This window comes from Paraburkholderia sp. CI3, assembly GCF_050436505.1.
Taxonomy (GTDB): domain Bacteria; phylum Pseudomonadota; class Gammaproteobacteria; order Burkholderiales; family Burkholderiaceae; genus Paraburkholderia; species Paraburkholderia tuberum.
Map to the genome: position 1 here is coordinate 921,079 of NZ_JBNDMI010000004.1, position 230,686 is coordinate 1,151,764.

190 protein-coding genes and 6 pseudogenes (2 of these 196 running past the window's edge) are annotated in these 230,686 nt (G+C 64.9%); 77 read left to right on the plus strand and 119 right to left on the minus strand.

The genetic code is table 11. The features are described 5' to 3' along the window. The 3 genes in view from OKW29_RS25705 to OKW29_RS25715 are tightly spaced (each overlapping or abutting the next) and all read left to right on the plus strand, a layout consistent with a single transcriptional unit that may run on beyond the window. Positions 1–543: the 3' portion of an AraC family transcriptional regulator gene (locus tag OKW29_RS25705; protein WP_429293086.1), read on the plus strand. 63 nt of this gene lie to the left of the window's left edge; only the last 543 of its 606 coding nucleotides appear in the window; its start codon lies beyond the left edge, outside the window; it ends in the stop codon at positions 541–543. After that, positions 543–842, plus strand: a complete 300-nt coding sequence (locus OKW29_RS25710) for an ArsR/SmtB family transcription factor (RefSeq protein WP_184067597.1) — start codon at positions 543–545, stop codon at positions 840–842. The genes OKW29_RS25705 and OKW29_RS25710 overlap by 1 nt, the downstream gene beginning before the upstream one ends. Continuing rightward, the gene (locus tag OKW29_RS25715) at positions 842–1,771 is read left to right on the plus strand and encodes a LysR family transcriptional regulator (RefSeq protein WP_429293087.1); all 930 of its coding nucleotides are present in this window, start codon (positions 842–844) and stop codon (positions 1,769–1,771) included. Before OKW29_RS25710 ends, OKW29_RS25715 begins: the two co-directional genes overlap by 1 nt. Positions 1,772–1,831: 60 nt before the next feature. Here the strand turns inward: OKW29_RS25715 and OKW29_RS25720 are convergent, their stop codons facing one another. From OKW29_RS25720 to OKW29_RS25740, 5 genes are all read right to left on the minus strand, one after another. Further along, a complete protein-coding gene (locus OKW29_RS25720) occupies positions 1,832–3,148 on the minus strand; it encodes an HlyD family efflux transporter periplasmic adaptor subunit (protein WP_429293088.1) in 1,317 nt (438 codons plus the stop codon). 34 nt (positions 3,149–3,182) lie between these two features. Further along, positions 3,183–4,703, minus strand: a complete 1,521-nt coding sequence (locus OKW29_RS25725; protein ID WP_429293089.1) for an efflux transporter outer membrane subunit — start codon at positions 4,701–4,703, stop codon at positions 3,183–3,185. 54 nt (positions 4,704–4,757) lie between these two features. After that, the gene (locus OKW29_RS25730) at positions 4,758–5,195 is read right to left on the minus strand and encodes a MarR family winged helix-turn-helix transcriptional regulator (RefSeq protein ID WP_429294934.1); all 438 of its coding nucleotides are present in this window, start codon (positions 5,193–5,195) and stop codon (positions 4,758–4,760) included. 106 nt (positions 5,196–5,301) lie between these two features. After that, positions 5,302–6,864, minus strand: a complete 1,563-nt coding sequence (locus OKW29_RS25735) for a DHA2 family efflux MFS transporter permease subunit (RefSeq protein WP_429293090.1) — start codon at positions 6,862–6,864, stop codon at positions 5,302–5,304. Between the two features lie 84 nt (positions 6,865–6,948). Beyond that, a complete protein-coding gene (locus OKW29_RS25740; RefSeq protein WP_429293091.1) occupies positions 6,949–7,386 on the minus strand; it encodes a MarR family winged helix-turn-helix transcriptional regulator in 438 nt (145 codons plus the stop codon). Positions 7,387–7,580: 194 nt separating this feature from the next. Here OKW29_RS25740 and OKW29_RS25745 point away from each other — a divergent pair, with 194 nt between their 5' ends. Together OKW29_RS25745 and OKW29_RS25750 are read left to right on the plus strand one after the other, a co-directional pair. Then, on the plus strand, positions 7,581–8,003 hold the full coding sequence (locus tag OKW29_RS25745) for a VOC family protein (protein WP_429293092.1): 423 nt from the start codon (positions 7,581–7,583) through the stop codon (positions 8,001–8,003). A 200-nt stretch (positions 8,004–8,203) separates the two neighbouring features. Further along, on the plus strand, positions 8,204–8,914 hold the full coding sequence (locus tag OKW29_RS25750) for an SDR family NAD(P)-dependent oxidoreductase (protein ID WP_090805134.1): 711 nt from the start codon (positions 8,204–8,206) through the stop codon (positions 8,912–8,914). 31 nt (positions 8,915–8,945) lie between these two features. Here OKW29_RS25750 and OKW29_RS25755 read toward each other — a convergent pair whose 3' ends face one another. From OKW29_RS25755 to OKW29_RS25800, 10 genes are all read right to left on the minus strand, one after another. After that, complete coding sequence (locus OKW29_RS25755) at positions 8,946–9,890, minus strand: LysR family transcriptional regulator (RefSeq protein ID WP_429293093.1); 945 nt, start codon at positions 9,888–9,890, stop codon at positions 8,946–8,948. 166 nt (positions 9,891–10,056) lie between these two features. Continuing rightward, a complete protein-coding gene (locus OKW29_RS25760; protein ID WP_429293094.1) occupies positions 10,057–11,157 on the minus strand; it encodes an NAD(P)H-dependent flavin oxidoreductase in 1,101 nt (366 codons plus the stop codon). A 58-nt stretch (positions 11,158–11,215) separates the two neighbouring features. Next, positions 11,216–12,475 (minus strand): MFS transporter, encoded by a 1,260-nt coding sequence (locus tag OKW29_RS25765; RefSeq protein ID WP_429293095.1) that lies wholly within the window; start codon positions 12,473–12,475, stop codon positions 11,216–11,218. Beyond that, positions 12,472–13,680, minus strand: coding sequence for a YbfB/YjiJ family MFS transporter (locus OKW29_RS25770; protein WP_429293096.1), 1,209 nt, complete (start codon positions 13,678–13,680; stop codon positions 12,472–12,474). The genes OKW29_RS25765 and OKW29_RS25770 overlap by 4 nt, the downstream gene beginning before the upstream one ends. A gap of 120 nt (positions 13,681–13,800) precedes the next feature. Beyond that, positions 13,801–14,733 (minus strand): LysR family transcriptional regulator, encoded by a 933-nt coding sequence (locus OKW29_RS25775; RefSeq protein ID WP_184065807.1) that lies wholly within the window; start codon positions 14,731–14,733, stop codon positions 13,801–13,803. 114 nt (positions 14,734–14,847) lie between these two features. After that, positions 14,848–16,089 (minus strand): chromate efflux transporter, encoded by a 1,242-nt coding sequence (gene chrA, locus OKW29_RS25780; RefSeq protein WP_429293097.1) that lies wholly within the window; start codon positions 16,087–16,089, stop codon positions 14,848–14,850. A gap of 201 nt (positions 16,090–16,290) precedes the next feature. Beyond that, positions 16,291–16,602 (minus strand): hypothetical protein, encoded by a 312-nt coding sequence (locus OKW29_RS25785; protein WP_429293098.1) that lies wholly within the window; start codon positions 16,600–16,602, stop codon positions 16,291–16,293. Between the two features lie 43 nt (positions 16,603–16,645). Beyond that, positions 16,646–16,915: a transposase domain-containing protein gene (locus tag OKW29_RS25790; RefSeq protein WP_429294935.1), complete on the minus strand. Its 270-nt coding sequence runs from the start codon at positions 16,913–16,915 to the stop codon at positions 16,646–16,648. Positions 16,916–16,942: 27 nt separating this feature from the next. Further along, positions 16,943–17,824, minus strand: a complete 882-nt coding sequence (locus OKW29_RS25795) for a helix-turn-helix domain-containing protein (protein ID WP_429293099.1) — start codon at positions 17,822–17,824, stop codon at positions 16,943–16,945. Positions 17,825–17,861: 37 nt separating this feature from the next. Beyond that, a complete protein-coding gene (locus OKW29_RS25800) occupies positions 17,862–18,419 on the minus strand; it encodes a carboxymuconolactone decarboxylase family protein (RefSeq protein ID WP_429293100.1) in 558 nt (185 codons plus the stop codon). Between the two features lie 205 nt (positions 18,420–18,624). Between OKW29_RS25800 and OKW29_RS25805 the strand changes: the two genes are divergently transcribed. Then, a complete protein-coding gene (locus OKW29_RS25805; protein WP_184022783.1) occupies positions 18,625–19,641 on the plus strand; it encodes an alcohol dehydrogenase in 1,017 nt (338 codons plus the stop codon). Positions 19,642–19,856: 215 nt separating this feature from the next. Here OKW29_RS25805 and katG read toward each other — a convergent pair whose 3' ends face one another. Continuing rightward, complete coding sequence (gene katG / locus OKW29_RS25810; RefSeq protein WP_429293101.1) at positions 19,857–22,115, minus strand: catalase/peroxidase HPI; 2,259 nt, start codon at positions 22,113–22,115, stop codon at positions 19,857–19,859. 545 nt (positions 22,116–22,660) lie between these two features. On the opposite strand from katG, the gene OKW29_RS25815 reads away from it, so the two are divergent. The 5 genes from OKW29_RS25815 (at position 22,661) to OKW29_RS25835 (ending at position 30,378) form a co-directional block, all read left to right on the plus strand. Further along, on the plus strand, positions 22,661–23,905 hold the full coding sequence (locus OKW29_RS25815) for a tyrosine-type recombinase/integrase (protein ID WP_429293102.1): 1,245 nt from the start codon (positions 22,661–22,663) through the stop codon (positions 23,903–23,905). Positions 23,906–24,119: 214 nt separating this feature from the next. Beyond that, positions 24,120–24,716 carry a hypothetical protein gene (locus OKW29_RS25820; RefSeq protein ID WP_429293103.1) on the plus strand — a complete coding sequence of 199 codons (597 nt, stop codon included), beginning with the start codon at positions 24,120–24,122 and terminating at the stop codon, positions 24,714–24,716. Positions 24,717–25,049: 333 nt separating this feature from the next. Beyond that, entirely contained in the window at positions 25,050–25,661 is a 612-nt protein-coding gene (locus OKW29_RS25825; RefSeq protein ID WP_184065833.1) for a DUF2760 domain-containing protein, read from the plus strand. Then, positions 25,658–27,505 (plus strand): Hsp70 family protein, encoded by a 1,848-nt coding sequence (locus OKW29_RS25830; RefSeq protein ID WP_429293104.1) that lies wholly within the window; start codon positions 25,658–25,660, stop codon positions 27,503–27,505. Before OKW29_RS25825 ends, OKW29_RS25830 begins: the two co-directional genes overlap by 4 nt. Before the next feature lie 5 nt (positions 27,506–27,510). Then, positions 27,511–30,378: an Hsp70 family protein gene (locus OKW29_RS25835; RefSeq protein WP_429293105.1), complete on the plus strand. Its 2,868-nt coding sequence runs from the start codon at positions 27,511–27,513 to the stop codon at positions 30,376–30,378. A 109-nt stretch (positions 30,379–30,487) separates the two neighbouring features. Here the strand turns inward: OKW29_RS25835 and OKW29_RS25840 are convergent, their stop codons facing one another. The 5 genes from OKW29_RS25840 to argG form a co-directional block, all read right to left on the minus strand. Continuing rightward, on the minus strand, positions 30,488–32,614 hold the full coding sequence (locus OKW29_RS25840; RefSeq protein ID WP_429293106.1) for a D-(-)-3-hydroxybutyrate oligomer hydrolase: 2,127 nt from the start codon (positions 32,612–32,614) through the stop codon (positions 30,488–30,490). Between the two features lie 201 nt (positions 32,615–32,815). Continuing rightward, complete coding sequence (locus OKW29_RS25845) at positions 32,816–34,642, minus strand: FAD-dependent oxidoreductase (RefSeq protein WP_429293107.1); 1,827 nt, start codon at positions 34,640–34,642, stop codon at positions 32,816–32,818. 37 nt (positions 34,643–34,679) lie between these two features. Beyond that, positions 34,680–36,215: a transglycosylase SLT domain-containing protein gene (locus OKW29_RS25850; protein ID WP_429293108.1), complete on the minus strand. Its 1,536-nt coding sequence runs from the start codon at positions 36,213–36,215 to the stop codon at positions 34,680–34,682. A gap of 157 nt (positions 36,216–36,372) precedes the next feature. Further along, positions 36,373–37,404 carry a diguanylate cyclase domain-containing protein gene (locus OKW29_RS25855; RefSeq protein WP_429293109.1) on the minus strand — a complete coding sequence of 344 codons (1,032 nt, stop codon included), beginning with the start codon at positions 37,402–37,404 and terminating at the stop codon, positions 36,373–36,375. A gap of 179 nt (positions 37,405–37,583) precedes the next feature. After that, a complete protein-coding gene (gene argG / locus OKW29_RS25860; protein WP_429293110.1) occupies positions 37,584–38,918 on the minus strand; it encodes an argininosuccinate synthase in 1,335 nt (444 codons plus the stop codon). Between the two features lie 302 nt (positions 38,919–39,220). On the opposite strand from argG, the pseudogene OKW29_RS25865 reads away from it, so the two are divergent. Together OKW29_RS25865 and OKW29_RS25870 are read left to right on the plus strand one after the other, a co-directional pair. Next, a pseudogene (locus OKW29_RS25865) lies at positions 39,221–39,541 on the plus strand (cytosine deaminase); the annotation flags it as partial. Between the two features lie 44 nt (positions 39,542–39,585). Then, complete coding sequence (locus OKW29_RS25870) at positions 39,586–40,515, plus strand: LysR substrate-binding domain-containing protein (protein ID WP_429293111.1); 930 nt, start codon at positions 39,586–39,588, stop codon at positions 40,513–40,515. A gap of 4 nt (positions 40,516–40,519) precedes the next feature. On the opposite strand, the gene phnX is transcribed toward OKW29_RS25870, so the two are convergent. Continuing rightward, positions 40,520–41,323, minus strand: coding sequence for a phosphonoacetaldehyde hydrolase (phnX, locus tag OKW29_RS25875; RefSeq protein ID WP_429293112.1), 804 nt, complete (start codon positions 41,321–41,323; stop codon positions 40,520–40,522). Positions 41,324–41,371: 48 nt separating this feature from the next. Further along, on the minus strand, positions 41,372–42,622 hold the full coding sequence (locus OKW29_RS25880) for a 2-aminoethylphosphonate--pyruvate transaminase (RefSeq protein WP_429293113.1): 1,251 nt from the start codon (positions 42,620–42,622) through the stop codon (positions 41,372–41,374). Positions 42,623–42,740: 118 nt separating this feature from the next. Here OKW29_RS25880 and OKW29_RS25885 point away from each other — a divergent pair, with 118 nt between their 5' ends. Next, the gene (locus OKW29_RS25885) at positions 42,741–43,640 is read left to right on the plus strand and encodes a LysR substrate-binding domain-containing protein (RefSeq protein ID WP_187630911.1); all 900 of its coding nucleotides are present in this window, start codon (positions 42,741–42,743) and stop codon (positions 43,638–43,640) included. 115 nt (positions 43,641–43,755) lie between these two features. Here the strand turns inward: OKW29_RS25885 and OKW29_RS25890 are convergent, their stop codons facing one another. Next, positions 43,756–44,502, minus strand: a complete 747-nt coding sequence (locus OKW29_RS25890; RefSeq protein WP_429293114.1) for a glucose 1-dehydrogenase — start codon at positions 44,500–44,502, stop codon at positions 43,756–43,758. Between the two features lie 376 nt (positions 44,503–44,878). Then, positions 44,879–45,253, minus strand: coding sequence for a hypothetical protein (locus tag OKW29_RS25895; protein ID WP_429293115.1), 375 nt, complete (start codon positions 45,251–45,253; stop codon positions 44,879–44,881). Between the two features lie 196 nt (positions 45,254–45,449). Here OKW29_RS25895 and OKW29_RS25900 point away from each other — a divergent pair, with 196 nt between their 5' ends. Both OKW29_RS25900 and OKW29_RS25905 read left to right on the plus strand, forming a co-directional pair. Further along, positions 45,450–46,337: a LysR family transcriptional regulator gene (locus OKW29_RS25900; protein WP_429293116.1), complete on the plus strand. Its 888-nt coding sequence runs from the start codon at positions 45,450–45,452 to the stop codon at positions 46,335–46,337. A 123-nt stretch (positions 46,338–46,460) separates the two neighbouring features. Continuing rightward, entirely contained in the window at positions 46,461–47,810 is a 1,350-nt protein-coding gene (locus OKW29_RS25905) for a TAXI family TRAP transporter solute-binding subunit (RefSeq protein WP_429293117.1), read from the plus strand. 27 nt (positions 47,811–47,837) lie between these two features. Here OKW29_RS25905 and OKW29_RS25910 read toward each other — a convergent pair whose 3' ends face one another. The 3 genes from OKW29_RS25910 to OKW29_RS25920 form a co-directional block, all read right to left on the minus strand. Next, complete coding sequence (locus tag OKW29_RS25910) at positions 47,838–48,740, minus strand: ProQ/FINO family protein (RefSeq protein WP_429293118.1); 903 nt, start codon at positions 48,738–48,740, stop codon at positions 47,838–47,840. Between the two features lie 90 nt (positions 48,741–48,830). Beyond that, positions 48,831–50,195 (minus strand): ATP-binding protein, encoded by a 1,365-nt coding sequence (locus tag OKW29_RS25915; protein ID WP_429293119.1) that lies wholly within the window; start codon positions 50,193–50,195, stop codon positions 48,831–48,833. After that, entirely contained in the window at positions 50,192–50,854 is a 663-nt protein-coding gene (locus OKW29_RS25920) for a response regulator (RefSeq protein ID WP_018417800.1), read from the minus strand. Before OKW29_RS25920 ends, OKW29_RS25915 begins: the two co-directional genes overlap by 4 nt. Positions 50,855–51,073: 219 nt before the next feature. On the opposite strand from OKW29_RS25920, the gene OKW29_RS25925 reads away from it, so the two are divergent. From OKW29_RS25925 to OKW29_RS25935, 3 genes are read left to right on the plus strand one after another with little or no spacing between them, the layout of a single operon-like run. Next, complete coding sequence (locus tag OKW29_RS25925) at positions 51,074–52,486, plus strand: TolC family protein (protein WP_429293120.1); 1,413 nt, start codon at positions 51,074–51,076, stop codon at positions 52,484–52,486. Further along, positions 52,476–53,600 carry an efflux RND transporter periplasmic adaptor subunit gene (locus OKW29_RS25930; protein WP_429293121.1) on the plus strand — a complete coding sequence of 375 codons (1,125 nt, stop codon included), beginning with the start codon at positions 52,476–52,478 and terminating at the stop codon, positions 53,598–53,600. Before OKW29_RS25925 ends, OKW29_RS25930 begins: the two co-directional genes overlap by 11 nt. Beyond that, a complete protein-coding gene (locus OKW29_RS25935) occupies positions 53,597–56,656 on the plus strand; it encodes an efflux RND transporter permease subunit (protein WP_429293122.1) in 3,060 nt (1,019 codons plus the stop codon). The genes OKW29_RS25930 and OKW29_RS25935 overlap by 4 nt, the downstream gene beginning before the upstream one ends. A 40-nt stretch (positions 56,657–56,696) precedes the next feature. Here OKW29_RS25935 and hpnK read toward each other — a convergent pair whose 3' ends face one another. Genes hpnK through OKW29_RS25950 form a run of 3 tightly spaced genes read right to left on the minus strand, consistent with a single transcriptional unit; the run spans position 56,697 to position 59,162 of the window. Further along, the gene (gene hpnK / locus OKW29_RS25940) at positions 56,697–57,527 is read right to left on the minus strand and encodes a hopanoid biosynthesis-associated protein HpnK (protein WP_429293123.1); all 831 of its coding nucleotides are present in this window, start codon (positions 57,525–57,527) and stop codon (positions 56,697–56,699) included. Then, positions 57,527–58,792 carry a bacteriohopanetetrol glucosamine biosynthesis glycosyltransferase HpnI gene (gene hpnI, locus OKW29_RS25945; RefSeq protein ID WP_184065887.1) on the minus strand — a complete coding sequence of 422 codons (1,266 nt, stop codon included), beginning with the start codon at positions 58,790–58,792 and terminating at the stop codon, positions 57,527–57,529. The genes hpnK and hpnI (OKW29_RS25945) overlap by 1 nt, the downstream gene beginning before the upstream one ends. A 19-nt stretch (positions 58,793–58,811) precedes the next feature. Continuing rightward, positions 58,812–59,162, minus strand: a complete 351-nt coding sequence (locus OKW29_RS25950; protein WP_429293124.1) for a hypothetical protein — start codon at positions 59,160–59,162, stop codon at positions 58,812–58,814. Between the two features lie 383 nt (positions 59,163–59,545). Between OKW29_RS25950 and OKW29_RS25955 the strand changes: the two genes are divergently transcribed. Then, positions 59,546–60,205, plus strand: coding sequence for a response regulator (locus OKW29_RS25955; protein ID WP_090805227.1), 660 nt, complete (start codon positions 59,546–59,548; stop codon positions 60,203–60,205). Then, positions 60,202–61,605: an ATP-binding protein gene (locus OKW29_RS25960; RefSeq protein ID WP_429293125.1), complete on the plus strand. Its 1,404-nt coding sequence runs from the start codon at positions 60,202–60,204 to the stop codon at positions 61,603–61,605. The genes OKW29_RS25955 and OKW29_RS25960 overlap by 4 nt, the downstream gene beginning before the upstream one ends. Before the next feature lie 17 nt (positions 61,606–61,622). Here the strand turns inward: OKW29_RS25960 and OKW29_RS25965 are convergent, their stop codons facing one another. The 5 genes from OKW29_RS25965 to OKW29_RS25985 form a co-directional block, all read right to left on the minus strand. Beyond that, the gene (locus tag OKW29_RS25965) at positions 61,623–62,684 is read right to left on the minus strand and encodes a lysylphosphatidylglycerol synthase domain-containing protein (RefSeq protein WP_429293126.1); all 1,062 of its coding nucleotides are present in this window, start codon (positions 62,682–62,684) and stop codon (positions 61,623–61,625) included. 145 nt (positions 62,685–62,829) lie between these two features. Next, on the minus strand, positions 62,830–63,990 hold the full coding sequence (gene hpnI / locus OKW29_RS25970; RefSeq protein ID WP_429293127.1) for a bacteriohopanetetrol glucosamine biosynthesis glycosyltransferase HpnI: 1,161 nt from the start codon (positions 63,988–63,990) through the stop codon (positions 62,830–62,832). Then, positions 63,987–65,408 carry a hopanoid biosynthesis associated radical SAM protein HpnJ gene (hpnJ, locus tag OKW29_RS25975; protein WP_184043334.1) on the minus strand — a complete coding sequence of 474 codons (1,422 nt, stop codon included), beginning with the start codon at positions 65,406–65,408 and terminating at the stop codon, positions 63,987–63,989. Before hpnJ ends, hpnI (OKW29_RS25970) begins: the two co-directional genes overlap by 4 nt. 381 nt (positions 65,409–65,789) lie before the next feature. Beyond that, complete coding sequence (locus OKW29_RS25980) at positions 65,790–66,200, minus strand: hypothetical protein (protein ID WP_429293128.1); 411 nt, start codon at positions 66,198–66,200, stop codon at positions 65,790–65,792. 36 nt (positions 66,201–66,236) lie between these two features. Continuing rightward, the gene (locus tag OKW29_RS25985) at positions 66,237–66,440 is read right to left on the minus strand and encodes a cold-shock protein (protein ID WP_007181784.1); all 204 of its coding nucleotides are present in this window, start codon (positions 66,438–66,440) and stop codon (positions 66,237–66,239) included. Between the two features lie 293 nt (positions 66,441–66,733). Between OKW29_RS25985 and OKW29_RS25990 the strand changes: the two genes are divergently transcribed. Together OKW29_RS25990 and OKW29_RS25995 are read left to right on the plus strand one after the other, a co-directional pair. Beyond that, positions 66,734–68,179, plus strand: a complete 1,446-nt coding sequence (locus tag OKW29_RS25990; RefSeq protein WP_184065898.1) for an NAD-dependent succinate-semialdehyde dehydrogenase — start codon at positions 66,734–66,736, stop codon at positions 68,177–68,179. A 121-nt stretch (positions 68,180–68,300) separates the two neighbouring features. Further along, complete coding sequence (locus tag OKW29_RS25995; protein ID WP_429293129.1) at positions 68,301–68,921, plus strand: GNAT family N-acetyltransferase; 621 nt, start codon at positions 68,301–68,303, stop codon at positions 68,919–68,921. Between the two features lie 31 nt (positions 68,922–68,952). On the opposite strand, the gene kdgT is transcribed toward OKW29_RS25995, so the two are convergent. Further along, positions 68,953–69,975 (minus strand): 2-keto-3-deoxygluconate transporter, encoded by a 1,023-nt coding sequence (gene kdgT, locus OKW29_RS26000; RefSeq protein ID WP_429293130.1) that lies wholly within the window; start codon positions 69,973–69,975, stop codon positions 68,953–68,955. 289 nt (positions 69,976–70,264) lie between these two features. Between kdgT and kduI the strand changes: the two genes are divergently transcribed. The 5 genes from kduI to OKW29_RS26025 all read left to right on the plus strand — a co-directional run bounded on the left by kduI (position 70,265) and on the right by OKW29_RS26025 (position 74,326). After that, positions 70,265–71,101, plus strand: coding sequence for a 5-dehydro-4-deoxy-D-glucuronate isomerase (gene kduI, locus OKW29_RS26005; protein ID WP_429293131.1), 837 nt, complete (start codon positions 70,265–70,267; stop codon positions 71,099–71,101). Between the two features lie 6 nt (positions 71,102–71,107). Then, entirely contained in the window at positions 71,108–71,878 is a 771-nt protein-coding gene (gene kduD, locus OKW29_RS26010; RefSeq protein ID WP_429293132.1) for a 2-dehydro-3-deoxy-D-gluconate 5-dehydrogenase KduD, read from the plus strand. Between the two features lie 195 nt (positions 71,879–72,073). Further along, entirely contained in the window at positions 72,074–72,928 is an 855-nt protein-coding gene (gene kdgR, locus OKW29_RS26015; protein WP_429293133.1) for a DNA-binding transcriptional regulator KdgR, read from the plus strand. Between the two features lie 693 nt (positions 72,929–73,621). Further along, positions 73,622–74,002: a hypothetical protein gene (locus OKW29_RS26020; protein ID WP_429293134.1), complete on the plus strand. Its 381-nt coding sequence runs from the start codon at positions 73,622–73,624 to the stop codon at positions 74,000–74,002. A gap of 75 nt (positions 74,003–74,077) precedes the next feature. Further along, on the plus strand, positions 74,078–74,326 hold the full coding sequence (locus OKW29_RS26025) for a hypothetical protein (RefSeq protein ID WP_026225344.1): 249 nt from the start codon (positions 74,078–74,080) through the stop codon (positions 74,324–74,326). Between the two features lie 45 nt (positions 74,327–74,371). Here the strand turns inward: OKW29_RS26025 and OKW29_RS26030 are convergent, their stop codons facing one another. The 4 genes from OKW29_RS26030 to OKW29_RS26045 all read right to left on the minus strand — a co-directional run bounded on the left by OKW29_RS26030 (position 74,372) and on the right by OKW29_RS26045 (position 78,931). Next, positions 74,372–75,754, minus strand: coding sequence for an MFS transporter (locus tag OKW29_RS26030; RefSeq protein WP_429293135.1), 1,383 nt, complete (start codon positions 75,752–75,754; stop codon positions 74,372–74,374). A 171-nt stretch (positions 75,755–75,925) separates the two neighbouring features. Continuing rightward, positions 75,926–76,264: an NIPSNAP family protein gene (locus tag OKW29_RS26035; protein ID WP_018417780.1), complete on the minus strand. Its 339-nt coding sequence runs from the start codon at positions 76,262–76,264 to the stop codon at positions 75,926–75,928. Further along, positions 76,261–78,039 carry an FAD-dependent oxidoreductase gene (locus OKW29_RS26040; RefSeq protein ID WP_429293136.1) on the minus strand — a complete coding sequence of 593 codons (1,779 nt, stop codon included), beginning with the start codon at positions 78,037–78,039 and terminating at the stop codon, positions 76,261–76,263. Before OKW29_RS26040 ends, OKW29_RS26035 begins: the two co-directional genes overlap by 4 nt. Positions 78,040–78,049: 10 nt before the next feature. Then, positions 78,050–78,931 carry an SDR family NAD(P)-dependent oxidoreductase gene (locus tag OKW29_RS26045; protein WP_429293137.1) on the minus strand — a complete coding sequence of 294 codons (882 nt, stop codon included), beginning with the start codon at positions 78,929–78,931 and terminating at the stop codon, positions 78,050–78,052. 178 nt (positions 78,932–79,109) lie between these two features. Between OKW29_RS26045 and OKW29_RS26050 the strand changes: the two genes are divergently transcribed. Further along, on the plus strand, positions 79,110–80,000 hold the full coding sequence (locus tag OKW29_RS26050; RefSeq protein WP_429293138.1) for a helix-turn-helix domain-containing protein: 891 nt from the start codon (positions 79,110–79,112) through the stop codon (positions 79,998–80,000). A gap of 35 nt (positions 80,001–80,035) precedes the next feature. Here the strand turns inward: OKW29_RS26050 and OKW29_RS26055 are convergent, their stop codons facing one another. The 5 genes from OKW29_RS26055 to OKW29_RS26075 form a co-directional block, all read right to left on the minus strand. After that, positions 80,036–81,226, minus strand: coding sequence for a 4-hydroxybenzoate 3-monooxygenase (locus OKW29_RS26055; protein WP_429293139.1), 1,191 nt, complete (start codon positions 81,224–81,226; stop codon positions 80,036–80,038). A 237-nt stretch (positions 81,227–81,463) separates the two neighbouring features. After that, positions 81,464–83,050, minus strand: a complete 1,587-nt coding sequence (ilvA, locus tag OKW29_RS26060; RefSeq protein ID WP_429293140.1) for a threonine ammonia-lyase, biosynthetic — start codon at positions 83,048–83,050, stop codon at positions 81,464–81,466. Between the two features lie 353 nt (positions 83,051–83,403). After that, entirely contained in the window at positions 83,404–84,669 is a 1,266-nt protein-coding gene (locus tag OKW29_RS26065; protein ID WP_429293141.1) for a virulence factor family protein, read from the minus strand. Beyond that, positions 84,666–87,257, minus strand: a complete 2,592-nt coding sequence (gene mprF / locus OKW29_RS26070) for a bifunctional lysylphosphatidylglycerol flippase/synthetase MprF (RefSeq protein WP_429293142.1) — start codon at positions 87,255–87,257, stop codon at positions 84,666–84,668. The genes OKW29_RS26065 and mprF overlap by 4 nt, the downstream gene beginning before the upstream one ends. Before the next feature lie 447 nt (positions 87,258–87,704). Further along, positions 87,705–87,848 carry a hypothetical protein gene (locus OKW29_RS26075; protein ID WP_018417771.1) on the minus strand — a complete coding sequence of 48 codons (144 nt, stop codon included), beginning with the start codon at positions 87,846–87,848 and terminating at the stop codon, positions 87,705–87,707. Between the two features lie 230 nt (positions 87,849–88,078). On the opposite strand from OKW29_RS26075, the gene OKW29_RS26080 reads away from it, so the two are divergent. Further along, the gene (locus OKW29_RS26080) at positions 88,079–89,482 is read left to right on the plus strand and encodes an MFS transporter (protein ID WP_429293143.1); all 1,404 of its coding nucleotides are present in this window, start codon (positions 88,079–88,081) and stop codon (positions 89,480–89,482) included. A 52-nt stretch (positions 89,483–89,534) separates the two neighbouring features. Here the strand turns inward: OKW29_RS26080 and OKW29_RS26085 are convergent, their stop codons facing one another. The 6 genes from OKW29_RS26085 to OKW29_RS26110 all read right to left on the minus strand — a co-directional run bounded on the left by OKW29_RS26085 (position 89,535) and on the right by OKW29_RS26110 (position 96,270). Further along, entirely contained in the window at positions 89,535–90,029 is a 495-nt protein-coding gene (locus OKW29_RS26085) for a DUF421 domain-containing protein (RefSeq protein ID WP_429293144.1), read from the minus strand. Between the two features lie 89 nt (positions 90,030–90,118). After that, the gene (locus OKW29_RS26090; protein WP_429293145.1) at positions 90,119–90,784 is read right to left on the minus strand and encodes a glycosyltransferase; all 666 of its coding nucleotides are present in this window, start codon (positions 90,782–90,784) and stop codon (positions 90,119–90,121) included. Continuing rightward, positions 90,781–91,386, minus strand: a complete 606-nt coding sequence (locus OKW29_RS26095) for an SAM-dependent methyltransferase (RefSeq protein ID WP_429293146.1) — start codon at positions 91,384–91,386, stop codon at positions 90,781–90,783. Before OKW29_RS26095 ends, OKW29_RS26090 begins: the two co-directional genes overlap by 4 nt. Before the next feature lie 32 nt (positions 91,387–91,418). Beyond that, positions 91,419–92,615, minus strand: coding sequence for an acyl-CoA dehydrogenase (locus tag OKW29_RS26100; protein WP_429293147.1), 1,197 nt, complete (start codon positions 92,613–92,615; stop codon positions 91,419–91,421). Positions 92,616–92,735: 120 nt separating this feature from the next. Then, complete coding sequence (locus OKW29_RS26105; RefSeq protein ID WP_429293148.1) at positions 92,736–94,709, minus strand: hybrid sensor histidine kinase/response regulator; 1,974 nt, start codon at positions 94,707–94,709, stop codon at positions 92,736–92,738. Between the two features lie 502 nt (positions 94,710–95,211). After that, positions 95,212–96,270, minus strand: a complete 1,059-nt coding sequence (locus tag OKW29_RS26110) for an NAD(P)/FAD-dependent oxidoreductase (RefSeq protein ID WP_429293149.1) — start codon at positions 96,268–96,270, stop codon at positions 95,212–95,214. A 142-nt stretch (positions 96,271–96,412) separates the two neighbouring features. Here OKW29_RS26110 and OKW29_RS26115 point away from each other — a divergent pair, with 142 nt between their 5' ends. After that, complete coding sequence (locus OKW29_RS26115) at positions 96,413–96,769, plus strand: carboxymuconolactone decarboxylase family protein (RefSeq protein WP_429294936.1); 357 nt, start codon at positions 96,413–96,415, stop codon at positions 96,767–96,769. Between the two features lie 41 nt (positions 96,770–96,810). Here OKW29_RS26115 and OKW29_RS26120 read toward each other — a convergent pair whose 3' ends face one another. Further along, positions 96,811–97,671: a LysR family transcriptional regulator gene (locus tag OKW29_RS26120; RefSeq protein WP_184065957.1), complete on the minus strand. Its 861-nt coding sequence runs from the start codon at positions 97,669–97,671 to the stop codon at positions 96,811–96,813. 151 nt (positions 97,672–97,822) lie between these two features. Here OKW29_RS26120 and OKW29_RS26125 point away from each other — a divergent pair, with 151 nt between their 5' ends. From OKW29_RS26125 to OKW29_RS26145, 5 genes are all read left to right on the plus strand, one after another. After that, positions 97,823–99,220, plus strand: coding sequence for a DHA2 family efflux MFS transporter permease subunit (locus OKW29_RS26125; RefSeq protein ID WP_429294937.1), 1,398 nt, complete (start codon positions 97,823–97,825; stop codon positions 99,218–99,220). A 94-nt stretch (positions 99,221–99,314) separates the two neighbouring features. Beyond that, positions 99,315–100,244, plus strand: a complete 930-nt coding sequence (locus tag OKW29_RS26130) for a LysR family transcriptional regulator (protein WP_187610541.1) — start codon at positions 99,315–99,317, stop codon at positions 100,242–100,244. A 77-nt stretch (positions 100,245–100,321) separates the two neighbouring features. After that, a complete protein-coding gene (locus OKW29_RS26135) occupies positions 100,322–100,549 on the plus strand; it encodes a hypothetical protein (protein ID WP_429293150.1) in 228 nt (75 codons plus the stop codon). Positions 100,550–100,775: 226 nt separating this feature from the next. After that, positions 100,776–101,891, plus strand: a complete 1,116-nt coding sequence (locus tag OKW29_RS26140; protein ID WP_429293151.1) for a glycosyltransferase family 2 protein — start codon at positions 100,776–100,778, stop codon at positions 101,889–101,891. A 154-nt stretch (positions 101,892–102,045) separates the two neighbouring features. Next, on the plus strand, positions 102,046–102,279 hold the full coding sequence (locus tag OKW29_RS26145) for a hypothetical protein (protein WP_429293152.1): 234 nt from the start codon (positions 102,046–102,048) through the stop codon (positions 102,277–102,279). 121 nt (positions 102,280–102,400) lie between these two features. Here the strand turns inward: OKW29_RS26145 and OKW29_RS26150 are convergent, their stop codons facing one another. The 13 genes from OKW29_RS26150 to OKW29_RS26210 all read right to left on the minus strand — a co-directional run bounded on the left by OKW29_RS26150 (position 102,401) and on the right by OKW29_RS26210 (position 121,167). After that, positions 102,401–103,708, minus strand: coding sequence for an MFS family transporter (locus OKW29_RS26150; protein ID WP_429293153.1), 1,308 nt, complete (start codon positions 103,706–103,708; stop codon positions 102,401–102,403). 267 nt (positions 103,709–103,975) lie between these two features. Continuing rightward, complete coding sequence (locus OKW29_RS26155) at positions 103,976–105,499, minus strand: SpoVR family protein (RefSeq protein WP_429293154.1); 1,524 nt, start codon at positions 105,497–105,499, stop codon at positions 103,976–103,978. Positions 105,500–105,732: 233 nt separating this feature from the next. Continuing rightward, on the minus strand, positions 105,733–107,001 hold the full coding sequence (locus tag OKW29_RS26160; RefSeq protein ID WP_429293155.1) for a YeaH/YhbH family protein: 1,269 nt from the start codon (positions 106,999–107,001) through the stop codon (positions 105,733–105,735). A gap of 162 nt (positions 107,002–107,163) precedes the next feature. After that, positions 107,164–109,086: a PrkA family serine protein kinase gene (locus tag OKW29_RS26165; protein WP_429293156.1), complete on the minus strand. Its 1,923-nt coding sequence runs from the start codon at positions 109,084–109,086 to the stop codon at positions 107,164–107,166. A gap of 591 nt (positions 109,087–109,677) precedes the next feature. Beyond that, a complete protein-coding gene (locus OKW29_RS26170) occupies positions 109,678–110,439 on the minus strand; it encodes a 2-keto-4-pentenoate hydratase (protein ID WP_429293157.1) in 762 nt (253 codons plus the stop codon). A gap of 369 nt (positions 110,440–110,808) precedes the next feature. Next, positions 110,809–112,599 carry a methyl-accepting chemotaxis protein gene (locus OKW29_RS26175; RefSeq protein ID WP_429293158.1) on the minus strand — a complete coding sequence of 597 codons (1,791 nt, stop codon included), beginning with the start codon at positions 112,597–112,599 and terminating at the stop codon, positions 110,809–110,811. 356 nt (positions 112,600–112,955) lie between these two features. Continuing rightward, positions 112,956–113,885: a ribokinase gene (gene rbsK, locus OKW29_RS26180; RefSeq protein WP_429293159.1), complete on the minus strand. Its 930-nt coding sequence runs from the start codon at positions 113,883–113,885 to the stop codon at positions 112,956–112,958. Positions 113,886–113,971: 86 nt separating this feature from the next. After that, positions 113,972–115,015 (minus strand): LacI family DNA-binding transcriptional regulator, encoded by a 1,044-nt coding sequence (locus OKW29_RS26185; protein WP_429293160.1) that lies wholly within the window; start codon positions 115,013–115,015, stop codon positions 113,972–113,974. 278 nt (positions 115,016–115,293) lie between these two features. Next, entirely contained in the window at positions 115,294–116,385 is a 1,092-nt protein-coding gene (locus tag OKW29_RS26190; RefSeq protein ID WP_429293161.1) for an ABC transporter permease, read from the minus strand. Next, a complete protein-coding gene (locus OKW29_RS26195) occupies positions 116,385–117,977 on the minus strand; it encodes a sugar ABC transporter ATP-binding protein (protein WP_429293162.1) in 1,593 nt (530 codons plus the stop codon). Before OKW29_RS26195 ends, OKW29_RS26190 begins: the two co-directional genes overlap by 1 nt. A 291-nt stretch (positions 117,978–118,268) precedes the next feature. Continuing rightward, positions 118,269–119,243, minus strand: coding sequence for a sugar ABC transporter substrate-binding protein (locus OKW29_RS26200; protein ID WP_429293163.1), 975 nt, complete (start codon positions 119,241–119,243; stop codon positions 118,269–118,271). 327 nt (positions 119,244–119,570) lie between these two features. Further along, positions 119,571–120,548: a magnesium/cobalt transporter CorA gene (gene corA / locus OKW29_RS26205; protein ID WP_429293164.1), complete on the minus strand. Its 978-nt coding sequence runs from the start codon at positions 120,546–120,548 to the stop codon at positions 119,571–119,573. A 178-nt stretch (positions 120,549–120,726) separates the two neighbouring features. Continuing rightward, a complete protein-coding gene (locus OKW29_RS26210) occupies positions 120,727–121,167 on the minus strand; it encodes a hypothetical protein (RefSeq protein WP_429293165.1) in 441 nt (146 codons plus the stop codon). Positions 121,168–121,506: 339 nt separating this feature from the next. Here OKW29_RS26210 and cydX point away from each other — a divergent pair, with 339 nt between their 5' ends. Further along, positions 121,507–121,653 (plus strand): cytochrome bd-I oxidase subunit CydX, encoded by a 147-nt coding sequence (gene cydX / locus OKW29_RS26215; RefSeq protein WP_184056699.1) that lies wholly within the window; start codon positions 121,507–121,509, stop codon positions 121,651–121,653. Continuing rightward, positions 121,650–122,231, plus strand: coding sequence for an AAA family ATPase (locus OKW29_RS26220; protein WP_429293166.1), 582 nt, complete (start codon positions 121,650–121,652; stop codon positions 122,229–122,231). The genes cydX and OKW29_RS26220 overlap by 4 nt, the downstream gene beginning before the upstream one ends. A 116-nt stretch (positions 122,232–122,347) precedes the next feature. Here the strand turns inward: OKW29_RS26220 and OKW29_RS26225 are convergent, their stop codons facing one another. Together OKW29_RS26225 and OKW29_RS26230 are read right to left on the minus strand one after the other, a co-directional pair. Further along, positions 122,348–123,445 (minus strand): saccharopine dehydrogenase family protein, encoded by a 1,098-nt coding sequence (locus OKW29_RS26225; RefSeq protein ID WP_184022712.1) that lies wholly within the window; start codon positions 123,443–123,445, stop codon positions 122,348–122,350. 257 nt (positions 123,446–123,702) lie between these two features. Then, positions 123,703–124,161 carry an Lrp/AsnC family transcriptional regulator gene (locus tag OKW29_RS26230; RefSeq protein WP_090805298.1) on the minus strand — a complete coding sequence of 153 codons (459 nt, stop codon included), beginning with the start codon at positions 124,159–124,161 and terminating at the stop codon, positions 123,703–123,705. Between the two features lie 339 nt (positions 124,162–124,500). Here OKW29_RS26230 and OKW29_RS26235 point away from each other — a divergent pair, with 339 nt between their 5' ends. Beyond that, positions 124,501–125,019, plus strand: coding sequence for a Spy/CpxP family protein refolding chaperone (locus tag OKW29_RS26235; protein WP_184003867.1), 519 nt, complete (start codon positions 124,501–124,503; stop codon positions 125,017–125,019). A 265-nt stretch (positions 125,020–125,284) separates the two neighbouring features. Continuing rightward, positions 125,285–125,722 carry a PGDYG domain-containing protein gene (locus OKW29_RS26240; protein WP_429293167.1) on the plus strand — a complete coding sequence of 146 codons (438 nt, stop codon included), beginning with the start codon at positions 125,285–125,287 and terminating at the stop codon, positions 125,720–125,722. Between the two features lie 51 nt (positions 125,723–125,773). Here OKW29_RS26240 and OKW29_RS26245 read toward each other — a convergent pair whose 3' ends face one another. From OKW29_RS26245 to OKW29_RS26280, 8 genes are all read right to left on the minus strand, one after another. After that, positions 125,774–126,139, minus strand: a complete 366-nt coding sequence (locus OKW29_RS26245) for a DUF3022 domain-containing protein (protein ID WP_429293168.1) — start codon at positions 126,137–126,139, stop codon at positions 125,774–125,776. A 96-nt stretch (positions 126,140–126,235) separates the two neighbouring features. After that, positions 126,236–127,135, minus strand: a complete 900-nt coding sequence (locus OKW29_RS26250) for a YhfC family intramembrane metalloprotease (RefSeq protein WP_429293169.1) — start codon at positions 127,133–127,135, stop codon at positions 126,236–126,238. 83 nt (positions 127,136–127,218) lie between these two features. Further along, entirely contained in the window at positions 127,219–128,313 is a 1,095-nt protein-coding gene (locus OKW29_RS26255) for a LacI family DNA-binding transcriptional regulator (protein ID WP_429293170.1), read from the minus strand. A gap of 54 nt (positions 128,314–128,367) precedes the next feature. Next, complete coding sequence (locus tag OKW29_RS26260) at positions 128,368–129,333, minus strand: 2-hydroxyacid dehydrogenase (RefSeq protein ID WP_184066014.1); 966 nt, start codon at positions 129,331–129,333, stop codon at positions 128,368–128,370. After that, entirely contained in the window at positions 129,333–130,622 is a 1,290-nt protein-coding gene (locus OKW29_RS26265; RefSeq protein ID WP_429293171.1) for an MFS transporter, read from the minus strand. Before OKW29_RS26265 ends, OKW29_RS26260 begins: the two co-directional genes overlap by 1 nt. A 123-nt stretch (positions 130,623–130,745) precedes the next feature. Next, positions 130,746–131,729, minus strand: a complete 984-nt coding sequence (locus OKW29_RS26270) for a sugar kinase (protein ID WP_429293172.1) — start codon at positions 131,727–131,729, stop codon at positions 130,746–130,748. A 153-nt stretch (positions 131,730–131,882) separates the two neighbouring features. Beyond that, positions 131,883–132,677, minus strand: coding sequence for a sugar phosphate isomerase/epimerase family protein (locus tag OKW29_RS26275; protein WP_429294938.1), 795 nt, complete (start codon positions 132,675–132,677; stop codon positions 131,883–131,885). Positions 132,678–132,913: 236 nt separating this feature from the next. After that, on the minus strand, positions 132,914–133,807 hold the full coding sequence (locus OKW29_RS26280) for a LysR family transcriptional regulator (protein ID WP_429293173.1): 894 nt from the start codon (positions 133,805–133,807) through the stop codon (positions 132,914–132,916). Positions 133,808–133,939: 132 nt separating this feature from the next. On the opposite strand from OKW29_RS26280, the gene OKW29_RS26285 reads away from it, so the two are divergent. The 6 genes from OKW29_RS26285 (at position 133,940) to OKW29_RS26310 (ending at position 140,178) form a co-directional block, all read left to right on the plus strand. After that, the gene (locus OKW29_RS26285) at positions 133,940–135,019 is read left to right on the plus strand and encodes a YeiH family protein (RefSeq protein ID WP_429293174.1); all 1,080 of its coding nucleotides are present in this window, start codon (positions 133,940–133,942) and stop codon (positions 135,017–135,019) included. Positions 135,020–135,220: 201 nt separating this feature from the next. Further along, on the plus strand, positions 135,221–135,958 hold the full coding sequence (locus OKW29_RS26290; protein WP_429293175.1) for a glutathione S-transferase: 738 nt from the start codon (positions 135,221–135,223) through the stop codon (positions 135,956–135,958). Between the two features lie 112 nt (positions 135,959–136,070). After that, positions 136,071–137,804, plus strand: a complete 1,734-nt coding sequence (locus OKW29_RS26295; protein ID WP_184066030.1) for a ClcB-like voltage-gated chloride channel protein — start codon at positions 136,071–136,073, stop codon at positions 137,802–137,804. A gap of 142 nt (positions 137,805–137,946) precedes the next feature. Continuing rightward, positions 137,947–139,284 carry a C45 family autoproteolytic acyltransferase/hydolase gene (locus tag OKW29_RS26300; RefSeq protein WP_429293176.1) on the plus strand — a complete coding sequence of 446 codons (1,338 nt, stop codon included), beginning with the start codon at positions 137,947–137,949 and terminating at the stop codon, positions 139,282–139,284. Positions 139,285–139,500: 216 nt separating this feature from the next. Beyond that, the gene (locus OKW29_RS26305) at positions 139,501–139,755 is read left to right on the plus strand and encodes a hypothetical protein (RefSeq protein ID WP_184003891.1); all 255 of its coding nucleotides are present in this window, start codon (positions 139,501–139,503) and stop codon (positions 139,753–139,755) included. 192 nt (positions 139,756–139,947) lie between these two features. Next, on the plus strand, positions 139,948–140,178 hold the full coding sequence (locus OKW29_RS26310) for a DUF2795 domain-containing protein (RefSeq protein WP_184022698.1): 231 nt from the start codon (positions 139,948–139,950) through the stop codon (positions 140,176–140,178). Positions 140,179–140,214: 36 nt separating this feature from the next. Here OKW29_RS26310 and OKW29_RS26315 read toward each other — a convergent pair whose 3' ends face one another. Further along, on the minus strand, positions 140,215–141,279 hold the full coding sequence (locus OKW29_RS26315; RefSeq protein ID WP_429293177.1) for a LysR family transcriptional regulator: 1,065 nt from the start codon (positions 141,277–141,279) through the stop codon (positions 140,215–140,217). A gap of 270 nt (positions 141,280–141,549) precedes the next feature. On the opposite strand from OKW29_RS26315, the gene OKW29_RS26320 reads away from it, so the two are divergent. Continuing rightward, positions 141,550–141,762: a hypothetical protein gene (locus OKW29_RS26320; RefSeq protein ID WP_187618438.1), complete on the plus strand. Its 213-nt coding sequence runs from the start codon at positions 141,550–141,552 to the stop codon at positions 141,760–141,762. An 85-nt stretch (positions 141,763–141,847) separates the two neighbouring features. Here the strand turns inward: OKW29_RS26320 and OKW29_RS26325 are convergent, their stop codons facing one another. After that, on the minus strand, positions 141,848–142,465 hold the full coding sequence (locus tag OKW29_RS26325; RefSeq protein WP_187630409.1) for a TetR/AcrR family transcriptional regulator: 618 nt from the start codon (positions 142,463–142,465) through the stop codon (positions 141,848–141,850). Between the two features lie 218 nt (positions 142,466–142,683). Here OKW29_RS26325 and OKW29_RS26330 point away from each other — a divergent pair, with 218 nt between their 5' ends. The 3 genes from OKW29_RS26330 to OKW29_RS26340 are packed head-to-tail and all read left to right on the plus strand — an operon-like array spanning position 142,684 to position 148,537. Continuing rightward, positions 142,684–143,832, plus strand: a complete 1,149-nt coding sequence (locus tag OKW29_RS26330) for an efflux RND transporter periplasmic adaptor subunit (RefSeq protein WP_429293178.1) — start codon at positions 142,684–142,686, stop codon at positions 143,830–143,832. After that, positions 143,829–146,957, plus strand: a complete 3,129-nt coding sequence (locus OKW29_RS26335) for an efflux RND transporter permease subunit (protein WP_429293179.1) — start codon at positions 143,829–143,831, stop codon at positions 146,955–146,957. Before OKW29_RS26330 ends, OKW29_RS26335 begins: the two co-directional genes overlap by 4 nt. A 2-nt stretch (positions 146,958–146,959) precedes the next feature. Beyond that, on the plus strand, positions 146,960–148,537 hold the full coding sequence (locus OKW29_RS26340; protein WP_429293180.1) for an efflux transporter outer membrane subunit: 1,578 nt from the start codon (positions 146,960–146,962) through the stop codon (positions 148,535–148,537). A gap of 205 nt (positions 148,538–148,742) precedes the next feature. Here the strand turns inward: OKW29_RS26340 and OKW29_RS26345 are convergent, their stop codons facing one another. Continuing rightward, the gene (locus OKW29_RS26345) at positions 148,743–151,244 is read right to left on the minus strand and encodes a penicillin-binding protein 1A (RefSeq protein ID WP_429293181.1); all 2,502 of its coding nucleotides are present in this window, start codon (positions 151,242–151,244) and stop codon (positions 148,743–148,745) included. Between OKW29_RS26345 and OKW29_RS26350 the strand changes: the two genes are divergently transcribed. The 4 genes from OKW29_RS26350 to OKW29_RS26365 all read left to right on the plus strand — a co-directional run bounded on the left by OKW29_RS26350 (position 151,243) and on the right by OKW29_RS26365 (position 154,995). Beyond that, positions 151,243–151,398 carry a hypothetical protein gene (locus tag OKW29_RS26350; RefSeq protein ID WP_429293182.1) on the plus strand — a complete coding sequence of 52 codons (156 nt, stop codon included), beginning with the start codon at positions 151,243–151,245 and terminating at the stop codon, positions 151,396–151,398. The two genes, OKW29_RS26345 and OKW29_RS26350, sit on opposite strands and share 2 nt — an antisense overlap. Before the next feature lie 405 nt (positions 151,399–151,803). Further along, positions 151,804–152,490, plus strand: a complete 687-nt coding sequence (locus OKW29_RS26355) for a hypothetical protein (RefSeq protein ID WP_429293183.1) — start codon at positions 151,804–151,806, stop codon at positions 152,488–152,490. A gap of 478 nt (positions 152,491–152,968) precedes the next feature. Beyond that, entirely contained in the window at positions 152,969–153,649 is a 681-nt protein-coding gene (locus tag OKW29_RS26360; RefSeq protein ID WP_429293184.1) for a PspA/IM30 family protein, read from the plus strand. Positions 153,650–153,810: 161 nt separating this feature from the next. Next, on the plus strand, positions 153,811–154,995 hold the full coding sequence (locus OKW29_RS26365; RefSeq protein ID WP_429293185.1) for a tetratricopeptide repeat protein: 1,185 nt from the start codon (positions 153,811–153,813) through the stop codon (positions 154,993–154,995). Positions 154,996–155,088: 93 nt separating this feature from the next. On the opposite strand, the gene OKW29_RS26370 is transcribed toward OKW29_RS26365, so the two are convergent. Beyond that, entirely contained in the window at positions 155,089–155,757 is a 669-nt protein-coding gene (locus OKW29_RS26370) for a TetR family transcriptional regulator (RefSeq protein ID WP_429293186.1), read from the minus strand. Positions 155,758–155,887: 130 nt separating this feature from the next. On the opposite strand from OKW29_RS26370, the gene OKW29_RS26375 reads away from it, so the two are divergent. Next, the gene (locus OKW29_RS26375; protein WP_429294939.1) at positions 155,888–157,375 is read left to right on the plus strand and encodes a flavin-containing monooxygenase; all 1,488 of its coding nucleotides are present in this window, start codon (positions 155,888–155,890) and stop codon (positions 157,373–157,375) included. Between the two features lie 247 nt (positions 157,376–157,622). Here OKW29_RS26375 and OKW29_RS26380 read toward each other — a convergent pair whose 3' ends face one another. From OKW29_RS26380 to OKW29_RS26395, 4 genes are all read right to left on the minus strand, one after another. Then, a complete protein-coding gene (locus tag OKW29_RS26380; RefSeq protein ID WP_429293187.1) occupies positions 157,623–158,441 on the minus strand; it encodes an ABC transporter permease subunit in 819 nt (272 codons plus the stop codon). Continuing rightward, positions 158,438–159,370, minus strand: a complete 933-nt coding sequence (locus tag OKW29_RS26385) for an ABC transporter permease subunit (RefSeq protein WP_184056787.1) — start codon at positions 159,368–159,370, stop codon at positions 158,438–158,440. Before OKW29_RS26385 ends, OKW29_RS26380 begins: the two co-directional genes overlap by 4 nt. After that, positions 159,367–160,533 (minus strand): ABC transporter ATP-binding protein, encoded by a 1,167-nt coding sequence (locus OKW29_RS26390; RefSeq protein ID WP_184022680.1) that lies wholly within the window; start codon positions 160,531–160,533, stop codon positions 159,367–159,369. Before OKW29_RS26390 ends, OKW29_RS26385 begins: the two co-directional genes overlap by 4 nt. A gap of 90 nt (positions 160,534–160,623) precedes the next feature. After that, positions 160,624–161,724, minus strand: a complete 1,101-nt coding sequence (locus OKW29_RS26395) for a polyamine ABC transporter substrate-binding protein (RefSeq protein WP_184056793.1) — start codon at positions 161,722–161,724, stop codon at positions 160,624–160,626. A gap of 529 nt (positions 161,725–162,253) precedes the next feature. Here OKW29_RS26395 and OKW29_RS26400 point away from each other — a divergent pair. Together OKW29_RS26400 and OKW29_RS26405 are read left to right on the plus strand one after the other, a co-directional pair. Then, entirely contained in the window at positions 162,254–163,555 is a 1,302-nt protein-coding gene (locus OKW29_RS26400) for an Nramp family divalent metal transporter (protein WP_429293188.1), read from the plus strand. Between the two features lie 123 nt (positions 163,556–163,678). Further along, positions 163,679–163,882 (plus strand): DUF1289 domain-containing protein, encoded by a 204-nt coding sequence (locus tag OKW29_RS26405; RefSeq protein WP_429293189.1) that lies wholly within the window; start codon positions 163,679–163,681, stop codon positions 163,880–163,882. Between the two features lie 107 nt (positions 163,883–163,989). Here the strand turns inward: OKW29_RS26405 and OKW29_RS26410 are convergent, their stop codons facing one another. The 3 genes and pseudogenes from OKW29_RS26410 to OKW29_RS26420 form a co-directional block, all read right to left on the minus strand. After that, positions 163,990–165,582 (minus strand): ABC-F family ATPase, encoded by a 1,593-nt coding sequence (locus tag OKW29_RS26410; RefSeq protein WP_090800503.1) that lies wholly within the window; start codon positions 165,580–165,582, stop codon positions 163,990–163,992. 93 nt (positions 165,583–165,675) lie between these two features. Continuing rightward, positions 165,676–165,822, minus strand: a pseudogene (locus tag OKW29_RS26415) (NAD(P)-dependent oxidoreductase); the annotation flags it as partial. A gap of 27 nt (positions 165,823–165,849) precedes the next feature. Then, a pseudogene (locus tag OKW29_RS26420) lies at positions 165,850–165,956 on the minus strand (NAD(P)-binding domain-containing protein); the annotation flags it as partial. A gap of 268 nt (positions 165,957–166,224) precedes the next feature. On the opposite strand from OKW29_RS26420, the gene OKW29_RS26425 reads away from it, so the two are divergent. Next, positions 166,225–166,434 carry a dodecin gene (locus OKW29_RS26425; RefSeq protein WP_018435559.1) on the plus strand — a complete coding sequence of 70 codons (210 nt, stop codon included), beginning with the start codon at positions 166,225–166,227 and terminating at the stop codon, positions 166,432–166,434. A gap of 109 nt (positions 166,435–166,543) precedes the next feature. On the opposite strand, the gene OKW29_RS26430 is transcribed toward OKW29_RS26425, so the two are convergent. The 4 genes from OKW29_RS26430 to OKW29_RS26445 form a co-directional block, all read right to left on the minus strand. Beyond that, entirely contained in the window at positions 166,544–167,638 is a 1,095-nt protein-coding gene (locus OKW29_RS26430; RefSeq protein ID WP_429293190.1) for a BMP family ABC transporter substrate-binding protein, read from the minus strand. A gap of 61 nt (positions 167,639–167,699) precedes the next feature. Next, entirely contained in the window at positions 167,700–168,629 is a 930-nt protein-coding gene (locus OKW29_RS26435) for an ABC transporter permease (RefSeq protein WP_090800507.1), read from the minus strand. A 39-nt stretch (positions 168,630–168,668) separates the two neighbouring features. After that, positions 168,669–169,775 (minus strand): ABC transporter permease, encoded by a 1,107-nt coding sequence (locus tag OKW29_RS26440; protein ID WP_429294940.1) that lies wholly within the window; start codon positions 169,773–169,775, stop codon positions 168,669–168,671. A gap of 93 nt (positions 169,776–169,868) precedes the next feature. Continuing rightward, positions 169,869–171,467, minus strand: coding sequence for an ABC transporter ATP-binding protein (locus OKW29_RS26445; RefSeq protein WP_184066071.1), 1,599 nt, complete (start codon positions 171,465–171,467; stop codon positions 169,869–169,871). A 281-nt stretch (positions 171,468–171,748) separates the two neighbouring features. Here OKW29_RS26445 and OKW29_RS26450 point away from each other — a divergent pair, with 281 nt between their 5' ends. Further along, complete coding sequence (locus OKW29_RS26450; RefSeq protein ID WP_184022674.1) at positions 171,749–172,681, plus strand: LysR substrate-binding domain-containing protein; 933 nt, start codon at positions 171,749–171,751, stop codon at positions 172,679–172,681. A gap of 100 nt (positions 172,682–172,781) precedes the next feature. Here the strand turns inward: OKW29_RS26450 and OKW29_RS26455 are convergent, their stop codons facing one another. Then, positions 172,782–174,170 carry an 8-oxoguanine deaminase gene (locus tag OKW29_RS26455; RefSeq protein ID WP_429293191.1) on the minus strand — a complete coding sequence of 463 codons (1,389 nt, stop codon included), beginning with the start codon at positions 174,168–174,170 and terminating at the stop codon, positions 172,782–172,784. Positions 174,171–174,631: 461 nt separating this feature from the next. Here OKW29_RS26455 and uraH point away from each other — a divergent pair, with 461 nt between their 5' ends. The 4 genes from uraH to OKW29_RS26475 all read left to right on the plus strand — a co-directional run bounded on the left by uraH (position 174,632) and on the right by OKW29_RS26475 (position 178,227). Next, positions 174,632–174,985, plus strand: coding sequence for a hydroxyisourate hydrolase (gene uraH / locus OKW29_RS26460; RefSeq protein ID WP_187618421.1), 354 nt, complete (start codon positions 174,632–174,634; stop codon positions 174,983–174,985). A 169-nt stretch (positions 174,986–175,154) separates the two neighbouring features. Then, positions 175,155–176,348 (plus strand): urate hydroxylase PuuD, encoded by a 1,194-nt coding sequence (locus OKW29_RS26465; RefSeq protein WP_429293192.1) that lies wholly within the window; start codon positions 175,155–175,157, stop codon positions 176,346–176,348. 269 nt (positions 176,349–176,617) lie between these two features. Further along, positions 176,618–176,884 carry a helix-turn-helix domain-containing protein gene (locus OKW29_RS26470; protein ID WP_184056811.1) on the plus strand — a complete coding sequence of 89 codons (267 nt, stop codon included), beginning with the start codon at positions 176,618–176,620 and terminating at the stop codon, positions 176,882–176,884. Then, positions 176,881–178,227 (plus strand): type II toxin-antitoxin system HipA family toxin, encoded by a 1,347-nt coding sequence (locus OKW29_RS26475; protein WP_429293193.1) that lies wholly within the window; start codon positions 176,881–176,883, stop codon positions 178,225–178,227. The genes OKW29_RS26470 and OKW29_RS26475 overlap by 4 nt, the downstream gene beginning before the upstream one ends. Positions 178,228–178,322: 95 nt before the next feature. Here the strand turns inward: OKW29_RS26475 and OKW29_RS26480 are convergent, their stop codons facing one another. The 12 genes from OKW29_RS26480 to OKW29_RS26535 all read right to left on the minus strand — a co-directional run bounded on the left by OKW29_RS26480 (position 178,323) and on the right by OKW29_RS26535 (position 189,440). Continuing rightward, complete coding sequence (locus OKW29_RS26480) at positions 178,323–178,835, minus strand: ureidoglycolate lyase (RefSeq protein ID WP_184066077.1); 513 nt, start codon at positions 178,833–178,835, stop codon at positions 178,323–178,325. Next, a complete protein-coding gene (gene alc, locus OKW29_RS26485) occupies positions 178,832–179,842 on the minus strand; it encodes an allantoicase (protein WP_184056821.1) in 1,011 nt (336 codons plus the stop codon). The genes OKW29_RS26480 and alc overlap by 4 nt, the downstream gene beginning before the upstream one ends. A 67-nt stretch (positions 179,843–179,909) precedes the next feature. Next, the gene (uraD, locus tag OKW29_RS26490; RefSeq protein ID WP_429293194.1) at positions 179,910–180,431 is read right to left on the minus strand and encodes a 2-oxo-4-hydroxy-4-carboxy-5-ureidoimidazoline decarboxylase; all 522 of its coding nucleotides are present in this window, start codon (positions 180,429–180,431) and stop codon (positions 179,910–179,912) included. Further along, positions 180,428–181,378: an allantoinase PuuE gene (gene puuE, locus OKW29_RS26495; RefSeq protein ID WP_429293195.1), complete on the minus strand. Its 951-nt coding sequence runs from the start codon at positions 181,376–181,378 to the stop codon at positions 180,428–180,430. The genes uraD and puuE overlap by 4 nt, the downstream gene beginning before the upstream one ends. Before the next feature lie 194 nt (positions 181,379–181,572). Then, entirely contained in the window at positions 181,573–182,355 is a 783-nt protein-coding gene (locus tag OKW29_RS26500; protein ID WP_429293196.1) for an aspartate/glutamate racemase family protein, read from the minus strand. Positions 182,356–182,403: 48 nt separating this feature from the next. Continuing rightward, positions 182,404–183,885 carry an NCS1 family nucleobase:cation symporter-1 gene (locus tag OKW29_RS26505; protein ID WP_429293197.1) on the minus strand — a complete coding sequence of 494 codons (1,482 nt, stop codon included), beginning with the start codon at positions 183,883–183,885 and terminating at the stop codon, positions 182,404–182,406. 367 nt (positions 183,886–184,252) lie between these two features. Next, positions 184,253–184,966 (minus strand): GntR family transcriptional regulator, encoded by a 714-nt coding sequence (locus OKW29_RS26510; RefSeq protein WP_429293198.1) that lies wholly within the window; start codon positions 184,964–184,966, stop codon positions 184,253–184,255. Between the two features lie 320 nt (positions 184,967–185,286). Continuing rightward, positions 185,287–186,213, minus strand: coding sequence for a muramoyltetrapeptide carboxypeptidase (gene ldcA, locus OKW29_RS26515; protein WP_187630390.1), 927 nt, complete (start codon positions 186,211–186,213; stop codon positions 185,287–185,289). A gap of 26 nt (positions 186,214–186,239) precedes the next feature. Then, complete coding sequence (tadA, locus tag OKW29_RS26520; RefSeq protein WP_429293199.1) at positions 186,240–186,959, minus strand: tRNA adenosine(34) deaminase TadA; 720 nt, start codon at positions 186,957–186,959, stop codon at positions 186,240–186,242. After that, positions 186,956–187,357: a DnaJ family domain-containing protein gene (locus OKW29_RS26525; protein ID WP_429293200.1), complete on the minus strand. Its 402-nt coding sequence runs from the start codon at positions 187,355–187,357 to the stop codon at positions 186,956–186,958. Before OKW29_RS26525 ends, tadA begins: the two co-directional genes overlap by 4 nt. Before the next feature lie 460 nt (positions 187,358–187,817). After that, entirely contained in the window at positions 187,818–188,417 is a 600-nt protein-coding gene (locus OKW29_RS26530) for a 2'-5' RNA ligase family protein (RefSeq protein WP_184022659.1), read from the minus strand. A 120-nt stretch (positions 188,418–188,537) separates the two neighbouring features. Next, positions 188,538–189,440, minus strand: coding sequence for a LysR family transcriptional regulator (locus OKW29_RS26535; protein ID WP_184066088.1), 903 nt, complete (start codon positions 189,438–189,440; stop codon positions 188,538–188,540). Positions 189,441–189,565: 125 nt separating this feature from the next. Here OKW29_RS26535 and OKW29_RS26540 point away from each other — a divergent pair, with 125 nt between their 5' ends. Together OKW29_RS26540 and OKW29_RS26545 are read left to right on the plus strand one after the other, a co-directional pair. Further along, positions 189,566–190,849, plus strand: coding sequence for an MFS transporter (locus tag OKW29_RS26540; protein WP_429293201.1), 1,284 nt, complete (start codon positions 189,566–189,568; stop codon positions 190,847–190,849). Between the two features lie 51 nt (positions 190,850–190,900). Further along, positions 190,901–191,881 (plus strand): amidohydrolase family protein, encoded by a 981-nt coding sequence (locus tag OKW29_RS26545; RefSeq protein WP_429293202.1) that lies wholly within the window; start codon positions 190,901–190,903, stop codon positions 191,879–191,881. Between the two features lie 159 nt (positions 191,882–192,040). On the opposite strand, the gene OKW29_RS26550 is transcribed toward OKW29_RS26545, so the two are convergent. Then, positions 192,041–192,301, minus strand: a complete 261-nt coding sequence (locus OKW29_RS26550; protein WP_429293203.1) for a DUF2827 family protein — start codon at positions 192,299–192,301, stop codon at positions 192,041–192,043. Between the two features lie 257 nt (positions 192,302–192,558). Between OKW29_RS26550 and OKW29_RS26555 the strand changes: the two genes are divergently transcribed. The 4 genes from OKW29_RS26555 to OKW29_RS26570 are packed head-to-tail and all read left to right on the plus strand — an operon-like array spanning position 192,559 to position 199,223. Beyond that, the gene (locus tag OKW29_RS26555; RefSeq protein WP_429293204.1) at positions 192,559–194,019 is read left to right on the plus strand and encodes a DUF3375 domain-containing protein; all 1,461 of its coding nucleotides are present in this window, start codon (positions 192,559–192,561) and stop codon (positions 194,017–194,019) included. Positions 194,020–194,021: 2 nt separating this feature from the next. Beyond that, positions 194,022–194,678 (plus strand): DUF4194 domain-containing protein, encoded by a 657-nt coding sequence (locus OKW29_RS26560; protein WP_429293205.1) that lies wholly within the window; start codon positions 194,022–194,024, stop codon positions 194,676–194,678. Then, positions 194,671–198,042, plus strand: coding sequence for an ATP-binding protein (locus OKW29_RS26565; RefSeq protein WP_429293206.1), 3,372 nt, complete (start codon positions 194,671–194,673; stop codon positions 198,040–198,042). Before OKW29_RS26560 ends, OKW29_RS26565 begins: the two co-directional genes overlap by 8 nt. After that, positions 198,039–199,223, plus strand: coding sequence for a Wadjet anti-phage system protein JetD domain-containing protein (locus OKW29_RS26570; protein ID WP_090800543.1), 1,185 nt, complete (start codon positions 198,039–198,041; stop codon positions 199,221–199,223). Before OKW29_RS26565 ends, OKW29_RS26570 begins: the two co-directional genes overlap by 4 nt. Before the next feature lie 92 nt (positions 199,224–199,315). On the opposite strand, the gene OKW29_RS26575 is transcribed toward OKW29_RS26570, so the two are convergent. Both OKW29_RS26575 and OKW29_RS26580 read right to left on the minus strand, forming a co-directional pair. Then, positions 199,316–201,484: a DEAD/DEAH box helicase gene (locus OKW29_RS26575; protein ID WP_429294941.1), complete on the minus strand. Its 2,169-nt coding sequence runs from the start codon at positions 201,482–201,484 to the stop codon at positions 199,316–199,318. Positions 201,485–202,077: 593 nt separating this feature from the next. Next, positions 202,078–202,212 (minus strand): annotated as a pseudogene (locus OKW29_RS26580) (tyrosine-type recombinase/integrase); the annotation flags it as partial. A 104-nt stretch (positions 202,213–202,316) separates the two neighbouring features. On the opposite strand from OKW29_RS26580, the gene OKW29_RS26585 reads away from it, so the two are divergent. Then, positions 202,317–202,577, plus strand: a complete 261-nt coding sequence (locus OKW29_RS26585) for a DUF1778 domain-containing protein (RefSeq protein WP_429293207.1) — start codon at positions 202,317–202,319, stop codon at positions 202,575–202,577. A 9-nt stretch (positions 202,578–202,586) separates the two neighbouring features. Next, a pseudogene (locus OKW29_RS26590) lies at positions 202,587–202,871 on the plus strand (GNAT family N-acetyltransferase); the annotation flags it as partial. Between the two features lie 27 nt (positions 202,872–202,898). Here OKW29_RS26590 and OKW29_RS26595 read toward each other — a convergent pair. Beyond that, positions 202,899–203,387, minus strand: a pseudogene (locus OKW29_RS26595) (transposase); the annotation flags it as partial. 2,240 nt (positions 203,388–205,627) lie between these two features. On the opposite strand from OKW29_RS26595, the gene OKW29_RS26600 reads away from it, so the two are divergent. Beyond that, entirely contained in the window at positions 205,628–211,135 is a 5,508-nt protein-coding gene (locus tag OKW29_RS26600; RefSeq protein WP_429293208.1) for a trifunctional serine/threonine-protein kinase/ATP-binding protein/sensor histidine kinase, read from the plus strand. A gap of 558 nt (positions 211,136–211,693) precedes the next feature. Here the strand turns inward: OKW29_RS26600 and OKW29_RS26605 are convergent. Further along, positions 211,694–212,467: an SDR family oxidoreductase gene (locus tag OKW29_RS26605; protein WP_429293209.1), complete on the minus strand. Its 774-nt coding sequence runs from the start codon at positions 212,465–212,467 to the stop codon at positions 211,694–211,696. 92 nt (positions 212,468–212,559) lie between these two features. Here OKW29_RS26605 and OKW29_RS26610 point away from each other — a divergent pair, with 92 nt between their 5' ends. From OKW29_RS26610 to OKW29_RS26625, 4 genes are all read left to right on the plus strand, one after another. After that, positions 212,560–213,195: a TetR/AcrR family transcriptional regulator gene (locus OKW29_RS26610; RefSeq protein WP_429293210.1), complete on the plus strand. Its 636-nt coding sequence runs from the start codon at positions 212,560–212,562 to the stop codon at positions 213,193–213,195. A gap of 805 nt (positions 213,196–214,000) precedes the next feature. Then, positions 214,001–214,834: a DUF932 domain-containing protein gene (locus OKW29_RS26615; RefSeq protein WP_429293211.1), complete on the plus strand. Its 834-nt coding sequence runs from the start codon at positions 214,001–214,003 to the stop codon at positions 214,832–214,834. Between the two features lie 134 nt (positions 214,835–214,968). After that, a complete protein-coding gene (locus tag OKW29_RS26620) occupies positions 214,969–217,209 on the plus strand; it encodes a ParB/RepB/Spo0J family partition protein (RefSeq protein WP_429293212.1) in 2,241 nt (746 codons plus the stop codon). 85 nt (positions 217,210–217,294) lie between these two features. Further along, a complete protein-coding gene (locus OKW29_RS26625; RefSeq protein WP_429293213.1) occupies positions 217,295–217,540 on the plus strand; it encodes a hypothetical protein in 246 nt (81 codons plus the stop codon). On the opposite strand, the gene OKW29_RS26630 is transcribed toward OKW29_RS26625, so the two are convergent. The 10 genes from OKW29_RS26630 to OKW29_RS26675 form a co-directional block, all read right to left on the minus strand. Beyond that, positions 217,441–218,214, minus strand: coding sequence for a hypothetical protein (locus OKW29_RS26630; RefSeq protein WP_429293214.1), 774 nt, complete (start codon positions 218,212–218,214; stop codon positions 217,441–217,443). The two genes, OKW29_RS26625 and OKW29_RS26630, sit on opposite strands and share 100 nt — an antisense overlap. Beyond that, positions 218,207–218,899, minus strand: coding sequence for a protein mobD (locus OKW29_RS26635; protein WP_429293215.1), 693 nt, complete (start codon positions 218,897–218,899; stop codon positions 218,207–218,209). Before OKW29_RS26635 ends, OKW29_RS26630 begins: the two co-directional genes overlap by 8 nt. Positions 218,900–218,908: 9 nt before the next feature. After that, positions 218,909–219,373, minus strand: a complete 465-nt coding sequence (locus OKW29_RS26640) for a hypothetical protein (RefSeq protein ID WP_429293216.1) — start codon at positions 219,371–219,373, stop codon at positions 218,909–218,911. Positions 219,374–220,643: 1,270 nt separating this feature from the next. Further along, positions 220,644–220,853, minus strand: coding sequence for an acyl-CoA dehydrogenase N-terminal domain-containing protein (locus OKW29_RS26645; RefSeq protein ID WP_429293217.1), 210 nt, complete (start codon positions 220,851–220,853; stop codon positions 220,644–220,646). Between the two features lie 13 nt (positions 220,854–220,866). Beyond that, positions 220,867–221,814, minus strand: a complete 948-nt coding sequence (locus OKW29_RS26650; protein WP_429293218.1) for an electron transfer flavoprotein subunit alpha/FixB family protein — start codon at positions 221,812–221,814, stop codon at positions 220,867–220,869. Positions 221,815–221,829: 15 nt separating this feature from the next. Continuing rightward, complete coding sequence (locus OKW29_RS26655) at positions 221,830–222,576, minus strand: electron transfer flavoprotein subunit beta/FixA family protein (protein ID WP_429293219.1); 747 nt, start codon at positions 222,574–222,576, stop codon at positions 221,830–221,832. Positions 222,577–222,705: 129 nt separating this feature from the next. Then, on the minus strand, positions 222,706–224,310 hold the full coding sequence (locus OKW29_RS26660) for an AMP-binding protein (protein WP_429293220.1): 1,605 nt from the start codon (positions 224,308–224,310) through the stop codon (positions 222,706–222,708). Positions 224,311–224,370: 60 nt separating this feature from the next. Continuing rightward, positions 224,371–225,612: a thiolase family protein gene (locus OKW29_RS26665; protein WP_429293221.1), complete on the minus strand. Its 1,242-nt coding sequence runs from the start codon at positions 225,610–225,612 to the stop codon at positions 224,371–224,373. Between the two features lie 58 nt (positions 225,613–225,670). Beyond that, entirely contained in the window at positions 225,671–226,786 is a 1,116-nt protein-coding gene (locus tag OKW29_RS26670; protein WP_429293222.1) for a saccharopine dehydrogenase family protein, read from the minus strand. Between the two features lie 50 nt (positions 226,787–226,836). Continuing rightward, positions 226,837–228,093: an acyl-CoA dehydrogenase family protein gene (locus tag OKW29_RS26675; protein WP_429293223.1), complete on the minus strand. Its 1,257-nt coding sequence runs from the start codon at positions 228,091–228,093 to the stop codon at positions 226,837–226,839. A 243-nt stretch (positions 228,094–228,336) separates the two neighbouring features. On the opposite strand from OKW29_RS26675, the gene OKW29_RS26680 reads away from it, so the two are divergent. Next, on the plus strand, positions 228,337–230,686 hold the 5' portion of the coding sequence (locus OKW29_RS26680) for a LuxR C-terminal-related transcriptional regulator (protein ID WP_429293224.1). It continues 389 nt past the right edge of the window; 2,350 of the gene's 2,739 nt are visible here — the first part of the coding sequence; it begins with the start codon at positions 228,337–228,339; its stop codon lies off the right edge, out of view.

The following is a 230,686-nucleotide window of genomic DNA, read 5'->3' on the forward strand; positions in this document are numbered from 1 at the left end:
GTGTTTCATCAGGCCAACCGCCTGTATGGCGGCGTCCTCTATGAGGCGCATCTGATCGGGCCGTCGCCGGGGCCGGTGTTTTCGTCGAACGGGACGGCCGTGGGTACGACCGAGTGCCTGTTCGATACGCGCCCGCCCTTCGATATCGTCGTGGTGCCTGGCTCCCCGGTGGTCGGTTCTGCCCGTGAGCATCGCAAACTCGTGGACTGGTTGAGCGATGCGGGGCCAAGGTCCCACAGGCTCGCCTGCATTTCGAACGGCGCGTTTCTGCTTGCAAGAGCCGGTCTCGCCGATCGCCGTTGGCTGACCACGCATTGGCGCGACGCTGATCGCCTCGCGGCCGAATATCCGCTGGTCCATGTGATGTCGAATCCTGGCTGCCTGAAGGATGGCAACCTGTACTCGTCGGGCGGCGCGAGTGCGGGCATCCATCTCGCCCTGTCGCTGGTGCGGGAAGACCTCGGCGAACATGCCGCGGGAACGATCGCCACGGCGTTGCTGACGCCGCCGGCACGAAGCGCCGGGCACACACGGAGTAATTGATGATCGACACGAACCTGATTCACAAGGCTCTCGCGAATCCGCTGCGGCGCGACATCCTCGCGTGGTTGAGAGCCCCCGCCGAGACCTTTCCGAACGGCTATCTCAACCATGGCCGCGGCGTACCCGTGCACGTCATCCAGGCGCGCAGCGGTCTGGCCCAGTCGACGGTATCAATGCATATCGCCGTGCTCGTCGAAGCGGGACTTCTGGTTCCGAAGCGAGTCGGCCAATGGATTTTCCTGTCGCGCAATGAAGAAGCGATACGGACATTTACGGAACAGGTTCGCGTGCATTTGTAATGGACAAGCTCAACATGATGCGGATATTCGTCCGCATCACCGAAGAAGGAAGCTTCACGGCAGCGGCCTCGCGCCTGAACATTCCGACAGCCAACGCGTCGCGGGCGGTCGCGCAACTCGAGACGCATTTGCGCACACGTCTGCTGCACCGAAGTACCCGGCGCCTCGCGCTGACCGAGGCGGGCGAGCGATATCTGGACCGCTGCCAACAGATACTCACCTCTGTCGACGAGGCCGAAGCCGAGGCAGCCAATGCGCAAGTCAGACCCTCGGGGCGGCTGCGCGTGCATGCGTCGCCAGGCTTTGGCACGACCTATCTGGTGCCGGCAGCGGTCCGGTATCAGGAGCGCTATCCTGCCGTGTCGGTCGAGCTGACGTTATCGTCAGGCACGCCGGATCTTCTCGACGATGGCTACGACCTGATGCTTCGATTGAGTGCGACGCAGCTGCCCGACTCGGGGCTCGTTTCGCATCGGCTCGGAGAGGTCCACAGCGTGCTCTGTGCAGCGCCCGCTTATCTGCACGCGCGCGGTACGCCGCACACGGTACAGGACATTCGGGGTCACACTTGCCTACAGCTCGTTATGTCGATTTTCCCGCGCGATCGCTGGCATCTGGACGGACCCAACGGCCGTGAAACGGTCGAGCTTCCGAAGGCGGCGGTCGAAATCAACCTTCCTGACGCGCTCGGTGTCGCGCTGCGCGAAGGGGTGGGTATCGGAGCGCTGCCGATGTCGAGCGCCCTGCCCTTGCTCGACAGCGGCGCACTGGTGCGCGTGCTGCCGCAGTATCGGCTGCAGAAACTGACGGCCTTCACGGTCCATGCGTCGCGCCAGTATCTGGACGCCAAAATCAGGACTTTCGTGGATTTCCTGCGCGAGGCCGTACCGACGGCATTGGCCGAGGACGAGGCGGCGCTCGGCCGTTGAGCCCCGCCTCGGTGACCTGCCGCTTCACGCTGTGTCGCGACAGGCTGCGCTCGACGCGCTTCAACCCGCATTTGCCTTGTGTTCGTGCGACGCCACGCGTTGCGATTGCGATTGCGATTGCGGTTGGGGTTGCGCGGCCATCGCGCGAGAGACCATTTCGTTTTGCTTGATGATCTTGTCGATCTCGGCGTCGGCCTGCGCATCGTAGTGCGCGAAAACATCGGTGCGATAGCGCGTGTTCTGCGCCGCGCCTAACTGCGAACCGGATTCGTCGCGCGTGTCGGCGTCGACCGCCATCGACAGGCCGATACGCAGCGGATGCGCGGCCAGCTCGGCCGGGTCGAGCGCGATGCGAACCGGCAGCCGCTGCACGATCTTGATCCAGTTGCCGGTGGCGTTCTGTGCCGGCAGTGTCGCGAACGCGCTGCCGGTGCCGGCCGAAAAGCCCTCGATACGCCCGTGATATCGCGCGCCGCTACCGTAGACGTCCGATGTCAGCGTGACCCGCTGGCCGATCCGCATGTGCTTGAGCTGCACTTCCTTGAAGTTCGCGTCGACCCATACGCCGTCGAGCGGCACGATCGCCATCAGCGGCGTGCCGGGCGCGACGCGCTGGCCGACCTGAACCCGGCGCTGCGCGACGTAGCCGGTCACCGGCGCCGGCAACGTATCGCGCGCATAGGCGAGCCACGCGGTCCGCACTTTCGCGGCGGCGGCCTGCACGTCCGGATGCTGTTCGACCGTGGTGCGGTCGGTCAGCGCGTGGTTGGCTTCGCCCTGCTGGCGCGCGGCGTCGAGCGCTGCCCGCGCGACGCTGACCGCGTCGCGGGCGTGCGCGATGTCTTCGGCGGACACGGCGCCCGTGTCCGCGACGGCCTCGCGACGATGCAGGTCGTCGCGGGCGCGGCCCAGATCCGCTTCGCGCTGAGCGACGTTCGCCGCGTAGAAGTCGTTGTTGACATACAGGCCGCTCACGCGTCGCACGGTCTGGCCGAGCTGCGCTTCGGCATCGGCGAGCGCAAGTTTCGCATCGGCCGGATCGAGCGTGACGACGGGGTCGCCCTGCTTCACGATCTGCGTGTCGTCGGTGTTGACGGCGATCACCGTGCCGGTGACCTGCGGCGTCAGTTGCACGAGATTACCGCTGACGTACGCGTCGTCGGTCTCCTGGTGATAACGGCCCTCGGTGAAGTAGTACGCGCCGTAAGCCGCGCTCATGACCACGACCGTGGCGCCGAGCAGCGCGATCAGGCGCTTGCGGCGTGCCGGGGGCGTGGCCTTGTTGTCGCCTTGGGGCGTGGCGGACGCTTGCGCGCCGCTCTTCTGTTCGTCTTCCTGATCCGCCAGTTCGCGGTCGGTCGTGATCGAATCGCTCATTGCAGTTCTCCTGATAGGGTTCGCGACGTGCCGTTCAACGTGCGGCAACCGCGGGATTGGCTTGACTGGTGGGGACGGCGGCGACGTCGGCGTGATGGACGGTGCTCGCCGACGTATCGACATAGCCGCCGCCCAACACCGACGCGAGCTCGATCTGCTGGTCGCGGCGGTCCATCTTCAGATTGGCGATCGCTTCGTCGGCGTTCAGCGCGGTGACGTCGGCATTGAGTACGGTCAGCTGGTTGGTGAGGCCGGCCTTGTATTGCGTGGTCGCCAGTCGATCGGCATCGCTCGCGGCCTGCTGCGCGGCCTGCGCATCGCCGAGCTGCGCGTCGCTCGAGCGGATCTGCGCGATCTGCGTGGCCACGCCGCTCAGCGCGCCGATCAGCGTCTGGTTGTAGGTCGCCACCGCATAGTCGAACTCGGCGTAGCGGCCCTTCAACTGCGCGCGCAACTCACCCCCATCGAAGATCGGCAGATGGATCGCCGAGCCCACCGAGGCCGTGCGACTCGCGGCGCTCAAAAGGCGGCCGAAGCCGAACGCGTCGAAACCGATCGCGGCGCTCAGGTTGATGTCGGGATAGAACTCGGCCTTCGCTTCCTTCACCTCGTGCGTGATCGCATCGACGCGCCAGCGCGCCGCGACGATGTCGGGCCGGCGGCCCAGCAGATCGGCCGGCAGGTTGTCCGGCAGCCGCACGTCGTCGCCGACGCCTAGCGTCGGCCGCGTGATCGCGAGTCCGCGGTCGGGTCCCTTGCCAAGCAGCGCCGCCAGTTGATACCGGGTGGTCAGGATGCTGCCGTCGAGCGCGCTGACGCGGGCACGGCTCGTGGACAGATTCGCCTCGGCCGTCTTGCGCTCCACTTCGGTATCGAGGCCGGTTGCGATGCGGCCCGCGGTGATGCGGTCGATCTGCTCGCGCCGCGCGACTTCCTGCTGCGCGATGTCGCGCAATGCGTAGAGCCGCGCCAGTTCGTTGTAAGTGCGGGCGATCGAAGTGTCGAGCGTGAGCCTGACGACTTCCACGTCGGCCTCGCTCGCGGACGCCTCCGAGACAGCCGCGCGCAGCGCCTCGCGGTTCTTGCCCCACAGGTCGAGATCGTAGGAAGCGGTGAGCAGACCCTTGTTCTCCGTCTGCCAGGAACCGGCATAGGGCGGCGGAATCAGTGCGGTGCTGCTGTACTGCTGGCGTGTCAGCGTGTACGAGGCATCGACGCGCGGCAGCGTGTTCGCCTTCGCCGTTTCGCTATAGGCTTGCGCCTGCTCGACTCGCGCGCGCGCCTGGCCGAGCGTCGGGCTGCCTTGCAGCGCCTCGGCGATCAACGCTTTCAGTTGCGCGTCGCCGAACTGGTCGACCCAGTCGGCGGATGGCCAGTGCCCCTGCTCCTGCGGAAGGCTCTGCGCCGTTTCCAGCTGTTGTGGTTGATCGATCTGCTTGTCGCTGTGGATGCCCGCATAGTTTGCACATGCTGCCAGCACTGCGAAGGAGATCACCGAAACACCGAGCTTCAGCGAACGGGCGACGGTGTTTGCCCTGGAAGTCTGCGTTTTCATTTTCTGACAAATCAGATTAATGGGTGAAAAAAGCGCGGCACACGGCCGCGCCGTTCAATCGCCTGTGAACTTGCGAAGCAGGCGGTCCAGCTCGGCAAACTCGGCTTTCGTGAATTTGCGCAAGCGGGCGTTCAACACATGCGGTGCGACTTCCGGAATCCGTGCGGCGGTTTTCTGCCCCTCGGCGGTCAACGTCAGATTGACCACGCGGCGATCTTGCGGGTCGCGCGATCGTACCAGCAGCCCCTTCGATTCCAGCTTGTCCAGCATCCGCGTCATCAGGCCGGTGTCGATTCCGAGCAGCTTCGACAGCTCGAAAGGCGTGGTTGCCACACCCTGCTTCAGCGAAAGCAGGATGCCCATCTGCTGGCCGTTGATGTCGAGGTCCTTGAGCGCCGCGTCCATTTCCGCGACGACGACGTTACGGGCCTTGACGAGCCTGAAGCCGATACTGTTCGTAAGCATGAAGTTCTTCGTCGTGTAATGGTCCATGGCGGTGTCCTCCTCGTTGATTTGAACAATATCTGCATTATCAGATAATGCCAAGAAGAGGATGGTCTGTTTCATTTTCCGTCCGAACCAGGTTGCCAAATTGGATTCAATGTCCGCCGGCGGCTGCCGCGCCCGCGGCACCACCCTTGGCCGGCTTCGTCACCCAGATCAGCGGGATGATGACGACAAAGATCACCGCCGAGATCCAGAAGATGTCGTTCAGGCCGAGCATCGTCGCCTGCGCGTTGAGCGAGGCTTCGTAAAAGGCCGTGGCCTTGGGAACGCCCGCGTCCAGCGCCGCCTGCAGGTGCGCGATCGCGCCGGTAAAGCCAGGATCGTCCACGCTCGTTTGTTCGGCAAGTCGCGCATGGTGCAGAATCATGCGGTCGTTCCACGCGGTGCTCATCAGTGACGTGCCCACCGCGCCGGCAAAAATCCGCGCGAAGTTGGACAGACCCGCCGCCGCCGGAATCTCCTCCGGCTTCAGACCCGACAGGATGATCGCGGTGAGCGGCGTGAAGAACAGCGCGGTCGGAATGCCCTGCAGCAAGGTGGGCAGCACGAGCGTCCAGGCGTCGACGCCGGTCGTGTAGTTCGAGCGCATGAAGAACACGCCGGCGAATCCGACGAACGCAAGCGTGGCAAGCACGCGCATGTCCGAACGAGGCATGATCTTGCCCATCACCGGGGCGAGGATCACGGCAAAGATGCCGAGCGGCGCGGTCACGAGCCCCGCGTCCACCGCCCGGTAGCCGAGGAAGCCCTGAATCCACTGCGGCAGGATCACGAGGTTGGCGAAGAAGATCGCGTAGGCGACCGAAATCGCAATCGTGCCGCCGAGGAAGTTGCGTCTGGCGAAAAGCCGCAGGTTGACGATCGGCTTTTCCTCCGTCAATTCCCAGATCAGGAAGAACAGGAAGCTCACCACGGCGACGATCGTCAGCGCCCAGATCACCGGCGAGCTGAACCAGTCGAGGTCGCGGCCCTTGTCGAGCATGATCTGCAGCGGTGCGACCCATGCGATCAGCGAGATCAGGCCGACCTTGTCGATCGGGAGCTTGCGGGCCGGCGTCTCGCGGTCGCGGTAGATCGCCCAGATCGCGCCCGCGGCGAACAGGCCGACCGGCACGTTGATGTAGAAGATCCACGACCAGCTGTAGCTGTCGGTGATCCAGCCGCCGAGCGCCGGGCCCGCAATCGGCCCGACCGTCGCCGTCATCGCCCACAGCGCGAGCGCGCTCGAGCTTTTTTCCTTCGGAAACGAGCCGAGCAGCAAAGCCTGAGAAAGCGGCACCAGCGGCCCCGCCACGGCGCCCTGCACGACGCGGGCGGCGAGCAGCACCATCAGGTTCGGAGCGAGACCGCACGCCGCCGATGACAGCACGAACAGCAGGATTGCCCAGACGAACAGCTTGACCTGGCCGACGCGCTGCGTGAGCCACCCCGTCAACGGAATCGACACCGCGTTGGCCGCGGCAAACAGCGTGATGACCCATGTGCCTTCGTCGATCGACACTCCGAGGTTGCCGGACAGCGTCGGAATCGCCACGTTGGCGATCGACGAATCCAGCACGTTCATGAAGGTGGCAAGCGCCACGGCAAACGTGCCGAGTGCAAACTTTGCGCCGGTCAGCTGAGCCGGCGCGGCTGGGTTGCTCGATGGATTCATGTTGCGTCCTCGTCTCGGTTCGAAGCGCCCGTCAGTGGCGCGTTATTATCTGCAATGTCAGATAAATGATTAAAAAAAGCCGCCTCAGCGGTCGAGCAGTCTTGAAAGAAGCAGGCACAACGCGTCGAAATCGGACTTCGAGAAATGCGAAAGCCGCTCGCTCCATGCTCCCTGGACAACCTGTGTGTTCCTGGCGGCGACGATCTGCCCTTCCCGCGTCAACGACACATCCACGAGGCGACGATCCCTGCCGTTGCGGGCGCGCTCGATCAATCCGCTGTTTTCGAGCTTGTCCAGCACGCGGGTCATCCGGGCCGGGTGGACACCCGCCAATTTCGACAGTGCGGCCGGTGTTTTCACGCTGCCGCGCGCCAGCGTGAGCAGAACGCCGCGCTCCTGCAGATTCAACCCTGCATCCGCGAGCCCCGCCCTGAGTTCGCTTGCAATCAGCTGACGCGCCTGACCCAGCACGGACGCCAGCTTCTGCGTGCGCTCAAAGTCTTCGTTGATCGAATCATCCATCGATCGCCTCCTCGATATCTGACTTCAATATATTTGACTATGCAGATTTATGCAAGCGGATTTCCTCGCCGTATGCGCTACATGGTGTAAAAACTGAATTGAACCGCCGGCGAATATCGCCGCGATTCCTTGGGGCTAAATTCTTTCCGGCACGGATTCGGGCCGTGCTCGCTCTCCTTCAGGAGGACGGAACGATGACTGACAAACCGCTTACGCTGGGTATCGATCACGTCGGACTCACCGTCCGCGATCTGAACCTCACATGCGACTTCTTCGTGAAGTGTCTGGGCTGGCAGCAGGTGGGAGAAAGGCCTGCCTATCCGGCTGCGTTCGTGTCGGACGGACACGTCGTGGTGACGCTCTGGCAGGTCACCGATTCGAGCCGCCTCGTCGAATTCGATCGCAAGGTCCATGTCGGACTGCATCATCTTGCGCTGCGCGTGGGCAGCGAGGAAGCACTGCAGGACATCTTCGCGCGCGTGTCCGCCTGGCCGGGCGTCAAAGTCGAATTCGCGCCCGAAGACCTCGGTGGCGGGCCCAAACGCCACACGATGGTGTACGAGCCGGGCGGCATCAGACTCGAGTTCGATCACGACCCACGAACGCAGACATCGTGAACGCGGATGCGCGCGACAGACCGACCGGCACCGACAGGACCACTGCCGCTACGCGCCATCACTCACCGCTTGTTCCTGCGGCTCACAACTGTTAGTCCGCGCCTTGTGTGCAAAAGCGGAGCACGACCGCATAAATTGGTAGCCATCGGAGCCATCAGTCCGATCACAGATTGCTGATCCAACCTACTTCGAGGTTCACTATGAGTCAGTCTCCCAAAGTCATCGTGGTCACCGGTGCATCGCAAGGCATCGGCGCCGAAACCGTCAAGGCATTTCGCAAGCTCGGCCATAACGTGGTCGCGACATCGCGCGGCATCAAGCCGTCTGACGATCCCAACCTAGTCACCGTGGCCGGTGACATCGCCGATCCGGCCACGGCTCGACGGGTGATCGAGACGGCCGTGGCGCGCTTCGGTCGTGTCGATACGCTCGTCAACAATGCGGGCATTTTCGTGGCCAAGCCGTTCACCCAATACACCGCGGAAGATTACGCGACGATCACCGGCATCAATCTCGCGGGCTTCTTCCACATCACCCAGCTCGCGATCGCCGAGATGGAGAAGCATGAGCGCGGGCACGTGGTCAGCATCACGACGAGCCTCGTGGATCACGCGATTGACGGCGTACCGTCCGTGCTGACCTCACTGACCAAGGGGGGCCTCGCCGCCGCGACCCGCTCGCTCGCGATCGAGTATGCGAAGCGCGGAATTCGCGCCAACGCGGTTTCGCCCGGCATCATCAAGTCACCGATGCACGCGCCCGAAACGCATGCGGCGCTTGGCGCATTGCATCCAGTGGGTCATATGGGCGAGATGAGCGACATCGTGAATGCGATCCTCTATCTCGACTCGGCGCCGTTCGTGACCGGCGAGATCCTGCATGTGGACGGCGGCCAGAGCGCCGGCCACTGAGCGGGCCATGCGATGAAGCGGCGCGCGCCGCTCAATGCGCGCGCGTGCTCGGGGCGAGCGTCGCGGGTTTGGCCAACTGCTCGACGAGAAATTCGACGAAAGCCCGCACGCGCGAGGTCAGGTAGCGCGCGTGCGGATAAAGCAGGATGAATGGCCGCGTGCGTCCGCCCGCTTCGCGCAACACTTCCACGAGCCGACCTTCGCGCAGGTCGTCCTCCACGACGAAGCGATACGTCTGAAACAGGCCCGCGCCGGCACGCGCGAGCGTCACGCCGGCGAGCGCGTCGCCCGAGGTTCCATAGCTGCCCTGCGTCAGCACGTCGCCATCTTCAGGCGAACCCTCGAAGGTCCAGGCGAGATGGCGCCCGCTGCTGGGCAGTTCGAACTGGATGCACTCGTGCGCCCGCAGGTCCTCGACGGTTTTCGGCACGCCCGCGCGCTTCAGATAGGCGGGCGCCGCCACCACGACCATTTCCGCGTCTTCGAGCTTGCGCGCGACGAGGTTTGAATCGGCCGGCGCGCGTCCGCGTATCGCGAGATCGAAATCTTGTTCCGCAAAGTCGATGTTGCGATTGCTCAGGTGCGTCTCGACCTGGACTTGCGGATAGCGCTCGCGAAACGCCGGCAGTAGCGGCAACACGCGATAGTGTCCATACGGCGTCGGCATGCTGATGCGCAGCACGCCGGCCGGCGTGGTCTGCTCGCCCGTCACTTCGCGCTCGGCGTCCATCAGTTGCGACAGGGCTTGCCGGCACTGCTCGAAGTAGCGCCGCCCCGCGTCGGTCAGACGGATCTGGCGTGTAGTGCGCACGAACAGGCGCACGCCGAGCCGTTCCTCGAGCCGCGCCACCGAGCGGCTCACCGCCGCCGGTGTGACACTCGCGGCGTTGGCCGCCAGCGTGAAGCTACCCAGCTCCGCCGCGAGGCAGAAGAGCTCGATGCTGCCCAGCAGGAGATCGTCGAATTTGCGTTGCATGCCTGTCCGCCTTTGTTTTGTTGGCTTGAGAACCCGTCGATCGCGGCCGCGCTGGACCGAATGCATGGGTGCGGAACTGAGGCTGGAAGCTAATCGGACATCGGCCCGCGCATGCCCCACGCGTGCCGATGTGTTCCATCTGTGCGATGGTATTGAAGCTGGACTGCTAGTTCCACACCGATTGCAGCCGCTCGATACTTTCTCGCGTTTCGCGTTCCAGTTGCGCCATCAGTTCGCCGGCCGGCAACGAACGCGCAAGCGGCGCGGCCTGGCCCGCCCAATGCGCGCCGTAGCCGAATTCACCCTTGGCCTTGGCGGCTGCATTGAGCGCCTTGCCCGCGTCATAGGTGATCGGATAGGACGGCGTACGCGGGGCTTGCGGGTCCTCGCCGAGCGTGGTGAAGCGATTGACGATGCTGCGCGCGAGCCGCCCCGAAATGGCCGACGTGAACGTCGTCGAGCGCGCCGCATCGCCGAGCAACGCGCGGCGATAGCCGTCGTCGATCGAGGTTTCCGGGCACGCGACGAACGCCGTGCCCAATTGCGCAGCCTGCGCGCCCAGCGCGAGCGCGGCCGCGATGCCGGCGCCGTCCATGATGCCGCCCGCCGCGATCACGGGCAGGTCGAACTGGCTCGCGAGCAGGCGTGTCAGCGCGAACGTGCCGAGGCGTTCGTCGCGCCCGGTCGTGTCGAACACGCCGCGATGACCGCCCGCTTCGATGCCCTGCGCGACGATCGCATCGACACCCGCCTCGACGGCCGCCGCCGCTTCGTCGAGATTGGTCGCGCTCGCCAGCAAACGGATGCCCGCGTGCTTCAGTTGCGCGATCACCGCATCGGGCGGCAAGCCGAAATGGAAGCTCACGACGGCCGGCTTTTCCGCGAGCAGCATCGCCTGCATCGCGGTGTCGACGACGAAGCTCGTGAAGATCTCGGAGAGCGCTTGCGGCGGCGTAGCGCCGTATTGCCGGAACACCGGTTCGAGCCACTCGAGCCATGCACGCTCGACGGCCGCATCGGGTGTCGCCGGGCGATGGCAGAACACGTTGATGTTGAAAGGCTTCGTCGTTAGCTCGCGAGTCTGATGGATCGCGCGGCGCGCGTTCTCCGCGTTCATCGCGGCAACGCCGAGCGAGCCGAGGCCGCCCGCGTTCGACACCGCGGCGGCCAGCGCCGGCGTGGTGACGCCGGCCATGGGCGCCTGAATGATCGGCTTGTGGATGCCGAGCGTGCGCAGTAACGCGCGATTGTCCGCTTGAATGCTCATGTTCCCTTCCCACCGGATGCGTTAAAAGATTCGATGTGCCTGCCGGCTTGCCTGCCTGTCAGGCCCCAGCGCGGCGGTGCGCCCAGCGCGCGAGGCCGCCGCAAGCGATCAACAGCGCGCCGGTCATGAAGAACACCGAGTGCAGCCCAAGATGAACGCCGATCACACCGCCGATCACGGGGCCCGCCACCTGGCCGCTGAATTGCGCCGATTGCAGATAACCGAGCATGCGGCCGGTCCTGCTTTCATCCACCGATTGCCGCGCCAGCTTGCCGATCGAGGGCAACAGGCCCGCGAGCGTCATCCCCATCAGCACGCGCAAAGCCGCGAGCTGCCACCAGTGCGTGACGAAGGCTTGCGGCACCATCGCCAGCCCCGTGAGCACGAGGCAGGCAACGATCACGCGCCAGCTCCCGAACCGGTCGGCCAGCGCGCCGAGGCGCGCGGCCGTCAGCATGCTCCCGAGCGCCGAGCATGCCATAACCACGCCGGCCACGCGCGCAAGATGCGTGGCATCCACGCCAAGGCCGCCGATATACACGGTGATGATCGGCTCGATCGACATGTTGGCGAGCAGCACCATCATCGCGGTCACGAGCAGCGCGGCTACCACCGCGTAATTGGCGCGTCGGGCGGGCGCGCCGGCGGTGCCGCGCGCGTGAGCTTTCGCGTCGCTGTCCGGGTGAAACTCTTCCTTCACCACGAAGATGGTGAGCAGCGCCGCCGCCGCGATCATCGCGCCGCCCGCGAAGAACGTGCCGCGAATGCCGATCCAGTCTGGCAGCACGCCGCCGACGAGCGGCCCGACCAGATTGCCCGCGAGCGCGCCCGTCGAAAGTATGCCGAGCGCCCAACCCGCGCGCTCGCGCGGCGCCTGGGTGCCCACCATCACCGTGGAAGCCGATGCATAGCCGCCCACCAGACCAGCGATCAGACGCAGCGCGACCAGTTGGTAGACATTGTGCGCCACGCCGATCAACGACATCACCAGGGCCATACCGATCGCCGCGCGAACGAGCATCGGCTTGCGGCCGAAGCGGTCGGCCAGACGCCCCCACAGTGGCGCGGTAAGAGCGGTGCCGAGGAAGGTCGCGCCGAAGGCGATGCCCGACCACTGGATCACCGCGGACGGCGAACCGACACCGAGTTGCCGCACATAGAGCGGCAGGAACGGCAGCAGCATGCTCAGGCTCACGAGCGTCGTGAACGAGCCGAACACGCAGACGACGAGATTGCGTCGCCAGTACTGGACGTTGCGCTCCGCATAGCCGCGCGGCCGCGCGAGCGCCGCCGGTGCAGAAGAAACCGTGGTATTCATTTCGCGCTCCGCGCGGAAAACAGCTCGACGGCGAGTGCGAGCAGAAGCGCCACCGCGCCAATCGCGTAGAGCGCGCGATAATTGCCGCCGCTCGAAGCGAACACGAACGAAAGACCGTAGGCCGCCAGCGCCTGCATCACGGCGAAGCTCGTCGTCGCGCGGCTCCATGCGTCCTTGACGGCGGACGGATGGTGCGCGAGCAGCTCGTTCACGCGACCGAGCGCCAGCGGCACGATGCCCGGCGTGAACGCGCCCACGACAAAGGCGGAGACCATCAGCCCCGTCGGCCCGAATAAGCCCGCGGCCGGGATCGCGACCGCAGCGGCCTGCACCAGATACGCGACGCGCAGCGCGCGGCCGAAACCCGCGCGATCGGCGAGATGCCCTGCCGCGAGCGGCCCGACGATCGCGCCCAAGCCGTACAGCACCCAGAACTCGGCGCCCGCATCGACGCCGCGGCCCAGCCCGCGCGCCACGAAATCGACGAGGAACAGCATGTGCGGCACGAGCCCCACTGCGTTCAGGCCATATTCGACATAGAGCGCGCGCAGGCCGGCGCGGGGATACGCAGGCGCTGTTTCGAAGCGCGAATGAGCACCGGCGTGCGCGGGCGCCGCGTGCTCGGGCCAGCCGTTCCACGCCACGGCGGTCAACACGAGCGAAACGGCCGCGAGCCCGAGCCACGTCCACGTGAGCCCCTGACGCAACAGAATCGGCACGATCGTGCCCGAGGCCGCGATGCCGAGCCCGATCCCCGTGAAGATGCCACCGCTCGCGAAGCCCCGGCGCGCCGCCGGCACGTGCGCGAGGATCGTGGGTGCGGCGAGCACCATCAACGCGCCGCCCGAGAGCCCCGAGGCGAAGCGCCAGATGAAAAACCACAGGAACGACACGGGCGCCGCGCAGGCCACGAAAGCGATGGTCGCGAGCAGCATCATCGCGCGCAGCACGGTGGCGGGTTTCGCCACGCGTACCATCGCGCCCGCCAGCAGTGCGCCGGCCAGATAGCCGCCGAGGTTCGCCGCGCCGAGATAGGCCGCGCTCGAGGCGGGAAACCAGTGCGCGCCGATGATAGCCGGCAAAAGCGGCGTATAGGCAAAACGCGCGAGACCGATGCCGATCAGGCTCGCGCAGGCCCCGGCGAGCGTGCCCCGCCAGACGTTATAGCCAGCCGGAGCGGCCGGATTCGAGATGGCTTGCTGCATGACGACTCCCATGGACCGGTGCTGTTAAGCGCCCGATGAATATGGGAGCCAGTCTAGAACGACTCGCATCTCGGGAGAATCACCACGCTGCGTAAGTGATTCTTCCGCGCGGCGATCGAATCAGCGTCGATCGGCGTCGGTGATTTGCTGAGCCCGCTCGAAATACTCGCGCAGCAGCGGCGCGGCGAAATCGACGAAACCGCGCACCTTCGGCACCGCAAGGCGCCCGCGCGGCGTCACCAGATTGACGGGCAACGGCGCATGCTCGCTGTCGCGCAGCACGATTTTCAGCGCACCGGCCTTGACCTGCTCGGCCACGTGATAGGAGAACAGCCGCGTGACGCCATGCCCGGCCACGGCCGAAGACAGCGCAGCGCGAATCGTATTGACGATGAAGCGCGGCGTGAACCGCACGACCTGCGGCAGCGCCGTTTGACGGGCCGCCGGAAAGCTCCACGAATCGAGTCCGAAATGCGTCATCGAGATGATCGGGTGGCTGGCGAGATCGGCGGGCACATCGATGGCCGGATGCGTGGCGAGATAGTCGGGCGAAGCGACCACCACCCGCCTCACCTCGCCCACCGGAATGGCGACGAGCGTGGAGTCCTGCAGATGCGCGATGCGCAGCGCCACGTCGATGCCCTCGTCGACGAGGCTCACGGGCCGGTCGAGCAGGTGCAGGCGGATCGACGCCTGGGGATGGCGATCGAGAAACGAATCGACAATCGGGCGCAGCACCTCCTCGCCCACCGCCACCGCCGCCGTCACGCCTAGCAGTCCGCGCGGCGCGGAGCGCTCGTCGGCTGCGAGCAGGTCCGCCTCCTCCAGATCCGCGAGAATGCGCCGGCACGCCAGCGCATAGCGCTCGCCCGCCTCGCTGAGCCGGATCGTGCGCGTGGTGCGGTGTAGCAGCGGCGTGCCCGTATGCGTCTCCAGAAACGCGATGGCCCGGCTCACCGCCGCGGGCGAGCGGCCCAGCCGACGGCCTGCGCCCGCCAGGCTGCCCTCGTCGAGCGTGGCGACGAATACCTTCATGGCGTCGATACGGTCCATTGCGTGTTTGGTCTTGAGATCGGGCCTTGGTGGCGCCGCGGTCTTTCAGGGCGGTGAATTCCGGCACGATCTTAGCGGAATCAGTGCTTGTGCAAGGCGTGCGCGATCAGCCTGTCAGAACGGGTGCAGCACCGTTTGCGCGACGCCGGCCGCCACACACAGCACCACGACCGCAAGCGGGGGCACCTTCCAGCGCAGCAACAGCAAAAAGCCGATGCACGCCACGGCGAAATCCGTCGCCGACAGGACCGCGCTCGTCCACACCGGCGAATAAAGCGCTGCGGCCAGCAGGCCGACCACCGCGGCATTGACGCCGGCAAGCGCCGCCGCCATCGCCGCACGCGCGCGCAGCGCCTGCCACCACGGCAAAGCGGCGAGAACGAGCAGCAGACCCGGCAGAAAGATGCCCGCTGTCGCCAGCAGTGCGCCGCTCCAGTGTCTGGGTGGCAGCCCCATCATCCAGCCGAGAAACGCCGCGAACGTGAACAGCGGTCCGGGTACGGCCTGGGCCGCGCCATAGCCGGCCAGGAAGTCGTTGGGCGCGACCCATCCGGTCGCGACGGTTGCCCGCTGCAACAACGGCAGCACCACGTGGCCGCCTCCGAACACGAGCGCGCCGGAGCGATAGAACGCATCGAATACGCGGATGCCTTGCGAGGTCCCGCTTGCCGCCCATAGCGGCAACGCGAACAGCAATGCGCAAAAGACCACTAGCGCGACGATGCCTGCCGCGCGCGACACCTGAAAATCGCCGGCCCGCAGAGGAATGGCGCGTGGCGCTTGCACCGCCGTGGTCCGGCACAGCGCGACACCGAGCACGGCGCCGGCGCCGATCACGATCAGTTGGGCGTAGACGGTGCCAGGCACGCTGAGCAATCCGAGCGATGCGAGCGCGATCGCCGCGCGGCGGCGATCCGGACACAGACGCCGCGCCATGTCCCAGACAGCCTGCGCGACGACGGCCACCGCGACGAGCTTCAGGCCGTGAATCACGCCCATGCCGAGCGCGCCGCCCAGGTCCGGCGCGATCGAGGCAAAGGCCAGCATCACGAGTACCGACGGCAGCGTGAAGCCGCACCAGGCCGCTAGCCCCCCACCCCACCCGGCCCGCAGCAACCCGATCGAAAATCCCGCCTGGCTGCTCGCGGGTCCCGGCAGAAATTGGCACAGGCCGATCAGGTCGGTGAAGGCTTCATCGTCGAACCAGCGGCGCCGCTCGACGAACTCGCGCCGGAAGTAGCCGATGTGAGCGATCGGACCGCCGAAACTGGTCAGCCCGAGTTTCAGAAAGACGATGAAAACCTCGATCACGCGCGCGAGCCGTGAGCGGCGCGGCGACGACAAATCAGTATCCATGGATGTGCGGGTTCGAGCGCTGCCGATTTCGAGAGCCGGCGGGCAAGGCGCCGTCGACGGGCTTCGTGTTTGACGACGCACAGTATAGAGGCCTACGGCGCGACCACGCGCCGCACCCGCGATTGATCGTATGCGATCCATCATTGGCGTCTCTCAGAGGGCATTCATTTGAGAAGCGCCGTGCTCGAACGACAGAGGATTCTAATCGTGCTTGTGTTTGCTAAACGAGCAAGGATGAACCAGCACAAGGTTCCCGGCTGACGGTAAGATCGCGACCGGAGTTGTTCGGCGTTTTACTTCATCGAGATCGGCGTCTGTCTGAACGACCGGCACGCGACGCCCACCCCATACTTGCGCGCAAACTGGCCGGGGGTCGTCAGGATTCGGTGTGTCCCAAGCGATCTCCAGGGATTCGCCGGACGGGAATTCGAGAATGAGTGAATCCGCAGCAAGAGGCAGCAACTGACCTGACGCATCCTGGATATACGCTTTGATCTGCTTCGGTTCGGTCATATTTTCCTCCGGTAGGTGTGGTGACGATAAAGATCAGCGATGCTCATCGGGCCTCTTCCATGGGTAGCAACGCGTCGTAGTCGTCGACGCTTTTCGCCGAAGGCAGACGCTGAAATAGCCAGGTGAGATAGCGATAGCGATCGATGCCGTTGGCCTTGCAGGATGATGGCCGCGTGCGAACTGGGCGCGCGCCGGAACCAGAGTGGCTCGTCGGCTGCTTCGACGTGAAGCGCCGCGACCGGAAACAGTAGAAGCCCGTTGTCCGTGGAGAGTGAGTGGCGTCGGATTGCTCGACCTGATCGGCTCGGATGATCGCCCAAAAACCGAAGACATCGCTATATCACGGCATACGGTTTGCCGATATTGGAATTGGAGGTTGCGGGGACGCATGCGCCGCGAGCAGCTGCTGATGACGTGCTTCGGTGGCGTCGTCGGCGGGGAACATGCATTCGATGCGCAACTCCTGCGCGGCCACGTTTTGCGGTGTGCCCACGGTCGTGACCATCGAGAAATAGCGCAGCACCACGCCCTCGCTGATGAAGCCGAGCGGAACCATCGGCAGCGTCGCGGGTGTCGTGGACGAGCCATGATGCGTCTTCCAGTCGCGCGGCACGTCGGGATACGCAAGCAGTTCATCGAGTAGACGCTTCGTGTTGGCGCCGATTACATGACCGACCGACTCGCGATACACGCGTTGCAGCAGACTTCGCGCGACCTCCTGCCAATCGGCGACGAACGGACGCATGCCGCGCGGATCGAAAATCAGATGCAGCATGTTGCGCGGGCCTTCGCGCGCGGTCATGTCGATGAAGCAGTTGAAGAAGCGCGGGGCCGCGTCGTTGGTCATCAGCACGTTCCAGTCGCGGTCCATCACGAGCGCCGGAAACGGCTCATGCTGACGCACGACCCGTTCGAGCGCGCGAACCACGCCGTGCATTTCCTGCGCATTCCACGGTGCTTCCGAATAGATCGGTGCATAACCCGCGGCAAGCAGCAGCGCATTGCGCTCGCGCAGCGGCACGTCGAGGGTCTGCGCAAGCGTCAGCAGCGTGTTGCGGCCCGGCACGCTGCGCCCGCTTTCGATGAAGCTGATCTGCCGCTGCGAGATGCCGGCCTCGAGCGACAGATCGAGCTGACTCACGCCACGCACGTCACGCCAATAGCGCAACAGACCGCCCAGATCGCCCGGCTGCACTTTCGGATCGTGACTCGTGACGTTCATGGTGTTGCCCTCCTGTTGACGCCTGAACGGGATCGCTTCAGCGCGCGGGCGCGTGCCACGCGAATTCGGCGAACTGCGTTTCGAGCGGCGGCTCGGTCACGCTGCCGGTGTAGTTCGTGATCGTCGACGCGGCGACCACCGCGACCACCTCGAGAATCTGCTCCGCGCTGAAACCTGCCGCGCAAAAGCGTTGCCGGTCCTCGTCGGCGAGGCGGCCGCGTTTTTCGATCAGCGTGCGCGCGAGCGTCGACAGCGCCGCGAGCCTCGTGTCGTCGGGCACGCCGCCGTGGCGGATCGCCTCGACCTCGGCGCGGCGCAGGCCCGCGTTCAAGCCGAGCGCGGTATGAAACGCAACCGCCCATTCGCTCGCGTTCGTCACGGCGTTGGTGAGCAGCAGCGTCTGGATCTCCGGTTCGGTCAGACTGCTCGCATGCACGCGCTCGAACAGGCCGATGAAGCCGTTGATCAGCACCGGTGAAGCCGCCATCTTGGCCGCGATGTTCGGAATCAGGCCGAACGCCTGCTGCAGTTTCCGGAGCACGGGTTTCGATTGCTCGGGAGCGGACTCGATCGTGTGAACGGGATAGCTGGACATGGTATCTCCTTGACGTGTGCGCCATCGGAGCGACGGCGCGGTAGTCGAAGAGTAGAGGCAGCCGCGCGGCTCGCCAATTACATCGGATGTCATCGCCATCAGCCATGCGGCGGCGGCTTCTTTCTGGCGAGCCGCCTGGACGCGGCCTATCATGTTGGAGTTTGTTCCCCTCTTGTCCCGTTCGTCACTGGAAAGGAAGAACATGATGCCCACGATGAAAGCAGTCGAAGTGAAGCAGGCCGGCGGCCCGCTCGAACTGGTCGAACGCGAAGTGCCCGAGGCGGGCGCGGGTCACGTGCGTATCAGGATTCAGGCTTGCGGCATCTGCCATAGCGATGCGATGACCAAGGAAGGCCTGTGGCCGGGCCTGGCCTATCCGCGTGTGCCCGGTCACGAGATCGCGGGCGTGATCGATTCGGTCGGTGCGGGTGTCGAGGGCTGGCAGGTCGGGCAGCGTGTCGGGGTCGGCTGGCACGGCGGGCATTGCGGCAAATGCGAACACTGCCGTCAGGGCGACTTCGTGCTGTGCAAGTTCGCCCTCATCCCCGGCATCAGCTACGACGGCGGCTACGCCGAATACATGGTGGCCCCGGTCGAAGCCCTGGCGCGCATTCCCGACGATCTGTCCGACGTCGATGCCGCGCCGCTGCTCTGCGCGGGCATCACGACGTTCAACGCGATACGCAATAGCGGCGCGCGCGCCGGTGACGTGGTCGCGATTCTCGGGATCGGCGGCCTCGGTCATCTCGGCGTGCAGTTCGCGCGCAAGATGGGCTTTCGCACGGTGGCGATCGCGCGCGGTCAGGACAAGGCCCCGCTCGCGCAGCAACTGGGCGCGCATCACTACATCGACAGCAAAACGGAAAACGTCGCCGAGAAGCTGCAGGCACTGGGCGGCGCGAAGCTGATACTCGCCACGGTGACGAGCGGCAAGGCGATGACCGCGACGCTCGGCGGTCTCGGCCTGAACGGCAAGCTCGTGATGGTCGGCGTTTCCGAAGAGCCGGTCGAAGTGCCGATCGTGCAGTTCATCATGGGACGCAACTCGGTGCAAGGCTGGCCCTCCGGCACCTCGGCCGATTCGCAGGACACGCTCGCGTTCAGCGCGCTCACCGGTGTCAAGCCGATGATCGAAGAGTATCCGCTCGCCGAGGCAGCGCAGGCCTTCGACCGGATGATGAGCGGTCACGCGCGTTTCAGGGTGGTGTTGAAGATGGTCTGAGTGGCAGCCTCCGGAGGGGCGATGGAAATTGCATCACCATTCTGGTTACGGGCAGCACGGGTGTCATCGGCACCCGGTGCTCGAACATCTGAAAGGCGGCGGCGAAGAAAAAGCGCGCTTGCCGGCATCCCGGCAAGCGCGCTCGATGACTTCGCAAATCCACCTTCAAAAACTGCGGCGACGTGGCAAAGAACCACTCGCCAGCACTGGCCGGATCAAGCCAGATCGAAACGATCCAGATTCATCACCTTGACCCACGCGGCAACGAAGTCGCGCACGAATTTCTCCTTGCCGTCCTCGCTCGCGTAGACCTCGCTCAATGCGCGCAGCACCGAGTTCGAGCCGAACACCAGATCGACGCGCGTACCGGTCCACTTGACCTCGCCGCTCTTCGTGTCGGCACCTTCGAACGTTTCCGCGGCCTCCGACACCGGCGTCCATTCCGTGCCCATGTCGAGCAGATTGCGGAAGAAGTCGTTGGACAGCGTTTCCGGCTTGTTCGTCAGCACACCTTCTTTGCCAGCGCCCACCTTCAGCACGCGCAGGCCGCCGATCAGCACCGTCATCTCTGGCGCCGTCAACGTCAGCAGTTGCGCCTTGTCGATCAGCAGCTTCTCCGCCGCCACCGGGAACTTGCCGCCCAGATAGTTGCGGAAGCCGTCGTGGACCGGCTCCAGCACCGCGATCGCTTCGACGTCGGTCTGCTCCTGCAACGCATCCATGCGACCCGGCGAGAACGGCACCGTCACCTGCTGCCCGGCGTTCTTCGCGGCCTGCTCGATACCGGCGCCACCCGCCAGCACGATCAGGTCGGCAAGCGAAATCTTCTTGCCGCCGGACTGCGCACCGTTGAACTCGCTCTGGATGCCTTCGAGCACCTTCAGCACCTTCGCGAGCTCAGCGGGCTGGTTGACGGCCCAGTCCTTCTGCGGTGAGAGCCGGATGCGCGCGCCGTTGGCGCCGCCGCGCTTGTCCGAGCCGCGGAACGTCGAGGCCGAGGCCCACGCGGTCGTGACCAGCTGCGACACCGACAGCCCCGACGCGAGGATCTTCTGCTTCAGCGCCGCGACGTCCTTGTCGTCGACGAGCGGGTGATCGACGGCCGGAATCGGGTCCTGCCACAGCAGTTGCTCCGACGGCACTTCCGGGCCAAGATAGCGGGCGCGCGGACCCATGTCGCGGTGCGTCAGCTTGAACCACGCGCGCGCGAACGCGTCGGCGAACTCGTCGGGGTTGGCCATGAAGCGCCGCGAGATCTTTTCGTAGATCGGGTCGAGGCGCAGCGACAGGTCGGTCGTCAGCATCGTCGGCAGCACTTTCTTCGATGGGTCGTGCGCGTGCGGATACGTGGCCTGCGCGTCCTTCGCGACCCACTGGTTCGCACCCGCCGGGCTCTTCGTCAGCTCCCACTCGTGGCCAAACAGGCTCTGGAAGTAGCTCATGTCCCATTGCGTCGGCGTCGCGGTCCACGTGACTTCGATTCCGCTCGTGATCGTGTCGCCGCCCCGGCCGGTGCCGAAGCTGTTGCGCCAGCCGAGCCCCTGGGCCTCGAGACCGGCACTTTCCGGTTCCGGACCGACGTTATCGGCCGGCGCCGCGCCGTGCGTCTTGCCGAACGTGTGGCCGCCGGCGATCAGCGCGACCGTTTCCTCGTCGTTCATCGCCATGCGGCCGAACGTTTCGCGGATGTCGACTGCCGCGGCGAGCGGATCGGGATTGCCGTCCGGGCCTTCCGGATTCACGTAGATCAGGCCCATCTGCACCGCGCCGAGCGGGTTTTCGAGGTTGCGGCCGGGCGGATCGGTACGGCTCTTTTCGGTGCCGTGCAGCTCCTCGTCGGCGACCAGCACGCCTTCGTCGTCTTCCCTGCCGGCCGCTCCCTTGCCGTAGCGCACGTCGCCGCCGAGCCAGGTTTTTTCATTGCCCCAGTAGACGTCCTGGTCCGGTTCCCACGTGTCCTCGCGGCCGCCGCCGAAACCAAAAGTCTTGAAGCCCATCGTTTCGAGCGCGACGTTGCCGGTCAGGATCAACAGGTCGGCCCACGAAATGTTCTGGCCGTATTTCTGCTTGATCGGCCATAGCAGCCGACGAGCCTTGTCGAGGCTCACGTTGTCCGGCCAGCTATTGAGCGGCGCGAAACGCTGCTGGCCGCGCCCTGCGCCGCCGCGGCCGTCGCCGATGCGGTACGTGCCGGCGGCATGCCATGCCATACGGATAAACAGCGGGCCGTAGTGGCCGAAGTCCGCGGGCCACCAGGGCTGCGAATCGGTCATCAGCGCGGCGAGGTCTTTCTTGACCGCGGCGTAGTCGAGGCTCTTGAATGCCTCGGCATAGTTGAAGTCCTGGTCTAGCGGATTGGAGCGGTTCGAATGCTGGTTGAGCAGGTCGAGGCGCAATTGCTTCGGCCACCAGTCCCGATTGGTCGTCCCGCCGCCGGCGGTATGGATGAACGGGCACTTTGCTTCGTTTGACATGCGTTCTCTCCTTTGGAGGATGTCTCCGTTGTCGATCGGAGTCGGTGCCTGGGTACTTTCTCCAATCCCATGCAAGGTACTTGTTATGCGTTTGTCATCGTGTCAGGCTTGCGTGGCAATTTGACGACCCGAAAACCCGACAGTCAGCCGAATGGCTCGCAGTGCACTCATGAAATCCAGGGTCGAGGGCAACGCAGCCGATGTCCGTAACGGCTGACTCCGGTCGGCGCTCCACTCCTATTCGAATATAGGCGAGGACAAAGTTCAATAGAATTCGAATACGGCAATGCCACTAATAGACGGCGACTATAGCGGGCGGAAAACGAGCGGCGCCCTGCATCACTATATGCCGATCGATCGTCACCGCGTCGAAGCTTGAGCGCACCCGGCTGTTTCGCGCCAGGCGCAGCCGACTGTGTGATAGGGTTTCGCGTTTCGTCCGCAACAGAGTGGGCACTGCTTTCTTTTCAGGCAAGCGCTTCTGACAGCACCTGAGCGGAGCAGAATGACGCCAACCGGCGTGCGCCCGAGGAGTGTCCCGAACCGTGTCCAAAGCCGTGCCGAAAGCTGCCCCGAACGCTGAGCTCGCCACCGTCCAGCCCGTCGAATCGCTCGTCGTGCCGGAACTGCTCGATGGCCGCGACGGCACCAATCGCGGCGCGGCGGAAAACTCGCAGCTATCGGCGCGCAACGACCTCGACGCCGTGCGCGCCTGGCTGTCCAATTACGCGGACACCAAGACCACCTTCGACAACTACCGCAAGGAAGCGGAGCGGCTGCTGCTGTGGGCCGTCGTGCAGCTCGGCAAGCCGCTGTCGTCGCTGACGCACGAGGATCTGCTGCTGTTCAAGGCGTTCATCGCCGACCCGCAGCCGGCCACGCGCTGGGTGTCGGCGAACGGCGGCAAGTACGCGCGCGGCGACGCGCGCTGGCGGCCGTTCAATGGGCCGCTGTCGCCCGCCAGCCAGCGCCAGGCGCTGATCATCCTGAACGCGATGTTCACGTGGCTCGTCAACGCCGGCTATCTGCGCGGCAATCCGATGGCGCTCCTGCGACAACGCGCGAAGCGCTCGGCGCCGCGCGTGACGCGCTATCTGTCGACGTCGCTGTGGGACGAAGTGAAGCTGTTCGTCGAGCAGCTGCCGCAAGATACCGATGCGCAACGCGCGTACTACGCGCGTTGCCGCTGGCTGACCACGCTGTTCTATTTGCAGGGCATGCGCATTTCCGAGGTGGCCGGCGGGCAGATGGGCCAGTTCTTCAGAAGGCTCGGCGCCGATGGTCAGGACCAGTGGTGGCTCGAGACGCTCGGCAAGGGCGACAAGGAGCGGATCGTGCCGGTGTCGGCCGAACTGGTTCAGGAGCTGCGCAGCTACCGCACGCTCAATGGCCTCGCCGCCCTGCCGACCCGCGCCGAGGAAACGCCGCTCGTGCTGCCGTTCAAGGGCCGCAACCGCTGCCTGTCGCGCTCGGCGATTCACGACGCGATCAAGGGCATCTTCGCGGGCGCGGCCATGTGGCTGCGTGCGCGCGGTCCCGAATTCGCCGATCGCGCCGACGAGCTCGAGCGCGCGTCGGCGCACTGGCTGCGGCATACGGCCGGTTCGCATCAGGCGGACGGCGGCGTCGATCTGCGCACGATCCGCGACAACCTCGGCCACGTTTCGCTGAATACGACCAGTCTTTACCTCCACACCGAGGACGACGCGCGGCATACCGAGACCGTTAATCGACACCGGATGAACTGGGACGACGCGAAGTCTGAAGACGGCAATGCGGGCGGCAATTAAGCGCGGATCGGGCGGCTGAAACGCGCCGGAATTTTTGCGTTATTTCTTTCTGTTTCCCAGTTGGATCAATTCATCAGGCGATGCGCGCCGGGCATGCGTTTGCGCCTGCGCGTTTACCCGCTCATTTCCCTGGTCGTCGATTCATATCTCAAGAATGCAAAACGCCGACCGTTAAACGGGCGTCGCTCGACAAATAACCAATACAAACCGGGGAATGAACTTGAAAACCATCACCAACGCGCTGTTGGCGTCGGCTGCGTGCGCTACCTTTCTCGCGGGCTGCGTGACCAGTGGACAAGGCCGGCTCGTCAGCGCCCCGAACCGGGTCAACGAAGTGACCGTGACCGCGTATCAGCCGTTGCCGACCGATGTGTACGTCGCCAATGTGGTCGATCGCGATGTGGTGATCGTCGGCGGCGATACGTATATCTGGGTCGTCGGCCGGGACGGCGTCCGGCATCGCCAGTTCTATGCTCATGGCGATCATCGCGCCGAGGTTTTCCATCGCCGTGAGGAACTGCATCGCGTAATGGCGAGCCATGACGGTCATCTGCCGGAGCATCCGGGCGGCGGCGAGCATCCGGGCGGCGCGCATCCGCCGCTCGGGCACCCGGGCGGCCCCGCGCCGGCGATGGCCGCGCACGGACAGCCGCCGCGAGCCGACAGGCACGCCGCCAGACCGGTCAGGTCTGCACCCGCGACGGCCGCGCACGGACAATCGCGCCGCGCCGTCACGCACGTCGCCGGGCCGGTCAGGCCCGCGCCCGCACCATCGGCAAAGCGGGTGTCGAAGGATCCGAAGAAGTCGTAAAGTCGCTGATAGGCGCGCTGCCAAAGCGCCTTCCTGCATCGCCCGCTTCCCCCAACTCCCCGCCAATCCCACCCCATTGCCCGCTAGAATTGCCGGCTTTGCCCGCGCCGGGCGCGCCGCAAGGCAAAATACGGGTTTTGCGCGCGCCGCACGCGCGGCCGACCCGGTCGCGAAGCGTCCCCAAGCCGTTTCGGGCCCGGCAGTTGCATCGTCGCCCCGGGCCGCGCGCCGACCCGCAACATCACAGCCCCGCCCGGCCCGTCAGCTTCGCTGCCCGGCGCACGCGGCGCGGCGAGGACCGCTCGTCCCCAACAGAGCAGATCAGGAGCCTTTATGAGCGATTCGAATCCATCCTTCCTCGGCCGCATTTCGCTGGCCGTCGGCACGTTTTTCAGCATTCTCGGCAATGGCGACTTCGCCGCCGACGTCCTGCGCCTGCGCAACGGCGAAAAGATCGGCGCGGCCCCGGCAGCCGCCCCCGCCGCCACGCCAACCCCGGCCCCCGCCGCCGGTCCGGAACCGAAGCCGCAACCGAAGCCGCAACCCGCGCCGGTGCTGAAGGAGGCCTCCCCCGACGCCGCGCTGCAACTGCTCGGCCTGCTGCAGCGCGACGCGCGCTTCATCGATTTCGTCGAGGAAGACATCAAGGCCTATAGCGACGCCGACATCGGCGCGGCCGCGCGCCTCGTGCACGAAGGCTGCCGCGCGACGCTGCGCGAGCACTTCACGATCCGCCCGGTGCGCGACGAAGCCGAAGGCAGCCGCGTGACGCTGCCCGCAGGCTTCGACGCGAGCTCGGTCCGTTTGACCGGCAACGTGGTCGGCAGTGCGCCGTTCAACGGTAGCATCAGCCATCGCGGCTGGCGCGTCGAGGATGTGCGTCTGCCGAAGCTGGCGGACGGTCATAACGCAAAAGTCATCGCACCGGCGGAGGTGGAGCTATGAGCGACGCACGCTATTCGATCGGCATCGATCTCGGCACCACGCACTGCGCGTTGTCCTACGTGGACACGCACGCGAGCGACGGCGAGCAAACCACCCAGGACGTGCTGCCGATCGCCCAGCTCACGGGCCCCGGCGCAATCGATAATCTGCCGCTGCTGCCCTCGTTCCTGTACCTGCCGCATCCCGACGAACTGGCCTCCGGCGACCTCCACCTGCCGTGGACCGGCCAGCGCGAATTCGCGGTCGGCGAATTCGCGCGCAGCCGCGGCGCCGGCACGCCGATCCGGCTCGTGTCGAGCGCGAAAAGCTGGCTGTGCCATCCGGGCGTCGACCGGCGCGCGGGCATTCTGCCGAACGATGCGCCGCCCGAAATCGCGCGCGTGTCGCCGCTAGAAAGCTCGGTGCGCTATCTGACGCACCTGCGCGAAGCATGGGACCACGCGCAACCGGACGCGCCGTTCGGCGAGCAGGACGTCACCGTGACGATCCCCGCGTCGTTCGACCCCGCGGCGCGCGAGCTGACGGCGGAGGCCGCCGAGGCCGCCGGCTTCACGCGCATGACGCTGCTCGAAGAGCCGCAGGCGGCGCTCTACAGCTGGATCCAGAAGAGCGGCGGGCAGTGGCGCAAGCAGGTCAAGATCGGCGACATCATTCTCGTCGTCGACGTCGGCGGCGGCACGACCGACCTGTCGCTGATCGCGGTGATCGAGCGCGACGGCAATCTCGAACTGCATCGCGTCGCGGTCGGCGATCACATCCTGCTCGGCGGCGACAACATGGACCTCGCGCTCGCGCACGTGGTCGCGCGCAAGCTCGCCGCGCAGGGCACCCAGGCCGACGCGTGGCAACTGCGCGCGCTCACCTACGCGTGCCGCGCGGCGAAGGAAACGCTGCTCAGCGACCCCGCCACCGACACCGTGCCGCTCGTCGTGCCGAGCCGCGGCTCGAAGCTGATCGGCGGCTCGATCCGCACCGAGCTGACGCGCGCCGAACTGACACAGACGATCCTCGACGGCTTCTTCCCGCAGATCGACAGCGCCGCGCGTCCGGTGAGCCGCGCGCGGGTCGGTCTGACGCAGCTCGGCCTGCCGTATGCGCAGGACGCGGGCATCACGCGGCATCTGGCGGCTTTCCTCGGGCGTCAGGTCGGCGCGCTGGCGGAACTCGAAGGCCTGCGCGAGCATGTCGCGCCCAACGCGAGCTTCCTGCATCCGACCGCGGTGCTGTTCAACGGCGGCGTGTTCAAGTCGGCGCTGCTGGTCGAACGGATCATGGGCACGCTGAACGGCTGGCTCGCGACCGAAGGCGCGGCGCCGGCCCGTCTGCTCGAAGGCGCGGACCTCGATCTGGCGGTCGCGCGCGGCGCGGCCTACTACGGCTACGTGCGGCGCGGCCGCGGCGTGCGGATTCGCGGCGGCACCGCGCGCGCGTACTACATCGCGATCGAATCGGCGATGCCGGCCGTGCCCGGGCTCGAGCCGCCGGTGCAGGCGCTGTGCGTCGCGCCGTTCGGCATGGAAGAAGGCACCGACGCCGAGCTGCCCGCGCAGGAGTTCGGGCTGGTCGTCGGCGAGCCCGTGCATTTCCGCTTCTTCGGCTCGTCGGTGCGTCGTCAGGATCAGGTCGGCACGCTGCTCGATTACTGGGGCCCCGAGGAGTTGCAGGAACTCGAGGAAATCCAGGCGACGCTGCCGGCGGCCGGCCGCACCGCCGGCGAAGTCGTGCCGGTGAAGCTGCACGCGCGCGTGACCGAAGCGGGCACGCTCGAACTCGAAGCGATCCCGCGCGGCTCCGACGAGCGCTGGAAAGTCGAATTCGACGTGCGCGGCAACGCGAATGCGTGATTGACATGAAGCGGTACAGCGTCGGCATCGATCTCGGCACCAGCAACACGGTGCTCGCGTACGCGCAAGCCGGATCGCAGCAGATTCGTGTGTTCGAGATCGAGCAACTCGTGAGCCCCGGCGAAGTCGCCGCACGGCCGCTGTTGCCGTCGGTGCGCTATCAGGCGGCCGACGGCGAACTGAGCGCGGCCGATCTGCAGTTGCCGTGGTCCGGTGCGCGTGCGGCGTCGGGCCACGGCAAGGACGCGACGCAGCCGGTCGTGGTCGGCCGGCTCGCGCGGCTGCTCGGCGCGCAGGTGCCGGGGCGGCTCGTCGCCAGCGCGAAAAGCTGGCTGTCGCACGCGTCGGTCGATCGCGTCGCGCCGATCCTGCCGTGGGGCGCGCCCGACGACGTCCGCAAGATTTCGCCGCTCGACGCGAGCGCGAGCTACCTCGCGCACGTGCGCGCCGCATGGAACCAGCACTTTCCGAAGGCGCCGCTCGAACAGCAGGACGTCGTGCTGACGGTGCCCGCATCGTTCGACGAAGGCGCGCGCGCGTTGACCGTCGAAGCGGCGCGGCTCGCGGGGCTGCCGTCGCTGCGGCTGCTCGAAGAGCCGCAGGCCGCGTTCTACGACTGGCTGTTCCGGCATCGCGACACGCTTGCCGACGAGTTGGCGGACACCCGGCTCGTGCTGATCTGCGACGTCGGCGGCGGCACCACCGATCTGACGCTGATCGAAGTCGGCCTGTCCGACGACGGCGAGCCGCGCCTGACGCGCGTCGGTGTCGGCAATCATCTGATGCTCGGCGGCGACAACATGGACCTCGCGCTCGCGCATCTGGTCGAGGCGCGGCTGTTGGGTGGTGCCGGCGGCGGTGCGCAGGCGCCGCAACGGCTATCGGCGGCGAGCCTGTCGCAGCTGGTCGAGCGATGCCGCGTCGCGAAGGAGCAATTGCTCGGCGCGCAGGCGCCCGAGTCGGCGCCGGTCACCTTGCTCGGCGCGGGCTCGAAGCTGATCGGCGGCGCGCGCACGACGCAGGTTACGCGCGACGAGGTCGAGAAGATCATCGTCGATGGTTTCTTGCCGCGGGTGGCCGCCGATGAGCGTCCGGGCCGGCCGCGCGGCGCGATCGTCGAATTCGGCCTGCCGTACGCGACCGATGCGGCGGTCACGCGGCATATCGCGGCATTTCTCGAACGCTTCGCCGCGCAGTCGCGAAAGGCCCTGGGCACGGATTCCAGCACGCCGGACGCATCCGGCACAGCCGCCCTGCCCGTTCCCGACACGCTGCTGCTCAACGGCGGCGTGTTCCGCGCCGACGCGCTGTCGCGGCGTCTGGCCGACACGCTCGGCGGGTGGCGCGGCGCGCCGCTCAACGTGCTGCACAACGACAACCCCGACGTCGCGGTCGCGCGCGGCGCGGTCGCCTATACGCTCGCGCGCGCGGGCTTCGCGCCGAAAATCGGCGGCGGTTCGCCGCGCAGCTATTTTCTGGTGCTCGACGAAACGCCGGCCGGTAAAGACGACGCCGAGCCGGACGCGGCGCTGGCGCAACGCGGCATCTGCCTGCTGCCGCGCGGCACCGAGGAAGGTCACGAGATTCTGATCGCGGACCGCACGTTCGCGCTGCGGCTCGGGCATCCGGTGCGCTTTCACCTGGTGTCGTCGAGCGCGGACACCGCCTATCAGCCCGGCGAACTGGTCGACCTCGCGGGCGGCGACTTCGTGCGTCTGCCGCCGATCGCGACGATCGTCCAGCCACGCGACGGCCATCGCGCTCGCGAAACCGCCGTGCGCATCGCGACGTCGCTGACCGAGGTCGGCACGCTCGACGTCCATTGCATCGAGCTCGACGAGCCATCGCAACGCTGGCTGCTCGAATTCCAGCTGCGCCACGCCGACGCGCAAGTGGATCTATCCGCCGGGGGCGCACCGCAACGCCACCCGGCGCTCGATCGCGCGATCGAACTGATCGACCGTTGCTTCGGCGCCCGCGCGCAAAACGTCGACCCGAAGGAGATCAAACGACTGCGCGCGCAGCTCGAACATCTGCTCGGCCCGCGCGACAGCTGGAACAGCGCATTGCTGCGCGAACTGTTCGGCGCGCTGTGGGAGCGCGCGCGCCGCCGCCGCCGCTCGGCCGATCACGAACGGCTGTGGCTGAATCTGGCCGGCTATTGCGTGCGGCCCGGCTTCGGTTATCCGCTCGACGAATGGCGCGTCGAGCAACTGTGGACGCTGTTCGACGATGGCATCCAGTACGTGACCGACAGCCAGGTATGGTCGGAATGGTGGACGCTGTGGCGCCGCGCGGCCGGCGGCCTCGGCGAAGATGCGCAGCTGCGCGTGCTCGACGCGATGGACTATCTGCAGAAGGCCGCGCAATCGCGTCACAAGCTGCCGTTCGATGTCGCGAAGACCGGCTTCGCCGATATGGTGCGCCTGTGCGCATCGCTCGAACGGATTCCGGCCGAACGCAAGATCGAACTCGGCGAGGCGGTGCTTGCTCGCCTGAAAAAGCCAGCGGAAAACCATCAAAGCTGGTGGGCGGTCGGACGGATCGGCGCGCGCCAACCGTTTTACGGCAGCGCGCATAGCGTCGTGCCGCCCGAGGTCGCCGCGCAATGGCTCGATGCGATCCTCGCGCTCGACTGGAAGAAGGTCGACCCCGCCGCCTTCGCGGCCGTCCAGATCGCCCGCATGAGCGGCGACCGCTCGCGCGATCTGCCCGACGCGCTGCGCGCGAGCGTCGTGCGACGCCTCGAAGCGGCGAGCGCGACGCGCGCCTGGGTCACGATGGTCAGCGAAGTCGTCGCGCTCGATAACGCCGACGAAGGTCGCGTGTTCGGCGAATCGCTGCCGGTCGGGTTGAAGCTGATCGGCGGCTAAAGCGTTTTGCGCGGCGCGAAGCTCAGCACCGCTCGCGCGGCATCCAGATGCACAGCAACGCGCACCCAGGCGGATACCTGTGTGCGCGCATTGCTTCAGCACGCGCCGCTCAATTCGGCACGTTCACGGCGCCATTCGTTGCGGAAATCGCATTGACACCCGGGGTCGCCGCGATCGCCGGCAGGTTGGCCGTGGTCAGCGCCGGTGCGGCTCCGGGCACGCCGCCGCGCGGTATCGTGTGGATCACCTGCGACGGCGGCAACGGCGTGCCGTTCTTCAGATGAGCCCACATCAGGTTGAGCGCCTGAAGATTGTAGTAATGCAACGGCACGAAACGCGTATCGAAACCGGCGACGCCGAGGAACGCGTCAAAGTGCTGACCGTTCGTGACTTCGTACAGCGCCAGCTTGCTCGCGCCGCCCTCGACCACCTGGTTCAATCCGAGATACGGCCGCGACGCGTGATTGATCGGCACCAGCGCATCCGCGCGTCCTTGCACGATGATGGTCGGCTTGCCATGCAGATTCGCATTCACGCGAATTGCATCGACGCTGGCATTCAACGAACCGCTCGTCCACCGCGCGCGCAGGCATGCGGCGCCCGCGTAGCTCGCATCGGCGGTCGCGAGCCGATGATCGAGCGCGCCGGAGGCGCCCGCGTTGTAGACGAGGTTGATGCCATTGGTCGGCGGCACGCCGTTGCCGTTGCCGAACACCGTCAGCATCGGCGACACCGCCGGCGTCACGCCGGCTGCGCCAGCCGCGCTGGTGGTGCCGAAGCTGAAGTCGCACAGGTTGTCGGCGACACTTGCGCGCGCATACGCATTCGCATAGGTCACGGCGACGGCCGGCACCGCCTGCGAGTCCCACATCGGCGCTTGCAGCAGGTCCGAGTCGGTCTGATAGCCGTTCTGATGCAGCAGCGCGAGCGCATTGGTGGCCTGCGTGACCGTATCCGTTCCCGCGATCACGCCGGCCGCCGCGAGCGACGCGCAACGCGCGGTGCGCAGCGCGGTGGTGGTCGCGCTCGGCAGCGCGCTCAGATACGGCGCGCCGGTCGCGGCGGGCGCGAGCGCGGCGCACGGCTGCAGCAGGTTCGCGAGCGTCATGTAATCGGCGAGCGGTTTGCCGAACGCGCCGACCGGCACGCCGCCCTGCGCGACCGATACCTGCGGCGCAAGCCGCAGATTGATCTGCGGCTCGCCGACCACCACTGCCGTGATGAGACCCGACGTGTCCTCTTCGGCCGCCGCGAGCGACGCGCCGCCGCCGTTGCTGACCGACGCGGCGATCGTCGTGATGCTGCCGCTCGCATAGCGCACCGTGCGCGTCGAGCCATTCAACGCGCCGTACGAATCGTTGAGCGCCCAATACGCAAACTGGATCGCCTGCAGCGTGTTCTTGCCCCAGTCCTGCTCGGGGTTCTGTTGCGAGTGCGCATGCTTGAACGCATAGCGGTTCGGGAACTGCGCGTTGAACGCCGCCAGCGTGCTGCTGCCGAGCTTCGCTGTGAAGAGGCTCGCCGTGCCCGCGGCGGTCGCATCCTGCAACGTGCCGTCGATCAGCGTCACGCGATTCGTCGACAGCTCGTGCGCGCCGTTGCCGCTGCCCTTGTCGGTGTAGGCCACCGCGCAGCCGCGCTTCAGGCCCCACTCGCCGGCCGCCGAAATCGCGCCGTACACGCCGCGCGAACCGGACGACGTCGCGGTGACGATGCACGGTTGGTCCGGATTGAAGCTCGTGGGAATCTGCACGAGCAGGCTAACGTTTTGCGCGCCGCTGCCGTCATCGGCATAGGCGAGGTATTCCTTGCCCGCGATCTTGCCTTCGCCGAGCGTGTCGTTGCCGTTCAGGTCGACGTTGGGCCCCCAGAAGCGTCCATAGCCGCCGTTCGCCGTCATGTCGACGAGCGCCCGATAGTTCGACCAGATCGCGAGACGCCGCAATTCGGCGGCCGTAGGTTGCGCCGCATTCGAAATGGCCGGCGCCGTCGCCGATGCGAGGCCGGTCTTGCCGAGGCCCGCGGTCAGCAGATCGTCGCTGTTGCCGTCATAAGATTTCGTCGTCACCGCGCTTTTGATGAAGCCAGGCAGCACGTTGCTCGGCGGCGGCGGTTGCAGCCCATCGTTGCCGCTGCCACAGCCCGCCAGCACGGTTGCTGACGCCATCACGGTCGCCGCGGTACCGAGCCTCCAAGGGTTGCGCATGGCCGCCGGGATTTTTTTCGGTGTTGTCATCTGTTCTGTCTCCGTCATTTATACGACGTTGTATTGGCAGCGGTACCCAACTTGTTGCCGACCCCGCTCCATCTGGTTCGCCAGAACGAGATGCTTCGGATACCGATGCATCGCTAGCGTGCATTGACCTCTGTCTGGAGTCAATACACGGTCATACCCTTACACAACGAGCATCAGGATTCGGGCGAAACAGCCGGCCGGCTAGTCGGAATCGGCCATGCGGGTGAACCCGTCGTCGCTCCAGTCTTCGGAGCCGACACCGTGGCGAACGAAGAAAACTCCGTGCGGGTCGTAACGCTGCTTGATCGACAGCAAACGTGCATAGTTGGCGCCCCAATACGCCGCTTGCCAGTCCTTCTGGAAATAGCTGCTCTCGGCGACGTATGCGCCACCGGCCGTTGCGACTTTCCCGAGTTCGTTGATGGCCAATCCGATGAGCTTCGCATCTCGCTGTGCCTTCGAAACATCGGGCTCGTGACCTGTCAGTCCGTCGAATGCCGGTGGCCCCTCGCTCGCGACGATCGCCAATGCGAACGACTCCGCCACGACTGGATTGACTGGGGTTTGCAGGCCGGCGGCAATGACATCGGCAGGGGCGCCGGCGAGCCCTTTCTGAAAATGAAGTTCGACAAGCCAGTAGCGCGTAGCGCCCATCAGCGCGTCGACGAGTTCGGGTTGGCTCTCGCGCGCCAGCATTGCTGCAGGCAACCACAGCGAGTCGAAGCCGTGGATCACATGACCGGCCTCGGCGAGATTCGACGCCCAGAAGAAATTGGCATCTGGCGCGCCGGGTCGGTCATCGAAGACGACCAACCCGGGCACGAACCGCGCGAGCGCCGTGCCGTCCCAGCGCAACCGCCCCGGACCGGCGACGATCGAGGGCGCGGCCATCATGGTCAGGTCGTCCTGCAATCCAATCCAGTCCCAGAACGGCTTCCAGAGCGTTGCGACCTCTTCCTTGCCGAGTCCCTGAAAGCTCATGTCGATGCGCAGGCGCTTGCCGGGCAGCAGCGTAGCGAGTTCACCCCAGTGGCGATTGCATAGGCTGTCAGCGTAAAAAGCGACGAAGCGGCCCAGCAACCGTTTGTAGGCGACATCCGAGCGGGCCACGACTGCGCAGGATACGAGGCCAAACACGGCCGGCAGTTCGTGCGTGCGCAAAGTCAGACGGCTGACGATGCCGAAGGTACCGCCACCCCCACCTTTCAAGGCCCAGAAGAGATCCGGTTCTCTTCGGGCGTTGACAACCCTGACCGCACCGTCCGCCGTAACGACCTCCGCTTCGAGCAGTGAAGCAGATGCAATGCCGAATTGTTTGGAGTGCGTTCCAAAACCTCCGCCTTGAATCAGTCCCGCGACTCCCACTGTTCCACAACCGCCGCCCTGTACATACCGACCCACGCCTCCGGTAACGGCTTCATAGGTATGCATCCAGATCGCGCCTGCCCCGACACTGACCGCGGGTCCGGGTGGAATGACCCCGTCACATCCGCTCGGAACGAAAGCATCGTGATTCCTGATTTCGTTCATGGCGCGCGTCCATATCATCAAGGAATCCGGCGCGTTCGAGGTGCCGAGATAGGAATGGCCCCCGCCGCGCACGACGACGCGAAGATTGCGTTCACGCGCGAAGTTGACGGCCGCCGCCACATGTTCGACCCGTCTCGCGGCGACCACGTAGGCACTGGGTTCGGCTTTCCACGCGCCGACCCACTCGCAGGTTTGTGTCAGAACGGGACTGTCGCCGATGAAGTACGGATTTTTGAGTTCACGGAAGAGTGCAAGGCATTCGGCGTTCTCGGGAGATTCACGACAGAGCTCGAGTGGTGACTCCGGTCGGATCAGGTAGCCATCCACCTGCTGTTTCAGTCGCGCCCAGTCCGAAGGCGTGGGCCATCCCGGTTCGCCCGGTCGTACGCGTCGCGGGGTCTGCGCCGCGCGAGCGTCATCGAGCCGAAGCAACGGCCAGATAGAGGCGAACAGCGGGCCGGCCGCAAGGCACCTGATCAGATCACGGCGCTTCACCATGGCGCTCCTCCACGCTGAATTCAGATGCCCGCTTTACTCACGCTCCGCCCTGCTTGCGCATCTGCCCGATCGCGCGAGCGCGTGCAGCCTCGGCCTCCCGGACGAGCCGGTACGCAACGTAATATTTGAAGACATTGCGCACGTACGTCGTTGGCTCGATGCCGATTTTCTCGGCGACTACGATTTCGACATTGTTGAACCACTTGTTAGGATCGAGACCGCGCGCCGCCGCTTCCTTGCGCATTCTGGCGATCTTTGCGGGTCCTGCGTTGTAGCTTGCGAATGCGAACAGCGAGCGGTCCCTTTCCGAGAAGTGAGCATCGGGAAAGTAACGGGCCATCAGCACATCGAGATATTTCGCTCCCGCATGTATGTTGGACTCCGCCACCCTGATGTCGCCAACCGCAAGTTCCTTCCCCGTGGCTGGCATCAACTGCATGATCCCGATTGCGCCAACGTGACTGCGGGCGCTCTGGTTCAGCTGGGATTCCTGATAGCCTTGAGCCGCAAGCAAAAGCGGATCGAAGCGGTACTGCGCACCGTATTTTTCGAAAAGTCCGACCGTCTGCCCGAACCGCTTCAGCTCCGCTGACTCCGTATTGTTGGAGATCTGCTTGATGCGCTTCATTTCCTGCTGCAGACGGACTTCCGCGACACTCTGCTTCTTCACGTAATTCAGGTAGAAGTCGTTGATCGCGTCCCGCAGTTTGGGGCTCTTGAAGCGCACCGCCCAGCCGATGTAGCCTGCGTCGCGCACCGAAATATCGTTATGCACGACGATTCCAGCCAGTACCGGCGCCCATACCTTTGCCTTCCAGTCGTCCACGACGAGAATCTGGAGCAGCCCGACATTGAGCATCTCCATTGCGTCCTCGTCCTCGAGCGCGTCGGGCAGCGGCACGAGTTTCACCGGAGCTTTGCCTTCCTTGCCAAAACGCGCGTTCAACGCGTTCAGGCTCTCGTAATAGCTGCTGCTGGGCCGCACATGGACCGTCTTACCGCTGAGATCGTCGAGCTTCGCGAGGGCCGGCGACTTCGGCCCGGTCACGACCACTTCGCGTACTGCTGTCCGGTCACGCGGCGCCACGAAGTCGACCTGCTTCAGGCGGACCTCCGTGACCGTCAGATTGCCCGCGGCGATGTCGCCCCGGCCCGCTATCAGCCCCGGGAGCAACTGGTCGCGAGTCGTCGGAATGATGACCAGGGTGAGCGGACGCTTGCCGAGCGTCGCCTGGTACTTCTTGTTCACATAACGCTCGAAGTCCCGCATGAGACCGGCGGTCAGCCCACGTTCGTGACCTTGCTCATTCAGATAGAGCGTTCGACTGTAGGGAACCAGCACGCGGATCAGACGCCGGTCGAGCATGGCGTCGAAATCGCCCGTGAACGGTTGATTGCCGAGATCGATCCGGCGCGCTGCGGGAGCCGACGCCGCGGCGGTTGGGGATGCCGGGAGGGCCGACGAGGCGGCCGGCTGCGCGGCGACACCTTGGGCGGCGACGCACGCCGCGGGGCCGACGATCATGCCTGAGCAGAACGCCGCGATGTACAGCAACGTTTGAATGATGCGCATCGTAAAGCACCCTGCTGTCGCACACGGCGACTGCGTCGACGTTCACTACGCGCATCCATATTGCCACGCTGGCAACGGCTGAAAATGGGACGATGGTCCTATAAGCAATGCGCCATGACTGAAGATAGAGCGATACCGACGCAATCGCCAACGCCCGCTACGCCATCGTCACGCGATTTCGTCCTTGATGCTTCGAGCGATACAACGCACGGTCAGCGCTCGCGAAACCGTCGCGATGCGCGGGTCGCGACAGGTCGCTGATACGCGTGAGCGACGCGCCAATGCTGAGCGTCACCACCCCAAGCGGCGACGCGCGATGCTCGATCGCGAGGTCCGCCACGCGCTGGCGCAGCGTTTCGAGCGTGTCTTCGAGCACCGATGGTTGCGCTTCGAGCACCAGCATTCCGAACTCCTCGCCGCCCATGCGCCCGACCACGATGCGCTCGCTGTCGGCGGCGGCCTGCATCACGGAGGCAACCAGACTCAGACAGTGATCGCCGGCCTGATGACCGTAGGTGTCGTTGTACTGCTTGAACCAGTCGACGTCGACGACCACCGAGCCCATCACGTCGCCGTCGCGCGCCTCCTTCCAGCGGCGCGCGATGGTTTCGAGCAGGAAGCGCCGGTTGTACAACTGGGTGAGCGGATCGATCGCGGTGGCCGTGCGCATCTTCAGATCGTTTTCGATCATCGCGCGCAGGTGGTAAAACACGCCGCGCCGGCCCGCGTCGAGACGGCCCGGCGCCGGGTCCATCGCGCACAGCGCGCCGACGATCTCGCCGTTCGGCGCGCGCAATGCGATCGCCGCGTAAAAGCGCACGAACGGATGACGCTTGACGAGCATGCATTCGCCGAAGCGGCTGTCGTTGTGCGCATCCTCGATCACGAACAGGTCGGCATCGCGCACCGCGTAGTCGGCGAGCGAGCGCGCAGGCGTGACGAGCGGCATCGCCATGCCGACCTCGGCGCGATAGTGTTGATACTCCTCGTCGAGCAGCACGATCGCGGTAATTGCCGCGCCGGTCACGTTCTTCAGAATCTCCGCCGCATGCGTGAAGCACTCGCGCATCACCTGGTCGTTTTGCAACAGCCACTCGATGACCGAAGACTCGACCTCGGGTTCGCCGGCGGCGGTCGAGTCGACTGGCATCCGGCTGGCGAGGCGGTCGTTACTGTAAGCGAGTTGCACGGAAGGGTTCCAGAATGGGCTTAGCTTATGTCAACGGCATAGGCACGCGAAACTTGAGCACAGAATGTGGGATTGCGCCCAAGCGCCGGAGCGCATCCGGGAGCCCCAAAGAAAATGGGCCGGCTCTCGCGAGCCGGCCCATCGATCGATGCGACGTTCAGGTAATCAGACGCGCCGCTTTACTCCTTGTCGCCCTTCACCTGCGGCAGCGCCGACGTCTCGTTCGACGACAGCAGGCCCACCTGCGAGTAGATGCGCAGCTTGTCGCGCGTGTCGGTGATGTCGAGGTTGCGCATCGTCAGCTGGCCGATGCGGTCGCGCGGCGAGAACGTCGATGCGACCTTTTCCATCGACAGACGCTCGGGCTGATACGTGAGGTTCGGCGACTTCGTGCTGAGAATCGAGTAGTCGTTGCCGCGGCGCAGCTCGACGGTCACTTCGCCGGTGATCGCGCGCGCGACCCAGCGCTGCGCGGTTTCGCGCAGCATGATCGCCTGCGGATCGAACCAGCGGCCCTGGTACAGCAGACGGCCGAGGCGGCGGCCGTTCTCGCGGAACTGCTCGATCGTGTCTTCGTTGTGGATGCCGGTGACGAGACGCTCGTAAGCGATGTTGAGCAGCGCGAGGCCCGGGGCTTCATAGATGCCGCGGCTCTTCGCCTCGATGATGCGGTTCTCGATCTGGTCGCTCATGCCGAGACCGTGACGGCCGCCGATCCGGTTCGCTTCGAGCAGCAGCTCGACCGCGTTCGGGAACGTCTGGCCGCTCAGCGCGACCGGCTGGCCTTCCTCGAAGCGGACCGTCACTTCTTCCTTCGCGATCTGCACGTCGTCGCGCCAGAACGCGACGCCCATGATCGGGTTGACAATCTTGATGCCGGACTCGAGGCTTTCGAGATCCTTCGCTTCGTGCGTCGCGCCGAGCAGGTTCGAGTCGGTGGAATACGCCTTTTCGGCCGACATCTTGTAGTCGAAGCCCGACTGGCGCATGAACTCGGACATTTCAGAACGGCCGCCGAGTTCGTCGATGAACAGCTGGTCGAGCCACGGCTTGTAGATCTTCAGGTCCGGGTTCACGAGCAGACCGTAGCGGTAGAAACGCTCGATGTCGTTGCCCTTGTACGTGCTGCCGTCGCCCCAGATGTTGACGCCGTCTTCCTTCATCGCGGCGACCAGCATCGTGCCGGTCACGGCGCGGCCGATCGGCGTCGTGTTGAAGTAGGTGACGCCCGCCGTCGAGATATGAAACGCGCCGCACTGCAGCGCCGCGATGCCTTCCGCGACCAGCTGCGCGCGGCAGTCGATCAGGCGCGCGCCTTCGGCGCCATATTGCGTGGCGCGACGCGGGATCGAATCGTAATCGTCTTCGTCGGGCTGACCGAGGTTGGCCGTGTAGGCGTACGGCACGGCGCCCTTCTTGCGCATCCAGTGCAGCGCGGCGCTAGTGTCGAGGCCACCGGAAAACGCGATACCGACCTTCTGGCCGATCGGAAGACTTTCAAGGATTGTACTCATAAGCAGTAGCGTTAAACTCGACGTACGGGGAGATTTTGGGGGTAACAGCTGAGTATCGGGCAAGCCTGGCGATCAGGCAAGTTACGCGGGAGTATACCGTGAACCGCCGTCCGGCCTTGGATTTTGCCGGCCGGCGCGCCCTCGCGCCGCAATCTCGCCGCGCCGAATTTCCGGATTAATTCACGCTGTATTTGCCGTAACGGGGGGCGGATTTATTATCGTCCAAGGGTAGCATCGCGGGTTGCGTCGACGCCCCGGCCGTTCACCCCTTTCATCCCGTTCATTCCCCGTGCCCGCCGCCCATGACCACGATCACCCCGCGCCCCACGACGAACGCCTCGCTGGTCACCCACGTGCGGCTCGCCGACGGCAAGCGCGCCGAGGTGTCGATCGTCGATGGCCGGATCGCCGCGCTCGGCGCCGCTCTGCCGCGCGAGCCCGGTGTGCCGGTCGAGGACGGCGGCGACGCGCTGCTGCTGCCCGGTTTCGTCGAAGGGCATACGCATCTGGACAAGACCAACTGGGGCTTGTGCTGGGATCGCAACGAAGTCGGGCCGAAGCTGATCGATCGCATCGAAAACGAGCGCCGCTGGCGCGCCGAAAGCGGCCACGACGCGCGCGCATGCGCCACGCCGTCCGCTACAACAAAGACGTTTTTTGGACTCGAATGATCAATCTTTTTCAGGCCATGCAGGCCTTCGTCAAGGTGGCCGATGTCGGCAGCTTCGCGCAGGCCGCCGGGCAACTGAACGTGTCGACGTCGGTCGTCACGCGTCATGTGTCGAGCCTCGAACAGCATCTCGGCATTCGCCTGTTTCAGCGCACCACGCGCAAGGTCGTGCTGACCGAGGCCGGCGCGCAATACGCGGACGGTTGCCGCGTGCTGCTCGCCGAACTGGAGGAAGTGGAGTCGCGCGCGACCACGGCCTCGCGCGACGTGGCCGGCGACCTGCGCATCGTCGCGCTCGGCAGTTTTTCGCTGTTTCGGCTAACGCCGCTGTTCGCCGAATATCAGGCGCGTTTTCCGCAAGTCAACCTGCGCGTCACGCTGACGGAAAAACGGGTCGATCTGCTCGAAGGCGGCTTCGATGTCGGCATCGTGACCGAGCATATGATCCGCTCGGAGTCGCTGGTGGCGCGGCGTCTGATCAACTCGCACGCGGTGCCGGTGGCAGCGGGCGCGTATCTCGCGCAGGCCGGTCATCCGCAAACGCCGGCCGAACTGGGCGGGCATCGGCTGATTGCCGCGCCGTTCGACACGACCGGCCCGATGTGGATCTTCCGCAAGGGTGACGGCGATGCCGAAAGCGCGAGCGAGGACGGCGACGACAGCGGCGAGAGCATCGCGATCGATGCATCGTTCACGGTCAACAGCATGATCATGCAGAAGCAGGCCGCGCTGGGCGCGATGGGCATCGCGCTGCTGCCGCTCGAAATGGTCGAGGACGAGTTGCGCGCCGGCACGCTGGTGCGCGTGCTCGACGGCTATGCGGTGCTCAATGGCGACGTGGCCGTGTCGCTGGTGTATCCGAGCCGCGAGTTCGTGCCGCGCAAGGTGCGCGAGTTCATCGATCTCGCGGTCGGTTTCTTCAAGTGACGCTTCAAGGCCGTTCGCCGCGCGCGAGCCGCGCTTCGATGTCGTACACGACCGGCATCAGATCCGCGACGCTATCGATCACGTAATGCGCGCCCGCCGCCTTCAGCCTGGCCGTCGCGGCGTTGCGGCGCGCGGCGAATTCGTCGGCCGGCAACGCCTTCACCTCCGCCTCGCTCATGCCGAACGCGTTGCCGCTCACCGCGACACCGACCGCCCACGTGCCGGCGTTGATGCCTTCTTCGATACCGACCTCGGTGTCGTCGACCTTGATCGCCTCTTTCGCGCGCCACACGCCGAGCTGCGGCAGCGTCCGGTAGATCATGTACGGTGACGGCCGCCCTTCCGGCGTATCGCCGGTGCACACGATGCTGTCCGGCGCAAAGCCCTGCGCGGCCGCGCCCGGTACGATTTCGTCGATGATCTCGCGGGTATAGCCGGTCGTCGTGCCGATGCGGATATCGTTCTGACGCAAGGCGCTCGCGACTTCGGCGACGCCCGGGATCACCGCGCTGTAGCTCGCCGCGACCGCGATGTTCTTCGGCACGAACACGTCGTACACGGCGTCGATATCGGCGTCGGTCGGCGTATGGCCGTGGCGCTCGGCCCAAGCCTGCGCGACGCGCGGCAGCGCCATCAGCGCCGCGATGTGCGGCCGCTTGGCCATGCCCATCGGGCCGCGCGCTTCGTCGATCGTGATCGGCACGCCGAACTGCTCGAAGGTCTCGACGAAGGCCCCCATCGGCGCGCGTGAACCGTAGTCGACCACCGTGCCGGCCCAATCGAAAATCACTGCCTTCACGTATTTCATCTGCTTGACTCCCCAGGAATCCGAATGTATCGGGTTTGCTGTCGCGGCTCAGGCCGCCTGCGCGAGCGCCTTGCGTTCGTCGAGCGCGGCGGGCGGCGGCCCCGCGTGCGTGACGCCCATCGTGCGCAGCGCTTGCGCGCAGGCATCGACCACGCGTCGCATCACCTGCTCGTCGACCTGACCGATGCAGCCGATGCGGAAACTGTCGACCACCGTCAGCTTGCCCGGATAGATGATGAAGCCCTGCTCCTTCATCAGTTCATAGAAACGCGCGAACTCGAACGACGGATGCGCCGGCGAAAAAAACGTCACGATGATCGGCGAGCGCCAGCGCCCGTTGAGCAGCGGCTCGAAGCCAAGCTCGTGCATGCCGGCCAGCAGCACGTCGCGATTGTTGGCGTAGCGCGCGAGCCGCGCGGGCTGCCCGCCTTCGAGCTGGTAGAGACGCAGCGCCTCGAGGAACGCGGCCACCGTATGCGTGGGCGGCGTGAAGCGCCACTGGCCCGTGCGATTCATCACGTCCCATTGATCGTAGAGATCGAGCGCGAGCGAATGGCTGCGGCCTTTCGCCTCGCGCAGGGCGCTCTTGCGCGCGATCACGAAGCCGAAACCCGGCACGCCCTCGATGCACTTGTTCGCCGACGACACGAACGCCTCGCACGCGATCTGCCGCACGTCGAGCGGCACCGCGCCGAAGGCGCTCATCGAATCGATCAGCAGTTTGCGGCCGTGCCTCGCGACCGCGGCTGCGATCTCATCGAGCGGATTGAGGATGCCCGAGCTCGTTTCGCAATGGATCGCGACCACGTGCGTGATCGATGGATCGGCGGCAAGCATGCGCTCGACTTCGAGGCCGCGCGGCGGCAGGTAGTCGCCCTTGTCGAGCAGTGTGCAGGCGCGGCCGAGATAGCCAAGCGTGATCGCCGCGCGCTTGCCGTACGCGCCGTTCGCGAGCACGAGCGCGTGGCCGTCGCGCGGAATCAGGCTGCCGAGCATCGCTTCGACGCAGAAGCTGCCGCTGCCCTGCAGCGGCACGCAGTCGTAGTCGCCCGCGGTGTCGCCGGCGATCTCCAGCAGGCTCGCGCGCAACTCGGCGGTCATCGCGCGGAAGTCGCCGTCCCACGAGCCCCAGTCGCGCAGCATCGCCTGTTTCGTCGATAGTGCCGTGGTCAGCGGGCCCGGCGTCAGCAGATAAGGCTCGCCGCCAGCCGGCGCGGCGCAGGGTGTGGTCCAACGGGTCGATGTTGCCGCGGCTGCCACGGCCAATGTCGCCGCCGAACCGCCGATCGCGCTTTCCATGTCCGCAACTCCGCTATCGCTATGTCGATAGCTCACACGATACAGAAGCGTTGTCCATCGGCAAAATCGATATAATCGATAACGGTATCGCAAAAACTTATTTGCTGGCGAGGCACACGTGCAATACGCGCAATTGCGGGCGTTCCATGCGGTCGCGGAACATGGCGGCTTTTCTAAAGCGGCGCAGGCGTTGTCGCTGACGCAGCCGGCGGTGTCGGATCACGTGCGGCGGCTCGAACAGGATTACGGCGTCAAGCTGTTCGAGCGCGGGCCGCGCGGCGTGGAGACGACTGAACTCGGGCTGCGCCTGTTCAGCGTGACACGGCATATGCTCAGTTGCGAGCGGGAGGCGCGCCAACTGCTCGAATCAGCGGGCGGGCTGGAGTCGGGTTCGCTATCGCTCGCGGCCGATGCGCCCGATCTCGCCGTCGCGCTGATCGGCGCGTTTCGCCAGCGGCACCCGGGCATCGTCGTCACGCTGTCGATCGCCAATGCGGCAGAGTGCATGCAGCGCGTGCTGTCGAGCGCGGTCGACGCGGCGATCACGGCCGCGCCGCAGGTGCATAGCCGCTTGCAGTCGCGCGTGTTGCGGCGCGATCCGCTGGTCGCGATGGTGCCGGCGAGCTACCCGGCCGCGAAGAAGCGCCGGCTGAGTTACGCGGAGCTCGTCGAACAGCCGATGATCTTCCGCGAGCCGCAATCGGTCACCCAACAACTGCTCGAAATCGAGCTCGTGCGCGAGTCGTTGCAAGTCGAGCCGGTCATGTACGTGGATGGCCGCGAGGCGCTGGAGGAAGCGGTCGCGCAGGGAATCGGCGTCGGCGTCATTGCGCGCGCAGAGTTCAACGAGTCGCGGCGGATCCGGATGGTGCCGCTGCTCGATTGCCGCGTGCAGATGATCGAATCGCTGACGCGGCTCGCCGAGCGGCCGGGTTCCAATCTGCTCGACGCGTTTTTTGCGGTGGAGTTGCCGGGAGCCGAGACAGAGGTCTTGGGGGGCGATGTTCAACGCGCGTAGCTCGCGCGCCGTCGCTGCAAGGAGCGGCGTGGCCTTCATGCTGCCGGCCCCGCCGCCCGCGAGCGCGCTCGAATTGTTCCGCGGGTTGCCGCGAGCGTTGGCAACCCCTTCAGACTTAACGCGAGCCGCCGCTTGCGATCAGGCTCTCGCCCGTCAACCAGCGCGCGTCATCCGACGCGAGGAACGCGACGACATCCGCGATATCGTCGGGTTGGCCGATACGGCCGAGCGGCGTCGTGCTGAGCGCCCACGTTTCGAAGTCCGAGCCGATCACGCCGGCGCTGTGGGTGCCCTCGGTCTCGACCATGCCCGGATTCACCGAATTCACGCGGATCTTGCGCGGTCCGAGTTCCTTCGCGAGCACGCCGGTGATCGCATCGACCGCGCCCTTGGTGGCCGTGTAGACCGCGGTGGTCGCCGGCGTGATGCGGGTCACGACCGAGCTCACGTTGACGATGCTGCCGCCGTCGCCCAGATGCCTGGCCGCCGCCTGCGTCACGAGCAGCAGCCCGAGCACGTTGACATCGAAGTGCTTATGGAAGTGCGCTTCGGTGATCTCTTCGAGCGCCGCGAATTCATAGACACCCGAGTTGTTGACGAGAACGTCGAGCCGCCCGTACGTTTCGATCGCCGTATCGATGATGCCGTTCGCGTCCGCGGCCTTCGACACGTCACCGCCAACCGCGACCGCCTTGCCGCCCGCCGCCGTGATATCGGCGACCACCTTGTCGGCGCCCGCGCGGCTCGACGCATAGTTCACCACGACCGACGCGCCTTGCGCCGCCAATGCCTTCGCAATCGCCGCTCCGATGCCTTTCGATGCACCCGTTACAACCGCTACCTTGCCTGTGAGCTTGCTCATCATCGTGTCCTTTCAATGGTTCGCGCCGGCATGCCTCGCGAGGAGCCGCGGGGTCCACGCCAATAAAAGCCGGAAATGCAGTGGCGCTGTCACTGGTCGTTAATTTAGGCATGGCGCGAGGCCGGATAAAGCGGCTCGAGACGAATTGATACGCCGCTTGCGACGAACAATCGATTCGCATCAGACCTCGATGGCCCCGTTTACGCGTGGCTTACGACGATTGATGCTGTTTGGCTTGCGCCGCGGCGTCGGCGTCGGCGTCGCGCAAGCGCGCGCTGACCGACCGCAAGAGCGGCACGCGGCAGCAGAGACGTGCAACTGCACAAGACTCCTACGGGCAGACGCCACGATCAGGCGCTACACACTCAAAGCGTTTTTATTCACCGCGCTTTTGTTCGCTGCTGAGCAGCAGCGCGATGTGCGCGGCCACGCTCGCGAGCACCGCGAGCGCGCCGAGCGTATCGAGAATAATGGGCCACACGATCTCCCTCCTCCGCGATCCGCTGCTCCCAACGCCTTTTAAACGAATGCGCGCGCCATCGATTGAACGCCGGGGCCGAGCAGACAGATAAAGAACCAGCGACGAAAACTCGCCGCACCGATACGCCCGCGCACGCGCTGACCGAGCTGCCGCAACCAGCGTGCCGAGTACGATGCCCGCCAGCATCGGCCCTAAGCGTTCGACGAGCGCGCGCACGCCCGATCCCGCAAACAGCTGCCACTCGTTGGTGACGAACGACGGCAACAGCATGCGCGAGCTGAATGCGCTGCCGCGCGCGGAAAAGGCGCTCGTGCGTCATCTGGCCGGTATTTAGCGGCGCTGTTGCTATCATTCGTTGCCCTCGCGCAGCGCCGCGGCGGCAGCACCGTACCGCAACCGGCAGCACCCAACGCGCAGCAGACCAACGCAACACCAATCGCCGACGCATCACACCTCAGAGGCATGCATGGAATTTCGCCAACTTCGCTACTTCATCGCGGTCGCCGAGGAAATGAACATCACGCGGGCGGCCAATCGTCTGCACATGACACAGCCGCCGCTGTCGCGGCAGATCCAGCAGATCGAGGAAAGTGTCGGCCTGCCGCTGTTCGAGCGCGGCTCGCGGCCGTTGCGGCTCACCGAAGCCGGCCGCATTTTCTACACGCAGGCGAAACGTCTGATCGATGAAGCCGACGAGCTCGCGCCGCTCACGCGCCGGCTCGCGCAACTCGCGGAACGCATCGTGATCGGTTTCGTACCGTCGACGCTGTATGGCGCGCTGCCCGCGGTGATCCGCTCTTTTCGCGAGGCCGCGCCGCACATCGAGCTGTCGCTGATCGAGATGTTCACGATCGAGCAGTTGGCCGCGCTCAAAGGTGGCCGCATCGACGTCGGCTTCGGCCGGCTGCGCTTCGACGATGCGCAACTCGCGCGCGAAGTGCTGGTCGAGGAACGGATGATCGCCGCGTTGCCGCAGGACCATCCACTCGCGCGGCAAAAGAAGCCGCTGACGCTTGCCGCGCTCGCCGAGGAAACGCTGATCGTCTATCCGAGCACGCCGCGGCCGAGCTATGCGGACCAGCAGATCTCGGCAATGCACGATCAGGCGCTGGAGCCGAAAGCGATCCATGAAGTGCGGGAGTTGCAGACCGCGCTAGGGCTGGTCGCCGCGCAGGTCGGCGTGTGTCTCGTGCCGGAGAGCGTCGAGGGCTTGCGCGCGCATGGCGTCGCGTACCGGCCGATTCCGTCGGCAAGCGCCGCGTCGCCGATCATCATGAGCCGGCGCCTGCAGGACGAATCGCCGGCAACGATGCTGATGTGCTCGCTCGCGCGGCAGTTGTTCAAGCGCGTTTGAGCGCCGCGTGCGTGAGCACGGCGACGCGGCGCCGCGCGCCCGGTCAATAGAGCGAACCGTCGACGGCAAAGCCGCCCCGCACAGGCGACAATGCCTTCACCTGGCTTCCCGCACGGAGTCTTCATGAAAGCGCAGCGTCCGCGGCCTCCGCACTTTCCCGCCGAACCTACGCGCGCCGAATGGCGCGAGCACCTGCTGCCCTACTTCATCACGGCGCTGCTGATCGCGTTCGCGATCGTGCTGATCGTCTGGATCGCCAATCCGGCGCCGCCGCGCACGATCACGATCAGCGCCGGCCCGCGCGACAGCTCGTTCGTCGTCACCGCGAACCAGTACCGCAAGATCCTCGCGCGCAACGGCATCCGCCTGAACGTGCTCGAATCCGAAGGTTCCGTGCAGAACCTGCAGCGGCTGCTGGATCCGAAGCAGCACGTCGATATCGCTCTCGTGCAGGGCGGGGTGGCCGAAGGGCTCGATACTTCGTCGCTGGTGTCGCTCGGCAGCGTGTTCTATGTGCCGATCGTCGTGTTCTATCGCGGCGCGGCGCTCACGCAACTGGCGCAGCTCGAAGGCAAGCGGATCGCGGTCGGCCGCGAAGGCAGCGGCACGCGGCTGCTCGCGCTGCAACTGCTCGCGGCGAACGGCATCGAGCCCGGCGGCGCCACGACGCTAGTGCCGAGCGACGGCCTGCAGGCCGCCACGCAGCTGGTTGCCGGCGAGGTCGACGCGGCGATTCTGAGCGGCGATTCGGCAACGCGCGGCCTGATGCTGCGGCTATTGCGCGTACCCGGCATCTCGGTGATGAATTTCGACGAAGCGAGCGCCTATACACGCGTCTTTCCGTTTCTCGACCAGATCGACTTGCCGCCCGGCGTGCTCGATCTGAAGCGGCGCATTCCGCCCGAGACCGTCCACCTGATTAGTCCGACGGTCGAACTCGTCGCGCGCCGCACGCTGCATCCGGCGATTTCGGATCTATTGATCGAGGCGGCGCAGGAAGTGCACGGCGCCGCGGGCCTGTTGCAGCACGCCGGCCAGTTCCCGAACCCGGTCGAGCACGAATATCCGATCAGCGAAGACGCGCAGCGCTATTACCGGACCGGCAAGGGCTTTTTGTATCGGACGCTGCCTTTCTGGCTCGCGAGCATCGGCGATCGTACGCTCGTCCTGCTATTGCCGGTCGCCGTGCTGCTGTTGCCCGCCATGCGCGTGATTCCGGCGCTGTACCGGTGGCGGGTGCGCTCGCGCATCTATCGTTATTACGGTTCGCTGATCGCGATCGAACGGCACGCGCTCGCCGGCGCAACCGACGAGGAGCGCACGCAGCTACTGGGGCAACTAGATGAGATCGAGGCGGCGCTGAGCCACCTGCGCATGCCGCTCGCGTATGCGGATGCGTTTTACGTGCTGCGCGAGCATGTGGGATTCGTGCGCAGCCGGTTGACGGCTGCGCCGCCCGTCATGGCCTCGTGATCGAGGCCATGACGGGCTGTGCCAAGGTTAGGCTTGGGAGGGGGGCGAGGCGGGAGCGGTGGCTTGCGGTTCGTGTTGCGCGCTGGTCTGCGCCTGGGTGTCCGCGCTCCCGGCGGCATCCGCCGCTACGGCTTCCGGCGACGCAGCAGCGACGTCCGCCTGGCGGGCCGCTTGTTCCGCGACTGCCGCTACCGCTGCTTCGGCCTGCGACGCTTCAGCGGCCGCGCCCTCGGCCGGTGTACCTGCATCGGTCGGCGCATTCGCGCTTGCCGTCGCGGTGGCGGCCTTCTGCGCGCCCTTCGCCGCGCGATGCGCGAGCAGGCGCTGAGCACCCGCCGCTTCCTGCGCCGTGACCTTGCCGGCTTCGACGCCCGCCAGATCGACGCGCGCCGCGCCTTCGACGAGGCTCTTCCAGTAGCGCCCGCCACGGCACCACGTCTTGATCGCGTCGCGCAGTTCGGCTTCGCTCAGCGACAGTTCCTTCGCATGCACGACGAGGTCTTCGAAAATGCCGATCTTCAGCGGCAGCTTCGGGGCCGGATTCTTCGGGAAAGCGACCGGGAAACGTTTTTGCAGACGACCGATCGAGCGCACCACCGGGTCCACCGGCTTGGCGTCCACCGCCGGCTTGGCGGGCGCGGCGTGGCGCGCCGGCTGCGGGCGGCCGGCTCGCGTGCCCGGCTTGCCGTCCGGGCGAGCGCCGGCCTTCGCGGCCGGCTTCGCGTCGGGCCGGCCACCGGGCTTCGTGCCCGGATTGGCGCCACGCTCGGCATGTGAACCAGGATGTGCCCCTGAATTTGAAGCAGGCTTGCCAGCGGACTTCGAAGCGGCGCGCGCGGCCGATTTGCGATCGGGCTTGCCGGCGGACTCTGCGGCGGCGCGCGCCGCGGCCAGTTGCTTCTTCAGTTCAGCGAGTTGTTCGAAACCCATAGTGCACAACCAATCTGTCGATCTGTAAAAATGAGATTGTAGCAGCGTGCGCCTACGTGCTTGTGACAACCCGAGCCGCAGTGACGATCGTCAATTCGCGGCCGTGACGGGCGCGTGGGCGGCGGGCGCGCGCAGCCCCATGACCGACACCCGCAAACCGGGCGCCCCGACATTGTTGCTCAGCGACAGGCCGAGCTGATGCCGCTCGGCGATCCGCGCGACGATCGCGAGACCGAGCCCGCTGCCCTCGCCCTTCGACTCCTCGCCGCGATAGAAAGGGTCGAACACGCGTTCGAGTTCCGCCTCCGGAATTCCCGAGCCGCTGTCGACGACCTCGAAGCCCACGCGCTCGCCCGTGCGTCGCAGCACCACGTCGACACGGCCGCCCGGCGGCGTATGACGGATTGCGTTATTGATCAGGTTCCCTAACAACACGCTGATACTGTGCGGCTCCGCGAGCACCGTATAGGCGTCGTTCGGTGTGCGCGCGTGTTCGCATTCGAGGCCGAGATCGATCTCGCGCAACTCCGCGAGCACGGAACAATCGCTGACCGCCTGCTCGCCGATGCGGCGCAAGCTGACCGGCACCGTCGACGTGACCGGCTGCGCGTCTTCGCGCGCGAGCGTCAGCAGTTGCTGCACGAGGTGGATGATCCGGTTCACCCGATGTTCGACGCGCTCGAGCGTCTGGCCCTCGCCTCTCAGCGATCCATCGCGCGACGCCGCCTGCAGTTGCAGCTTCAGCGCCGCGAGCGGCGAGCGCAGCTCGTGCGCGGCATCGGCGATGAACGTGCGCTGCGCCTGCGACGCCGTATGCAACCGTTGCAGCAGATCGTTCAGCGCTTCGACGAGCGGCCGGATTTCGACCGGCAGGTTGCCGTCGAGCCGCAGCGGTTCGAGCGAATCGATCGAACGCGTCGCGAGCGCGCGCGACAGCCCGCCGATCGGCGCGAGCCCGCGCGCGACCACCAGCAGCACCAGCGCGATCGTCACCGGCAGCAGCACGCCGAGCGGCCACAGCGTGTGCAGCGCGAGATGCAACGCGAGTTCTTCGCGCACCGAGACCGGTTGCGCGACCTGCACGTAGCGGTCTGTCTGCGCGACGCCGAAGATGCGCCAGTGGTATTCGCCGCGCGGCACTGTGTGAAAGCCCGGCGGCAAACGCTCGAACACCGGCGCCTGCGCGGAGCGATAGACGAGCGTACCGCCGCGGTCCCAGATTTCGATGACGATGCGGTCGTCGGCGAGATCGCCGAGGTCAGGGTTGCGACGCTCGCGGCTGCCCGCGCCGCTCAGCGCCGACGGCAGCGACAGCGCGACGGTGCGCAGTTCGTAGTCGAACAGCTCGCTCGCCTCGCGCCGTGCGGTATGGAAGATCGCGAAAGCCGCGACCATCGACGCCGCCGCCATGCCGAAGATCAGCCAGCCGAGCAGCCAGCGGCGAATCGACGTCATCCGCACCTCTTCAGGCGGTAGCCGACCCCGCGCACGGTCACGACCTGGTCCGCGCCGATCTTGCGCCGCAGACTGTGCACATGCACTTCGATCGTATTGCTGCCGACTTCCTCGCCCCAGCCGTACAGCTTTTCTTCGAGCTCGGCCTTCGTGAACACGCGGGTCGGCTCCTCGATCAGCGCCTGCAGCAACGCGAATTCGCGCGGCACCAGCGGCAGCGGCACGCCGTCCTTGGTCACTTCATGCGCGGCGGGGTCGAGCGTCAGTTCGCCGTGACTGTAGACCGGCTGCTTCTGGCCGGTGCGCCGGCGCAGCAGCGCGCGAATGCGCGCGGCCAGTTCGTCGAGATCGAACGGCTTGATCAGGTAGTCGTCGGCGCCGGCGTCGAGACCGCGGATGCGCTCGTCGACCGCGTCGCGCGCGGTCAGGATGATCACCGGCGCCGCGCCGCCGTTGCGGCGATACGCGTTCAGCACGTCGATGCCGTCTTTTTTCGGCAGGCCGAGGTCGAGCAGCACGAGGTCGTACACGCCGTTATCGAGCGACAGTTCCGCCGCGCGGCCGTCCTCGGCCCAGTCGATCGCGTAGCCGGCGCGGCGCATCGCGCCCAGCACCGATTCCGCGATCATGTCGTCGTCTTCGACCAGTAGCAGGCGCATGGCCTCTCCTCTCCTTGGTGCGGTTTTGGCCGCCGCATTATCGACCGTCGCAGCTTAACGAACCCTTACGGGGTACGGACGACGCGTCGATTTCGCACGGCCCGGCTCGGGCGCTTCGACGTTAAGCCTGTCTTAAGCGCGCGCTGCGGAAAATCAGCTCTCTGCGAGGCCTCGTTCGCGAGTCGCTCGCCCCTTCCGATGATTCGCAGGAGCCGGATTTTGCCCGATTTCCATCCCGTCGCGGCGCTGCGTCGGCGCGCACTGATGCCGTTGTGCGTGCTGCTGATGAGCGGCTGCGCGACCTATCACCGCGAGCCGCTCGCGCCGCAGGACACCTCGACGTCCGCGCGATCGCTCGAACGGATCCGCATCGATCCCGCTAGCATGCCGCTGCCCGAACTTGCCGCGCATCGTTTCGATCCCGCCGACGGGCTCGACAGCGATGAAGTCGCGATGCTCGCGGTCGCCAACAACCCCGATCTGAAGCTGGCCCGCGACGATCTCGGCATTGCCGGCGCGCAGGCCTATTCGGCGGGTTTGCTGCCCGACCCGCAACTGAGCGTGTCGAGCGATTATCCGGGCGCGGCCGGCACCACGCGCGCGTTCAATTATGGCCTCAGCATCGACGTGATGGCGATCGTGCTGCGCAGCGCGAATAAACAGTCCGCCGACGCGACGCTCGCGAAGACCGATCTCGGCCTGCTCTGGCAGGAATGGCAGGTCGTCGCGCAAGCGCGGCAGCTGTTCGTGAAGCGCTGCTTCCAGCAGCGCACGCTGCCGCTGTTGCAACAGCAGCGCGAGCTCGCGCGCACGCGCTACGAGCGCATGGCCGCGGCGCGCGCCGCAGGCAATCTGACCGACGATACGCTTACCGCCGCGCTGCTCGCCTACGGCGACGCACGCAAGCAATACACCGATGCCGAGCGCGCGGCCGCGCAAACCCATCACGATCTGAATGCGTTGCTGGGCCTCGCGCCCGACGTGCAATTGCAATTGCAATCGGGCAGCGACGATGACGTCGCGCCGCTCCCCGACGCCACACTCGACTCAGCGCTCGCCGAGCTCGCCCGCCGCCGCCCCGACCTGATCGCGCTGCAGGCAGGCTACGAAGCGCAGGAGCAGAAATATCGCGCGGCGATTCTGAGCCAGTTCCCGAGTCTGTCGGTCGGCTTCGTGCGGGCGCGCGACACGTCGAACATCTACACGAGCGGCTTTCAGGTCAACCTGAGTCTGCCGATCTTCAACCGCAACCAGGGCAACGTCGCGATCGAAAAAGCGACCCGCCAGCGGCTTCGTGACGAGTACCAGACCCGCCTGAACCAGGCGTATGCGGACGTCGCCCGGCTACGCGAAGACAGCGCGATTCTCGCGCGCCAATTGCAGCAGACCGAAGCCGCGCTGCCCGGCGTCGAGCGCGCCGCGCGCGAAGCCGCGTCGGCCTACGCCGAACACAACCTCGTGCTCGGCGCATACACCGATGCGCAAAGCGCCGCGCTCGCGAAACGCATCGACGTCGCGACGCTGCGCGAAGCGCTCGCCGAACAACGCATCGGCTTGCAGGCGCTGCTCGGCAGCGCGATTCCCGATGCTTTCTCTTCCGCTCAGACTTTCATCGACACTCATGCGAAATAGCCTATTCTCATCGCGGTATCCGTGGCCGCGCGTTGCGGCCGTCGCCGCGCCGCTCGTTTGCGCGATCCTGCTGTATGCATCGGTCCATCCGGTTCGTGCGGACGACAACGCCGCCAGCGAAGCTCAACCGTCGGTCGCGGTACAGACCGTGCGCGTGCAGCGCGCCGCAATCGCGCAGCCGGTGCGCGGCTTCGGGATCGTCGCGGCCACCGCGTCGAACCTGACGACGATCAACCTGCCCTACCTGTCGCGTATCGTGCAGATGCGCGTGCAGGCGGGCGAGACCGTCAAACGCGGCACACCACTCTTCGTCGTGCAGGCCGATCCTGCCGCGGTGCTTGCCGCAACCCAGGCGAGAAGCGCGCTGACGCTCGCGCAAGGCGAACTCGTGCGTACCCGGTCGCTGTACGACAAGGGGCTCGCGACGCAATCGCAGCTCGCCAGCGCGAGCAAGGCCGTCGACGATGCGCGCGAAGCGCTCGCCGCGCAGAATCAGACCGGCATCGCGAGCGGCAACAAGGTCGTGACCGCGCCGTTCGACGGCGTGGTGCTGCAGCTATCGGCGGCACAAGGCGACCAGGTGCAGGCCGGCGCGGCGATTCTGCAACTCGCGAGTGGCGCGAGCCGCGACGCGCGCGCAAACGTGACGCTCGGCGTCGAGCCCACCGACGCCGCAACGATCCATCCCGGCGACATCGTCACCCTGCACGGCCTGTCCACGGCACTCGCACAGACGTCGATCGAAGGCCGCGTGGTGCTGGTCGGAGCCGCGATCGATCCGCAATCGCAACTGGTCAACATCGGCGCGACAGTACCGCTCGCGCAGACGCCGTTCATCCCCGGCACGCGCGTTTCTGGCGACATCGCGACGCGCACCGGCACGCACTGGATCGTGCCGCGCGCGGCCGTGCTGCAGGATGGCCAACACGCGTACGTGTTCCAGATCACGCCGCAAAACAAGGCGCGCCGCGTCGCGGTGAGCATCGCGGTCGAAAACGGCGAGCGCTACGGCGTCGATGGTCCGCTCGACCCCATGCTCGGCGTCGTGAGCAGCGGCAACTACGAGCTGAAAGACGGCATGGCGGTACGCGCCGGCGGGGATGGCGCGCGATGAACTTCGGTCAATGGATGCAGACGCATCGCCGCTCGCTGCTGTTCGTCATCGCCTTGCTCGCGATAGCCGGCGCGCTGAGCGCATTCCGTCTGCCGATCTCGCTGTTTCCGAACGTCGCGTTTCCGCGCGCGGTCGTGTCGCTCGACGCGGGCGACCGCCCCGCCGAGCAGATGACGACGCTCGTCACAATGCCGGTCGAGGAAGCGCTGCGCCGCGTGCCGAACGTGCGCGACGTCGAATCGAGGACGAGCCGCGGCGCCGCGGAGATCTCGCTGAACTTCGACTGGGGCACCGACATGGCGCAGGCGACGTTGCAAGCACAATCGGCGATCAGCGAAATTCTCGCGACGCTGCCGCCCGGCACGACGATGCACGTGCGGCGCATGGACCCGACCGTGTTTCCGGTGCTCGCGTACAGCCTGACGTCGACGCGGCAATCGCTGTCCGCGCTGCGCGATCTCGCGCAGTTCCAGATGCGGCCGCTGCTGTCGTCGGTGGAAGGCGTCGCGCGCGTCGAGGTGACCGGCGGCGCACAGGACGAGTTCGAAGTCGCGGTCGATCCCGCCCGCCTCGCCGCGTACAAGCTGTCGCTCGCCGATGTATCGAAGGCGATCGGCGCGAGCAACGTGCTGATGGCGAACGGCCGCATCGAGGATCACGACAAGCTGTACCTCGTCGTCACGAACTCGACGATCACGCAGCTCGACGAACTGCGCAACGTCGTCGTGGCCGCCAACGGCAATGCGAACGGCGCGCAGATCCGTCTGGGCGACGTCGCGGCGGTGAGCCAGGGCGTGGTGCCGCAATGGATACGCGTCACCGCCGATGGTCAGGATGCGGTGCTACTGAACGTGTACCAGCAGCCCGGCGCCAACAGTGTCGCGATGGCGCGCGCGATCCGCGCGAAGATCGCGGCATTCGAGCCGCAGATGCCCGCGGGCGTGCATCTGTCGAACTGGTACGACCAGAGCGAACTGGTGCTCGCGTCTGCCACCAGCGTGCGCGACGCGATCATGATCGGCATCGTGCTCGCGGCGTTGACGCTGTTCTTCTTCCTGCGCAACTGGAAGATCACCGCGATCGCGGTCGCGCTGGTGCCGGTCGTGATGGCCGCGACGATCCTGCTGCTCGACGTGTTCGGCATGGGCTTCAACATCATGACGCTGGGCGGTATGGCGGCCGCGGTCGGCCTCGTCATCGACGACGCGATCGTGATGATCGAGCACATCGTGCGGCGCATGCGCGAAGCCGGCGCGCGCGCGTTCCACGGCCGCGTGATGGCCGCGGCGCTCGAATTCACGCGGCCGCTCGCGGGTTCGTCGGCGGCGACACTGATCATCTTCGTGCCGCTCGCGTTTCTGTCGGGCGTGACGGGGGCCTTTTTCAAGGCGCTGTCGCTGACGATGGCGAGCGCGCTGTTCATTTCGTTCCTGGTCACTTGGCTCGCGGTGCCGATCCTGTGCGATCACTGGCTGAAGCCCAAAGACGCCGAGGAGCACCAGGAAACACGTTTCGCCGCGTGGCTGAACCGGCGCTATGCGGTGACGGTCGGACGTGTGATCGCGAGGCCGCCGCTCGTGCTGCTCGGCGTCGTGCCGTTGATCGTCGTCGCGGCGTTCGCGTTCACGCGCGTCGGCAGCGGCTTCATGCCGAGCATGGACGAAGGCGGCTTCGTGCTCGACTATCACACGCAGCCGGGCACGTCGATCACCGAAACGGACCGGCTGATGAAGCAGATCGAGCAGATCGTGCGCGCGAACCCGAACGTCGCGACCTATTCTCGCCGCACCGGCGCGGGTCTCGGCGGCGATCTGAACGAGCCGAACAAGGGCGACTTCTTCGTGCGGCTGAAGTCCGGCAAACGCGAGCCGATCGACGCCGTGATGAAAGAAATCCGCTCGCAGATCGACACGCAGGTGCCGGGCGTCAGCATCGAGCTCGCGCAGCTGATGGAAGACCTGATCGGCGATCTGACCGCGGTGCCGCAGCCGGTGCAGATCAAGATCTTCTCCGACGACCCGCGCACGCTCGACACGACCGCGCGCAAGGTCGCCGCGCGCATCGGCCGGATTCAGGGCATCGTCGACGTGAACGACGGCATCAACCCCGCCGGCGACGCGATCGAACTGCACATCCTGCCCGCCGCTGCCGCGGCCGAAGGCATGGACCCGCAAGCGATCGCGCAGGCCGTCACCGACATGCTCGAAGGCAATGTCGCGACGCAGTTCCAGAGGGGCCCGAAAACGGTCGGTGTGCGCGTGCGCGTGAACGGCGCGCGCCAGATGACTGATACGCAACTGGGTCAGCTACAGATACGCGCGCCGGACGGACATCTGTTCGCGCTGAAGCGCGTCGCCGATCGCGTGAGCGTCACCGGTCAGCCCGAGATCAGCCGCTCGAATCTAAAGCGGATGGTCGCGGTCACCGCGCGTATCGACGGGCGCGATCTCGGCTCGACGATCGCCGACGTGCAGAAGGCGCTCGGCGATGCGAACCTGCTGCCGTCCGGCGTCTATTACGAGCTCGGCGGTCTGTACCAGCAACAGCAGATCGCCTTCAAGGGTCTGTTGACCGTGTTCGGCGCCGCGATCGCACTCGTGTTCGGCCTCCTGCTGTTCCTGTACGAGCGCCTGCGCGTCGCGCTCGCGGTGCTGGCGATGCCGCTGCTCGCGGCCGGCGCGGTGTTCATCGGTCTGTGGATCACCGGCATCGAGTTGAACATCTCCGCGATGATGGGCATGACGATGATCATCGGCATCGTCACGGAAGTCGCGATCTTCTATGTGTCGGAATTGCAGGCGCTGGTGCGTGACGACGAGATGCCCTTCGACGACGCGTTGCAGGCCGCCGGCCGCAACCGTCTGCGGCCGATCGCGATGACGACGATCGCCGCCATCCTCGCGCTGTTGCCGCTCGCGTTCGCGCTGGGGCAAGGCTCGGCGATGCAGCAACCGCTCGCGATCGCGATCATTTCGGGACTGATCGTGCAGTTGCCGCTCGTGCTGTTGCTGCTGCCGGCGTTGCTAAAGCTGTTGATGAAACAGCAGCCAGTGTGAGCGTGGCCAAAGTATTCCGCATTTCGCGCGAAGCATGGCGCTACGCGAGCATATCCGCGAACCCGCCGATCCGCCCCCCAAGCGCACGGATCGCGGCGGCCACCCGTGGCGATAGCAGCGCCTGCAACTCGTCGGCATGCCGGTAGTCGTGCATGCCGTCGCTCAGCGCGTCGCCGGCCAGCGCCGGATGACAGTAGATTTCGCCGACACCATGCGGCAGATTCGCGAGCGCGGCGAGCCAGGTCGCCTCATCCATGCGCCCGCTCGCCGCGATGCCGACCACGTAGTCGTTGTGCGCGATCCCCGCGCGCTCGAGCCGCGTCTTCACGTGCGCGATCCACGGCCGCAGCCACAGCGGCGCGTTCGCTTCGAACGGCAGACGCATCGCCTTCATGCCGTAGTCGCGGCCGATGTCGAGGATCAGGCCGAGCACGGTCGGATGCAGATGAAAATGCTTGTGTGTGTTCACGTGGTCGAGCGTAAGGCCGGTCGCGGCGAAGGCTTCGAATTGCGCGTGAATTTCGTGCGCGAGCTGCCGGCGCACGTGCGGCAGAAAAAAGAAGCGCACGCCGTCACGCACCATGTTGCTGCCGAAGCGGCCATTCTCGTCGAGCAGCGCGGCGACCTGCTCGCGCGGCGCCAGCGCGGCGCCGTCGGCCAGCACCAGATGCAGGCCCACGCGCAGTTCCGGCAGCATACGCGCGCGCGCGACCGCGTCTTTGGCGGCCGGCGCGCCGACCATCAGACTCGCGGCGCGCAGCACACCATTGCGATGCGCGCGCTCGACCGCGATATTGACGCGCTGATGCAGACCGAAATCGTCGGCGGTGATGATCAGTCCGCGCGACTGGGTGGGTTTTGCGCTGTCCATCACGTGAGGCTGTCCAGCCGGCCGCTGCGCTCGGCGGACGGCGTGCCGAGCTGCATGCGCTCGCCGCGCCACACGACGTGCGAACCGAACGCGCTGACGAGCCACTGGAGCGCGAGCAGCGTATCGCGCAACGGCACCAGCGGCAGATCGCGCCAGAACGTGCGCGCGCGGCGTGCCGCGCGCAGGTGCAGCAGCAGGCGCGCGCCAACGCAGACCGCGGTGGCCGACGCGCTCGCGACCACCGCCGCGAAAGGCGCGTGAGCACACGTCGCGAGCGACACGGTCAGCCCCGCGCTCGTCAACAGCCACGGCGTGGGGAAGGTGATCAGCAGCGACACGAAGCCCGGCGGATTGACCGAGCGGATCGTGCGCAGCCAGCGCGTTTCGCGCTGCCACAGCGCCGCGAAGGTCGGCTCGATCACGTCGGTCGCGACCATCACGCGCGACAGCACCGTTTGCAGACCGAGCGCGCGCACGTGCTCGGCGAGCCAGTAGTCGTCGGCGAGGCAGTTTTTCAGCGCTTCGAAGCCGCCGATGCGCTCCAGCGTCGCGCGCCGCAACGCAAGCGTCGCGCCGAAGCCGAAGCGGCGCGAGCCGATCGCATGGGCGACCCGCACCGAGGGTGCGAACCACTCGTTGATGAACAGCGCACCGACACGCGGCCAGAAGCCGCCGACGCCGCGCGCGACGTACAGGCACGTGACCACGCCGACGTTCGGGTCCGCGAGCGGCGCGGCGACGCTGTCGAGATAGTCCGAGTCGACCGCGATGTCGCTGTCGGCGATCACGATCATGTCGTGGCGCGCGCGTGCCGCCATGTTGATCAGGTTGCTGACTTTCAGATTGCTGCCGTGTATGCGTGTGTCGATTGCAAGCTCGATGTCGCGCTTCGGATAGGCGGCCTGCAAACGGCGCACCACCGCGATGGCGGGATCGTGCGGCGACGACACGCCCAACACCAGCTGAAAATGCTGATGTCGCTGTTCGCAGAAGGTTCGCAGATTTTCGTAGAGACGCGGCTCGGCGCCGCACAGCGGCTTCAGCACGCTGACACCAACCTGCGCGAACGGCCCGGTTGGACAATCGAGCGAATCCATCAGCGAACGGCTGAGCGCGCGATTGACGGCCCTGCCCCCATGATGGTTCGATTTATGTCGGGCGGTGAAAAACGGCATGGCGAGCGCGGCGGCTACCGTGTAGATCGAGGCGCTAACGCAGGCGGCTAACAGAAGCCATTGACATGCCATCAACGCGTGCGCCGCCATTGTGTGTCGTCCGTATCCGTCAGTGCTCGGCCAGCACGAAAGGTTGCCCCGTTAGCCGCAGATGAAGCACGACGAGCCACCGGCGCGGACAATTCGCTGCGATCACGGCGGGCCATGCGCCGCGAGCAGCGCGAGTCGCGCAGTCGCGCCGCACCGCGACCTCGAAGGCGACCTCGGCAAATTCGCGCGCGATCACCACGCCGCCGATCATCAGCGCGAGCGCGAACAGCCTGAACGATGCCGAAGCGAAAAAAGCGTCAGAGACCGGCAGTACCGGCAACGCCATGCACAGCAGCGCTTCGGTGCCCGCGGCCGTCAGAGACGCGACTAGCAGATGGGCTCGTAGCATGTCGATGGTGACTCGCTTCATAACGTGCCTCGTGCGCGGCCTTGCGGCCTGAGCGGATGCTGGCAATGGGCGGGACTCGTCGAGATCGTCCGTTGACGCCATCGACCAGCATAAAGAATACCTCGCGCGTCGCTCCATCGAAGTCCTTACGATCAGGTTGCGATGGTCTGACGACAACTTGGTCTCGCACATGCATTACGATCTGCGACGACCATTTTATAGCGCGTCGATGGTATCGATTCAAGCTGAAGGAAACCTTAAGCACGCGCATGGCATGAAGCGGCTAACGAACGGCGTGGTTACACTTCGGAACGCGGCAGATTGTTCGTCTATGTGCATCAATGCCGCTTGCGTCAAAATGCTCGACGTTATGCAATACAGCCCCACACTGGAATATTTGCCTCATGCGCTTACTCCTTGTAGAAGACGACGAACTCATCGGCTGCGGTGTCGAGGCGGGCCTTCGTCAGGCCGGCTTCACAGTCGACTGGGCACGCGACGGCCACAAGGCCGGTCTCGCGCTCGACACGACTCAATATGCCTTGGTGGTACTCGACCTCGGCCTGCCGCGCGTGAGCGGCACGGAGCTGCTCAAACGCGTGCGCGATGCCGGCAATGACGTGCCGGTGCTGGTGTTGACCGCAAAAGGCACGGTCGTCGATCGCGTCGGCGGACTCGAAGCGGGCGCCGACGACTATCTCGGCAAGCCGTTCGATCTCACCGAGCTGGTGGCGCGGTGCCGCGCGCTGTTGCGCCGCGCACAAGGTCGCAGTATCGATCTGATTCGTTACCAGAATCTGACAGTGAATCCGGCCGCGCAAACGGTGCAGATCGACGAGGCGCGCGTGCCGCTCACGTCGCGCGAATGGGCGATCCTGCTGCAACTGCTGACCAATCTCGGCATTCCTCAGTCGCGCTCGCGGCTCGAAGAAAGCCTGTACGGCTGGCAGGAAGAAATCGAAAGCAATGCGATCGAGGTGCACGTGTCGAACCTGCGCAAGAAGCTCGGCGCAAGCCTGATCAAGACCGTGCGCAACATCGGCTATGTGATGGAGAAAGAATGATCGGTCCATCGATTCGGCGGCGCCTCGTGCTGCTCGTGCTCGCGAGCATCGCGATCGTATGGGGCGGCGCGCTCGTGTCGAGCTACCGGCAAGCCATCCACGAAGTCGCCGCGTGGGAACGAGCGCGTCTCGCCGAACTCGCGCAGATGCTCGCGCTGCTCGATTCGACGAATCTGATGACGCTCGCCAATGCGCGCATCGACGTGCGCGAAGAAGAGAGAGGCGGTGAGCCCGGCGCGAGCGATCTCGACGACGACGACACGCTGCCGCGCGACGCCCTCTTCCAGGTGCGCGCGGCCAACGGCGCCATTCTGGCGGGCAGCCCGCAACTGCATGCGCTCGCCGCGTGGGATTTGCCGTTGCCGCCCGCGAGCGGCGCGCAGGACGTCACGTTGGGCGGTCAGCTCTATCACTCGTTCACGTTGCGCGAAACGGCACTCGGTCACAGCGTGCGCGTGTTCGAACCGGCCAACACCCGCAGCGACCTGGTAAGCGGTGTCGCGAGCCGCATCGCGCGGCCCACGCTGATCGCGCTGCCAGTGCTCGCGGTGCTCGTGTGGCTCAGCATCGGCTGGAGTCTCGCGCCGCTGAAGGTGTTGTCGGCCGCGATCCGTTCGCGCGACATCAACCGCATGGAACCGGTCGGCATCGGCCGCACGCCGCTCGAGGTGCGCCCGCTCGTCGACGCGATCAACCAGATGCTGGCGCGTCTGCACCATGCGCGCGAGCTAGAGCGCGCCTTCACCGCCGATGCCGCGCACGAACTGAAGACGCCGCTCGCCGCGATCAAGGTACAGGCGCAGGTCGCGCTCGCCGAGCCCGACATCGCGCTGCAGCGGCTCGCGATGGAGCGCGTCGTGCAAGGCGTCGATCGCAGCGCGCGGCTCGCCGAGCAACTGCTGCTGCTCGCGCGGCTCGACGTGCAGGAGAAGCTGCCCACCGAGCCGCTGAGGCCGGCGGCGATCGCGAAAGATACGCTGCTCGCGAACAGGCGCAATGCGCAACAGAAGCACATCAATGTGATGCTGGTCGGCGACATGCTCGCCGAGATCGACGCGGAGCCCGTGCTGATCGGCATCCTGCTCGACAATCTCCTCGATAACGCGATCAAGTACGGACGCTCGGGCGGCAATGTCGAAGTGGCGGTGCGCCATGCCGACGAGCAGGTGCAGCTGATCGTGCGCGACGACGGCCCCGGCGTCGCGCCGGACGATCTCGCGCGGCTCACGAACCGCTTTTTCCGCGCGACCGGCAATCAGGCGACCGGCAGCGGGCTCGGTTTGTCGATCGTTGCGCGGATCGCCGAGCATTTCGGCGCGAGTCTGCAGCTAGGCGCCGGGATCGAGGACCAGGGGCTTGCGGTGCGGGTGTCGTTTCCGGCCTATCGCGCGACGCGCTGAAGGCGCGCGCCAATCGCTCAGCGCCGCTCGCCGCCCCGGTTCGCGTCAGCGACGCCCGAACGCTGCTTGGCCAGTTCGGCGCGCACGCCGTGCGGTGCGGCATGCGGCCGCGCGCTGCCGGACGCCTCGAACAGCTGCCACGCGATCAGGCCCGGCACGAATATCAGCAGATCGCGAATTCGCCGCGCGGCCGCGAGCGCGAGACAGGTGGCGGGGTCGAGCCCCAGTGCGCCGCCAATCAGTACGAAAGCGCCCTCCTGCACGCCGAGACCGCCCGGCACGAAAAACGCGGCGCTGCTGACCGCCTGGATCAGCGATTCGATCACGATCGCCTCGACTAGCGTCACGCGTGCGCCGAGGAAATACAGCGCGAGCCAGATTTCGAGCGAGGTCAGCACACATTGCAGCGGCTGCCAGAAGAACAGATAGCGCAGCACGACCGCGCGGCGGCGCCAGATCACCTTGATCGACTGATCGATCTGAGCGGAGTGGCCGACCAGCGCGGTTAGCTTGCCGCTCGTCACGCGGTTCGCCACGCGCGTGATGCGCTCGAACGGATTGGCATGCTGGACGAGCCCGAATAGCAACAGCACCGGCGTCAACGCGACCACGCCCCACGCGAGCTGCCCGGCGAGCCGCAGCGCGCCCGATTGCGCATTGGCGAACAGAAAACCAATCCCGACCATCGTGAACATCAGCTGGCTGATCACGGTCAGCTGCATGTCGACGATGGTGCTGGCCACCGCTGTCGACGGCCTGACGCCCCAGCGCTTGAACATACGGAACGACACGAGTTCGCCGCCGATCCGCGCGACCGGCAGCATGCAGTTGACCGATTCGCGCACCCACACCAGATGCAGCATCCTGCCGAAGCTGGGGCGGTTCGCGCCGCGAATCAGCGAGCGCCAGTCGCACGCGTTGGCGATCATTGGCAGCACATGCGCGAGCGCGGCCACCACGAGGCCCGCGCCAGCCGCGCGCAACGCGCTGAGCACCGCGCGCGGGTCTTCGCGCCAGACGAGCCACAAAGAGATCAGCAAACCCGCGAGCGCAGCCGCGCGGCCCAGATGCTTCATCATGCGGGCACCTCGCACACGACCTCGGTATTCGTGATGCGCCGCACGCCGCGTGTCGCCGGGGCGCTGCCATGCGTCGCCAGGGCGCTCCCATTTCGCCCGTTCGAAGCTTCTTCGTTCATTGCCAGCCCAATCTGCCGTTCGTTCGTCATTCGTCCTGCGCCGCCGACAGCAGCCCATCGCCGTCGACCTTGAAGCTGAAGCCCCGCCAGATCACCCGCGACGAGCGGAAGCTCGCGACGAAAATCGCAAACGATACGATATCCCATAACGGCAGAAGCCACAGATCGCGGCAGCGCTGGCGCAACGCCCGATCCGCGCGCCACTTCAACGCGAGACGCGCGACCAGCGTCACTGCCGCGAGCAGCCACGCCCACGGCGCGCCGCCCGAACACGCGAGCGCGAGCAGCGCGAACGGCAACGGATGCACGAGCGCCGTGCCGAAGTGCCCGAGCGGATCGATGCGGCGAATCGTGCGGCTCCAGCGCAGTTCGTGCGTCACGAGTTGTGCGGCGCTCGCTTCGACACACGCATGCGCGATTGCGAACGGCGGAATCGTGACCTGCTCGCCCGCCGCGCGCACCGCCGCGCCGATCTCGTAGTCCTCGGCCAGATGCTGCACGAACGGCTTGAAGCCGCCGATCCGCTCGTAGGTGTCACGCCGCATCGCGATGGTCTGGCCGAAGCACGGCCGCGCGAGCCCGAGCGCGAGTCCGGTGACGACGCCCGGCAGGAACTGGTAGTTGGTTGCGATCGCCGACAGCCGCGGCCAGAAACCCGGATCGGGCTGGCCGCGATATGCGCAGGTGACGAGCCCGACGCCCGGCTGCTGCAATTCGCCGATCACGTTGCGCAGATAGTCCGGGCCGACGCACACGTCGCTGTCGGCGAACACGAGCACGTCGTGGCGCGCCTGCGGCACCATGTTGAGGATATTGCTGATCTTGCGATTCGGGCCGTACAGACGCGCATCGGCGACGACGGTGATGTCCGCCTGAGGATGGAGACGCCGCAGTTCGTTGACGGTTTGCAGCGCGGGGTCGGCGCAGTCATGCACGCCGAACAGGAATTGCACGGGCCCGGGATAATTTTGCGCGCAGAAGCTCGACAGATTGTCGAGCAACGCCCACTCGTTGCCATGCAACGGTTTGATCACCGTAATGGGTGGAAAGCTGGAGGGTTCGGCTACATCCCTCGCGAAGAAGCGCCCGATCAGCGCGCTCGCGAGCACGGTGTAGCCGATGCCGACAACGGTCGCCGCCGCGCACGCGTACGCGAGCGTGACGGCGGCGAGGTGTACGGCGCTCACGCCTCGTGCGCGCGCAGGAAGCGGAAAAATTCGACGCCTTCGCGCAGGCGCCGTTTCATCATGTCCCAGCTCGTCAGCATTTCGCGCAGGATCTCCCAGATCTTCGACGGCCGGAAATAAAAGCGTTTATAGAAGTTTTCGAGCTGGTGGTACATCTCGTCTCGCGACAGATGCGGGTAGCCGATCGCCGCCAGCTGCACGCCTTCCTTGCTGACGAGATTGATCACCTTGTTCTCCGCGAGCCAGCCGTTCTCGACCGCCTGGTTATAGAGCGTAGTGCCCGGGTACGGCGCCGCGAGCGACACCTGGATCGTCAGCGGATTGATCTCTTTCGCGTACTCGATGGTCTTCTGGATCGTTTCCGGCGTCTCGCCCGGCAAGCCGAGAATGAAGGTGCCGTGCACCTTGATGCCCAGCGTGCGGCAGTCCTGGGCGAAGCGCCGCGCGATGTCGGTACGCAAGCCCTTCTTGACGTTCAGCAGGATCTGGTCGTCGCCGGATTCGTAGCCGACCAGCAGCAGGCGCAAGCCGTTTTCCCTCATGATCTTCAGCGTCGAGTAAGGCACGTTCGCCTTCGCGTTGCACGACCATGTGACGCCCAGCTTGCCCATGCCTCGCGCGATTTCTTCGGCGCGCGGTTTGAAGTCGGTGAACGTGTCGTCGTCGAACATGATCTCCTTGACTTCGGGCATGTTGTCGCGAATCCACTTGACTTCCTCGAGCACGTTCTCGACCGAACGCACCCGATAGCGATGGCCGCCGACCGTTTGCGGCCACAGGCAGAACGTGCACTTCGAGCGGCAGCCGCGGCCAGTGTAGAGCGATACGTACGGATGCTTCAGGTAGCCGTTGAAGTAATTCTTGATGGTCAGATCGCGCTTGTAGATCGGCGCGACGAACGGCAGCTCGTCCATGTTCTCAAGGATCGGGCGCGCTTCGTTGTGCTCGATCGAGCCGTCGGGGGTGCGATAGCTCAAGCCCAGGATCTGCGCGAACGGCTTGCCTTCGGCGATTTCCTTGCAGGTGAAATCGAATTCCTCGCGACACACGAAGTCGATGGCCTCGGTCGCGGTCAGCGAATTGTGCGGATCGACCGCGACCTTCGCGCCGACCATGCCGATCAGCAGTGACGGCTTGCGCTTCCTGAGGTCCTGGGCGAACAACGCGTCGGTCGGGAAGGATGGCGTGCTGGTGTGGATCACCACCAGCTCGTATTGCGAGGCGATGTCGAGGGCGGCGTCGACGGACAGGCCGTCTGCAGTGGCGTCGAGCACGCGGCTGTCGGGAACCAGTGCCGCGGGTTGGGCGAGCCACGTCGGATACCAGAACGAGCGAACTTCACGCTTGGCCTGATAGCGCGAACCCGCACCACCATCGAAGCCGTCGTACGACGGCGCCTGCAAGAACAGAGTTTTCATGGATGCTCCAGCAAGCCTTTATAGGCGCTTTCGGTTTTCAGTCGGGAATCTATTCTGTTCCATTGCCCGAATACAGGTCGAGAAAGCCTGTGCTCGACCTGCACGTAGCGGCGGCCGCGGTCCGGAAAGGCCACGGGCAGTGGCGCAAATAGTACGGAGCAAAGCTGAAGGAAACCTGAAGAATAATACTGCGTTCAGACCGCGCGCGGCATGCTCCGATGGGGCGATTTGTACAATCGACGCGCTCGTGCAATCGTGTCGCATCGATGTCGTATCGGTGTGGTAAATGGATAGGTTCTCGCGTGGCGTGCGGGCGAGCGCCGCCGGCGCCGCCGATTCACGCCATGTTCACGGGCGCGAACGCTCGGCCCGACGCGTCGCTCATCGCGCGAGATGCCTCGCCCATTCGAGCCAGCCGAGATTGAGGGCCGCGTTTACCACTACGCCGAGCGCCGACGCGAGCGCGGCGATCATGGTCCAGAAGGCCGAGCGCCGCGCCGCGCGCGCCGACGTGCGGGCGGCGGCCGCAGCGTCGCGCGACGCGCTCGCCGCCGCCTGCGCGATATGCGACGACGCCTCCATGCGCGCGAGCGACCTCAGCGCGAAACCGCGCTCGTCGTCGTGCGTGGCGGCGGCCGCCTCATGCGCCGCGTCGTCGCGCTGCGTCTGCTCGAACAGATAGCGATGACAGAACGGCGTCAGCGGTTCGTCGGGATAGCGCGCGGCGAAGGTTTTCGCATAGGCGGCGCCGCCATTGCGCTCGATCTCCGCGTAGGCGGCGTCCTTATCCATGGTTGCCTCGCATGCGGATGAGCCGCCCTGCCGGCGTCACACGGGCTTGATGTCGGCGGCCTGTTTGCCTTTCGGCCCCTGCTTGATTTCGAAGCTGACTTTCTGGTTTTCCTGCAACGACTTGAATCCTTCGGATCGAATCTCCGAAAAATGGGCGAACAGATCTTCGCCGCCGTCATCTGGAGTGATGAAGCCGAAGCCCTTTGCGTCGTTGAACCATTTCACTGTTCCGGTTGGCATGGCGATGTCCTCGTGATGCGCTGTAGTAGCGGTTGAATGGATGAAGCGCTGCGTCCTGCAAGCGTTTCGTGCAGCGCTGACGCGGCGCCCCGGCACGACCCGCAAAATCGCTCCGGTGCCAAGCCTGAGCAAGCCGCATGCCGCGACCGGGCGCCTGCGGGCCGCGCCCGGTGCGATTGCCCGCAATCAGATAAGATAAATGGTATCCGCAATTCGTTCATGGCCGCGCAGGAGTGTCGCCTCGTGCCACACGTCCGCGCGGCCAGTTGTTTTCCCACTCACAGGAACCCAGCATGGCCATCTCGAGCTATACCGATACCCGTCTTCTGATCAACGGCGAATGGTGCGACGCCGCCAGCGGCAAGACCCTCGACGTGATCAACCCCGCGACCGGCCAGGCCATCGGCAAGGTCGCGCATGCCGGCATCGCCGATCTGGACCGCGCGCTCGAAGCCGCGCAGCGCGGCTTCGAAGCCTGGCGCAAGGTGCCGGCCAATGAGCGCGCAACCGTCATGCGCCGTGCCGCCGCCCTCGTGCGTGAGCGCGCCGCGGACATCGGCCGCCTGATGACGCAGGAACAGGGCAAGCCGTTCGCCGAAGCGCGCGGCGAAGTGCTGGCGGCCGCGGACATCATCGAATGGTTCGCGGACGAAGGCCGCCGCGTGTATGGCCGCATCGTGCCGTCGCGCAACCTTGCCGCGCAGTCGCAGGTGCTGAAGGAGCCGATCGGCCCGGTCGCGGCGTTCACGCCGTGGAACTTCCCGGTCAACCAGGTCGTGCGCAAGCTGTCGGCGGCGCTCGCCTGCGGCTGCTCGTTCCTCGTCAAGGCGCCGGAAGAAACCCCGGCGTCGCCGGCGGCGCTGCTGCAAGCTTTCGTCGAAGCCGGCGTGCCGGCCGGCACGGTCGGCCTCGTGTTCGGCGATCCGGCTGAAATCTCGAGCTACCTGATCCCGCATCCGGTGATCCGCAAGGTTACGTTCACGGGCTCGACGCCGGTCGGCAAGCAGCTCGCGGCGCTGGCCGGCTCGCACATGAAGCGCGCGACGATGGAGCTCGGCGGCCACGCGCCGGTGATCGTCGCGCAAGACGCCGACGTCGCGCTCGCCGTCAAGGCAGCCGGCGCCGCGAAGTTCCGCAACGCGGGCCAGGTCTGCATCTCGCCGACGCGTTTTCTCGTGCACAACAGCCTCCGCGAAGAGTTCGCCGCGGCGCTCGTCAAGCACGCTGAAAGCCTGAAGCTCGGCGACGGTCTCGCCGAAGGCACGACGCTCGGGCCGCTCGCCAACGCGCGCCGGCTGACGGCGATGGCCAAGGTCGTCGACGACGCCCGCAAGACCGGCGCGAAGGTCGCGACGGGCGGCGAGCGCGTCGGTACCGAAGGCAACTTCTTCGCGGCCACCGTGCTGACCGACGTGCCGCTCGACGCCGACGTGTTCAACAACGAGCCGTTCGGCCCGGTCGCCGCGATTCGCGGCTTCGACAAGCTCGAAGAAGCGATCGCCGAAGCGAACCGTCTGCCGTTCGGCCTCGCCGGCTACGCGTATACGAAGTCGTTCGCCAACGTGCACCTGCTGTCGCAGCGCATGGAAGTCGGCATGCTGTGGATCAACCAGCCTGCCACGCCGACGCCGGAAATGCCGTTCGGCGGCGTCAAGGATTCCGGCTACGGCTCGGAAGGCGGCCCGGAGGCGATGGAAGCCTACCTCGTCACCAAGGCGGTCACGGTGATGTCGGTTTAATCACGCCAATCACGCGCTTCGGGAACGGCGCCGCGGTTTTGCCGCTCGCATCGTTCCCGAGCGCGGCTCAACCGATCTGCCAGGTCCACGAGTCTTCCGCTCGCGGACCTTTTTTATTGCCATGAACGATATTTCCGCCGAATCGATGCAGCCCACGCTGAGCGGCTCGTTCGTCGAGCTGCGGCCGCTGCGCGAGGAGCACGCGCAGGCCCTCGTCGACGCCGCCGCCGACGGGCAACTGTGGGACATGAAGCTGACCGTCGTGCCGGGCCCGGCGACGATCGACGCCTATATCGCCACCGCGCTCGCCGGCCGTGCGGCCGGCAAGGTGATACCGTTCGTGATCGTGCGGCGCGACGAGGATGACGAGAATGACCGTGCTGGCCGCATCGTCGGCAGTACGCGGTTCTGGAAGATCGATCGCGCGAACCGCAAGCTCGAAATCGGCCATACGTGGCTCGCCGCCTCGGCGCAGCGCTCGGTCGTGAACACCGAGGCGAAATATCTGCTGCTGTGCCACGCGTTCGACGTGATGCGCTGCGTGCGCGTGCAGTTCACGACCGACGAGCTCAACGACAAATCGCGCGCGGCGATCCTGCGCATCGGCGCGAAACAGGAAGGCATCGTGCGGCACGAACGGATCATGCCCGATGGGCGCAAGCGCAACTCGGTGCGCTTTAGCATCATCGACGACGAGTGGCCGGCGGTGAAAGCGATGCTCGAAGCGAAGCTGGCGCGCTGAGCGGCGCGCCGGCTTCCTGCTACCGACTCATTCAAACATGCGCATCGCGCTGCTCGTTGAGCGGCGCCGCCTGCGTCCCGGTGGCGAACTCCTCGCGCAGCGCGTCGCGCGCATGATGCCGGCGCACCCACAGCGCCGTGAGGATCGGCACCAGAATCGCGGTCACGAGGCAAGCGGTGGCGACCATCGCGGTCGCGGCCGGCACCAGCGGTTTGAAGCTCGGAATCATGTCGGCGATGATCGCCGGATTCGCGACCGCGGCCCCTGCCGTCGACGACGCCGCCAGCCCCGCCGCGCCATTGCCGCCGGCAATCCAGCGATCCGCGAGAATCAGCGGCACGCCAGTCACGACGATCACGCCAAGCCCCAGCACGATGCCCGGCAGGCCGCTCGTGACGATCACGTTCAGATCGATGCCGTTGCCGAGCGCAAAGCCGAAAAACGGAATCAGCGGATGCACGCAGCGGCCGAACAGCTCGCGCAGCTCGCTATCGAAGTTGCCGAGCGCAAACCCGATCAGGAACGGCAGCACCGCGCCGACGAACAGGCGCGGCTCGAAGAACGCGACCCCCGTCGCACCCAGAATGATCATGCTGATCAGCGGCCCCGATTCGACCGACATCAGCACGAACGCGCCCGCCTCTTCCTTCGTGCCGTACTGTTGCATCACGGCCGCGTACAGCCCGCCGTTGGTCATGTCCATCGACGTGGTGATCGCGAGCATCGACAGTCCCGCGAACAGCCCGGTCTTGATGCCATCGATCGGAATGAAGCGCGCCGCGATCAGCGTGACGATCCACGCGACCAGCATCTTGGTGGCGAGCAGCGTGCCCGACTTGCGCAGCACGGTGCCGGTCGCGCGCAGGTCGATCGTCGCGCCCATGCAGAAGAACCATACCGCGAGGATCGGCACGGTGCCGGTAATCAGGCCGTTGGTGAACGAGCCGAAGTATTTGCCCGCGCCCGGCGCGAACGTATGCACACAGGCACCGAGCAGCAGCGGCACCAGCATCAGACCGCCAGGAATGCGGTCGATGGCCTTCTTGATCTTCATGCCTCCTCCATGGACGGTGACGTCCCGTTGACGGGCCAATGACCCGCGTTGGTGTCCCGTTCTACGCCGGGCTCTCCCTGTCCGGCGCAATATAGCATCATGAAAGGAACGCCGTTCCGTTTTATTTCTTAAACCCGACTATCGTTTACCCGCTCGTTCGCGCTATGCGTTGCCAGCCGCAATCACCCGTCACAATATTTTCGGACCAGCGTTCCGAAATCACGATTCTGCGTTACAGTCTCGGGCACAAGGCGGCGCCGCGCCCCGTATACCGACAGGAGAACCATCAATGGACGTGAGACAGGCCATCAACAGCGAATACGCGAAGACGCTCGACACCACCGGGCTGCGTCGCGAGTTTCTGGTGGAGCAGATCTTCGAGCGCGATGCGTTGAAGCTCACGTATAGCCATATCGACCGGATCATCGTCGGTGGCGTGTGGCCGGTCGAGCGCGCGGTCGAAGTGCCGGGCTCGCTCGGCAAGGCGATCGGCGTCGACTATCTGCTCGAGCGGCGTGAACTCGGCGCGATCAACATCGGCGGCGACGGCTGGGTCGACGTCGACGGCACGCGCCACACGGTGCGCCGCGAAGAGACGATCTATATCGGCAAGGGCGCGCAAGCGGTCGCGTTCGGCAGCGCCGACGCCACCCGGCCGGCGAAGTTCTATCTGAACTGCGCGCCCGCGCACACCAGCTATCCGACCCGCACGATCTCGCTCGACCAGGCGTCGCCCGAAACCCTCGGCGATCCGGCCACGAGCAACCGCCGCACCATCTACAAGTTCATCGTGCCCGACGTGCTGCCGACCTGCCAGCTGTCGATGGGCATGACGAAGCTCGAACCGGGCAGCCTGTGGAACACGATGCCCTGCCACACGCATGAGCGCCGCATGGAAGTGTATTTCTACTTCGACGTCGCCGACGACGCCGCCGTCTTCCACATGATGGGCGAGCCGCACGAAACCCGGCATATCGTCGTGCGCAACGAGCAGGCGGTGATCTCGCCGAGCTGGTCGATCCATTCGGGCGTCGGCACGCGCGCGTACACATTCATCTGGGGCATGGTCGGCGAGAACCAGGTGTTCGGTGACATGGACCATCTCGCGGTCCGCGAGCTGCGCTGAGCGAACGTGAGTCCGAACACAGTGAACACTTTCGATCTGACCGGCAAGGTCGCCATCGTGACCGGCAGCAACACCGGCCTCGGCGCCGGCATGGCCGTCGCGCTCGCCGCGGCCGGCTGCGACATCGTCGGCGTCAGTCGCGCGGACGCGGGCACGACTGCCGCGCGCGTCGAGGCGCTCGGACGCCGCTTCGCCGACGTGCGCGCCGATCTCGCGTCGACCGTTTCGGTCGACGACATCGTGCGCGCCGCGCTCGAAGCGTTCGGCCGCATCGACGTGCTCGTCAATAACGCAGGCATCATCCGTCGCGAAGACGCGCTCGAGTTTGGCGAAGACGACTGGGACGCGGTCATGGACGTGAATCTCAAGAGCCTGTTCTTCCTGTCGCAGGCCGCGGCGCGTCAGTTCGTGCGCCAGCAAAGCGGCGGCAAGATCATCAACGTCGCGTCAATGCTGTCGTTCCAGGGCGGCATCCGCGTCGCGTCATACACCGCGTCGAAAAGCGGCGTGCTCGGTCTGACGCGACTGCTCGCGAACGAATGGGCCGCGCGACGCATCAACGTGAACGCGATCGCGCCCGGCTACATGGCGACCGCGAACACCGCGGCGTTGCGCGACGACGCGCAGCGCAACGAGGAGATACTCGGCCGCATTCCGGCCGGCCGCTGGGGCGTGCCCGACGATCTCGCGGGGCCGGTGGTTTTTCTCGCCTCGTCGGCGTCGGACTACGTGCATGGGCATACACTGGCGGTGGATGGCGGCTGGCTCGCGCGCTAGGGACGGCACAAGCTCGCCACGAGTGCGCGCGACGCGCTATGCTCTCGCGCCGGTGAGCATCGGCTCGATGCGGCAGCGGCGAGTTGGCACAGACAGGGAATGACGAACATGGCGGCAACGGGAACACACAGGAACACTGCGAGGAATACTGCGAGGAACACTGCGCGCGACAAGACGCTCGACAAGGCGCTCGATATGACCCGCGGCAAAGCCCGCAAGGAACCCGCCGGCGCAGCGTCGCTCGATGCGGACAGCGGTGAGCGCGGCGAATCGGCGTCGTCGATCGGGCGCGTGTTCGCGATTCTCGGCGCGATCGGCGACACCGGACAGATCGGCATCAGCGAGCTGTCGCAACGGCTCGGCATGTCGAAGACGACCGTGCATCGTGTGATTCAAACACTGAAGGCGCTCGGCTACGTGACCCAGGAAGTCGAAACCGAACGCTATCGGCTGACGATCCGTCTGTTCGAGCTCGGCGCGAAAGCGCTCGAAAGCGTCGATCTGGTGCGCGAGGCCGACATCGAGATGCGCCGCATCGGCCAGATGACACGCGAAGCGGTACACCTGGGCGCGTTCGACGACGACGCCATCATCTACATCCACAAGATCGACGCCGACTACGGGCTGCGCATGCAGTCGCGGATCGGCCGGCGCAATCCGCTGCATAGCACGGCGATCGGCAAGGTGCTGCTCGCATGGATGGACCCGGCCGACGCGCGTGACGTGCTCTCGCACATCGAATTTCGCAAGTCGACGCAAAAGACCTTGACCTGCGCCGAAGCAGTGTTGAGCATCCTGCCGCGCGTACGCGAGCAGGGCTACGGCGAGGACAACGAGGAGCAGGAAGAAGGCCTGCAATGCATCGCGGTGCCCGTGTTCGACCGCTTCGGCCGTGTGATCGCCGGTCTGTCGATTTCGTTTCCGACGATGCGCTGCGGTGCCGACACGAAGCAGCATTACGTCGCGTTGCTTAAAGAGGCCGGGCTCGCGATTTCGACGCGGCTCGGCTATCGCGAAGCGACCGCCCCGGAGCCCGCGGCCGCGCAGTAAGTTGTGCGCACGCGATGCGTTTTTACCTATCCCACCGAAGCTTAAGACAAGCTGATGACGCTACAGGTGTAGCGTCTTTCCATCACGCTCGCCCGAGCGCACTATCGAACTTCTTACCCAGTCTGCAACCGAATGTATCTGCGCCGCATACATATGCCGAAAATCGATGCGCTTCTTTTTTCAGCAATCGAGGCGCCGAACCTTCGCTTCGAATCCATGCTTCGTCTGCCTTTGAAGGCTTTTTTTTTCATAGACCCTTCAAGGGTTTGCCCGCGCGCTTGACAGTCGCCCGGCATTTCGACCCGTAACCCGCGGCGCCTTCCCTCCTCGTTCATCGCACTCGCATCGACGTTTCGGCGCGAGCTCGGATCGACACGTCCTGTTACACACAAACACACCGGTAATCGCGCCGCTCAGTAGAGTTCGGTTCAAACGAAAGCGCATCAGATGAAACGCTTCGCACGACAGGCACTCGCATCACAGATTTCAGGGAGCAACATCATGAAAAAAATCCTCGCATTGGTCATTCTTGCCGCCACGCTCGGTGGCGCGTTGAGCGGCTGCATCGTCGTCCCTGGCGATCATCCGCATCATGACCACTACGACGAACGTTATTGATCGGGCCATCACGCGCAGTAGGTGCGCGTCCGGCTCGCCACTCCATCACAGACCTCCACACAACAGAGAACAATCATGAGTCTTTCACGCAGCCGCTGGGTATCGTTGACCGTCGTCGCGGGTCTCGCGATCGGCGCATCATCGGCCGCTTTCGCGCACGTCGATGTCGGCGTGAACATCGGCGTGCCGGGCATCGCGGTCGCGCCCGCCGTGGTCGAGGCTCCGCCGCCCGTCTATGTGCAGCCCGCGCCCGTCTATGCGCCTGCGCCGCCTCCCGCGGTCATAGTCGCTCCGGGCTGGTACGGCGAACGCTACTACGATGGTCATCGCTATTGGGAGCGTCGCCAGTGGGAGCGTCATCACGGCGAATGGCGCGATGCACGCGGCCCGCACGGCGACTGGCACGACAACGGCTGGCACGGTCATGGTCATGACGATCGCGGGCATGACCATTGATAGACGGCAGGTGGCGTCCATCGCGCCACCGTGTCGCGCTTGCATTCGCGCCACCCCTTTGACAGGAGCGACGACGTGCTACGCAATGATCCGAGACGAGTTACCGCGCAGGTCGACGGCGCGCACATTTGCGCCGAATACAGCGAGCTGACCGGCCAGCTGTGCCTGCGCCAGGACGGCACGCTGGTGCGCGAATGGTTTCCGCCGCATTCGTGGATGGCGATCGCGTCGGTGGCCGGCGCGCGCCACTGGGGCACGCGGCCAACCGACGACGAATTGCTCGCGCTGCTGCACAACGAAATGGCGTTGCTGCGCGCGTCCTGAGCGCTCGCGCGTTGTTCGAGCGTAGCGGCACGCCCGACGCCGCGCTCATTCGATCGCTATGGCGCCGACGTTTTCATCGACCGATGCGTGATCGAGCGGTTCGCGCCGCATCATCAATACCACCCCGCCCGCCGCGATCACGGCCGGCACCGCGAGCAGGCTGAACACGGCGCCGAAGTGCCAGCCGAGCCCCATCAACGCCGCACCGATGAGCGCGCCCGCCACGCCGCCGACGCGGCCGATTCCCAGCATCCACGCCACGCCCGTCGCGCGCGCCCGGGTCGGGTAGAAGCTCGCCGCGAGCGCCGACATCGACGTGACCGCGCTGGTCGCGACCGTGCCGGTCAGGAAGATCAGCGTCCCGAGCCAGACCTGATGGCCGACGCCCCGCCCCACCAGCAACACGAGCGCGCCGACGAGGACGTAGGTGAACGCGATCACGCGATGCCCAGCGAAGCGATCCATCACCCAGCCGACGCACAGATTGCCGAGGATGCCCCCGAGCGGAAACAGCGACGTCATCAACGCGGCCTTTTCACCGGAGAAGCCGGTGTCCTTGAACAGCGTCGGCAGCCAGTTGGTCAGCAGATAGTAAATCAGTAGCCCCATGAAATAGGCGAGCCACAGCATCAGCGTGCCGAAGCGGTAGCGCGCCGACAGGATGATCGTGAGCGCCCATTGCGAACGCGCGTCGCCGGTATTGCGGCACACGTCGAGCGCGAAAAAACGGCATCCGTCGAAGCGGTCGTGGGGCGCGATGCATTGCAGGATTCGCGCGATCCGTTGATCGGCGCGCTTACGCACCGCGAGAAATTGCGCCGATTCCGGCAAAAACAGTATCAGCATCACGCTCAGCACGAGCGGACCGGCGCCGCCGGCGACCAGCACGCTCGGCCAGCCGAAATGCGGAATCAGCCATGCGGATGCGAGACCGCCGATCGCGAGACCGCCTGAAAAGCCGCAGAACATCGCATTGACGGCAACCGCGCGAATCCGCGCGGGTGCGTACTCGGCCATCAGCGTGACCGCGTTGGGCATCGCCGCGCCGAGACCGAGGCCGGTGAAAAAGCGCAGCAAGGTCAGCGATTCGATCGAGCTCGCGCGGGCCGCCGCGAGACTCCACAGCCCGAAGAAGAACACCGACAGCACTAGCACCGTCTTGCGTCCGATGCGGTCCGCGCAGGGGCCGGCCGCGAGCGCGCCGATGCCGAGTCCCACCAGCGCCGCGCTCATCACCGGGCCGAGCGCGCTGCGCGCGATGCCCCACTGCTGCACGAGCGACGGCGCGATGAAGCCGACCGCGGCGGTGTCGAAACCGTCGGCGGCGACGACCAGAAAGCACAGCACCAGAATCGTCCATTGAAACGGCGAGAAGCGCTGTCCGTCGATAAAGGCCTGCACGTCTACACTGCGTTCGGAGCGGCTCATGTGCATGCTCCTTTCAGCTGGTTCATTGCGATGTCTCCTTGAGATGATGAGGTGTTTTCTTATTGTTCGAATTGCTGTTCAACACGCGGTCGCCGCGACGGTGGTCGCGACCGTGCTTGCGAGCGTCGCGCTGTCCGTTCGTTCATGCCTGTCTCCTCCTCGAACGGGCGGCTAGCGCAGCATCGTCAGCGTCCTGAAGTCGACTCGCCTGATGATGCGGCTCTCCTGCGCGACGATCAGATGCGCGGACGCCTGCAGATACGCGGGCCACTCCGGATCGGCATCGCGCGCGGTGCGGCGCTGATCGTAGTCGCCGATGCTCTCGTAGCCCCACAGATGCACGACCTGGTTCAGCGCGCCGATATCGCTCATGTAAAAGCCGACTGGCGCGCCCAGATACTTGAGCTGAATCGGCATCGCGAGCCGGTCGAAAACGTCGATGAACTCCGCCATGCCGCGCGGACGGATCGTGTAGATGCGATGATCGACGAAAGGTTTGCCCTGGCTCATGTGCCGGTCCTCAATACGGTTTCGGCTGCGCGGGGGGCCGCGTTGCTTGCGCTCTTCGAGCTTTTCACACTCGCGCCCGCGAGATGACGGCCAGTGATATAGCCGAACGTCATGATCGGCCCGAGCGTGATACCCGCGCCCGGATAGTTGCCGCCCATCACGCTCGCGCGATCGTTGCCGACCGCGTACAGGCCGGCGATCGGTGCGCCTTTCACGTCGAGCACTTCGCCGGTGACGTTCGTCGAGATGCCGTCGAAGGTGCCGAGATCGCCCATCACGACCTTCAGCGCGTAGTACGGACCGTCGCCGATCGGCGCGACGCACGGGTTCGGCTGGTGCTCCGGGTCCCCCAGATAGCGATTGAACGACGTCGTGCCGCGGCCGAATTCGCGATCTTCGCCACGCACCGCGTCGGCGTTGTAGCGCTTCACGGTCGCCTCGAGCGCCGTGCCGTCGAGACCCGCGTTGCGCGCGAGTTCCGCGAGCGTGCGGCCCTTGCTCAGATAGCCGTTGCGCAGCAGCGGGCCGAGCGGCACGGGCGCCGGCTTCGCGTAACCGAGCCCATATTTGCGGATCGTCGCGTGATCGCAGATCAGCCACATCGCGGTTTCGCGTTCGTTCGCGCAGGCCTCGATCATCGCGGCACCCACGTCGTGATACGAATTCGCTTCGTTGGTGAAGCGCTTGCCCGCGCGCGTCACGCCGATCACGCCAGGCTTGTAGCGATCCACCAGATGCGGAAACACGCCGACGCTGCCGTCGCTCGTCGGCACGCGCGACACCGGCATCCATGCGGCGGGCTGCGGAAAACGGATCGCCACCCGCGCACCGAGACGTTCGGCCATGCCGACGCCGTCGCCCGTATTGCCGCGCGGCACCGGCGACAGGTGTTCGCCGCCGCGCCGCAGATGCGGATACGCGTGGGCGATCCGTGCGACGTCATGCGAGAAGCCGCCGCACGCGAGCACCACGCCGCGTCGCGCGACGATGCGCATCTCGCCTTGCGGTCCGGCGACGAGCGCGCCGGTCACGCCGCCGTTCTCCACGGTCAGCTCGCGAGCGGCCGTGTTCGTATGGATCGGAATGCCGAGATCGAGCGCGGACTTCGCGAGCCGTGCGGCGAGCGCGTTACCGCTCGTGATCTGCACGCCGCGCCGGTACAGCGCAAGATCCTTCAGATGGCTCGCGAGGCGCTTCGCGACGTACAGCGCGGAGGTGAGCGAACGCGTCGCATTGAAGAAGTGCTTCAGATCCGCGTTCGACGAGTTGAACATCATGCCGATGAACGTGATCGTCTTCAGCGGCGGGCGCAATCGCGAGATGTCCTGGCCCAGCGCGCGCGCATCGAACGGCGCGGCGACGACCGAGCGGCCAATGTCGACACCGCCGCCCACGTTCGGGTGATAGTCGGGATACAGCGTCGGCACGAATTTGACGGTGGTTTCGCGCTCGAAGAAGTCGAGCATCTCAGGGCCCGTGTCGAGAAACGCGTCGACGGCGGCGGCATCGAAGCACGCGCCGGTTTCGCTGCGCATATAGGTCAGCGCCGCTTCGCGCGTATCGCCGACGCCGTTGCTCTTTGCGTGACGGTTGCCCGGAATCCACAGCACACCGCCTGAAAACGCGGTCGTGCCGCCGAAGAACGGCTCCTTCTCGATCACGACGACATCGAGACCGTGTTTGCGCGCGGTGATCGCGGTCGACAGCCCTCCCGCACCCGAACCGATCACGAGCACGTCGCACGTGAGTGTCGCGCCGCGTGTTGCGTTGGTCATGATGGTCTCCTTACGCGCGGACCTGGCGGTCGGCCTGGGTGGGTTGCGCGGCCTGGGTGGCTTCGAAGCCGGGACGCGGCACGAGGTCCATCAGCATGCTTTCGAAGCCGCCATCGACGACGACTTCGGCGCCGTTCACATAGGCCGCGCGTTCGCTCGCGAGAAACGCGACGACATCGGCGATATCGTTCGGCTCGCCGATCCGGCGGCTCGCCGTCATCGCGCTGCGCCGGCGTTCGATATCGCCGTGCTCGTAGAACGCCGCCGACAGCGGCGTGCGGATCATGCCCGGGCACACGGTATTGCTGCGAATACCGCGTGGTCCCCACTCCGCCGCGATCTGCTTCGACAGCATCGTGACACCGGCCTTGCCCGCGCTGTAAGCGCCGCTATAGGTCTGCGGATGATGCGCGGCCACCGACGCGACATGCACGATTGCGCCAGCGCCGCGCTTCAGCATGCGTTGACCGAATTGCTGCGAGCACAGCATGTAGCCGGTCAGATTCACGCGCAGCATCGCATTCCATGCATCGAGTCCAATCTCTTCGATGCCCCCCGGCCGCAACAGGCCCGCGTTGTTCACGAGCACATCGGCGACGCCGAGGTGCGCTTCGAGCTCCGACACCGCGCCGCGCACGCTATCGATGTCGCCGATATCGCAGGCGAGCGCCAGCGCTTCGACACCGCTCGCGTTCAGCGCTTGCGCGACGTTACGGCACTTCTGCTCATCGCGATCGAGCAGCGCCACGCGTGCGCCAGTGTCGCCCAACACCTGAGCAATCGCGCTGCCGATGCCGCCCGCCGCGCCGCTCACGACGCAGACGCTGCCTTCGAGCCCGAGCCAGTGTCGCGCGTTGGCGGGTGTGTCGCGCCGATCTTTCCGTTGATTCATATGCTTAGTCCTCCCGATCTCCATGTTCACGATCGCGGCGAGCTTAGGTTGGCCGGCTTCACCAAACTGCGTCATTCGACCGCGTCTTCGATGGAAAAAGTATAGCCACGCGGTTCGGGACAAAATTGGACAAAGGCAGCGCGTCGCAGGACAATTCGAACATTGGAGACAAAACCGCATGAGGAATATCCCTAACTACGATCTGTACGGAGAGTCCGCGCGGCCGCCGTGGTACGACGCGTTCAATTTCGAATGGATCGTCGAGCGCAGTCGTCCGAACGACTGGCATATCGCCGCGCACCGGCACGATGCATTGCTGCAGATTCTCTATATCCGCGGCGGTTCGGGCCACGTGCTGATCGAAAGCGAAAAGCTCACGATCGACGCGCCATGCCTGATCCTGATTCCAGCGCAAACGGTGCACGGTTTCGTGTTTTCGCCGGAGATCGACGGGCTCGTGATTACGGCCGCGCAGCGCGCGCTGGAGTCGATTTCGAAAGCGGTGTCGCCGGGCCTCGTGCCGGTGCTGCAACGGCCCGCGCTGATTCCCGTGCGGCCCTCGGTCGGCGAGCGCACGTTGATGCCCTTGTTCGGTTTGCTGGAGCAGGAATTTCGCGGCAGCGCGCGCGGCCATATCGCCGCGGGCATGTCGCTGATGATTGCACTTTTTGTGCAGGTCGCCCGGCTGACCGATGCCGCCTCGAGCGCGGGCGCGACCGTCAATGACCGGCGCGCCGCGCAGATCAAACGGCTACGCGAACTGATCGCCACGCATGTGCGCGAGCATCTGCCAATCGATTTTTATGCGGAAAAATTGGGGGTGACCGCGGCGCAACTGGGGCGCATCTGTCGTGAGGAGCTTGGCCATTCGCCGCTGTCGCTCGTCAACGATCAGTTGATACGCGAGGCGCAGCGCGATCTGGTCTACTCGGGTTCGAGCATCAAACAGATCGCGCATGCGCTCGGTTTCGAAGATGCGGCCTATTTCAGCCGCTATTTCCGCAAGCTGACCGGCGTCACGCCCAAGGAGTTTCAGGCGGCCGCGCATCGGGATCTGTCTATCAATTAGCGATCCCGATGATCGCGCGGTGCTTGCAGTAGCGCTTACAGCTGCGCCTGCATCTGCGCGCCGGCGACGCCGACGTAGTTCTCCGCCAGTACTGTCGCGGCCGTGCGCGACGTCGTCACGTACTCGAGCTCGGCGACCTGCAGTTGCTGCTCGAACGCCGAAGCGCCTTCGATACGATGCAGCATGCTGGTCATCCAGTACGAGAAGTGCTCGGCGCGCCAGATGCGCTTGAGCGCGGTTTCGCTGTAACGGTCGAGCAGATCGGCGCGGCTTTCCTTGTAGAACGCGTCGAGCGCCTTGCTGAGCACGTTCACGTCGGCGACCGCGAGGTTCATGCCCTTCGCGCCAGTCGGCGGCACGATATGCGCGGCGTCGCCAGCGAGGAAGAGGCGCCCGTACTGCATCGTCGTCGACACGAAGCTGCGCATGCCGACGATGTTCTTCTGAAAGATCTTGCCGTCGATGATCTTGTGGCCTTCGTCCGAATCGGCGCGCGCATGCAGCTCGGCCCAGATGCGATCGTCAGACCAGTTGTCGACCGAGTCTTTCGGATCGCACTGGAAATACATGCGCTGCACGTTCGGCGAGCGCGTGCTGATCAACGCGAAGCCGCGCTCGTGGCGCGCGTAGATCAGCTCGTCCGACGACGGCGGGCCTTCGCACAGAATGCCGAACCAGCCAAACGGATAGACGCGCTCGAAATCCTTGCGCAGCGTCTGCGGGATCGCCTGGCGCGACACGCCTTGCGAGCCGTCGCAGCCGATCACGAAGTCGCATTGCAGTTCGTGCTCCGCGCCTTCGTGGCGATAGCGGATCGACGGCTTATCGGTATCGATGCCGTGCACCGACGTCTCCGATACGCCGAAACGCAGTTCGGCGCCCGCGGCGACGCGCGCCGCGACTAGATCCTTGATTACTTCGTGCTGGGCATAAACCGTGATCGCATGACCGGTGAGGCCGGTCAGATCGATGCGGCGACGCTTGCCTTCGAACGCGAGTTCGAAACCGTGATGCAGCGCGCCTTCGGCTTTCATGCGTTCGCCGAGACCGGTTTGCGTCAGCAGGTCCATCGTGCCCTGCTCGAGGACGCCGGCGCGAATCGTCGATTCGATCTGATCGCGCGTGCGCGTTTCGAGCACGACCGAGTCGATACCGCGCAAATGAAGCAGATGGGAAAGAAGCAGGCCAGCGGGCCCTGCACCGATGATGCCGACTTGGGTGCGCATGTAGTCTCCTGAATGCGGTGATGAAATTTGCGCTCAGTGTGACGATCGCGACGCCTATCCCGCAACGCGATATGGCGGATAGGCCGTATCGCGCCACGCGATAGAAGGTGTAAGGCGGGAGCCAGCGCCGCGCGGCTGTTTCGGCCGAAAACGCAAGTCTGGTGGGGTTTTCCGCCGATTTGGACGACCCGCGGCTCGTGCCGCGGCATGGCGTTCCTTCAGGTAAACCCCGATCCGCTAAACGACCTTCAACTCGCCAAGAAACAGTCGATAGACGGGATTTTTCGTCTCTTCCCAGCACGGATAGCCGAGCGTTTCGATGAAGCGCTCGAACGCCGCGTGGTCGCTCCCGGGCACCTGAATGCCGACCAGAATCGAGCTGTAGTCCGCGCCCTGGTTGCGGTAGTGGAACAGGCTGATGTTCCAGTTCGGCGCCATCGACGACAGGAATTTCATCAGCGCGCCCGGACGTTCCGGAAACTCGAAGCGAAACAGTCGTTCGTCGCGCGCGAGCGGCGAGCGGCCGCCGACCATGTAGCGGATGTGCTGCTTCGACAGTTCGTCGAAGGTCAGGTCGACGGTGGCGAAGCCGTGCGCTTCGAAGGCGCCGGCGATCTGCGCCGATTCGCTGCGATTGCGGATCTGCACGCCGACGAAAATATGCGCCGAGTTCGCGTCGGCGATCCGGTAGTTGAACTCGGTGACGCTGCGCGTGCCGAGCAGCTCGCAGAAGCGCCTGAAGCTGCCGCGCTCTTCGGGGATCGTCACCGCGAAGACCGCTTCGCGCGCTTCGCCCACTTCCGCGCGTTCGGCGACGAAGCGCATGCGGTCGAAGTTCATGTTCGCGCCCGACGTGATCGCGATCAGCGTCTGGTTCTCGATGCCTTCCCGTTCGGCATACTGCTTGGCGCCGGCCACCGCGAGCGAGCCCGCCGGTTCGAGCACGCTGCGCGTGTCCTGGAACACGTCCTTGATCGCGGCGCACAGCGCATCGGTGTTCACGAGCAGCACTTCGTCGAGATATTCGCGGCACAGACGGAAGGTCTCTTCGCCGACGAGCTTCACCGCGGTGCCGTCGGAGAACAGGCCCACTTCGTTCAGCGTCACGCGCTCGCCCGCCTGCAACGACGCGGCCATCGCGCACGAATCATCGGTCTGCACGCCGATCACCTTGATCTCGGGGCGCACCGATTTCACGTATGCGGCGACACCGGCCGCGAGACCGCCGCCGCCGATCGGCACGAAGATCGCGTGAATCGGGCCCTGGTGCTGGCTGAGGATTTCCATCGCGACGGTGCCCTGGCCGGCGATCACGTACGGATCGTCGAACGGATGCACGAAGGTCAGGCCGCGCTCTTCCTGCAGCTTGACCGCGTGACCATAGGCGTCGCTATACGACTCACCGAACTGCACGATCTCGACGGTCGGCCCGCCATGCGTGCGGATCGCGTCGACCTTGAGCTGCGGCGTCGTCACCGGCACGACGATGATCGCCTTCACGCCCATGCGTGCCGCCGATAACGCCACGCCCTGCGCATGATTGCCCGCCGACGCGGTGATCACGCCGCGACTGAGCGCCTCGGCCGGAATATGCGCCATCTTGTTGTATGCGCCGCGCAGCTTGAACGAGAACACCGGCTGGTTGTCCTCGCGCTTCAGATAGACCGGGTTGCGCAGCCGCGCCGACAGGTTCGGGGCGCGTTCGAGTTCGGTCTCGCGCGCCACGTCGTAGACGCGCGCGGTCAGGGTCTTTTTCAGGTAGTCGTGAGACGGCGCGACGCGCCCGGCCGCTGCGGCGGCCTGTTCGAGTTCGTTTAACAGCACGGCAAGCTCCTGGGTGGCAACATTCGATGCAACAACGCATCAACGGCGATCGACATCGAACGATAGCAATCGCGGCATGTTCGCCAGGAGGCAGGCAGAGAATGAACCTGAAAGCGGACATAAAAAAACCCGCCTCGTTTGGCGGGTATGTGTGACTGCAAGTCGACGCGCGCTAACCCACCATTCGATGAATGATGCTAATAATCAGCGCAATACGGATGTCGAGGCAGTTCATGTCGGCGATCTTCGTCGACTCGGCAAGCTTTGTCAATCTCCGCGCAGTGCGGCAGTGCCACACAAGAAAAACGGGGCGCACCGGCAAGCGCGCCCCGCTGAGACGACCAACACCGACATCAATCGCGCACGCCGCTCTGCTTTTTGAATGCCGCGAGAATGCGTTGCTCGAGCGCGTTGTAATCGCGGCCAAAGTGATGATCGCCGGTCGTGCGGATGACTTCGACGCCGGTCTTGTCGAGCGCCGGACACAGCGTGTCGGTCTCGCTCTCGCCATAGAAGCATTGAACGATCGACGGCGGCACATGCGTCAACTCGGGGCGCACGGTCAGCGCCTTGTCGCTCGCGGGCATGCCGAGCCAGCCGCCGACGCGAATCTGGAAATCGGCGTCGGGCGCGAAGCCGAGCAGCGAAATCAGCGACACCTTATCGCGCTGCGCCTGCGGCAGACGGTTATACGCGAACGGCAGCACGTCGGCGCCGAACGAATAGCCGATCAGCGCGATATGCTGCGCGTGCCAGCGCTCGCCATAGGTTTGCATCACCCGCGCGAGATCGCGGCTCGTTTGCGCGGGCGGCTTCTCGCTCCAGAAATAACGCAGGCTGTCCCAGCCGACCACCGACACCCCATCTTTCTGCAGTGCCTGCGCGATCGTCTTGTCGAGATCGCGCCAGCCGCCATCGCCGGAAATCACGATCGCCATCAAGCCGTTCGGATGCGCGGCCGGCAATTCGATCAGCGGCAGGTCGGACAAGTCGTCGGCGCTGATCGAGACCGGCTGCAGATGCGGCGTCAGCAATGCAACGAGACGCGCGCGATCGGCATTGCCCGTGCTCGCCTTTTCGACGAAGCCCGGTACCTTGTCGCGAATCACGGTCGGGTCGGGCGGACACGGTTCGAAGCGCGCGTCGAGCGTGTGATCGGCGTCGACCGACACCGCGCCCGCGATCGTATTGGACGGCGCCTGCTCGAGCACGTGCATCGCGAGCGTCGCGCCCTGCCCCGTACCCGCGACGATCGGCGCGAAGTAGCGGCTCGACTGCGATTGCCGTTCGAGCTGATGGCTCAGCGCCTCGGCATCGCCCACCAACTGATGACAGGTTTCCTTTTTCGCGGCAAGGTTGGCCGCGTAGTGCGCGGTATCGACGCCGACCGTCATCGCGCCCGCTTTCGCGAGCGCATCGGCGCTCTGCTGATCGGCTGCGCTCCAGCCGCTTGCCTGCGAATACAGCACGACGAAACCGCGCAGCGGCCCCTCGGGCTGCGTCACGCGCACGTCGCCATAGCGGCCGCCGGGCACGGTGGTGGTGGCCGCGTGCGCGAGCGCGCCGCAACTCAGAACGCTTGCCGCGACGGCGAGCCGGAACAACGGATGCAATGTCATGAACGCCGGCCTCCTGCCAGCAGCGACAGGTCCGCGAGCGTGAAGAACACGCCCGAACCGGATGCCGCGAGATAACGCGGCTCCCAGCGCGGCTGGAACTTGCTCTTGAAAGCACGCAGTCCGCGGAAGTTGTAGAAGCGGCCGCCGAAGCGCCACACGATGCCGGCCAGCCGATGCCAGCGTGACGCGAGCGGTGTCGGCTGCACGCCGGAGAGCGGCGCAATGCCGAGACTGAGCGAGCGGAAGCCCGCCTGTTTCAGATGCAGCGCGAGCTGCGTGAACAGATATTCCATCGCATACGGCGACGCGCTTTCGACGTGACGCATCACGCCGACGGTCGCCTCGGTATTCATATCGGTCGTCATGAAGGTCACGAATGCGACCGGCTCGCCGTTCTGGCGCACCAGCATCACCGACTGCGCGGCCAGGTATTCGTCATGGAAAGCCGCGACCGAGAAGCTCTTCTCGCGCGCGTCGCGGCTGTCGAGCCAACCGTCGGAAATGCCGCGCAGCGTTTCGAGCGAGGCCGGCACATGGGCCTGATCGATCACTTCGACGCTAAAGCCGTCGCGCTCGCCGCGCTTGAGCGCATAGCGCAGATGCGCGCGATGCGAGCCCTTCAGATCGAAGTCGTCGAGTACGACGTGCGCTTCCTCGCCGAGCTTCAGCAGCGTGAGGCCAGCGTCGAGATACAGCGGCAGCGCATTCGCGCGCACCTGGTAGAACGCGGCGCGACCGCCATGTGCATGCGCGAGCGCGACGAACTTGCTGATGAGACCCGCCCACTCTTCGCGCGGCCCCACCGGATCGTGCAACGCGGCCCACGTGCGGCCGTATTTCGCGTACATCAGGAACGCCTCGCGCGACTCCGAAAACAGGAAGCTCTTGTCGCCCATCAACGCGAGACCGGCATCGCTGCGCTCCTGCGCGCGCACGATGCGCGCGGCGTCGTGCAGATCTTCGGGCGCCGGCTTCACGAAGCGGCCCGGCGCCGGACGCAGCAATTGCCAGAACGAGAAGGTCGCGGCGAACACGCTCGCGGCGAGCGTCGCGCGCAGCGCGCGCGGCGCGCGCTCGTCGAACGCGAATTGCCACCACAGATCGCCCGTGTACGGCACGTCACGGAAAGCGAACAGCATGACCCACGTCGCGAGCATCAGCACCATCGCGACCGACACGAGCCAGCCGGCCGTGAAACGCTCCGCGAACAGCGACGAATGACGGTTGAAGCGCTTGCGCGTCGCGAGCAGCAGCACGATCAGCATGCCGAGCACACCGGCTTCGACGAACGCGAGACCCTTGGTCAGCGACAGCGCGAGGCTCAGCAACGCGAGCGCGAGCGTCATCCACCATGCCGCATCGAGCCGCCGCAGCAGGCCGCGCGCGACGAACAGCAGCAGCACGCCGAGCACGCTGCATAGCATCTGCGAGCTTTCGAGCACCCACAGCGGCACCAGGTCGCGCAGCATATGAATGCGCTGCCAGAACGCCGGCGTCGCGCTCGAAATGACCAGCATGCCGCCGACCACGAACGTGACGAGGCTCAGAAACAGTGGCGCGAGTTCCGACACGCGCTGCGCCTGCAACATCGACAGACGATTCTTCAGCGCGCGCCCCTCGAAGCCCGCGAGCAGCGCCGCGGAGACGATCAGCGGCACGCCGAAATAGATCGCGCGATACGCGAGCAGCGCGGCGACCATCTGATGCATCGGCACGCTGCCGCTCAGCGTGAACACCATCGCCGCTTCGAACACGCCGACGCCGCCTGGCGTATGGCCAATCAGGCCGAGCAGCATCGCGGCCGCGTAGACGGTGATGAAGCCGACGAAGCTCACGTTCGCATGCGGCAGCAATGCCCACAACGCGAGGCCCGCGGCGACCACGTCGAGCACCGCCAGCGCAACCTGCGCGAGTAGATCGCGGCGCGCGGGAATATCGAACGAGAGCCACTGCCAGCGCGTGCGGATCGGCCGGGTTTGCCGACGGCACGCGGCCGCGGCGAGCGCCAGCGCGAGCAGCAGCGCAGCGCCGCTCCAGCGCAGCGCGACTGGCGACAGATGCAGCATCGGCGCGAGCTGGCCCGCCATGCAGACCATGCCCAGCGCGGTCATCAAGACGAGGGCGAGCGCGAGCGACACGCTCGTAAACACCGTCATGCGGCCGATCTGCGCGGGCGTGATGTTCGCGACGCCGTACACGCGCGCGCGCACCGCCCCGCCCGTCAGCGCGCCGAAACCGGTCGCATTGCCGAGCGCCGAACCGGCCGTCGCGCCGACCCACAGCGCCGCGCGCGGCACGCTCGCGCCGAGATAGCGCAGGCCGACCGCGTCGCGCCCGACCAACGCGACGTAGCTGAGCGCGGTCGCGCCGAGCGCACCGATCCACTCGCGCGCCGACAACTGGCGCAGTTCGCGGATCACCGAACGGTAATTCACTGCCTCGGACAGATGCTGCAGCACGACCAGCAGCAATCCGCAAATGACGAGCGCGAGCACGGGCGACAGAAGTCCCCGGCTGCCAAGCGCTTTCGATGCACGGCCGAGCAGCGCGGGGAGGCGCTCGAAGCTGTGTTGAAGTCGGTGGAACATGGTCAATGCGGGCCTTGCGAGGAGCGGTCGCGGCGACGGGTCGTCACGCGCGGTATCGCCTGTGGCGGCGATTACAAAGTGATAACGGCAAAACGTGCAAAAGGTTGACAGCATTAGCAATTTTGCCGTCAGTTCACTTGCGCGTCGCGCGTCAAAAGCGCGCGATTGTAATGCTTCCTCGCGTGATGCGAGGCATCGGGCCGGCGCAACCGCGGCATCAAGATCACGGCTGGGCGTGCCGTAATCAGGAGCGGAAGCACAATATCAGGAAGGGAAACGGCGATGGCAGCCCGGAATTGGCTGACGGCGGGCGTCTATCTGGTGGGACTGGGGAACCGACTCGCTGAACGTGCTCCGCTTGACGGGGCCAGAAAGCACAATGCCCGCTACTCGAGCGGGCATTGGCACGACAGCCGGGGCTTGCGGGCCCGCGCGGGAAACTCGCGCTTAGTTCGGGCGACGGTACGCTTCGGCGATCACTGCGCAGTTCTGCAGATGCAGGTTCAGCGCATGCAGCGCCAGCGCGCGCAGCTTGCCGAAGAACGTGTTGGCAGCGGGGGTGGAACGGACGACATTCGATGCGGTATTCATGGCGACTCCTTATCAGGGTTTATACCTACGGAATAACCCGATTATAGCGATCTCGTGCCGCAGCGCAACAAAACAATATTTTTTGGCGACGTCGCGAATGCCAACATCGCGTACCGGATACGGCAAATTCGTAAAGGGGCCGCATCGGTCGTGCAGGTATTAACAATCCGCACCGTACAGGTGCAATAATGCTCCCTTTGCCTGCGACGCTTCGCCGCAGGCTCGCCGATATGACCGTCGCCCAGACCCAAAAAGCTCTGATTGCGCCTCTTATCGTCGCGTGCGCGATGTTCATGGAAAGCGTCGACGCCAACGTGATCGTCACCGCGCTGCCGGCCATGGCGCGCGATTTCGGGCGCGATCCGGTCACGCTGAAGATCGCGGTGACAAGCTACGTGCTCGGGCTCGGCGTGTTCATCCCGGTATGCGGCTGGCTCGCCGACAAGTTCGGTGCGCGCACGGTATTCCGCACCGCGATCGGCATCTTCGTGACGGGTTCGCTGTTGTGCGCCGCGTCGAACTCGCTGGCCACTTTCACGGTTGCGCGTTTCATCCAGGGCGTCGGCGGCGCGATGATGGTGCCCGTCGGGCGGATCATCATCTTTCGCGTGGTGGAGAAAGCCGACTTCATCCGCGCGATGAATTACCTGAGCGTGCCCGCAATGCTCGGCCCCGCCGCCGGTCCGCTGCTCGGCGGCTTCATCACCACGTATCTGCACTGGCGGCTGATCTTCTTCATCAACGTGCCGATCGGCATTCTCGGCATCTATCTGACCAATCGCTATATCGCCAATACGCGCGAGCCCGACCCCGGCCCGCTCGACTGGATCGGCTTCCTGCTGTCGGCGGCGGGCGCGGTGCTGCTGTTGCTCGGCTTGTCGCTGGTCGGCGGCGAACTGATTTCGAATACGGACGCGTTCGGCATGTGCGCGCTCGGCGCGGCGCTGCTCGCGATCTACGTCGCGTATGCGCAACGCGTCGCACTGCCGCTGCTGGATTTGCGTTTTTTCAAGGTACCGACTTTCCAGGCGAGCGTGCTCGGCGGCTCGCTATTTCGCATCGGTCTCGGCGCGTTGCCGTTCCTGCTGCCGCTGCTGCTGCAGGAAGGTCACGGCATGAGCGCGTTCCAATCGGGGCTGATCACCTGCGCGTCCGCGTTCGGCGGCATGTTCATGCGCACGATCGCCTCCACGGTGCTGCGCCGCTTCGGCTTTCGCCAGGTGCTCGTGTTCAACGCCGCGCTATCGGGCATTTCGATCGCCGCGTGCGGGCTGTTTTTCCCGCACACGCCGACGTGGATCATCTGGATCGTCGTGTTGCTCGGCGGCTTCTTCCCCGCGTTGCAGTTCACGAGCCTCAATTCGCTGACCTACGCGGAGATCGCGAGCCGCGACGTCGGCCGCGCGACGAGCCTCGGCAGCGTCGTGCAGCAGATGTCGCTCGGCCTCGGCGTGACGGTCGGCGGCATCGTGCTGCAGATTTCGCGCGCGCTGCATGGGCATCCGAGCATCACCTGGTCGGATTTCTGGCCCGCGTTTCTCGTGGTCGGGCTATGCTCGTTCGCGTCGATTCCGGTCACGCTGCGCCTGCCGCGCGGCGCGGGCGCGGAGATTTCGCGAGGCGGGCGCGGCTGAGCCGGCTGCCGTGTCCACGCGCAAGCGCCCCGCTCTTCACGGGTTCGGGCGCTCACGCGCGCTTGCGAATCACGCTCACGTCGCCATTGCGTTCGAGAATCGCGGCGGCCACGTCGTCCATCGAGCGCGAGCCGGTTTTCTGCCGCACGCTTTCCTCGATGTCGGTGCGCGTGACGAGCGCCGCGTGCATTTCGTTCGCCTGGAACTTGCCGTCGCTGAACACCTCGCGCTCGGCGCCGCCCACCAGCAGCTCGAAGCGGCGCGAGCGTATGAACGACCACGCGAGCGCCCGGTGACACACGACGATCGCGAACGACGCGACCACGGTCGCGATAAACGGCGACGCACCGACGATCGCGCGGCTCAGCGTCGCGCCGAGCAGAATCACGACGACCGAATCGAACGGCGAGCGCTGCCCGAATGAACGGCGCCCCGATACACGGATCAGCGCGAGCGCGATCACGAACACGGCGATCGAGCGCATACCCATCTGCAACGGATCGAGCTCCCTGCCTTGGCCGAATAGAACGAAAAACGCGTCCATCATGTTCGTCCTCCCCGCGGCGTATTGCCGTGCGAATGTTCTGGTGTCCGGATAGTTGCGAGCGAGACGAGCCCGCGACGCGTCGCCGTCGCTCAGGCCAGCGCGCCATCGGTCGCCCATGAGATGAGCGTATCGCCGAAACCGCCGCGCACGCGGGCCACGGTGCGCGCGCTCGTGGTCACGCGCGGCGCGGCGCTCCACGCGATGCGCGCGCCAGTCGCGATCAGGCGATCGACGAGCGCGGCGTCCTCGCTGCACTTGAGCGGCGGAAAGCCGCCCGCGCGCCGATAGGCGTCCGCGGAAACGCCGAGATTCGCGCCGTGCACATGACGATGTCCGTCGGCGTCGACATACGTCTTGCGAAAATATTCGCGCACGCTGTGCGGATGCGCGCTCCAGTCGTCGACGGCGATCGAGCCGCACACCGCATCGGCGCCGAGCGCCAGTTGCGCGGCCAGCCAACCGGGCGACACGCGGCTGTCGGCATCGGTAAACGCCAGCCAGCGCGCGCCGTGCGCGAGCAGCAGCGACGCGCCGAGTGCCCGCGCGATCCCGACGTTGCGCGCCTTCAGCGTCAGCGTCTGCACGCCGTAAGCGCGCGCGATCGCCCCGCTGAAATCGCTGCACGCGTCGAGCGCGACGACGATCCGCACCTCCTCGCCGGCGAGCGCTTCGTGTCGCGACGCTTCGAGCAAGGCCGCCAGGCACCGTGCGAGCAACGTCTCTTCGTTATGCGCCGGAACGATCACGCCGATCATAGAAGCCCCTCGCGCTGCGCGACCGAACGTGCGTCGCGCGACCACAGGTCGATCAGCAAGTCGGCTTCGTCGTGATGCGCGAGACGCGCGAGACCGCAGCGCGCATCGAATAGCGCGTGCGCATGGTCGGCGGATTCGCGCGCTTCGGCGAACGGCCGGCGCCAATGACAGGCGAGCAGCGTGCCGTCCGGCGTCAGCGACCCGGCGATGCGCGCGGCCAGCGTTTCGAGCTCGGCCGCGTCGAGGTAGTACGCGAACTCGCTGATCACGATCAGATCGAACGGCCCGTGCTCCGTCGGCCAGTCGCGCGGCACCCTGCGCTGCTCGATCCGCACGTTCGATGCGCCCGCCACGCGTTCACACGCAAGCTCGACGGCGCGCGCGTGCAGATCGGCGGCGAGCAGCGCGTCGCAGCGCGTCGCGAGCCCGGCCGTCAACTCGCCGTTCGCGCAGCCCGGCTCGAACGCGTTGCGATAGCGCGCCCGCGGCAGCAGCGCGAGCGTCAGCGAACGCTTGCGGCGTTCGTACCAGCCTTCGCGCAAACGCCACGGATCGTCGCTGCGTCGGTAGAGTTCATCGAAGTACAGCACCGTCGAGCTCATCTCAGCGATCCTCTCAAGGCAGGGGGAAAAAGTCATAGCGTCCACGGCGCGAGTGTTTGCGAAGACGCCTGATGCGATGCCGGCGCGGCAGTCGTGTCAGCGGCCTCGACGAGCCGTTCGCCGAGCGCTGCGAGGTCGCGTTCCGCGTGGCTCTGCCGCAGAAACACCGGCAGGTCGGCGAGCGCCCGCGCGAATCGCGCGTCGCGGCACAACGGGCCCGCGCCGAGCGCGCGTGTCGCGTGCTCGATCACGGCGCTCGCGGCCTGCTCGACGGCCAGACGCGCGCGCAACACGCGCGTCGCTGCATCGGCCGACGGCTGCGCGTCGATCCACGCGGCGGTTTCGCGCAGCAGCGCGGCGGCCGACTGCAAGGCGACATCGGTCGCACCGAGATGAGCGAGCCGATGCGCGTCCGCGTGCCGGGCGCACGCGTCGCGCAGCGTGCGCGCGATTTGCGCGGCCGCGCCGTACCAGCACGCGGCGATACCGGCGCCGCCATGCCAGAAGCCCGCGCGGCGCAGATACGCATGCGGCGCGCCGACGAGCCTCGCCACGGTGTCTTTGAACGTGACATCCGCGCTCGCGGTCGCCTGCATGCCGACGGCCTGCCACTTCGATGTATCGATCGAGATCGAGCTATGGTCCAGCGCGAGCGCCGCGAGCACGGGCTCGTCGTCGCGCCATGCGGTCACGAGCGCATGGGTGAGCGCCTGCGCGCCGGAGCACCAGGCTTTGGTGCCGGACAGGCGCACCTGCGCGCCCTCGCCGGCAACGGTCTGGATTTCTTCGTCGATGGCGCGCACCCGCGCGTGCGGCGCTTCGGCGGCCCACACGCCCCAGCGGCTTGCCGCGGGCGGCAGCGGACCATTGAGCTCGGCGAGAATCGCGAGCGCATCGGTATGGCCTTCGAACAGTTTGACGAGGCCGAGGTCGCATGCGGCGACGGCGGCCAGCGCGCGCCAGCGCACCAGCGTCTCCCCATGCCCCGGCCATGGCAAGGTCGGCGCGCGATCGTAGCCGCGCTCGATCAGATCAGCGAGCAGTGCTCCGAGGGCAGCGGGATCGTTCGCATCGAAACGCGCGTCGCGCAGAAAATCGTCGAGCGAGATAGCAGGCTTGCCGGGCTGCGGCGCGCGGGCGCTCGCGCGTAGTGCGCGGCCACCGTGTTGATTTGAGACCTGCCGTGACTGGGCCTTTAAGCTGGCCGCGTGGTCGCGCGTGTCGAGCATCGTGCCTCCCTGCACCGGTTAGATCCGCGGCCGGCCGAGCGGCGGCGGACTGGAACGTATGCAGAGTGGCAGCAAACACCGTGCCCCGACCGGCGAGGCAGCCGCGCAGCGAAAAAGCGGCTACGTCCCGCCGCTTCCGCTCAGACGTCCATCCGCCTTCGCGAGCAACGCGTCGAGGACCACCATCTCGACCGGCTTCACGAGGTGCGCATGGAAACCCGCGTTGCGAGTTCGATCGAGATCGCTCGCATGGCCGAAACCCGTCATCGCCGCGTACATCGTGCGCGACATCTCGGGCAGCGCGCGCATCGCCGCGAGCGTCGCATAGCCATCCATCTTCGGCATCGCGAGGTCGATCAGCGCGAGATGCGGCGAGAAGCGTGGCGAGATCTGCAGCGCCTGTTCGCCCTCGTAGGCGATACGCACCTCGTGGCCCTTCAGTTCGAGCAGCATCGCGAGGCTGTCGGCCGAATCGCGATTGTCGTCGACGAGGAGAATGCGCAGCGGCTGCACGTGGGGCGCGGCATTGATCGTGCCGCTCTCCGCGGTGTCGGACTGCGCGGAGGCGAGCGGCAGACTCAGCGTGAACGTGCTGCCGAGTCCCAGTCCTTCGCTGCTCGCGACGATGCTGCCACCATGCATTTCGACGAGCGACTTGCACAGCGTCAGGCCGATCCCAAGGCCGCCCTCGCCGAAACTTTGCCCTTCCTTCTCCTGCGCGAACAGTTCGAAAATCTTGTCGAGCGAGCGCACCGGAATGCCGCAGCCGGGGTCGCGCACTTCGAGCACCGCCATGCGAAAGTCGATACGTCCCTGCAGCTCGATCGCGCTGCCGTTCGGCGAAAACTTCGACGCGTTGTGCAGCAGGTTTTGCAGGACCTGCACGAGCCTCGTCATGTCGCCGCGAATCATCACGGGAGCGTCGGGTACATGCGCGACCACGCGCTGCTCGCGCGAGTCGGTGAACGGCCGCGCCGCTTCGATCGCGCGCGCGACGAGCTCGGCGAGATCGACGCGCGCAATACGCAGTTCAACCTTGTCGGACATGATGCGGCCGATATCGAGCAGATCGTCGACGAGTCGCGTCAGGTGCGTGACCTGGCGATCGATCAGATCGCGCGCCCGCGCGACCACCGGGCTCAGATCGGTTTCCATCTGCATCGTGCCGATCGCGTTGCGCACCGGCGCGAGCGGATTGCGCAGTTCGTGCGCGAGCGTCGCGAGAAATTCGCGCATGCGCTCCCCGGAGCGTTCCAGTTCCTCGCGCCGGCGCCGCTCGGTCAAATCGCGCGTGACCTTTGCAAAGCCGCGCAAGCGTCGCGATTCGTCATAGACGGCCGTGATGATCACGTTGGCCCAGAACGTCGAACCGTCCTTGCGCATGCGCCAGCCTTCGTCTTCGACGGTGCCGATCTGGCGCGCGATCGCGAGCTCGCGCGCGGGCTTGCCGGCCGCGGCCTCCTCGGGCACATAGAACTGCGAGAAGTGCCGGCCGACGATTTCGTCGTGCGTATAGCCCTTGATGCGCGCGGCGCCCGAATTCCAGCTGACGACGAAGCCTTGCGGATCGAGCATGAAGATCGCGTAGTCTTTCACGCTATCGACGAGCAGACGGAAGCGCTCCTCGCTCTGGCGCAGCGCTTCGAGGTATTCGCGCTGCGCGGTCAGGTCGCGCGTGATCTTCGCGAAGCCCGTGACCTCGCCCTTCTCGTTGCGTATCGCGGTGATCACGACGTTCGCCCAGAACGTCGTGCCGTCCTTGCGCACGCGCCAGCCTTCATCTTCGAAACGGCCGGTCAGCGCCGCCTGTTCCAGCTCGTAGGTCGGCCAGCCGCGCGCAACGGCTTCCTCGGTATAGAAGCGCGAGAAATGCTGGCCGACGATCTCGCTCTGCGCATAGCCCTTCAGCTTCTGCGCGCCGACATTCCAGCTGACGATGTTGCCTTTCGCATCGAGCAGAAAGATCGCGTAGTCCGAAATGGCCTGCACGAGCGACAAATAATCGACGCCGACGGGCGCTGGCGGCGCGGCCTCGGCCTGCACTGGAGCGGGCCCGCCGTAGTCGCGGGAAGAAGAAGCATCGAGCTGGGTCATGGCGGACACGTCATTGGAATTTTCGTCTTAAGCAAACCTCGCGCCTGGCCGGCGGCGAAGCCGTCGCGCAAGCGGTTGCGCGGTCCACGGAGGGGCCGGGATGCGTCGCCAAGGGCGCTCGCGCGCCGGCTGATAAGGCGCCAAGCTTATAACGACGAGCCCCGCGACAGCTAGCGGGTCATGACGGAAAACGTCGCCGCGCTGCGGTTTCGGCTTTCCGTTTTGGCCTTCGTTGGCAAAAACAGGCGTGTCAATTGAAAAAGGTATTCACGACGCGGCGGGCTGCGCGATCGGCCACCATGAGGCCAGGAAGAACGAAAGACAAGGCCGCGAGCGCCGCGGCCGCCGCGAGTCGACCCGCTGGAAAATACTGCCTGCCGCGAGGAACACGAGCAGATAACGGCGGCCGACCGTCGCGTGATGCCAACGGCCGGCCCGGCGCGACATCGCTGCAAATCGGCACGCGTCGCGAGTCGAAACTGCTGCTGCGCTGGCGCGCCCGTCAAGCCGCCGCGCCGATCTTTTCCGCGAGCTTCGCGTCGTAACTCGAATGGACATGCACGCGTTTCTTGTCGGGATACGCGTACGCGTACGCCTTGCGCAGCGCGAGCGACGCCTCGTGAAAGCCCGACAGGATCAGCTTCTGCTTGTTCGGATAGTTCGCGATGTCGCCGACGGCGAAGATGCCCGGCCGCGAGCTTTCGTAGTTCGAAGTATCAACGTCGACGCGCCCGCCATGAATCGTCAGTCCCCATTGCGCGATCGGTCCGAGATCGGCGACGAGTCCATACAGCGCGATCAGATGGTCGGCTTCGAGCTGTGTCTCGCCGTTGACCTGCCGCAGCGTGAGCGAACGCAGCGCGCCGTCTTCCACATCGAGCGCCGCGATCCCGCCGACGACGAAGTCCATCTCGCCAGCGTCGACCGCGCGCCGCATCAGCTCGACGCTCGAATCGGCCGCGCTGAAGCCGGCGCGCCGATGCACGAGGGTCACGCGCCGCGCGACCTTGCGCAGTGCCAGCGCCCAGTCGAGCGCCGAATCGCCACCGCCCGCGACGACCACGTTTTTGTCGGCGAAATCGGCGAGGCGCGGCACGCTGTAGTGCACGTAGCGCTTTTCCAGCGGCACGGCCTCGGGGAGCGTGAGCTTTTGCGGGACGAACGCGCCGTTGCCGGCGGCGAGCAGGATCGCCGCGACGTCGAACACGAGGCCGCGCTGCGTGCGCACGGTCCAGCGTCCGTCGTCGCGCTGCTCGACCGTGTCGACGCGCTGTTCCAGATGAATCGGCACATCGAACGGCTTGCATTGCGCGACCAGTCGCTCGACCAGTTCGCGCGCGGTGCACGACGCAATCGCGGGGATATCGTAGATCGGCTTGTCGGGATACAGCTCGATGCACTGGCCGCCGACCCGTCCAAGTATGTCGACGATCTGACAGGTGAGGCCGATCACGCCGGCCTCGAATGCCGCGAACAGAGCCACGGGACCGGCGCCGACGATCAGGACATCGGTGCGGATCGGCGAGGCGGGCACAGCGGACGGATCGGTGGCAACGGTCATGGGGCAGGTCTCCGGATCACGGTGAAAGGCGCAATGGAAGCGTCGATGACCCACCATACCGAATCGGCCCGCACGCGGCAACGATGCCATCGTCGACGGTAAGGGTGCTAGGCGTGCCCGCTCAACGCCCGAAAGTGGCTACCTGAAAATACCTGGAATCGGCCAAGAACTGGTGCGGTTGCGCGCGTCGCAGATCAACGGCTGCGCGTATTGCGTCGATACGCATACGGCGGACGCGCGCAAGGGCGGCGAAACCGAGCGGCGTCTCGCGACCGTCGTCGTGTGGCCCGAAACGCCGTTCTTCACGGACCGCGAACGCGCGGCGCTCGAGTGGACCGACGCGCTCACGCTGGTGTCGCACGATCATGTGCCCGACGCGGTATGGCAAGCGGTGCGGCCGCATTTCAGCGACGAGGAACTGGTCGACCTGACGCTGCTCGTCTCGGCGATCAATGCATGGAACCGCTTCGCGATCTCGTTCCGGAAGATGCCGGCCTGAGCGGCGGCATGGCGGCAGCATGAGGCGACGCACTGCCCGCCTCACTCCCCGATCCACGACCCGCGCAGGTCGCTGTCATGCAGCAACTGCAACAGCGTGCCCGCCGGGCGACTCAAGCGCTTCGCCGCCAGCGCGATGAATTCCACCGACGGCAGCGTCGGCAGTCCGGCCGCATTCAACGGCGGCGCGAGGCCGCGCGCGGCCAGATACTGCGGCCGCACGGTGATCCCGAGTCCGCCGCGCGCGGCCGCGATACAGCCGGAATGACTGCTGCTCGTGCAGACGATCTGCCAGCTCGCGCCGGCTTCGGCGAGCGCATCGAGCACGACCGCGCGCGTCACACTCGGCTCGGCGACCAGAATCAGCGGCAGCGGCTGACTCAGATCGACGAGCGTGCCGGTCCGCGCGAGCCATTCGAGGCGCCCGGTGAAAAGCGGCACGCCGCGCCGGTCACCGAGCCGGCGCTTGCCGACCAGCAGATCGATCGCGCCCGCGTCGAGCAACTCGTAGAGCCTGCCCGTCATGCCGATCGTGATTTCCAGTTCGACGTCGGGATGCGCGTTGCGAAACGCCGCGAGCACGGTGGGGAGCGGGCCGAGCGCGATGTCGTCCGACGAACCGAGCCGCACGCGCCCCTTCAGACGCGGCGCGCGAAACTGCGATTCCGCGCGCGACAGCGCCTGCAGGATCACGCTCGCATGCGCAAGCATCGCTTCGCCGTCGGGTGTCATCGCGAGCGAATGGGTGTCGCGCAGGAACAGGCGCCGGCCCACGCTCTGTTCGAGGCGCCGGATATGTTCGCTGACGCTCGACTGCGTCAGGTCGAGCCGCCGCCCCGCTTCGGTGAAGCTATGGCAAGCCGCGACGGTCGAGAAGGTCTTGAGCCAGATTGGATTGAGCATGCGTGATTGTGGCGCTGCTTATCGGCATTGTCGATAACAGTCAGCGGGCTTAGTGGGGTTCCCGATTGACGAGGATGTCAATAAGATGACGGAATTCCGCCTGGCCCCGCTCTGGCGGCGCTTTGCCGCCGCCGCGCCCGCTGTCGAAAACATGACCAAGGATTCCTCTCAAACCGCCCTACTATGGATCGTCGCCGCCGGCTTCTTCATGCAGTCGCTTGACACGACGATCGTCAACACCGCGCTGCCGTCGATCGCGAACAGCCTGCGCGTCGCGCCGCTCGCGATGCAACCTGTCGTCGTCGCCTACACGCTGACGATGGCGATGCTGACGCCCGCCTCCGGCTGGCTTGCCGACCGCTTCGGCACCCGCCGCGTCTATTTCGCCGCCATTCTCGTGTTCGTGCTCGGCTCGATCTGCTGCTCGAGCGCGCACACGCTCGGCCAGCTCGTGATGGCGCGCGTGCTGCAAGGCCTCGGCGGCTCGATGCTGCTGCCGATCGGACGCCTCGCGGTGCTGCGCAGCGTGTCGGGCGAGCAATACGTGTCGGCGCTCGCGTTCATATCGATCGCGGGGCAGCTCGGCCCGATCGCCGGGCCAACGCTCGGCGGCTGGTTCGTGCAGGCGATCACGTGGCACTGGATCTTTCTGATCAACGTGCCGATCGGCGCGCTCGGTCTGTACGCGGTGCACCGCTTTCTGCCGTCGCATGACGAGGGGCAGGCGCCGCCGTTCGATGTGATCGGCTGCGCCCTGCTGTCGTTGTGCATGATCGCGTTTTCGCTCGCGATCGACGCGCCGGTCCCTTCGCATCGCGCGGCGTGGTCGGCGGGGCTGTTCGCGTTGGCCGTCGCCAGCGCGCTCGCCTACATTCCGTACGCCAGAAACCGCCGCGATCCGCTGTTCAAGCTGTCGCTGTTCGGCGAGCCGAACTTCAGCGTCGGCCTGATCGGCAACCTCGTATGCCGGGTCGGTTCGAGCGCGGTGCCGTTCCTCGTGCCGCTGCTGCTGCAATTGCAGCTCGGCTACTCGCCGCTGCACTCGGGTCTGATGATGCTGCCCGCGGCACTCGCCGGCACGCTCGCGAAACGCTGGATCGCGCCGCTCGTGCGCCGCTACGGTTACGACACGTTCCTGCTCGTCAACACGATCATCGTCGGCTTGGCGATCGTCGCGTTCTCGCTGATTTCGCTCGGCACACCGCTCGTGATCGAAATCGCGATCCTCGCGGTGTTCGGCGCGGCCAACTCGATGCAGTTCGCGGCGATGAACAGTGTCACGCTGAAGGATCTGTCGCACGAAGACGCTGGCATGGGCAATAGCCTGTTCTCGATGGTGCAGATGCTTGCGATCGGGCTTGGCGTGTCGATCGGCGGCGGGCTCGTCAATCTGTTCGCGGCGCAATGGTCGGCGGCGCTCGGCTTCCGGCTCGCATTCGTGTGCGTCGGCGCGATCACGCTCGTGTCCGCGTGGATCTTCCGCCACCTCGACGACCCGTCGGGCACGCGCGTGATTCGCGGCCAGGCTGCGCCGAGCGCGGGGAGTTGAGACGCGACGCGTTTCGTCGCGTGCCAGCGCATGCATTCGAAAGGTCTTAGCGTTAGCATGTCGGGCATCCATGGCTACCAGGCAGGGAGCCCCGATGCCATTTGATGAGCGCGTGCTGAACGGCATGGGCGTCCTGACTGCGATCGTCGATTGCGGCAGTTTCGCGGCCGCCGGTGAAGCGCTCGACATGTCGCAATCGGGCGTAAGCCGTTCGGTCGCCCGGCTCGAAGCACGCCTCGGCATTCGTCTGTTCGACCGCACCACGCGCTCGGTCACGCTGACCGACGAAGGCCGGCGTTTCTACGAGCAGATCGTGCCGCTGCTCGGCGGACTCGAGGAAGCGGCCGCCTCCGCCGCGCACGGCGCGACCGCGGTGCGGGGCCGTCTGCGCGTCAACATGGACCCGTTCTTTTCGCGGCTCGTGCTCGGGCCGCGCCTCGGCGGCTTCATCGACAAACATCCGGACCTGCAGCTCGAACTCGTCACGCGCGACCAGTTGGGCGACATGGTCGGGGACGGCTTCGATGTCGCGATCCGCTTCGGCGACCCGCCGGTGTCGACGCTCGTCGCCCGCAAGCTGCTCGATACGCGCATCCTGACCGTCGCGGCGCCGTCGTATCTGAAGAAGCATGGCAAGCCGGCGAATCCGGGCGAGCTCGAAGACGGCCGGCATATCTGCATCAAGTTTCGCGATCCGCTCACCGGTTATCCGTTCAGCTGGGAATTCCATCGCGGCCGCAAGCAGCTCGCGCTGACGCCGCAGGGGCGGCTGACCGTCAACGACGTCGGCACGCTGCATAGCGTATGCATCGCGGGCCAGGGCATCGCGCAGATTCTCGCGCTCGGCGCGGAGTCGCTGCTTGCGAGCGGCAAGCTGATCGAGCTCTTTCCGGATTGGGGCGACGAGGTGTACCCGCTGTATGCGCTGTATCCGTCGCGGCACCATCCGCCGGCCAAGGTGCGCGTGTTTCTCGACTTCATCATGTCGCTGACGGGCGGCAGGCCGCGCCACGCGGTTGCCTGAGCGCGGAACGTCTGTTTGCTCCCGCCCGGGTCCGCGTCTTGCTGCCGGAGGCTTGTCTTCCCTCCAGGAGAGCAGCGATGAGCAAAACGACGGAAAAATTCCAAGGCGAAGCAAAAAGCGCGGCCGACAACGAATCGAAAAGCGAGGCCAGCGCCCAGACCGAGGATTTCGCGCATCCGCACCGCGCCGTGCATAGCGACAACGCGAAGAGCAAGATGCCCGAGCGCCACGACGAAGGTCACAAGCAGTCTCCGGCGGACCGTCCGGGCAAAAAGTCCGGCGAGGGCGAACCGTCAGTCGGTTGAAAAGAAGAACCCTATGTCAGAGCGGCCCTGGCTGCGTCGTGCACCCGGGCCGCATCACTTTTTCCTTCCAGCACCTTTCTGTAAGCAAACATTTCTTCCTCATTTTTACCGAATATTTTTTTGACGCCTTGGACTATTTTGCTGCTTGCAGCAAGGTGTGCGCCCTGCGAACCGGCTGCCGCTTTCCGCCGGTTTTTGCCGCTTCCGATCGATAAAAGGCGTCATCATGTCCAACGCGTCAAGTTCTCCCCTCGCCCGTGCGGCGGTCGCCCATGTGTCCATCTGCGTGCCCACCTGCAATCGTCCCGACCTGCTGATCGAATGCGTCGACTCGTGCCTCGCGCAAAGCTATCCGCATGTCGAAATCGTGATTGGCGACGATTCGACGGACGTGCGCTCGCGGCAACTGATCTTGCAGCGTTACCGCGACGAGCCGCGCGTGCGCTACGAGAAGCACGAGCCGCCGCTTGGCCAGGCGCGCAATGTGTCGAGCCTGTTCGAGCGGGCGCGCGGCGACAAGATCCTGCTGATCCACGACGACGATCTGCTGACGAGCGACGCCGTCGACAAACTCGTGTCGTTATGGCAGCGCTATCCGCGGCTCGATGCGGCATTCGGTGCGCAATACGAAGCGGATCACGATGGCGCGATCGATCTCGCCGCGAGCGCGCGCCTGAACGAGGCGTTCCGGCGCACCGAGGCCCGCGAGGGTCTCCAGCCGCTCGCGGGCCGCACCGGCCTGATCCAGATGTTTCCGAACAATGGCTGGATGGCCGACGCGCGGCTCGTCAAGCGGGTCGGCTACGACGCGCGGTATGGCGTGTGCTGCGACTACGTGTTCGGCACCGAGCTATGCCTGGCCGCGCGCGAGGTGTTTTATCTGCACGACTATGTGTCGGTGTATCGGAAGACCGCGACGTCGGTCTCGCACAGCACGCGCGGCACGAGCATGGCCGCAACGTTGAGCGCCTATGCGTTCGTGAAGTCGCTGCGTCTGCCGGTGCCGCTCGAACCGTCGCGGCGGCAGGCGCTGCGGCGGCTCGTACCGATCGCGGTGTCGATTCACGCGAGAAACGGCGAGGCGCGCGCGGCCTGGCGGATCGCGCGCGCGCATCTGTTCGCCTACAACTACGGCTTTAGCGCGCGGCTTTACTACCATCTGCTGATGCTGGCGCGCGCGGCCTGGCGTGGCCGTCTGCCGATCCCGCACGCGGCGGCCGATGCTGTCGCCGGCGTAGCGGCGACGCCTTCGATGGCGACGGTCGCGGCCGTTGGCGCGGCCACGGTGAATGAGGCCGCGAGGGTCGATGAGTTCGTCGACAACGGGCCGAAGCCGGTATGAGCTGCGACAGGCGTGTCGCGACCGGCGCGAGCGCGTGCAAGGCGATTTTCTGCCAGGCATTCCCTGCCTGGCAAACGCGTATTCGTTACCTGGTTCCGCCCGCGCCGCTGATTACGATGAGCACGACCCGTCTTCGCAGCAGAGGTGTTTCGCCATGTCAGACAATGCGTGTTTCAAGCCGCGCGTGATCGAACCGGTCGTCGATGACCAACCCGAAGGATCAGGTCTCGCGGTCGAGTTATGGTTCGCGCAACCGATCGACGGCATCGCCGGCCGCGCGGTGCAGATTCATCTGCGCAGCGGCGCGAGGATGGAACAGGCCGAGAGCTTGCGCGACCTGCTACATGCGTGGGGGACACGGATCGTCGTCAGTTGGGCGAAGCGCTGATCCTCGCTTGCGGATTGACGCGCAAACGTCGATGCCATGAAAAACGGCGGCCCGGTTGCCCTGGACCGCCGCTTGAGCGCTGCCATCGCGGCACGACGTTTCGCCGTGCCCGACTAGCGGTTCACGGCTCGTGCCGCAGATATCCTTCCGACGAGGGATCGCGCATGCGCAGCGACACGATACCCGCGAGTGCACACAGCGCCGTCACGTACCAGAAGAACATCGTCTCGACACCGGCGGACTTCAGCCACAGCGCGATATATTCCGCCGAGCCGCCAAAGATCGCATTGGCGAGCGCATACGACAGCCCTACGCCAAGCGCACGCACTTGCGGCGGAAACATTTCCGCCTTGATCAGGCCGCTGATCGACGTATAGAAGCTGACGATCGCGAGCGCCACCACGACCAACGCGAAGGCCGCATACGGGCTCGTCACGTCTTTCAGCGCATGCAGCAGCGGCACCGTGCCGAGGGTCGCGAACAGGCCGAAACACAGCATCGAGCGGCGCCGCCCGATGCGGTCCGACAACGCGCCGAACGCCGGCTGCATCAGCATGTAGACGAACAACGCGGCGGTCATCACCGAGCTCGCGGTCTTCGCGTGCATGCCGGCCGTGTTGACCAGGTACTTTTGCATGTAGGTGGTGAACGTATAGAAGATCAGCGAGCCGCCGGCCGTGAAGCCGAGCACCGTCATGAACGCGGTCTTGTGCTCCCACAGCCCGCGCAGCGTGCCCGCTTCCTTGCGCTGGCGCATCGCCGCGGTGGTGGTTTCATCAAGGGATTTACGCAGATAGAGCGCGATCAACGCGGCGATGGCGCCAATCACGAACGGCACACGCCAGCCCCACGCCTTCAGCTCTTCGGTCGTCAGTGTCTGTTGCAGGGTCACGAGCACGAGCAGCGCGCACAGTTGGCCGCCGATCAGCGTGACATACTGGAACGACGCGAAAAAGCCACGCCGGCCCTTCAACGCGACTTCGCTCATATAGGTCGCGCTGGTGCCGTATTCGCCGCCCACCGACAGCCCCTGCAAGAGCCGCGCGAGCAGCAGCAACGCCGGCGCGAGCGCGCCGATCTGCGCGTAGGTGGGCAGCATCGCGATCACCAGCGAGCCGCCGCACATCATGAATACCGACACCATCATCGCGGTGCGGCGACCACGTTTGTCCGCGAGCCGCCCGAAGAACCAGCCGCCAATCGGCCGCATCAGGAAGCCCGCGGCGAACACGCCGGCCGTGTTCAGCAACTGCGTGGTCGTGTTGCCGCTCGGGAAGAACGACGGCGCGAAGTAAAGCGCCGTGAACGAATACACATAGAAGTCGAACCACTCGACGAGATTGCCCGATGAAGCGCCGACGATTGCAAAAATGCGCCGCCGCGTGTCGTGCGCCGAGGCCACGACGTATTGTTCGGTTTGGTCGTTCATGCTGGTGTCTTTCCTTATTTAAACGAAGAGGACGGTCGTGGCGCCGCCTTGATGTCGCGCGCCCAGCCTGAGCGGCCGTCGCGGGTGCGCGAATTTTACATAAATGAAAGCACCAGAAGGTTTTTTGTCAGCGTGGCCTGATGAAAGCCCTGGGTCGGCCGGATTTGCGCACCAACAGAACGAAGCCCCTGCCAGTTGGGGACTGGCAGGGGCTTGACGGGCGACACGGACCGCTCAGGCGGGAGTCAGGCGGGAGTCAGGCGGCGCTCATATTCTCACGGACGGCGGCATATACCGGCAGTCGTGCCGTTTTCTGACGGTGCCGTTTTCGTCGACGCTCTCGAGGTACACGTCGAACTGCCACAAGCGCGCCATGTGCTTGAGCACCTCCTCGCTATCCGACGACAGGTGCCGGTTGTCGCTCATGAAATGCCGCAACGTCAGGCTGCGATCGCCGCGTGTATTGACGGCCCACACCTGAATGTTCGGCTCGCGGTGATGCATGTCGTACTGCCGCGACAACGCCTGGCGCACGTACTGGTAGCCGCTATCGTCGTGAATCGCCGACACTTCGAGCGCGTCTCGCATGTCGTCGTCGAGCACCGAGAACAGGCGCATTTCGCGGATCAGATGCGGCGACAGATACTGCGCGATGAAGCTCTCGTCCTTGAAGTTGCGCATCGCGTAGTGCATCGCGGGCAGCCACGGACTGCCGGCCAGATTCGGAAACCACTTGCGGTCTTCGTCGGTCGGCGCTTCGCAGATGCGCCGGATATCGCTCATCATCGAAAAGCCCAGCGCATACGGATTGATGCCGCTGTAATACGGCTTCGTGACCGGCGGCTGATAGACGACGTTGCTGTGTGAATGGAGAAACTCCATCATGAAGCCGTCTTCGAGCTTGCCCTGGTTGTACATCGTATTGAGCAGCGTGTAGTGCCAGAACGTCGCCCAGCCTTCGTTCATCACCTGGGTCTGCCGCTGCGGATAGAAGTACTGGCCGATCTTGCGCACGATCCGGATCACCTCGCGCTCCCACGCTTCGAGCAGCGGCGCGTTTTTCTCCGCGAAATACAGCAGGTTTTCCTGCGGCTCGGGTGGATAGCGCCCCTCGACCTCTTCGGGCAACGGCGTATGGCGCGTGGGCAACGTGCGCCACAACTCGTTGACCTGCGACTGCAGATACGCCTCACGTTCGCGACGCGCGGCGAACTCCTTCTGGAGCGACAGCTTCTGCGGCCGCTTGTAGCGGTCCACGCCGTAATTCATCAGCGCGTGGCACGAGTCGAGCAATTCCTCGACGCGATCGAGCCCATAGCGCTCCTCGCATTCCGCGATGTAGTTTTTCGCGTAGACGAGGTAGTCGATGATCGCGTGCGCGTCCGTCCATAAGCGGAACAGATAGTTGCCCTTGAAGAACGAGTTGTGACCGTAGGCCGCATGCGCGATGACGAGCGCCTGCATCGTCATCGTGTTCTCTTCCATCAGATAGGCGATGCAGGGGTTCGAATTGATGACGATTTCGTACGCGAGCCCCATCTGGCCGCGGCGATAGCTCTTTTCGGTGGAAAGGAAATGTTTGCCGAACGACCAGTGACGGTAGTTCACCGGCATGCCGACGGACGCATAGGCATCCATCATCTGTTCGGCGCTGATGAGTTCGAGCTGGATCGGATACACGTCGAGCTCGTATTGCTCCGCAACACGGGCAATATGCGAGTCGTACTCTTCGATCAATTCGAAGGTCCAGTCGGACGGGCACGGCAGAGGCCGTCTATCGGCTACGTTCATACGGACTTCCCTTTGCCCTCGTTGGGCGTTCCGGTGTGTCCCGTGCTGCAGCATCGCGGACTGCTCCGGCGCGAGCGGCTCCCGTGCTGGCCGCTCCTGCCTCGGCATGCCCCGACTGTCGCTGCGGCACGCCTTTGTTGCGCTGCGGCGCGGTCATACGGCGGGTTACCCCTTGTCGTACGAATCGCCGCGCGCTTCGTCGTTCAGGCGCTTCGTGCGCCACCAGCATCCCATCAGGAAGTCGCCGCCTGCTTCTCGAACAGCTCGCGAAACACCGGATAAATATCGGCCGCGGTTTCGACCTTCTTCATCGCCATGTGCGGTTGCGACAGCGCCAGTTGCGCGTATTCGAGCCACAGATTCTGCTCTTCGGGCGTCACCTGAATATACGCGAAATACCGCACCTTCTCCAGGATGTCATCCGACAGTATCTTGCGGCATTTCGGCGAGTCGTCGGTCCAGTTGTCGCCGTCGGACGCCTGGGCGCCGTAAATGTTCCATTCAGTCGGCGAGTAGCGCTCGTCCATCACCTTGCGCATCAGTTCGAGCGCGCTCGACACCACGGTACCGCCGCTTTCGGTCGAGTGGAAAAACGTGTCTTCGTCGACTTCCTCGGCGCGCGTGTGGTGGCGGATGAACACGACTTCGATGCGCTCGTAGTTACGCTTCAGGAACAGGTACAGCAGGATGAAGAAGCGCTTGGCGAGATCCTTGCGCTGCTCGTCCATCGAACCGGACACGTCCATCAGACAGAACATCACCGCCTGGCTCGACGGCGTAGGCTGCTTCACGCGATTCACGTAGCGCAGATCGAACGGATCGATGAACGGGATCCGCCAGATGCGTCCTTTCAGATGGTGGATGTCGTCTTCGAGCAGCTTGATCTCGTCGCGGCGATCGGCGGGATCGGCCCTCAACTCTTCCAGCTGTCGCTCCATTTCGTGCAACTGGTTGACGAGCGGCGCGCCGAGCGCGATGCGCCGGCCGAGCGCGCTGCGCAACGAGCGCACCACGTCGATATTGTTTGGCGTGCCCTCCGCGGCCCAGCCCGCGCGGACGCTTTTCCACGTCGGCACGGCCATCAGATGGGTCTTGACGAGACGCGGCAGTTCGAGGTCGTCGAAGAAATACTGCATGAACTCTTCGCGGCTCAGCTCGAACACGAAGTCGTCCTGACCCTCGCCCTCGTTGCTGGCCTGACTGCCTCCGCCGCCGCCGCCGCCTTGCGGGCGCTGGATCTTGTCGCCGCGGATGTAGTCCGAGTTGCCGGGATGCACCATCTCGCGCCGGCCGCCCGGTCCATGACGGAACGACGGCTCCGCGATGTCCTTGCGCGGAATGGTGATGCTCTGGGTGTTCTGGATGTCCTTGATGCTGCGATCGCGCACCGCCTCCGAAACGGCACGACGAATATAGTTTTTGACGCGGCGCAAAAAGCGCTCACGGTTCGCAATACTCTTGTTCTTGCCTGCCAACCTGCGGTCGATGATTTGATGAAGCACGCCCGGTCTCCCGTCCATGCAACCGCGATTCCCTGCGGCCGCACTAATATTTCGGGTGCGCGAGACGCCCGCCGCGCAGTGCAATGCTATGCGGCTTGCGCCTCGCCGGTTGCCCGTACGGTCGAACCGTACGGGCGGCACACCATGAGTATCATGCGCGCATCATGACGACTTGCGCACGCGCAGATACCAGTCGCACAGCAAGCGCACCTGCTTCGGCGTATAGCCCTTCGCCACCATGCGATTGACGAAGTCTTCATGCTTGCGCTGCTCTTCAGCCGAACCTTTCGCGTTGAACGAGATCACCGGCAACAGCTCTTCCGTGTTCGAGAACATCTTCTTTTCGATCACGACGCGCAGCTTCTCGTAGCTGATCCACGCGGGGTTCTTGCCCGCATTCGCAGCCCGCGCACGCAGCACGAAATTCACGATCTCGTTGCGGAAGTCCTTCGGATTGCTGATGCCCGCTGGCTTCTCGATCTTCTCCAACTCGGCGTTCAACGCGGCACGGTCGAAGCTCTCGCCGGTGTCGTGGTCGCGGAACTCCTGATCCTGGATCCAGAAGTCCGCATACGTGACATAGCGGTCGAAGATGTTCTGACCGTACTCGGAGTACGACTCCAGGTACGCGGTCTGAATCTCCTTGCCGATGAACTCCGCATAGCGCGACGCGAGCACGTCCTTGATGAAGGACAGATACTTCTGCTCGGTTTCCGGCGGGAACTGCTCGCGTTCGATCTGCTGTTCGAGCACGTACATCAGATGCACCGGATTGGCCGCGACCTCGGTCGAGTCGAAGTTGAACACGCGCGACAGAATCTTGAACGCGAAGCGGGTCGACACGCCGGTCATGCCTTCGTCGACGCCCGCGAAGTCGCGATACTCCTGATACGACTTCGCCTTCGGGTCCGTGTCCTTCAGATTCTCGCCGTCGTAGACCTGCATCTTTGAGAACAGGCTCGAGTTCTCCGGCTCGTGCAAACGCGTGAGCACGGACAACTGCCCCATCATCTTCAGCGTGCCCGGCGCGCACACCGCGTTGGCCAGCGACGAGTTGCGCAGCAGCTTCTCGTAGATTTTGACCTCTTCGCTATAGCGCAGGCAGTACGGCACCTTGACGACGAAGATCCGGTCGAGCAGTGCCTCGTTGTTACGGTTGTTGCGGAATGCCTTCCATTCCGATTCGTTCGAGTGAGCGAGGATGATGCCGTCGAACGGAATCGCGCCGAAGCCTTCCGTGCCCTTGAAGTTGCCTTCCTGGGTCGCCGTGAGCAGCGGGTGCAACACCTTGATCGGCGCCTTGAACATTTCGACGAACTCGAGCAGGCCCTGATTCGCGAGGCACAGGCCGCCCGAGTAGCTGTACGCGTCGGCATCGTCCTGCGCGTACTGTTCGAGCTTGCGGATGTCGACCTTGCCGACCAGCGACGAAATGTCCTGATTGTTCTCGTCGCCCGGTTCGGTCTTCGAGATAGCGATCTGGCGAAGGATCGACGGATAGCGGCGCACCACGCGGAACTTGCGGACGTCGCCGTTGTACTCGTGCAGGCGCTTGACCGCCCACGGACTCAGAATGCCTCGCAGGTAGCGACGAGGGATGCCATATTGCTCTTCGAGGATCGGACCGTCTTCCTCGTAGTCGAACAAACCGAGCGGCGATTCGTTGACGGGCGAGCCCTTGATCGCATAGAACGGCACGCGTTCCATCAATTGCTTCAGACGTTCCGCGATCGACGACTTGCCGCCGCCGACCGGTCCTAACAGATACAGGATCTGCTTCTTTTCTTCGAGCCCCTGGGCCGAATGCCGGAAGTAGGCGACCACGTGCTCGATCACCTCTTCCATTCCGTAGAACTCACGGAATGCGGGGTATACCTTGATGACCTTGTTCGCGAAGATACGCGATAAACGCGGATCGTTGCGAGTGTCGATCTGTTCCGGTTCTCCGATTGCCGTCAACATGCGTTCGCCCGCAGTGGCGTACGCGGCGGGATTGTCTTTGCAGAGCGCGAGATACTCCTCGAGCGAGAGTTCGTCCTCCCGTGTTTTCTCGAAGCGGGTCGCGAAACTGCTGTAGATATCCATGCTACCTCCTCGCCGAAGTCTGGGGCGATGTCGTGCGCGGCGCGCTATTCAGAAACGACATCGCTCGAATTCATCCTAAACCCTTTTAAATTTTTTTTCACGGACTACGTTGCGAAAATCGCGCCGTAACCGCCACGCTACAATCCTCACCTGGAAACAGAGATTCGACCACCTACAATTTTTTTTACTCACGCAGCAACCAATCACGTCATCTGCTGCACCGCTGTATCGCTACTTTCTTCAGCACCGCATCGCTATTCAGTGCTCCTGCAGGACTTCGCCGGACCGCTGCATCGCGTCAAGTCACCGCGTTGCTATCGCACATCCCGTACCCGCACCGTCGACCCGCCACCAAAATGCGGCTGTCTGCGCACGCACACTTCGTCACAAAAAGCATGCACGTGACGGACTCGCGGCGCTCTCATAGGTGTATACGGAAGGACGCGGCAAGGTTGCAACAAATGCATTCGAACAGGTTGACGATTCAAAGACTGCCACCGTTTCAAATTCGCCAAAATAAAAACGGCTGCACGCGGGCAGCCGTTTGGAATCAAGCGTTGTAATTTGCGGTTACAAGCGCCGCAGCATCGATCAGGTCAGTTCAATTTCCACTTCACCCAATCCGTCGATATGACCACGCACGATGCCGGGTTCGTCGATCTTGTGCGCGCCGACGTATGAACCGGTGGTCAAGGTCCAGTTGCGCTCGATCGTGATGCCCATCGCCGCGCAATGGTTGACGAACCACACGAGCAGCTCGCGCGGATCGCCTGCCGGATTGCCGGTCACTTCCGGTATCAGCGAGCGGCCGTTGAAACTCAGCTCCAGTTCCGGCGACACGAAGTCGAAGCCGCGCGCGAGGCTCGCATAGACGGCCGGATGGCCGGTGATCAGCGCGCCGTTGTTCTGCGCGTCGGCCAACTGCGCGAGCGGCGCGACGTTCGGCCATTCGGCGAAGCGGCTGTCGACGATCTCGATGGCCGGCAGCACGGCGCCGACCTTCGACAGTACCTCGTCGCGCGCATACGCCTGAGCGCGCGGCTCGATCGTCACGTCGAAGCGGAACGCGATCTCGAGCTCCACCAGCACGCGAAAGAAGCCGTCATGCGCGAGCCTCGCTGGCGACGGCATCACCAGCGAGGCCGGAATCGGTGCGCCCGACGCGGCGCCGCCCGGCGACTTCGCGCCGATCTTCCACGCGCCGGTCGACTCGCCGAGGCCCACGATCACCGCCTGCTGGATCGCGTAGGCGGTCGCCGCGTCGGGCGGCAGGCTGTCGGGCGCGGGCGCGTCGATCGGCCGGTGCTGCCGGCGTGCCTCGACGAGGCGTTGCGCAAGATCGTATCGCGTCATGTCGGTTCTTTGTGGCTGGCGCATGGCAGGGTTCGCAGGACGTAGCAATATGTGGGAACCACCTGTTGGAGGTGCGGGCAGCCGCGCGCCGCGCAAACGGATCGGGGCCGTGCCCGTCAATGTACCGGATCGCGACACGCGCCGGTGAAAGGCGGCGGCGCGCAAACGTTAATTCTTGCCGGAGCTGAAAAAAAACCGCGCATGGTGTGTCCAGGCGCGGCTTTTCGCGAAGCGATCGTCGCGGGTGCGACGCGGATGCCGGACAGCTAGCGAACGGGAGCGGGAACGGCTGTTGCGCCGCACGGCGCGTCTCGACTCACCTGAGGCACGACAGCGCCGCTGCCCATGTACACCTGATCCGAGCCCAGCTCAGAAGGTCTCCCAATCCCGATCGCTGCCGGCCGTCGCCGCGGACCTGGCCGGCGCGCGCGTGGGCGTGGGCGCGGCCGCTACCGGCGGCGCGACAGCGGCCGCGGCCGGGATCGATGACTTCGCCGGCAACGCCGCCTGCGCCGTAGCCGGCGTGAGCTTGCGTGCGCGTGTAGCGACCGGGCTCGTGGACACCGGGCGCTTCGGCGCCGCAAGCGCCGACGCCGCTTCGTGACCGCCACGGCCGCTGTCGTCGACCTGGAACACCGCGACCGCGCTGCGCAGCCGCGCCGCCTGCTCCTCGAGCGACGACGCGGCGGCGGCCGCTTCCTCGACGAGCGCCGCATTCTGCTGCGTGACCTCGTCCATCTGCGTGACCGCGCGCGCGACCTGGTCGATGCCGCCGCTCTGCTCCTCCGACGCCGCCGCGATCTCGCCCATGATGTCGGTCACGCGCTGCACCGCGCCGATGATTTCGCTCATCGTGCGGCCGGCCTCGTCGACGAGCGCCGAGCCCGACTGCACGCGCTCGACCGACGTATCGATCAGCTCCTTGATCTCCTTGGCCGCCGCCGACGAACGCTGCGCGAGGCTGCGCACTTCGCCCGCGACGACCGCGAAGCCGCGCCCCTCCTCGCCGGCGCGCGCCGCCTCGACGGCTGCGTTCAACGCGAGGATGTTGGTCTGGAACGCAATGCCTTCGATGATCGAGATGATGTCGGCGATCTTCGCCGAGCTCTGGTTGATGTCGCCCATCGTGCCGACCACCTGGCCGACCACCGCGCTACCCTTGTTGGCGATCTCGGACGCGTTGGCCGCGAGTGCGCTCGCCTGGCGCGCGTTGTCGGCATTCTGCCGCACCGTGCCGGTCAGCTGCTCCATGCTCGAGGCGGTTTCCTGCAACGCCGACGCCTGCTCCTCGGTTCGCGACGACAGGTCGATGTTGCCCGCCGCGATCTGGCGCGTCGCGGTCGCGATCGACTCGCTACCGCCGCGCACGCTGCGCACCGTTTCGGTGAGGCTGCGCTGCATTCTGGCGATTCCTTCGAGCAGTTGCCCCATTTCGTCGCGCGATGTCGCGATCACCGGACGACGCAGATCGCCGGCCGCGATCGCATCGAGGTGGCCGAGCGCTTCGTCGAGCGGACGCGCGATCGAGCGGCTCAGCGTCAGATACGACAGCGCCGCCGCCAGTACGCCGACCACCAGCGCGCCGATGCTGACCACGCGGAACGTCTGGAAACTGCTCTGTGCGGAGTCGAAGCCCTGCCTGGCCGAATCGAACTGGTATTTGCGCAGCGCGTCGTCGGCGCCGACGAGGTCGTTGAAGACGACCTGCAGATTCTTCGCGTGCTCGACCAGCTTGCCCTGATCGTTCGCCGTGATCGCCGCCGCGAACGTTTCGAGTTGCTGATGCAGCGCGCTGCGCTTCGCGGCGACGTCCTGCGCAAGCCGGTCTTCGTCCGCGTTGCGTGGCAGATCGAGATATTTTTTCCACCACATGTCGGACGTGCCACCCAGCATGCGCCCGCGCTCGATGGTGGTGGCCGCTTCCGGTGTGCCGACCAGGAACGCGGCGCGGTCGAGCGCGAGTCGTTCGCGAGCCGCGTAGATTTCCGCGTTGCCGATGTTCACCGCGCCCGGCATCGCGTTGGTGAACGTGTCCTCATAGGCGTCGTTCGAACGGCTCATGCCGAACAGACCGAAAACGCCGATCGCAACCAGCAACGCGGCGAGGAACGCCATCGTGAGGCCAATTCGCGCCTTGATCGTGATGCCTTTATTCAACATGCTTGGTCCTGTGTGCTGTACTCAATGAGAGGCTGCGGCCTACGCAGCGTGGGAGCGGCGTGTGTTGGGTCCGGCGCTTTTTTGAAAGAGCGCTCTAATTTCCGTTTACGGCAGTCCATTCATAGACTTGAAGCATTTAAAAGGTATGAACAAAGACGTTGCAAGACGTTGAAAGCAAGTTGACAGGAAATGAGTGTGTTCGCGGAGCGAAGGAAACGCGGCGATATTCGTCAAAGCACGATTTTTGACGTTTTGACGACGGGAATGGCTGGAGATGCGAGCCGTTCGGAGTCACCCGAAGCGGCGGCAGGACAGTTCGATCAGGCAGCGTGCGAGGTGCCAACGCCGCCGCGGCATCAGTCCAATGCGTCGACCTCGGAGCGCGTCGGAATCGATGGCTGTGCGCCCGCGCGCGTCACCGATAGCGCGGCGGCGCGCTGCGCGAAGCGGATCGCCGCATCGACGCTCGCGCCCTGCGCGAGCTGCGCCGCGAAGCCGCCGATGAAGGTGTCGCCGGCCGCGGTCGTGTCGACCGCCTCGACGCGCGGCGCGTCGTACAGCGTCGCGGCCGCGCCTTCGAGCGACGCATGCACGCCGCGCGCACCGAGCGTGACCAGCACATTGCGCGCGCCGGCCGCGCGCAATGCGGCGGCGGCCCGTGCGGCGTCCTCGGGCGAGTCGACGGGGAGACCGCTCAGCGCGGCGGCTTCGAGTTCGTTCGGAATCAGGTAGTCGATCAGCGGCAGCCAGTCGGCCGGCAACGGGCCGGCGGCGGGCGCCGGATTCAGGATCACGGTCTTGCCGAGCCGCCGCGCCGCCGCCAGCGCCGCGCGCACCGATTCGGGCGGGGTTTCGAGCTGACAGATCACGACGGCGGCAGCGGCGAGCGTCGCTTCGTGTCGCGCGATGGTGGCCGGCGTGACCTCGCCGTTGCTGCCCGCGACGATCACGATCGTGTTCTGGCTCGCATCGTCGACGACGATCAGCGCCACACCGCTCGGCTCCCTGCCGGTTTCGAGCGCGGCGCAGTCGATGCGCTCCGCTTCGAGGCCCGCGCGCAGCTGCGCGCCATTCGCATCGGCACCGACGCAGCCGAGCATCGACACCTGCGCGCCGAGCCGCGCGGCCGCGACCGCCTGGTTGCCGCCCTTGCCGCCCGCGACCTGCGCGAAGCCGCGGCCGGCCAGCGTCTCGCCCGGTTGGGGCAGGCGTGGCGAACGCACCACGAGGTCCATGTTCAGACTACCGACCACCGTGACGCGTGCGCGCGTTGGGTTGCTTGCCACTCGAGTGTCCTCCGTTGCGCGACGGGTCGCGTCGCTATTGCGCGCGCGTCCTTCGAGCGCCCCTCATGCGTCCTTGATCCGGCGCATCAGGCCGCCAGATCCCGCCGTTCCTCGCCAGCCCATGTCGCGGTGGACTCGCGCACGATCAGCCGCGGCGACACCACGCGGCGGCGCGCAGGCGCCCGCGCGGCACTGTTCGACGACGCCTCGGCGATCCGGTCGATCAGCGTCTGCGCGGCCGTGTCGCCAAGCGCGCGCACCGACTGTCCGACCGTCGACAGCGACGGGAACGTGAAGCGGCCCAGCTCGATATCGTCGAAACCGATGATCGAGCAATCGCGCGGCACGCTGATATTGCGCTCCGCCGCCGCGCGCAACGCTCCGATGCCCATCATGTCGTTGCCCGCGAAAATCGCCGACGGCCTGACCGTATCGAACAGCTGCGCGGCCGCGCGATGTCCGCCTGTCCCCGAAAAATCGCTTTCGACGATCGCATCGGCCGGAATCTCGATGCCACGCTCGGCCATCGCGCGAATGAAGCCGTGCACCCGCATCGCGCTGACCGCGGTCTGCACCGGCCCCGTGATGCAACCGATCCGCACATGCCCGAGCTCGAGCAGATGACGGGTGGCCAGATACGCGCCCTTCTCGTGATCGATCTGCACGAGGTCCGCGCTGACTCCCTCGATGTTGCGGTCCACCACCACGAGCGGCTCGCGCGCGTCGGCGAGCGCCTGCGCGAGCACGGCGTCGTCGCCGGCCGACGCGACGATCAACCCGTCGATGCGTTTTTCCTGCAGCACGCGCAGATAGTTGCGCTGCTTCGCGGGGTCATCGTCGGAGTTGCAGAAGAACACGCAGTAGCCATTGCGCGCGCAGCCGTCCTCGATGCCGCGCGCGAGCTCCGCGAAATACGGGTTCGTGCTGTTCGGCACCACCAGTCCGATCGTCGCTGTCGAGCGCGCCTTCAGCGAGCGCGCGACCGCCGACGGCACATAGTGCAGTTGACGGATCGCGTGCTCGACTTTCGCGCGCACATCGGCCGACACCGGCCGCGAGTTGTTCACGACGTGCGATACCGTCGTGAACGACACGCCCGCCACCGCCGCCACATCCTTGATCGTCGTCATAACCTGTTGCTCTCCTGTCGAACGGAGTTAGCGCTTTAGCGCTTACTCCGGTCCCATGCAGTTTCATCGCGGTCGAACGGAGTTAGCGCTTTAGCGCTTACTCCGGTCCCATGCAGTTTCATCGCGGTCGAACGGAGTTAGCGCTTTAGCGCTTACTCCGGTCCCATGCAAAACCCCGTCAGGTCTGTTGTTCCGGCCGGATGCGCCGCATGGCGACCCACGGACGTCTTCATCGAAGACAGACCACACTCATTCATCGTTGCGCGGCGGCGCACACCTCAGGCGCGTTTGCGACGGCTGCGGTACGTATCGAGCACCACCGCGATCACGATCACCGCGCCGGTGATCATGCGCTTGGTCGGCTCGTTCGCGCCGATCTGCGCGAGGCCCGCCGCCAGCACTGAAATGATCAGCACGCCAAAGAACGTGCTGATAACCGAACCACGCCCGCCCATCAGACTCGTGCCGCCAATCACGACCGCCGCGATCACCTGCAGCTCCAGGCCGACACCCGCATTCGGATCGGCCGCCTCGAGCCGCGAGATCTGGAACAGCGCCGCGAGTCCGGACAGCGCGCCCATCAGCGCGAACACGATCACCTTGTACGGCCGCGGATTGACGCCCGCGAGCCGCACCGCTTCCTCATTGGTGCCGATCCCGACCAGATAGCGCCCGAACACCGTGCGCGTCAGCACTAGTTGCGCGATCACCATCACCGCGACCGCGATCAGAAAGGCCGGCGAGATGCCAAGCGCGATCGGGTTCGACAGAAAATCGAACGCATCGCCGATATACGCGGTGCGCGAATTGGTCATCTGATACGCCATGCCGCGCGCCGCCTCGAGCACGCCGAGCGACACGATGAACGACGGAATTCGCCAGCCCACCGTCACCGCGCCGGTCACGGTGCCGGTCAGCGCCGCGACCGCGACCCCGAGCAGCGCGCCGGCAGCTGGCCCCCAGCCCCACTTCAGCGTCACCACGCTGACCACCGACGCCCCGAGCGCGAGCACCGAGCCCACCGACAGATCGATCCCCGCGATGATCAGCACGAAGGTCATGCCGACCGACATCACGACGAGATCCGGAATCTGGTTCGCGATCGTGCTGAACGTGTCGTAGGTCAGAAAGTGCGAACTCAGCAGCGAGAACAGCACGATCATCGCGAGCAGCGCGCCGGCGAGGCCCAGGTAGTTCGAAAAGCCGAGCCGCGTGCCGGCCGGCTTGCCGCTCGCGAGCGGCGCCGACGGATCGGCGGGCGGCGTCACGGCGGGCGCGTCCGGCGCACCGCCTTGCTTGCCGTCCTGCTGGCCGCCCAACTGGCCGTCCTGTTTGACACCTGCCGCCTCGCGCCACGATTGATCGGTCATCACAGACTCCCTGCTTCGTTGACGCCGTGCGTGTGCAGCAGCGCGTCACGGCCGCGGTAGCCGGCGAACGCAGCCGCGAGCAGCGCATCCTGGCTCCAGCTCGCGCGCTCGAACACGCCTGTCATGCTGCCCGCCGACATCACGCCGATCCGGTCGCAGATCAGCATCAGTTCGCGCAGATCGCTCGACACCACGACGAGCGCGCGGCCGTCGCGAGCGAGCGCGCCCATCAGGCCGTAAATATCGAACTTCGCGCCGACGTCGATGCCGCGAGTCGGTTCGTCGAACAACAGCACGCGGCAGTCGCGCGCGAGCCAGCGGCCGATCACGACCTTCTGCTGGTTGCCCCCCGACAGCTCGCCGACAACCTGCGCGGGCCCCGAGCTGCGAATCCGCATCGCGGCGATCTGCTTGTGCGCCAGCGCGTTCTCGCGCTTCGCGTCGACGAGGCCGTGCCGCGCGACGCTGCCGAGATTGCCGAGCGACAGGTTGGCCGCGATCGGTTGCGGCAGCAGCAGGCCTTCGCCCTTGCGGTCTTCGGTGATCAGCGCGATACCCGCGCGTACCGCGTCCGCCGGCGAGTCGATTTGCACCGGCGCAGGCGGCGCGCCCGGCGTCGCGGCGAGCGACACGCTGCCGCCGTCCTTGCGGTCGGCGCCGTAGATGAGCCGCATCAGCTCGGTGCGGCCCGCGCCGATCAGTCCGCTCACACCGAAAATCTCGCCCGCGCGCACCTCGAACGACACGTCGCGCACGACCTTGCCGCGCGCGAGCCGCTCCACTTTCAGGAGCGGCGCGCCGATGTTGCGCTCGCCGAGATCGATATGCTCGCCGAGCTCGCGGCCGACCATCCACGTGACGATCTGCTCGCTCGTCAGGTTCGCCATCGCGTCGACATGCACGAGGCGGCCGTCGCGCAGCACCGCGACCCGTTCGGCGACCCGCGCCAGCTCTTCGAGCCGGTGCGAGATATAGACGAGCGCGACGCCGCGAGCCTTGAGCCGCCCGATCTGCTCGAACAGCAGATCGACCTCGCGCGCGGTCAGCATCGCGGTCGGCTCGTCGAGGATCAGCACGCGGCAGTCGTCGATCAGGTTGCGGGCGATCTCGACCATCTGCTGATGACCGATGCCCAGTTCGCCGACCAGCGTGTCGGGATCGATCGCGTCGAGCCCGACACGCTCCATCGCCTGGCGCGCGTTCTCGCGCAGCTTGCCGCGATCGATCCAGCCGAAGCTGAACGCGCCCGCACGCGGCAGCCGGTTCAGGAACAGGTTCTCGGCGACCGACAGCGTAGGCAGCAGATTCAACTCCTGCATGACCATGCGCACGCCGAGCGCCTCGGCCTCGGTGCGGCTCGCGGGCGCGTACGGCGCGTCGGCAAGCCGCATCGTGCCCGCGCTCGCTTCGACCAGCCCGCCGATGATCTTCGACAGCGTGCTCTTGCCCGCGCCGTTCTCGCCGGTCAACGCCAATACCTCGCCCGCTCGCAGCGACAGCGATACGTCGGCGAGCACCGCTTCGGCATAGGTCTTGCCGATGCCGCTGACGCTCAGTACGACAGGCAAGGCGTCGTGGTCGGTCGAATCCATCGCGCTCCTGGTTGCATGGCGCTTCTGGCGCCTTCGTGACGCCCCATTGCGCGGAATGCACAGCTGCTCATGGCCGCGCTCCCTCTCACCACGCGAGCCGCCGTCATGACGCTTATCTCTGGGATTAACGGCGGCGCGGCGGGATTCTTGAGCGTTCGTTGAACAAAAGCGGATCGCTGGGTGGTGGTTTGCCTCTAAAACACGCTATCCATAATTCGTGGTGATTTTTGCGGCTTCCCGTGCGCTTTCCCGGCTGCGCCCGGCTCGTGCTTCACGCCGGGCGCGGCGCGCTTACTTCAGGGTGTCCTTCGTCACCAGAACGACCGGCGTTTCGACGACGCCCGACAGCTGCGACTGCTTCTTGTTTTCGCTCAACGCCTTCAACGCGGTATCGATGCCGAACACGGCCTGCTTCGCCGCGTACTGGTCGGCGGTGGCGAGCACGCGGCCGTCCTTCAGCATCGGATGGATCGCGTTGATGTTGTCGTAGCCGACCACCAGCACCTTGCCCTGCTTGCCGGCCGCGCGCACCGCCGACACCGCGCCGATCGCCATGTTGTCGTTGCCGGCGAGCAGCGCCTTCAGGTTCGGATACTCGTTGAGCATGGCCGATGCGACCGCGTTGCCCTTGTCGATTTCCCACTCGCCCGACTGCACCGACACGACTTTCGCGCCGACTGCCTGCATCGCGTCCTTGAAGCCCGCGGTACGCTGCTGCGCGTTGGTGGTGGTCGACACGCCTTCGAGGATGCCGACCTCGTCGCCGGCCTTCAGGCGCTTCGCGAGGTAGTCACCGACGAGCCGCGCGCCCTTGCGATTGTCGGGGCCGACGAACGGCACGTTCAGGTCTTTCGACTTCAGCACGTCCGGATCGAGCCGGTTGTCGATGTTGACGACGATGATGCCCGCGTCGACCGCCTTCTTGACGACCGGCACCAGCGCCTTCGAATCGGCCGGCGCGAGCACGATCGCGTCGACCTTCGACACGATCATCTGCTCGACGATGCGGATCTGGTTGGCGGTGTCGGTTTCGTCCTTGATGCCGTTGGTGATCAGGTCGAACTTGCCGGGATTCTGCTTCTGATAGTCTTTCGCCCCGGTCTCCATGGTCAGGAAGAACTCGTTGGCGAGCGACTTCATCACGAGCGCGACCTTCGGCTTATGAGCCAGGGCGTTCTGCGCGTGGGCGGCGGAAAAAGGCAGGACGGCGGAGGCGGTGGCGAGAACTGCGGCGGCAAGAATGCGACGACGGGTTCGATGGCTCATGCGTATCTCCAAGGTTGTCAGGCTCGCGGGCGAGCCGTATTTTTTGTGATGCGCAAACCTTTGCGAGGCCCATTCTCAGCGCAAGCTCTTCGGAATGTCAACGATTCGCGGTGTTGCAACGCACCGGCGCGCAACATCTGCGGCGCCGCAATGCGCTCGATCGATCCGGGCAGGTGTGGCAACAGCGTGTGGCAAGGTTCCCTCGCTCAGTCCGTGCAGTCGATGACGCCTGTGCGTCGCGTGCGGCGCGACCCACAGGCCGCTTATGCTGGCCTGGTATCGCGCGCGCCGCAAGTGAAACCCCGAGGAAATTGAACGGTGCGCCGGCTACAGCCAGCCCGCCTTGCGAAAACGCCGGTACAGCACGAAGTCGATCGCCAGCATCACCGCCAGCACGACCGGATAGCCGAACTTGAAATGCAGCTCGGGAATGCGCTCGAAGTTCATCCCGTAGATGCCGGCGATCATGGTCGGCACCGCGAACAGCGCGGCGAACGAGCCGAGCCGCTTGGTGACTTCGCTCTCGGCGAGCGAGATCATGCCGAGGTTCACCTGCACCGCCGTGACGACGATTTCGCGGCGCCCCTCGATGGTTCTGACGATCCGGTCGAGGTGGTCGTAGACGTCGCGGAAGTACGCCTGCATGCCGGCGCAGACGCTCGGAATGCGCCCGCCCGTCAGTTTGCCGACCGCTTCCTGCAGCGGCACGATATGGTGCTGGAGGATCACGAGCCGGCGCTTCATCGTGTACAGGTCCTGCACGATCGCGCGCGAGGCGGCCGAATCGTTCTTCTCGAAGATGCGGTCCTCGAGCGTTTCGAGCTCGGTGCTCATCGCCTCCACGACCGGGAAATAACGGTCGACCACATCGTCGATCAGCGCGTACAACACGAACGCCGAGCCCTCCTTCAACAGATGCGGCTCGTGCTCGCAGCGCGCGCGCACGCTCTTGAAGCCGGTGCGCGTGCCGCGCCGCACCGACAGCACATAGTTGCTGCCGACGAACACGTCGACTTCGCCGATCACGAATTCGCCCTGCTCGTCCATCTCGACCGTGTGCATCACGGTGAACAGCGAATCGCCGTACTCCTCGATCTTCGGCCGTTGATGGCCGGTTTGCGCATCTTCGATGGCGAGCTCGTGCAGATTGAACTCGTCTTTCATCATCGCGAGTTCGTCGGGGCTCGGGTCTTTCAACGCGACCCAGACGAAGCACTCGGGCCGCGCGACGTAGTCGCTGATGCTGTCGATATCGATGTCGGCGAGTTTCCGGCCGTCCTGATAGGCGGCGCAATTGATCAGCATGTTCGGATTACCTTGCATACAAAAGCAGACCTCGCCACCCTCTCACGTAAGCATTGCGTAAGACGGTCGACGGGTCTGCATGAACGGACAAGCACGCTTCCAGGCCGCTTGCATCAGCCGTCATGTTAAGGCGCGATACTAAGCCGCGCGTATCCAATTGTTAACGCTCGACGACAGGCTACTGCGCGACCCGCTGCAGGCCGATGCGGTGATCGTCGTTGAACGTGACCGAGGCGCGGTTCGTGTAGCGCGGGTCGGCCGTCACGACGAAGTTCAGCTCGATGACCGGATCGAACTGCGTCGATACGCCGATCCGATGCTCGCCGGGCGGCAGATAGAACACCACGTGCTCGCCGTTCATCAGGTCGGTCACGCGCTCGCCGTCGATATAGACGAGCGCATTGCGGAACCGCACGATCACGTCGCGCGAACGCTCGCGCCGCACGTCCACCGCGACGAGGCCGGGGCCCGGCGCCGTATAGCCCTGTCTGACGATGCGCTCGGCAGGCACCAGTTTGAACGGTACCGGCTCGGCCGGCGTCGACGCGCAGCCGGCCAGCGTGAGCACGCTGAGCGCGACGCATGCGGCCAACGCGGCGCAGCGTGCGGACCCGGCCATCCGTGCGGCTCGGCAGCGGCAAGACAGGCGCATCGGCATGCTGGTTCTCCCCTGTGCTCTCGATTGTGGCCCGAGTTTCCGACTACGCGGTGTGGGTCGTCGCTCCGTGTCCGCCGGTTCGGCGGACACGGTACGTTCGTACGCATGATCGTTGCGCATCATAGCAACGCGCGGACATTCCGCCAGCCACGGTGCACGGAGCTCGGGCGCCGCGCCTCTTGCATGGCGCGGCGTTCTTCTTCATGATCGGTGCAGGCGGCCGCGCTCGCGGCTAGCCATCGTCGGTTGCCGGCATGCCTGTCGATCCGCGTCGCCGGACGCACGATCAAGGAGACTGCGATGTGGTATTTCACCTGGATTCTCGGCGTCGGTGTGGCGCTCGGCTTCGGCATCATCAACGTGATGTGGCTCGAGGCCAACGGCACGTTCGCGCGCGACCCGCGCCCCGATGACGCCGCCGCGCCGCGTGAGGACAAGCCTGCGTGACTTCTCTGGTTTTCTTTTGCGGTCATGCGGGCACGGGCAAGACGACGCTGGCGAAAAAACTGCTCGGCCCGCTGATGAAAGTGAGCGGCACCCCCTTCTGCCTGCTCGACAAGGACACGCTGTACGGCGGCTATAGCGCGGCCGCGATGGCGATGTTGACCGGCAATCCGAACGATCGCGACAGCCCTCTTTTCCTGCAGCATCTGCGCGACCCCGAGTATCGCGGCCTCATCGATACGGCGCGCGACAATCTCGAACTCGGCATCAGCGCGTTGGTCGTCGGCCCGCTGTCTCGCGAGGTGCGCGAGCGGCGGCTGTTCGATCATGCGTGGCTCGGCGTCGCGCCGGACGTGAGGTTGTGTGTCGTGTGGGTGCGGACCTCGGAGGACGTGGCGCGGCAGCGGATCGTCGCGCGCGCGAATCCCAACGATGCGTACAAGCTCGCGCACTGGGACGCCTACCGGCGGCGGCGTTTCGAGCCGAGCGGCGCGAGCCGCGAGGGTCTGCTGATGTTCGACAATACCGCGCCCAGTTCGGCGGACCATGAAGCGCTCGTCGCGCAAATCGTGGCTGGATGACGGCCCTCCCTTCTGTCTGGCGAGTGCCGCGCTGGTCCGATGAGGGCTGAAAAACCGAAAATCCCCGTACGTCGGCGACATACGGGGATTTTCATTCGACGCGAGCCATGCCGGCCTCAAACGGTCGCCATCGCCTCCAGCGACTGCCCTTCGTACAACTTGCCGAAGCGGTTCGCCAGAAAATCGCCGAGCGACACCTGCTCCTGGCGCACGAAGCCCTTTTGCGGCAGCTTGCGCTCGCGGAACAGATCGAGCACCGCGCACATCGCGCCGGCGGTCGTGATCTGAATCGCGCTCATCGGCACCCCGCAGACGGTCTTCGCGAAGATCTTGCGCGTGAACACCTCCTGCACCAGCTGACCGTCGCGCATGCCGCTCACGGTGATGAACACCAGCACGACATCTTGCGCGGTCGACGGCACCGAGCGGCGCATGATGGTCTTCAGCGTATCGCGGTCGCTCGACAAACGCAGGTCTTCGAGCAGGAACTGCATCAGGTTGCGATGACCCGGATAGCGCACCGACTTGTAGTCGAGCGATTCGACGCGGCCCGCCAGCGTTTCGCACAGCGTGCCCAGCCCGCCCGACGTGTTGAACGCTTCGTACTCGGTGCCGTCGAGCGAGAAATGCTCGAGGCCTTCGAGCGGCTGCACCCATTGCGTGCGGCCATCGCGGATGGCCTCGCACGGCTGGCAGTACTCGTTGATCAGGCCGTCGACGCTCCACGTCAGGTTGTACTTCAGCGCATTGGTCGGAAACTCGGGCAGCGCGCCGACGCGCATCTTCACGTCGCGGATTTCCGTGAAGCGGTTCGCGAGTTCGTGCGCGGCAATGCCGATGAAGCCCGGCGCGAGACCGCACTGCGGCATGAATGCGTGATCGGCATCTTCGGCGATCGCGCGGATCGCGTGCGTCGCGCGTACGTCCTCGGTCAGGTCGAAATAATGGACACCCGCGCCCTTCGCGGCCGATGCGACGTTGACCGCGAGGTAGTACGGCAGCGCGTTGATCAGCACGTCGAAGCCCTCGATGGCGGCGCGCAGCACGGCGGCGTCGGCGGAATCGATGCGGCGGGTGGGAATGCCCTGGGCGGCGAGCTTGTCGAGCGCGTGCTGATCGCGGTCGAACGCGACGACTTCATAGTCGCCCGTCTCGCGCAGCATATGGGCAATGGTGTGACCGATCAGACCTGCGCCAACGATAGCTACTTTCATCTGCTTCTCCTTGTTATCCATGTGCTGTCTCTGAGCTTGGGAAGTGCGCCGCGTGTTGCGCGCGGCGCCTGCGGGCCGAACCCTTGAATGACAGTGTAGGAAGAAGCAAAAACAGTTCATACGCGCAAAATGCTGCGGTATGACCATCCAGTTCGACGTTCTGACGAACCGGTCAAACGATTTGTCGAAACAGCGTAAAAAAGGCGTCAACGATGGACTCTCGCAGCACTCGCGAAGAAGTTACGCCGCGCGCCGACTCACACCGTGCCGCGGTCGATCTTGCGCGCGAGAATGATCGACGTCGTGGTCCGCTCGACGCCCTCTAGCCCGCCGATCTGATCGAGCAGATCGTTGAGCCGCTCGGGCGAATCGGCGCGCAGCCATGCCACGTAGTCGAACTCGCCGCTGACCGCGCACAGCATCTGCACTTCGGGCATTTTGCCGAGGCGTTTCTGCACGGCCGGTCCGTGCTTCGGCGCGATGATGATGCCGACATACGCGACGATGCTCGAATCGAGCACATCCTGGCCAAGCCTCACGCTGTAGCCGGCAATCACGTTGCTGCGCTCGAGCCGCGCAATGCGCGCGATCACGGTCGTGCGCGCGACGCCGAGCTGCCGCGCAAGATTCGCGACGCTCTCGCGCGCGTTGGCTTGCAGCAGTGCAACGAGGTTGCGGTCGAGGTCGTCGAGCTGGTCGAGGCGCGGAGGTCTCATCGAAGGGGAAGGAAGTTGGCGTGGAATGTCGCGGATTATCGCGCGTCTGCACGCAGCGGCGCCATGTCACGCGGTACGGTCACAGATGCACGGCACACTGTGGGGCGGCCCCGGCGCAGTAGGTCGGCGCGATTGCCGCTCAGGCGCGAGCCGTTTCGCGTTCGTTTCGGTTGTAAGCGTTTGTCGCACACGCACCGTATTGTAGGGTTAACGTGTTACTAATAGCGGCGCCGGGCGAATGCGGCAGCCGCTTGCGGTGCGGCGCCATTCGCCGCTGGCGCGGGGCAGGACGCTCGCCGCGCGCCGTGTCTCAATAACGAACAGACATCAGGAGTTTCGATGAAAAAAGCACTGGTTATGCTGGCTACGGCCGTTTCGATGGGCGGCGCGTTCGCCCAAACCGCCGCGCCGGCCGCAGCGCCGGACACCACGGCCTCGGCCTCCGCGGCCAAGGCCGGCCACGAACGCAACGTCGAAGACCGCATCGCTTATCTGCACTCGCAACTGAAGATCACGCCCGCGCAGGAAACGCAATGGAAGGCGTTCGCCGACGTCATGCGCAGCAACGGCGAAACGATGGGCCAGTTGTTTGAGCAGCGCAAGGCGGCCACCAACGTGAGCGCGCTCGACGACATGAAACAGTACGCAACGATCGCGCAGGCGCATGCGGACGGCATGAAGAAGCTCGTCGATGCGTTCGATCCGCTGTATAGCAGCCTGTCGCCGGAGCAGAAGAAGCTCGCCGACGCGACGTTCCACCAGGGCGGCCCCGAGGGCCATCATCGCGGCCACCATGGCAAGGGCAAGGGCGGCAAGCCCGCGGCCGAAGCCGCGAGCGACGCGACTGTCAAGCCGTAATGAAAGAGCGCCCGCGGCGGGGGTTGCCCCGTTGCGGGCGCGGGTCCGTTCGGACGCGGTTGATTTCGGCAATTCCGATGGCGCCCGAACAGCGGCTTTCTCACCACGCCTCAGCCTTTCGCCTCCCCCCGCCCGACTCATGCATCTGGCATTATTCGGGGGCGCGCTGTCTGGGCCGGCTACCCGTCCCAGCGACTCGACGCACGATCGCCGCAAAGCGGCAAGTCTCGCCGCAACGCTCACCCCCTAATCTTCCACCCGCTTCATGACCGAACTCAGGAATCTCGATTTGCGTGACGATCCGCACGCCCAATGCGTCGTCAAGGACGAAACGGTAAGCGTCGAATTCGCCGCCGCCGAAGGCCAGTTGATGAGCCTCGAAGGCCCGAACCGCTATGTGCGCGGCGATGCGCTGATCACCGGCTCGACCGGCGAGCGCTGGGTCGTGTCGCGCGAGCGCTTCGATGCGAAGTACCTGCCCGCCGATGCCGCGCTCGCGCACGGCGAAGCCGGCGCCTACCGCAATCGCCCGGCGGTCGTACTCGCCCGCCGGATGGACGAGTCCTTCTCGCTCGCGCGCTCCGCGAGCGGCGGCGACGTGCTGCACGGCGCGGCCGGCGACTGGGTCATGCAGTACGCGCCCGGCGACTATGGCGTCGTGCAGGCCGCGCGTTTCGCGAAGGTCTATCGGCTCGCGGATTGAATCCGCTTCATTCGCGATTCGCCCGCGCTTCATTCGCGCTTCATTCGCGCTTCACGCGAACTCTTCGCCGAGATCGACCGTGACTTCGCGCGGGACCGCCTGGCCGTTCGCGTACATTTCTTCGAGCGAGCCCAGGCTCGCTTCGACGTACGCGCGCAATACCGCAAAGCTGCGGCCACGCAACCGCGCCGGCATCGCGCGATAACGCGCGAGCGCCGCCGGCGCGATCGCGACCGTCATCACGATACGGCGCGCGGTGGAACCGAAGCGCATTGCTACCCAGTGAACCGTCAGTGTGGGCGTGCCATCGTCGGCGGCACGCTCGATGAACTGCGTCTGCTCGGGAAACAGATCGCTGATGACGCGCGCGAGCTCGTCGAACTCCGGATGCGCGCAGTCGTATTGGTAAGCTTCCATGAAGGCTGCCGGGAAAAGAAGATCCTGAAACGTAGGCGTATTTTAGAGAAACGCTGAAGGGATAGCGAGGCGCCTGCCGTCCAGCGGCTCATCCGCTCACGCCGCCGCCGGCCGCCGGTAAATCCGTATCAGCAGTCCCGCGACGAACACCGCCGCCACCACATAGACCGTATCGGCCGCCGCGAGCGGCAACAGCCGCGCCTGCGTCATTGCCGCAGGCACGTCGATCAGCGCGTGCACCCCGATCGCGAGCGGCAGGATGCCGCGCGAGCCGGCCCGCACGCCGCGCCACATCAGCACCGACAGGCCGATCTGGAACACCAGCGCCGCGACGCGTTCGAGCGCGAAAATGCCGGCCAGTTGCGGCGTCAGGCTCGCGAGAATCAGATGCACGCGCATCACCGCTTCGGCCGGCAGATTGCCGAGGTAATCGCCGAGCCGGCCACGGTTTTCGAGGACCGCCAACACGAGCCACTGGCACTGCACGAACACGCCGACCATCCACGCTTCTGCGCCGCCGTGGCCGAGGCCGTAGCTGAGCGCGGCGCCATCGTCGGCGCGCAATGCGGCGGTGCGCGTGTCGGCGGTCGTGCTGGCGGCGGGGCTCGCGCCCGCGCTTGCAGCGACGCCGGCGGGCGCGTCGACGTTCGCCTTCTTGCGCACCGCCGGCCGCGCCGCCGCGCGCTTCATGAGCAGCCGCATGCCGAAGAACCGCCCCACTTCCTCGCAAACGCCCGCGGCCAGCGCACCATAGACGACGAACGCGAGCGGCTGCGAAAGGAACGCCGCGGTCGTCTCGTTGCCGCGCAACAGATAGTCGTGCAGCGCACGCTCGATGACCATCGCGAACAGCGCGAACACCGCGACGCCGGCGATCGCGTCGCGCGGCCGAAGCGCGAGCGGACGGCGCAATTGTCGGTAAATCAGAAACGGTAAAGCGGCGATGACGAGCGTGGCGAGCGCGAGACTCGCGAGGGTAAGCGGTGGCACGACCATGAGTATCCTTGCGGGGTTCCTTGCAATCCCCGGCGCGCAACCGCTGCGCGCCGCAGCCCGCATCATCGCAGATTGGCCGGAAATCAGCGTGCGGTCGACGCACGCACGATCAACTCGCCGGGCAGCAGGCAGTCGCGCGCGCCCGTCTGCGTGCCTTCGATGCGCTCGTGCAGGAATTCGACCGCGCGATAACCGATGTCGTAGGTCGGCTGGCGGATCGTCGTGATGCCGGCGAGCTCGGCCCAATCCGGATCGTCGATGGAAAGCAGCGCGACGCGGCTCTGCCAGTGCGCGCCGTAACGCGCGTTCAGATGCAGCGCGAGCCGCAACGCGACCGGTGCGTTGGCCGCGAACAGCGCGACGCGTGGCGAGGCGCCGGCGGGCTCGGCACCGGCCCCGCCTGGCGAGTCGATCGCACGATCCAGCTCCGCGAGACCGCGCTCGAGCGCAGTTGCATCGGCGAGATCGAGCACCAGCGTACGACCGCGCGCGCGGCCGTCGTCGCGCATCGCCCGATCGAATGCTTCGACGCGCAACTGCCGCGAGCTGACCTGCTCGAACGGCTGCACGACGAACCAGATGTGCTCGAAGCCCCGTTCGAGCAGATGCCGCGTACCGAGCGCGGCGGCCGCGCCATTGTCGAGACCGACCATGTCGGCGACCAGCCCCTCCACGCGCCGATCGACCAGCACCGCCGGAATCCCGCCGTCGCCGACCGGCCGCAACGTCTCCTCGCGCACGCCTAGCGCGTTGACGATCACACCTTCCACGCGATACGTGGTCAGCAGTTGCAGATAACGCCGCTCCATCTCGACTTCGTTCGCCGCGTGGCAAATCAGCGGCATCAAGCCGAGCGCATGGCACGCGGCCTCGACGCCTTGCAGCACTTCGACGGAGTACGGATTGGTCAGGTCGGCGACCAGCATGCCGATCAGCCGGTTGCGGCCGCGCTTCAGGCCGCGCGCCATCTGGTTCGGCTGATAGTCGAGCCGCGCGATCGCGGCTTCGATCCGCGCGCGCAGCTCGGGCGACAGCGCGCCGAACTCGCCGTTCAGATAGCGCGAGATGCTGGTCTTGCCGGTGCCGGCTTCACGCGCGACATCGGTGATCGTCGCGCGTCGCGTCGGCGCGCTCGGGGGACCAGGCGGCATGCTGGCCGGGGGCGGGGTCGTGCTCATTCGCTCATCGCTCGTGCCGGTCCGAGGACGGGAGCTTGCGCGCCGCCCTGCGAATCACTTCGCCAGGACGTCACGGTTGACGATGTTGGTCGTCAATGTGCCGTCGAGCGCGGCGACCAGGTTCTCCGCCGCGTTGAGCGCCATCGCATGACGGGTCTCGTGCGTCGCCGAGCCGATATGCGGCAATGCGACCACGTTCGGCATGGCGAGCAACGGCGAGTCGGCAGGCAACGGTTCGGTGTCGAACACGTCGAGGCCCGCGCCGTGAATCGTGCCGTTGCGCAGCGCCTCGATCAGCGCCGGTTCGTCGACGGTCGCGCCGCGTGACGCGTTGATCAGGATCGCGCTCTTCTTCATCGCGCGCAGTTCGGCGGCGCCGATCAGATGCCGCGTCTCTCGCGTGAGCGGCACCTGCAGACAGACGAAATCGGACTGCGCGAGCAATTCAGCCAGCTCGACGCGCCGCGCGCCATACGCCTGCTCCGCTTGATGGTTCGCGCTGCGGTTCGTATACAGCACCTTCATGTTGAAGCCGAGCGCCGCGCGTCGCGCGACCGCGCCGCCGATCCGCCCCAAGCCGACGATGCCGATCGTCTTGCCCTGCACGTCGAGCCCGAACTGTGCGGGCCCGATGCTCGTGCGCCACTGCCCCGCCTTGACCCAGTCGGCCAGCTCGACGACGCGCCGCGCGGACGCGAGGATCAGCGAGAACACGGTATCGGCGGTCGATTCGGTCAGCACGTCCGGCGTGTGCGCGAGCACGATGCCGCGGCGCGTGAGGTCGGCGACGTCGAACTGGTCGTAGCCGACCGAGATCGTCGACAGCGCCTTCAGCCGGCTCGCGCCTTCGAGCATCGCCGGCGTGATCTGCACGCTCGCGCCGATGCCGCCGTCGGCATCGCGCAGCGCGGCGACGAACGCATCATGCTGTGACGGATCGACCTGCACGACCTGCGCATGCTGTTGCAGATAGGCGAGCACATCCTCGGGGAGCGACTTCCAGGCGACGATCTTGTTCATCAGCTAATTTTCCTTGCGACGGTGGGACGAGCGGGGCCACGTTGTTCGGCGGCGGCCGGCTTGACGGCGAGCGTCAGGATCACCGCGGCGACGAGCGCCACGCTCATGAATGCATACGATGCCGCGGGCGACCCGGTCGCGCCGTTCAGATAGCCGACCACGTACGAGCCGACGAACGAACCGAGCGCGCCCATGCTGTTGATCAGCGCCATCGCGCCGCCCGCGACGTTCTTCGGCAGCAGCTCCGGCACGATCGCGAAGAACGGTCCATACGGCGCGTACATCGCGGCGCCCGCGATCACGAGCAGCGCATACGAAACCCAGAAATGCGCGGAGCCGAGCCCGTACGACGCCGCGAACGCAATCGCACCGATCAGCAGGAACGGCCACACGAACACCTTGCGGCGGTTGAGTTTATCCGATGCCCACGAAGCTGCAAGCATCGCGATCGTCGCGGCCAGATACGGCAGCGCCGACAGCCAGCCGGTTTCCACCATGCCGAACGACGAGCCGTTCTTCAGGATCGACGGCAACCACAGCACGAAGCCGTACACGCCGATGCTCCAGCAGAAATACTGCGCGCACAGCTTGATGACCGCGGGCGTGCGAAACGCCTCGCTGTAGTTGCGCACCGGCTTGATCGCGGCCTGCTCCGCGCGCAGCGTCTGCGCGAGCGCGTCTTTTTCCTCTTGCGTGAGCCACGACACCTGCTCGGGCTTGTCCTTGACGAGGAACCACCAGCAGATCGCCCAGATGATCGCGGGCGCGCCCTCGGCGATGAACATCTCCCGCCAGCCGAACGAATGCACGAGATAGCCCGACACGACCGACATCCACAGCACCGTGACCGGATTGCCGAGGATCAGGAACGTGTTCGCGCGCGAGCGCTCGCTCTTCGTGAACCAGTTGCTGATGAAGATCAGCATCGCCGGCATCACCGCGGCTTCGACGACGCCGAGCAGGAAGCGGATCGCCATCAGCGACGGAATGTTGCTGACCATGCCGGTCAACGCCGCGCAGCCGCCCCACAGAACGAGGCTCCAGAACACCAGTTTCTTCACGCTGCGGCGCTCGGCATAGATCGCACCCGGAATCTGGAAGAAGAAATAGCCGAGGAAGAACAGCGCGCCGATCAGCGACGCGAGCCCCTTGCTGATGCCGAGATCCTGGTTGATGCCGGCCGCCGACGCGAAGCCGAAATTCGCGCGATCCAGATACGCGAGGCTGTAGGTGATGAACACGATCGGCATGATCGTCCACCAACGGCGAATCGCAAGCGATGAGGTCATGGAAGTCTCCTTGGACGGCGTCGTCCCGAATCAATGATGAAAAAATCTGGGCGCGCTGTGGGCGCTCTTGTTGTCGTCGATGCTGGTTGTGGATGCAGCGCTATCGATGCGGTCCGATCCGCGTCAGGCCGCGCTTGCGATGCCCGGTACCTCGGCCAGCTCCAGCGCGTCGAGTTCGACGCGGCTCGGCAAACCTTCCGAATCGCCGATCACCTGGATCGCGAGCGCGCCGATCCGGTTGCCACGCGCGACCGCCTGCGCGAGCGTGCGGCCTTCGAGCAGCGCGCTGATCACGCCGACCGCGAAACCATCGCCCGCGCCGACCGTATCGACGACGTTCGCGACCGGCCGGCCGGCGATCGTCGCGGCATCGGTCGCGGTGCGGTAATACGCGCCCTGCGCGCCGAGCTTGACGATCACGCCGCGCGCGCCGCGCTCGAGATAGAACTTCGCGATGTCCTCCGGCTGCGTGTGGCCGGTCAGAATCTCACCCTCGCCGATGCCGGGCAGCACCCAGTCGGCGAGCGCGGCGAGCGCGTTCAAGCCTTCGACCATCGCCGCGCGCGAGGGCCACAGCGTCGGACGCAGGTTCGGGTCGAACGAGATCGTCCTGCCCGCAGCGCGCATTTCGCGGGCCAGGTGGAATGCGAGTTCGCGCGAGCTTGCCGAGATCGCCGGGGCGACGCCGGTCAGATGCAGATGACGCGCGGGCAGCACGTAATCGGCGAGGTAGTCGTCGAGCGACAGATGGCTCGCCGCCGAGCCCTTGCGGAAGTATTCGACCGCCGGGTCGCTGCCGTCGTCGCTCTTCGACTTCAGCTGGAAGCCGGTCGGATGGCGCGCGTCGGTGCTCACGCAGTGCTGGTCGATGCCCTCTTTCGTCAGCGTGTCGCGCACGTACCGGCCGAACGAATCGTCGCCGACGCGGCTCATCCAGCCCACCCTGAAGCCGAGTCGGGACAAGCCGATCGCGACGTTCAGATCCGCGCCGGCGATGCGCTTCGTGAAGTGCCCGACGCCCGCGAGCGGGCCGGCTTCGGCGGCGACGAACATCGCCATCGCTTCGCCGTAGGTGATCACGTCGAGGGCGGGGTAAGGGTGCGTCATGCTGGGCTCCTGGTGGTGCTGCTGATGCGGTGATTCGTGTTGCGTGGAATGCGTTCTTTGCTGCCTGGGTTGCTGCCTGAGTTGCTGCCTGAGTTGCCGCCTCGTCTGCTATACGGCTTCGACCGAGGCGCTTCGTGATGCCGCGCCGCGCGTCTACACGCGCGCAAGCCAGCTCACATAACGCGCGGCATCCGCGTCGATCCGGCTCGGATCGAACGGAAACTCGATGCCGCGCGGCACATCGCGCGGCAGCCGGTCGAGGAGCGCGCGCAATGGCGCGTCATCGTCGGCCGGCGCGCTCGCAAAGCGCCGCGCGCCCTCGCCCGTGGTGGTCTTGCAATGGATGTACTCGACGTACGGCGCGAGCTGCGGCGCGATGGGTAGCGGCGCGACGTCGAGCCACGCCCAGTTGCCGGTATCGAAGGTCATGCCGAGCACGCCCGCGTGGCCTTCACGCGCGAGCGCATCGAACAGCCCGACGAACTGCGCGGGCGAGCCGCCCTGCGCCAGTTGCCCGTTTTCGACGACGAGCCGTGGCTGCGCACCGCCTGTGGTGCCCGAGCCGCTCGCGACGTGCGCGACGATGGCCGCGCCGTGAGCCTCGCCCGCGAAGCCGCCGAGTTGCAGCTTGACGAAGCGCGCGCCGAGCGCGGCCGACTGTTCGAGCGCGACACGCAGTGCGTCGGTATCGAGCTGGCCGTCCGCCGCGTACAACGATGCCGGCGTCGAGAACACCGACCACAGCCCGAGATCGGCCAACGCCGCGCCGAGCGCGCGCAGCCGTTGCGGGTCCGCGTCCGCGTCGCTCGCGAACAGCTCCCGGCGCACTTCGAAACCCGCCGCGCCGGCGCGCTTTGCCGCCTGCGCCCATTTCAGATGGCCGTCGGCGCGCACGGCGCTCACACCGAACGCGCTGGCGACGACCGCGATCTCCACTGCATCAATCATGTCCAACTCACGCAATCCTGAAGCGAAACGGTTTTTGGAACCGGTTCCAATTAAACTTCGAAAAAAAGCGCCGAGGCGCTGCGATGTGCGAATGGTGCTCGGGACAGCCATCGCGCACCATAGAGGAAATCCCCAGGCGCGGCCGGCATACGGCGAGCGTAAAGCGAAGCGCGCCGGCCACGGCAGCGCCCCGCGCGGGTTCGCATTCGCGACGCCATACGCTGCCAGCGCGGTAATCAGACGCCCTCGTCCGCGACGCACATCGCCAGAAACTGCTCGACCACCCGCGACGGCGCGCTCGCATGCGGCACCAGAATCGACAGCCGCCGCGTCAGCGGCTGCGGGCTCAGCGACATGAGCCGCAGCGCACCGTCCTCATGCCGCATCGACATCGCCGACACGAAACCGACACCCATCCCCGCCCGCACCGCCTCCTTCACTCCTTCGACCCCCGCGATTTCGAGCGCCACGCGCATCGGCACGCCCGCGCGCGCGAACTCGCGCTCGACCGTCTGCCGCACGCCCGAGCCTTCCTCGCGCAGCACCAGCGGATACGCGCCGAACGCGGCCAGCTCGATGCGCCCGCCATTGTCCGCCTGCGCGAGCGGATGCGAGCGCGGCATGATCGCGACGATCTCGTCCTCGCGCCACGCATGGACGACCGTGTCCGGCGGCAGATCGACGCCGGCGGGACCCTCGATCATCGCGATGTCGACCGAGCCGAGCGCGCCGACGATCTCGGCCGTGTTGCCGTTGGCGGTATGCACGGTCACGTGCGGATAGCGGCGATGGAATTCGGCGATCAGGTACGGCAGCAGGTAGCTCGCCGGCGTCGTGCTCGCGCCGATCCGCAAGGTGCCCTGTTCGAGGCCGCGCAGCGCGTCGCGATAGGCATGCGCCTGCCGCCAGGTGTCGCGCAGCCTCGCCGCATAGGCGGCGAGCTGCTCGCCGGCTGGCGTCAGCCGCACCCCGCGGCCATCGCGCTGATACAGCGGCTCGCCGAACTCGTCCTGCAATTGCCTCAGCTGGCCGGACACCGCCGGCTGCGACAGATGCAGCGCCACCGCCGCCCGGCTGATGTTGCGATGCTCAGCGACGGCGGCGAACGTTATAAGCTGATCCGGGGTCATCTCGATTGAATATCCGTTGAGCCGATACTTCACATTCTAAATCACGATTTTTCATATCGATATATCTAATTTAGGATTAGCCCCATTGCTGCTTATGCAGTCCCATGCAAGTCCGTTACGAAGCCACCGATCATGTCCACACCCACTGCCCCGCTCGCCGCCGCCTCCCCCGCGCCGTCCACCCGCGGCCAGCTCAACGGCGTACTGTTCGTCGCGCTGTTCGCCGCCGCGGTCACGCGCATCGCGGCGATTCCGGCGATTGCCGGCCTTGGCCTGAGTCCGCTGATCGTCGGCATCGTCGCGGGTGCGATCTACGGCAACGCGCTGCGCGACAGCATGCCGGCCAGTTGGGCGGCCGGCGTGAATTTCTCGGCGCGCAAGCTGCTGCGCATCGCGGTCGCGTTCTTCGGCTTGCGTGTGAGCCTGCAGGAAATCGCCCAGGTCGGCCTGCCGGGTCTCGCGGAGTCGGTGCTGATCGTCGTCAGCACGCTCGTGATCGGCACCTGGGCCGGCATGAAAATCATGAAGCTCGACCGCGACACCGCGCTCCTGACGGCGGCCGGCAGCGCGATCTGCGGCGCGGCCGCGGTGCTCGCGTTCGAATCGACGCTGCAATCGAAGCCGCACAAGAGCGCGATGGCGGTCGGCAGCGTCGTGCTGTTCGGCACGCTGTCGATGTTCCTCTACCCGGTGCTGTTCAACGCAGGCTGGCTGCATCTCGACACGGTCGGCGCCGGCCTGTTCTTCGGCGGCACGATCCACGAGGTCGCGCAGGTGGTCGGCGCGGCGAGCAACGTGAGCCCCGAAGCGACGCACATCGCGACGATCGTCAAGATGACCCGCGTGATGCTGCTCGTGCCGGTATTGCTGGTGGTCGGTCTGTGGGTGAACCGCGCGACGCGCGGCGCGAAGGATGGCGGCACGGACGGCGCCGCCCCGCGCAAGCTGGCGATCCCCTGGTTCGCACTCGGCTTCCTCGCCTGCGTGGCGATCAACTCGCTGCATGTGCTGCCGGAAAGCGCCACCTCGACGCTGAACCTGTTCGACACCTTCGCGCTGACGATGGCGATGACCGCACTCGGCATGGAAACGCGCTTCTCGCAGATTCGCGAAGCGGGTCCGCGCGCGCTGACCACCGGCCTGATTCTGTATGTATGGCTGATCGCCGGCGGACTCGGCATCACATGGACCGTCCAGCACCTGTTCCGCTGAGCCGTCGCCGGCTCTCCCGCCTTCCCCGACACCCCGCCGCGCGCGGGGTTTTGCGCTTTCTGGCGCACCATCCGGGCCGATCACACGGCATACTCGTTGCTGCGAACTTTGCCCCCCAACCCGCCCGTGCGCGACGTCCGATGGCAGCGGTGAAACCGCCTTGCCGCGACGCGTCCGGGCGACCGGAATGAGGATCGATCGATGAGCCTGGAACTGTACTACTGGGATGGCCTGCAAGGCCGCGGCGAATTCGTGCGGCTCGCGCTGGAGGAAGCCGCCGTTGACTATGTCGAAGTCGCGCGCGGCAAGCCTTCGAAGGGCCTTGGCACCAAAGCGATGATGGCGGTGATGCAAAGCCCCGACGAGCCGTATCCGCCGTTCGCGCCACCGTTTCTGAAAGACGGCGATCTGGTGATCGCGCAGACCGCCAACATCCTGTTCTATCTCGGCCCGCGGCTCAAGCTGGCGCCGGCGGTGGACAGCCTGCGCTATGTCGCGAACGGCCTGCAGCTGACGATCGCCGACGTCGTCACCGAAGCGCACGACACCCACCATCCGGTCGCGAGCGGCCTCTACTACGAGGAGCAGAAAGACGCGGCGAAGGTGCGTGCGCACGATTTCATCGACCATCGGATTCCGAAGTTCATGTCGTACTTCGAGCGCGTGCTCGCGCAGAATCCGGCCGGCGACAGCTTCATGGTCGGCGACACGCTGACCTATGTGGACCTGTCGATGTTCCAGCTGATCGACGGTCTGCTGTACGCGTTTCCGCGCGCGCTGAAGCGCTTCGGTGAGCACTATCCGCGGCTCGCCGCGCTGCACGACGCCGTGATCGCAAGACCGAACATCGCCGCGTATCTGGACTCGGACCGGCGCATCGGCCATAACGAAAGCTGCATCTTCCGGCACTATCCTGAACTCGACAAGGCGGCGGCTTGAACCGCGCCGCCCGCCCCCGCCCGCTCGCCGCCGCGCGCCCGCCATTCGAGGCGGGCGCGCTGCTGTTGTGCCGCGGTTTTTTCAACCTTCCTTCACGCCCCGTACCGACGACGTGCTTTCATTCCTGCTGAAGCTGCGCACCCGCGCCCAAAGCGTTTTCCGCCTCTCAGAAGCCCATACGGTGCTGGTCTGGGCCGTCGTGGTCGGCATTGCCGGCGCGTTGGCGACCATCGTGTTTCGCAGGGGCATCGAACTGCTGCAACTGGCGATTGCCGGCCGCTCCGGCAGCTTCGTCGACATGGCGCGCAGCCTACCGTGGACCATGCGCATCTGGCTGCCGGCCGCGGGTGGTCTCGTCGCCGGCATTTTCCTGCTGATCGCGCAGCGTCACGCCGACACGAACAAGCACACCGACTACATGGAAGCGGTCGCGATCGGCGACGGCGTCGTGCCGGTGCGCCTGAGCCTGTGGCGCAGCGTGTCGTCGCTGTTTACGATCGCGAGCGGCGGTTCGATCGGTCGTGAAGGTCCGATGGTGCAGCTCGCGGCGCTCGCCTCGTCGCTGATCGGCCGCTGGGTCCACTTCGATCCGCCACGGCTGCGCCTGCTCGTCGCGTGCGGCGCGGCGGCCGGTATCACGTCCGCGTACAGCGCGCCGATCGCGGGCGCGTTTTTCGTGACCGAGATCGTGCTCGGCTCGATCGCGATGGAAAGCTTCGGGCCGGTGCTGGTCGCAGCGGTCGTCGCAAACATCACGATGCGCGAGTTCGCCGGCTACAAGCCGCCCTACGAGATGCCGGAGTTTCCGACCGTGACCGGTCCCGAGGTGCTGCTGTTCGTCGCGCTCGGCGCGCTGTGCGGCGCGGCCGCGCCGCAGTTTCTGCGGCTGCTCGACGCATCGAAGGCGGCCTTTCGCAAGCTGCCGGTGGCGTTGCCGGTGCGGCTCGCGCTCGGCGGTCTCGTGGTCGGCATCATTTCGGTCGCGGAGCCCGAGGTGTGGGGCAACGGCTACAGCGTCGTGAACTCGATCCTGCATTCGCCGTGGACATGGTCCGCGCTCCTGCTGGTGCTCGTCTGCAAGCTCGCGGCGACCGCGGCGACGGCCGGCTCCGGCGCGGTGGGCGGCGTGTTCACGCCGACGCTGTTCGTCGGCGCGGCGGTCGGCTCGCTGTTCGGCCAGGGCATGCACGCGTTGTGGCCGCATGCGACGTCGGCCGCTTACGCCTATGCGATGGTCGGCATGGGCGCATTCCTCGCGGGCGCGACCCAGGCGCCGCTGATGGCGATCCTGATGATCTTCGAGATGACGTTGAGCTATCAGGTCGTGCTGCCGCTGATGCTGTCGTGCGTGGTCGCGTATTTCATCGCGCGCGCGATCGGCAAGACCTCGATGTACGAGATCACGCTGCGCCGCAATCGCGAGGAGCAGGAGCGCTCGCGATTGCGCGCGACGCAGATGCGCGAGCTGATCCGCCCCGCGCAGACCGTCGTGCCGCCGAACGCGACCGTGCACGACATGACGCGCGTGTTCCTCGAGTATCCGGTCAAGTATCTGTACGTCGCGAACGACTCGGGCGCGTTTCTCGGCGTGGTCGCGCTGAAGGACATCACGTCCGATCTGCTCGAGCGGCGCGACACGTCGATGAAAACCGCCGCCGATTATCTGCAGCCGCATTTCGACGTGCTGACGCCGGACATGTCGCTCGCCATCGCGTTACAGCACTTCATGGCGTTTCAGGGCGAGCGGCTGCCGGTGATCGAAAGCACCGCGCATCCGAAGCTCGCGGGCGTCGTCTACAAGACCTCGCTGCTCGATGCGTACTTCCGCATGAGTCCGTCGCGCTAGAGCTTTCGAAGGCTTCGCGGGGCGCGATGCAAAGCGCCGCGGATTCTCTACAATGGACAGACCCGCCGGCCCTTCACGCGGCCGGCACGCGTGAGCCCAGCTTGGGCGCAGCGACAGCGCCCGCCGTTTCGTCGGAGCGAAGATGAGCGAACCGTCCCCCGAGGCCGTACGCCGCGATCAGGCCGGCTGGATTTTCGTGCATATCGAAGGCGAGCCGTACGATCGCGGCGAGCAGCACGGCCAGTTGCTCGCCGACGAAATCAGAAACGCGATCCGCACCGCGCGCTATCTCGCCAAATGGGACACCGGCGAGGAGTTCGACACCTTCGTCAATGCCGCGACGAGCCAGTTCGCGAGCAAGCTCGACACCGAATTCGCCGATGAAATCCATGGCATCGCCGACGGCGCGAAGCTGCCGTTCGCCGAAGTGCTCGCGTGGAACGGCTACATGGATCTGCTGCAAAGCTGGTGGCCGACGCACGCCGCGCAGGCGCAGCCGCATCTGGGCGCGAAACTGTGGCGCGGCCGGCGCGGTCACCACTGCAGCGCGTTCATCGCGACCGGCAACGCGACGCGCGACGGCCGCATCGTGATGGCGCACAACTCGTGGGACCGCTACGCGGCCGGCGACGCGTTCAACGTCCTGTTCGACATCGTGCCCGACCGCGGCAACCGCATCCTGATGCAGGGCCTGCCGGGCTGCATCTCGAGCCTGACCGATTTCTGGGTCACGGCGGCCGGCCTGATGATCACCGAAACGACGATCTCGAACTTCGCGGGCTACAACGCGGCCGGCGCGCCCGAGTTCTATCGCTCGCGGCGCGCGTCGCAATATGCGAACAGCATCAAGGAATGGTGCGACATGTTCTCGCTCGCGAACAACGGCGGCTACGCGAACAGCTGGCTGCTCGGCGACACGAAGACCGGCGAGATCGCGCGTTACGAACTCGGGCTGCACTATGCGGGCTTCGAGACCACCAAAGACGGTTTCTACAGCGGCTACAACACCGCGACGGATCTGAAGATCCGCAACCAGGAATGCATCGGCGAAGGCGAGGACTATACCGACGTGCGCAAGAACGGCGCGCGGCGTCTGCGTTTCATGCAGCTCGAGGAACTGCATCGCGGCAGCATCGACGTCGAGCTCGCGAAGCAGATGATCGCCGATCATCACGACGTCTATCTCGATCGCAACGACAACCCGTGCTCGCGCACGATCTGCGGGCATCTGGAGCTCGACGACGCGCGCTTCGGCGGCACCGATCACGGGCCGTTCAATCCGTGGGGCGCGAACGACGGCAAGGTGATCGACAGCGAAATGGCCCGCGAGATGGCCTTCACCGCGCGCTGGGGGCATCCGTGCGGCCGGCCGTTCGACGCGCAGGCGTTCATGAAGCGGCATCCGCAGTGGAACTGGCTGAACGGCTATATGCGCGACCGGCCGTCGTGGCCGTGGACGCGCTTCGAGGTGCTGCGCTAGCGCATGGCGGACGCGCGCGCCTGTTCGTGCCATGATGGAACCTACAATACGGTTTTGCCGCAAATGTGCGCGCGTTGCAGTATTTGCCATCTAAGATGGTAAGGAGCCTGGGCCGCGCAGCGCCATGCCGTCCTCGGCTTGCACCGTCCTCTCGACGCGGGACGGCACAGGGTTTGCTCGATTGTCAGCGCCGCATGAGCTTTAGGAGGTCGGGCGATGAAAACCTCGACACTGTTAATCATGGTGACGCTGTCAGCCTCGTGCTTTGCCGCGCCGGTTCACACCGCCTCGGACAGCACGGATTCCATCACGCTTGCGCAACGCGCGAACGCCGCGCCGGTCGCGCCTCCGGCCCCAGACGTGTCGAGCACCGACGCCAGCCGTCCGCAGCACTGGGAGCATATTGCGCTGCCGAAGTCCCGACATCTGGAACGCAGCCTGACCGGGCAGAACGAGCATCTGACCACGTGAGGGCCGCCGCAACGGCGGGCGGCGGCGCGGCTACGACGGCGCGCCTGCCCGGTTTGCGCCGGCTGTCATGACGATGGGGCGGCGATGCGCGCGGGATTGCAACAGACTGCGAGAAACTCATCGCGGCGAGGCGCTGGCTTTTCGTGGCAGCAATAACGACGTGACTAACTTAAGCTCACCAGGAGCATGCCCATGACGGCCTCGGACATCCCCGGCGAATCGATCGATCTGCAGATCGCCGATTTTCTCAGCGAAGTCGAATTCCCGACCAACAAGGACGCACTCGTCGACGCCGCGCGCGAAGCCGGCGCCAGCAACGAGGTGTTGGCGATGCTCGATGGTATGCCGGAGCAGGATTATGTCGACATCGAGTCGGTCACGCGCCTGATCGGCGGCAACTATGGCCCGGGCCTGGGGATCTGAACCCGGATTCAGCCTCGCCTCGCCTCACCTCACACGTCAGAACTGCGACGACGCCGCGATCCGCGCGCGCGCCACCCGCGTCACACGGCGCGTCGTGCGGCTGTTTTCGAGCGCTTCGTCGGCGATCTCGCGCGCCGTCGGAGCGTCGGACCCGCTCACCCCGGGCACCACCCGCACCGGCGCCACGCGACGGGAATCCCGCGCCTGCGCGCTGTCCGGCTGGAAATGCTCGACCAGATGGTCGATGAACGTCCGCACCTTCGCCGGCAGATGCAGCCGGCTCGGATACGCAATCGTGATTTCGATGGGCGGCAGACTGTATGCGTCGAGCAGACGCACGAGCCGCCCCGCCGTCAGATCACGGCCGATCAGGTAGCTCGGCAGGATCGCCACGCCCATGCCGAGCAGCGCGAACTGCCGCAGCATCTCGGCGTTGTTCGCCGCGATCGCGTTGGTCGGCCGCACCCGCACTTCGCCGTCCGGCCCATTGAACAGGCGCTCCTCGCCGCCCTGCTCGGCCGGCCTGCTCAGGCACGAATGCCTGAGCAGATCCTCGGGGCGCTTCGGCGTGCCGTGTTGCGCCAGATACTCGGGCGTCGCGCAAACCGTCATGTAGCCGGTCGTCAACCGCCGCGTGACGATGCTCGCGCTGCGCATGTGCCGCGCAGCCAGGATGCCGACGTCGAAGCCCTCTTCGACCAGATCGACGTGGCGGTCGGCGAGCGTGACGTCGGGCACGACGTCGGGATAGCGCGCCGCGTACGACTGCACGACCGGCGCGAGACTGTGCAATCCGAACACGACCGGCGCGACGATGCGCAGCGTGCCGACCGGCTCGTGATTGCGCGCCACCACCATCTGCTCGACGCTTTCGAGATCGGCGAGGATGTGGCGTACGCGCTCCAGATAGGTCGCGCCGGATTCGGTCAGCGAAAGACGGCGGGTGGTGCGGTTCAGCAGTCGCGTGCCGAGCCGCGCTTCGAGATCCGCGACGTGCCGCGTGACGACCGCGGTGGACACATCCAGCGCGCCCGACGCGCCGACGAAACTGCCGAGGTCCGCCACCTTGACGAACACGCGCATCGACTGCAGTTGATTCATGGGACGACTCCTGCCTCGGTAAAGCCGGGCCGGCGCAACCGTTGCCGCCTGTGTCGACCCGCGCCGCATGGGCGCGCGCGGGTCCGCCCAACGCAACCGATTCTAGCGATAGGACATGTCCCAACCCTGACCCAGACATGACATTCCGGTCAGATTCGGCGCGGCGTGTCCATCGCGCCACTATTACGACGTCTATCGTGGATTTTAGCTAGGTATAAACCCTAGTTTGCTGGTAAGATGGCGGCCAAAGAAAGTTACCGCTACACCGCCATGCCACATCGTTTTCGTCTGCTGGAAAAGATCGCGTTTTCGCTGGTTTGCTGGTCGGCCGCCGCGAGCTCGGCCTATATCGGTTACGAGCGCTGCCCCGATATCAAGGTTGCCCTGCACGCCGGGGAAAAATTCCTCGACGCCAGCGGCCAATACGCGTTCGCGTGCGCGGCGCCCGCCGCCGAGGCCTGCGCGCAACTGCCGGTCGAATGATTTTTCCGCCTTGAACCGTATCTGATGCGCGATCCCTCCGGGTCGCGCATTCGCGCATCTGCGCCTCCAGGCTCAACGCCTACCGTTACGCATCGCGCCCGAACACCACGCGCGAGAAAAACCCCGCCAGCACCGTTTCGGCCATCTCCGCCGGCACATTCTGCGGATCGACCGTGTAGAAGAACTGCACGCCGTCGCACAGACCCATCAGGCCGATCGCGAGTTGCTCGGGCGGCATCGACATCGGCGTGCCCACGCGCTCCGAGAACTCGCGCACATAGGCGCTCAACTGTTCGATCTTTTCGTGCATGAACGCGTTGAAGCGCAGCCGGAAACGGCCGTCGCGCACCGCCAGTAGCTTCGCCTCGACCCACAACAGAAAACGCTTGTTCTCGCGATGCAGTGAGCTGTAGTAGCGCAGCACGCGCGCCTCCATCTCCTCGCGCGACGCCGCGCTTTCGAAGATCGCATGCAGGCCCGCCTGCATCGCTTCGTGATCGCGCCGCAATAGCTCCAGAAACAGCTCGGTCTTGCTGCGGAAGTTCGAATAGAACGCGCCGCGTGTATAGCCAGCCGCCGCCGCGATGTCCTCGACACTCGCCGCGACGAAGCCCTTCTTCATGAAAATTGCCTGCGCGGCATCGAGCAGCCGCTCCCGCGTCTGGTCCTTGCTCTGCTCTCTTGTCAGTCTTTGACGTTTCATGGCCGCAAGCCTAGCACCCAAAAGAATTCAAATCCATCTATACATTCAGATACATGAGTGTATTAGAATTCATCTCTTCATTCAAAGCCATCCCTGTATGCCATTAGCATGACGCGGCATGCGGGTCTTCGCTGGCGGGCCGCGCGGCTTGCCGTGTTCGTTCGCTGTCTCCAGTTGGGGTAATTGTGAAGCGTCCCGGTTCTCCCGCATCGTCAGCGATGCGCCAGCAGTCTCCCCCATCCTCTCACCGCGGTTTCTCCAGGCAGACCTGCGCGCTGGCGCTGGCAGGCGTGCTAGCGCTCGCGGCCTGCTCGAAGAAGGAAGCCGCGGCGCCCGCGCCGCGCCCGGTGGTCGCGCTCGCCGTGCATGCGGACGGCCACGCGCTGCAGGCGGCGTCGCTGCCCGGCGAAGTGCAGGCGCGCTACTCGACGCCGCTGTCGTTCCGCGTCGCCGGCAAGATCATCGAGCGGCGGGTACGGCTCGGCGACACGGTGAAAAGCGGCGAAGTCGTCGCGCTGCTCGACCCGGCCGATGCGCAGAAAAACGCCGCGAGCACGCAGGCGCAGCTCGACGCCGCGCAGCACAACCTCGTCTATGCGCAGCAGCAGCTCGAACGCGACAGGGCGCAGGCCAAAGAAAACCTGATCGCGCCCGCGCAGCTCGAACAGACCACCAACGCCTACGCGTCCGCGCTCGCGCAGCGCGATCAGGCGCAGCAGCAGGCGGCACTCGCGAAGAACCAGCTGCAGTACACGACGCTCGTCGCCGGTCATGCGGGCGTCATCACGGCTGAACAGGCGGACACGGGCCAGAACGTGTCGGCGGGTCAGGCCGTCTACAACCTCGCGTGGAGCGGCGACGTCGACGTGCTGTGCGACGTGCCCGAAAGCGCGCTCGCCGCATTCGCGGTCGGCCAGAACGCGAGCGTCACGCTCGCCGCGCTGCCGGGCCGCAAGCTCGGCGCACGCGTGCGCGAGCTGTCGCCGGCCGCCGATCCGCAGAGCCGCACCTGGCGCGCGCGTCTGACCCTGCTCGATGCCGGCGCCGACGTGCGCCTCGGCATGACCGCCGACGTCACGCCGGCCGTGCCGCTCGCCGCGGCGGCCGCTCAGCGCGGCGTGTTCACGCTGCCGGTCACCGCGCTGTTTCACGAGGGGCGCGAACCGGCCGTGTGGGTCGTGCGCGCCGCGGACAACACGCTCGAGCTGCGTCGCGTGACCGTCACGCGCTACTACGAGCGCACGTTCGTCGTCAGCGATGGCCTGAAAGATGGCGAAAGCGTCGTGCTGCAGGGCGTGCACACCGTGAGCGCCGGCCAGAAAGTTCGCGCGATCGCGCCGCTGCATCCCGAGGACTTCGCTTCATGAGCACGTCGCACGAAGAAGGACGCTTCAATCTGTCCGCGTGGGCGCTGCGTCATCAGGCGCTGGTCGTATTCCTGATCGCGCTCGCCACCGCGTTCGGCATCCTCGCCTACACGCGGCTCGCGCAGTCGGAAGACCCGCCCTTCACGTTCCGCGTGATGGTGATCCGCACGTTCTGGCCGGGTGCCACCGCGCGCCAGGTGCAGGAGCAGCTGACCGATCGCATCGGCCGCAAGCTGCAGGAAACGCCGTACATCGATTTCGTGCGCAGCTACTCGCGTCCCGGCGAATCGCTGATCTTCTTCACGATGAAGGACTCGGCGCCGGTGAGCCAGGTGCCCGAGACGTGGTACCAGGTGCGCAAGAAAGTCGGCGACATCGCGTCGACCTTGCCGCCGGGCATCCAGGGCCCGTTCTTCAACGACGAATTCGGCGACGTCTACACCAACATCTACACGCTCGAAGGCGACGGCTTTTCCGCCGCGCAACTGCACGATTACGCGGACCAGCTACGCTCGGTGCTGCTGCGCGTGCCGGGCGTCGGCAAGGTCGACTATTTCGGCGATCCCGATCAGCACATCTACATCGAGATCGCGAACACGCAGTTGACGCGTCTCGGCATCTCGCCACAACAGCTTGGGCAGGCGATCAACGCGCAGAACACGATCGCTCCCGCGGGTACGCTGACCACCACGGACGACCGCGTGTTCGTGCGCCCGAGCGGCCAGTTCAACGACGTGGGCGCGCTCGCCGACACGCTGATCCGCATCAACAACCGCACGCTCCGTCTCGGCGACATCGCGACGATCAAGCGCGGCTACGACGACCCGGTCGTCACACAGATGCGCTTCGGCGGCAAACCCGTACTCGGCATCGGCGTGACGATGCAGCCGGGCGGCGACGTGATCCGCCTCGGCCGCGCGCTCGATCAGCAGATGACGCAACTGCGCGCCGCGCTGCCCGCCGGATTGAATCTCGTCGAAGTATCGAGCATGCCGCACGCGGTCGCGCGCTCGGTCAACGACTTCCTCGAAGCGGTCGCCGAAGCGGTCGCGATCGTGCTGATCGTGAGCCTCGTGTCGCTCGGCGTGCGCACCGGCATGGTGGTCGTGATCTCGATTCCGGTGGTGCTCGCGGTCACCGCGTTGTGCATGTACCTGTTCGATATCGGCCTGCACAAGGTATCGCTCGGCACACTCGTGCTCGCGCTCGGCCTGCTCGTCGACGATGCGATCATCGCGGTCGAAATGATGTCGGTGAAGCTCGAGCAAGGCTGGAACCGCACGCGCGCCGCGGCCTTCGCGTACACCAGCACCGCGTTTCCGATGCTGACCGGCACGCTCGTCACCGTATCCGGCTTCCTGCCGATCGCGCTCGCGAAGTCGAGCACCGGCGAGTACACGCGCTCGATCTTTGAGGTGTCGGCGATCGCGCTGATCGCGTCGTGGCTCGCGGCGGTCGTGCTGATTCCGCTGCTCGGCTATCACATGCTGCCCGAGCGCAGGCGCCATGCGCACGAGCCTGACGATCACGAACATGACATCTACGACACGCGCTTCTACACGCGTTTGCGCGGCTGGATCGGCTGGTGCATCGAGCGGCGCTTCGTCGTGCTCGCGATCACCGTGCTGCTGTTCGTGCTCGCGATGGCCGGCTTCTCGCTCGTGCCGCAGCAATTCTTCCCGAGCTCGGACCGGCCGGAGTTGCTGGTCGATGTGCGGCTGCCCGAAGGCGCGTCGTTCGATGCAACGCTGCGCCAGGCGCAGCGCCTCGAACAGGTTCTCAAAGGGCGGCCTGAAATCGATCACTCAATCAGCTTCGTCGGCACCGGCGCGCCGCGCTTCTATCTGCCGCTCGATCAGCAATTGCAGCAGCCGAACTTCGCACAGTTCGTGATCACCGCGAAGTCGGTCAAGGATCGCGAGAAGCTCGCGCAGTGGCTCGAACCGGAGTTGCTCAACAACTTCCCGGCGATCCGCACGCGCCTGTCGCGCCTCGAGAACGGGCCGCCGGTCGGCTATCCGGTGCAGTTCCGCGTGAGCGGCGACGACATCGCGACCGTGCGCTCGATCGCCGAACGCGTCGCCGCGACGATGCGCGCCAATCGCGGCACGCGCAACGTGCAGTTCGACTGGGACGAACCCGCCGAGCGCTCGGTGCGCTTCGAGATCGACCAGAAACGCGCGCGCGAGCTCGGCGTGACGTCCGAAGACATCGCCAGCTTCCTCGCGATGACGATGTCCGGCTACACGGTCACGCAGTATCGGGAGCGCGACAAGCTGATCAGCGTCGATCTGCGCGCGCCGCGCGCCGAACGCGTCGACCCGTCGCGGCTGACCACGCTCGCGATGCCGACGCCCAACGGCCCGGTGCCGCTCGGCACGCTCGGACATCTGCGCAACGACCTCGAATACGGCGTGATCTGGGAACGCAACCGTCAGCCGACCATCACCGTGCAGTCGGACGTGTCGGCCGGCGCGCAAGGCATCGACGTCACGCACGCGGTGGACCGCGCGCTCGCGCCGATCCGCGCGACGCTGCCGGTCGGCTACCGGATCGAGATTGGCGGCTCCGTCGAGGAAAGCGCCAAGGGTCAAACCTCGATCAACGCGCAGATTCCGATCATGGTGATCGCGGTGCTCACGCTGCTGATGATCCAACTGCAAAGCTTCGCGCGCGTGCTGATGGTCGTGCTGACCGCGCCGCTCGGCCTGATCGGCGTCGTGCTCACCTTGCTGCTGTTCGGCCAGCCGTTCGGCTTCGTCGCGATGCTCGGCGTGATCGCGATGTTCGGCATCATCATGCGCAACTCGGTGATTCTCGTCGATCAGATCGAGCAGGACATTGCGTCGGGGCACAAGCGCTTCGATGCGATCGTCGGCGCGACCGTGCGGCGCTTCCGGCCGATCACGCTGACCGCCGCGGCCGCCGTGCTCGCGCTGATCCCGCTGCTGCGCTCGAACTTCTTCGGGCCGATGGCGAGCGCGCTGATGGGCGGCATCACGAGCGCGACGATCCTCACGCTGTTCTATCTGCCCGCGTTGTACGCCGCGTCGTTCCGCGTACGCGCCGACGAGCGCGAGCCGCAGACGCCGTCCGGTGCCGGCGCCACGCACACGGGTAACTGAGCATGAGCACAAGCACGACTATTCCTGCCCTCTCCCGCCACCGCCGCGCGCGCTTCGACGCGCTGGCCCGTACCACGCTTGCCACCAGCATCGCCAGCATCACCTGCATGCTCGGCGCCTGCTCGTTCGGACCGAACGGCGACGCGCCCGCGATGCCGCAGCCCGCGCACTACGGTGCCGAGCCGCTACCGACGCAAACCGTGCCCGCGCAGGGCGTCACGCAGCAGTTCGTGACCGGCGCGCAGCCGGTGCCCGAATGGTGGAAGCTGTACCGCTCGGATGCGCTGAACGCGCTCGTCGACGAAGGCCTGCGCAATAGTCCGACGCTCGACGCGACCGACCGCAGTCTCTCCGCCGCGCGCGAGCAATTGCGCGCGCAGGTCGGCAGCTCGCTGCTGCCGACCATCGACGCCGGCGGCCAGGTCACCCGCAATCGCGCGCTCGCGATCCCCGAGATCGGACCGAACACGTTTCTGTACAACGTGTTCGTCGGTCAGTTGCAGGCGCACTACACGTTCGATCTGTTCGGCGCCGCGCGTCTCGCGAACGCGGCGCTCGCCGCGCGCGTGAACGTGCAGGTCTACCAGCTCGAGGCGGCGCGGCGCGCGCTCGCCGCGAACATCGTGACCGCGACGATCACGAGCGCCGCGCTGCATGCTCAGATCGACACGACCGAGCGGCTCGTGGTCCTCGCCAACGATCAGGCACGCGATACCGAGCGGCGCTTCGCGCTCGGCGCGGTATCGCATGCCGATCTGCTGAACGCGCAGCAGAGCGCGGCGAGCGTGTCGGCAAGTCTGCCGGCGCTGAAGCAGCAGTGGCTCACTACGCGTCACGCGCTCGCGGTGCTGCTCGGCCGCACGCCCGATGCCGCGCCGGACGACATTGATCTCGCGCAGTTGCATGTGCCGGAGAAGGTCCCGGTCGTCGTGCCGTCGGAATTGCTGCGCACGCGGCCTGACATCGAGGCCGCCGACGCCGCGCTGAAGGCCGCTGCGACCGATGTCGGCGTCGCCACCGCGCAGATGTTCCCGAGTCTGTCGCTGTCGGCATCGATGGGACAAGGCGGGTTTAGCTGGCCGGTCGCGATGTCCGGTGCGGGGGCCATCTGGAGCATCGGCGCGTCGCTGTCGCAACCGCTGTTTCATGGCGGCGCGCTGCTCGCGCAGCGCCGCGCGGCGCAGCACACGTACGAAGCGAGCGTGTCGCAGTACAAACAGACTGTGCTGGCCGCGTTTCAGAACGTCGCCGACACGCTCGCCTCACTCGAGCACGACGCGCAGTCGCTCGACGCCGCGAACGTCGCCGCGCGTTCGGCACAGGGTGTGTTCAACGAGACCTCGGCGCGCTATCGGCTCGGCGCGCTGCCCGTCGCCGCGACGCGTTCGAGCGAGCAGCAATGGCGCAACGCGCAGCTCGATGAGATCCGCTATATGAGCGCGCGGCTGACGGATACGGCGGCGTTGTTTCAGGCGATGGGGAATCCGCTGGTTGATCAGGCAGGCGCATCATCGGCTGCGGCGACTTCGGCTTCTGCGCCTGCATCGGTTGGGACGACGAACACGGTGACATCCAACTAAATCTCGGATGATCTGACCATGAAGTTATCGGAACATCTTGCCGGCGCGAAACGCTACGAGGAGTGGGCACTTCAGTCCGCTTTTTCCGACGATGTGCCTCGCGTCGAGGTGTTTCGCCGCTGACATGACGGCATGCGGCGAGAGCGGGCCGGTGCCCGTATCGCTTAAGAATCCGCGGCCCCCCGCGCACCCGCCATCCGAGACATCAAGGCTTGTTCGACTCGAACAGATCCATGATCTGCTTCTTCTCGGTCGTCGACACGCTCGGCGGCGGCACCACCGGCGGCGTCATGCCCGCCGGGCCGACCCCGCCCACCGCATCGGTCGCGCCGGCCATCGGATTGCCCGAATCGAGACCGATGCTCGCGACGAAGCCTTGCCCCGGCAACTTGTCGGTAAAGAACAGCTCGCCGTTCATCACCGTCACACCGTCGGGTTGCTGCGGCTCGGCCTGTGGCACACCGCGCAGCGCGCGCTGCATGTACTCGACCCAGATCGGCAGCGCGAGCTGCGCGCCGAATTCGCGGCTGCCGAGACTCTTCGGCTGGTCGTAGCCCATCCACGCGACCGCCACCAGCGACTGCTGATAGCCGGCGAACCAGCCGTCCTTCGCGTCGTTGGTCGTGCCGGTCTTGCCCTGCAGGTCCGAGCGCTTCAACACGTTGGTGCCCGCGCCCGTACCCGCGGTCGCGACCGAGTGCAACAGGCTGTTCATGATGTATGCGTTACGCGGCTCGAGCGTGCGCGGTGCGTCGTGCCCAGCGACGAGCGGCTGCGCGCGCGAGATCGCCACGCCACGCGCGTCGGTCACTTCGTTGATCAGATACGGATTGATCCGGTAGCCGCCGTTCGCGAACACCGAGTACGCGCCCGCCGATTGCAGCGGCGTGACGAGGCCCGCCCCCAGCGCCATCGGCAGATACGGCGGGGTCTTGTCGGCGTCGAAGCCGAAGCGCTGCGTGACGAAGTCCTGCGCGTACCTGGTGCCGATGAACGACAGGATGCGGATCGACACGAGGTTCTTCGACTTCTGCAGCGCGAGGCGCATCGACATCGGACCATCAGGCTGGTCGTCGTCCTTCGGCTCCCACGCGTCGCCGCCCGGCGTGCTCGGCGGGAAGTACAGCGGCGCGTCGTTGATGATCGTCGCCGGTGCGAGCCCCTTGTCGAGCGCCGCCGAATAGATGAACGGCTTGAAGCTCGAACCCGGCTGCCGCCACGCTTGCGTTACATGGTTGAACTTGTTCTTGTTGAAGTCAAAACCGCCGATCAGCGCGCGGATCGCGCCGTCCTGCGGCGTCAGCGACACGAGCGCGCCCTCGACCTGCGGCAGCTGCGTGATCTGCCAGTTGCCCTTGTCGTCGGCGACGAGGCGCACGATCGAACCCGGCTTGATGCGCAGCGTCGCGTTCGCGCGCGGGCTCAGCGCCGCGGCGACGAAGCGCAGGCCGTCGCCCGACACCGTCACCTGGGTGCCGTCGACCAGTTGCGCGGCCACCTGCTTCGCGCTCGCGTCCGTCACCACGCCGGCGATGATCTCGCCGTTGTCCGGGTGATCGGTCAGCGCGTCGTCGATCGTCTGGTCGCGGTCGTCGCCCGCCTCGGGCAACTGCACGAAGCCTTCCGGTCCGCGATAGCCGTGGCGCCGCTCGTAGTCCATCACGCCCTTGCGCACCGCGCGATACGCGGCGTCCTGATCGGCGGAATCGATCGTGGTGGTCACGTTCAGGCCGCGCGTATAGGTTTCGTCCTTGTACTGCGCGTACATCATCTGCCGCACCATTTCGGCGACGTACTCGGCGTGCACGCTGTACTCGTTGCCCGGATTCTTCGTGTGAATCTCTTCCTTCACGGCCTGGTCGTACTGCTGCTGCGTGATGTAGTTCAGCTCGAGCATGCGTCGCAGAATGTACTCCTGACGGATCTTCGCGCGCTTCGGATTGACGACCGGGTTATACGCGGACGGCGCCTTCGGCAGGCCCGCGAGCATCGCGGCCTGGGCCAGCGTGAGGTCCTTCAGGTCCTTGCCGAAGTACACGCGCGCGGCCGCGGCGAAGCCGTACGCGCGCTCGCCCAGATAGATCTGGTTCATGTACAGCTCGAGGATCTGGTCTTTCGTCAGCGCGCGCTCGATCTTGTACGCGAGCAGCATCTCGTAGATCTTGCGCGTGTACGTCTTCTCGCTGGAGAGGAAGAAGTTGCGCGCGACCTGCATCGTGATCGTGCTCGCGCCCTGCGACGCGCCGCCATGCGCAAGGTCGGCGAAACCGGCGCGCAGGATGCCGACGAAGTCGACGCCGCCGTGTTCGTAAAAGCGGTAGTCCTCGATCGCGAGCACCGCTTTTTTCATCTGGTCGGGGATGTCCTGGAAGCGAACGAGGCTGCGCCGCTCCTCGCCGAATTCGCCGATCAGCACGTGATCGGCGGTGTAGACGCGCAGCGGCACTTTCGGGCGATAGTCGGTCAGCGCGTCGAGCGACGGCAATTGCGGCCCCATCACGACGAGCGCATAGCCGACGATCAGCGCCCCGACCACGACGAAGGTCGCGATCAGGCCGAAGAACCACAGCACGAGCGACGCGCCGATCGATCGACGGCCGCGCTCGGGCTCGCGCGAAGCGGCATTGCGTCCAGGGGTGCGTTGGTGGGAGTCCCGGTCTTCACCGGCCGGAGAGTTCGAGGAATGCGGTCGTTTGATGATTGGCATGACTGGAATAATGGGCCCGCAACTGCGCGCCTGTCTGCACGCGCTCGCGGCGCGCGCATGGGTCGTGTTCGACATCCTGGCCGGGACGTACGCCGCCCTGCGGACCTTGCCCCCGGCCGGCCGCACGGCACGCCTCGGACCATGTCCGGCGTAACGTAACAGCACATTTTAAAGAAATCGGCAGCGGTCCAAGGCAGTTTTTTTGTAAGAATTCCCTTTGCCGGCCGACTTTTCCTGGTAAGGGTCTGTAATTTCGCGCAGCGCGCATTGCAGCGTGCGCGCGACGCGCAGCTTATGCGGGGTTATCAACATTTTCTGTTGAAAGGGCTGTGGACAAACCGGCCGCAAACACTACAACTCATTGATGCCACGGGATTTTCGCACCGCGCTTGTTCCGTGGCGGCGCAACTCGTCATATGATGAACCCCGCGCGCGTCCCTCGATGCGCGTGACGGGGACCCCAACGGCGGGATCCAACGGCAGTTCCGATGACGGGTTCCGACACCGTATCCGAAGGCACGCGCCGATCCGCCCACGCTAACAAGACTGCGAGTCGATCATGTCCAAGCCCAGTGAGCGCATCGTCGTATTCGTCACGACCGCGCAGAAACGTGCGATCACCGCGACTGCCGAGGATCTGGGCATCAGCGTGAGTGAACTGATGCGGCGCGCGGTGCTTAGCTTCGGCGCGACCAGCGAGCAGGTCAAGGCCGCGAGCATCGTCGACCGGCTGCGCGCGCCGCGCGCGCCCGATCCGCTGAACGCGGCGCTGCAGCGCGTCGCACGCGGTACGCGCTATGCGCGCGCCGCGCTGCCGGTAGCGCTGCAAGCGGATGAGAAAGACGCGGCGGCTCCGGCGGCTGCTGGCGCGGCAAGCGCGGCTTCCGGCGCGGCCGAGGCCGTGGATTCGCCCTCGATGCAGCAAGCCGGTCGCCCCGCTCCCGTGACCGACGCTGTGGATGCCCCCGCCCCGCTGCTTCCCGCGGGCGTCGCCGCCGCGCTCGCCGCCGAGCAGGACGAACAGGCCGCGGCCACCGCCGAAGCCGTCGCGCGTCTGACGGCAGCACGAGCCGCCGAAAATGCGGAAAACGCCGAAGCGGACGCTATCGACAACGCCGCGTCGAAACAGCTGCCCGGCACGTCGGCGCGTCTGCGCAACTCACTCAAGCGCCGTCCCAACGACCAGGACTCCGACGACGACGAACCGCACAGCGACCCGAGCGCCGAAGGCGGCCGTTTCGCGTGACGCAAAGCGTGACGGAAAATTACTGCGCACCGAGCCGCAATCACTGCATCCGAGCGAGCAGGCGAGCGTACGCAACGAGTCCCCGTTGCATCTCGTTACATCGGTGACACCTGCGTGAAACGCCGCTCGGTAACGCCCGCCCACACCCGCAAACAGCGGCTTTTCGCGCATCGTTCGAGCCTTCGGGAAGCCGCATCGATTAAGCCATCTTTAAGACAGCCGGTGGTGTAATATCCGCCGTCAAGTCCATGATCCGCCGTCAAGTCCATGCCCATCGCGGCTTTCCATCATCGAGGCAATCCTCGACCGGCATTGCGCCTCAACAAAAACGGACCGCGCTATTGCAATTGGCAAGTGCGCCCCGAACTCCGGTCCGAACGTTGCGCCGCGTGGCGCACGGCGGCGTAAAGTAGCAGTAGTTCAAGGCAGTCAGGCGCGCACGCATCGTCGGCGCCGCTCACATTCTCTGGAGGTTTTCATGTCGCTTTTTGACAGCATTTCGCGCACGCTCAAAGGTCTTTTGAACGATGCGGCCGATTCGGTGCAGGATCCGTCGCGCGACTCGCGCCAGATCGTGCGCGAACTCGACGACAGCATCGGCAAGGCCGAAAACTCGCTGATCGAGATTCAGGCGCAGGTCGCCACCCAGCAAAGCAAGCGCGATGTTGCCGCGGACAAGGCGAAGAAGTATGAAGACGGTGCTCGCCGTGCGCTGCAGTCCGGCGACGAAGCGCTCGCGCGTGAAGCGCTCGGCGCGCAGGCCACGGCCGAAGCCGAACGCGATGCGCTGACCAAAGAACTGACTTCGCTGGAGCCGTCGGTCGCGCAACTGAAGAGCCAGATCGAGGACATGCGCACGCGCCGCAACGACCTGAACGCGCGCTCGAACATCCTGCAAGCCAAGGAGCAGATCGCGCAGGCGAAAGATACCGCGGCCACCGCACTCGGCGGCATCGGCGGCAAGAACCTGTCCGAGGATTTCCAGAAGCTCGAAGATAAAGTCGCGCTGTCGAACGCGCGTTCCGACGCACGTCTGAACTCCGCCGACGAGAAAAGCGGCAAGGCGCTCGACGACAAGCTCGCGGATCTGAACCGCGGCCCGTCCGTCGACGATCGGCTCGAAGCGCTGAAGAAGCAGCTCAATACGCCGGCGCAGTAAGTGCTGGATGCGTGTACTTCCTCGCAGCAAGTACACGCAGCAATGACAGCAGTAGCAGTACATGCCGGTGCGCTCGCTTCTGAACGGACCGGCATACCGGCCGCCACAGGCAGCCACCGCAATCGACTGATGGAGACGGGCGCGCCCCGCCCGGTCCGCAAATGAAAAAACTTTTCGCAACCGCCTTCGCTTCGCTGCTGCTCGTGTCGGCCGCGGCGTTCGCGGTGCCGAGCGCCCAGCAAATCGAATCGGCGATGTCGCAGGGCAACTGGCAGCAGGCCGACGCCGGCCTCACCGAAGTGTTGCAAGCGCATCCGAACAACGCACACGCGCACTATCTGTACGCCCAGGTGCTCGATCGCGAAGGCCGTTCCGCCGAAGCGCTCGCGCAGCTCCAACAGGCAAAGACGCTCGATCCGCAGATCCGCTTCACCGACCCGAGCCGCTTCGCGCAAACCGAAGCGCGCCTGCGCCGCGACGCGGAACGCGCGGGCGGCAACGTCACCCGTCACGCCGCGAATCCGTTCGCGCAGCAGAATGCGCCTGCTGTGCAGCAACAGTCGGCGATGATATCGCAAGCGCAACAACGGCATGGTCCGGGGGTGGGTATGTGGATCGGTATCATTGTTCTGATCGCGGTGATCGCGCTCGTACTGCGCTGGACCTTGCGCCGCGCGCGCAGCCAGGAAGACACGCGCGCCGACGAGGACCGCCGCGCGCAATTGAAGCGCGCCACCGACATGCTCAACACGGTGCGTTCGATCAAGCTCGACGTGAAGCTATCCACCGCGCCGGGTCACGAGTTGCTCGAGAAAGACGTCGAAGCGACCGAAGAACAGTTGCGCGGCGCCGTCGAAACGCTGTCGAACGGCAAGAATCCGCTGCCGCCCTATGCACTCGACGAATTCGAGCAGCGCATCGCGAGCCTGCGCGCGCGCGCCGACGGCCGGCCCGATCCGACCGCTGCGTCCGTGGGCAGCGCTCAGCAATCGACGTACGCGCAGGAAGCCGAGCGCTTCGGCAACCCGCAACCGCCTTATCCGCAACAGGGTCCCTATCAGCAGCAACCGCAGGTCATCGTGCAGCAAGGCGGTGGCATGGGTGGCGGCATGGGCGGCCTGCTGACCGGCGTGCTGCTTGGCGAGGCGCTCAGTCATGGGCGTGACCGCGTAGTCGAGCGCGACGTGGTCGTCGACCCCGACGAACTGCGCCGGCGCGGCGACGACGGCGGAAACGGCGGCGGCCTCGACTTCGGTCAGGGTTCGAACGACTGGAACGATGACGGCAGCGGCGGCGGCATCGACATGGGCAGCAACGACGATTCCGGCGGTTGGACCGATACCTGATCGAACCCGATCGATCCGCGTCGAATGAAAAGACAGGCTCCTTCGCGGAGCCTGTTTTTTGCCTGCCGGTTTTGTGTACCGCCTTCGTTCAAGTCAGGCCCGCGCCGACTCCGCCTGGCTACCCTCGTGCTGCGCGAGCACGGCCGCTCCCGCAAACAGCCGCACGATGAAACGTTCCGCGTAATCGATCAATGCGTCGCGGCGCGCGCCGTTCGCATCGATGTATTCAGCGGATAGATGAAACAGTTGCAGCACGATCTGCGTGCAGACTTCGTCGACGGTCTCGCGCGCGAGTCGCGGCATCAATTCGAGCTGCACGACGTCGTCCGCCATCTCCGCCGACACCTCGTGCAGGTTCGCGCGCACCGCTTCGCGCAAAGCCGGCGACGTGCCGTGGTATTCGGCCAGCGCGCTCAGGAACGCCTCGCGGTTCGCGAGCGCGAACGCGAAAAACGCGACGCACGCGCGCCGCGGCACGCTGTGCGGTTCGTCGTGCGCGGCGAGCCAGCGCTCGCGCCGCAGCATCGGCCGAAGCCGTCGGCTCACCGAGGCGACGGCTTCATGCGCAAGCTCGTCGAGCGCGCTGAAATGGCGGTAGAACGTGTTCGGATTGAGCCCCGCCTCGCGTGCGAGCTCGCGCAAGCCGAGGCTCGCGAAACTGCGGCCGCCGGCGGTCAACCGCAGCGCGGCTTCGATCAGTTTGCGCTTGCCGGGCGGCAACTCCGGGCCGGCGACGGACGCTGCTTCGGGGACGGTCGTCATCGTGCGTTCAATCGTCGCGCGGTATGCGCGTTTAATAGCTGCACTCTAAACGATCTTGACGCGATGTGTACAGTTGTCTACCCTGCGCGTTAAGCCGTGTGTAGACAGCTGTAGACGCGCGATTTCGCCCCTGCCCGTCGCGCCGCGCGAGTCCAGCGCGCTGCGCATTGCGATCGTCGGCAGTGGCTTTGCCGGCATCGGCATGGCCATCCGTCTGCAGCAAACGGGCATCACGTCGTTTACGATCTATGAGGCCGCGAGCGGCATCGGCGGCACGTGGCGTGACAATACCTACCCCGGCGCGGCCTGCGATGTCCCCTCGCATCTCTATTCGTTCTCGTTCGAGGCGAATCCGGCGTGGTCGCGCTCGTTCAGCAGCCAGGCCGAAATTCTCGCGTATCTGCAGCACTGCGCGCGCAAGTACGGCGTCGATCGCTACGTGCGTTGCAATGCGAAAGTGAGCGCCGCGCGCTTCGACGAAGCGCGGCAGATCTGGCTCGTCGAGCTCGACACGAACGGCGCGCGCGAAATCGTCGAGGCCGACGTGCTGATCGCCGCGAACGGTCCGCTGTCGCGTCCCGCGCTGCCGCGCATCGCCGGCATCGAACGTTTCGAGGGCAAGCTGTTCCATTCGGCGCGCTGGGATCACGCCTATCCGCTCGACGGCAAACGCGTCGCGGTCATCGGCACCGGCGCGAGCGCGATCCAGTTCGTGCCGAAAATCCAGCCGCGCGTCGCGCATCTGGCTCTGTTCCAGCGCACCGCGCCGTGGGTGATGCCGAAGCGCGATAAGCCGATCGGCCTGCGCGCGCAATGGCTGTTCCGTACGCTGCCGTTCACGCAGCGCTTCGTTCGCAGCCCGATCTATTGGCAGCTCGAGTCGCGTGGGATCGCGTTCGTCGTCAATCCGAAGCTGATGAAGATGCCGATGAAGTTCGGTCTCAGCTATCTGCAGCGACGCGTCAAGGACCCGGCGCTGCGCGCGAAGCTCACGCCGAACTACCGGCTCGGCTGCAAGCGCGTGCTGCTGTCGAGCGACTATTACCCGGCCGTCTGTCAGCCGAACGTCGACGTCGTGACGAGCGGTATCCGCGAGATCGTCGCGGATGGCATCGTGACCGACGACGGCGTGCACCACCACGCGGACGCGATCATCTGCGGCACCGGCTTCCAGGTCAACGACGTGCCCGCGCCGTTCGAAGTGACCGGCCTCGACGGCACCGACCTCAGCACGCTATGGCTGCGCGATGGCCCCGAGGCCTATCTCGGCACGAGCATCGCGAACTTCCCGAACTTCTTCATGATCGTCGGCCCGAACACGGGGCTCGGCCATAACTCGATGATCTACATGATCGAGTCGCAACTGCGATATATCGGCGATTGCCTGCGCGTGCTGCGCAAACAGAATGCGCGCACGATGACCTTGCGCGCCGACGTGCAGCGCGATTTCAACACGCGTTTGCAACAGGAGATGCGGCACGCGGTGTGGACGAGCGGCTGCCGCAGCTGGTATCAGACGCAGAGCGGCAAAGTCACCGCGATCTGGCCCGGCTTCACGTTCAGCTTTCGCAAGCGTACGCGCCGCGTGCGGCCGCAGGATTACCGCTTCGCGCGTTGAGTCCGCACAATGGCAATCCGGCGCCGCGGGCATGGGCCGGCGCATTCGTTACCCGCCACCGCTCAGCAACTGCAACAGCTCCCACAGAAACTTCACGATGATCACGATCAGTTCCCACAGCCGATAGAGCGGTTGCCAGTCCAGCACGCGCAGAAGGGACTCGATCATCGCTATCGTCAGAAGAAGTGAGTGCCGCGATTTCCAGTTCGGTCACGCGTGGCGCGCGATGCCCGCGCGTCGCGCAAGCTCAAACCGCCATCACGGCCCGCCTGCGCTCCGCGCGCTGCATGAAGAAGTTCGCCGCGACGACGCCGACCGTGACGACCGCGATGAACAGCGTCGCGAGCGCATTCATCTCCGGGTTCAGACCAAGTCGCACGCGCGAGAACACGACGAGCGGCAAGGTCGTCGAACCGGGACCCGACAGGAACGCGGACAGCACCAGGTCGTCGATCGACAGCGTGAACGACAGCAGCCAGCCCGCCACCAGCGCCTGTGAGATCAGCGGCAGCGTGACGAAGAAGAACACGCGCAGCGGTGTCGCGCCGAGGTCGAGCGCGGCTTCCTCGAGCGACGGATGCAGTTCGCGCACGCGCGATTGCACGATGATCGCGACGTACGAAATACACAGCATCACGTGACCGATCCAGATCGTGAAGATGCCGCGTTCGGCCGGCCAGCCGATCCAGCGCGCCATTTCGATGAACAGCAGCAACAGCGAGATGCCCTGAATCACTTCGGGGATCACCAGCGGCGCGTTGATCATGCCGGTGTACAGCGTGAAGCCGCGAAAGCGCCCCATACGCGCGAGCACGAAGCCGGCCCACGTACCGATGATCACCGACGCGAACGCCGTGAGCAGGCCGATACGCAGCGACAGCCACGCCGACGTGATCAGCTCGCCGTCCTGCAACAGCGCCGCGTACCAGCGCGTCGAGAAGCGCGTCCACACCGTCACCAGTTGCGATTCGTTGAACGAATACACGACGAGGCTGACGATCGGGATATACAGAAACAGAAAGCCGACGCCCAGAGCGATCAGCTGCAGCATGCGATTCGGCTTCATTGGCGGCCCTCCTCCAATGCCTTCGCCTGGGCATGCTGGAACAGCGCCATCGGCACCAGCAGCAGCAACACCATCGCGCATGTGACGGCGGACGCCATCGGCCAGTCGGCGTTGTCGAAGAACTCATTCCACATCACGCGGCCGATCATCAGCGTGTTCGCGCCGCCGAGCAGCTCAGGAATCACGTACTCGCCGACCGCCGGAATGAACACCAGCAGACAGCCCGCGATGATGCCGTTCTTCGACAGCGGCAGCGTGATCTGCCAGAACGCCTTCCACGGCTTCGCGCCGAGGTCGTAGGCGGCTTCCAGCAAGGTCAGGTCCATTTTCACGAGATGCGCGTACAGCGGCATCACGAGAAACGGCAGGTACGAATAGACCATGCCGATATAGACCGCCGTGTTCGTGTGATACAGCTCGATCGGCGAATGGATCAAGCCGACCGACATCAGGAAGTTATTCAGCAGCCCGTTGTTCTTCAGAATGCCGATCCATGCGTACACGCGGATCAGGAACGAGGTCCAGAATGGCAGCATCACGGCCATCATCAGCAGATTGCGGGTGGCCGGATTGGAGCGCGCGATGTAGTACGCCATCGGATAGCCGATCAGCAGACACAGCACGGTCGAAATCGCCGCGACCACGACCGAATTCACATAGGTCGCGAAGTACAGGCTGTCGGTCAACAGAAACGCGTAGTGCGACAGATCCAGCGTGATGTGCAGCGCGCCTTCCGCGAAGGTGACGAGCTGCGTGTACGGCGGAATGCCGAGCTGCGAATCGGCGAAGCTGATCTTCACGACCAGCAGGAACGGCACGAGGAAGAACAGCAGCAGCCAGATGAACGGCCCCGCCACCACCGCGGTGCGTCCCCTGAACTTCAGACGCCGCACGGGCCACGCGAAAAACGACGAAAGCGCCTCTTTCATGACGTCAGCACCACGCCGGCCGATGCGCTCCAGCGCACGTAGACTTCGTCGCCCCAGGATGGCGGATCGATTTCAGTGAGCGCCAGGCTCGTCACGTTCGCGATCACGGTCTTGCCGCCGTCGAGCTTCACGTGATACAGCGAATAGCCGCCCATGTACGCGATATTCGTGACGACGCCCCTGCCCCAGTTGTAGGCGCCCTCCGGCGGCTTACGCGTGAGGGCGATGCGTTCGGGGCGCACCGAGATCGTCACCGGCATGCCTAGCGGACCGGTGATGCCGTGATTGACGTGCAAATGGCACGTCAGATCCGGCGTTTCGATGAACACGTGATCGGGCTCGTCCTCGACCGTGCGGCCTTCGAACAGATTGGTCGAGCCGATGAATTCCGCCGAGAAACGGCTGTTCGGGTACTCGTAGACTTCATGCGGCGTGCCGAGCTGCACGATCTGGCCTTCGCTCATCACGGCGAGGCGGTTGGCCATCGTCATCGCTTCCTCCTGATCGTGCGTGACCATCATGCAGGTGACGCCGACCTGGTCGAGAATGTTGACGAGCTCGATCTGCGTGCGCTGGCGGATCTGCTTGTCGAGCGCCGACATCGGCTCGTCGAGCAGCAGCAGCTTCGGCCGCTTGACGAGCGAGCGCGCGAGCGCAACGCGCTGCTGCTGCCCGCCCGACAGCTGATGCGGCTTGCGCTTCGCGAAGCGGCCCATCTGCACGAGTTCGAGCGCGTTGTGCAGGCGATCTTTCAGCTCGGCCTTCGGCACACCTTCCTGCTTGAGGCCGAACGCGACGTTCGCCTCGACCGTCATGTGCGGAAAGAGCGCGTACGACTGGAACATCATGTTGACCGGCCGGCGATACGGCGGCAGTTGCGCGAGATCTTCGCCATCGATCAGGATCTTGCCCGACGTCACGGTTTCGAGCCCGGCCATCATGCGCAGGAGGGTCGACTTGCCGCAGCCCGAGCTGCCGAGCAGCGCGAACAGCTCGCCCTTCTTCACCGTCAGATTGACCCCTTTGACCGCGACGGTCTCGCCGAACTTCTTCACGACATCGACGATCTGGATGAACTGCTCCGCTGCGTCTCCCGTCACGGCGTTCGAGCCCGTCGACGGCACGGCCGTCCCGGCCAGCGCGCCCGGCTGGTCACTACTCATCATAATGCTGCTTCACTCCGGCGTTTGACGAACAAAGCCCCCGGTGAACACCGAGGGCTTCATAGGCTGCTTATCTGTTTGTTGTCGCGCTTAGCGGCCGGACTTGAACTCGGTCCACAGCCGCGTTTGCAGCCGCTGGATTTCCTGCGGCAGCGGTTTCAACAGGAACAGCGTCTTGATGGTTTCCGGCGACGGGTACACGGCCGGATCGTTCGCGACGTCCTTGTCCACGTACTTGCGCGCTTCCATATTGACGCTCGGGTAGTACACGGCGTTGGTGATCGCGGCGTGCACCTGCGGCGTCTCGATGTAGTTGATCCACTCGAGCGCGGCTTCCTTGTGCTTCGCATCCTTCGGAATCGCCATCACGTCGAACCACACCGGCGCGCCGCCCTTCGGCACGAAGTACTCGATCTTGTACGGCTTGTTCGCCTCGATCGCGCGATGCTTGGCGATCACGACGTCGCCCGACCAGCCGTACGCGAAGCAGATGTCGCCGCCGACGAGGTCGTTGATGTAGCCCGACGAGTTGAACTGCGTGATGTACGGGCGGATCTTTTTCAGCATCGCGAGCGCGGCGCGGTAGTCGGCCGGGTTCGTGCTCATCGGGTCTTTGCCTATGTAGTGCAGCGCGGCTGCGAACATCTGGTCCGGTGCGTCGAGCACCGACACGCCGCAGGCCTTCAGCTTCGAGATGTATTCCGGCTTGAACAGGATGTCCCAGCTATCGAGCGGCGCGTCCTTGCCGAGGATCTGCTGGACCTTCGTCACGTTGTAGCCGAGGCCGGTCGTGCCGTACGCCCAGGGCACCACGTACTTGTTGCCCGGATCGGCGCCGGCGACGAGCGCCATCAGCGACGGGTCGAGGTACTTCAGGTTCGGCAGCTTCGATTTGTCGAGCGGCTCGAAGATGCCCGCGGCGATCTGCTTGCCCGCGTAGTTGCTGGTCGGCACGACGATGTCGTAGCCCGAGTGACCGGTGAGCAGCTTCGCCTGCAGCGTGTCGTCGCTGTCGTAGTTGTCGTACTTGACCTGGATGCCGGTCTGTTTGGTGAAGTTCGGTATTGTGTCCTTCGCGATGTAGTCGGACCAGTTATACACGTTGAGCTGCGTATCCTTCGCAGCGGCCGTCAACCACGGCGCCGCGCACAAGATCAGCGCCGCCATATGCCCCACTATCCGCTTGTTCATCCCGTTCTCCGATCCTCTCGTCACTCAAGCCGCGCCGTCGCCCGCACGGTCCCCTGAAAACCCCGAAAACTACCACCAATTATTGCCCGCACAAAAAAAAACCCGGAGCTGTCGCGCAAACGGTACAGGCTCTGGCCGCACCCTTGCAAAATGGGCGCAATTTTAACGGGTTATCGGCGGCGCGTGTCTACCGAAAAATACGCGGTCGTCGGCCGCGCTTTATCCGCGCTGGGCACCGGCTGCGAGGGTTTCGTCGAGTCGCTGTTATCTGGTTGTCAGCTCGGCGTTGGCTCGCACCTGGGCGGTGCGCCGCTCTGGCGCGCGCGAGTGTCGGACGGTGCTTGCCGGTGCAGAGCCGCGTCGGCGTCCGGCGCGCCTTTCATGCGCCGCGGCGCCGCCACGAATGCTCCTATCATGATCTTTTGATGCGTATTGTGCGACGTCGTCGCGCGACGGCCGGCCAGCCGCTGCGCGCGCGCGATGGGCATGTGACTTGCAGCAGGATGCGTTTCCCACAAGCTCGGGCACGATGAACACCAATCCTTTCGCGATGCGTCCCAACCCGCGCCGGCGCCTGCCGGGCGAGCCGACGCGTCCGGCGCACTGGTTCTCGTTCCTCGGCGCCGGCGCGCTGATCGCAGTCGGCTATATCGATCCCGGCAACTGGGCGACCGCGCTCGGCGCCGGCGCGGGCTACGGCTACCGCCTGCTCGGCATCGTGCTGCTGTCGAGCCTGATGGGGATGCTGATGCAATGGCTGTCGTCGCGCCTCGGCGTCGTGACCGGGCGCGACCTCGCGCAATTGTGCCGCGAGCGCAATGGCCGGCGCGCGACGCTGTTCCTGTGGATGACGAGCGAGGTCGCGATCGTCGCCTGCGATGTCGCCGAGGTGGTCGGCAGCGCGGTCGCGCTGCAACTGCTGCTCGGCGTGTCGCTGACGGTCGGCGTGCTGATGTCGGCGGTCTGCACCTTCGCGCTGCTCGCGCTCCAGCAGAAAGGCGGCCGCAGGCTGGAGGCGGTGATCGCCGCGCTGATCGGCTTCGTCGGCCTGTGCTTCGTCGTGCAGCTCGCGCTCGCGCGGCCCGACTGGCACGCGGCGCTGGCCGGCACCGCGCCGAGCCTGGAGCTGATCAGAAGCGCGGGCATGCTGTGGCTAGCGGCGGGCATCGTCGGCGCGACGGTCATGCCGCACAACCTGTATCTGCATTCGGCGCTGGTCAAGCATCACGCGCCCGACAGCAGCGACGCGCAGATCAAAGCCGCGCTGCACGTCGTCAATCTCGATACTTTCGGCTCGCTTGCGTTCGCGTTCGTGATCAACGCGGCGCTGCTGATCGTCGCGGCGGCCGTGTTCTATGCCAGCGGTCATCGCGACGTGACCGATCTGGCCGATGCGCATCGGCTGATCGCGCCGCTCGTCGGCAGCCGCTGGGCCGGCATCCTGTTCGCGACGGCGCTGCTCGCGTGCGGACTCAGCGCGACCGTCACCGGCACGCTGGCCGGTCAGACGGTGATGGAGGGCTTCCTGCGGCTGCGGTTACCGCGCTGGAAACGCGCGCTGCTCACGCGTGCGCTCGCGATCGGGCCGGCCCTGCTCGCGGTGGGCGTGTTCGGCCAGCATGGCTCGAATCAGTTGCTGGTCGCGAGCCAGGTCGTGCTGAGCTTGCAATTGCCGCTCGCGGTCGTGCCGCTGATCCGCTGCGCGTCCGATGCGGCGCTGATGCGCGGCTGGCGCGTGCACGGCGTGCCGCTCGTGCTGTCATGGCTGTCGGCGGCGTTCATCATTGCGCTCAATGGCGCGCTGATGTGGCAACTGGCGACTTCGGCGTGATCGCAGACGCAAAGGTCAGCGCAATTGACATGAAGTTCGCACGACGCTGAGCGGCGCATGCAAGCCGCGCGGCGCGCATCGGTTAACATAGCGGGACTTCGCCTCCCCGCCTCAAGGTTTCCGATGACTTCGAATCTCCACGATCTTCCCGACAGCCCGTGCATCGGCGTCTGCTCCACGCTCTTCGACGAGGTCTGTAAAGGCTGCGGCCGCACCGCCACCGAAGTGTCGAACTGGGTGTTTCTGAGCGACGAGGAAAAGCGCGCGATCTGGACTCGGATCGAACGGGAAGGCACGGCGATGCGGTTTCAGAACGACAAGATGTGAGGGTGTTCGTTGCGCGCATCGCACGTTGACGCGACCATAAAAAAAGCCCGCTTCGACGAAGCGGGCTTTTTGCTGTGACGCGATTCGATCAGCGTGAACCGAAGCGCTTATTGCACGCCCTGACTCGTCAGGAAGTCCTCATAGTTGCCACCGAAGTCGTTCAGCGTGCCATTGGTCTTCACTTCGATGATCCGGTTCGCGAGGCCGCTCACGAACTCGCGGTCGTGGGAGACGAAAATCAGCGTGCCGTCGAACTTGTCGAGCGCGATCTGCAGCGACTCGATCGACTCCATATCCATGTGGTTGGTCGGCTCGTCCATCAGCAGCACGTTGTGGCGGCCCAGCATCAGCTTGCCCCAGATCATGCGGCCCTTCTCGCCGCCCGACAGCACCTTGACCGACTTGCGGATGTCGTCCGCATTGAACAGCAGCCGGCCGAGCGTGCCGCGCACCATCTGCTCGTCGTCGCCTTCCTTGCGGTACTGGTCGATCCAGTCCATCAGCGTGACGTCGCCCGGAAACTCTTCGTACGTGTCTTGCGGCATGTAGCCGACGTTGGCGTTTTCCGCCCACTTCACCGTGCCGTGGTCGAGTTGCAGATTGCCGAGCAGCGAACGCAGCAGCGTGGTCTTGCCCGCGCCGTTCTCGCCGATGATCGCGATGCGCTCGCCCGGCTGCACGCTGATGCTGAAGTTATTGAAGATCGAGCGCTCGTATTTCTTGGAGATGCTGTCGGCGACCACCGCGATGTTGTGCAGCTTCTTCTCGAACTCGAAGCGGATGAACGGGTTCTGCCGCGACGACGGCTTGAATTCCTCGATCTTGATCTTGTCGATCATCTTCAGACGGCTGGTGGCCTGGCGCGCCTTCGACTTGTTCGCCGAGAAGCGGCGCACGAAGTCCTGCAGATCGGCCACGCGCTCCTTCGCCTTCGCGTTGGCGGCCTGCTGCCGCTCGCGCGCCTGCGTGCTGGCGAGCATGTAGTCGTCGTAGTTGCCCGGGTAGACCTTCAGCGTGCCATAGTCCATGTCGGCCATGTGGGTGCAGACCTGGTTCAGGAAGTGCCGGTCGTGCGAGATGATGATCATCGTCGAGTTGTACTGGTTGAGAACATCTTCCAGCCAACGGATCGAGTTGATGTCGAGGTTGTTGGTCGGCTCATCCAGCAGCAGCACGTCCGGCTTCGAGAACAGCGCCTGCGCGAGCAGCACGCGCAGCTTCCAGCCGGGCGCCACGTTGCTCATCGGGCCGTTGTGGTCTTCGATCGCAATGCCGATGCCGAGCAGCAGCTCGCCCGCGCGCGCTTCGGCCGTGTAGCCGTCGTACTCCGCGAACTTCGCTTCGAGTTCGGCCGCGTGCATGTAGTCGTCGTCGGTCGCGTCGGGGTTCGCGTAGATCGCGTCGCGCTCGGTCATCGCGGCCCACATTTCGGCGTGGCCCATCATCACGACGTCGAGCACGCGCACGTCTTCGTACGCGAACTGGTCCTGGCGCAGCTTGCCCAGACGCACGTTCGGCTCGAGCATCACGTTGCCCGAGCTGGGTTCGAGATCCGAACCGAGAATCTTCATGAAGGTGGATTTACCGCAGCCGTTCGCACCGATCAGGCCATAGCGATTCCCTCCCCCAAATTTGACCGAAATGTTCTCGAAGAGGGGCTTCGGCCCGAATTGCATGGTGATATTGGCAGTAGACAGCACAGCGCGTCCCTTTGAATGTGATATCGGCGAAAAACCCAATATTTTAGCAGGTTTGGAGATTTCAACCGGACAGTTGTTCCGGCGCGACCCGCGTCACCCGCTCGAGCCGCCGCGCGGCGTCTGCAGAATGTCGATAAAGGCCGAAAAATCCGCGTCGGCGAGCCCCATTGCCGCACCCAGTCGCAGCAATTGCTGGACCGTCGACGCGACCGGCATCGGCGTGCCGGTCTCGTAGGCGCTCCCCCGCCGCGCCGAACACGATCTGCTCGACCGCGCGCGTGCGGTTCCACACATGCACGCTATGACCCGGCGCGCGGCAGGTGCCGGATCATCGGCGCGCCCATCAGGCCGGGGCCGCAAAAACCAGTTTCCACGTTCGAACCTCGTCGGTTATCAGATTGAATGGCTTATGTTGCGTACGGATGATAGCGACCGCGCCAGGCGCTTAAGTCGCGCGATACCGGGCATGCGATGTGCGGTATCGATGGTTCGAGCGGGCGACGTCTGGTCCGCCGCGCAGGCGATTGCGCTGGCGAGGACGCATCTGTCCGTCGGACTGCGCGAACCGTTGCCTATACTTTTTTCCATGCACGTTTCCGAGCAGCGTTTTACTGACCAGCGGCGCACACCAAGGAGGAACTCATGTCAGAACACGTTTACAAGAAGATCGAACTGACCGGTTCGTCGAAGAAATCGATCGACGACGCGATCACCACCGCGATTGCCAAAGCGTCGGAAACGCTGCGCAATCTGCACTGGTTCGAGGTCACGGAAACGCGCGGCCAGATCGAGAACGGCAAGGTCGCGTACTGGCAGGTAACGTTGAAGGTCGGCCTGCGCATCGAGGACTGAGCGGCGACCGCACGACACGCTTGCCCGTTGCCACGCGCAAGCCGCAAACAGAAAAGCTGCGTCCAGGCCGGGCTGGACGCAGCTTTTTTTCAACAACGGACCGCCCGATTTACTTCGGCAGCGATCCGTCGACACCCTCCACGTACCAGTTCAGGCGCTGCAGTTCCGGATCGGTCAGCGTCTTGCCTTCAGGCACCTTCACCGTGCCCGACTGATCCTTGATCGGGCCCGTGAACACGTCGCGCTTGCCGCTCGCGAGTTCGTCGCGTTTCGCGGCAACCTGCTTCTGCCCATCGGCCGGAATCGCCGAGGTGTTCAGGTCCTCGAGGTTGACAGCCTTCTGCGGAATGCCCCACCACACCGGATCGTTCTTCCACTTGCCGTCGAGCACCTGCTGGATCACCGCGCTGTAGTACACGCCCCAGTGCGCGACTACCGAGCCGAGATGCGCATCAGGACCGAACTTCTTCATGTCCGAATCCCAGCCGAACGCGTGCACGTGCTTCTCCGACGCGGTCGCGAGCGTCGCGCTCGAATCGGTGTTCTGCAGCAGCACGTCGGCGCCCTGGCCGATCAGCGTTTCGGCGGCCTGCTTTTCCTTGCCCGGATCGAACCAGCTGTTGATCCAGATCACCTTCGTATGCACCTTCGGATTCACCGAGCGCGCGCCGAGCGTGAACGCGTTGATGTTGCGCACCACTTCCGGAATCGGCACCGACGCGACGAAGCCGAGCGTGTTGCTCTTCGTCACGTAGCCCGCGGCGACGCCGGCGAGATACGCGCCCTGGTACATGCGCACGTCGTAGGTGCCGAAGTTCGGCGCCTTCTTGTAGCCGGTCGCGTGCAGGAAGATGGTGTCCGGGAAGTCCTTCGCGACCTTCAGCTCGAAGTCCTGGTAGCCAAAGCTCGTGCCGAAGATGATCTTGTTGCCCTTGTTCGCGAGATCGCGGAACACGCGCTCGGAGTCGGCCGATTCCGGCACGTTCTCGACGCGCGTGATCTTGATCCTGTTGCCGAACTTCGCTTCGGCTTCCCGCGAGCCCTGATCGTGCGCGTAGGTCCAGCCGGCATCGCCCGGATTGCCGAGATAGACGAACGCGACGCCCGGCACGTCGGCGGCCTGCGCGGTTTGCGCGAGCGGCGCCGCAAGTGCCAGCGACGCCGCACCCCAAGCGAAAGCGGTCAGCAGATTTCTTCTCTTCATCTTTTTTCCCTGTCGTAATGAGCGAATAGTTTGAGCGATCGATAAAGAACCTGTGTCGCCGTCAGCCCGCCGAGAAAAACGGCTTGCCGAGCGACGCGGGTGCATTCAGGCGAATCGTGTTCGGATTGCGCGAGATCAGCGCGAGCACGACGATCGTCGCGACGTACGGCAGCATCGCGAGGAACTGCGTCGGCACCGGCACACCGATCGCCTGCGCATAGAACTGCAGCCCCGTCACCGCGCCGAACAGCAGCGAGCCGATCAGCAGTCGCCCAGGGCGCCACGTCGCGAACACCACGAGCGCGAGCGCGATCCAGCCGCGGCCCGAGGTCAGGTTCTCCTGCCACAGGTGCAGATTGACGATCGAATAGTAGCCGCCCGCGAGCCCCGCCATGCCGCCGCCGAACGCGACCGCCCCATAGCGCACGCCGACCACCGGAAAGCCGACCGAATGCGCGACCTGCGGCGATTCGCCGACCGAGCGCAGCACGAGTCCCGCGCGCGTGCGATAGAGGAACCAGCCGATCGCGGCGAACATCAGGAACGCGAGGTAATCGAGCGGCGTGAGGGTAAACAGCGCGGGGCCGAGCACCGGGATGTTCGACAGGCCGGGGATCGTCCACGTATCGATCGTCGCGCGCACCGCCGCCGACGTGTACGGCTTGCCGACGTACGCGGACAGCCCGATGCCGAAGATCGTCAGCGACAGGCCGGTCGCGACCTGGTTGGCGAGCATCGTCAGCGTGAGGAACGCGAACAGCAGCGACATCGCGAGACCGGCGCCGATCGCGGCGAGCACGCCGAGCCACGGGCTGCCGGTGATCGACGTGACCGCGTAGCCGCTGACGGCGCCCATCAGCATCATCCCTTCCACGCCAAGATTGAGTACGCCCGACTTTTCGGCGACGAGTTCGCCGGCGCCCGCGAACATCAACGGGATCGACGCGGTGATCGCGCTCGACGTGAGCGCGCTGGCTTGCTGGATATCCATATCGAGTCTGAAAGCGGATTAGCGGGCTGATTGGCAAACTCAACGAGCCACTGCTGCGGCCGAGCGGCGCCGCACGCGGTAGTTCACGAACAGGTCGGCGCCGAGCAGGCAGAACAGCAGCAGCCCCTGGAACACGCCCGAGAGCGCCTGCGGCAATTGCATCGAGGTCTGCACCGCTTCGCCGCCGAGATACAGCAACGCCATCAGCAGACTGGCGAGCACGATGCCGAGCGGATGCAGCCTGCCGACGAACACGACGATGATCGCGGTGAAGCCGTAGCCCGGCGACCACGTCGCCTGCAACTGGCCGATCGGACCGGCGATTTCGCCCATACCGGCGAGGCCCGCGAGGCCGCCGCTAATCAGCAGCGACGTCCAGATCGTCTTCTTGTCGGAGAAACCGGCGTAACGCGCGGCGAGCGGCGCAAGTCCGCCGACGTTCATCCGGTAGCCCGCGAAGCTCTTGCGCATGAACAGCCAGACGAGCGGAATCGCGATCAGCGTGAGGAACACGGACGCGTTCAGGCGCGTGCCACGCAGAAATTTCCAGTGCCAGTCGCCATACAGCGTCGGAAACAGCGCGTCGCCGCTGAACATCTCCGACAGCGGGAAGTTCATGCCCTGCGGATCGCGCCACGGGCCGCTCACGAGATAGATCAGCAGTTGCGTCGCGACGTACGTGAGCATTAGGCTCACGAGAATCTCGTTGGTATTGAAGCGGCTCTTCAGAAACGCGGGAATCGCGGCCCACGCCATGCCGCCGAGGATGCCGGCCGCCATCATGGTCGGCAGGATCCACCAGCCGCTCGCCTGATCGAAATAGATCGCGACGCCGCTCGCCGCGATGCCGCCGAGCAGCATCTGCCCTTCGGCGCCGATGTTCCACACGTTCGCGCGATAGCCGATCGCGAGACCGAGGCCGATCAGGCACAGCGGCGACGCCTTCAGCAGCAGCTCCGACCAGCCGTTGATGCTCGACAGCGGCTCGATGAAAAACGCGTGCATCGCCTGCAACGGGTCGCGGCCGACGAGGCCGAAGATCAGGAAGCCGATCGCGAGCGTCAGCAACGCGGCGATCAGCGGCACGGCGAGCTGCATCGTGCGCGACGGCGACGTGCGGGCTTCGAGTCGATAGGGAAGCATCATGGGTAGCATGTATTTGTTCGGGTTCTGTTCTTCAGGGTCCGCATTCGCGTGCGTGGTTAGCGTCTCGGCGCGGCCGGCGGGCAACGCCTCGCCTCATGCATGCGCCGGCTGATCCGCCGCGGGCGCCGCGCCCTCGCGGTCGCCGAACAGCCCCGCCATCCAGCGGCCGATTTCCTCGGCGTTGGTCGCACCGGTCGCGCGCACCGGTGAAAGCCGCCCGCCCGCGAGCACCGCGATGCGATCGCAGATATCGAACAGCTCTTCCAGTTCCTCCGAGATCACCAGAATCGCAACGCCGCGCGCCGACAGATCGAGCAGTTGCTGACGGATGAACGCCGACGCGCCGACATCGACGCCCCACGTCGGCTGCGCGACCACGAGCACCTTCGGCGCCTGCAAAATCTCGCGGCCCATGATGTATTTCTGCAGATTGCCGCCCGACAGACTTTGCGCGAGCGCGTCGGGGCCGCCGCAGCGCACGTCGAACGCGTCGATGCAGCGCTTGGCGAATGCGCGCATCACACCCGTTTTGATCCAGCCCGAGTTGACCATGCTCTGCCGATGCGCGGTGAGCAGCGCGTTGTCGGCGAGGCTCATCGCCGGCACCGCGCCGCGGCCGAGCCGCTCTTCGGGCACGAAGCCGAAGCCGAGCGCGCGCCGCCCGCCCGCGCCGAGGCGCGCGGCCGGTTTGCCGCAGATCGTGATCGCGTCGGCCGGCAGGCTGCGTTTTTCAGCGCGCTTCTCTCCGGACAACGCCGCGAGCAGTTCCGCCTGCCCGTTGCCCGACACACCGGCAATGCCGAAGATCTCGCCCGCATGCACGCTGAACGACACGTCGCGCAACGAGGTGCCGAACGGATCGTCGCTCGCGACCGACAACTGCCTGACATCGAGCAGCACCGCGCCCGGCTTGTGCTCGCGCCGCGTGTAGTCCGGCAGCGAGTGGCCGACCATCAATTGCGCGAGCGATGCATGCGTCTCGTTCTTCGGCGTCACATGGCCGGTCACGCGACCGCCGCGCATCACCGTCGCGGTGTCGCACAACTCCTGGATTTCGTCGAGCTTGTGGCTGATGTAGAGGATGCTGCAGCCCTCGGCCGCGAGCCGGCGCAGCGTCGTGAAGAGCTTGCGGACCGCCTGCGGCGTCAGCACCGAGGTCGGTTCGTCCATGATCAACAGACGCGGATTCTGCAGCAGGCAGCGCACGATTTCGACACGCTGCCGCTCGCCGACGGTGAGGCTGTGGACATGCCGCTGCGGATCGATGTCGAGCCCGTAGTCGGCCGACACCTCGCGGATGCGTTTGGCCAACGTCTTCAGATCGAACGGTTCGTCGAGCGCGAGCGCGATGTTTTCGCCGACCGTCAGCGTCTCGAACAGCGAGAAGTGCTGGAACACCATGCCGACGCCGAGCTTGCGGGCGGCCGCCGGACTCGCGATGTCGACCGTCTCGCCTTCCCAACGGATCTCGCCGGCGTCGGGTCGCACGGCGCCGTAGATGATCTTCATCAGCGTGCTCTTGCCCGCGCCGTTCTCGCCGAGCACCGCGTGGATTTCGCCGGGCGCGACGACGAGCGTGACGTCGTCGTTGGCGCGCACGGCCGGGTACTGCTTCGTGATGCCCGTCATTGCGAGCCGAGGCACCGCCTGGCCGGTGAGTTGCGCGCCGTCGCTAAGTGGAGTGTCGCTCATGAGATTCCGTAGTGCGTTCGTGACGCTGCTTGCCGCCTGCTTGCCGCCTGCTTGCCGCCGGATTGCGGACTATCGGTCCGCCCCGCCGGCGGGCGATCCGTCACCACAACCGGATGACAATACCTAATTCGCCCCACTCAGTCGAGTTGACAAAATTCCCGCAAACCCCCGCCGCTACAAGCTCTGCGGGTATGTCGCCCTTGACGCCGTTTTTCGTCCATATTAAAACGCATATACCCCCACGTTCGTTCGATCAGCCAGCACATATATTCGGAGAATCCATGAGCCAGCAACGCGAGGCGATCGACACGTACCTGCTGCGCGTGTTGCACACGCTGCTGATGGAGCGCAGTGTCACCCGCGCCGCCGTCAAACTGAACCAGTCCCAACCCGCCATCAGCGCGGCGCTGCGCCGTCTGCGCGACATCACTGGCGACCCGCTGCTGGTGCGCGGCAAGTCCGGCATGGTGCCGACCGAGTACGGTCTGCGCCTGCTCGAACCGGTGCAGAACGCGCTGCGCGAAATCGAGCGCATCAAGTTCCAGCAGCACAACTTCGATCCGGCCACGTCGATCCGCTGCTACCGGATCGGCTGTCCCGACTACCTGAACGTGCTGTTCGTGCCGACGGTCGTCGAACGTTTCCGCAAGGCCGCACCGAACGCGACGCTCGAATTCCATTCGCTCGGCCCCGCGTTCGACTACGAACTCGCGCTCGAGGACGGCAAGCTCGACATCGTGGTCGGCAACTGGCCGGAGCCGCCCGAGCAGTTGCATCTGTCGAACCTGTTCGTCGATCAGATCGTGTGCCTGATGAGCAACACGCATCCGTTCGCCAAACGCGGCGGGCTCACGCTCGACCAGTACCTGAACGCGCCACATCTCGCGCCGACGCCGTATTCGGTCGGCCAGCGCGGCGCGATCGACGTGCATCTCGCGCGCGAGCGGCTCAAGCGCCATGTGGTCGTCACGTTGCCCTACTTCAATCTCGCGCCGTACGTGCTGATCAAATCCGATCTGATCTTCACGACGACGCGCCTCTTTGCCGACTACTACGCGAAGTTCCTGCCGCTGACCGTGGTGGCCGCGCCACTCGACTTTCCGCCGATGCAGTACTACCAGCTGTGGCACGAGCGCGTGCATTACTCCGACGAAGTGCGCTGGCTGCGCGGCCTGGTTGGCGAGGCGACCCGGACGTTGATCGACAAGTCCTGACGCCGCATGCGGCGCTGATCGCACTGGCGCCGCCGCTCACGGATCAGCGACTCGCGGCTTGCGCGCGGCGCGGCGCGAGTGCCGCCCGTTCCGCTCGAGCTCAAGCGGCCGCCTCGTAAAGCTGCCGCGCGAGCGCGTTATGCCGCTCGATCACCGGCCCGAGTTCGAGCGTCGCCAACTGCCCATTGTTCACCACCACCTTGCCGTCGATCACGCTATGGCTGACCTGCGACGGCGCGCAGAATACCAGCGCCGCCACCGGATCGTGCAGTGCGCCGGCGAAGTGCGGCTCACGCAGATCGAACGCGACGAAATCCGCGGCCATGCCGGGCGCGAGCGCGCCGATGTCGTCGCGATTGAGCACGCGCGCACCACCCAGGGTCGCGATTTCGAGCGCCTCGCGCGCGGTCATCGCATCGGGCCCAAAACCGACACGCTGCAGCAACAGCGCCTGGCGCACTTCGGCGACCATCTGCGCACCGTCGTTCGACGCCGAACCGTCGACGCCGAGCCCGACCGGCACGCCCGCGAGCCGCATGCGCTTGACCGGCGCGATGCCCGACGCGAGCCGCATGTTCGAGCACGGACAGTGCGCGACGCCGGTGCCGGTGCGCGCGAACAGCGCGATGCCCGCGTCGTCGAGTTGCACGCAGTGCGCATGCCATACGTCATGGCCGACCCAGCCGAGATCGTGCGCATACTCGGCCGGCGTCATGCCGAACTTCTCGCGGCTGTACTCGACGTCGTTGAGGTTCTCCGCCAGATGCGTATGCAGCGACACGCCGTACTGGCGCGCGAGCGCCGCCGATTCGCGCATCAGGTCGCGGCTCACCGAAAACGGCGAGCACGGCGCCACAACGACGCGCAGCATGGAGTAGCGCCCATCGTCGTGATACGTCTCGATCAGACGCTGCGTGTCCTTCAGGATGTCCGCTTCGCGCTCGACCACCGAATCGGGCGGCAGGCCGCCGTCCTTGCGTCCCACGCTCATGCTGCCGCGCGCCGCATGAAAGCGCATGCCGATTCGGCGCGCGGCCGCGATGCTGTCGTCGAGACGGCTGCCGTTCGGATAGATATACAAATGGTCGCTCGACGTCGTGCAGCCCGACAGCAGCAGCTCGGCCATCGCGGTCAGCGTCGATACTTCGATCATGTCAGGCGTGAGGTTCGCCCACACCTTGTACAGGTTCGTGAGCCAGCCGAACAGCTCGGCGTTCTGCGCGGCGGGAATCGCGCGCGTGAGGCTCTGGTACATGTGGTGATGCGTGTTGACGAGGCCCGGAATCACGAGATGGCCGTGCAGGTCGAGTACCTGGTCGGCCGTTTGCGGCAGTTGCGTGGTCGGTCCGACCGCGACGATCCGGTTGTCCTCGATATACAGCCCGGCGTCGCGCAGTTCGCGCCGCTCGTCATCCATCGTGACCAGCACGTCCGCGTGCTTCACGAGCATCGTTTTACCGGGTTGTTTCAGTGCTTCATTCATCGTCATTCGTCTGTCCGCCTGATTGCCTGCATGCAAAGCCGTTCGAACGCGATTGGCCCGGTTACCCAGCGTGAGTCGCCGTCTTCGGGGTTGTCCGTGCCAAAGGCCTGCCTTTGCACGGGTGTGTCGCGCCGCACAGCGCTTACCTTCGGTAGCCAAAATCCCGCTGACAACCCGCGCGGTTGCGATACCCAACTTCACACCGCCAATATAGTGGTGCATTTTTGGCGCCGGTACGATCGGCCGATGAGCCGGCGCGGCTTTCGTCTGGCTGTCCATCATGCGCGAACTATTATCTTTCCTATCGCTCGCGCCCGGGACAGAGCATCCTTTCTACAATGGCTGCCACGGCGCTCGCTTCGATTCGCCGACGGGTATGTAGCCACTAACGTGGAGCCTCGATCCGCCGCAAACGTAATGGATCGGGCCGCCGCCGACACCTCGCATTCACACAAGGACAATTGCGAATGGGCAAGCTCACTACCCACGTGCTCGACACCGCGAACGGCCGTCCCGGCGCAGGCATCAAGGTCGAACTCTTCGCGCTCGCGGGCGACTCGCGCCGCGCGCTCAAAACCACCGTCACCAATCACGACGGCCGCTGCGACGAGCCGCTGCTCGAAGGCGACGCGCTCGTCGCGGGCGAGTACGAACTCGTGTTCGGCGCGGGCGACTACTTCGCGTCGCTCGGCACGAAGGTGCCGGAACCACGCTTCGTCGATCGCGTCGTGCTGCGCTTCGGCGTCGCCGATGCCGACGCGCACTATCACGTGCCGCTGCTGGTGTCGCCGTTTTCGTACAGCACGTATCGGGGCAGCTAGCCCTGCTGGATGCGAGCCGCGTCCGAACCGGCACGAACAGACCTGGACAGGCACAACGCCCCGCGATACCCATAACAACCCGCGCTGCGTCTTCTATCCGCAGTCGGCGCGATGACCGACGACGTCGAACGTCATCGCGCACGCAACGAATCAGAAGTGGAGGAGTTTCATGGAAGGCTTTATCACCGACTGGTTGAACCTCGCGATTCGCTGGTTCCACGTCATCGCCGCCATTGCATGGATCGGCGAATCGTTTTATTTCGTCGCACTCGACAATAGCCTGAAGCCGCCGACCGATCCGAACCAGCGCCGTCGCGGCGTGTTCGGCGAGCTGTGGCACGTGCACGGCGGCGGCTTCTACAACATGCAGAAGTACACGGTCGCGCCGCCCGAAATGCCCGAAGACCTGCACTGGTCGAAATGGCCGTCGTACACGACGTGGCTGTCGGGCTTCGGTCTCTTTACCGTGCTGTATCTGTTCTCGCCGAGCACCTACCTGATCGACAGGAACGTGCTCGACATGGGGCCGGTGGTCGCCGTCGCCTCGGCGATCGGCTTCCTCGCGGCCGGCTGGATCGTCTACGACTCGCTGTGCCGCGTTCTCGGCACACGCGACAAACTTCTCGGCATCTGCGTCGGCGTTTATGTGCTGATCGCGGCGTATCTCGCCTGCCATATCTTCGCGGGCCGCGCAGCGTATCTGATCATGGGCGCGATGCTCGCGACGATCATGTCGGCCAACGTGTTCTTCGTGATCATTCCGGGCCAGCGCAAGATGGTCGACGCGATGCTGAAGGGCGACACGCCGAACCCGATCTACGGTAAGCGCGGCAAGCAACGCTCGGTGCACAACACGTATTTCACGCTGCCGGTCGTGTTCGCGATGCTGTCGAACCACTACGCGATGACCTACACGCATCCGTACAACTGGGCGGTGCTCGTCGTCATCATGCTGGCCGGCGCGCTGATCCGTCAGTTCTTCGTGATGCGCCATCGCGGCCAGGTGTTGTGGTATCTGCCGCTCGTCGGCGTCGCGCTGATGTGCACGGCACTCGTGTGGACCATGCCGCGTCCGGTGGTGCCGCAGGCGCAGGCCGCCAACGCGCCGACGCTGAAGGTCGCCGACATCGCGCCGGTGCTGCAGCAGCGCTGCGTGGCCTGCCACTCCGCGCATCCGACGATGATGGGCAGCGCGCCCGCCGGCGTGCTGATGGATACGCCCGACGAAATTTCGCAGAACGCGCAGCGCATTTACCAGCAGGCGGTCACGTTGAAGGCGATGCCGCTCGGCAACGTCACGCATATGACCGACGACGAGCGGATGAAGATCGCCGCGTGGTTCGAAGACGGCGCGGCGAAGTAAGGACGTCTGTCCGGATCACGGAGCCGGTGCCGAGGCAGAGGCTGGAGTGCGAAGCGGGCTTGTCGCGGGAGCGGCAAGCCCGTTGTTGTTTGGGAAGGTGACGTGTGCGGTCAGCGAGATCGATAATCGGAGTTTGTCGCCCTTGGGCTACAAAAATCGCCAAAGAATATAAAATGTAGCCCTAGAGACACAAATGCGAATAACTTTGTTGTGTCTCTTGGGCTACAATAAATGTCAAATACGTTGAATTTGACGCCCTGAGGCTACAAATGACCAACCTCGCCGATGTCTCGGACATGCTGAAAGCCGTGCGACGGGACAGCAAACTATCGCAGGAAGAACTTGGGCGCCGCGCGGGCGTGGCCCGCACGACCGTCGCGCGGATGGAAACGCTCGCCAGGAACGATATGAGCGTGTCCGTGCTCGTGCGCCTGCTCGAGGCTGCCGGTTACGACCTCAAGTTCGTCGCGCATGGACATGGCCGCACGCTGGAAGACATCCTCGCTGAACAGCGCAACCCGGACGCGCAGCCATGAAGCTCGACGTTCAGGTGCTAGGCAAGAAGGTTGCCACGCTGTTTCGCGAGCGCGACGACTATGTCCTCAAATATCACGGCGATGCGAGCGCGGCCGACTTCGTCAGCCTGACGATGCCGGTGCGCGAAGAGCCTTGGCGCTGGCCACGCGACCTGCATCCGTTTTTCCGGCAGAACCTGCCCGAAGGCTATCTGCTGAATCTGATCCGCGAGCAATTCGGGCCCTTGCTCGACGGAACCGACCTGTCACTGCTCGCCGTCGTGGGCTCGATGGGGATCGGCCGGGTCACCGTGACGCCCGAAGGCGTGGCGCCAGGCACCGAACTCCAGGCGCTCGACGTCCAGCACATCCTGCACGGCGACAACACCGCCGAACATTTCGCGCAACTCGTACGTGAATACGCGCGAGCGGCCATTTCGGGCGTCGTGCCGAAGTTCATCGCGCCGCAGGCGCAGTCTGCCGCATCGACACCGTTGCAGCTCGGTAAGCCGACGATTCGAACGAGCCGCCACATCGTCAAAGGTTCGGACGACAACACGCCCTTTCTCGGTTTCAACGAGTTCCATTCGATGCGGGTGCTGGAGCGGCTGGGGGTGGCGCACGTTGCGCGCACGCGGATGTCGGACGATGGCAGGGCGCTCGTCGTCGAGCGCTTCGATGTCGACGCGCAGGGACTGCCGGCGTATGGCGTCGAAGACTTGTGCGGTCTGCTCGGCTTGCCACCGCACGAAAAATACAATTCGACGAGCGAGAAAATGCTCACCGCGGCAAGAGCGTATCTGCTCGATCGCGACACCATGCGGATGCAACTCCAGCAGCTCGGCTGGCATTTGCTGACGAACTACGTCGTGCGCAATGCGGACTGCCACACCAAGAACGTCGCACTGTTCTATACCTCGGTCGACGATGTCGCGTTCACGCCCGTCTACGATGTCGTGACGACCCAGGCTTATCCGCGCTTCGCAGCCAATCCGCCCGGGCTGCCTGTTGACGGCCGCAAAACCTGGGCAGCCGGTAAAACGCTGGAACGATTTTTCAACACGCGCATGGGCATCGCCCCGCGGCAATATGCGCAGATGGTTGAAGCGCTGTGCGACTCCGCCGTCGACGTCGGCCACGAGTTGATCGAAGCAGCGCGCAACGAACCGCAGTGGCGTGCGGTCGCCAAGCAGATGCTGCATGCATGGGACGACGGCATGACATCGCTGCGCTCGCCGAAGAAAAGCCTGCAATTCAGGGGGCTCAAGCCGGCCATCGAAGCAGCGGGATTTTCGGCGCCGGAGCCGCCCGAACGGTCAAGGGAAGTCATCGGGCATTCGCCGCTGCTTGGCAGGCGCAAGTGATCGCCATCCATGCAAAAAAGCCCACGACGTAACGCACGTCGCGGGCCTGTTCTTCGAACCACAACGCTGCCGGCGACCCGGCAGCTGCATCGCCATCAAACCGCCACCGCGCTCAGCGCATCTTCCGTGAGCCACAGCGACTCCGCCAGATCCTGCTCGTTCAGATTGAGCCCCTCGCCGCCACGATCGACGACGATAAAGTCGCTCGTCTCGCCCAATGCGATCAGCGGATGGTGCCACACGCCTTTCGCGTAGTTGACGCCCTGCCAGCCAGTGGTGACGAACGCGCGGATCTTCTTCGTGTCGAGTTCGCCCGCGGGCGCGACGACGACCAGATACGGCTTGTCGTTGAGCGGCACGAACGCCTGGCTGCCGAGCGGATGACGCTCGAGCATCTTCACTTCGAACGGCAGCGTGCGCGGCTGGCCACGAAACAGATTGACGAGCGTGCGGCCGTGCTCGTCGGTCACGTCGACCTTCGCGAGGTCGTGATAGCGGATCGTCGTGCCGAGGTTGATCGGAATCTGCTTCGCGCCTTCGAGTTCGATCACGTCGCCGAATGCGGCGAACGCCGCTTTCGTCAGCGGTTCGATGGCGAGCGTTTTCATTCGAGCGTACCCCACAGACGCAGACGCGACACGCCGCCGTCCGGATAGATGTTGAAGCGCACATGCGTAACGGGACCGAGCGCCGCGATCTCGCTCTCGAAGAAATGCTGCTTGTCCATCTGCAGTTTCTGTTCGCCGAGCAGCACCGGCCAGAACATCGCCTGCGTGACGAGCGAGCTGTCGGTCCCGCCCTTCACGTACGCGGCCTGGATCGAGCAGCGATCCGGATAATTGCCCTTGAAGTGCGCGGTGTCGACTTCGATCTTGCGGATCACGCCCGGCTGCGCGAGCGCGATGATCGCCCAGTCGTTGCCCGGCTCGCGACGACGACGCGTTTCCCAGCCGTCGCCCATATTCACGCCGCGACCCGGCATCAGCAGCGTCGAGGCCGCGCCGAAGTGCTGGTTGTTCGCGCCGACCAGATACGCGCCGTTTTCCATCGCCGCGAGATCGAACTGCTCGGTGCGGCTCGCGCCGGCCCAGTCGACCTGCGGCTGACCGTAAACACGCAGACGCGCGATGCCGCCGTCCGGATAGATGTTCACGCGCAGATGCGTGTACGCGCTCGCGTCGCCGACTTCGAGGTAGTGGTGGCTATTGCCCTGCAACGTGGTCGACGGCACGATCTCGGTCCATTGCGTCGCCTGATTCGGCTCGCCATCCGCAACGCGCGCCGCTTCCACCGACGCCGCCGGCGGGAAGTTGCCGGTGAAGTGGCTCGTGTCGAGGTCGAGTCCCTTGATCACGCCGGGCCGCGCGAGCTTGACGATGCACCAGTCGTAGCCGGTCGTGCGCTTGCGGCGCGTTTCCCAGCCGTCCATCCACTTGCCGTTGTCGTCGTACTTGCCAGGAATGAAGACGGCCGGTTCCGGATTCAGCATGCGGTCCTTCGGCGCGAAGAATTCGTCGCTGGCCTCGAGCGCCTGCGCGCCCAGACGCGGGTCCGCCAGGTTCACGTAACGGCGCGTGAATTCCGGTGCGTTGGGGTCGAGAATCGGAAGTGCCATCTTTGTCGTCCTTGAGATCGATTGGTGCGGGAAAAACGTTACGGCTCGCTGCGTGACGCAGTGCGCGTCACGCGCCGATCAGGTCGTCGAGCCGCAAACGTGCAATGCGATAGATCTGATCGAGGCTCGCGCGCAGTTCGTCGGCGCGGCTGTTGTTCACGCGCGATTCGAAGTTCGCGATGATGCCGTGGCGGTCGTAGCCGCGTACCGCGAGAACGAACGGAAAACCGAATTTCTCGCGATACGCTTGATTGAGCGCATGCAGCTTGTCGAACTCTTCCTGCGTGCATTGCGCGAGACCCGCGCCGCTTTGCTCGCGCGTCGACTCGGCGGTCAGCTCGCCGCGCACCGCGGCCTTGCCGGCCAGCTCCGGGTGCGCGTTGATCAGCGCGAGCTGCTTGTCCTCGCCAGACGTTTCGACGATCTGCGCCATCCTGCGATGCAGCTCGTCGATGCTCGCGAACGGACGCTCTCGCGCCGCGACTTCGGCGACCCACGGCGAGTGCTCGAAGATGCCCGACAGCGCCGCGACGAACGCGTCGGTCGAGATCCTGTTGAGTTGGTCCAGGGTGTATTGCATCGCCTTCATGCCGCAGCCTCGCGGTTGTCTTGCTGGTAAGGATGAGTTTCATGCCAGTGCCGCGCGATATCGACGCGCCGCGACACCCATACGCGATCGTGTTGTTCGATGTGATCGAGAAAGCGCTGCAGCGCCCGGAAACGCCCCGGCCGCCCGAGCAGCCGGCAGTGCATGCCGATCGACAGCATCTTCGGCACTTCGTCGCCCTCTTCGTACAGCACGTCGAATGCGTCGCGCAGGTAGGTGAAGAAGTGGTCCGCGGTGTTGAAGCCTTGCGGGGTGGCGAAGCGCATGTCGTTGGTGTCGAGCGTGTACGGCACGATCAGCTGCGGCACGGTCTTGCCGCCCGCCACCTCGACGTCCATCCAGAACGGCAGGTCGTCGCCGTAGTAATCGGAGTCGTACAGGAAGCCGCCATATTCGGCGACCAGCCGATGGGTATTCGGACTGTCGCGGCCGGTGTACCAGCCGAGCGGCCGCACGCCGGTCACGCGCTCGATCGCCTCCATGCCGAGGCGCATGTGCTGCGCTTCCTGCTCCGGCGACATGTCCTGATAGTGAATCCAGCGATAGCCGTGGCACGCGATCTCATGTCCGAGTTCGACGAACGCCCGCGCAACTTCTGGATGCCGTTCGATCGCCATGCCAACGCCGAACACCGTCAGCGGCAGGTCGCGCCTTTCGAATTCGCGCAGGATGCGCCACACGCCCGCGCGCGAGCCGTATTCGTAGATCGACTCCATGCTCATGTGCCGCGCCGGATATGCCGCCGCGCCCACGATCTCCGACAGGAACTGCTCGGAAGCGGGATCGCCGTGCAGCACGCAGTTTTCGCCGCCCTCTTCGTAATTGAGGACGAATTGCACCGCAACGCGCGCTCGCCCCGGCCAGTTCGGATGCACCGGGTGGCGGCCGTAGCCGATCAGATCGCGTGGGTAGTTCGGGTCGAGTGGCATGGTTTGACGGATGCGTAGTGACGGGACCAGGAATGCGCGTGAACGCGGTTCGAAACCCCTCGGCAACGGTGCGGGGTTCACACGTGTAGCCACGCAACAGGCGGCTTCAGCGGCTGCGGAAACCGCAGCGCCGAGTTGACCCAGTGTAGCGAAAACACCCCGGTGCGCCCATACAGCCGGGCAGATAGTGCGTGTTACAGCGAGTGTATGTGCGTGTCCGCCGACTCGGCGTTTACCCGCAGCGGACCGGGGCTGAACGACGCGAGCGCGCCGTCGTAGCGCTTCGCGAGCGGCCGCGCGTAGTCGCCGCGCTTGGCCGTCGCGAGACGCAGCGTCACCAGCGCCTCGGTCCATTTGACGGCCGCCGTCACGCCTTCGATCACCGGCGCGCCGAGCGCATCCTCGATCTCCGCGCACAGTTCGGCCATGCCCGCGCAGCCGAGCACGATCGCGTCCGAGCCGTCCTCGGCGAGCGCGCGCCGGCATTCGTCGAGGATGATGCGGCGCGCCGCCGAGCCCGGCTTGTCGAGATCGAGCACGGCGACGTCGGTCGCACGCACGTTGCGGCAGAAGCGCTTCATGCCGTAGCGCTCGGCCAGATGCCAGGCCATGCCGCAGGTGCGCGCGAGCGTCGTCACGACCGAAAAACCAGGCGCGAGCACGCTCGCCGCGTGCATCGCCGCCTCGGCGATGCCGATCACCGGGCCGCGCGCCAACTCGCGGGCCGCATAGAGACCGGGGTCGCCGAAGCACGCGATCACGTAGCCGTCGCAGCCGTCCAGTTCGCCGGCCGCGACTTCGGCGAGCAGACCGGGCGTGGCGAGCGCTTCGTCGTAATAGCCCTCGATCGACGGCGGCCCCATCGTCGGATTGACGGCGATCACGTCGGTGCCGGGCGCGGCGACGTCGCGCGCGCAGCGCCCCATCGCCTCGGTCATGCGGCGCGTCGTGTTCGGATTGATCAGTTTGATACGCATGGCGACTCCTGTTCGACTCGTTATTGCAGCGGCGAAAGCCCGTGAAACTCAGCGTGCGAGCATCCGGTAAAACAGCGCGCCGAGTCCCGCGCCGATGAACCACGAGAAATTCGCGCAGCCGTCCAGCCCCGGCACCATCACGCAGATCACCGCGATCAGCGCGGCCGGCAGCAACGCGGCCACCGCGCGATAGTTGACGCCGTTGCGATACCAGTACGAGCCGCTCGGCGCGACCGTGTACAGATCGTGGAGCACGATCTTCTGACGCTTGACGAGGTAGAAGTCGACGATCAGGACGCCGTACAAAGGTCCGATGAAGCTGCCGAGCACATCGAGCGTGTAGTGGATCACGGCCGGATTGTTGAACAGGTTCCACGGCGTGATGAACACCGACGCGACCGCCGCGAGCATGCCGCCCGCGCGCCAGCTGATCAGACGCGGTGCAACGTTCGAGAAGTCGAAGGCCGGCGACACGAAGTTCGCGACGATGTTGATGCCGATCGTCGCGATCGTGAAGGTTAGCGCGCCGAGAATCACGGCCATCGGATAGTCGATGCGGCCCACCGTCTCGACCGGGTCCGTGATCAGTTCGCCGAACACCGGCAGCGTGGCCGCGGTCGTGATCACCGTGACGAGCGAGAACGCGAGGAAGTTGACCGGCAGGCCCCAGAAGTTGCCGCGCTTGACGCTGCGAAAGCTCCTGCCGTAGCGCGAGAAGTCACCGAAATTGAGCATCGGTCCGGAGAAGTACGACACCACCAGCGAGATCGCCGTGATCATTACCGGTACCACTTCCATGCCGTGATATTTGACGCCGCCGAGGTTGATGCCGATGTTGCGCCAACCCGCGCGATACACCATGTAGCCGGCGAGAATGAACATCACGACGTAGACGGCTGGCCCGGCGAAGTCGATGAACTTCTTGATGGTCTCCATGCCGTGCCAGAACACCAGCGCCTGCAGTACCCACAGCAGCATGAAGCCCGCCCAGCCGAGCGTCGACAGACCGAGCAGGCCATGCCGATGCACATCCGCATACGGCAGCAGTTGCGGCACGAACTTCAGCACGACGATCACGAGCGCGCTCGACGCGAGATAGGTCTGGATGCCATACCACGCGACCGCGATCAGGCCGCGGATCACTGCGGGGACATTCGCACCGAGCACGCCGAAGGTCGCGCGGCACGCGACCGGATACGGCACGCCGTTCAGCTGGCTCGGCTTCGCGATCAGGTTACACAGCACGTTCACGAGCGTGATGCCGATCAGCAGCGACACCAGCACCTGCCAGCTCGTCAGGCCGAGCGCGAACAGACTCCCCGCGAATACATAGCCACCCACGCTATGCACGTCCGACATCCAGAACGCGAAGATGTTGTACGCGCTCCAGTTCTGCGCGCGCAGCGGCGCGAGGTCCTCGTTGTAGAGCCGCTCGCTGTAGCCGGCCGGCATCGACGGATCGGTTTGAGCCGCGCCGTCCGGATAGTTGGAGATGGGGTGACCGCCTGGCGCTGCACTGAACTGAGCCATGATTCCTCCTTTGGATAGGGACCGTCGAAAGAGCATCGACGGACATTGCATCGGCCATGCCAGTTGCTCGCTTCTCGTCCCGCGTGGGTCGAAGAAGTCGGCGTCGTGGTCCCGGACCGTGCCGCGCGTGTCTCCGTACTGACGTACTTGTGGTTGTCGCATCGCCAGCCGCCGCGGCTTTCCGGCGATGCGTCGCTACCCGAGCTCCGTCGTCTCGCGACGGACGTGCGTGTTCAGGCCGGCGGCGCTCACGCGAGGCCGCCTGGCCGTGCATCTATCGGTTCAGTTCAATTCAGTGCGGCGCGCACCACGAACGGGCGCTCGCCTGCTGCTTGCCTCAGCCTGGGGTGGAGTCGGCTTCGGCTCTTTACGTGGACGTTTCTTTCGGCGCGAGCGCACCGAATACTTCATGCAGATCCGCTGCCCCGCGCGCGGGGCGCTCCAGCATCTTCAACTCGACGCTTTGCAGATGGCGCGACATCAGCGCGGCCGCCTGCTTCGCATCGCCGGCGTCGAGCGCGGCGAGAATCGCTTCGTGGTCCTCGAACGAGCATGGGCTGCGTCCTAGCGATTCGTACAGCGCGGAAATCAGCGTGGAACGCGCGACCAGCCCGTTCAGGCAATCGCACAACACTGAGTTGCCGGTCAGGTTCGCGAGTTCCGTGTGAAACTCGCCCGACAAGCGGATCCATGCCGGAAAATCCCGCGTTTCGAATGCCTTGCGTTCCCGGCCGATCATGCCGCCGATGTTCTTCAGACGCCGCATGCCGTGTCCGCTACAGATCTTTTCGACGACGGCCAGCTCGATGATGCGGCGCATTTCGAACACCTCGTGCACCTCCTGCAACGACGGACTCGCGACGAACGCGCCACGATTCGGCTCGAGATCGACGAGGCGCTCACTCGCCAGCTGCGACAGCGCCTGGCGGATGGGACCGCGCTTCACACCGAATACTTCGCATAGCTGAGCTTCGGTGAGTTTCGCGCCGGGTGCCAGCCGGTGCTCGAGGATCGCCGCGCGGATGCGCTCGGCGATTGCTTCGGGCTTCGAACTGTTCGCGACGGATTCGGTGTCGGACATGATTGGCGTCTCGGTATGTTGGTCATCATAGGACGGACACAAATATTGTCAACAATTTTTGCGTCGATTTTCGACAGTTTTTGTGCTGCGTTGCGTCAGCAGAAGCCCTGTGACCCAAGCTGCGCGGCTGTCTGGCGGGAATCTTACTCGGTTTTGACAATGCCAAGATGAGTACTGGCAGCCAGTTTTTGTCAACAAAAACTGCCAACATTGGCGATGGGTGTGGGAGGTGGTGAGTGTGGAAATGCTGACAGTTAGTTGCGTTACTGACGCAAAAAAAAGCGGGCGATCCGCCCGCCTCCGCCCCGCCCACGACGGCTTCAGCCAATGCTCGGATAGCCCGACGCCGTCAGCCTGAAGCCATGCGCATTGGCGACCAGATGCGCGGCCGCGCCGACAGGCAGCGTCACCATGTTATGAACGTGCCCGAACTGCAGCCCCGTCACGACAGGAATGCCGATCAGCGAGCGCACTTGCTCGATCATCGCGTGCAGGTCGTAGCCGTTGTCGTAGTCGTACGGCTTGCCGCCCGAGAAATCACCGAGCACGAGCGCCTTCTGCTGCGCGAGGATGCCGGCCAGATGCAGTTGATAGATCATCCGCTCGATGCGGAACGGCTGCTCGTTGACGTCCTCGACGAACAGGATGCCGCCCTGCACCGGCGGCATGTACGGCGTGCCGACAAGCGACGCCACCACCGCCAGATTGCCGCCCCACAGCGTGCCCGTTACGTCGACGCTCTGCGCTTGCGGCGTGTCGCTCGCGACCGTGATGGTCGGCTGCGTCAACGCCGACCAGAAATGCCGCATCGTGAATTCGCTGAGCTGCTCGGCGCCGAAATCACTCATCAGCATCGGGCCGCCGAAGGTCTTCAAGCCGGCGCGCGCGAGCAGCGCCAGTTGGATCGCGGTGAAGTCGCTGTGACCGACCAGCGCTATCGGCTGATCGGCGAGCCGCCGCTGCAGCCCCTCGTAGTCGAGACCGTGCAGAATCCGCACCGCGCCGTAGCCGCCGCGCACGGCCAACACGACATCGGGCAGCTCACGCGATGGATCGGCGAGCCGGTTCAGATCGGCCGCGCGCTCGCCGTCGGTGCCCGCGAAGCGCTGGTAGCGGCGCTTCGCGGCCTCCTCGCCGTCGACTCGATGCCCCTGCGCACGCAGCCGATGCAGCGCGCGATGTAGCACCTCGGGATCATGCGGATAGCCGGATGGCGCAATCAGTTCGATGGTGCGAGATGCGGTCATGGCGAGACCCGTTGGGCGTTGTTGTTTTAGAGCGGCGTGGTTGGGGGCGGTTCGCTGCTGGAGGGTGTGGCGGTGTCAACGGCCGCTTCAGCCGTTTCGCCGCGCGCCGCCGCGCGGGCTGCGCGACTCGTCCGACGCCGCTCGGCAAAAAACGACCTGAGCGCGGCACCGCATTCGGCTTCGAGGACGCCGCCGCTGACCGTCGTGTGATGGTTCAGCTGAGGATTCGCGAACGCATCGGCCACGCTGCCGCACGCGCCGGTTTTTGGATCGCGCGCGCCGAACACGACACGGGCGATGCGCGCGTGCATGATCGCGCCGGCGCACATCAGGCAAGGCTCGAGCGTCACATAGAGTTCGCAACCCGGCAGACGGTAGTTTTGGAGCGACTGCGCGGCTGCGCGCAGCGCGACCATTTCGGCGTGCGCGGACGGGTCATGCGCGCCGATCGGATGATTGAAGCCCGTGGCGATGACTTCGTCGCCGCGCACGAGCACCGCGCCGACCGGTACTTCGCCGGCTGCGCGCGCTCCTTCGGCGGCGGCCTGAGCGAGCGCCATGAAGCGCAGGTCGCGTTCGGAAATGATGGGAGCGTCGGAATTTCCGGGAGGGATGGCGGCAGCGGCCATCGGGTGATCAGCCGCCGGTGCGAAGACCGCGCCGATGCAAGCGCCAACGGATTTCTCACCGGCCTCGGCTTGCGCAGAAGAGCCGATCGAGGCGGCACACGGGAGCGGCTCGTTCACTGCGAACCCGCGGTGGCCACATCGACATTGCCCACGCGCTCAGAGAGACGCTCCGCGATGCGGCGGCAATATTCGCGCGGCAGGACCATCGGGCCGCCGCGCAGCGATTCGAGCGCCATATCGAGCGCGAGCATGCGCGCCTGGAGACGGCAACGGGTCGGCTGATCGCTCACGGCATTCAGCTCCGTTTGCAGATCGCGCAACGCGCGAAGCTGCTCGACGGCGGGCGGCACGAAGCCCGCATTTTTCAGAATCCGGTTGGCGACGCGCACCTCTTCCGGCACCAACGCATCGTCGTCGAGGGCCAGCGGCGCGCCCGCACCCGGCAAGTCGTCGAACTCTCCGCGCGCGGCGGCGGCGGCAATACGCTGTTCGACAAGCGCATCAAGCAATTTCATCTGCAATCCACAACGTTGCGGCCCGAGCATTCTATCAGGGAGCGCACGGGCGCTCCGTGCTCACTTGACGGCATAAAGGCGCCGATTTGCCGGCAACCCGGCATTTGACGGTGCTTCAGCGTGGACTTAGAGTAAGTCATCAAGTCGCACAACGCGCGCGGCGCTTAACCGGCGCGGCACGCAGAGGTTCCCTCTCGTCGAATTTGACGCCGCCATGCCATACAAACCGATCGGCCGTCCCAGTGCTCTTCCCGTCCAAGCGTCTCGGCGGATCGGCGTGCGTAGCGCGCTGGCGGCGATTACCGCGGCCGTACTGCTTTCCGGCTGCGGCGTTTTTTGCGGTGGCGCCGCGGCGAGCGGCGGCGCCTATGCCGGGGGCTGCGGGACGAGCGTGCGGTTCTAGCCGGCGCCTCGCAAAACAGCCGCGAATTCGTTACCGAGGTGGCCTACGCCTCCTCCCTCAGCTCGGCCCCACCAACGGCCAACGCCCGAGGACGATATGTCTGGTCCGTCCCAGCAGGCTGTGCATCAGCGCAAACTCGCGCACATTCCAGCACGCCGCCTCGGCCGTATGGCGCTCGATCCACTGCATCCCGTACGCCAGCGTCACGTGCGGCGTAAAACGTGCGTCGGGCTCGATGCCGTCGTCGCGCAAGCCCGCTTCGAGCGCATCGTGAAGCGCCTGCAGTCCGTGCACACCGTGCTCGCCCACCAGCACCGCCGGCCCGAGCCGCGGCCTTTTCGCGAAGCTGGCGACCGCGTCGAATTCGACCGTAAATGGCGCCATGCTGACCGCCGCGGCCGCCCGTTTCGCCGCCTCGACCACATCCGCCGGCAAGCCGCCCGCGAAATTGCCGAGATGCCTGAGCGTGACGTGCAAGCGGTTCGCCGCGAGCGGTTTGCCGCGCACGCCGCTGCGCACGCGTGCCTCCACACAAAGCTGCTGCGCGAACTTAGCGATACCGGCCGCGGTATTGGCGTCGGGATAGACCGCGAAAAAGAGCCCGTCGGTGGGCGGGGGCGGCGCCTCGAGCCCGGGCAACCACAGTTGTTCAGGCATCGCGCCTCGTTCCTTCGCTGATTCTTTCCGTCGATCCGCACACCGCCGCACAAGCGGCCCATTGCAGTCATGATACTGTATATTCATACAGTATGACAGGCCGTGTGCAACTGCGACCCGCTACAGATCGGCCGGCTTGCCGATGCGTTTGTACCAAAGCTCGATAAACGACTCGGCCGCCGGCGACAGCGAATGTTCGGCGCGTCGGATCAGATTCACGTCGCGTGTGACGAGCGGCGCCTCGAGCCTGCGCGCGACCAGATCGCGATGTGGAAACGACCCGAGCAGAATGCCCGGAAAAATCGCGATGCCGAGACCGGCCTGCACCATCGAAAGCCCGGTCGTCATATAGGACACTTCGTACTCGACCGCCTTGCGCATGCCGAGCGTGAACAACGTTTCGTCGATCAACTTGCGGATGCCGCTCGTCGACTTGATGCCGAGCCACGGATACTGCAGCGCATCCTTCCAGCTCACACGCCGCTTTTTCGCGAGTGCCGAATCCTTGCGGCAAATCGCGCACAAGTTGTCGCGCGCGAGGCATTGCAGCGTGATGCCCTCGGGGCGCTCGCTGATCGTGCCGATGCCAAACTCGACGTCGCCCGTTAGCGTCGACGCGGTCAGGCGATCGGGCGCGGCGTCGTCGACCGAGACCTCGATATTCGGGTACAGCGCGCGATATTCGGCGAGCAGTTTCGGCACGATCGCCGCCGCGATCGACGGCGTCGCCGCGAAGCGCAGCCGACCGCGCTCGCGCCCGGCCAGCTCCTTCACGCTCGACTGGATCGACTCGAGATCACGCAGCATCCGCTCGACGGTCGGCAGGATTTCATGCGCGGCCGCGGTCGGCCGCAACGAGCGCGACGTGCGGTCGAACAGCCGCAGGCCGAGCGCCTCCTCCATTTGCCGGATCAATACGCTGACCGCGGGCTGGGTGATGAACATCTCGTCGGCCGCGCGCGTCAGCACGCCGAAACGGCAGACGAGCGCGAATGCGCGCAACTGTTTGATGGTTGGGGTCATGGAAGCGCAATCATAAAGTTACTTTATGGGACCATTGATTTTGTTCGATTGTTTTCATTCGGACAGTACCCTACATTGCTCTCCTACGCAGCGCGCAGCCGTTCAAAAAACGACAGGAGACAGTCGTGACAGCAATCGATTCGCGCAAACGCTTGATCGGCGCAATTGCGTCGACGCTCGGCAATGTGCTCGAGTGGTACGACTTCGTCGTGTTCGGGTTTCTGTCGATCACCATCGCGAAGCAGTTCTTCCCCAGCCACAGCGAGTACGCCGCGCTGATGCTCACCACGGCGACGTTCGGCGCGGGCTTCGTCGTGCGGCCGCTCGGCGGGATTCTGCTGGGCATGTACGCGGACCGCAAAGGCCGCAAGGCAGGCCTCACGCTCGTCATCGCGATGATGACGGTGGCCGCCGCGATGATCGCGCTCACCCCCGGCTTCCAGCAGATCGGCCTGATCGCGCCGGCGATCGTGCTGTGCGCGCGTCTGTTGCAGGGCATTTCGGCCGGCGGCGAATTCGGCACCGCGACCGCGATGTTGATCGAATATGCACCGACAGCGCGCCGCAATCTGTATGGCAGCTGGCAGATGTTCGCGCAGGCCCTGGGCGCGTTGCTCGCGGTCGCGATGGGCAGCGCGCTCACGCATCTGTTCACGCATGAGGCGCTCGAGTCGTGGGCATGGCGCATTCCGTTCCTGCTTGGTCTGCTGATCGGCCCGGTCGGCTTCTATATCCGCCGCAACGTGCCCGAAACCGAGGCGTTCCAGAAGCTCGGCGCGCGTGTGAAGGTACCGTTCTCGCGCGTCGTGATGCACTATCCGCGCGAGTTGTTCGTCGCGACCGCGCTGTCGGCCGCGCTCAACGTGATGGCCTACGTGATCATCACGTATCTGCCGATTTACGCGGTGCAGAACCTGCATATGCCGGTGACGCTGCCGTTTTCCGTGCTGCTCGCGAGCGTGCTGCTGCGCGTGGTGACGATTCCTCTATTCGGTCATCTCGCGGATCGCATCGGCGGCGAGCGCATGATTCGCGTCGCGCTCGCACTGTTTCTCGTCGTGCTATACCCCGCTTACTACTGGATCGTCAACGCGCCGTCGTTCGCGTCGATCATGTCCGTCGAACTCGGCTTCGCGCTGCTGATCAGCGCGTCGAACGCGCCGATTCCGACCGCGCTCGCCGGCCTGTTCCCGACCGAAGTCCGCTCGACCGGCCTCGCGATCTCGTACAACATCGGCGCGGCCGTTTTCGGCGGCTTCTCGCCGATGGTGCTGACGTGGCTGCTGCACGTGACTGGCAACAACATGATGCCTGCGCATTTCTGCGCGGTGTTCTTCGCGCTCGGCCTGATCGGCGCGTTCATGCTGAAACGCCGCGCCGCGCCGGTGAACGAGTTCGCCACCCAGTAGCCCGCTCATCCCCGTTTTCCTCTCACCCGCACTTTCTCCGGGAGATCCCGCATGCCTGTCATTGACGTTCATACGCACATCTTCACGCACAAATGGCTCGAACTGCTGCGGCAGCGCGGCGGTGCGTACAACATTCAGACGCGCCCCGACGGTCAGCAGGAAGTGTTTCGCGGCAACACACCGGTCGTGATTCCGCAAAAAGGCCACTTCGATTTCGACATGCGGATCCGTCAGATGGATGAATCGGGCATCGATATTTCGGTCGTGTCGCTGACCTGCCCGAACGTGTACTGGGGCGATCAGGCAACCAGTTGCCTCGCCGCGCGCGAATCGAACGACACGATCGCCGAAGCACAGGCCAAATATCCCGGCCGCATCCGCTGGTTCACGTCGCTGCCGTGGGAATATCCGGAAGCGGCGCTCGAAGAACTGCGCCGCACCTGCGAGAACGGCGCGAGCGGCGTGATGGTGCTCGCGAACATCGCGGGACTCAGCCTCACCGATCCAATGTTCGCGCCGATCTGGGCCGAGATCGACCGTCGCGCGTTGCCGGTGCTCGTGCATCCGACCGATCCGCCCGGCGTCGATCTGATGGACATGACGAAGTTCGATCTGAGCTGGGCGGTCGGTTTCATGTTCGACACGACGCTCGCCATCACGCGCATGATCTTCGAAGGCTTCTTCGATCAGTATCCGGATCTGAAGCTCATCGCGTCACATGCGGGCGGCGCGTTGCCTTATCTGGCGGGCCGCTTCGAGAAAGGCAACGAGGTCGAGATCCCGCAACGTCGCAAGATGAAGCGCAAGCCGATCGATTATCTGCGCCATATCTACTACGACTGCATCACGTATAGCCCGGCGTCGTTCGAATTTCTCGTCTCGGTGGTCGGCGCGGATCGCGTGATGTTCGGGACCGACTGGCCGCATCAGGTGTACGACATTCGCGGCGCGTTCGCCAACACCGCGCGTCTGCCGAAGGAGCAATGCGACGCGATCCGCGGCAACAACGCGCTGCGGGTCTTCGGGTTCTGACGCGAGTCGCGGCGGCAGCGAGGACCTGATGCGCCGGGATACGCTGGCAATTCTGTTCTCGCAACGACACCTCGCCCTTGCGCCGCGCGCGACGACTACCGCGGCGCTCGCGCGATCAGATCGTCGAGCAGCGCCGCGTAGGTGGCGACCAGCTGACGGTTATCTGGCAGGTAGCGGGCGATCTCCGTGCGCTGCTTCCGCGATACCACGACGTATGCGCGTCGTGGCAATCTGTCGCTTCGATAGCCCTACGCGCCCCTCTTCAACGTCGTTGTCCCGATAGTAGTAACCGAGGTCCGCGCACAGATGCGCGTTGTGCACCAGCGGATAGCCCTGCCAGCGCACTTCCAGGTAGAAGTAATTGAGCGGGTTTTCCAGTTGATGCGAAATCACGATGTCCGTGTTCTGAGCCAGAAACACGGGCGTTTCGTGTCGTCCGAGAACCCGCTCCGTTTAAAAAGCCAGCAAGACCGAGCATCTGAAGCCGATTCGATACCGTCGTCGATACCGTGAGCGAACCCCTGCGCGGGCGCCCACGTACACCGCCAGAAACACCGTGAGACTCATTCCAGAGCGGAGCCTTGCAAAATTGGGATGACAGTCGGAGTAGGATACTGGCCTTTTGAGCCAAAGTTCGGCGATCTCCTCAGGGGTGCCGAACCCGTCATCTCGCACCGATGCCACTCGACTACCCTACCCTCGATGCGCTGCGCACGCGCCATCCCGCTTGGCGCCTGTTACGCTCCGACCACGCGCCGCTCGCTGTCAGCTTCCTGCACCGCGTGTTCGTCGCGCCAAACGTGCGCGTGGTGGCGGCTCCGCTTCTTGCCGAAGCACTCGAAGATGAGCTTTACGCGTTGCGCGAACAACTCGGCGATGACGCCTTCCCGAAGCCGGCGCTCGAGTATCTGAACGACTGGGCCAGCCCTGAAAAGGGATGGTTGCGCAAGTACTATCGCCAAGGATCCGATGAACCGCAGTTCGACCTGACACCCGCCACGGAGAAAGCGATCGCGTGGCTCGGCACGCTGACGGAACGCAGCTTTGTCGGCACGGAATCGAGGCTCTTGACACTTTTCGAGCTGCTGCGGCAGATGGGCGAAGGCAGCGAGGCGGACCCCGAAAAGCGTCTTGCCGAGCTCCACACGCGGCGCGGCCAGATCGACGAAGAAATCGCCCGCGTGGAGGCCGGTGACGTTCGGCTGCTCGACGATGCCGCGCTCAAGGACCGCTTTCAGCAATTCATGCAGATGGCGCGCGACCTGCTCACGGATTTCCGTGAAGTCGAACAAAACTTTCGGCTGCTGGACCGACATGTGCGCGAGCGAATCGCGCTCTGGGAAGGATCGAAGGGTGCGCTCATCGAGGAAATCATGGGCGAGCGCGACGCGATCGCCGATTCAGACCAGGGCAGCAGCTTCCGGGCGTTTTGGGACTTCCTGATGTCGAGCCGCCGTCAAGAGGAACTCTCGAAACGGCTCGAGCGCGTGCTGGCGCTGCCGGCGGTCATGGAAATGAGGCCCGACGCGCGCACGCGGCGCGTCCACTATGACTGGCTGGAAGCCGGCGAGCATACGCAGCGCACGGTAGCTCAGCTCTCGCAGCAGCTTCGACGCTTCCTCGACGATCAAGCGTGGCTCGAAAACCGCCGCATCATGGACATTCTGCGCGGTATCGAAACGAAAGCGCTTGCGCTGCGCGAAGCACCCCCACCAGGCTCCGTCATGGAGATCGAGACCGCATCCACTGACATCGAGCTGCCGATGGAACGCCCGCTTTACGCGCCGGCGCTGCGCCCTATCATTGCCAACGTCTCAATCGAAACCGGTGAGGCGAACCTCGATGCCTCGGCACTCTACTCGCAGATCGTCGTCGATCGCGCGCGCCTCGCAGGCCATATCCGCCGATGCCTGCAAGATCGGTCGCAAGTGACGCTTGCCGAACTGACCGCTTCGCAGCCTCTCGAGCATGGGCTCGCCGAGCTCGTCGCCTATTTGCAACTGAGCGCCGAAGCTGGATCATTTCGCGCGACGGTCGATGAGACCATTTCCGATACGATCGAGTGGCAGGCGAACGACGCCAACGGAACACCAATCATTAAGCGCACGACGATGCCGCGTGTGATTTTCACAAGGTAGAGATGACGGAAGAACAGCAAGCCTCGTCGCCTGGTCGAGGTGATTTGTCGACAGTTGCCATCGCGCTGCTCAAGGGCGTGGTTTATCGTGATGGAAACGAGCGCCTCTGGGCCGCACTGCTCGAATTGCAGACGCACGCGCGCGACTACGTCGCCGTGCTTGGCCTCGAGCTCGTCGTGGACGAGGCGGAAGGCTACGCCTTCGTAAAAAGCCGCGCCGCGCATGACGCTGAAGTCGATGGGGAACAGGCCAAGCTACCCCGGCTCGTTGCCCGGCGTCCACTCTCGTTCCCCGTGAGCCTGCTGCTCGCGCTGCTGCGAAAGAAGCTGGCGGAATGGGATGCTGGCGGCGGCGACACGCGGCTCGTCCTTGTGCGCGAGGACATCGTCGAGCTCGTACGCGTATTCCTTCCCGCGAGCACCAACGAGGCGCGCCTGGTCGATCAGATCGATACACACGTGAACAAGATCGTCGAGCTCGGCTTCCTACGCCGGATGAAGACCACGAGCGGACCGCCCACATTCGAGGTGCGGCGCATTCTCAAGGCGTTCGTCGATGCGCAATGGCTGCTCGATTTCGACGCGCGGCTCGCGAGCTATCGGGCGCACCACCTTCAAGATTCGACGGTTTCTGACCAACAGGAGAGTCGCGATGAATGAGCCGCGTACGCTCGGCCTCGATTTTGCCGTCGACGACGCCCTGACGGGCTTTCGCCTCGAGCGGCTCGAGGTTTTCAATTGGGGAACCTTCGACCAACGAGTCTGGGTGCTGCGGGTCGATGGCCGCAACGGCCTGCTGACAGGAGACATCGGCTCCGGCAAGTCGACGCTCGTCGACGCCATCACCACCCTCCTCGTGCCCGCGCAGCGCATCGCCTACAACAAGGCGGCAGGCGCGGACAGCAAGGAACGTACGTTACGCTCGTATGTGCTTGGCTACTACAAGTCGGAGCGCAACGAGGTCACGGGGACGGCCAAGCCCGTGAGCCTGCGCGACCATAACAGCTATTCGGTGATTTTGGGCGTGTTTCGTAACGCCGGGTACGATGCCACAGTCACACTCGCGCAGGTGTTCTGGATGAAAGACGCACACGCTCAACCCGCGCGATTCTTCGTCTGTGCCGAACGCGATCTCTCGATCGCCGCTGACTTCTCGCGCTTCGGCACCGACATCGCACAGCTGCGCAAAAAGCTGCGCGGGCTGGGTGCCGAAATCGAGGACACATTTCCGAAATACAGCGCCTGGTTCCGGCGGCGCTTTGGAATCGAAAACGAGCAAGCGCTCGAGCTCTTCCATCAAACGGTATCGATGAAATCGGTGGGCAATCTCACCGACTTCGTACGCAGCCACATGCTTGAGCCGTTCGACGTTGCACCGCGCGTCGACGCACTGATCACTCACTTCGACGATCTGAATCGCGCGCACGAGGCGGTACTGAAAGCCAAGCGCCAGGTGGAACTGCTGACACCGCTCGTCGACGACTGCGATCGCCACAGCGAGCAAGGACACGTTCTCGAAGGCTGGCGAGCGTGCCGTGAAGCACTGAAACCCTACTTCGCCGGGCTCAAGCTCGGCCTCATCGAGCGCCGCCTCCAATTGCTCGACGAGGATCACGCGCGTGCAATATCACGCAAGGCGCGGCACGAAGAAGCGCGCGACCATGCGCGCCAGCGCGTGGACGATTTGCGCCGCGCCGTGGCCGAACAAGGCGGCGATCGCATCGCGCAGCTCGAGGTCGAAATCCGCCAGCACGAGCGAGAAAGCGCGCGTCGCCGCGAACGCGCGCAACGCTATGCCACCATCGTTACGCTGCTCGGCGAAACCGAGGCCACGGATGAGGCCGCATTCGCTTCCCAACGCCAACGTCTGGCCGAGCGGCGCAGCTCGCTCGTCGACGACGAAGCGCAAGAGCAAAATGCGATTACCGAATGGAGCGTGGCCTTTCGCGAAGGGAAAGCGCAGCGTGATCTGCTAGAGGACGAAATCGCGAGCCTGAAAGCTCGACGTAACAACATCCCGAAGGAACAAGTCGCGATGCGGGCGAGCCTATGCTCGGCGCTCGGTCTGGAGGAAGACGCCCTGCCGTTCGCCGGCGAACTCATTCAGGTGCAAGAGGATGCGCGCGATTGGGAGGGCGCCGCCGAGCGCGTCCTGCGCAACTTCGGCCTGTCGCTGCTCGTGCCCGACGAGCACTATGCGAACGTCGCGGCGTGGGTCGATCGCACTCATCTCCGGGGGCGGCTCGTCTACTTTCGCGTGCGCTCTGAACGCGCCGCGCGTGCAGCCGAGGCCATCGAGCTACACCGCCACTCGCTCGCGCACAAGCTCGCGATCAAGCCCGATTCGCTGTTCTATGGCTGGCTCGAGCGCGAAATCGGCCGCCGGTTCGACTATGCATGCTGCGATACGCAGGAGCAGTTTCGGCGCGAGATGCGCGCGATCACGCGTGCGGGCCAGGCGAAAGCGCTTGGCGAGCGCCACGAAAAAGACGACCGCCGCGCGCTTGACGATCGCAGCCGCTACGTGCTGGGTTGGAGCAACACGGCCAAAATTGCCGCCCTCGAAGCACAACGGCGAGCGCTCGAGGTTCGGCTTGGCGAGATCGGACAGAAGCTTGGAGAAGCTCAAAGCGAGCACGCGAAGGTGCGCGAGCAGCTCGAAGCGCTTGCGCGCATCGGCGAGTTCGTCGACTTCCGCGACATCGACTGGGGAAGCTGCGCGACCGCGATCGCACGTCTGGCAGACGAAAAAGCCCGCCTCGAAGCGGCAAGCGACGCCCTCGCGGAGCTAACGGCCCAATTGGACTCGGCGCAAGCGTCGTTGACAGAGAGTGAAGCGGCGATCTCGGAAACCGACTCGGAACTGGGCGGTATCCTGGCCAGGCGGGAGGCAGCGCAAACGTTGCGCGACGAGACGCACGCGCTCGTTGCGGAAGTGAATGCCGAACTTGCCGAGCGAATCGAGGCGCTGCGAGCGGAGATTCTCGGCGAACACCAGCTTTCCGTCGAGTCATGCGACAACCGCGAGCGGGACGTGCGAGAGGCGTTGACAACCCGTATCGACAACGAAACGAAGTCGCTCGGCCGCCTTGCCGAAAAAATCGTCAAGGCCATGGCGGCCTTCAAGGATGCCTACAAGCTCGAAACGGCCGACTTCGATGCGAGCCTCGACGCGACCTCAGAGTACCGTGACATGCTCGCGCGGCTGCAAGCGGACGATCTGCCGCGCTTCGAAGCGCGTTTCAAAGAGCTGCTCAACGTCAATACGATCAACGAGATCGCCAACTTCCACGCCCAGCTCGCCCGCGAACGGCAAACGATCAAGGAACGTATCGAACGCATCAACGAATCGTTGCGACAAATCGACTACAACGCGGGCCGATACATCGTCCTCGAGAGTCAGTCCAGCCCCGACGCGGAGATCCGCGAATTCCAGAGCGACCTGCGTGCTTGCACCGAGGGCGAACTCACCGGCTCGGACGATAGCCAATATTCGGAGACCAAGTTCCTGCAAGTCAAACGGATCATTGACCGCTTCCGCGGCCGCGAAGGGTTGACCGAGCAGGACCGGCGCTGGCGCGCCAAAGTGACCGACGTGCGCAACTGGTTTCTGTTCGCCGCCAGCGAGCGTTGGCGTGAGGACGACAGCGAATACGAGCACTATTCGGACTCGGGCGGTAAATCGGGCGGCCAGAAGGAAAAGCTCGCCTATACGATCCTTGCCGCGAGTCTCGCCTATCAGTTCGGCCTTGAATGGGGCGCCGTGCGTTCTCGATCGTTCCGCTTCGTCGTCATCGACGAGGCGTTTGGACGAGGCTCCGACGAATCGGCGCAATACGGTCTCACATTGTTTCAAAAACTGAACCTGCAACTGCTGATCGTCACGCCACTGCAGAAGATTCACATCATCGAGCCATTCGTTTCGAGCGTCGGATTCGTTCAGAACGAGGGCGGACGCGCCTCGAAGCTGCGCAACCTGTCGATCGAGGAGTACCGCGCGCGCAAGGCGGAGTTCGAGCAATGAATTGGACGACGACCGCCGAACTGCGCGTTCGCCTCCAGCGCCTATGGGAGCGTGGCGAATGGCTGCGGAGCCTCGTAGACGGCACCGAGGGGCTGTTCCCGCTACGTCTAACGATAAAAGGCCCGAGCTCGTCCGAATTGGCCGAACGCTTCGACGCGGTACGCGCATGGATCGCGGAGATTGCCGCGACACCGCGCGTACGCATCGAATGGCGAGAAATCAATCATCGAATTCTCGGCCTGCAGCGTTTGCCACAAGCAGCTTGGGTGGACAGTCTGGACGATGCGCTCGCGGTCGCCGGCAAGCGCCGCGACGCAGCGCAGTTCGAGCGTCTGCTCGAAATCACACGCTCCCGCCAGCCGAAGCTCACCACGTGGCTTGCGCAGCGCCCGTTGCAAGCACTCGAATTCGCAGGCGATTGGGAACGACTGCTGGCAGTCGTCGATTGGCTGCAAGCACATCCGCAGCCGGGCGTATATCTTCGCCAAGCCGAAATCGCCAACGTCGACACGAAATTCATCGAGGCGCGGCGCGGCGTCCTCGCCCAATGGCTCGATCTCGTGCTGCCGTCGGAGTCAATCGACAGCAGCCGGACAGCCGCCGCCCAATTCGCTGCTCGCTACGGGTTCCGCGAGAAGCCGCCTCGGATTCGATTTCGCGCGCTCGATGACAGGCTCGCCGTTCTGCCCGGCATGGGCCGGCCCGACATCGCACTCGACGCTGACAGCTTCGCGCGCCTCACACTGCCATGCCGCCACGTGTTCATTACGGAAAACGAGATAAATTTTTTGGCGTTTCCCGACGTTCCGCAGTCGATCGTGCTCTTCGGGGCGGGCTACGGTTGGGAAGCTCTCGAGCCGGCGCGATGGCTCACGGACTGTGCGCTCCACTACTGGGGCGACATCGACACGCACGGCTTCGCCATTCTCGATCAATTGCGCAGCCGGTTCCCGCATGTTGGATCGTTCTTGATGGACCGCGCGACGCTGGTGGCGCATGAAGCGTTCTGGGGAGAAGAAGGCGATCAGGTCACGCGCGATCTGCCGCGGCTCACTGCCAAAGAGCGGGAACTCTTCGATGACCTCCGCGACAACCGGATTCGCCATGGATTGCGGCTCGAGCAAGAGCGCGTGGGATTCGGGTGGGTCAGGGCGGCGCTCGAAGAGCGGGCTTGCGCTTAAAACTTCCCCATCTCACCGCCACGTACAACTCGAATACGACTCGAAGCAGGCCGCCTCGAAGATGCCTGCCCCAACTCCCACGTTCAGCGACTTTAGTTTGCGCTGCCGTTGCGCAGCAGAGCATCCGAGATCGTCGACAGCACCTCAGCCAGTCGTCTTGCCGTCTCGGGAGATGGCAGCGGCAACCTGAGACTTCGCGCGCCCGTCACGGCATCGCGCTCGACCCACGGGTGTGCGGCAACCGCGCCGTCGCCCGGCTCATTCAACGCCGACGCCAGCGCCGCGCCGAACTGCAGCAACCCTGACCACGGTTCGAGGGACGCGCCTCGTGGCGCTGTATCGATGGTCGTCGCAGCTTGAGGCCGCTCTCCGGTACCGGCGAAATCGGTTTCCACGACGCTCGCGTCACGCGCCGCGTCGCCGGACACGAGTGCGCCGCTCGCGGCTTCCTCCGCCGCGGCCATGACCTCGCTCTCTCCCATGCGCCCCGCGACGTTTTCGACATCCTTCATGAAGCGGGTCAGGCGCGAACCACCGAGCAGAATTTCGCTGGCGCCGCCATCGAGGATGCCTTCCGCCAGCGAGCGCTTGAAAGCCAGCACCGACAGCATGCCCTCCTCGATCGTTCCCTTCGCGATGTAATTGACGACTTGTACCGGCTTTTTCTGGCCCAACCGATAGATGCGCGCGATGCGCTGTTCCAGCACCGCCGGGTTCCACGGCAGATCCATGTTCACGAGCGTCGACGCGTGCTGGAGGTTGAGCCCCGTGCTACCTGCGTCCGTCGACAGAAATACCCGACAGTCCGAATCGTCCCGAAAGCGCTGCACCAGCGCGGGCCGATTTTCCGACGGCACGCCGCCATGGAAGCTGACGTAGCCGATGCCGAGCTTCTTGAGCCGGCGAATGACTATCTCATGCGTGCGCGTCCATTGACTGAACACCACGACTTTCTCGTCCGGCTGCGTGAAAAGCGACTCGAACAACGTCGCCAGCTCGTCGGCCTTCACGCCATGATCGGTTTCCTGGTCCAGCAGATAGGTGCTGTTGCACGACATGCGCATGTTCTGCAAAGCGCAGGTGAGGCGCCGCTGGTCCTGATCCGACAGAAACCCGGTGTTACGCCAGCGCCGGACGATTTTGGCCACGATGTCCGCGTTTTCCGTGTGATACGCCATCTGCAGCTCGGTCATGGGCACCAGCACATTCTGGTCGGTGCGCCCGGGCAACTGCAGCAGCACCTCGGACTTGCGACGCCGTATCATGATCGGTGCCAGGGTCTGGCTGATCTTCTCGAGGCCCGTGTATCCCGTCACGCGTCCCGCCTCGTCCTTGACCTGATGTTCGTGCAGCAGCTTCCACGTGGGCCCGAGACGGTGCTGGTCGACGAATTGAACGATGGAAACGAGTTCCTCCAGCTTGTTTTCGAGAGGCGTTCCCGTCAGCACGACGGCATAGGGGCTGTCGATTCGCTTGAGAGCCTTCGCCGCAATGGTGTTCCAGTTCTTGATGCGCTGCGCCTCGTCGACGATGACCAGCTCCGGCGCCCACGCGGAAATCATCTCAAGGTCCGATTTCAGCTTCTCATAGTTGGTGATCTTGTAGAGATCCTGGGCCGCATATTCGCCCCGCCTCTGGGCAAGGCTGCCCGCGACTACCCTCGAAGCGTGGCCGGAGAACCGCGTGATCTCGCTCTGCCACTGATACTTGAGCGAAGTCGGGCAAATCACCAGCACTTTCGACACGCCAAAATGCCGGATCAGGATTTCCGCCGCCGCGACGGCCTGCACCGTCTTGCCGAGGCCCATTTCGTCGCCGATCAAGGCGCGCCCGGCACGCACGGCGAACAATGCGCCTTCGGCCTGGTAAGGATAGAGCGGCACCTTGAGCAGCTTCTTTAGCGAGGGCGTCGCCCCTCCTTGCGGAAACTGCCCGTCGAGCATCCTGGCACGGCGCGCCGCATCGTTTCGGCCGGCGATGAAATCGAGCGCGTCGTCATGGGCGCGCAATTCGTGCCCGGCCTTCGCCACCTTGGAGAGAAAGCGCCCGAGATCTTCGAAACGGTCCTCCGGCAGATGCCATCGCCGAGACTCGTCGAACAAAGCGGCGGCCGCTTTGGCTACCTTTGCCGGACAATCCGCGCCGGCGCGAAAATGGACCGCTCGCCCTCCCTCGTTTCGCAAATACAGCTCCGAGAATGCGGGCTGATAACCACGGGCGAAGGCCGCCTTTGCGCCTCGCTTGCGCAGCAGTCGCGACAAGGTAAATTCAATGTGCTTGCAGGTGCCGAGTTCGTTGGTGGTGTAATCGGGACAGTCGCAAAAGTTGTCGCCCGGGCAGACCCCACGAATCGACACGCGATAGCTGAAGCTCGACTCCGGATTGCCGACGCGGAATTCGGAGAAATACGTCTCCGTCCCGAGATTCTCCAGCGAGAACGCTTGCTCTTGCCCGAATTGCCGACGCAAGGCGCGCTGCCAGTCGGCGGGCGACATGTGATCGGGGGCGTGGATGCGGGAAAGCTTCGAGGATCGACGTGACTTGGTGGAAGAGTGTTTGCTAGTCATGACTTGACGTGATATTTGCGCGACCGACCCGCTCCAACAATGCGAAGTCCAGCGGGTCTCGGATTGCCTCCCACGCGGGGGCCAGATCCAGTCAATCCGCCAACGGCTGAATCCGCCCCCGGATCGAGTCCGTAAGGCGTCCTTGATTGCCTACCGGCTCGGTAAAAAAGAGGACACACAGTATATCCCGGGCCTCGTCCTCCATCGCCCGCAGATTCGACACACAAGGCGGCACTCAGCACCGGCACTACCTCATTCTCGGGCAATAGTTTCGGCACGTAGCTCTACCCGTCGATCCAGGCATCGACCATGTTGGCCCACTCTTGCAGCATGTGGCGCCGCTGCTCGGCGTACTCTTCCTTGTTGTAGATCGAACGCGAGGAACGTCCGTCCTCGTGCGCCAGGCACTTCTCGATCCAGTCGCCAGGCCGAAACCTGACTGATTCTGCCACGGCGCGTATTGACATCAGATATACATCGCTCTATCCATACGTATATCTATCGTATATACAGTATGGAGTGCATCATGCGCGACGCACCTATTAATCTTCGCGCTTTGCCAGAGCAACGTGATCTGATCGATTACGCCGCGAGCCTGCTTGGCAAAAGCCGCTCTGACTTTATGTTGGAGGCCGCTTGCGAGCGCGCTCAGGCCGTCGTCCTGAATCGCACTTTCTTTGGGCTTGATTCGGAAAAATTTAAGCAGTTCACCGAATTGCTAGACGCGCCGAAAGTTCGCAAACGCGGGTCTTGCACGTCTGATGGACGTGAAAACCCCTTGGAATGAAAACAGCGAATGAATCGGAAGCTTTCTGCTCCGCAGCCGCTGCCGGCCGAGCACGACGTTGCCAGCTTTTCCTGCGGAAGGCTGGAGCTTGACGACTGGTTGAAGCGGCGCGCCCTGACTAACCACAACAGTGGGGCAAGCCGTGTATTTGTAACGACCGATGATACCGGCCGCGTCTACGGCTACTATGCCCTCGCGGCTGGAGCCGTTGCCCATGTCGATGCAACCGGCAACGTTCGTCGAAATATGCCGGATCCAATTCCGGTGGTTGTGCTTGGCCGGCTAGCGCGAGACGCAAATACAAAGTCGGACCTGCTAAATTCATTTAGCGAGTTGAAGGAAGCCGCGTGCGGAGCGTGAAAGCAACGTTATCGACGTGAAGTCGACGAACAGGCGCAGAACCATGAGAACAAAAAAGGCAGGCTTGATGCCGAGCCGGGCGATGGCGCGCAGCAGCCAGCGCAGGTTATAGCCGACGGCGCACAGCACCGCATGCAGGGCGTCGCCAGTTTGCCCCTTCAGCCAGCAGCGTCGCATGCCGTGATCCTGCTTGACATGGCCGATGATCGGCTCGATGGCCTGTCGCCGTTTGAGCCAGCGGCGCTGGGGTGCCGACAACGTCCTGCTCTTGCCGCGAAACCCGAGATCGACCAGCGCCGTCTTCGCACGGGGTGCGCCCGGCACCTCCTGCAACAGGATCGATGTCTGCTCGAGCTGTTCAGCCAGGGTGTGGCCGTCGTAGGGGTTGCCCGGGAACGCCCGTGCGCCGACGATCAGGCCTTGCTTCTCTGTGATTGCCAGGCTGCCCTTTTGAAGGACGCCCTCAATCGCGCTAGCTCGATCGCAAAAGATCTTGGCGTACGTGCGATGCTTGTGCATGCGATTGATCTGCCTTTGCATCTAGCTGAGGCAGGCAACAACAGGCAGCGCCGGGCAATTTGCAATCGTGGTATTCCGCGTGGTATCGGCAAAAGTAACTGGTTGAAAGAGCTACAAAATCAATACGTTAGAAATGCTATTGATGAGTGAGTGGGAATGAGGGTAAAAATATCTCAATTAAATCAATGGCTTACGAGGCGTGTTCGGATTGTCTATCAGAGTGCAACGTTGCCTCTAAGCATTTGATTTTTAATGAGTATCTCCACCATTCCGTAGAAAGCTGGGCGTATTTGACGGTATCAAAGACGGTACAAGTGTCGGTAAACCGGACGGTATGGTTTTGTTCGAAATTCGGGTTTCAATTGTTACCGTCAATGCGATTCCGGGCATGACGGTAAAGTTTTCCCCGAAAAGCTAGACTCCGCGTGGGTTTGCGGGCATCCCAAATCGGGAAAGCGGGGAGAAGGCCATCATTTTGCCGCTTTGCAAGTACGCTTGCGGCATAAGGCTCCCGCTCAACTGCGCAGACGGTTCGCCATCCAAGCAAGTGGCCGCCGAGTATTCCTCCACCAGCGCCTGCGAAAAGAGCCAACTCATTCATATCCCCTCTTTTGAAAAGTAGAGAGGGGGGCTCGTTTGCGAGCCAAATTCACCGAAATGAGCGTCGATTCGATTCGTTATCCAGAAAATTTGACGCGTCTTGATCTGCAAGCCGATCCGACAGTTCATTAATCAGCGTTTCCCTAGGAGTTGATGGGCAATGACACTCTTAACTCAAAAACCATTAATAGTTTTCCGGTAAGCATCAGACGGCTAATTAAATTCTGTGAAGGCTATTGATGATCCGTCTGAGTCATCAACACACCCCGTCGAAAAAAACGGCTAAAAGTGATGTTTGGGGGCTTTTTGCCTCGTGGTATCGCTGGGCGTAACTTTCTTCTTCGGGATCAAACGTTTGCGCGAGCACAGCCGATGACGCGGTGGTATCGGACAGTTCTGGACGCCCGTTTTGATACCACGATTCCAAGGTATTGTTTTTTAGGATCAAACCTTTGATGGGCAAGGCTTAGCGCGATTTCGATACCACGCGAAACCGGATCATCAATGGATGGTAGCCTCAATCTTTTTCGGTTACAGACTCGGTAGCATGGGGCGAAAGCGCTGCATCGACAAAAGGACACGTTCAGCGCAACATCTCGCCCTTATTGCGGCTCGCGATTTTGGAATTGGCAATTGTTGCCCAGCTTTGGATGTTCGCGTGATGATGGCAAACGTGCCGGCGACTGCCTTCCCTGCTGCGATGGCCAGATAGCCATCGCGATCGTTTGGCCATTTCATCCTTAGGCGCGCAGGTCTGCCCGTCACGCGGGTATGCGTGCGCCATTGTGGATCTGCGAGGATAGATCTCGGCGTGACCTGCCTCCGCGCATTGAGCAGCGGGCGCGTTTTGAAGTGAACCAGCCGGTCGAACGACCGCGGCATGACTCAGGCGAGCGGCAGAAAGTGACCGGCTGCCGACTCATGCACTTTGCTTATCCAGCTTCAACCCAGCGAGGTAGCGATCGGCTGAACACGACCCACTTCTGCCGTTGGACGCCTCTTCATGTCGACGGGCAGCTTCCGAGGCGCAACGGTCATCCGTGCCTCCGCGGCTGCCGTTACGCTCTCTGCCTTTACCTTCGGTCGCGGATCGCAAAGATCGGGTCTCACGGCTTTGTCCGGTGGCGTTGGCGAGCCGGAAAATTGTCGAGAGATGGGCCACGCTGAAGGCACCCGCATGAAGTCTGATGGAGGTGCGGAGGGGCACGAACCAGGAGCGCCTCTGCAGCGAACCCTCCGCGGCACGGTTCGGGTCGGCCTTGGCCACGGCGCCGAAGCCGCGTCGGTGGCGCGCCAGGCACCCCAGTCGACGGCACCGTCCGAGTCGCGTGCAGGTCCTCACCGAGGCCCTCCGACCCAATCCCGATGGCGCCAGGTCGCCGAGGTGTATCCTGACGAGACGCTTGCGGCTGTAGAACGTGCAGCCCATAGCGATGCCGTCGCACCACTTGCTTTTCGAGCGCACTCGCCCCGTTCAGGCGGACGGATGTTAACGTCCTCTTAACTCAATAATAGGCAGCAGTCTGGCGGCAGAGTGCGACAGATAAACGCCTACGTATGGTTCCGGCGCGATGCGTAACAGCTTTCAAATCTTGTGGGACGATGGCGAGCGCGTCTTCTCTCGAGGGCGGCGCCCGGGCGATGGCGATGGCAACAACCTCCTGATTGCGCGGCCCGCCGCCGAACATCCACCACCCGCCAGCTTCGATCGCCTCGCGCACGAATTCGAATTGAAGGACGAACTCGATGGCGGGTGGGCAGTGCGGCCACTGGAGCTGGTGCGCGAAGGCGGCCGGACTCTGCTGGTGCTCGAGGATCCGGGCGGTGAGCCGCTCGCGCGGTTGCTCGGCGCGCCCATGGAGGTGGGCAGGGTTTTGCGCCTCGCCATCGGCATCGCCGCGGCTCTCGGCAAGCTCCATCAGCGCGGCCTCGTCCATAAGGACCTCAAGCCGGCTCATATCCTGGTGAACTGCGCGGACGGCCAGGCTCGGCTCACCGGCTTCGGCCTCGCCTCGCGGCTGCCGCGCGAACGACAGGCGCCCGCGCCGCCCGAGACCATCGCCGGCACGCTCGCCTACATGGCGCCCGAGCAGACCGGCCGGATGAACCGCTCGATCGATTCGCGCAGCGACCTCTATTCGTTTGGCGTCACGCTCTATCAGATGCTCACCGGCGCGCTGCCGTTTACGGCCGCCGACCCCATGGAATGGGTGCACTGCCATATCGCCAGACAGCCGGTGCCGCCCAGTGAGCGGTCGGAGACGGTCCCTGCTGCGGTCTCCCAGATCGTCATGAAGCTGCTCGCCAAAACCGCGGAGGAGCGTTATCAGACCTCGGCCGGCGTCGAGCGCGACCTGCAGCACTGCCTGGCCGATTGGGAGCGTCAGCACCGCATCGATGACTTCCCGCTGGGCGAACGCGACACCCCCGACCGGCTGCTGATTCCCGAGAAGCTGTACGGGCGGGCGCGCGAGGTCGAAACCCTGCTCGCGTCCTTCGACCGCGTCGTCAAAAGCGGCACCCCGGAATTGATACTGGTGTCCGGCTATTCCGGGATCGGCAAATCCGCGCTCGTCAATGAGCTGCACAAGGTGCTGGTGCCGTCGCGCGGGCTCTTCGCCTCGGGCAAGTTCGACCAGTACAAGCGCGACATTCCCTATTCGACGCTGGTGCAGGCGTTTCAAGGCCTGGTGCGGCCGCTTCTCGGCAAGCGCGATACCGACCTGGCGCGCTGGCGCGACGCGTTGCTGGAAGCGCTGGGCCCGAATGCACGGCTCATGACCGACCTCATCGCCGAACTGAAGCTCATCATCGGCGACCCGCCGCCGGTCCCGGAGCTCGAGCCACAGCAGGCGCAACGCCGTTTCCAGCAGGTGTTCCGCCGCTTCATCAGTGTATTTGCCCGACCGGACCATCCGCTCGCGCTCTTTCTCGACGATCTGCAGTGGCTCGACGCGGCGACGCTCGACCTGCTCGAGGATCTGCTGACCCAGTCGGATCTGCAACATCTGATGTTGATTGGCGCGTACCGGAACCATGAAGTCGAAGCCACGCATCCGCTGATGGTCAAGCTTCAGGCCATCAGGAACACGGGCGCGCGGATCAATGAGATCACGCTTGCGCCGCTCGCCCGTGAGCACATAGAGCACCTGATCACGGATGCCCTTCACTGCGAACCTGACCGCGCCGCGCCGTTGGCGCAACTGGTGCATGAGAAGACCGCCGGCAACCCGTTCTTCGTGATTCAGTTTCTGCACGCACTTGCGGACGAGGATTTGCTCACCTTCGATTATGACGCGGCGTGCTGGTCCTGGAATCTCGATCGCATTTATGCCAAGGGTTGCACCGACAATGTCGTCGATCTCATGGTTGGCAACGTGACCCGCCTGCCGGCCGACACGCAGCAGGCGTTGCAGCTACTGGCCTGCCTCGGCAACACCGCCGCGATCGCGATGCTTGCGATCGTTCTCGGCACTTCGGAGGAGCAGGTGCATGCGGCGCTGTGGCCGGCGGTCCGTGAGGAACTGATCGAGCGCCTGGAAGGTTCGTACAGATTCATCCACGACCGGGTCCAGGAAGCCGCTCATTCGCTGATCCCGGAAGCATCCCGCGCCGAGGCCCACCTCCGGATCGGTCGCTTGCTCGCGGCACACACACCTCCCGAGAAGCGGGAGGAGGCGATCTTCGACATCGTCAGTCAGCTCAACCGCGGCGCCGCGCTGATCACCGACCAGGAGGAGCGGGACCAACTCGCCGAGTTCAACCTGATCGCAGGCAAGCGCGCCAAGGGGGCCACCGCCTACGCCGCGGCGCTCGCCTATCTCGTCGCTGGTGCGGCGCAGTTGGCGGAGGATTGCTGGGCGCGACGGCATGAGCTGATCTTTGCGCTAGAGCTGAATTGGGCCGAATGCGAATTCCTCACCGGCCAGTTATCGGTCGCAGAGGAGCGATTGGCGGCGCTGTCGACTCGTACCACGACAACGGTCGAACAAGCGATCGTCGCGTGCTTGCACATTGATGTCTGCACGGCCCTCGATCAGGCCGGCCGCGCGGTCGCTGTATGTCTGAACTACCTCCGGCAGGTCGGCATCGCGTGGTCCCCCCATCCGAAAGACGAGGAGGTGCGACGCGAATACGAGAGCATCTGGTCACTGCTGGGGGAGCGGACAGTCGAGGATCTCATCGATTTGCCGCCGATGAGCGACCCGGCATCGCTGGCCACCGTCGATGTATTAATCAAGTTCTGGGGGGCGGCCTTGTTTACGGATGCGAACCTGGCTTCCCTGACGACCTGCAAGGCGGTCAGTCTCAGCCTCGAAGTCGGCAACTGCGATGCTTCATGTGTCGCCTATGTCATGCTCGCCAGAATCGCCGGACCGCGTTTCGGCGACTACCAGGCCGGATTTCGATTCGGCCAGCTCGGCTACGAGCTGGTCGAACGACGCGGGCTCAAACGTTTCGAGGCCCGCACGTATCATCGCTTCGCGGTCTTTGTCGCGCCCTGGATGAAACACGTGCGGGCCTGCCGTGATCTGCTGCGCCGCGCTTTCGAAGCGGCGAACCGGATCGGAGACCTCACGTATGCAGCCTATGCGTGCGACTCTCTCAACTCGGACCTGCTCTTCGCCGGCGATCCGCTGCCCGAGGTGCAAGGCGAAGCCGAACGTGGCATCGCGTTCGTCGAGAAGGCGCGCTTCGGCCTCGTCATTGACATCATCGCAGCGCAGCTCGCATTGATCCGGATGCTCCGTGGCTTGACGCTGAAATTTGGCTGCTTTGACGACGGGCGGTTCAATGAGCTTCGTATCGAACGCCATTTGTCCGGCAACCCGGCCCTGGCGATCGCTGCGTTTTGGTACTGGATCCGGAAATTGCAGGCGCGCTACATAGCGGGCGACTATGCGACCGCCCTGGACGCGGCATCGAAGGCGCAACGGCTGCTCTGGACCTCAGTCGCGTTCTACGAGGAAGCCGAATATCACTTCTACGGCGCGCTGACGCAAGCCGCCTATTGCGACACCGTACGGGCCGACGAGCGGCGGCCGCACCTGGACGCTGTCGCTACGCATCACAGGCAACTGCAGGTCTGGGCGGAGAATTGCCCGGAGAATTTCGAGAACCGCGCCGCGCTGGTGGGCGCCGAGATCGCCCGCCTGGAGGACCGCGATGGTGACGCGATGCGCCTCTACGAACAGGCGATTGGTTCGGCGCGTGACAACGGCTTCGTCCAGAACGAAGCGCTCGCCTACGAAGTGGCCGCGCGCTTTTACGCCGTGCGCGGGGTCGAAGAGATTGCGCACGTGTGTCTGCAAAAGGCCCGCTACTGCTACCTGCGTTGGGGCGCCGACGGCAAAGTGCGACAACTCGAGGAGAGGTATCCGCACCTTAGAACAGAAGAGTCCGCGCCCGACCCGACAAGCACGATCGCGACGCCGGTCGAGCACCTCGACCTCGCCACCGTCATCAAGGTGTCGCAGGCGGTCTCGGGCGAGATAGTGCTGGAGAAGCTGCTGGATACGCTCATGCGCACGGCCACAGAGCAGGCGGGCGCCGAGCGCGGCCTGTTGATTCTGTCGGACGGCGGCGAACAACGGATAGCAGCGGAAGCGACGACCGGCGGCGACGCGACCCAGTTGCAGCTGCGCGATGTGCCGGTGAGCGCCGGGATGCTACCGGAGTCGGTCCTCTACCACGTCCTGCGCACCCGCGAGAGCGTCATTCTCGACGATGCCGTGGCCGAGCCCCCGTTTGCGACGGACCCTTACATCCGTCAGCATCGTGCCCGTTCGATTCTCTGCCTGCCCCTGATGAATCAGGCCAAGCTGACCGGCGCGCTCTACCTCGAAAACAATCTGACTGTCCGCGTGTTCAGCCCGGCCCGGATCGCCGTGCTGAAGCTGGTGGCCTCGCAGGCCGCGATCTCGCTGGAGAATGCCCGTTTGTACCGCGACCTCGCGGAACGCGAAGCGAAGATCCGGCGCCTCGTCGACGCCAATATCATCGGCATCGTCGTCTGGAATGCCGAAGGTGACATTCTTGAGGCCAATGACGCATTTCTTCGCATCGTGGAATACGACCGCGAGGATTTCGCCTCAGGTCGCGTGCGCTGGAGGGATCTGACGCCGCCGGAATGGGTCGCGGGCAGCGAACGGGCTCTGGTGGAGGCCGGGCAGACGGGGCGCGCCCAGCCTTACGAGAAGGAGTACATCAGGAAGGACGGCAGCCGCGTGCCCGTCCTGGTCGGTTTGGCCACGTTCGACGCAAGTGCGAACGAAGGCGTCGCGTTCGTGCTCGATCTGACCGAGCGCAAGCGCGCCGACGAAGAAGCGCGCGAAAGCGAACGGCGCTACCGCGAAGTGCAGACGGCGTTGGCGCACGCAAACCGCGTTGACACAATGGGCCAGCTCACGGCCTCGATCGCCCATGAGGTCAACCAGCCAATCGCCGCGACGGTCACTAACGCCCAAGCGGCGCTGCACTGGCTGAGCGCCCAGCCTCCTAATCTGGAGAAGGCGCGGCAGTCGCTCAAGTGGATCGTTAGCGACGGCAAGCGGGCGGGGGACGTAATCGGCCGGATTCGTGAGCTGATCAAGAAGGCGCCACCACGGAAGGAACGGATGGACCTCAACGAGGCGATCCGCGAGGTGATCGAGCTCACGCGTGGCGAAGCAACGAAGCGCGGCGCCTCGGTGCAGACGCAACTCGCGGGGGGTTTGCCGCATATCGAAGGCGACCGAGTGCAACTGCAACAAGTCCTCCTCAATCTGGTCATCAACGCGATCGAGGCGATGAGCGGCGTCAGCGATGGCGCACGAGAATTGATAGTCACCACTAGGACAGCCGACGCTGGCTGCGTGCTCGTGGCGGTGCTCGATTCGGGGCCGGGCTTTGCCGCGAACAGCGCCGAACACGTTTTCGCCCCGTTCTACACAACGAAGTCCGCCGGTTTGGGGATGGGACTGTCAATCTGCCGCTCGATCATCGAAGCACACGGCGGCCGATTGTGGGCGAGCGCGAACATGCCGCGCGGCGCTGTCTTTCAGTTCACCGTGCCGGTTTATCCAGAACTTTCATCGTGATTGCACGCAGCGCGAGCAATTTTCTGGCGGTTGCGGTCCGCGAGCCGGCTGAGCCGGCGATGCGGCAGCTATGGTCGATCGGCCAGCGTCCGCTGTGTGGGCCTCGAAGCCGACGTTGCAATGTGCGCCCCGGCGCGCCTAGGAGTGTCTCAAGATGGCCGACTGTACTCGCTCACAGAGGCCGCCCCTAAGCCGCCGTTGAAGTTTTCAACGGCAGTTCTTCGGAACGTTCATCGAACTGGGGCTATCGGCCACAAACGGACAGTGCCGCGCATGAAGCCAATGTCCGCAGCCCGCGCGGTTCCGGTCACAGGATCACTCGATTGCCACCGGGCAACTGTAGTTGACGCGGCTGTTTGCCATCAGGTGACGAGCCGATGGCCTGGAGATGAAATAGGACTCGCATCGGCCATGCCCACCACCAGAAGGCTTCGCCCATGGTGGGGCTTGGAGACGCGAGCGAGTCGCGCCATTTCTCTCGTTTAGTAGTGCACGTACGCATACGTCCACCATCCTTTACGCGCTGGCGCGACCTTTAATATCTAGCGGACGCAATGGTTAGAGGCGGGCACCGCCCGTCGCGTCGATCACCTGTCCCGTAGTCCAGCGTGCCTCATTCGATGCAAGGAAGGCGATGACGTCAGCCACATCGGCAGGTTGACCCACTCGCGAGAACACCGACATGGCCTCCGCGCCGGCGCGCGCCTCCGGTACCGTTATCCACGCCGCATTCATGTCAGTCTCCGTCACGCCCGGCATAACCGTATTCACCGTGATGCCGCGAGGACCGAACTCAGGGGCAAGCGCCAGTGTGAGGGTTTCAAGGGCACCTTTCGACGCGGCGTAGGCAGGATGCGTTGGAGCCGCGACACGCGTAAAGCCCGTCGAAACGTTGATGATTCGTCCATTGTCGCGGATGTGATCTGCAACAGCCTGAATCAGGAAGAACGGTGCCTTGAAGTTGACGGTCATGACCTCGTCGAAGACGGACTCACTGGTCTGAGACAGGCGAATCGCCGGTGCTACGCCAGCATTGTTGACGAGAATGTCAAGCCGAGGTTCGCCCGTGGCGGCGATCGCGGCTGCCCTGAACTGCTCCCAGGTACTGTCCGTTGCTTCTTTCCCGCGACCCAAGTCCGCATTGATAGCGACGGCTTTTGATCCGAGCGCCTCGATCTCGCGGATGGTGGCGTGAGCAGCATCCGCGTTGCTGGCGTAGTGCACACCGATGAGCGCGGCCCCTTCTCTCGCAAAGGCCAGTGCTACAGCACGGCCGATACCACGCGAGCTTCCTGTTATAAGGGCCACCTTGCTTGAAAGTTTTTCAGACATCGATCACTCCTTCTCGATAAAATTTATAGTGATCACTAGCATATTTATACTGGAAGCCACCGTCAACGATTTTTGTAGGACTCGATATAAAAATGAGCGAACCCGCCCGGAAACGTGGCAGACCGAGGTTGCTGGACCGCGATGTGGGGCTCGATGTCGCCGCGCGGCTGTTCTGGGAGCGTGGATACGAGGGCACGTCGATCGCCGACCTGACCCAGGCCATGGGCATTCCGCCGCCGTCCCTCTATGCAACGTTCGGTTCGAAGGAGGACCTTTACAGACAGGCGCTCGACCATATCAGCGAGCGTGAGAACAAGCAGTGTCTGGAAGCGCTGCAAGGGAAGATGCCGGCCTACGATGCGATAGCGTTCTACCTGCACGACGCCGCGGCACGCTTTACTGACCCGGGACGGCCGCGCGGTTGCATGATTTCGAATGCTGTTCTTCAACATGCCGAAAAGAGCGAGTCTGTCGCCCAGACGGTCGCCGCGCGGCGGGAGCTTGGGCTACAGGCCATCAAGGTACGCTTCGACCGTGCCGTCGCCGAGGGCGAGCTTGCCCCTGAGACCGACACCGAAGCTCTCGCACGCTTTTATTGCGCCGTTGTGCAAGGCATGTCGGCGCAAGCCTGTGACCGCGCATGCAGGGCAACACTGAAGCGGCTGGCTGATATTGCGTTGTCGGCATGGCCTTGGCCCCAAGGTCATCGCCGGAACCCGGTCCCGTGAGTGCATTGGTTTTCACCAAAGACGACACGGCTGTACCGCTGAGGTTCGGCCACAAGGAGTCAAGCGAGATCGATACGCGAACGTCCCCCGCGCGCATGCCGGACCTTAGAAAGAGGTCGCAAAACGTCCGCTACGGGTCGGGAGTGTGAGTTCGCTGATGCAGGAAGCGGCCGCTCGGCCGCTCGATGCTGCCACTGTCGGCAATCCGTCCCACTGCCGACGTACAACCACGTCCTCTCCAACGTCGGCATTGGCCGAGAAGCTGTATTCAGCCTCGCGTCAGTGAATGGCCGCTAGTCGTGGTTGAACAGCCGCAGATCCCGCGGCGCCCCTAACGACGGCAGATGGACTGCAGGGATGATTGAAGATAGCGAGCTGTCGCAGTATGAACCGGGCCGCGTGCCTCGTTCAATCCCGTCTCGGTCACCAAGCCGCGGCACAGCCATACCCCACTGTCTATTTCGGTATCACGATCAATCACATCGCCGCGGGTCCTGCGCCAAACCCTGCCCGGTCAACCCGAGGCACGGCATGCACCCGGCTCCCAACTCCCCGCCCTTGACCCGCGACCGTAGCCGATAGCGGCCACGCATCAAGGGGTGAGGGACCGTGTTGCCCGCACCCCTCCCTCGCCTTTTTCCTTGACGCCTGCCCGCTATCGGCTCCTCGAGTCGCACGGGCGGGAACCAGGGAGCCAGGCGGCAGCAAAGCCGACCCCGAGTTCCACCGGAAAGTGTCCAGCCGCAAAGGCAAACCACATTCCATCGCCCGGTTCAGGTCCTCAACCTTGACTGTGGAGACTGCCATGCAACTCGCTTCCTCTTTCCATTACGGCTCCCCGATGCTGCGCGCTGACTCGCCGCTTTCAGACGATCAGATCCGGCGCGTCGCCCCGTCCATCTTCGCTGATGGCAAGCACGAAAGCCGTTCGGAACGTTATACCTATATTCCGACCATCGACGTCCTGCGCGGTCTTCGGAACGAAGGCTTCCAACCGTTCATGATCTGCCAGACCCGCGTGCGCGATCAGGGCAAGCGCGAATTCACGAAGCACATGCTGCGGCTTCGCCATGCTGATCAGATCACTGGCGAGAAAGCCGATGAGATCGTGCTGCTGAATTCTCATGACGGCACCAGCAGCCACCAGATGCTCGCAGGCACGTTCCGCTTTGTCTGTCGGAACGGCATGGTCGCGGGCGACAACATCGCCGATATTCGCGTACCGCATAAAGGCAACGTCGTACAGAACGTGATTAACGGCGCGTTTGACGTTCTCGACGGCTTCGACCTGATCCGCGAGCAGAAGGAAGGTATGCGAGCCGTCGAACTGAACCTCGACGAACAGCATGCGTTCGCCCGCTCCGCCCTCGCCCTGCGCTACGACCCGACCGACGCCGAGGCAGCCGCCCCGGTCACCGAAAGTCAGCTACTGGTGCCGCGCCGTTTCGAAGATCGCCACGACGATCTCTGGACGGTCTTTAACCGGGTGCAGGAAAACCTCGCCAAAGGCGGCCTGCACGGGCGCTCTCGCAGCGGGCGCGCCATGTCCACGCGCCCCATCACCGGCATCGACCAGAACGTGAAGCTCAACCGTGCGCTGTGGATGCTCGCTGACGCCATGCGCCAGATGAAGGAGTAAGCGCCGCAGGGGCGGGAGCGTTTTGCCTCCCTCGCTCCGTCACATTCCATCAAGACTCCTATCCGGGTCACGTCCTGGTGGAATCGGACAGCACCCGACCCGGAACCTTCCTTTTTATTTTTCTGGAGTCAGTCATGCAAGCTCAAGTCGAAACCGTCAAGGCGAACACCGACGAAGCCGTCTCGCCGCTCGAAACCAACTTCGGCGACGAACAGCCGCTCGTCACCGTACCGTATTCCAGCCTGCGGCCCTCACCGCTCAACGCCCGCACGAAACCGCTGTCGGGGATCCCGGCGCTCGCCGCCAACATCCGGGCGAGGGGCCTGCTGCAAAACCTCGTCGTCCACGACATGAAGCGATCGCGTGGCAAGCAGCGCCGGTATGGCGTCTGCGCGGGCCAGCGCCGGGAAGCCGCGCTCGACCTGCTGTTCGAACAGAAGCATATCGTGGCCGACTATCCGGTGCCGGTGCGAATCGTCAGCGAAGGCGAAGCCCTCGCCATTTCGCTGATCGAGAACAGCGAACGCGAAGCACTCGACCCGTTCGACGTGCTGCGCGCATACCGGATGCTGGCCGAGGAAGGGCGTAGCGTCGATTACATCGCGGCGCTTTTCTCCGCCTCGCCGCTCACGGTCAAGTGGCGCATGAAGCTCGCCAACGTATCGCCCAAGCTGCTCGCCAAGCTGCGCGAGGACGCGATCACGCTCGAACAGCTTGCCGCACTCGCCCTCGCAGACGACCACGAAACGCAGGAACACATCTGGTCCGACGCGAACGGGTGGCAGCGCCAGCCGAACTACCTGCGACAGGCGATCACGCGCGCCGAAATCGATGCGAGCCGCAGCCGCCTCGTCCGATTCGTCGGCCTCGCCGCCTATGAAGCAGCGGGCGGCCACATTCGCCGCGATCTGTTCAGCGACGACGAAAACTCAGGCTACATCGCCGACGCCGAACTGCTGCAGAAGCTCGTCGCGCAGAAGCTCGACGCTGCTGCCGCCGAAGTGCGGGCCGAGGGATGGGGCTGGACGGAAACGCGCATCGAACGCGATTTTGCCGAACTGAACCGCCACGGCAGGTTGCGCCCGGTTCAGCGCCCATACACCGAGGACGAGCAGCGCGAAATGGACGCCCTCACCGCGCAGCAGGATGAACTCGCCGAAAAAATCGAAGCACTGGCGGAGGACGACGAAAGCGCCTATGAGGAAGCCGACCGGCTCAACGACGAAATTGAGCGGGTCAATGCGATGCTCATCGCACTCGAAAACCGAGCGCTCGCATGGGACACGCATCAGATGGCCGAGACGGGCGCATTCGTGATTGTCGGGCCGCAGGGTGAGTTCGTCATCGAGCGCGGCCTCGTGCGGCGCGAGAACAGCGCGGCACTGGACGCGGCAGGGGCAACCGTCACCGGCATCGCCGCAGCCGAAGGCCCGGACGCGCCGTCCACCAAGGCTCTGAAGATCAAACCCGTCCACAGCGCGAAGCTCTGCCAGCGGCTCACGGCGCACCGTACTGCCGCCGTCCACGCGGAACTGGTCGCCCAGCCCGCCATGGCGCTCGTCGCCCTGCTGCACTACCTGACCCCGAAGGCACTGCCCGAGCACTTCGGGCACACGTCTGCGCGCAGCTATCTCACACTATCCGGCGAGAACAACCACGACAGTCTGCTGCGCGCGGCCGACGACCTGCCCGCCAGCCCCGCGTGGAACGCCATCGAGACGCAGCGGACGCGCTGGATCGATGAACTGCCTGCCAGACGAGCGGACCTGCTGCCGTGGCTGATCGAACAGGACCCCGTCACGACGCTGCTCGACCTGCTTGCATTCTGCACCGGCACCCTGCTCGACGGCATCGCGGGCGAGGAAAAACCGCATGCGATCAACACGCTTGCGGGTGCGCTGAACCTCGACATGACCCGGTACTGGACGCCGACGCGTGCGACGTATTTCGATCACGTCAGCAAGGCACGCATCGCGGACGTTGTCTCCGCTGCCGTGTCACCGAAAGCCGCCACCGACCTCAACAAGATGAAGAAGACCGACGCTGCAGCCGCCGCCGAGCTTCGGCTCGCAAAGGTGGCATGGCTCCCGGAAATACTCACCGATCGCGAAGCCCCGGCCACGCCGTCACGGGAAAACCGTGACGACGAGGATGAAGACGGCGCCGATGCGGGCGATACCGGCAACGGCGCGGACGACACACCGGAAGACGAAGACGTCGATGCTGAGCCGGATGCCGGTAACGGCACGGAACACGTCAACGATACGCCCGCCGACGCAGAAGCCGCCCCTGTCGCCAGTAGCCCGCTGACGTCGTGGCCGTACCCGACTTCGGACAGCATGGACAGCGCGCAATCCGGCCCCCTCGTAGCGTGATCCCACCTTTCGCCCCGGCAACGGGACGAGGCAGGCGGCAAGCCCGAATGCGCCGCCTGCCAGACTTGAACCGGTGGAACACATCATGACCAACCGCATCCGCATGGCCGTGCTCACCATCAATGCCGAAGGCTCGCCCGACCTCTCCCTGACTTTCGTTGAAGCCACCGGTCTGCAATACAACGAAGGCAAGCACTACGACATGGCCCTTGCCCGCGCCGAAGATGAAGGCTACCGGGCACCGATGATCGGCTTCGACCAAAACGACGCGGCTGCAGACGTGCTCCGCCACGCCGCTGAATTCATGGAGGGTGACACCGACGAGGTATAACCCGTGCGGGCAGACGGCGAGCCGTCTGCCCGCACCCAATGGACGCCAGCCCACCATCCGGCCAGCCCGCCTGCGCCCGCGGCCAGCAGCATCACAATCAGTCCGCCGACGACCAGCCCATAGCACGCCCGCACGAGCCGCCGCAGGGCGACGCGCTCGAATGACGTGAGCGTCGTATCGATCCGTTTCTGTTGGTCACGTACGGCGACAGCCGTCGCCCCCACGAGCCGGTTACCGGCAACGCGGGCAATGTGATTCGCCGCCCGCTGCGTGAGTGTAGCCAGCGCCTCATCGTTCAGCGCCGCAAGCGCGGCCCGGTAGCGCGCCTCATGTTCATCGATCATCTGCCCGGCCAGTTCAATCGTGGCCTTGCAGCGCGCGAGCGCGTCACGATGCTGCGTCATCAACGCATCCGTCGCTGCGCGCGCCTCCGTCCGCACGACATCCAGACTGCCCGCGCCTGCCTGCCGGATGCGCTCCGGCATGGCCTCGTAGAGTCGCCCGTAGTGCTCGAGCATGACCAGCACAGACCACAGCGCATCGTTGTCGCGGAGGTTGAGCGCACTCGATACCCGACGCATTCGCAGCACACTGGCATCGTCGGGCAACTCGCCCGTGACGTCGAGAAACAGACAGGCGAGCTCGTCCACCGGCCTGCCCTGCCTGCTATCCATCGACCGTTACCTTGGCGAACATGGCATCGCACAACGAACGCCAACGCAATAGCTCGACCCGTTCACCGATATGCATCGTCTCCGCTGCCTTGCGAATCGACATGCGCTGACTGCGAAGCTCGTCCGCGACCCGATCCGCAAGATCAGGAAAATCCAGGGAGTGACCGCGCGATTCGATGGAACGGCGAAGCTGCGACCCCTGATACAGCGTGAACTTGTCCGCCGGACCGAAGTAGCCATTGCGTACGACGTTCATCACCGCGTCCGGGAACGTCTCGTTGAAAGCGCTCAGCAATTCAAGGCTGTCGCGTTGCCGGTTGATCACCCACAGGACAACAAGCCGGCGCCGAAGCTCGCCAAGCGCGCCGGCCAGTGTCGCCCCGAATTGCTCAACACCCGTCTGGCTCCGCGCCGCCGTGTTGACAACGATCGCTGCGTCTCGTTGCTCGTCGCAGAAATTGACAAGGCCGATCCAGCCGTCTGCATCGTCCAGGTTATAGGCAATGCAGCGCATATCATCCTGGACTGCTTTCATCACGTCTGGGTTGGAGGTATCTGTTTCCACGAGCGCCGCATGAATATCCCGCCGTAGCAGATAATCGGCCAGCGCGAGCCCAACAAAACTCTTGCCTACGCCGCCCTTGCTGCCACCAACGAGATAGATGGGGTAAGTCGTCATGTCCATTTGAATCCTCTAAAGGTTCCCGGTGTCAGGCCTGATCTCGAATGAGAACGCGTCACGCATCACCATGCTTCCCGGCCTACTGACAATCTCTCCCGCATCCTGCTTTTGATTTTCTCTGACAGCCTCCGCGCGCGGTACATCGTCCTTGCTTACCTTCTTCGTACGAGGCGATGGCGCGCCATTGTCTCGTGCCGATTCCTTTGCAGACTGTCGGGCTGGTTTGTCTTTCTTCGATGGGTATAACGCGTACTTGACAGAGCCAACGCTAAAATCAACGCCCTTCTTCCGTGCATGTTCAACGATTTCTTCCAGCGTATATCCCTTCTTCCTCACCGCACCGATTACCAGACGCATCTCTTTCATCGCATCGGTAATGGAGACGCGCTGCTCGGCCTCTGGCTTGACCGGCAGTGATTCCAGAGTGCGGACGAGCTCATCCCATTGCGCCCGGGTATAGCTTTTCGCAACTGGCATGGCTCGCTCCGTCGTGCTCTCTTTATCCCATCTTGTTCACTCGGGAAGACCTCGTCAACACCTGTTTTTGGCCGGATTTTCGCTATCGGAACGTCATGGAATCAGACGGATCGCGTTGGAATAAAAGAAATATTTTGGACACGTCTGGCACAAGCAACGGACCGGGCCGATGTCCGGAAAGACGTAGCGAAGGGATTCCGGGCAAACTTCACGACGGCGCAGGCGCAGAACGATCACAGGCAACGGGCTGAATCGTTCTGGACATCAGGATTCACACAATGGAACTGCGAGCCGATAGAGACACGATAGTCTCGCAGACTATATCCCTTACTCTACGAACTCCCGATAGCCCTGCCTGCATATCTTTGGGAAAGACCGGCGAGATTTTAGGAGATCAACAGCCGCCCGAAGCTGAATCGACGTTGCCGATTCAGCGCGTGCGATTACCGACTCCAGCCGCGGCCCTCGCAGACATCTGACATTCAGGTAGCGGCAGTGGACCGGATCACTACGCAGAAATCCGCCTGCCCAGTATGCAGACTCGTTCAATCGACATCCCGCACCATGAGATACGGTGTGCGGTCGAGCAAAGGAAGAACAGCGGATTCATGGGGTGCATCCCGTGGACGCATCTGGCCACCTTACGGAAATTCCCGGCCAACCTCGCTGAAAGCGCTTAGCCGGGAGATAAAAACGGACATTGAAACGAGGTATGGCAGGATAGGATTGCGCCGGTTTTGGGCGCCCAAGGGGCCAACGCTTGAATTCCAGAGGGTCGTCCGCGCTGCCTCCGCATCGTCGTAGTGGTCGTGCGCGTCGTATTCGTCGCCGACGCACTGAACTGGATGTCCAACACTGGGCCTACAAGGAACACGACAATCTCATGTTGCCGCTACAAATCAAATGTTGCTCATTTCTTTTATGTCTACATGAACGCCCCCGTTTGCGCCAGATATTCGAGGTTTTGACGAATAGGATGGGCTGCAGCTCTACATCCGGCCTCTTTGCAGCTTCCGCTTCGCTGCCGGCCCCCTATGAAATCCGCTGACTCATCCCTCATTCAAATCGCGAGCTTGTAAAGCTCAGGCATAAAGACAGGTTTGGTGAATCCCGGGTCCCGCCCAATTGTCATTACGCTCGAATGCCGCCGCAACTTTTGACGTTCCATCCCTTGAAACAGAAAACCTTCCCTCAGACCGATGAAATCAGGCTGGCCTCGTGCCGACGTAATCCTTCCGGTAAGGCTGCTGATGCGCCAGCACGGCCCAGATTATTCGGGCAAGCTTGTTGGCCATCGCGACGATGTCTTGTTGAGCGGCGCAAGCACTTCAGCTGCGGGTTTCGCTGCCTCCTCGAGTACTGCGTCGGCCAGTTCCGGCGTGACCTCTTCGAGGTCCGGCAATGAAGACAGCGCGCCGAGGTCCGCCAATTCCATCATCACGAAGCGCATGTCGCGCAGCGGTGCAATATAGGTGCTCATCGTTAGTCTCAATTCAGTTCTGTTGCAGTTTGTCCAGTTCACCGGACAATTCCGGCAACACCTTGAAGAGGTCCCCGACGATCCAGTAGTCGGCGACCTGAAAGATCGGCGCCTCTTCGTCCTTGTTAATGGCGACGATCACCTTCGAGTCCTTCATCCCGGCCAGATGCTGGATGGCGCCGGAAATGCCCACCGCGATATACAGTTGCGGGGCGATCACCTTGCCTGTCTGGCCGACCTGATAGTCATTTGGTGCGAATCCGGCGTCCACTGCCGCTCGCGACGCGCCGACGGCTGCATCAAGCTTGTTGGCAATATCGTCCAGCAGTGCGAAGTTCTCGCCGGAACCCATGCCTCGGCCGCCCGAGATCACCCGTTTCGCGGACGTCAGCTCCGGGCGCTCCGAGCGCGTCAGTTGCTGGCTCACAAAGCGCGACCCTGGCACTTCAGGAGCGGGCTCCAGCGCTTCGATCGCGGCCGTTCCGCCTTCTGCCGGTCCCGCCGCAAAGGCTGTCGTACGCACGGTGACGACCTTGATGGCGTCCGCGCTACGCACCGTCGCGAGCACATTGCCTGCGTAGATGGGTCGCACGAACGTATCGGCGGACTCGACGGCAACGATGTCAGAGATCTGCGCGACATCGAGCAGCGCGGCCACGCGGGGCATCACATTCTTCGCGGTCGTGGTGGCCGGCGCAATGATGTGACGGTATTGCCCCGCGACTTTCACGATGAGTGCAGCGAGGTTTTCGGCCAGTGCATGGCCATAGTGCGTGGCGTCAACAGCAAGCACGCGAGTCACGCCGGCAATACGGGCCGCCTGTTCGGACACCTTTGCGCATTGCGATCCGGCCACGAGAACATGAATGTCGTCGCCAAGCCGCGCGGCGGCTGTAACGGCGTTCAGCGTGACCATCCTCAGCGTCTGATTGTCGTGTTCTGCAATAACGAGTACGGGCATTTTCCTCACCTTCGATCAGATAACTTGTGCGTTTTTCAGCTTGCTCACCAATTCCGCGGCGTCGGCTACGCGAACGCCCGCTTCGCGTTTCGCAGGTTCCGCCAGCTTCAGCGTGGTCAGCCTCGGCGTTACGTCGACACCGATCGAATCCGGCGTCACGACATCGAGAGGCTTCTTCTTCGCCTTCATGATGTTGGGCAGCGTCGCGTAGCGCGGCGTGTTCAACCGCAAATCGGTGGTAACGATGGCGGGCAGATCGACCTCGATCGTTTCCAGACCGCCGTCGATCTCACGCGTAACGGTGGCCTTTCCCGCCTCAACCGTCACCTTCGATGCGAACGTCGCCTGCGGCCAGCCAAGCAGCGCCGCCAGCATCTGGCCAACCTGATTGGCGTCGTCGTCGATGGCCTGCTTGCCGAGCAGCACCAGTTGTGGCTGCTCGCTGTCGACCAGCGCCTTGAGCAGCCTGGCAACCGCGAGCGGCTGCACTTCGGCATCCGTCTCGACCAGAACGCCGCGGTCCGCGCCGATCGCCATCGCCGTGCGCAGCGTTTCCTGGCATGCGGGCACGCCGCAGGACACCGCGATCACCTCGGTCACGACGCCCGCTTCCCTCAGGCGCACAGCCTCTTCCACGCTGATTTCGTCGAACGGGTTCATCGACATCTTCACGTTCGCGATATCGACGGCGGTGCCGTCAGCCTTGACGCGAACCCTCACGTTCGCGTCGACGACGCGCTTGATAGGTACAAGTACTTTCATTGACTACTCCGTTGGTACAGAAGGGCTCCATTCGGGCCGACTACATACGCCGGCCGAACGGAAGTCGCATTGTTCATATGCGGGTTATCCGCTGCGTCTCTGGGCTTGTGGATTTCCTTGCGGAAAGCGTCACGCCCGCTCGGCAAACACGCAGCCGGGCTGTCCCTCGAACATGTCAACGAGATATCGTTCAAGTGGCTTTTCCGACGCGGTCTTCGGTATTTCCGGGACCACCTGCACCCAGGAAATGACCGAACTCGCTTCCAGCTTCGCGCGGCAGGCGCGGAACACCTGTTGCGGGTCGAAGTCGTTGGCGCGTTTGGGCACGACGGCCGCCACCACGTCTTTTTCACCCGGCGCACCGGACGCCGCCTTCACGCCATAGACGTAGACGTCCTCGACCGCCCCCGACTCGGCGATCACCTTCTCGATCGGTGCCGGATTGATGAACTCGCCGTTGTGGCGAATCCCCCCGCCCTTGCGATATTCGAAGAAGAGCCAGCCGTTTTCGTCCTCGCGCACGACGTCGCCCATGTGCAGCCAGCCATCCTTGCACTTCTTCGCCGACGCCTCCGGACTGCCGAAGTATTCGACGTTGAACGGCGAACCGTCCGCCGGCCTGAACAGCAGTTCTCCCGGCACGCCCCGCGCGCAGTCGTTGCCGTCGTCGTCGACGATTCGATGCCTGAGGATAGGCACCGGCTTGCCGATGCTGCCGACGGGGCCGGCGCCGAGCGGATTCACGGTAATTCCGCCTTCCGCCGCGCCGTAGAACTCGACGATCCGAGCGCCGAAGCGCGTCTCGAACGCATTCCAGATCGCCGCCGGCATCCCTGCGGAAATCACGAAACGCACGGGGTTATCAGCGTCGTCCGGCTTCACGGGTTCGCTGTAGATTGCCGTCGTCATGCCGCCAAGCAGCGTGAACGTGGTGCAGCCATATTTGCGGGCGATGTCCCACAAGCGCGATTTCGTGAAGCGGCGCGACAGCACGGCGCGCATGCCTGCCGTAAGCGATGCACCCAGCGTCACGATCTGGGCGTTGGCGTGCGTCAGCGAGAGTCCGGAGTACGGCCGGTCATCGGAGACGTAACCAAACAGCGCCGAAACCGCTGTCGACGTTGCGCAGTAACGTTGATGCGTCATGACGATGCCCTTCGGCTCGCCCGTCGTGCCGGACGTGAAGATCAGTTGCATCGCGCCTGCCGGGTCGCGAGCCATGACGGGTAAATCAGGAACGTGCGCCGGCAGCAACGCGTGCAAGGACGCGAGACCGGGGAAATCCGACTGCGGCTTGCCGCCCTCATCCGTTTCGAGCGTAATGATCCAGGATAGATGAGCAAGCGAACCCCGCACGGCCATGAGGTTATCGAGCGTGTAGTCAGCCGCGATCACACCCCGGCATTGCGCGTGCTCAAGCATGAACGCGAGCTTGTCGCCCTTCGCGCGTGGATCGATCGGCACGAATACGGTGCCGGAAATCGATGCGGCGACCATCGCTTCGACGAACTCCGCGTGATTGGCCATCAGCAACGCAAAATGCTCGCCGGGACGCAAGCCCTGATCGATCAGTACCTGCGCGAGCCGCTGGCCGTTCTTCCAGAGCTGCCGGTAGGTGCGCACCTCATCCGGCCGCACGCCGGCTCCTTCGACAGTGAGCACGTCGAGATCCGGCATGGTCTCGACGCGGTTGGCGATCAACGCGGCCAACGTGGTTTCGGGTCTCGTGCTCATGGCACACAATCTCCTTTAATTCCTTGCTGATGCTGTTCGGCTTTACGCGGCGCGTCGGCCTCATCGACCCAGAATCGTGATGCTGGCCACGGCCTCCTCCACACCGCACAGACCGCCGCCGTTTTCGGCGATCGCGATGCGCGCGTCCTCCACCTGGCGGGCTCCCGCCTCGCCGCGCAATTGCGTGACGAGCTCATGAATCTGGCCCAACCCTGTGGCGCCGATCGGATGTCCTTTCGATTCGAGGCCGCCGGACGGATTGATCGGAATCCGTCCTCCGATTGTGGTTTCGCCCCGTTCGGCGCAAACGCCACCTGTTCCCCGCTCGCACAACCCGAGCACCTCGGACTGGATGATTTCGCCAATCGCCGTCGCATCGTGTACCTCGGCAACCGACACGTCCTGCGGCGCGATACCAGCCTGCTCGTAGGCGCTCGATGAACCCAGCCGGACCAGATGCTCGTCGAGCGCCGCGGCCGGCCGATCGGTTCCCGTCTGCAGCACGGATGCGAGAACCCGAATGGCCCGCGAGCGCCGTCCCCTGAGCAATTCGAGCCCGGCCTCGCTGCATACGATCGCCGCCGCCGCGCCGTCGCTAATGGGCGAGCACATCGGCAGCGTGAGCGGATACGTGATCGGCGCAGCGCTGAGGATCTCTTCGATCGAGTAGGCCTGCTGATACTGCGCGAGCGGGTTGTGGACCGAGTGCCCGTGGTTCTTGGCGGACACGGCGGCGAACTGCCGCTGGGTGGTCCCGAACTCGCGCATATGCATGCGCCCCATCGACGCGTAGATGTCCATGAATACGCTGTAGGGCTTCGTCGATACGCTGCCCTCGGGCGGCTCGATGCCGTGGCCCATTTCCAGCAGCCTGCGCTTGCCGTTTTCCGTGTCGTGCACGTCCCACGCACCATCGAATGCGCTGAACGTGCGCGCCTTGTCCGGCGAGAACATCTTCTCCGCGCCCACCGCCAGCACGATATCGGCGGCGCCGGCCTTGACGTAGTTGACCGCGAGGTGAAACGCGGTGCTCGCGCTTGCGCACGCATTCTCGACGTTGATCACAGGAATCCTGTCGATGCCCATTGCACGCAACGCGAGCTGGCCGCGGATCATATGCTGACCCTCCATATGCCCCTGCGTGGAATTGCCGAAAAACGCCCCTTGCACTTGCCTGCTGTCACAACCTGCGTCGGCGAGCGCATCTTCCACGGCCGCGCGCGTGAGCTGCTTCACACTCGTGTCCAGGTGCTTGCCGAAGGACGTCATCCCAACGCCCGCGATGTACACTTCGCTGCTCATCTCATCTCTCCACCACTGAGTTCCGGGTGCGGCGAGCGCACGGCGCCCGCCGCCGTTGTCACACGCTTTTCACCTCGTGTGCCAGATAGCCTTCTTCCGCCAATGCGGCGACGAGGTTGCGTGCGCCGAACGCGCGCGCCGGTGACACAAAGCCGGTTGCATGCAGTTGCCCTCGCAGGACACGGCGCACGGCTTCCGCACCCAGTACACCCGTCTGCGCATAGGGCGAATTGCCGCGCAGAATCACGCTGACCGAGTTCGTATTGCCCCGCCCCTGACACGAAAGCGTGCAGCGGTGGATGTCGGGGCTCTCGCGCCCGGGTTCGAGCTGGGTCACAGCCTTGCCCCACTCGTTGGTGATCTCTTCCTGCCTGGCCGCAGCGAGCGGGCGGCACTCTGCCTCGAACTTCTTCAACAGGCCGACCACGGCGTTAAAGCGCTCCTGGTTCCTGAACGAGACGAGCGTGTGGCAATTGCGCACGCGCGGATCGTCTTCGTACCAGATCGGCTCTCCGCCGCCGCCCCAGGGCAATGCGTTCAGCAGCACGTGCTCTCCCGGCACATCAACCTGATACGGCGTCGCCCATGGCCATCGCACCAGTTCGTTGTTGGACAGGAAAAACTGCTGCTTCGTGCACATCCGCAGAAACGACATCGTCGACGCGACACTTACTTCGGAATCGGCGAGATAGACCAGGTCGAGCGTATCGATGCCCGGCGTTTCAAGCGCGATCTCGGCCGCCAGATTGCCTTCGGTCCACATGTACGAGTTGCCCGGACACAGCGCCAGATCTTTCACCGCAAAAACCTCGCCGTATAAGTGCTTGAGCAGCGACATCCAGTCGGTTTCGCCTGTCGTATCGAAGTAATGACACCCCGCAGCGAGACTCGCCTCGACCACAGGTTGTCCCAACTGCATGAACGGCCCGACGATGTTGATCACTGCCTTTTTGCCGCTGAAGAGTTCGGTGAGCGCAGCCGTGTCATGCTGGACACCTACGCACTGGTAGTCATGTCCGGCCAGTTCGGGCACCTTCGCCATTTCCTCTTCCAGCCGCTCCTTGCTGCGCCCCGCGGCGATAAATGGGATTCCGCGCTCGGCCAGCTTCCACGCGGTCAATTTGCCCGTGTATCCACTTGCGCCATAGAGCACCACTTCGTATACCGTTGCCATTTCATCGTCTCCTTCCAGTTTCACTGGAATGTGTGAGCATCCCTTCTCGTTCAAAGCAATTCCGGGTCGATCAGGTAGTAGCCGCCCTTGATCGCAAGGACTTCGTTGCAGCCGTCTTCGATCAGCGACGCGCGTGCATCGCGCCAGATCTTCTCGATCGGGTACTCCCGGGTGAGGCCGTTGCCGCAGAAAATCTGCAGCGCATCGTTGGCGACTTCGAAGGCGGTCTGGGTTGCCGTGACCTTCGCGGTCATCGCCGCATGCAGCGACGGCTGCGGCGCCGTGAAGTTGTAGTGCACGACGCGCTGCGAGAGCGCACGAGCCGCCTCCACTTTGCGGAACATGTGAAAGAGCCGCGATGCAACCGACTGGTGCCGGATGATCGGCAAGCCGCCCTGCTTGCGTTCATGTGCATAGGCGAGCGCCAGTTCGAACGCAGCGCGTGCCGTGCCCGTGAACACAGTGGCCATGATCGCGTTGGCAAACGTGTGAATGGCGTAGACGGCCTCGAGGTACTGGTCGGGTCCGGCAAGGATGTGGTCCTTCGACAGTCTGACGTCTTCGAAGAAGAGTTCACCCTGGTTGAGCGCGCGCTGGCCCACCTTGTCGAGCGGCTTGCCACGCGACACGCCTTTGGCATCCAGCGGAACGATGATCACCGCTCCGCGCTTCGTATCGACGCCGGAACCACTGTCCGCGGCGCAGTAGAGAATGCATACGTCCGCGACGATGCCATTGGACACCCACGCCGACTTTTGCCCGTTGATGATCACTTCATCGCCGCGCAACGTCGCCACGCAGTTGGGCCGGCCGTACGAGCCTTGCGGGTGAAAGATCATGCCGTTCGCGTCCAGCATGTCGGAGCCGTGATCGGGCTCCGTAATCGCCCAGCAGCCGAGCTTTTCGTCCGGTGAAAGCTCCCGGCAGAATGTGTTGCCAAACGATGCGCTCATCAACGCGGGCAGCAGCCCTGCGCCGTATGTGATGGCGAGTCCGGCATCGCCCCAGCCCAGTTCTTCGAAGAGGATGCACATCGTCTTCGCCCGCTCGGCGGGTTCGAGCTCCAGCAGCCCGTCGACGCCGAATCCGAGTCCGATGAATTTCTCGCGAGCCTCCCAGTACGGCGAGCCCGGCGCAATCACTTCTTCGGGCGTCATGCGGTCCAGCTTGATACCCACCGGACGCATCACTTCCTGTGCATAACGATGCACCGTCCGCTGGACCATCTGGCTCATTTCAGAGAACTCCGGCTCCGCGCCAAGCGGTCCGAGTTTGTGCGCTGCAACGTGATTCGATGCGGTAGACATGTCTCCTCCGTCGAGGTGGTTGGCGTATCATCGGGTGAACAGTGCACCGCACCGGCGCACGCCCGATTAGCTGCCGCGAGCGGTGAGTCGGCGCACTGGACTGTTGTCCGGCTGCACTTCGATCTCCTCTATGGAATCCATAGTGACTGAGCGTGGCGCTGCGCAATATCCCCCGTACAGGGGAGCGCGATCGCATGGACGGGGGATGGCAGCCAGGGTTGACCCGAGTGCCCGGAGCCGCCGATGCAAATGACCGACGTGATAGCGCCAGGCAGGCCTTCTCTGCTTCTTGCCACGAAGCTTCTTCCACCACGCTTGCCGACGGGGTTGATCGACCGCCCGCGGCTGATCGAGCTGGCGGCGCTCGCCGAAGACAAGCGGCTCACGGTCATCAAGGCGCCCGCGGGTTTCGGCAAGACTTCGCTGGCGCTCGCGTGGCTCAACCGCCTGCGTACGTGCGGCGCGCACGTTGCGTGGCTCTCGCTCGATACGGACGACGACGAACCCGCCCGCTTTCTCCACCATCTCGCACAGGCATTGCGGCACGCTTGCGGCAACGTCGGTGCATCGGCGATCGGCCTGACAGCCGAAGCCTCCCTCGTTCCCGCGCAGTCGATCGTGGCGACGCTGATCAACGAACTGGTCGAAGTCGATGACGAGGTCTATCTCTTCCTCGACGACTATCACCTGATCAGCCTTCCCGTCATTCACGATGTCGTCGCGTTCTTCATCGAGCACGTGCCATCGCACGTGCATCTGGTGGTCTGCACCCGCGCCGATTCCACGCTTCCGCTGGCGCGCTTGCGGGCAAGGAATGAACTGCTGGAAATCGACGCCTCGACGCTGCGCTTCAACTTCCACGAAACGCAATGCTTTATCGAGCGCGAGTGTCCGGGCAAGCTGAGCGCTTCCACCATCAAGTCGCTGTTCGCGAACACTGAGGGTTGGGCCGCGGCACTACGCATTTCGGCTTCCGTGCTGGTACGGGAAGAATACAAACCGGGTTCGGAATCAGGCACGCCATCCGGCGCGTCCCGGCCGTTCGCGGCCTACCTCGAAGACATGCTGAAACGTCTGCCCGCGGAGATGGTCGAGTTCATGCTGCGCACGGCGATACTCGACCGGCTGAGCGCGTCGCTGTGCGAGGCGGTGACGGGCGCCGGGAGCAGCCAGTCCATGCTGGAAGCGATCGCCGCGCGCCAGCTTCTGCTGGAACCGATGGATGTGGAAGGGTACTGGTTCCGCTATCACCATCTGATGCAAGACTACTTGCGCCAGCGGCTGGAAACGCAGTACGGCGACGAGGTGGCGGACGTGCACCGCCGCGCGTGTCAGTGGTACGCGCAACAGGAGCAATGGACGGACGCTGTCCGGCACGCAATCGCAGCAGGCGCGACTGACGACGCCGTTTCGCTGATGGGTCGCTGCGCGATGGCGCTTGTCACGAAAGGCGATCTGCTCACGCTGCTGGGTTGGCAACGCCAGTTCCCGGCGCACCTGATACGGGGACAGGTGCAGGTCAGGCTGGCGATCGCCTGGGGAATGGCGCTGGCAATGCGCTTCGACGATGCGCTTGCGATGCTCGATGCACTGGAGCGAGACGCTGCCGCCGGCACGGGTACCGAGACTGAGCGCATCCACTGGGAATGTCAGGCGATCCATTCGGTGCTGGCTGCGTTGCAGGACGATCCGCAACGCGCGCTCGCGATTGCACAGCCATGTCTCGACCGGCCGTCCACCGATGTCTGGACCACCAACGTCGTTTCCAATGTCGTGCGGTTCGGGCACTGGAAAGCGGGTGACCTCGAAGCGCTTTATGCGACCCCCTGGATCCCCTATTCGATCGAGGAGGATCAGCGCAATGTGTTCTCCTCGGTGTACCGGCTATGCCTGCTTGGCCATGCGGAAATGCAACAGATGCACTTCGTGCTTGCCGAACAGTATTTCATGGAATCGATGCGTCTGGCCGAGCGCTACTCCGGCCCACAGTCCATCTCCGCCGCATTGTGCGCGCCGATGATCGCACAGATCCGGTATGAGCAAGGCCGCCTGGATGAGGCCGAAGCGCTCGTCCTCGACCTGATGCCGGTCGTCGATCTGGCCGCCTTGCTGGATAGCGCGCTGATCGCGTATCGCCTGCTCATCCGCATTGCCATCGCGCGTTCGAATACCTCCGAGGCGTATGCGTTGCTCGACCGTGCGCAGGTCCTCGGTCACAGGCGAGGTTGGCATCGGCTGATTGCAGCGGCGCTCGTCGAGCGCACGCGGATGCATATCAGTGAAGGAAGGATGGCAGAAGCCTCGGCGTGCGTTTCCCAACTCGATGAACTCGCAGTTCGCGACCCGCAAGCATCCCCTCCCGTGTCAGCAGAGATCGACAACTATCGCGCGCTCGCCGCGGCCTGCATTGCGATGACCCAGAACCGGACGCGCGAAGCCGTCGAATGGTTGAACGCCGCTCGGCGAAGCGCCGAATGCCGACATGGCGACTACCTCGCATTACGTTTGAGAACTGCGCTCGCACTTGCCCGGATGCGAGCGAACCAACGCAGCGAGGCCATGGAAGTCTTTGGCGAGGTCCTGAAAGCGGGTG

Excerpts from the sequence above, each read along its gene's own strand:
- OKW29_RS25710 (WP_184067597.1), top strand. The coding sequence starts at position 543 with ATGATCGACACGAACCTGATTCACAAGGCTCTCGCGAATCCGCTGCGG.
- OKW29_RS25715 (WP_429293087.1), top strand. The coding sequence starts at position 842 with ATGGACAAGCTCAACATGATGCGGATATTCGTCCGCATCACCGAAGAA.
- OKW29_RS25720 (WP_429293088.1), bottom strand. The coding sequence starts at position 3,148 with ATGAGCGATTCGATCACGACCGACCGCGAACTGGCGGATCAGGAAGAC.
- OKW29_RS25725 (WP_429293089.1), bottom strand. The coding sequence starts at position 4,703 with ATGAAAACGCAGACTTCCAGGGCAAACACCGTCGCCCGTTCGCTGAAG.
- OKW29_RS25730 (WP_429294934.1), bottom strand. The coding sequence starts at position 5,195 with ATGGACCATTACACGACGAAGAACTTCATGCTTACGAACAGTATCGGC.
- OKW29_RS25735 (WP_429293090.1), bottom strand. The coding sequence starts at position 6,864 with ATGAATCCATCGAGCAACCCAGCCGCGCCGGCTCAGCTGACCGGCGCA.
- OKW29_RS25740 (WP_429293091.1), bottom strand. The coding sequence starts at position 7,386 with ATGGATGATTCGATCAACGAAGACTTTGAGCGCACGCAGAAGCTGGCG.
- OKW29_RS25745 (WP_429293092.1), top strand. The coding sequence starts at position 7,581 with ATGACTGACAAACCGCTTACGCTGGGTATCGATCACGTCGGACTCACC.
- OKW29_RS25750 (WP_090805134.1), top strand. The coding sequence starts at position 8,204 with ATGAGTCAGTCTCCCAAAGTCATCGTGGTCACCGGTGCATCGCAAGGC.
- OKW29_RS25755 (WP_429293093.1), bottom strand. The coding sequence starts at position 9,890 with ATGCAACGCAAATTCGACGATCTCCTGCTGGGCAGCATCGAGCTCTTC.
- OKW29_RS25760 (WP_429293094.1), bottom strand. The coding sequence starts at position 11,157 with ATGAGCATTCAAGCGGACAATCGCGCGTTACTGCGCACGCTCGGCATC.
- OKW29_RS25765 (WP_429293095.1), bottom strand. The coding sequence starts at position 12,475 with ATGAATACCACGGTTTCTTCTGCACCGGCGGCGCTCGCGCGGCCGCGC.
- OKW29_RS25770 (WP_429293096.1), bottom strand. The coding sequence starts at position 13,680 with ATGCAGCAAGCCATCTCGAATCCGGCCGCTCCGGCTGGCTATAACGTC.
- OKW29_RS25775 (WP_184065807.1), bottom strand. The coding sequence starts at position 14,733 with ATGGACCGTATCGACGCCATGAAGGTATTCGTCGCCACGCTCGACGAG.
- chrA (WP_429293097.1), bottom strand. The coding sequence starts at position 16,089 with ATGGATACTGATTTGTCGTCGCCGCGCCGCTCACGGCTCGCGCGCGTG.
- OKW29_RS25785 (WP_429293098.1), bottom strand. The coding sequence starts at position 16,602 with ATGACCGAACCGAAGCAGATCAAAGCGTATATCCAGGATGCGTCAGGT.
- OKW29_RS25795 (WP_429293099.1), bottom strand. The coding sequence starts at position 17,824 with ATGAACGTCACGAGTCACGATCCGAAAGTGCAGCCGGGCGATCTGGGC.
- OKW29_RS25800 (WP_429293100.1), bottom strand. The coding sequence starts at position 18,419 with ATGTCCAGCTATCCCGTTCACACGATCGAGTCCGCTCCCGAGCAATCG.
- OKW29_RS25805 (WP_184022783.1), top strand. The coding sequence starts at position 18,625 with ATGCCCACGATGAAAGCAGTCGAAGTGAAGCAGGCCGGCGGCCCGCTC.
- katG (WP_429293101.1), bottom strand. The coding sequence starts at position 22,115 with ATGTCAAACGAAGCAAAGTGCCCGTTCATCCATACCGCCGGCGGCGGG.
- OKW29_RS25820 (WP_429293103.1), top strand. The coding sequence starts at position 24,120 with ATGAACTTGAAAACCATCACCAACGCGCTGTTGGCGTCGGCTGCGTGC.
- OKW29_RS25825 (WP_184065833.1), top strand. The coding sequence starts at position 25,050 with ATGAGCGATTCGAATCCATCCTTCCTCGGCCGCATTTCGCTGGCCGTC.
- OKW29_RS25830 (WP_429293104.1), top strand. The coding sequence starts at position 25,658 with ATGAGCGACGCACGCTATTCGATCGGCATCGATCTCGGCACCACGCAC.
- OKW29_RS25835 (WP_429293105.1), top strand. The coding sequence starts at position 27,511 with ATGAAGCGGTACAGCGTCGGCATCGATCTCGGCACCAGCAACACGGTG.
- OKW29_RS25840 (WP_429293106.1), bottom strand. The coding sequence starts at position 32,614 with ATGACAACACCGAAAAAAATCCCGGCGGCCATGCGCAACCCTTGGAGG.
- OKW29_RS25845 (WP_429293107.1), bottom strand. The coding sequence starts at position 34,642 with ATGGTGAAGCGCCGTGATCTGATCAGGTGCCTTGCGGCCGGCCCGCTG.
- OKW29_RS25850 (WP_429293108.1), bottom strand. The coding sequence starts at position 36,215 with ATGCGCATCATTCAAACGTTGCTGTACATCGCGGCGTTCTGCTCAGGC.
- argG (WP_429293110.1), bottom strand. The coding sequence starts at position 38,918 with ATGAGTACAATCCTTGAAAGTCTTCCGATCGGCCAGAAGGTCGGTATC.
- OKW29_RS25870 (WP_429293111.1), top strand. The coding sequence starts at position 39,586 with ATGATCAATCTTTTTCAGGCCATGCAGGCCTTCGTCAAGGTGGCCGAT.
- phnX (WP_429293112.1), bottom strand. The coding sequence starts at position 41,323 with ATGAAATACGTGAAGGCAGTGATTTTCGATTGGGCCGGCACGGTGGTC.
- OKW29_RS25880 (WP_429293113.1), bottom strand. The coding sequence starts at position 42,622 with ATGGAAAGCGCGATCGGCGGTTCGGCGGCGACATTGGCCGTGGCAGCC.
- OKW29_RS25890 (WP_429293114.1), bottom strand. The coding sequence starts at position 44,502 with ATGAGCAAGCTCACAGGCAAGGTAGCGGTTGTAACGGGTGCATCGAAA.
- OKW29_RS25895 (WP_429293115.1), bottom strand. The coding sequence starts at position 45,253 with ATGCTGTTGCCGTCGTTCGTCACCAACGAGTGGCAGCTGTTTGCGGGA.
- OKW29_RS25900 (WP_429293116.1), top strand. The coding sequence starts at position 45,450 with ATGGAATTTCGCCAACTTCGCTACTTCATCGCGGTCGCCGAGGAAATG.
- OKW29_RS25905 (WP_429293117.1), top strand. The coding sequence starts at position 46,461 with ATGAAAGCGCAGCGTCCGCGGCCTCCGCACTTTCCCGCCGAACCTACG.
- OKW29_RS25910 (WP_429293118.1), bottom strand. The coding sequence starts at position 48,740 with ATGGGTTTCGAACAACTCGCTGAACTGAAGAAGCAACTGGCCGCGGCG.
- OKW29_RS25915 (WP_429293119.1), bottom strand. The coding sequence starts at position 50,195 with ATGACGTCGATTCGCCGCTGGCTGCTCGGCTGGCTGATCTTCGGCATG.
- OKW29_RS25920 (WP_018417800.1), bottom strand. The coding sequence starts at position 50,854 with ATGCGCCTGCTACTGGTCGAAGACGACGACATGATCGCGGAATCGGTG.
- OKW29_RS25930 (WP_429293121.1), top strand. The coding sequence starts at position 52,476 with ATGCGAAATAGCCTATTCTCATCGCGGTATCCGTGGCCGCGCGTTGCG.
- OKW29_RS25935 (WP_429293122.1), top strand. The coding sequence starts at position 53,597 with ATGAACTTCGGTCAATGGATGCAGACGCATCGCCGCTCGCTGCTGTTC.
- hpnK (WP_429293123.1), bottom strand. The coding sequence starts at position 57,527 with ATGGACAGCGCAAAACCCACCCAGTCGCGCGGACTGATCATCACCGCC.
- hpnI (WP_184065887.1), bottom strand. The coding sequence starts at position 58,792 with ATGGCGGCGCACGCGTTGATGGCATGTCAATGGCTTCTGTTAGCCGCC.
- OKW29_RS25950 (WP_429293124.1), bottom strand. The coding sequence starts at position 59,162 with ATGAAGCGAGTCACCATCGACATGCTACGAGCCCATCTGCTAGTCGCG.
- OKW29_RS25955 (WP_090805227.1), top strand. The coding sequence starts at position 59,546 with ATGCGCTTACTCCTTGTAGAAGACGACGAACTCATCGGCTGCGGTGTC.
- OKW29_RS25960 (WP_429293125.1), top strand. The coding sequence starts at position 60,202 with ATGATCGGTCCATCGATTCGGCGGCGCCTCGTGCTGCTCGTGCTCGCG.
- OKW29_RS25965 (WP_429293126.1), bottom strand. The coding sequence starts at position 62,684 with ATGATGAAGCATCTGGGCCGCGCGGCTGCGCTCGCGGGTTTGCTGATC.
- hpnJ (WP_184043334.1), bottom strand. The coding sequence starts at position 65,408 with ATGAAAACTCTGTTCTTGCAGGCGCCGTCGTACGACGGCTTCGATGGT.
- OKW29_RS25980 (WP_429293128.1), bottom strand. The coding sequence starts at position 66,200 with ATGGATAAGGACGCCGCCTACGCGGAGATCGAGCGCAATGGCGGCGCC.
- OKW29_RS25985 (WP_007181784.1), bottom strand. The coding sequence starts at position 66,440 with ATGCCAACCGGAACAGTGAAATGGTTCAACGACGCAAAGGGCTTCGGC.
- OKW29_RS25990 (WP_184065898.1), top strand. The coding sequence starts at position 66,734 with ATGGCCATCTCGAGCTATACCGATACCCGTCTTCTGATCAACGGCGAA.
- OKW29_RS25995 (WP_429293129.1), top strand. The coding sequence starts at position 68,301 with ATGAACGATATTTCCGCCGAATCGATGCAGCCCACGCTGAGCGGCTCG.
- kdgT (WP_429293130.1), bottom strand. The coding sequence starts at position 69,975 with ATGAAGATCAAGAAGGCCATCGACCGCATTCCTGGCGGTCTGATGCTG.
- kduI (WP_429293131.1), top strand. The coding sequence starts at position 70,265 with ATGGACGTGAGACAGGCCATCAACAGCGAATACGCGAAGACGCTCGAC.
- kdgR (WP_429293133.1), top strand. The coding sequence starts at position 72,074 with ATGACCCGCGGCAAAGCCCGCAAGGAACCCGCCGGCGCAGCGTCGCTC.
- OKW29_RS26020 (WP_429293134.1), top strand. The coding sequence starts at position 73,622 with ATGAGTCTTTCACGCAGCCGCTGGGTATCGTTGACCGTCGTCGCGGGT.
- OKW29_RS26030 (WP_429293135.1), bottom strand. The coding sequence starts at position 75,754 with ATGAGCCGCTCCGAACGCAGTGTAGACGTGCAGGCCTTTATCGACGGA.
- OKW29_RS26035 (WP_018417780.1), bottom strand. The coding sequence starts at position 76,264 with ATGAGCCAGGGCAAACCTTTCGTCGATCATCGCATCTACACGATCCGT.
- OKW29_RS26040 (WP_429293136.1), bottom strand. The coding sequence starts at position 78,039 with ATGACCAACGCAACACGCGGCGCGACACTCACGTGCGACGTGCTCGTG.
- OKW29_RS26045 (WP_429293137.1), bottom strand. The coding sequence starts at position 78,931 with ATGAATCAACGGAAAGATCGGCGCGACACACCCGCCAACGCGCGACAC.
- OKW29_RS26050 (WP_429293138.1), top strand. The coding sequence starts at position 79,110 with ATGAGGAATATCCCTAACTACGATCTGTACGGAGAGTCCGCGCGGCCG.
- OKW29_RS26055 (WP_429293139.1), bottom strand. The coding sequence starts at position 81,226 with ATGCGCACCCAAGTCGGCATCATCGGTGCAGGGCCCGCTGGCCTGCTT.
- OKW29_RS26065 (WP_429293141.1), bottom strand. The coding sequence starts at position 84,669 with ATGACATTGCATCCGTTGTTCCGGCTCGCCGTCGCGGCAAGCGTTCTG.
- mprF (WP_429293142.1), bottom strand. The coding sequence starts at position 87,257 with ATGTTCCACCGACTTCAACACAGCTTCGAGCGCCTCCCCGCGCTGCTC.
- OKW29_RS26075 (WP_018417771.1), bottom strand. The coding sequence starts at position 87,848 with ATGAATACCGCATCGAATGTCGTCCGTTCCACCCCCGCTGCCAACACG.
- OKW29_RS26080 (WP_429293143.1), top strand. The coding sequence starts at position 88,079 with ATGACCGTCGCCCAGACCCAAAAAGCTCTGATTGCGCCTCTTATCGTC.
- OKW29_RS26085 (WP_429293144.1), bottom strand. The coding sequence starts at position 90,029 with ATGATGGACGCGTTTTTCGTTCTATTCGGCCAAGGCAGGGAGCTCGAT.
- OKW29_RS26090 (WP_429293145.1), bottom strand. The coding sequence starts at position 90,784 with ATGATCGGCGTGATCGTTCCGGCGCATAACGAAGAGACGTTGCTCGCA.
- OKW29_RS26095 (WP_429293146.1), bottom strand. The coding sequence starts at position 91,386 with ATGAGCTCGACGGTGCTGTACTTCGATGAACTCTACCGACGCAGCGAC.
- OKW29_RS26100 (WP_429293147.1), bottom strand. The coding sequence starts at position 92,615 with ATGCTCGACACGCGCGACCACGCGGCCAGCTTAAAGGCCCAGTCACGG.
- OKW29_RS26105 (WP_429293148.1), bottom strand. The coding sequence starts at position 94,709 with ATGACCCAGCTCGATGCTTCTTCTTCCCGCGACTACGGCGGGCCCGCT.
- OKW29_RS26110 (WP_429293149.1), bottom strand. The coding sequence starts at position 96,270 with ATGACCGTTGCCACCGATCCGTCCGCTGTGCCCGCCTCGCCGATCCGC.
- OKW29_RS26120 (WP_184065957.1), bottom strand. The coding sequence starts at position 97,671 with ATGCTCAATCCAATCTGGCTCAAGACCTTCTCGACCGTCGCGGCTTGC.
- OKW29_RS26125 (WP_429294937.1), top strand. The coding sequence starts at position 97,823 with ATGACCAAGGATTCCTCTCAAACCGCCCTACTATGGATCGTCGCCGCC.
- OKW29_RS26130 (WP_187610541.1), top strand. The coding sequence starts at position 99,315 with ATGCCATTTGATGAGCGCGTGCTGAACGGCATGGGCGTCCTGACTGCG.
- OKW29_RS26135 (WP_429293150.1), top strand. The coding sequence starts at position 100,322 with ATGAGCAAAACGACGGAAAAATTCCAAGGCGAAGCAAAAAGCGCGGCC.
- OKW29_RS26140 (WP_429293151.1), top strand. The coding sequence starts at position 100,776 with ATGTCCAACGCGTCAAGTTCTCCCCTCGCCCGTGCGGCGGTCGCCCAT.
- OKW29_RS26145 (WP_429293152.1), top strand. The coding sequence starts at position 102,046 with ATGTCAGACAATGCGTGTTTCAAGCCGCGCGTGATCGAACCGGTCGTC.
- OKW29_RS26150 (WP_429293153.1), bottom strand. The coding sequence starts at position 103,708 with ATGAACGACCAAACCGAACAATACGTCGTGGCCTCGGCGCACGACACG.
- OKW29_RS26155 (WP_429293154.1), bottom strand. The coding sequence starts at position 105,499 with ATGAACGTAGCCGATAGACGGCCTCTGCCGTGCCCGTCCGACTGGACC.
- OKW29_RS26165 (WP_429293156.1), bottom strand. The coding sequence starts at position 109,086 with ATGGATATCTACAGCAGTTTCGCGACCCGCTTCGAGAAAACACGGGAG.
- OKW29_RS26170 (WP_429293157.1), bottom strand. The coding sequence starts at position 110,439 with ATGACGCGATACGATCTTGCGCAACGCCTCGTCGAGGCACGCCGGCAG.
- OKW29_RS26175 (WP_429293158.1), bottom strand. The coding sequence starts at position 112,599 with ATGTTGAATAAAGGCATCACGATCAAGGCGCGAATTGGCCTCACGATG.
- OKW29_RS26185 (WP_429293160.1), bottom strand. The coding sequence starts at position 115,015 with ATGACGACGATCAAGGATGTGGCGGCGGTGGCGGGCGTGTCGTTCACG.
- OKW29_RS26190 (WP_429293161.1), bottom strand. The coding sequence starts at position 116,385 with ATGACCGATCAATCGTGGCGCGAGGCGGCAGGTGTCAAACAGGACGGC.
- OKW29_RS26195 (WP_429293162.1), bottom strand. The coding sequence starts at position 117,977 with ATGGATTCGACCGACCACGACGCCTTGCCTGTCGTACTGAGCGTCAGC.
- OKW29_RS26200 (WP_429293163.1), bottom strand. The coding sequence starts at position 119,243 with ATGAGCCATCGAACCCGTCGTCGCATTCTTGCCGCCGCAGTTCTCGCC.
- corA (WP_429293164.1), bottom strand. The coding sequence starts at position 120,548 with ATGCTGATCAATTGCGCCGCCTATCAGGACGGCCGGAAACTCGCCGAC.
- OKW29_RS26210 (WP_429293165.1), bottom strand. The coding sequence starts at position 121,167 with ATGGCCGGGTCCGCACGCTGCGCCGCGTTGGCCGCATGCGTCGCGCTC.
- cydX (WP_184056699.1), top strand. The coding sequence starts at position 121,507 with ATGTGGTATTTCACCTGGATTCTCGGCGTCGGTGTGGCGCTCGGCTTC.
- OKW29_RS26225 (WP_184022712.1), bottom strand. The coding sequence starts at position 123,445 with ATGAAAGTAGCTATCGTTGGCGCAGGTCTGATCGGTCACACCATTGCC.
- OKW29_RS26230 (WP_090805298.1), bottom strand. The coding sequence starts at position 124,161 with ATGAGACCTCCGCGCCTCGACCAGCTCGACGACCTCGACCGCAACCTC.
- OKW29_RS26235 (WP_184003867.1), top strand. The coding sequence starts at position 124,501 with ATGAAAAAAGCACTGGTTATGCTGGCTACGGCCGTTTCGATGGGCGGC.
- OKW29_RS26240 (WP_429293167.1), top strand. The coding sequence starts at position 125,285 with ATGACCGAACTCAGGAATCTCGATTTGCGTGACGATCCGCACGCCCAA.
- OKW29_RS26245 (WP_429293168.1), bottom strand. The coding sequence starts at position 126,139 with ATGGAAGCTTACCAATACGACTGCGCGCATCCGGAGTTCGACGAGCTC.
- OKW29_RS26250 (WP_429293169.1), bottom strand. The coding sequence starts at position 127,135 with ATGGTCGTGCCACCGCTTACCCTCGCGAGTCTCGCGCTCGCCACGCTC.
- OKW29_RS26255 (WP_429293170.1), bottom strand. The coding sequence starts at position 128,313 with ATGAGCACGACCCCGCCCCCGGCCAGCATGCCGCCTGGTCCCCCGAGC.
- OKW29_RS26260 (WP_184066014.1), bottom strand. The coding sequence starts at position 129,333 with ATGAACAAGATCGTCGCCTGGAAGTCGCTCCCCGAGGATGTGCTCGCC.
- OKW29_RS26265 (WP_429293171.1), bottom strand. The coding sequence starts at position 130,622 with ATGACCTCATCGCTTGCGATTCGCCGTTGGTGGACGATCATGCCGATC.
- OKW29_RS26270 (WP_429293172.1), bottom strand. The coding sequence starts at position 131,729 with ATGACGCACCCTTACCCCGCCCTCGACGTGATCACCTACGGCGAAGCG.
- OKW29_RS26275 (WP_429294938.1), bottom strand. The coding sequence starts at position 132,677 with ATGATTGATGCAGTGGAGATCGCGGTCGTCGCCAGCGCGTTCGGTGTG.
- OKW29_RS26280 (WP_429293173.1), bottom strand. The coding sequence starts at position 133,807 with ATGACCCCGGATCAGCTTATAACGTTCGCCGCCGTCGCTGAGCATCGC.
- OKW29_RS26285 (WP_429293174.1), top strand. The coding sequence starts at position 133,940 with ATGTCCACACCCACTGCCCCGCTCGCCGCCGCCTCCCCCGCGCCGTCC.
- OKW29_RS26290 (WP_429293175.1), top strand. The coding sequence starts at position 135,221 with ATGAGCCTGGAACTGTACTACTGGGATGGCCTGCAAGGCCGCGGCGAA.
- OKW29_RS26300 (WP_429293176.1), top strand. The coding sequence starts at position 137,947 with ATGAGCGAACCGTCCCCCGAGGCCGTACGCCGCGATCAGGCCGGCTGG.
- OKW29_RS26305 (WP_184003891.1), top strand. The coding sequence starts at position 139,501 with ATGAAAACCTCGACACTGTTAATCATGGTGACGCTGTCAGCCTCGTGC.
- OKW29_RS26310 (WP_184022698.1), top strand. The coding sequence starts at position 139,948 with ATGACGGCCTCGGACATCCCCGGCGAATCGATCGATCTGCAGATCGCC.
- OKW29_RS26315 (WP_429293177.1), bottom strand. The coding sequence starts at position 141,279 with ATGAATCAACTGCAGTCGATGCGCGTGTTCGTCAAGGTGGCGGACCTC.
- OKW29_RS26320 (WP_187618438.1), top strand. The coding sequence starts at position 141,550 with ATGCCACATCGTTTTCGTCTGCTGGAAAAGATCGCGTTTTCGCTGGTT.
- OKW29_RS26325 (WP_187630409.1), bottom strand. The coding sequence starts at position 142,465 with ATGAAACGTCAAAGACTGACAAGAGAGCAGAGCAAGGACCAGACGCGG.
- OKW29_RS26330 (WP_429293178.1), top strand. The coding sequence starts at position 142,684 with ATGCGCCAGCAGTCTCCCCCATCCTCTCACCGCGGTTTCTCCAGGCAG.
- OKW29_RS26335 (WP_429293179.1), top strand. The coding sequence starts at position 143,829 with ATGAGCACGTCGCACGAAGAAGGACGCTTCAATCTGTCCGCGTGGGCG.
- OKW29_RS26340 (WP_429293180.1), top strand. The coding sequence starts at position 146,960 with ATGAGCACAAGCACGACTATTCCTGCCCTCTCCCGCCACCGCCGCGCG.
- OKW29_RS26350 (WP_429293182.1), top strand. The coding sequence starts at position 151,243 with ATGACTGGAATAATGGGCCCGCAACTGCGCGCCTGTCTGCACGCGCTC.
- OKW29_RS26345 (WP_429293181.1), bottom strand. The coding sequence starts at position 151,244 with ATGCCAATCATCAAACGACCGCATTCCTCGAACTCTCCGGCCGGTGAA.
- OKW29_RS26355 (WP_429293183.1), top strand. The coding sequence starts at position 151,804 with ATGTCCAAGCCCAGTGAGCGCATCGTCGTATTCGTCACGACCGCGCAG.
- OKW29_RS26360 (WP_429293184.1), top strand. The coding sequence starts at position 152,969 with ATGTCGCTTTTTGACAGCATTTCGCGCACGCTCAAAGGTCTTTTGAAC.
- OKW29_RS26365 (WP_429293185.1), top strand. The coding sequence starts at position 153,811 with ATGAAAAAACTTTTCGCAACCGCCTTCGCTTCGCTGCTGCTCGTGTCG.
- OKW29_RS26370 (WP_429293186.1), bottom strand. The coding sequence starts at position 155,757 with ATGACGACCGTCCCCGAAGCAGCGTCCGTCGCCGGCCCGGAGTTGCCG.
- OKW29_RS26380 (WP_429293187.1), bottom strand. The coding sequence starts at position 158,441 with ATGAAGCCGAATCGCATGCTGCAGCTGATCGCTCTGGGCGTCGGCTTT.
- OKW29_RS26385 (WP_184056787.1), bottom strand. The coding sequence starts at position 159,370 with ATGAAAGAGGCGCTTTCGTCGTTTTTCGCGTGGCCCGTGCGGCGTCTG.
- OKW29_RS26390 (WP_184022680.1), bottom strand. The coding sequence starts at position 160,533 with ATGAGTAGTGACCAGCCGGGCGCGCTGGCCGGGACGGCCGTGCCGTCG.
- OKW29_RS26395 (WP_184056793.1), bottom strand. The coding sequence starts at position 161,724 with ATGAACAAGCGGATAGTGGGGCATATGGCGGCGCTGATCTTGTGCGCG.
- OKW29_RS26400 (WP_429293188.1), top strand. The coding sequence starts at position 162,254 with ATGAACACCAATCCTTTCGCGATGCGTCCCAACCCGCGCCGGCGCCTG.
- OKW29_RS26405 (WP_429293189.1), top strand. The coding sequence starts at position 163,679 with ATGACTTCGAATCTCCACGATCTTCCCGACAGCCCGTGCATCGGCGTC.
- OKW29_RS26425 (WP_018435559.1), top strand. The coding sequence starts at position 166,225 with ATGTCAGAACACGTTTACAAGAAGATCGAACTGACCGGTTCGTCGAAG.
- OKW29_RS26430 (WP_429293190.1), bottom strand. The coding sequence starts at position 167,638 with ATGAAGAGAAGAAATCTGCTGACCGCTTTCGCTTGGGGTGCGGCGTCG.
- OKW29_RS26435 (WP_090800507.1), bottom strand. The coding sequence starts at position 168,629 with ATGGATATCCAGCAAGCCAGCGCGCTCACGTCGAGCGCGATCACCGCG.
- OKW29_RS26440 (WP_429294940.1), bottom strand. The coding sequence starts at position 169,775 with ATGATGCTTCCCTATCGACTCGAAGCCCGCACGTCGCCGTCGCGCACG.
- OKW29_RS26445 (WP_184066071.1), bottom strand. The coding sequence starts at position 171,467 with ATGAGCGACACTCCACTTAGCGACGGCGCGCAACTCACCGGCCAGGCG.
- OKW29_RS26450 (WP_184022674.1), top strand. The coding sequence starts at position 171,749 with ATGAGCCAGCAACGCGAGGCGATCGACACGTACCTGCTGCGCGTGTTG.
- OKW29_RS26455 (WP_429293191.1), bottom strand. The coding sequence starts at position 174,170 with ATGACGATGAATGAAGCACTGAAACAACCCGGTAAAACGATGCTCGTG.
- uraH (WP_187618421.1), top strand. The coding sequence starts at position 174,632 with ATGGGCAAGCTCACTACCCACGTGCTCGACACCGCGAACGGCCGTCCC.
- OKW29_RS26465 (WP_429293192.1), top strand. The coding sequence starts at position 175,155 with ATGGAAGGCTTTATCACCGACTGGTTGAACCTCGCGATTCGCTGGTTC.
- OKW29_RS26470 (WP_184056811.1), top strand. The coding sequence starts at position 176,618 with ATGACCAACCTCGCCGATGTCTCGGACATGCTGAAAGCCGTGCGACGG.
- OKW29_RS26475 (WP_429293193.1), top strand. The coding sequence starts at position 176,881 with ATGAAGCTCGACGTTCAGGTGCTAGGCAAGAAGGTTGCCACGCTGTTT.
- OKW29_RS26480 (WP_184066077.1), bottom strand. The coding sequence starts at position 178,835 with ATGAAAACGCTCGCCATCGAACCGCTGACGAAAGCGGCGTTCGCCGCA.
- alc (WP_184056821.1), bottom strand. The coding sequence starts at position 179,842 with ATGGCACTTCCGATTCTCGACCCCAACGCACCGGAATTCACGCGCCGT.
- uraD (WP_429293194.1), bottom strand. The coding sequence starts at position 180,431 with ATGAAGGCGATGCAATACACCCTGGACCAACTCAACAGGATCTCGACC.
- puuE (WP_429293195.1), bottom strand. The coding sequence starts at position 181,378 with ATGCCACTCGACCCGAACTACCCACGCGATCTGATCGGCTACGGCCGC.
- OKW29_RS26500 (WP_429293196.1), bottom strand. The coding sequence starts at position 182,355 with ATGCGTATCAAACTGATCAATCCGAACACGACGCGCCGCATGACCGAG.
- OKW29_RS26505 (WP_429293197.1), bottom strand. The coding sequence starts at position 183,885 with ATGGCTCAGTTCAGTGCAGCGCCAGGCGGTCACCCCATCTCCAACTAT.
- OKW29_RS26510 (WP_429293198.1), bottom strand. The coding sequence starts at position 184,966 with ATGTCCGACACCGAATCCGTCGCGAACAGTTCGAAGCCCGAAGCAATC.
- ldcA (WP_187630390.1), bottom strand. The coding sequence starts at position 186,213 with ATGACCGCATCTCGCACCATCGAACTGATTGCGCCATCCGGCTATCCG.
- OKW29_RS26525 (WP_429293200.1), bottom strand. The coding sequence starts at position 187,357 with ATGAAATTGCTTGATGCGCTTGTCGAACAGCGTATTGCCGCCGCCGCC.
- OKW29_RS26530 (WP_184022659.1), bottom strand. The coding sequence starts at position 188,417 with ATGCCTGAACAACTGTGGTTGCCCGGGCTCGAGGCGCCGCCCCCGCCC.
- OKW29_RS26535 (WP_184066088.1), bottom strand. The coding sequence starts at position 189,440 with ATGACCCCAACCATCAAACAGTTGCGCGCATTCGCGCTCGTCTGCCGT.
- OKW29_RS26545 (WP_429293202.1), top strand. The coding sequence starts at position 190,901 with ATGCCTGTCATTGACGTTCATACGCACATCTTCACGCACAAATGGCTC.
- OKW29_RS26555 (WP_429293204.1), top strand. The coding sequence starts at position 192,559 with ATGCCACTCGACTACCCTACCCTCGATGCGCTGCGCACGCGCCATCCC.
- OKW29_RS26560 (WP_429293205.1), top strand. The coding sequence starts at position 194,022 with ATGACGGAAGAACAGCAAGCCTCGTCGCCTGGTCGAGGTGATTTGTCG.
- OKW29_RS26565 (WP_429293206.1), top strand. The coding sequence starts at position 194,671 with ATGAATGAGCCGCGTACGCTCGGCCTCGATTTTGCCGTCGACGACGCC.
- OKW29_RS26570 (WP_090800543.1), top strand. The coding sequence starts at position 198,039 with ATGAATTGGACGACGACCGCCGAACTGCGCGTTCGCCTCCAGCGCCTA.
- OKW29_RS26585 (WP_429293207.1), top strand. The coding sequence starts at position 202,317 with ATGCGCGACGCACCTATTAATCTTCGCGCTTTGCCAGAGCAACGTGAT.
- OKW29_RS26600 (WP_429293208.1), top strand. The coding sequence starts at position 205,628 with ATGCGTAACAGCTTTCAAATCTTGTGGGACGATGGCGAGCGCGTCTTC.
- OKW29_RS26605 (WP_429293209.1), bottom strand. The coding sequence starts at position 212,467 with ATGTCTGAAAAACTTTCAAGCAAGGTGGCCCTTATAACAGGAAGCTCG.
- OKW29_RS26610 (WP_429293210.1), top strand. The coding sequence starts at position 212,560 with ATGAGCGAACCCGCCCGGAAACGTGGCAGACCGAGGTTGCTGGACCGC.
- OKW29_RS26615 (WP_429293211.1), top strand. The coding sequence starts at position 214,001 with ATGCAACTCGCTTCCTCTTTCCATTACGGCTCCCCGATGCTGCGCGCT.
- OKW29_RS26620 (WP_429293212.1), top strand. The coding sequence starts at position 214,969 with ATGCAAGCTCAAGTCGAAACCGTCAAGGCGAACACCGACGAAGCCGTC.
- OKW29_RS26625 (WP_429293213.1), top strand. The coding sequence starts at position 217,295 with ATGACCAACCGCATCCGCATGGCCGTGCTCACCATCAATGCCGAAGGC.
- OKW29_RS26630 (WP_429293214.1), bottom strand. The coding sequence starts at position 218,214 with ATGGATAGCAGGCAGGGCAGGCCGGTGGACGAGCTCGCCTGTCTGTTT.
- OKW29_RS26635 (WP_429293215.1), bottom strand. The coding sequence starts at position 218,899 with ATGGACATGACGACTTACCCCATCTATCTCGTTGGTGGCAGCAAGGGC.
- OKW29_RS26640 (WP_429293216.1), bottom strand. The coding sequence starts at position 219,373 with ATGCCAGTTGCGAAAAGCTATACCCGGGCGCAATGGGATGAGCTCGTC.
- OKW29_RS26645 (WP_429293217.1), bottom strand. The coding sequence starts at position 220,853 with ATGAGCACCTATATTGCACCGCTGCGCGACATGCGCTTCGTGATGATG.
- OKW29_RS26650 (WP_429293218.1), bottom strand. The coding sequence starts at position 221,814 with ATGCCCGTACTCGTTATTGCAGAACACGACAATCAGACGCTGAGGATG.
- OKW29_RS26655 (WP_429293219.1), bottom strand. The coding sequence starts at position 222,576 with ATGAAAGTACTTGTACCTATCAAGCGCGTCGTCGACGCGAACGTGAGG.
- OKW29_RS26660 (WP_429293220.1), bottom strand. The coding sequence starts at position 224,310 with ATGAGCACGAGACCCGAAACCACGTTGGCCGCGTTGATCGCCAACCGC.
- OKW29_RS26665 (WP_429293221.1), bottom strand. The coding sequence starts at position 225,612 with ATGAGCAGCGAAGTGTACATCGCGGGCGTTGGGATGACGTCCTTCGGC.
- OKW29_RS26670 (WP_429293222.1), bottom strand. The coding sequence starts at position 226,786 with ATGGCAACGGTATACGAAGTGGTGCTCTATGGCGCAAGTGGATACACG.
- OKW29_RS26675 (WP_429293223.1), bottom strand. The coding sequence starts at position 228,093 with ATGTCTACCGCATCGAATCACGTTGCAGCGCACAAACTCGGACCGCTT.